This window comes from Stutzerimonas sp. FeSN7, assembly GCF_030263795.1.
Classification (GTDB): Bacteria; Pseudomonadota; Gammaproteobacteria; order Pseudomonadales; family Pseudomonadaceae; genus Stutzerimonas; species Stutzerimonas stutzeri.
The window spans coordinates 1711567-1942252 of sequence record NZ_JARPMN010000001.1 but is presented as its reverse complement, the minus strand read 5'-3'; the positions used below and the strand labels follow the sequence as shown (position 1 = coordinate 1942252).

Annotated in this window: 193 protein-coding genes, 5 tRNA genes, 3 rRNA genes and 3 pseudogenes (2 of these 204 running past the window's edge); 109 read left to right on the top strand and 95 right to left on the bottom strand. The window is 62.5% G+C overall.

Translation table 11 applies throughout. The annotated features are described in order from the left end of the window. A protein-coding gene (locus P5703_RS09050) for an IS1182 family transposase (RefSeq protein ID WP_285586206.1) crosses the window boundary here: on the top strand, positions 1-783 show its 3' portion. The gene continues 648 nt to the left of window position 1, outside the view; the window shows 783 of its 1431 coding nt (coding positions 649-1431); its start codon lies beyond the left edge, outside the window; its stop codon occupies positions 781-783. Between the two features lie 170 nt (positions 784-953). Here the strand turns inward: P5703_RS09050 and P5703_RS09045 are convergent, their stop codons facing one another. The 4 genes from P5703_RS09045 to P5703_RS09030 all read right to left on the bottom strand — a co-directional run bounded on the left by P5703_RS09045 (position 954) and on the right by P5703_RS09030 (position 8975). After that, the gene (locus P5703_RS09045; protein WP_011913312.1) at positions 954-2297 is read right to left on the bottom strand and encodes an alanine/glycine:cation symporter family protein; all 1344 of its coding nucleotides are present in this window, start codon (positions 2295-2297) and stop codon (positions 954-956) included. A gap of 481 nt (positions 2298-2778) precedes the next feature. Then, entirely contained in the window at positions 2779-6459 is a 3681-nt protein-coding gene (locus P5703_RS09040; protein ID WP_502989180.1) for a translocation/assembly module TamB domain-containing protein, read from the bottom strand. Continuing rightward, the gene (locus P5703_RS09035) at positions 6456-8138 is read right to left on the bottom strand and encodes an autotransporter assembly complex protein TamA (RefSeq protein WP_230624853.1); all 1683 of its coding nucleotides are present in this window, start codon (positions 8136-8138) and stop codon (positions 6456-6458) included. Before P5703_RS09035 ends, P5703_RS09040 begins: the two co-directional genes overlap by 4 nt. 201 nt (positions 8139-8339) lie before the next feature. Further along, entirely contained in the window at positions 8340-8975 is a 636-nt protein-coding gene (locus P5703_RS09030; RefSeq protein ID WP_011913315.1) for a GNAT family N-acetyltransferase, read from the bottom strand. A gap of 220 nt (positions 8976-9195) precedes the next feature. Here P5703_RS09030 and xthA point away from each other — a divergent pair, with 220 nt between their 5' ends. From xthA to xylB, 10 genes are all read left to right on the top strand, one after another. Beyond that, a complete protein-coding gene (gene xthA / locus P5703_RS09025; RefSeq protein WP_013982852.1) occupies positions 9196-10008 on the top strand; it encodes an exodeoxyribonuclease III in 813 nt (270 codons plus the stop codon). Positions 10009-10099: 91 nt separating this feature from the next. Beyond that, positions 10100-11473 carry a phosphate ABC transporter substrate-binding/OmpA family protein gene (locus tag P5703_RS09020; RefSeq protein ID WP_014596747.1) on the top strand — a complete coding sequence of 458 codons (1374 nt, stop codon included), beginning with the start codon at positions 10100-10102 and terminating at the stop codon, positions 11471-11473. A gap of 96 nt (positions 11474-11569) precedes the next feature. Further along, complete coding sequence (locus P5703_RS09015) at positions 11570-12502, top strand: carbohydrate kinase family protein (protein ID WP_285586201.1); 933 nt, start codon at positions 11570-11572, stop codon at positions 12500-12502. Between the two features lie 66 nt (positions 12503-12568). Continuing rightward, entirely contained in the window at positions 12569-13474 is a 906-nt protein-coding gene (locus tag P5703_RS09010) for an AraC family transcriptional regulator (protein ID WP_011913319.1), read from the top strand. Positions 13475-13770: 296 nt separating this feature from the next. Then, positions 13771-15078: an ABC transporter substrate-binding protein gene (locus P5703_RS09005; RefSeq protein ID WP_014596749.1), complete on the top strand. Its 1308-nt coding sequence runs from the start codon at positions 13771-13773 to the stop codon at positions 15076-15078. An 82-nt stretch (positions 15079-15160) separates the two neighbouring features. Next, positions 15161-16105 carry a carbohydrate ABC transporter permease gene (locus tag P5703_RS09000; RefSeq protein WP_234492891.1) on the top strand — a complete coding sequence of 315 codons (945 nt, stop codon included), beginning with the start codon at positions 15161-15163 and terminating at the stop codon, positions 16103-16105. Positions 16106-16115: 10 nt separating this feature from the next. Then, on the top strand, positions 16116-16949 hold the full coding sequence (locus P5703_RS08995) for a carbohydrate ABC transporter permease (RefSeq protein ID WP_011913322.1): 834 nt from the start codon (positions 16116-16118) through the stop codon (positions 16947-16949). A gap of 38 nt (positions 16950-16987) precedes the next feature. Further along, positions 16988-18091, top strand: a complete 1104-nt coding sequence (locus P5703_RS08990; protein WP_014596752.1) for an ABC transporter ATP-binding protein — start codon at positions 16988-16990, stop codon at positions 18089-18091. 103 nt (positions 18092-18194) lie between these two features. Then, positions 18195-19673: a mannitol dehydrogenase family protein gene (locus tag P5703_RS08985; RefSeq protein ID WP_279641489.1), complete on the top strand. Its 1479-nt coding sequence runs from the start codon at positions 18195-18197 to the stop codon at positions 19671-19673. A 10-nt stretch (positions 19674-19683) separates the two neighbouring features. Beyond that, a complete protein-coding gene (xylB, locus tag P5703_RS08980) occupies positions 19684-21207 on the top strand; it encodes a xylulokinase (RefSeq protein WP_125842461.1) in 1524 nt (507 codons plus the stop codon). Positions 21208-21298: 91 nt separating this feature from the next. Here the strand turns inward: xylB and P5703_RS08975 are convergent, their stop codons facing one another. Then, positions 21299-22525, bottom strand: coding sequence for an acyl-CoA dehydrogenase (locus tag P5703_RS08975; protein WP_013982861.1), 1227 nt, complete (start codon positions 22523-22525; stop codon positions 21299-21301). Positions 22526-22671: 146 nt separating this feature from the next. Between P5703_RS08975 and P5703_RS08970 the strand changes: the two genes are divergently transcribed. Next, entirely contained in the window at positions 22672-23583 is a 912-nt protein-coding gene (locus P5703_RS08970) for a LysR family transcriptional regulator (protein WP_011913327.1), read from the top strand. A 24-nt stretch (positions 23584-23607) separates the two neighbouring features. Here P5703_RS08970 and gntR read toward each other — a convergent pair whose 3' ends face one another. The 4 genes from gntR to P5703_RS08950 form a co-directional block, all read right to left on the bottom strand. After that, positions 23608-24627, bottom strand: coding sequence for an HTH-type transcriptional regulator GntR (gntR, locus tag P5703_RS08965; RefSeq protein WP_041755498.1), 1020 nt, complete (start codon positions 24625-24627; stop codon positions 23608-23610). A gap of 58 nt (positions 24628-24685) precedes the next feature. Beyond that, positions 24686-25702: a TRAP transporter substrate-binding protein gene (locus P5703_RS08960; RefSeq protein ID WP_049339840.1), complete on the bottom strand. Its 1017-nt coding sequence runs from the start codon at positions 25700-25702 to the stop codon at positions 24686-24688. A gap of 61 nt (positions 25703-25763) precedes the next feature. After that, positions 25764-27041, bottom strand: coding sequence for a TRAP transporter large permease (locus P5703_RS08955; protein WP_285586188.1), 1278 nt, complete (start codon positions 27039-27041; stop codon positions 25764-25766). Positions 27042-27091: 50 nt separating this feature from the next. Then, entirely contained in the window at positions 27092-28171 is a 1080-nt protein-coding gene (locus P5703_RS08950) for a gluconokinase, GntK/IdnK-type (RefSeq protein WP_419585772.1), read from the bottom strand. Between the two features lie 228 nt (positions 28172-28399). Between P5703_RS08950 and P5703_RS08945 the strand changes: the two genes are divergently transcribed. Further along, positions 28400-28678, top strand: a complete 279-nt coding sequence (locus P5703_RS08945) for a peptidylprolyl isomerase (RefSeq protein WP_011913333.1) — start codon at positions 28400-28402, stop codon at positions 28676-28678. On the opposite strand, the gene zapE is transcribed toward P5703_RS08945, so the two are convergent. Both zapE and P5703_RS08935 read right to left on the bottom strand, forming a co-directional pair. Then, a complete protein-coding gene (gene zapE / locus P5703_RS08940; protein ID WP_170915858.1) occupies positions 28666-29805 on the bottom strand; it encodes a cell division protein ZapE in 1140 nt (379 codons plus the stop codon). The genes P5703_RS08945 and zapE overlap by 13 nt on opposite strands. Before the next feature lie 32 nt (positions 29806-29837). After that, the gene (locus P5703_RS08935) at positions 29838-30746 is read right to left on the bottom strand and encodes a LysR family transcriptional regulator (protein WP_125882153.1); all 909 of its coding nucleotides are present in this window, start codon (positions 30744-30746) and stop codon (positions 29838-29840) included. Positions 30747-30863: 117 nt separating this feature from the next. Here P5703_RS08935 and P5703_RS08930 point away from each other — a divergent pair, with 117 nt between their 5' ends. Continuing rightward, positions 30864-32108 (top strand): D-amino acid dehydrogenase, encoded by a 1245-nt coding sequence (locus tag P5703_RS08930; RefSeq protein ID WP_014596762.1) that lies wholly within the window; start codon positions 30864-30866, stop codon positions 32106-32108. A gap of 46 nt (positions 32109-32154) precedes the next feature. Then, on the top strand, positions 32155-33132 hold the full coding sequence (locus tag P5703_RS08925) for a TAXI family TRAP transporter solute-binding subunit (RefSeq protein WP_061373638.1): 978 nt from the start codon (positions 32155-32157) through the stop codon (positions 33130-33132). A 15-nt stretch (positions 33133-33147) separates the two neighbouring features. On the opposite strand, the gene P5703_RS08920 is transcribed toward P5703_RS08925, so the two are convergent. After that, positions 33148-35259 carry a TonB-dependent siderophore receptor gene (locus tag P5703_RS08920; RefSeq protein ID WP_125886082.1) on the bottom strand — a complete coding sequence of 704 codons (2112 nt, stop codon included), beginning with the start codon at positions 35257-35259 and terminating at the stop codon, positions 33148-33150. Positions 35260-35589: 330 nt separating this feature from the next. Here P5703_RS08920 and P5703_RS08915 point away from each other — a divergent pair, with 330 nt between their 5' ends. Next, positions 35590-37179 carry an ABC-F family ATPase gene (locus tag P5703_RS08915; protein WP_017244570.1) on the top strand — a complete coding sequence of 530 codons (1590 nt, stop codon included), beginning with the start codon at positions 35590-35592 and terminating at the stop codon, positions 37177-37179. 62 nt (positions 37180-37241) lie between these two features. Here P5703_RS08915 and P5703_RS08910 read toward each other — a convergent pair whose 3' ends face one another. Beyond that, entirely contained in the window at positions 37242-38072 is an 831-nt protein-coding gene (locus P5703_RS08910) for an undecaprenyl-diphosphate phosphatase (protein WP_013982872.1), read from the bottom strand. A gap of 259 nt (positions 38073-38331) precedes the next feature. Between P5703_RS08910 and P5703_RS08905 the strand changes: the two genes are divergently transcribed. The 6 genes from P5703_RS08905 to P5703_RS08880 all read left to right on the top strand — a co-directional run bounded on the left by P5703_RS08905 (position 38332) and on the right by P5703_RS08880 (position 43268). Beyond that, the gene (locus P5703_RS08905; RefSeq protein WP_014596765.1) at positions 38332-39966 is read left to right on the top strand and encodes a methyl-accepting chemotaxis protein; all 1635 of its coding nucleotides are present in this window, start codon (positions 38332-38334) and stop codon (positions 39964-39966) included. A gap of 400 nt (positions 39967-40366) precedes the next feature. Next, positions 40367-40636 (top strand): hypothetical protein, encoded by a 270-nt coding sequence (locus tag P5703_RS08900; protein ID WP_011913340.1) that lies wholly within the window; start codon positions 40367-40369, stop codon positions 40634-40636. A gap of 142 nt (positions 40637-40778) precedes the next feature. Continuing rightward, positions 40779-41060 carry a hypothetical protein gene (locus tag P5703_RS08895; protein ID WP_017246110.1) on the top strand — a complete coding sequence of 94 codons (282 nt, stop codon included), beginning with the start codon at positions 40779-40781 and terminating at the stop codon, positions 41058-41060. A gap of 93 nt (positions 41061-41153) precedes the next feature. Beyond that, a complete protein-coding gene (locus P5703_RS08890) occupies positions 41154-41846 on the top strand; it encodes a DUF421 domain-containing protein (RefSeq protein WP_285586178.1) in 693 nt (230 codons plus the stop codon). Between the two features lie 58 nt (positions 41847-41904). After that, positions 41905-42114, top strand: coding sequence for a hypothetical protein (locus tag P5703_RS08885; RefSeq protein WP_014596767.1), 210 nt, complete (start codon positions 41905-41907; stop codon positions 42112-42114). Between the two features lie 56 nt (positions 42115-42170). Further along, positions 42171-43268: a DNA topoisomerase IB gene (locus tag P5703_RS08880; RefSeq protein ID WP_279642671.1), complete on the top strand. Its 1098-nt coding sequence runs from the start codon at positions 42171-42173 to the stop codon at positions 43266-43268. Between the two features lie 18 nt (positions 43269-43286). Here P5703_RS08880 and P5703_RS08875 read toward each other — a convergent pair whose 3' ends face one another. From P5703_RS08875 to P5703_RS08860, 4 genes are all read right to left on the bottom strand, one after another. Then, positions 43287-44243 (bottom strand): sensor domain-containing diguanylate cyclase, encoded by a 957-nt coding sequence (locus P5703_RS08875; protein WP_017246111.1) that lies wholly within the window; start codon positions 44241-44243, stop codon positions 43287-43289. A gap of 2 nt (positions 44244-44245) precedes the next feature. Beyond that, entirely contained in the window at positions 44246-45229 is a 984-nt protein-coding gene (locus P5703_RS08870; RefSeq protein ID WP_013982878.1) for a response regulator, read from the bottom strand. 147 nt (positions 45230-45376) lie between these two features. Further along, a complete protein-coding gene (gene nfuA, locus P5703_RS08865; RefSeq protein ID WP_011913347.1) occupies positions 45377-45961 on the bottom strand; it encodes a Fe-S biogenesis protein NfuA in 585 nt (194 codons plus the stop codon). Between the two features lie 123 nt (positions 45962-46084). Next, complete coding sequence (locus tag P5703_RS08860; protein WP_197861268.1) at positions 46085-48361, bottom strand: fatty acid cis/trans isomerase; 2277 nt, start codon at positions 48359-48361, stop codon at positions 46085-46087. Positions 48362-48523: 162 nt separating this feature from the next. Between P5703_RS08860 and metH the strand changes: the two genes are divergently transcribed. Further along, entirely contained in the window at positions 48524-52216 is a 3693-nt protein-coding gene (gene metH / locus P5703_RS08855) for a methionine synthase (protein ID WP_285586175.1), read from the top strand. Between the two features lie 54 nt (positions 52217-52270). Beyond that, positions 52271-52597 (top strand): DUF5629 family protein, encoded by a 327-nt coding sequence (locus P5703_RS08850; protein ID WP_037000814.1) that lies wholly within the window; start codon positions 52271-52273, stop codon positions 52595-52597. 96 nt (positions 52598-52693) lie between these two features. Here P5703_RS08850 and P5703_RS08845 read toward each other — a convergent pair whose 3' ends face one another. After that, a complete protein-coding gene (locus P5703_RS08845) occupies positions 52694-53791 on the bottom strand; it encodes an acyltransferase family protein (protein WP_285586171.1) in 1098 nt (365 codons plus the stop codon). Between the two features lie 230 nt (positions 53792-54021). On the opposite strand from P5703_RS08845, the gene pnuC reads away from it, so the two are divergent. Continuing rightward, complete coding sequence (pnuC, locus tag P5703_RS08840; protein ID WP_041771940.1) at positions 54022-54582, top strand: nicotinamide riboside transporter PnuC; 561 nt, start codon at positions 54022-54024, stop codon at positions 54580-54582. Further along, on the top strand, positions 54579-55103 hold the full coding sequence (locus P5703_RS08835; protein WP_285586168.1) for an AAA family ATPase: 525 nt from the start codon (positions 54579-54581) through the stop codon (positions 55101-55103). The genes pnuC and P5703_RS08835 overlap by 4 nt, the downstream gene beginning before the upstream one ends. Positions 55104-55108: 5 nt before the next feature. Here the strand turns inward: P5703_RS08835 and P5703_RS08830 are convergent, their stop codons facing one another. Beyond that, positions 55109-56098 carry a DMT family transporter gene (locus P5703_RS08830; protein WP_126477992.1) on the bottom strand — a complete coding sequence of 330 codons (990 nt, stop codon included), beginning with the start codon at positions 56096-56098 and terminating at the stop codon, positions 55109-55111. Between the two features lie 40 nt (positions 56099-56138). Beyond that, on the bottom strand, positions 56139-56438 hold the full coding sequence (locus P5703_RS08825; protein ID WP_013982886.1) for a DUF1883 domain-containing protein: 300 nt from the start codon (positions 56436-56438) through the stop codon (positions 56139-56141). Positions 56439-56877: 439 nt separating this feature from the next. Here P5703_RS08825 and P5703_RS08820 point away from each other — a divergent pair, with 439 nt between their 5' ends. The 8 genes from P5703_RS08820 (at position 56878) to P5703_RS08785 (ending at position 64461) form a co-directional block, all read left to right on the top strand. Beyond that, positions 56878-58026, top strand: a complete 1149-nt coding sequence (locus tag P5703_RS08820; protein WP_017246119.1) for an MFS transporter — start codon at positions 56878-56880, stop codon at positions 58024-58026. A gap of 22 nt (positions 58027-58048) precedes the next feature. Further along, positions 58049-59077 (top strand): RNA methyltransferase, encoded by a 1029-nt coding sequence (locus tag P5703_RS08815; protein ID WP_125883981.1) that lies wholly within the window; start codon positions 58049-58051, stop codon positions 59075-59077. Positions 59078-59168: 91 nt separating this feature from the next. After that, positions 59169-60479, top strand: a complete 1311-nt coding sequence (locus tag P5703_RS08810; RefSeq protein ID WP_285586162.1) for a leucine-rich repeat-containing protein kinase family protein — start codon at positions 59169-59171, stop codon at positions 60477-60479. Positions 60480-60507: 28 nt separating this feature from the next. Continuing rightward, the gene (locus tag P5703_RS08805; RefSeq protein WP_011913359.1) at positions 60508-60957 is read left to right on the top strand and encodes a hypothetical protein; all 450 of its coding nucleotides are present in this window, start codon (positions 60508-60510) and stop codon (positions 60955-60957) included. Positions 60958-61108: 151 nt separating this feature from the next. After that, positions 61109-61639 (top strand): Hsp20/alpha crystallin family protein, encoded by a 531-nt coding sequence (locus P5703_RS08800; RefSeq protein ID WP_019406573.1) that lies wholly within the window; start codon positions 61109-61111, stop codon positions 61637-61639. A gap of 127 nt (positions 61640-61766) precedes the next feature. Beyond that, positions 61767-61982, top strand: a complete 216-nt coding sequence (locus tag P5703_RS08795) for a DUF2970 domain-containing protein (RefSeq protein ID WP_011913361.1) — start codon at positions 61767-61769, stop codon at positions 61980-61982. Between the two features lie 336 nt (positions 61983-62318). Beyond that, positions 62319-63977, top strand: a complete 1659-nt coding sequence (locus P5703_RS08790; RefSeq protein ID WP_125871844.1) for a nitrite/sulfite reductase — start codon at positions 62319-62321, stop codon at positions 63975-63977. Then, positions 63961-64461: a DUF934 domain-containing protein gene (locus P5703_RS08785; RefSeq protein WP_011913363.1), complete on the top strand. Its 501-nt coding sequence runs from the start codon at positions 63961-63963 to the stop codon at positions 64459-64461. The genes P5703_RS08790 and P5703_RS08785 overlap by 17 nt, the downstream gene beginning before the upstream one ends. A 267-nt stretch (positions 64462-64728) precedes the next feature. Here the strand turns inward: P5703_RS08785 and P5703_RS08780 are convergent, their stop codons facing one another. Next, entirely contained in the window at positions 64729-65721 is a 993-nt protein-coding gene (locus P5703_RS08780; protein WP_125875543.1) for a YhdH/YhfP family quinone oxidoreductase, read from the bottom strand. Positions 65722-65735: 14 nt separating this feature from the next. Continuing rightward, positions 65736-66758 carry a protease SohB gene (gene sohB, locus P5703_RS08775; protein ID WP_011913366.1) on the bottom strand — a complete coding sequence of 341 codons (1023 nt, stop codon included), beginning with the start codon at positions 66756-66758 and terminating at the stop codon, positions 65736-65738. A gap of 179 nt (positions 66759-66937) precedes the next feature. Between sohB and P5703_RS08770 the strand changes: the two genes are divergently transcribed. From P5703_RS08770 to P5703_RS08755, 4 genes are all read left to right on the top strand, one after another. Further along, a complete protein-coding gene (locus tag P5703_RS08770; protein ID WP_017246126.1) occupies positions 66938-67636 on the top strand; it encodes a histidine phosphatase family protein in 699 nt (232 codons plus the stop codon). A gap of 59 nt (positions 67637-67695) precedes the next feature. Then, entirely contained in the window at positions 67696-68010 is a 315-nt protein-coding gene (locus tag P5703_RS08765; protein ID WP_013982897.1) for an SCP2 sterol-binding domain-containing protein, read from the top strand. A 207-nt stretch (positions 68011-68217) separates the two neighbouring features. Then, positions 68218-69285 (top strand): phosphotransferase family protein, encoded by a 1068-nt coding sequence (locus tag P5703_RS08760; RefSeq protein ID WP_013982898.1) that lies wholly within the window; start codon positions 68218-68220, stop codon positions 69283-69285. 56 nt (positions 69286-69341) lie between these two features. Beyond that, positions 69342-70109 (top strand): SDR family oxidoreductase, encoded by a 768-nt coding sequence (locus tag P5703_RS08755; RefSeq protein WP_011913370.1) that lies wholly within the window; start codon positions 69342-69344, stop codon positions 70107-70109. Between the two features lie 57 nt (positions 70110-70166). On the opposite strand, the gene P5703_RS08750 is transcribed toward P5703_RS08755, so the two are convergent. Further along, positions 70167-70817, bottom strand: a complete 651-nt coding sequence (locus P5703_RS08750) for a hypothetical protein (RefSeq protein WP_017246127.1) — start codon at positions 70815-70817, stop codon at positions 70167-70169. A gap of 194 nt (positions 70818-71011) precedes the next feature. Between P5703_RS08750 and P5703_RS08745 the strand changes: the two genes are divergently transcribed. Further along, a complete protein-coding gene (locus P5703_RS08745; protein WP_017246128.1) occupies positions 71012-71797 on the top strand; it encodes a TSUP family transporter in 786 nt (261 codons plus the stop codon). Here P5703_RS08745 and nudC read toward each other — a convergent pair. The 7 genes from nudC to P5703_RS08710 form a co-directional block, all read right to left on the bottom strand. Beyond that, the gene (gene nudC / locus P5703_RS08740; protein ID WP_011913373.1) at positions 71765-72595 is read right to left on the bottom strand and encodes an NAD(+) diphosphatase; all 831 of its coding nucleotides are present in this window, start codon (positions 72593-72595) and stop codon (positions 71765-71767) included. The genes P5703_RS08745 and nudC overlap by 33 nt on opposite strands. Beyond that, entirely contained in the window at positions 72595-74277 is a 1683-nt protein-coding gene (locus P5703_RS08735; RefSeq protein ID WP_285586156.1) for a FimL-related protein, read from the bottom strand. Before P5703_RS08735 ends, nudC begins: the two co-directional genes overlap by 1 nt. Before the next feature lie 37 nt (positions 74278-74314). Beyond that, positions 74315-75127, bottom strand: coding sequence for a crotonase/enoyl-CoA hydratase family protein (locus P5703_RS08730; protein WP_011913375.1), 813 nt, complete (start codon positions 75125-75127; stop codon positions 74315-74317). Between the two features lie 176 nt (positions 75128-75303). Continuing rightward, a complete protein-coding gene (locus P5703_RS08725) occupies positions 75304-77556 on the bottom strand; it encodes an Orn/Lys/Arg family decarboxylase (RefSeq protein ID WP_020307427.1) in 2253 nt (750 codons plus the stop codon). A 94-nt stretch (positions 77557-77650) separates the two neighbouring features. Further along, complete coding sequence (dnaQ, locus tag P5703_RS08720) at positions 77651-78376, bottom strand: DNA polymerase III subunit epsilon (RefSeq protein ID WP_011913377.1); 726 nt, start codon at positions 78374-78376, stop codon at positions 77651-77653. 14 nt (positions 78377-78390) lie between these two features. Next, positions 78391-78846 carry a ribonuclease HI gene (gene rnhA / locus P5703_RS08715; RefSeq protein ID WP_049325372.1) on the bottom strand — a complete coding sequence of 152 codons (456 nt, stop codon included), beginning with the start codon at positions 78844-78846 and terminating at the stop codon, positions 78391-78393. Positions 78847-78880: 34 nt separating this feature from the next. Further along, on the bottom strand, positions 78881-79651 hold the full coding sequence (locus tag P5703_RS08710; protein WP_013982905.1) for a class I SAM-dependent methyltransferase: 771 nt from the start codon (positions 79649-79651) through the stop codon (positions 78881-78883). Between the two features lie 161 nt (positions 79652-79812). Between P5703_RS08710 and gloB the strand changes: the two genes are divergently transcribed. Then, a complete protein-coding gene (gene gloB, locus P5703_RS08705; RefSeq protein ID WP_019405891.1) occupies positions 79813-80592 on the top strand; it encodes a hydroxyacylglutathione hydrolase in 780 nt (259 codons plus the stop codon). 100 nt (positions 80593-80692) lie between these two features. Continuing rightward, entirely contained in the window at positions 80693-82246 is a 1554-nt protein-coding gene (locus P5703_RS08700) for a lytic transglycosylase domain-containing protein (RefSeq protein WP_011913381.1), read from the top strand. A 5-nt stretch (positions 82247-82251) separates the two neighbouring features. Here P5703_RS08700 and P5703_RS08695 read toward each other — a convergent pair whose 3' ends face one another. Further along, positions 82252-83703 (bottom strand): HDOD domain-containing protein, encoded by a 1452-nt coding sequence (locus P5703_RS08695; RefSeq protein WP_014596792.1) that lies wholly within the window; start codon positions 83701-83703, stop codon positions 82252-82254. 139 nt (positions 83704-83842) lie between these two features. Here P5703_RS08695 and P5703_RS08690 point away from each other — a divergent pair, with 139 nt between their 5' ends. From P5703_RS08690 to fabI, 6 genes are read left to right on the top strand one after another with little or no spacing between them, the layout of a single operon-like run. Further along, on the top strand, positions 83843-85672 hold the full coding sequence (locus P5703_RS08690; protein WP_169917801.1) for an extracellular solute-binding protein: 1830 nt from the start codon (positions 83843-83845) through the stop codon (positions 85670-85672). Further along, complete coding sequence (locus tag P5703_RS08685; RefSeq protein WP_264884670.1) at positions 85669-87594, top strand: extracellular solute-binding protein; 1926 nt, start codon at positions 85669-85671, stop codon at positions 87592-87594. The genes P5703_RS08690 and P5703_RS08685 overlap by 4 nt, the downstream gene beginning before the upstream one ends. 2 nt (positions 87595-87596) lie before the next feature. Then, positions 87597-88670 (top strand): microcin C ABC transporter permease YejB, encoded by a 1074-nt coding sequence (locus tag P5703_RS08680; protein ID WP_011913385.1) that lies wholly within the window; start codon positions 87597-87599, stop codon positions 88668-88670. Position 88671: 1 nt separating this feature from the next. After that, the gene (locus P5703_RS08675) at positions 88672-89691 is read left to right on the top strand and encodes an ABC transporter permease (protein WP_011913386.1); all 1020 of its coding nucleotides are present in this window, start codon (positions 88672-88674) and stop codon (positions 89689-89691) included. Position 89692: 1 nt separating this feature from the next. Next, positions 89693-91354, top strand: a complete 1662-nt coding sequence (locus P5703_RS08670; protein ID WP_045159104.1) for an ABC transporter ATP-binding protein — start codon at positions 89693-89695, stop codon at positions 91352-91354. Continuing rightward, positions 91335-92129: an enoyl-ACP reductase FabI gene (fabI, locus tag P5703_RS08665; protein ID WP_011913388.1), complete on the top strand. Its 795-nt coding sequence runs from the start codon at positions 91335-91337 to the stop codon at positions 92127-92129. Before P5703_RS08670 ends, fabI begins: the two co-directional genes overlap by 20 nt. A gap of 102 nt (positions 92130-92231) precedes the next feature. Here the strand turns inward: fabI and P5703_RS08660 are convergent, their stop codons facing one another. Then, entirely contained in the window at positions 92232-92996 is a 765-nt protein-coding gene (locus P5703_RS08660) for an SDR family NAD(P)-dependent oxidoreductase (RefSeq protein WP_011913389.1), read from the bottom strand. Positions 92997-93327: 331 nt separating this feature from the next. Here P5703_RS08660 and P5703_RS08655 point away from each other — a divergent pair, with 331 nt between their 5' ends. Then, positions 93328-94197, top strand: a complete 870-nt coding sequence (locus tag P5703_RS08655; RefSeq protein WP_279641524.1) for a helix-turn-helix domain-containing protein — start codon at positions 93328-93330, stop codon at positions 94195-94197. A gap of 101 nt (positions 94198-94298) precedes the next feature. On the opposite strand, the gene P5703_RS08650 is transcribed toward P5703_RS08655, so the two are convergent. Further along, positions 94299-96074 (bottom strand): PQQ-dependent methanol/ethanol family dehydrogenase, encoded by a 1776-nt coding sequence (locus P5703_RS08650; protein WP_013982914.1) that lies wholly within the window; start codon positions 96072-96074, stop codon positions 94299-94301. Between the two features lie 279 nt (positions 96075-96353). Between P5703_RS08650 and P5703_RS08645 the strand changes: the two genes are divergently transcribed. Continuing rightward, positions 96354-97592 (top strand): substrate-binding protein, encoded by a 1239-nt coding sequence (locus tag P5703_RS08645; protein ID WP_279641392.1) that lies wholly within the window; start codon positions 96354-96356, stop codon positions 97590-97592. A gap of 6 nt (positions 97593-97598) precedes the next feature. On the opposite strand, the gene P5703_RS08640 is transcribed toward P5703_RS08645, so the two are convergent. Then, complete coding sequence (locus P5703_RS08640) at positions 97599-98276, bottom strand: transporter substrate-binding domain-containing protein (RefSeq protein ID WP_279641391.1); 678 nt, start codon at positions 98274-98276, stop codon at positions 97599-97601. Continuing rightward, complete coding sequence (gene pedF / locus P5703_RS08635) at positions 98276-98713, bottom strand: cytochrome c-550 PedF (RefSeq protein WP_011913396.1); 438 nt, start codon at positions 98711-98713, stop codon at positions 98276-98278. Before pedF ends, P5703_RS08640 begins: the two co-directional genes overlap by 1 nt. Before the next feature lie 310 nt (positions 98714-99023). Between pedF and exaA the strand changes: the two genes are divergently transcribed. The 4 genes from exaA (at position 99024) to P5703_RS08615 (ending at position 104350) form a co-directional block, all read left to right on the top strand. Then, positions 99024-100895, top strand: a complete 1872-nt coding sequence (gene exaA, locus P5703_RS08630) for a quinoprotein ethanol dehydrogenase (protein WP_111481962.1) — start codon at positions 99024-99026, stop codon at positions 100893-100895. Between the two features lie 157 nt (positions 100896-101052). Then, on the top strand, positions 101053-101706 hold the full coding sequence (locus P5703_RS08625) for a pentapeptide repeat-containing protein (protein WP_111481961.1): 654 nt from the start codon (positions 101053-101055) through the stop codon (positions 101704-101706). A 135-nt stretch (positions 101707-101841) separates the two neighbouring features. Beyond that, a complete protein-coding gene (locus P5703_RS08620) occupies positions 101842-103158 on the top strand; it encodes a methyl-accepting chemotaxis protein (RefSeq protein ID WP_111481960.1) in 1317 nt (438 codons plus the stop codon). Between the two features lie 88 nt (positions 103159-103246). Then, a complete protein-coding gene (locus P5703_RS08615) occupies positions 103247-104350 on the top strand; it encodes a DUF2703 domain-containing protein (RefSeq protein WP_240787220.1) in 1104 nt (367 codons plus the stop codon). A 100-nt stretch (positions 104351-104450) separates the two neighbouring features. On the opposite strand, the gene P5703_RS08610 is transcribed toward P5703_RS08615, so the two are convergent. The 4 genes from P5703_RS08610 to P5703_RS08595 all read right to left on the bottom strand — a co-directional run bounded on the left by P5703_RS08610 (position 104451) and on the right by P5703_RS08595 (position 109468). Further along, positions 104451-106754: a TonB-dependent receptor gene (locus P5703_RS08610; RefSeq protein WP_254162905.1), complete on the bottom strand. Its 2304-nt coding sequence runs from the start codon at positions 106752-106754 to the stop codon at positions 104451-104453. Between the two features lie 327 nt (positions 106755-107081). Next, complete coding sequence (locus P5703_RS08605) at positions 107082-107741, bottom strand: response regulator (protein ID WP_125919354.1); 660 nt, start codon at positions 107739-107741, stop codon at positions 107082-107084. Continuing rightward, positions 107741-109003: a sensor histidine kinase gene (locus P5703_RS08600; protein WP_234493120.1), complete on the bottom strand. Its 1263-nt coding sequence runs from the start codon at positions 109001-109003 to the stop codon at positions 107741-107743. The genes P5703_RS08605 and P5703_RS08600 overlap by 1 nt, the downstream gene beginning before the upstream one ends. Positions 109004-109030: 27 nt before the next feature. Beyond that, positions 109031-109468: a cupredoxin domain-containing protein gene (locus P5703_RS08595; RefSeq protein ID WP_026006449.1), complete on the bottom strand. Its 438-nt coding sequence runs from the start codon at positions 109466-109468 to the stop codon at positions 109031-109033. A gap of 390 nt (positions 109469-109858) precedes the next feature. Here P5703_RS08595 and P5703_RS08590 point away from each other — a divergent pair, with 390 nt between their 5' ends. The 8 genes from P5703_RS08590 (at position 109859) to P5703_RS08555 (ending at position 117802) form a co-directional block, all read left to right on the top strand. Next, the gene (locus P5703_RS08590) at positions 109859-112024 is read left to right on the top strand and encodes a methyl-accepting chemotaxis protein (protein WP_014596808.1); all 2166 of its coding nucleotides are present in this window, start codon (positions 109859-109861) and stop codon (positions 112022-112024) included. Positions 112025-112153: 129 nt separating this feature from the next. Continuing rightward, positions 112154-113341, top strand: coding sequence for a lanthanide ABC transporter ABC transporter substrate-binding protein PedA1 (locus tag P5703_RS08585; RefSeq protein ID WP_279641921.1), 1188 nt, complete (start codon positions 112154-112156; stop codon positions 113339-113341). A gap of 56 nt (positions 113342-113397) precedes the next feature. Continuing rightward, complete coding sequence (locus P5703_RS08580; RefSeq protein WP_413970556.1) at positions 113398-113811, top strand: SEL1-like repeat protein; 414 nt, start codon at positions 113398-113400, stop codon at positions 113809-113811. An 18-nt stretch (positions 113812-113829) separates the two neighbouring features. Then, positions 113830-114801, top strand: a complete 972-nt coding sequence (locus P5703_RS08575) for a YVTN family beta-propeller repeat protein (RefSeq protein ID WP_017243934.1) — start codon at positions 113830-113832, stop codon at positions 114799-114801. Further along, complete coding sequence (locus tag P5703_RS08570; RefSeq protein WP_045632053.1) at positions 114798-115628, top strand: lanthanide ABC transporter ATP-binding protein PedB/LutE; 831 nt, start codon at positions 114798-114800, stop codon at positions 115626-115628. Before P5703_RS08575 ends, P5703_RS08570 begins: the two co-directional genes overlap by 4 nt. Further along, positions 115625-116416, top strand: a complete 792-nt coding sequence (locus tag P5703_RS08565; RefSeq protein WP_014596812.1) for a lanthanide ABC transporter permease protein PedC — start codon at positions 115625-115627, stop codon at positions 116414-116416. The genes P5703_RS08570 and P5703_RS08565 overlap by 4 nt, the downstream gene beginning before the upstream one ends. A gap of 103 nt (positions 116417-116519) precedes the next feature. Continuing rightward, positions 116520-117083 carry a PQQ-dependent catabolism-associated CXXCW motif protein gene (locus P5703_RS08560; protein ID WP_011913412.1) on the top strand — a complete coding sequence of 188 codons (564 nt, stop codon included), beginning with the start codon at positions 116520-116522 and terminating at the stop codon, positions 117081-117083. A gap of 53 nt (positions 117084-117136) precedes the next feature. Further along, positions 117137-117802, top strand: coding sequence for a response regulator transcription factor (locus P5703_RS08555; protein WP_011913413.1), 666 nt, complete (start codon positions 117137-117139; stop codon positions 117800-117802). 24 nt (positions 117803-117826) lie between these two features. Here P5703_RS08555 and cysG read toward each other — a convergent pair whose 3' ends face one another. The 6 genes from cysG to ftsK form a co-directional block, all read right to left on the bottom strand. Then, positions 117827-119224, bottom strand: a complete 1398-nt coding sequence (cysG, locus tag P5703_RS08550) for a siroheme synthase CysG (RefSeq protein WP_014596815.1) — start codon at positions 119222-119224, stop codon at positions 117827-117829. Between the two features lie 123 nt (positions 119225-119347). Next, on the bottom strand, positions 119348-120628 hold the full coding sequence (gene serS, locus P5703_RS08545) for a serine--tRNA ligase (RefSeq protein ID WP_014596816.1): 1281 nt from the start codon (positions 120626-120628) through the stop codon (positions 119348-119350). 72 nt (positions 120629-120700) lie between these two features. Beyond that, on the bottom strand, positions 120701-121075 hold the full coding sequence (crcB, locus tag P5703_RS08540; RefSeq protein WP_014596817.1) for a fluoride efflux transporter CrcB: 375 nt from the start codon (positions 121073-121075) through the stop codon (positions 120701-120703). After that, positions 121072-122397, bottom strand: coding sequence for a replication-associated recombination protein A (locus tag P5703_RS08535; protein WP_019407318.1), 1326 nt, complete (start codon positions 122395-122397; stop codon positions 121072-121074). Before P5703_RS08535 ends, crcB begins: the two co-directional genes overlap by 4 nt. A 73-nt stretch (positions 122398-122470) precedes the next feature. After that, positions 122471-123097, bottom strand: a complete 627-nt coding sequence (lolA, locus tag P5703_RS08530; RefSeq protein WP_125853895.1) for an outer membrane lipoprotein periplasmic chaperone LolA — start codon at positions 123095-123097, stop codon at positions 122471-122473. Between the two features lie 17 nt (positions 123098-123114). Further along, the gene (gene ftsK, locus P5703_RS08525) at positions 123115-125520 is read right to left on the bottom strand and encodes a DNA translocase FtsK (RefSeq protein ID WP_013982937.1); all 2406 of its coding nucleotides are present in this window, start codon (positions 125518-125520) and stop codon (positions 123115-123117) included. A 209-nt stretch (positions 125521-125729) separates the two neighbouring features. On the opposite strand from ftsK, the gene trxB reads away from it, so the two are divergent. The 4 genes from trxB to infA all read left to right on the top strand — a co-directional run bounded on the left by trxB (position 125730) and on the right by infA (position 128479). Next, on the top strand, positions 125730-126677 hold the full coding sequence (trxB, locus tag P5703_RS08520; protein ID WP_095460161.1) for a thioredoxin-disulfide reductase: 948 nt from the start codon (positions 125730-125732) through the stop codon (positions 126675-126677). 45 nt (positions 126678-126722) lie between these two features. Next, positions 126723-127403, top strand: a complete 681-nt coding sequence (aat, locus tag P5703_RS08515) for a leucyl/phenylalanyl-tRNA--protein transferase (RefSeq protein ID WP_279641922.1) — start codon at positions 126723-126725, stop codon at positions 127401-127403. A gap of 52 nt (positions 127404-127455) precedes the next feature. Further along, positions 127456-128163 (top strand): arginyltransferase, encoded by a 708-nt coding sequence (locus P5703_RS08510; RefSeq protein ID WP_011913422.1) that lies wholly within the window; start codon positions 127456-127458, stop codon positions 128161-128163. A gap of 97 nt (positions 128164-128260) precedes the next feature. Beyond that, positions 128261-128479 (top strand): translation initiation factor IF-1, encoded by a 219-nt coding sequence (gene infA, locus P5703_RS08505; protein WP_002553999.1) that lies wholly within the window; start codon positions 128261-128263, stop codon positions 128477-128479. Positions 128480-128603: 124 nt separating this feature from the next. On the opposite strand, the gene clpA is transcribed toward infA, so the two are convergent. Together clpA and clpS are read right to left on the bottom strand one after the other, a co-directional pair. Next, a complete protein-coding gene (gene clpA / locus P5703_RS08500; RefSeq protein ID WP_011913423.1) occupies positions 128604-130874 on the bottom strand; it encodes an ATP-dependent Clp protease ATP-binding subunit ClpA in 2271 nt (756 codons plus the stop codon). A gap of 29 nt (positions 130875-130903) precedes the next feature. Beyond that, positions 130904-131266: an ATP-dependent Clp protease adapter ClpS gene (clpS, locus tag P5703_RS08495; protein WP_026006451.1), complete on the bottom strand. Its 363-nt coding sequence runs from the start codon at positions 131264-131266 to the stop codon at positions 130904-130906. Positions 131267-131484: 218 nt separating this feature from the next. On the opposite strand from clpS, the gene cspD reads away from it, so the two are divergent. Beyond that, entirely contained in the window at positions 131485-131748 is a 264-nt protein-coding gene (cspD, locus tag P5703_RS08490) for a cold shock domain-containing protein CspD (protein ID WP_013982942.1), read from the top strand. A 59-nt stretch (positions 131749-131807) separates the two neighbouring features. On the opposite strand, the gene icd is transcribed toward cspD, so the two are convergent. Continuing rightward, a complete protein-coding gene (gene icd / locus P5703_RS08485; RefSeq protein WP_011913426.1) occupies positions 131808-133064 on the bottom strand; it encodes an NADP-dependent isocitrate dehydrogenase in 1257 nt (418 codons plus the stop codon). A 355-nt stretch (positions 133065-133419) separates the two neighbouring features. Between icd and P5703_RS08480 the strand changes: the two genes are divergently transcribed. The 10 genes from P5703_RS08480 to P5703_RS08435 all read left to right on the top strand — a co-directional run bounded on the left by P5703_RS08480 (position 133420) and on the right by P5703_RS08435 (position 144658). Further along, positions 133420-135648, top strand: coding sequence for an NADP-dependent isocitrate dehydrogenase (locus P5703_RS08480; protein WP_279641923.1), 2229 nt, complete (start codon positions 133420-133422; stop codon positions 135646-135648). A 104-nt stretch (positions 135649-135752) separates the two neighbouring features. After that, positions 135753-136193 carry an NUDIX hydrolase gene (locus P5703_RS08475; RefSeq protein WP_011913428.1) on the top strand — a complete coding sequence of 147 codons (441 nt, stop codon included), beginning with the start codon at positions 135753-135755 and terminating at the stop codon, positions 136191-136193. 67 nt (positions 136194-136260) lie between these two features. Then, on the top strand, positions 136261-137388 hold the full coding sequence (gene mnmA / locus P5703_RS08470; RefSeq protein ID WP_152732187.1) for a tRNA 2-thiouridine(34) synthase MnmA: 1128 nt from the start codon (positions 136261-136263) through the stop codon (positions 137386-137388). Then, positions 137385-138023 carry a high frequency lysogenization protein HflD gene (gene hflD, locus P5703_RS08465; protein WP_011913430.1) on the top strand — a complete coding sequence of 213 codons (639 nt, stop codon included), beginning with the start codon at positions 137385-137387 and terminating at the stop codon, positions 138021-138023. The genes mnmA and hflD overlap by 4 nt, the downstream gene beginning before the upstream one ends. A gap of 85 nt (positions 138024-138108) precedes the next feature. Beyond that, positions 138109-139479, top strand: coding sequence for an adenylosuccinate lyase (gene purB / locus P5703_RS08460; protein WP_279641924.1), 1371 nt, complete (start codon positions 138109-138111; stop codon positions 139477-139479). 77 nt (positions 139480-139556) lie between these two features. After that, entirely contained in the window at positions 139557-140723 is a 1167-nt protein-coding gene (locus P5703_RS08455) for a ribosomal protein uL16 3-hydroxylase (protein ID WP_011913432.1), read from the top strand. After that, positions 140716-141141, top strand: coding sequence for a GNAT family N-acetyltransferase (locus tag P5703_RS08450; protein ID WP_279641925.1), 426 nt, complete (start codon positions 140716-140718; stop codon positions 141139-141141). The genes P5703_RS08455 and P5703_RS08450 overlap by 8 nt, the downstream gene beginning before the upstream one ends. 6 nt (positions 141142-141147) lie before the next feature. Continuing rightward, positions 141148-141777, top strand: coding sequence for a DUF7931 domain-containing protein (locus tag P5703_RS08445; RefSeq protein WP_011913434.1), 630 nt, complete (start codon positions 141148-141150; stop codon positions 141775-141777). Then, complete coding sequence (locus P5703_RS08440; RefSeq protein ID WP_108241692.1) at positions 141774-142583, top strand: secretin N-terminal domain-containing protein; 810 nt, start codon at positions 141774-141776, stop codon at positions 142581-142583. Before P5703_RS08445 ends, P5703_RS08440 begins: the two co-directional genes overlap by 4 nt. Positions 142584-143062: 479 nt before the next feature. Further along, positions 143063-144658 (top strand): isocitrate lyase, encoded by a 1596-nt coding sequence (locus tag P5703_RS08435; protein WP_108241691.1) that lies wholly within the window; start codon positions 143063-143065, stop codon positions 144656-144658. Positions 144659-144728: 70 nt separating this feature from the next. Here P5703_RS08435 and P5703_RS08430 read toward each other — a convergent pair whose 3' ends face one another. Continuing rightward, positions 144729-145931 (bottom strand): ISL3 family transposase, encoded by a 1203-nt coding sequence (locus tag P5703_RS08430; RefSeq protein ID WP_285585726.1) that lies wholly within the window; start codon positions 145929-145931, stop codon positions 144729-144731. Positions 145932-146156: 225 nt separating this feature from the next. Here P5703_RS08430 and P5703_RS08425 point away from each other — a divergent pair, with 225 nt between their 5' ends. Next, positions 146157-148151, top strand: coding sequence for a PhoX family protein (locus P5703_RS08425; protein WP_049340903.1), 1995 nt, complete (start codon positions 146157-146159; stop codon positions 148149-148151). Positions 148152-148197: 46 nt separating this feature from the next. Here P5703_RS08425 and P5703_RS08420 read toward each other — a convergent pair whose 3' ends face one another. From P5703_RS08420 to P5703_RS08385, 8 genes are all read right to left on the bottom strand, one after another. Further along, complete coding sequence (locus tag P5703_RS08420) at positions 148198-149259, bottom strand: AI-2E family transporter (RefSeq protein ID WP_279641926.1); 1062 nt, start codon at positions 149257-149259, stop codon at positions 148198-148200. Positions 149260-149376: 117 nt separating this feature from the next. Beyond that, positions 149377-150693, bottom strand: coding sequence for a Na+/H+ antiporter family protein (locus P5703_RS08415; protein WP_013982953.1), 1317 nt, complete (start codon positions 150691-150693; stop codon positions 149377-149379). A 195-nt stretch (positions 150694-150888) separates the two neighbouring features. Then, positions 150889-151245 (bottom strand): 6-carboxytetrahydropterin synthase QueD, encoded by a 357-nt coding sequence (gene queD / locus P5703_RS08410; protein ID WP_026006452.1) that lies wholly within the window; start codon positions 151243-151245, stop codon positions 150889-150891. Between the two features lie 214 nt (positions 151246-151459). Further along, positions 151460-151575 (bottom strand): 5S ribosomal RNA (gene rrf / locus P5703_RS08405). A gap of 134 nt (positions 151576-151709) precedes the next feature. Continuing rightward, positions 151710-154600, bottom strand: a 23S ribosomal RNA gene (locus P5703_RS08400). A gap of 254 nt (positions 154601-154854) precedes the next feature. Next, positions 154855-154930: transfer RNA gene (locus P5703_RS08395), tRNA-Ala, on the bottom strand. 6 nt (positions 154931-154936) lie between these two features. After that, positions 154937-155013 (bottom strand) — tRNA-Ile (locus P5703_RS08390). A gap of 91 nt (positions 155014-155104) precedes the next feature. Beyond that, positions 155105-156640 (bottom strand): 16S ribosomal RNA (locus tag P5703_RS08385). Together the 16S, 23S and 5S rRNA genes with 2 tRNA genes alongside form the textbook arrangement of a ribosomal RNA operon. A 711-nt stretch (positions 156641-157351) precedes the next feature. Here P5703_RS08385 and P5703_RS08380 point away from each other — a divergent pair. From P5703_RS08380 to P5703_RS08365, 4 genes are all read left to right on the top strand, one after another. Further along, a complete protein-coding gene (locus P5703_RS08380; RefSeq protein WP_108241884.1) occupies positions 157352-158689 on the top strand; it encodes a TRZ/ATZ family hydrolase in 1338 nt (445 codons plus the stop codon). A 128-nt stretch (positions 158690-158817) separates the two neighbouring features. Beyond that, entirely contained in the window at positions 158818-159516 is a 699-nt protein-coding gene (gene ubiG / locus P5703_RS08375) for a bifunctional 2-polyprenyl-6-hydroxyphenol methylase/3-demethylubiquinol 3-O-methyltransferase UbiG (protein WP_011913443.1), read from the top strand. Further along, positions 159516-160187, top strand: a complete 672-nt coding sequence (gene mupP, locus P5703_RS08370) for an N-acetylmuramic acid 6-phosphate phosphatase MupP (RefSeq protein ID WP_014596831.1) — start codon at positions 159516-159518, stop codon at positions 160185-160187. The genes ubiG and mupP overlap by 1 nt, the downstream gene beginning before the upstream one ends. Positions 160188-160271: 84 nt before the next feature. Then, a complete protein-coding gene (locus tag P5703_RS08365; protein ID WP_151320960.1) occupies positions 160272-161012 on the top strand; it encodes a YciK family oxidoreductase in 741 nt (246 codons plus the stop codon). 49 nt (positions 161013-161061) lie between these two features. On the opposite strand, the gene rluB is transcribed toward P5703_RS08365, so the two are convergent. The 5 genes from rluB to prmB all read right to left on the bottom strand — a co-directional run bounded on the left by rluB (position 161062) and on the right by prmB (position 166257). Beyond that, positions 161062-162189, bottom strand: coding sequence for a 23S rRNA pseudouridine(2605) synthase RluB (gene rluB, locus P5703_RS08360; RefSeq protein ID WP_019406872.1), 1128 nt, complete (start codon positions 162187-162189; stop codon positions 161062-161064). 104 nt (positions 162190-162293) lie between these two features. Next, entirely contained in the window at positions 162294-162938 is a 645-nt protein-coding gene (locus P5703_RS08355; RefSeq protein WP_014596834.1) for a bifunctional 4-hydroxy-2-oxoglutarate aldolase/2-dehydro-3-deoxy-phosphogluconate aldolase, read from the bottom strand. A gap of 17 nt (positions 162939-162955) precedes the next feature. Beyond that, positions 162956-163669: a 6-phosphogluconolactonase gene (pgl, locus tag P5703_RS08350; protein ID WP_019406873.1), complete on the bottom strand. Its 714-nt coding sequence runs from the start codon at positions 163667-163669 to the stop codon at positions 162956-162958. Beyond that, a complete protein-coding gene (zwf, locus tag P5703_RS08345; RefSeq protein WP_151320959.1) occupies positions 163656-165125 on the bottom strand; it encodes a glucose-6-phosphate dehydrogenase in 1470 nt (489 codons plus the stop codon). Before zwf ends, pgl begins: the two co-directional genes overlap by 14 nt. Positions 165126-165333: 208 nt before the next feature. Next, positions 165334-166257 (bottom strand): 50S ribosomal protein L3 N(5)-glutamine methyltransferase, encoded by a 924-nt coding sequence (gene prmB / locus P5703_RS08340; protein ID WP_279641920.1) that lies wholly within the window; start codon positions 166255-166257, stop codon positions 165334-165336. A 302-nt stretch (positions 166258-166559) separates the two neighbouring features. Between prmB and P5703_RS08335 the strand changes: the two genes are divergently transcribed. The 3 genes from P5703_RS08335 to folE all read left to right on the top strand — a co-directional run bounded on the left by P5703_RS08335 (position 166560) and on the right by folE (position 168418). Next, positions 166560-167156 (top strand): cysteine hydrolase family protein, encoded by a 597-nt coding sequence (locus P5703_RS08335; RefSeq protein ID WP_011913451.1) that lies wholly within the window; start codon positions 166560-166562, stop codon positions 167154-167156. A gap of 57 nt (positions 167157-167213) precedes the next feature. Then, the gene (locus P5703_RS08330) at positions 167214-167774 is read left to right on the top strand and encodes a Smr/MutS family protein (RefSeq protein ID WP_048329066.1); all 561 of its coding nucleotides are present in this window, start codon (positions 167214-167216) and stop codon (positions 167772-167774) included. A gap of 98 nt (positions 167775-167872) precedes the next feature. Then, positions 167873-168418 (top strand): GTP cyclohydrolase I FolE, encoded by a 546-nt coding sequence (gene folE / locus P5703_RS08325; protein WP_011913453.1) that lies wholly within the window; start codon positions 167873-167875, stop codon positions 168416-168418. A gap of 43 nt (positions 168419-168461) precedes the next feature. Here the strand turns inward: folE and P5703_RS08320 are convergent, their stop codons facing one another. Both P5703_RS08320 and P5703_RS08315 read right to left on the bottom strand, forming a co-directional pair. Beyond that, positions 168462-169064, bottom strand: a complete 603-nt coding sequence (locus P5703_RS08320; RefSeq protein ID WP_019406875.1) for a glutathione S-transferase family protein — start codon at positions 169062-169064, stop codon at positions 168462-168464. A gap of 46 nt (positions 169065-169110) precedes the next feature. Further along, positions 169111-170277: an aminotransferase-like domain-containing protein gene (locus P5703_RS08315; protein ID WP_020308852.1), complete on the bottom strand. Its 1167-nt coding sequence runs from the start codon at positions 170275-170277 to the stop codon at positions 169111-169113. Positions 170278-170357: 80 nt separating this feature from the next. Here P5703_RS08315 and P5703_RS08310 point away from each other — a divergent pair, with 80 nt between their 5' ends. Then, the gene (locus P5703_RS08310) at positions 170358-170801 is read left to right on the top strand and encodes a MarR family winged helix-turn-helix transcriptional regulator (RefSeq protein WP_011913456.1); all 444 of its coding nucleotides are present in this window, start codon (positions 170358-170360) and stop codon (positions 170799-170801) included. A gap of 91 nt (positions 170802-170892) precedes the next feature. Here the strand turns inward: P5703_RS08310 and rpsA are convergent, their stop codons facing one another. From rpsA to mtnA, 8 genes are all read right to left on the bottom strand, one after another. Beyond that, the gene (gene rpsA / locus P5703_RS08305; RefSeq protein WP_013982964.1) at positions 170893-172575 is read right to left on the bottom strand and encodes a 30S ribosomal protein S1; all 1683 of its coding nucleotides are present in this window, start codon (positions 172573-172575) and stop codon (positions 170893-170895) included. A 190-nt stretch (positions 172576-172765) separates the two neighbouring features. Beyond that, the gene (gene cmk / locus P5703_RS08300; protein ID WP_011913458.1) at positions 172766-173455 is read right to left on the bottom strand and encodes a (d)CMP kinase; all 690 of its coding nucleotides are present in this window, start codon (positions 173453-173455) and stop codon (positions 172766-172768) included. Continuing rightward, complete coding sequence (locus P5703_RS08295; protein WP_095461330.1) at positions 173452-175680, bottom strand: bifunctional prephenate dehydrogenase/3-phosphoshikimate 1-carboxyvinyltransferase; 2229 nt, start codon at positions 175678-175680, stop codon at positions 173452-173454. The genes cmk and P5703_RS08295 overlap by 4 nt, the downstream gene beginning before the upstream one ends. A gap of 11 nt (positions 175681-175691) precedes the next feature. Next, positions 175692-176801 (bottom strand): histidinol-phosphate transaminase, encoded by a 1110-nt coding sequence (gene hisC, locus P5703_RS08290; RefSeq protein ID WP_045158578.1) that lies wholly within the window; start codon positions 176799-176801, stop codon positions 175692-175694. Between the two features lie 81 nt (positions 176802-176882). Then, positions 176883-177980 (bottom strand): prephenate dehydratase, encoded by a 1098-nt coding sequence (pheA, locus tag P5703_RS08285; RefSeq protein ID WP_011913461.1) that lies wholly within the window; start codon positions 177978-177980, stop codon positions 176883-176885. Continuing rightward, on the bottom strand, positions 177980-179065 hold the full coding sequence (serC, locus tag P5703_RS08280) for a 3-phosphoserine/phosphohydroxythreonine transaminase (RefSeq protein WP_084903527.1): 1086 nt from the start codon (positions 179063-179065) through the stop codon (positions 177980-177982). Before serC ends, pheA begins: the two co-directional genes overlap by 1 nt. 119 nt (positions 179066-179184) lie before the next feature. Further along, entirely contained in the window at positions 179185-181992 is a 2808-nt protein-coding gene (gyrA, locus tag P5703_RS08275) for a DNA gyrase subunit A (protein WP_285586089.1), read from the bottom strand. Positions 181993-182203: 211 nt separating this feature from the next. Further along, positions 182204-183280 carry an S-methyl-5-thioribose-1-phosphate isomerase gene (gene mtnA / locus P5703_RS08270; protein ID WP_125460542.1) on the bottom strand — a complete coding sequence of 359 codons (1077 nt, stop codon included), beginning with the start codon at positions 183278-183280 and terminating at the stop codon, positions 182204-182206. A 341-nt stretch (positions 183281-183621) separates the two neighbouring features. Between mtnA and imuA the strand changes: the two genes are divergently transcribed. The 4 genes from imuA to P5703_RS08250 all read left to right on the top strand — a co-directional run bounded on the left by imuA (position 183622) and on the right by P5703_RS08250 (position 190478). After that, the gene (gene imuA / locus P5703_RS08265) at positions 183622-184239 is read left to right on the top strand and encodes a translesion DNA synthesis-associated protein ImuA (RefSeq protein ID WP_019406884.1); all 618 of its coding nucleotides are present in this window, start codon (positions 183622-183624) and stop codon (positions 184237-184239) included. Between the two features lie 8 nt (positions 184240-184247). After that, the gene (locus P5703_RS08260; RefSeq protein ID WP_265662123.1) at positions 184248-185660 is read left to right on the top strand and encodes a Y-family DNA polymerase; all 1413 of its coding nucleotides are present in this window, start codon (positions 184248-184250) and stop codon (positions 185658-185660) included. Continuing rightward, on the top strand, positions 185657-188737 hold the full coding sequence (locus tag P5703_RS08255) for an error-prone DNA polymerase (protein ID WP_285586086.1): 3081 nt from the start codon (positions 185657-185659) through the stop codon (positions 188735-188737). The genes P5703_RS08260 and P5703_RS08255 overlap by 4 nt, the downstream gene beginning before the upstream one ends. A 313-nt stretch (positions 188738-189050) precedes the next feature. Then, the gene (locus P5703_RS08250; RefSeq protein WP_111482033.1) at positions 189051-190478 is read left to right on the top strand and encodes a hypothetical protein; all 1428 of its coding nucleotides are present in this window, start codon (positions 189051-189053) and stop codon (positions 190476-190478) included. A gap of 140 nt (positions 190479-190618) precedes the next feature. On the opposite strand, the gene P5703_RS08245 is transcribed toward P5703_RS08250, so the two are convergent. Beyond that, positions 190619-190903, bottom strand: coding sequence for a DUF5710 domain-containing protein (locus P5703_RS08245; RefSeq protein WP_256068777.1), 285 nt, complete (start codon positions 190901-190903; stop codon positions 190619-190621). A 102-nt stretch (positions 190904-191005) separates the two neighbouring features. On the opposite strand from P5703_RS08245, the gene P5703_RS08240 reads away from it, so the two are divergent. The 4 genes from P5703_RS08240 to tcyN all read left to right on the top strand — a co-directional run bounded on the left by P5703_RS08240 (position 191006) and on the right by tcyN (position 194332). Further along, a complete protein-coding gene (locus P5703_RS08240; RefSeq protein WP_279648466.1) occupies positions 191006-192010 on the top strand; it encodes a D-cysteine desulfhydrase in 1005 nt (334 codons plus the stop codon). 104 nt (positions 192011-192114) lie between these two features. Further along, positions 192115-192909, top strand: a complete 795-nt coding sequence (gene tcyJ, locus P5703_RS08235; RefSeq protein ID WP_265662424.1) for a cystine ABC transporter substrate-binding protein — start codon at positions 192115-192117, stop codon at positions 192907-192909. Continuing rightward, positions 192906-193574, top strand: coding sequence for a cystine ABC transporter permease (tcyL, locus tag P5703_RS08230; protein ID WP_014596854.1), 669 nt, complete (start codon positions 192906-192908; stop codon positions 193572-193574). Before tcyJ ends, tcyL begins: the two co-directional genes overlap by 4 nt. Beyond that, positions 193574-194332 (top strand): L-cystine ABC transporter ATP-binding protein TcyN, encoded by a 759-nt coding sequence (gene tcyN, locus P5703_RS08225; protein ID WP_265662422.1) that lies wholly within the window; start codon positions 193574-193576, stop codon positions 194330-194332. The genes tcyL and tcyN overlap by 1 nt, the downstream gene beginning before the upstream one ends. A 228-nt stretch (positions 194333-194560) precedes the next feature. On the opposite strand, the gene P5703_RS08220 is transcribed toward tcyN, so the two are convergent. The 5 genes and pseudogenes from P5703_RS08220 to P5703_RS08200 all read right to left on the bottom strand — a co-directional run. Beyond that, positions 194561-195529 (bottom strand): LLM class oxidoreductase, encoded by a 969-nt coding sequence (locus P5703_RS08220; protein WP_265662421.1) that lies wholly within the window; start codon positions 195527-195529, stop codon positions 194561-194563. A gap of 219 nt (positions 195530-195748) precedes the next feature. Continuing rightward, positions 195749-197530 carry a monovalent cation:proton antiporter-2 (CPA2) family protein gene (locus P5703_RS08215; RefSeq protein ID WP_265662419.1) on the bottom strand — a complete coding sequence of 594 codons (1782 nt, stop codon included), beginning with the start codon at positions 197528-197530 and terminating at the stop codon, positions 195749-195751. A gap of 323 nt (positions 197531-197853) precedes the next feature. Continuing rightward, positions 197854-198321 carry a phosphate-starvation-inducible PsiE family protein gene (locus P5703_RS08210; protein ID WP_011913477.1) on the bottom strand — a complete coding sequence of 156 codons (468 nt, stop codon included), beginning with the start codon at positions 198319-198321 and terminating at the stop codon, positions 197854-197856. Positions 198322-198557: 236 nt separating this feature from the next. Beyond that, positions 198558-201281: pseudogene (gene clpK / locus P5703_RS08205) on the bottom strand (heat shock survival AAA family ATPase ClpK); the annotation flags it as partial. Between the two features lie 561 nt (positions 201282-201842). Then, a pseudogene (locus P5703_RS08200) lies at positions 201843-202238 on the bottom strand (EAL domain-containing protein); the annotation flags it as partial. 767 nt (positions 202239-203005) lie between these two features. Between P5703_RS08200 and P5703_RS08195 the strand changes: the two are divergent. From P5703_RS08195 to P5703_RS08185, 3 genes and pseudogenes are all read left to right on the top strand, one after another. After that, the gene (locus tag P5703_RS08195) at positions 203006-204418 is read left to right on the top strand and encodes an ATPase domain-containing protein (RefSeq protein WP_125882522.1); all 1413 of its coding nucleotides are present in this window, start codon (positions 203006-203008) and stop codon (positions 204416-204418) included. A 21-nt stretch (positions 204419-204439) separates the two neighbouring features. After that, complete coding sequence (locus tag P5703_RS08190) at positions 204440-204841, top strand: response regulator (protein WP_125876950.1); 402 nt, start codon at positions 204440-204442, stop codon at positions 204839-204841. Between the two features lie 453 nt (positions 204842-205294). Then, a pseudogene (locus P5703_RS08185) lies at positions 205295-205524 on the top strand (tyrosine-type recombinase/integrase); the annotation flags it as partial. Between the two features lie 72 nt (positions 205525-205596). On the opposite strand, the gene P5703_RS08180 reads toward P5703_RS08185, so the two are convergent. From P5703_RS08180 to P5703_RS08135, 10 genes are all read right to left on the bottom strand, one after another. After that, a tRNA-Pro gene (locus P5703_RS08180) sits at positions 205597-205673 on the bottom strand. An 85-nt stretch (positions 205674-205758) separates the two neighbouring features. Continuing rightward, positions 205759-206115 (bottom strand): MerR family transcriptional regulator, encoded by a 357-nt coding sequence (locus P5703_RS08175; RefSeq protein WP_011913481.1) that lies wholly within the window; start codon positions 206113-206115, stop codon positions 205759-205761. Next, positions 206096-206398 (bottom strand): integration host factor subunit alpha, encoded by a 303-nt coding sequence (gene ihfA, locus P5703_RS08170; RefSeq protein ID WP_011913482.1) that lies wholly within the window; start codon positions 206396-206398, stop codon positions 206096-206098. The genes P5703_RS08175 and ihfA overlap by 20 nt, the downstream gene beginning before the upstream one ends. 3 nt (positions 206399-206401) lie before the next feature. Next, positions 206402-208780 carry a phenylalanine--tRNA ligase subunit beta gene (gene pheT, locus P5703_RS08165; RefSeq protein WP_014596926.1) on the bottom strand — a complete coding sequence of 793 codons (2379 nt, stop codon included), beginning with the start codon at positions 208778-208780 and terminating at the stop codon, positions 206402-206404. A 36-nt stretch (positions 208781-208816) separates the two neighbouring features. After that, positions 208817-209833 carry a phenylalanine--tRNA ligase subunit alpha gene (pheS, locus tag P5703_RS08160; RefSeq protein WP_011913484.1) on the bottom strand — a complete coding sequence of 339 codons (1017 nt, stop codon included), beginning with the start codon at positions 209831-209833 and terminating at the stop codon, positions 208817-208819. Positions 209834-210007: 174 nt separating this feature from the next. Next, positions 210008-210364, bottom strand: coding sequence for a 50S ribosomal protein L20 (rplT, locus tag P5703_RS08155; RefSeq protein ID WP_003282569.1), 357 nt, complete (start codon positions 210362-210364; stop codon positions 210008-210010). A 27-nt stretch (positions 210365-210391) separates the two neighbouring features. Then, positions 210392-210586, bottom strand: coding sequence for a 50S ribosomal protein L35 (gene rpmI, locus P5703_RS08150; RefSeq protein ID WP_003298367.1), 195 nt, complete (start codon positions 210584-210586; stop codon positions 210392-210394). A 59-nt stretch (positions 210587-210645) separates the two neighbouring features. After that, positions 210646-211197 (bottom strand): translation initiation factor IF-3, encoded by a 552-nt coding sequence (infC, locus tag P5703_RS08145; RefSeq protein ID WP_169918131.1) that lies wholly within the window; start codon positions 211195-211197, stop codon positions 210646-210648. After that, a complete protein-coding gene (thrS, locus tag P5703_RS08140) occupies positions 211197-213119 on the bottom strand; it encodes a threonine--tRNA ligase (RefSeq protein ID WP_045632255.1) in 1923 nt (640 codons plus the stop codon). The genes infC and thrS overlap by 1 nt, the downstream gene beginning before the upstream one ends. 226 nt (positions 213120-213345) lie before the next feature. After that, positions 213346-213422 (bottom strand) — tRNA-Val (locus P5703_RS08135). A gap of 168 nt (positions 213423-213590) precedes the next feature. Between P5703_RS08135 and P5703_RS08130 the strand changes: the two genes are divergently transcribed. Then, positions 213591-214874 carry an NAD(P)/FAD-dependent oxidoreductase gene (locus P5703_RS08130; protein WP_285586071.1) on the top strand — a complete coding sequence of 428 codons (1284 nt, stop codon included), beginning with the start codon at positions 213591-213593 and terminating at the stop codon, positions 214872-214874. On the opposite strand, the gene P5703_RS08125 is transcribed toward P5703_RS08130, so the two are convergent. Both P5703_RS08125 and P5703_RS08120 read right to left on the bottom strand, forming a co-directional pair. Further along, positions 214871-215830 (bottom strand): PA2778 family cysteine peptidase, encoded by a 960-nt coding sequence (locus P5703_RS08125; RefSeq protein WP_279645399.1) that lies wholly within the window; start codon positions 215828-215830, stop codon positions 214871-214873. The two genes, P5703_RS08130 and P5703_RS08125, sit on opposite strands and share 4 nt — an antisense overlap. After that, complete coding sequence (locus tag P5703_RS08120; RefSeq protein ID WP_011913489.1) at positions 215827-216228, bottom strand: PA2779 family protein; 402 nt, start codon at positions 216226-216228, stop codon at positions 215827-215829. Before P5703_RS08120 ends, P5703_RS08125 begins: the two co-directional genes overlap by 4 nt. Positions 216229-216432: 204 nt before the next feature. Here P5703_RS08120 and P5703_RS08115 point away from each other — a divergent pair, with 204 nt between their 5' ends. Next, the gene (locus P5703_RS08115) at positions 216433-216750 is read left to right on the top strand and encodes an I78 family peptidase inhibitor (protein WP_045632257.1); all 318 of its coding nucleotides are present in this window, start codon (positions 216433-216435) and stop codon (positions 216748-216750) included. Positions 216751-216820: 70 nt separating this feature from the next. On the opposite strand, the gene P5703_RS08110 is transcribed toward P5703_RS08115, so the two are convergent. Further along, on the bottom strand, positions 216821-217849 hold the full coding sequence (locus tag P5703_RS08110; RefSeq protein WP_079328858.1) for an acyltransferase family protein: 1029 nt from the start codon (positions 217847-217849) through the stop codon (positions 216821-216823). 201 nt (positions 217850-218050) lie between these two features. Between P5703_RS08110 and mobA the strand changes: the two genes are divergently transcribed. The 3 genes from mobA to P5703_RS08095 all read left to right on the top strand — a co-directional run bounded on the left by mobA (position 218051) and on the right by P5703_RS08095 (position 219147). Next, positions 218051-218659, top strand: a complete 609-nt coding sequence (gene mobA / locus P5703_RS08105; RefSeq protein ID WP_013983004.1) for a molybdenum cofactor guanylyltransferase MobA — start codon at positions 218051-218053, stop codon at positions 218657-218659. 46 nt (positions 218660-218705) lie between these two features. Beyond that, positions 218706-218927 carry a YgdI/YgdR family lipoprotein gene (locus P5703_RS08100; protein WP_013983005.1) on the top strand — a complete coding sequence of 74 codons (222 nt, stop codon included), beginning with the start codon at positions 218706-218708 and terminating at the stop codon, positions 218925-218927. A gap of 143 nt (positions 218928-219070) precedes the next feature. After that, a tRNA-Pro gene (locus tag P5703_RS08095) sits at positions 219071-219147 on the top strand. Between the two features lie 104 nt (positions 219148-219251). Here the strand turns inward: P5703_RS08095 and P5703_RS08090 are convergent. Then, positions 219252-219488, bottom strand: coding sequence for a glutaredoxin family protein (locus tag P5703_RS08090; RefSeq protein ID WP_003298348.1), 237 nt, complete (start codon positions 219486-219488; stop codon positions 219252-219254). 381 nt (positions 219489-219869) lie between these two features. Between P5703_RS08090 and P5703_RS08085 the strand changes: the two genes are divergently transcribed. From P5703_RS08085 to P5703_RS08060, 6 genes are all read left to right on the top strand, one after another. Continuing rightward, complete coding sequence (locus P5703_RS08085) at positions 219870-221126, top strand: OprD family porin (RefSeq protein ID WP_285586068.1); 1257 nt, start codon at positions 219870-219872, stop codon at positions 221124-221126. Positions 221127-221438: 312 nt separating this feature from the next. Further along, positions 221439-221840 (top strand): ElaB/YgaM/YqjD family protein, encoded by a 402-nt coding sequence (locus P5703_RS08080; protein WP_014596936.1) that lies wholly within the window; start codon positions 221439-221441, stop codon positions 221838-221840. A 17-nt stretch (positions 221841-221857) separates the two neighbouring features. After that, positions 221858-222238 carry a phage holin family protein gene (locus P5703_RS08075; protein WP_014596937.1) on the top strand — a complete coding sequence of 127 codons (381 nt, stop codon included), beginning with the start codon at positions 221858-221860 and terminating at the stop codon, positions 222236-222238. Beyond that, complete coding sequence (locus tag P5703_RS08070; protein ID WP_045632258.1) at positions 222235-222534, top strand: hypothetical protein; 300 nt, start codon at positions 222235-222237, stop codon at positions 222532-222534. The genes P5703_RS08075 and P5703_RS08070 overlap by 4 nt, the downstream gene beginning before the upstream one ends. Before the next feature lie 165 nt (positions 222535-222699). Beyond that, positions 222700-224031, top strand: coding sequence for a deoxyguanosinetriphosphate triphosphohydrolase (locus P5703_RS08065; RefSeq protein WP_014596939.1), 1332 nt, complete (start codon positions 222700-222702; stop codon positions 224029-224031). 4 nt (positions 224032-224035) lie between these two features. Beyond that, a complete protein-coding gene (locus P5703_RS08060; RefSeq protein WP_013983010.1) occupies positions 224036-225130 on the top strand; it encodes an FUSC family protein in 1095 nt (364 codons plus the stop codon). On the opposite strand, the gene P5703_RS08055 is transcribed toward P5703_RS08060, so the two are convergent. Continuing rightward, positions 225114-225458: a YggL family protein gene (locus P5703_RS08055; protein WP_011913501.1), complete on the bottom strand. Its 345-nt coding sequence runs from the start codon at positions 225456-225458 to the stop codon at positions 225114-225116. The genes P5703_RS08060 and P5703_RS08055 overlap by 17 nt on opposite strands. A 265-nt stretch (positions 225459-225723) precedes the next feature. On the opposite strand from P5703_RS08055, the gene dacB reads away from it, so the two are divergent. Beyond that, on the top strand, positions 225724-227181 hold the full coding sequence (gene dacB / locus P5703_RS08050; RefSeq protein ID WP_279642337.1) for a D-alanyl-D-alanine carboxypeptidase/D-alanyl-D-alanine endopeptidase: 1458 nt from the start codon (positions 225724-225726) through the stop codon (positions 227179-227181). Positions 227182-227228: 47 nt separating this feature from the next. Here dacB and rlmKL read toward each other — a convergent pair whose 3' ends face one another. Next, a complete protein-coding gene (rlmKL, locus tag P5703_RS08045) occupies positions 227229-229406 on the bottom strand; it encodes a bifunctional 23S rRNA (guanine(2069)-N(7))-methyltransferase RlmK/23S rRNA (guanine(2445)-N(2))-methyltransferase RlmL (protein WP_014596942.1) in 2178 nt (725 codons plus the stop codon). A 359-nt stretch (positions 229407-229765) separates the two neighbouring features. On the opposite strand from rlmKL, the gene rmf reads away from it, so the two are divergent. Further along, a complete protein-coding gene (rmf, locus tag P5703_RS08040) occupies positions 229766-229981 on the top strand; it encodes a ribosome modulation factor (RefSeq protein ID WP_011913504.1) in 216 nt (71 codons plus the stop codon). A 91-nt stretch (positions 229982-230072) separates the two neighbouring features. Here rmf and P5703_RS08035 read toward each other — a convergent pair whose 3' ends face one another. After that, on the bottom strand, positions 230073-230686 hold the 3' portion of the coding sequence (locus tag P5703_RS08035; RefSeq protein ID WP_014596943.1) for a quinone-dependent dihydroorotate dehydrogenase. 418 nt of this gene lie beyond the right edge of the window; only the last 614 of its 1032 coding nucleotides appear in the window; its start codon lies off the right edge, out of view — the gene reads right to left on this strand; its stop codon occupies positions 230073-230075.

Here is a 230686-nt window from a genome sequence, read left to right as displayed (position 1 = left end):
ACTCAGCTCAACAATTCCCCTGACAAACAGGTTTCGCTGACCGACCCGGATGCCCGTTCGATGATGACGCGCGGCAGCGGTATCGTCGGCTACAACGTGCAGACGGCTGTCGATACGCAGCACCATTTAATAGTTGCTCACGAGGTCACCAACAGCGGTTCCGACCGTGACCAACTCAGTTCAATGGCGAAGCAGGCTCGTGAAGCCATCGGCGAAGAAACGCTGTCCGTGGTGGCTGACCGAGGCTACTTCAAGGGTGAAGAAATCCTTGCCTGTCACGACGCAAACATCATGGCCTACGTGCCTAAGCCAATGACTTCAAGCGCCAAGGCTGATGGCCGGTTCAACAAAGATGCCTTCGTTTATGACGCGACGAAAAACGAATATACATGCCCGGCTGGAGAGGCACTGATTTGGCGATTCTCCAGCATTGAGAAAGGCATGAATATGCACTGTTACTGGAGTTCAAAGTGCCAGAGTTGCGCGCTGAAAACCCAGTGCACGCCAAGCACAAATCGTCGAGTAAGGCGCTGGGAACATGAAGCGGTGCTGGAGGAAATGCAACACCGGCTGAACCAAGCACCGGAGATGATGCGGGTTCGGAAGCGGACTGTTGAGCATCCCTTCGGGACGCTCAAACAATGGATGGGAGCAACGCACTTCCTGACTCGAAAACTGAATGGGGTGAGCGCAGAAATGAGCTTGAATGTGCTCGCCTACAACTTGAAGCGGGTGATGAAAATCATCGGCACCGAAGGCTTGTTGAAGGCGATGGCGGCGTAAAAGCCCAGCTTTTACTGCCCCAAGAGGTGCCAAAGCGCTTCATACGCGCTCTGAAGCGTTACCGGCGCTGATCGTGGTAAATAATCGGGAAATCGCCACGCCTAGGAGCAATGGGCTGAAGCACGCAAGATAAGAAAGTGTTTTTACACACTCTGGACCGTTATCGGACATCAGCTGCGCGCGAAATACTCCTTGGTCAGCTTCACCACGACCGGGCTCAGCAGCAGCAACGAGACCAGGTTGGGGATCGCCATCAGGCCGTTGAGCGTATCGGCCAGCAGCCAGGCGAAGTCCAGCTGAGCGATCGCACCGAAGGGCACCGCCAGCACCCAGATCACCCGGAACGGCCAGATGGCCTTAGTACCCACCAGGAATTCCCAGCACTTCTCGCCGAAGTAGCTCCAGCCAAGGATGGTGGTGAAGGCGAAGACCACCAGCGCGATGGTCAGGATCACCCCACCGATACCCGGCATCGCCGACTCGAAGGCCGCCGCGGACAATGCCGCGCCGCTGGCGCCGCTGGTCCAGACGCCGGTACAGATGATCGCCAGGCCGGTCATCGAGCAGACGATGATGGTGTCGATGAACGTGCCCAGCATACCGATCATGCCCGAGCGAACCGAGCTGGTGGTCGTGCCGGCGGCCTGGGCGATACCGGCGGTACCGAGACCGGCCTCGTTGGAGAAGATCCCGCGCGCGACACCGAAGCGGATTGCGGCAATCACCGCGGCACCGGCGAAACCGCCAGTGGCGGCGATCGGCGTGAAGGCATGGGTGAAGATCAGGTCGAACGCGGCCGGGATCGCGGAGGCATTCACCACCAGCACCACCGCGGCAGCGATCAGGTAGGCCAGGCACATGAAGGGAACCAGCGACGCGGCCACAACGCCGATGCGGCGGATACCGCCGAGAATCACCAGGCCGACCACGACCATGGTGATCAGGCCGGTCGCCCACAGCGGCACCGAGAAGGTGGTTTCCAGCGCGTGGGCCATGCTGTTGACCTGCACCATGTTGCCAATGCCGAAGCCGGCCAGCCCGCCGAAGATGGCGAACGCAGTGCCAAGCCAGACCCACTTCTTGCCCAGCCCATTCTTGATGGCATACATCGGGCCGCCGACGTGCTCGCCACGGTCGTCCTTCTCGCGGTAGTGAACCGCCAGCACGACCTCGCAGTACTTGGTGGCCATACCGACCAGCGCGGTGCACCACATCCAGAACAGCGCGCCCGGGCCGCCGAGGAAGATCGCCGTGGCGACGCCGGCGATGTTGCCGGTACCTACCGTTGCGGCCAGCGACGTCATCAACGCCTGGAACGGGCTGATCTCACCGGTGGATTCGTCGCCCTTGGCACGACCGCGCCACATCAGGGCGAAGCCGGTACCAATGCGGGTCAGCGGCATGAACTTGAGCATGATCATCAGCACCAGGCCGGTGCCAAGGATCAGGACCAACATGGGCGGGCCCCAGACGAGGCCGTTAATGGTGTTGACGAGGTTGTTCAGAAATTCCATTCGAGCACCTTATTTCTTATAGGCGAGTTCCCTCGCGTTGGGGTCGCGCTACCGTGGAGCCGTTGAAAAACATGACGCTTGTGGCGGTGGTTTTTCAGCGACCAGGTAACGACGATTCCGATCCGCCTCTGGAGCTTGTAAGCGCTGAGGTCGACAGCACTTTGCAAGACTCGTGCTAGAGCGTTGCGCGGCGGTGACCGCGACGGCCGGAAGCGTGGATGCTACCACTGCATTCGCTCGTTGGGCGCGGGGCAATCGCGCCAGATTCGATGATCGAATCGACGCCGGAATCAGACCGAACGGTCAAACCCTGCAAGCCCGCGTCCGCCGAATAGCAAATGGCACGGAAAGCGAACTCAGCGTAGCCCAGTCTGGTGCACTCGCCAGTGGTCGCTGACTCGCACTGGTGCGGCGGTCGCGGCAAGGGAGCGGCCTGACCGGCGCACGGCGTCGGACGCCACGCACCAGCGCCGTGCCGCGGTCAGAAATCGCGGCGATAGAAGACGTCGAGCGAACTGGCCAGGCCGCTGGCCGCTTCGAGAAAGATACGTCGGGTCAGCTGATAACGCAGGGCAATGGTGTTGGTCGGTTCGAACACGCCCACGCCGTAGCGCAACGCCAGCCGTTCGGTAAGCCGTCCGGTGGCGACCACACTGGTGCCGGCGCCCGTTCCCTCTGTGTCGAGCTGGAAGTCCTGGATGCCGAGCCGCTGCGCGAGTCCGCCGGTGATCGATGAACTGCCAGCCAGGCCGAGCCCGAGCGCGGCCTGGGCCAGCAGATTGTTATCGCCGGAATCGGCGCCCAATGGCCGACCCAGGACGAGATAGGCCAACGCCTGTTCCTGACTCATGGCGGGTTCGGAGAACACATCGATACGCGGTTGCTCGGCGCTGCCGGTGATGCGCAGACCGGCAACGACGTTCTCCGCCTCGATCCGGCGGATCGCCTCGATATTGAGGAACGGCTGGCTGATCAGGCCGGTGAACAGCAGCTCGGCCCGGCGGATGGTCAGCCGCTGGCCATAGGCGCGATAGCGGCCGTTCTTCAGCTGCAGCTCGCCACGGGCATCCAGGTTGTCGCCGATATGCAGGTAACCGGCAAGGTCGGCGGTCAGGCCGAAGCCGGAGAAGCGCAGGCGGTCCTGGCCGACCTCCACATCGATATCCATCTTCACCGCCAGTGGCGTGGCCTCCTCCTCGGCTTCCCGGCCGACGATCACGGTGTCCTCTGAGACCTTCACCGTCGCCGGAGGCAGTTCACGCACGGTGATCGCGCCCCGTGGCACCTCGACCCGACCGCTGACCGCCAGCTGCTGGCCACTCAGCACGATGCGCAGATCCGGCTCGACCTCGAGATCCGCGTAGGGCTCGACCACCACCGGCAGGCGGCCGCCCTTGATGGCCAGGTCCAGGTCCAGCTCGTCCTGCCAATCCAGCGTACCGCTGAGGCTGCCGCGCCCCTGCTCGCCGGCACGCCAGCCGCCATCGATGCTCAGTCGCTCGCCCTCGATTAGCAGGCGTACCCGCAGATCCTCGAAGGTGGTAGGCAGTTCGCTGCCGGCGATTTCGCCGCCGGTCAGCAGCAATTGGCCGTTCAGGGTGGGTTGCTGCAGGCTGCCGGCGAGCTGGCCACTGCCATTCAACTCGCCGCGCAGGCGCTCCACCATCGGCACGAAGGGTCGTGCCACTGCGAGATCGAGACCGCTGAGGCGGAACTCGCCGTCGATCGGCTTGGCTTCGGGACGCGGGTCGATACGCAGCTGCACGTCCAGGTCGCCCAGTTCGCCACCGGCAAAGCGCAGCTCGCTGTCGACCCGTTCAGGCCGCAGGCGGCTATTGAGCGCCAGGGTCTGGTAGGGAAAGTCGTGCCACTGATCCGCATCGCGGATACGCAACACGCCGGGGCCGGCGTCGACCTGCACCTGCCCGTTGGGCCCTGCCGCAGGCAGATCCAGTTCGATGTCCGCGTTCAGCTCACCCTGCCAGGCGAAATCCTCGGGCAGGTAGTCGGCCAGGGATTGCAGGGCGAAGTCGCGCAGCCGATAGCGGATCCGCGGATCAGGCATCAGCCGCTGATCTTCGGCGCAAAGGCTGGCGGGACCGGAAAGCCAGCAGTGCGCGCCGAGATCGAGACGGCCATCGGCCAGGCGCTGCAACGACGCCGGGCGTTGTAGGGCCCAGTTCTGTTGCTGCGCGCTGAGCTCACCGCGGGTGAGCCGGCCGATCCAGTCATCGCCGCGCAGACCACCGTCGAAGGCCAGCAACAGGTCGAGCAGTGGCCCCTGCAGTTCCAGCTCGACCTGGTGCTGCGCGGCGGTGCCCTGGCCATTCAGCTGCAGGGTTCCCAGGTCGGTTTCGCCGGCGCGGATGCGTTCCGCACTCAAGGTCAGGCGGCCACGCTCGCCTTCGGACAACTCGCCCTGGACGCTCAGGCGCCGCGCCCGGTTGTCCTGATAGCCAAGGTTGCGACCGTCGAGTGCGAGGGTGCCACTCGGTGCATCCGCGGTTCCACCGAGCCTGACCTCGCCGGCGAGCTGGCCGTGCAGATCAGGCCAGAGCTGCGCCAACCGGCTCAGCTCCAGCTGCAGTTGCCCGTCCAGCGTCTGCGCCCAGCGGCCGCTGCCATGCACACGGTTGTCTCCCATGCGCAGATCGATGCTGGGCAGGTTCCAGCTTTCGTCCTGTCCGTCGGCCTGTAACTGCAGGCTGGTGGCCTGCCCACGCAGCCGGCCAGCGATGTCCAGCTGGGCCTCGGCCTGCAGAAGTTCGTCGCGCAGCGCGCCGCTGGAGCGCAACGTGCCACCGAGCCTGCCCGGCAGCTCCGCCAGCCAGTAGGCGGGATCGAGATCGCTCAGCGCCAGGTCGGCCCTCCAGTCGATGCCGTCCGCGAAACCGACGCTCAGCGAACCGCTGGCGCTGCCCTGCCCGGCCCGCAGCGACAGCTGCGGTAGATGCACGGCTTCGAGATTGCCGCTGACCGGACTCGCCAGCGTGAAATCCCCGGCCGGTCCGGTGATAGACGAGTCGAAGTTGCCGAGGTAGTTACCGTTGTCGTACTGGACCTGCGCGTTGAGTTCGCGCAGCGTCACAGGCGGCTCCTCGAGCTCGGGGTAGAGCCGGCGCCAGGGAAAGTCGCGCCACGCCAGCTCGGCGTTGGCGGCCAGGCCGTCCTGCCAGGCGACGTCGCCGCTCAGGCGCACCCGGCGCTGTTGGCCGGCATCCAGTTCGAGCACGGAGATCTGCGCGCCGCTCGGATTGACCACGCCTTCGAGCGCCAGGCGCACGGCGCCACCCTCACCCGGCAGGCGACCAGTACCGAGCAGGCGGTAGCCGTCTCCCATGTTGCCGCTGGCAGTGAGCTCCAGCTCACGCACACGCAGGGTTTCGGGCAGATCGGGCACGGCCTTGAAGCCGTCGGCGGTGAGCCTGATGGTCGCCGGCAGCTGCTCGTCCAGCGCACGGACATGACCGCTTAGCATGCCGTCGAGGTAACCCTGACTTTCGACCTCGAGCCGCACCTGCTCGCGCAGATCACCCTCGACGGCAATCTGCAGGGCCCACGGCTGCTCGTCCGGCGAGCGCAGTGCGGCCTGCCCTTGCAGCTGCAGCGGCCATGCACCAATGGGCTGCAGACGGCCGTCGAGCACCAGGTCGAGGTCGTCCCGGCGCAGCTCCAGACGGTGGATGTCCAACCCGTCCGCGCGCCAGTCGGCCTGCACGTGCAGACGACGCAGCTGTTCGCTTTCGTTGAGCGTCAGCCGACCGATTTCGATACGCTCGACCTGCAGCGCCAACGGCAGCTTCAGCTCCGGCAGGCTGAACGGCTCGGCGTTCGGGTCAGGCTCGGATGGGGCGAAACTGAGTTCGATATCCCCGGTAACCAGCTCTTCGATGCACAGAGTGCGTTTGAGCAGGCACGCCGGTGACCAGGCCAGACGCGGTTGTTGCACCTCGACGCGATCCTCGCCCTGCGTCCAGACCAGGCGCTCGGCTTGCCAGCGCTGGCCGAGCCGGCCTTCGAACGCTTCCACGTTGAGCCCAGGCACTTGCGCCAACAGCCAACGACTACCGCTCGTGGTGCCCAGCAGCGTGCCGAGGCCGATCATAACCAGCAGCAGCAAGGCCAGCAGCGTCAAGCCAACGCCCCACAACAGCCGCCTCACAGTTCCGGCCCCATGGAGAAGTGCAGCCGCACGCCACCCTCGCTATCCAGCGGGTGGGCCAGGTCGACGCGAATCGGCCCGACCGGCGAGACCCAGCGCACGCCGACACCAACTGCGCTCTTCAGGGTCGGGATCTCCAGCGAATTGAATGCGTTGCCCTGATCGACGAAGGTCGCGATCCGCCATTTCTCGGCGATGGAATACTGATACTCGGCGCTGACAGCGAACTGATAGCGACCGCCGATCTTGTCGCCATCGGAGTTGGTCGGCGACAGGCTCTGATAGTCGTAGCCACGCACGCTCTGATCGCCACCGGCGAAATAGCGCAGCGATGGCGGCACGTTGACGTATTCATCCGTCCAGTTGCCGCCCAGTTGCACCCGACCGAGGAAACGATGGCGCTGCCCCAGGGTGGTCAGCCCGCGCAGCAGCACATTGGCGTGGATCAGGTCTGCATCGGAAAACACGCCGTCCTTGGCCGCCGCCACTTCGAACTGCAGGCGGTAGCCCTGGCTGGGATCGATGCGGTTGTCGCTACGCAGGTAGCTGTAGGCGACGCCGGGCATCAGCAGCGTGCTCAGCCCTGAATCGTCGCCGAGACGGTATTCCTCGTGCTGCCATTTCAGCGAGAGCACCCGTAACCAGCCACTGGGCAGACGGCTGTGCCATTCCGGGCCGACCTTGAGCAGACGGCTCAGCGTGTCGGTGCCGGCAATCTCCTCGTACTGGTAACCACCGACGAAGCGCAGCTTGTCGGTCAGCGGCGGATCGAGCGGAATGTCGTACCAGAGCCCGACGTTCTGCCGCGGTGCGGAGAGTTCGGTTTCCGCGCCATAGCTGTGCCCTTGCGGGTTGACCCAGTGGCGCGTCCAGTTCAGGCGGATGCGCGGCCCGACGTCGGTGGAATAGCCAAGGCCGAGGCCAAAGGTGCGCGGCTTGCGGGTGGTCAGGGCAACGGCGACGGGAATGCGCTGCTCACTGGCGCTGGCGGGGTTGGCATCGACCCGCACGCCCTCGAAGTAGCCGCTGGACTGCAGCGCTTGGCTGAGTTCGGCGATCAGCTCGGAGTCATAGGGCGTATCGGCCTTGAACGGCACCATGCGCGAGAGCAGGTCGTCATCGAATGGCGCATCGCCCTCGAAGCGCACGTCGCCGAGGCGATAACGCGGCCCGCTGTCGAATACCAGCTCGACATCGGCGGTGTTCTCCCGGGGGTCGACCGCCAGGCGCTGGCGGGTGAAGCGTCCGTCGAAATAGCCGTAGCGCGAGGCCTGGTTGAGGAACTGCTGCTTCACGTCCTCGTAGCGACCATGATTGAGTACGTCACCCTGGCGCAGGCTGCGCTGGGCGACGCGAAAGCCCGAAAACTCGGCCGCTGGCCCTTCCAGGCGCACGGTGATGTTGCGCAAGCGCACCGGTTCGCCGGTCCGCACTCGCAGCACCAGGGTCGGTTCCTCGCCCTCGCGCACATCGGTGCGGATGCGGCTGCGGTAATAGCCAAGCGCCTGCAGCGCTTTCTCAGCCTGACGCTGCGCCACCCGGCTGTAGCGCAGCAGCTCGCGCGCATCCCGATCGCCCAGGTCGCCGATGTAGTTTTCGATATTCTCCCGCAACGCGCGGTTTTCCGGCTCGACCCGTACGTCCAGCTCGGCCGCGCCGGCCTGGACGCCGCTCAACATCAGGATCGCGATTGCGGCTACCAGCAGGCCGACTCGGTTCGTTTTACGCATGGCGCGCAATGCTAGCACGGGCTGTCTGGCATGCCCGAGCACGCGGGCCAGAGGGTGTGTAAGGCGATCTTGCGGGGGGACGGGCATCGGCTGACATCGCGAGACTTCAGTCCAATCAGACTGACCCGGCCGGATAAAATTCGCCCACACCTAGCGTGCCGCTTCCATCCGCCGGGGCGCCGGATGGAAGAAGACGTGTTCGACGACCGGCCCTACTGCCACCTGGCCGATTTCTTCGTAGCCTTGCCGTTGATAGAAGTTCAGGTAGCGCGGGTTGCCGGTGTCGATGACCAGGCCCTGGGAGGTTTCGTCCTCGGCGCACCACTCATGCACTGCTTCCAGCAACTGCTCGCCATAATGCTGGCCCTGGAACTGCGGGTGCACGCCAAGCAACGGCAGCAGGTGCACGGCACCGCTGGGCAGGCAGGCGAGCACCGCGGCGTGGTAATCCAGGTAGCGCCGCGTGCAGCGAAAACCGGCAGTCAGCAGCATCCGTGCCCGCCAGGCCCAGCTCTCGGTAATGTCCAGCCGACGCTGCGGCGGCGCGATCAGCGCAACGGCGATCAGCCGGTCGTTCAGCAACAGCCCCAGCGCCGGTTGCTGTTGCAGGAAATGCTGGTTCACCAGTTCACGCACCGTGGCGCGGACCCGCTGCTGATAGCCCGGGCGGTCGGCCTCGAAGAGATAGGCAAAGGTCGGTTCGTGGCGGTAAGCGTGATACAGCAGCGAACGGGTTTCGCGGTCGTAACCACTGTCGAGCGTGCGAACCTCGGCGGACATCGGCATGACGACTCTCGGCTTTTTATGATGGATGATTGCAACTTAGCAGCGCTTCGCGCGGCCCGCCATGTCGACGGATGACCAGCGGTGCGCGGCACGACAATCGCCATGACGGTGCCTTTGTACCCGTCACGTGGTGTCTCTAGAATCAGCCCTTCAAGTCCATCAGTTACAGTGCGCGCGGTTGATACGCGGCGCCGACAGCGTCCTCTTCCATGGAACTCTCATGAAAATCGTTTCTTTCAACATCAACGGATTACGAGCCAGACCTCACCAGCTTTCTGCGATCATCGAGAAGCATCAGCCGGACGTCATCGGCCTGCAGGAAACCAAGGTGGCCGACGAGCAGTTCCCGCAGGCGGAGATCGAGGCCCTCGGCTATCACGTCCACTATCACGGACAGAAAGGTCACTACGGGGTCGCCCTGCTCTCGCGCCAGGCGCCGCTGGAAGTTCACAAGGGCTTTCCCAGCGACGGCGAGGAGTCGCAGAAGCGTTTCATCTGGGGCCGTTTCGCCGATGCAAACGGCCAACCGGTCACCGTCATGAACGGCTACTTCCCCCAGGGCGAAAGCCGCGCCCATCCGGTGAAGTTTCCCGCCAAGACCAAGTTCTATGCCGATCTGCAGGCCCTGCTCGAACAGCGTTTCAGTCCGGACGAATCGCTGGCGCTGATGGGTGACTTCAATATCTCGCCGCAGGATTGCGACATCGGCATCGGCGAGGTGAATGCCAAGCGCTGGCTGCGCACCGGCAAGTGCAGCTTCCTGCCGGAGGAGCGCGAGTGGCTGGAGCGGATCAAAGGCTGGGGCCTGCAGGACAGCTTCCGCACCCTCAATCCGGAGGTGGTCGATCGCTTCAGCTGGTTCGATTATCGCAGCCGTGGCTTCGAGGACGAGCCGCGTCGCGGCCTGCGCATCGACTACATCCTCACCACCCATGCGCTGCATGAACGGGTGACCGATTGCGGCGTGGACTACGATATCCGCGCGATGGAGAAGCCGTCCGACCACTGTCCGGTCTGGATCGAGCTGCGTTGAACGCCATCGATACCACGCCGGGCGCGCCGTCTGTCATCTTTCGGTAACCGGATCGTCTTAATCTCGCGGCCTTCAACAAGGAGGTCGCACGATGGCGCCATGTTTCGCTGCTGGACGGTTCTGGATTCGGCTTTTCTCTCCTCTGCTGCTGGCGGTGGCAGCCAGCAGTTCGACCGGCGCCCTCGCCGCACTGCCGATCCCGGCAGACGGGTCCGCGGTACTGCGCATCCACGGCTCCAACACCGTTGGCGCCAAGCTGGCCCCCATGCTCATCGCCGGGCTGTTCGAAGCCGAGGGCTTTCAGGACATCAGCATTCGGCCGACCGAGGTCGAGAACGAGCAGCGGGTCAGCGCTCGCACGCCTCAGGGCAAAGCGGTCATCGCCACGGTGGCCGCGCATGGCACCGGTACCGGCTTCGCTGGGCTTAAGAATGGTCAGGGTGATCTCGCAGCAGCGTCCAGGCCGATCAAAACCAGCGAGCGCGCCGAGCTGGCCGAGCTGGGGGACATGCGAAGCGCCAAGGCGGAACAGGTGATTGCCATCGATGGCCTGGCCATCGTCGTGCATCCGGGCAACCCCGTCGATTCATTGACCACCACGCAACTGGCCCGGCTGTTCGCTGGCGAAATCCGCAACTGGCGCGAGCTCGGCGGACAGGACCTGCCGGTGCGGCTGCACGCGCGCGATGACCGTTCCGGTACCTACGACACCTTCAACGAGCTGGTATTGGCGCGTCAGGGCAAGTCGCTCTGGAGCGACGCCCGCCGCTATGAATCCAACGACGAGCTGTCCCGCGCGGTCACCCTGGATGCAGGTGCCATCGGCTTCACCGGCCTGGCCTCGCTGGGCAAGGCCAAGGCACTGGCCATCGCCGATGGCGACTCGCAGCCGATGCTGCCCTCCCGCGCCCTGGTCGCGACCGAGGACTACCCGTTGTCGCGCCGGCTGTTCCTCTATGCCCATCCGCGCAAACAGTCGCCCTGGACCGAGGCCTACATCGAGTTCATCCATAGCAAGGCCGGCCAGACCATCGTCGAGCGATCCGGCTACGTCGCCCAGCATGTCGAGGCGATTCGGCAAACCGCCCTTGCCGACATGCCCGCCTTCTATCAACAGCTGGCGAGCGAAGCCCAGCGCCTGACGGTCAACTTCCGCTTCGAGGAAGGCAGCGCCCAGCTGGACAACAAGGCGCAGCGTGACCTCGAGCGGGTCGTCGAGTACCTGCGCGATAACGGCAAACTCACCGACAGCGCGGCCTTGGTGGGCTTCGGCGATGCGACGGGCGATCCGGCACGCGCGGCACTGCTGTCCAAGCTGCGCGCCATGACGGTGCGCCGCGAACTCAACAAACGAGGAGTGTTTCTCAAGGAAATCAATGGGATGGGCTCCGAACTTCCAGTTGCCTCCAACGATGCGGGAAGCGGCCGGGTGAAGAACCGCCGGGTGGAAGTCTGGGTCTACTAGCAGTGCAAGATCGTATCGGCGACCGGCCACCGGCGTACTGTCTCGGTGCCGGCGCCGCGTTTAAGCTCGGCGGATTTCCAGCAGCAGGAATCCTTCATGTACCTCGTCTGTGGTGAAGCGCTTTTCGATGTGTTCACGGGCCCGGGCGCCAGCGGCAATCGCCTGAATCTGGAAGCGGTGGCCGGTGGTTCGCCGTATAACGTGGCGGTCGGCCTGGCGCGACTGGGTGTCAAGGCGGCGCTGCTCGGCGGATTGTCCAACGATCACTTTGGCCAGCGCCTGCTCGGTCTGCTGCAGAAGGAAGGCGTCGATACCGGGCAGCTGGTGATCTTCGATGCCCCGACCACGCTGGCGATGGTTGCGCTGGGCAACGATGGCGCGCCGGTCTACAGCTTTCGCGGTGACGGCTGCGCCGACCGTCTGCTGCAGCCCGAGCAGTTGCGGCCGCTGCCCGACAGGGTCCGCGGCATCCACTTCGGTTCCTACTCGCTGGTGGCCTCGCCCATCGCCGAGACGCTGCTGGAACTGCTGCGCCGTGAACAGGCACAACGCCTGATTTCCCTCGACCCGAACGTGCGGCTCAACGTCGAGCCTGATCTTGCCCGCTGGCGCGAGCGGGTCGAGGCCTTCGCCGAGCAGGCCCATCTGATCAAGGTCAGTGACGAGGATCTGCGCCTGCTTTACCCGGGCGTCGAACCACATGGCATTGCCGAGCGCTGGCTGGGCAACCACGCCGAGCTGGTGGTGATCACCCGGGGTCGCGATGGCGCGCAGCTGTTCAGCCGGCAGCACGGCCAGCTCGCTATCGCTGCGCAACCAGTGACGGTGTGCGACAGCGTAGGCGCTGGCGACACGTTCCAGGCCGCCCTGCTGGCCTACCTGACCAAACAACGGCTGGATACCCCAGCGGGGCTCGCACAGATGTCGCCGGCACAGCTGCAGGCCATGCTCGAATTCGCCAGCAAGGCGGCAGCCATCACCTGTTCCAGACGTGGTCCGGAGCTGCCTTACCGATACGAAATTGCCTGAGCGATTTTGCCATCGCCGCCAGAGCGGCTATAACGCTTCGATGCCTTTCTCGACAACGGACCCTGCATGAGAGCGTTGAAGATCTCCGACCCGTCCTACGAACTCATGGACGATCACCATGGCAACTCACTGATCTACCGCGAGCACGGTTTCCCCTGCCCTCTGGTGCGCTGGCACAACCACAAGGAATACGAACTGCATCTGATCGTCGCCAGCTCGGGCAAGGTTTTCGTCGGCGACTACGTGGGCAATTTCGGGCCGAACAGCCTGTTTCTCACCGGTCCGCATCTGCCGCACAACTGGATCAGCCAGGTCGAGGAAGGCGAAGTCGTGGCCAAGCGCGACATGCTGGTCAACTTCACCGACGAAATGCTGGAGGCCGGCCACAGCGTGTTCTCCGAGCTGCGCAGTTTCACGCCGATGCTCGAACGCTCGCGTTACGGCATCGAATTTCGATGCCCCAGCACCATCGACCAGGCCGGCGAGCTGATGCAGCGGATCGCCGACAGCCGCGGCGCCACCCGCCTCGGCTACTTTCTGATCATGCTCGAGCTGCTGGCGCGGTGCGACGACTACCAGCTGCTCTCCGGCGCCACCTCGGCACAGCTGAGCGACGAACACCATGCCGACCGCACCAACATGGCGGTCAACTACATCTTCGAGCACTACATGCGTGAACTGCCGCTGGAAGAAGTCGCCAGCCATCTCGGGATGAAACCCACCTACTTCTCGCGCTTCTTCAAGCGCGCCACCGGCCGCTGCTATGTCGAGTTCGTCAACAGCCTGCGCATCAGCAAGTCCTGCGAGCTGTTGCTCGATCAGGACAAGCCGGTTACCGACGTCTGCTTCGAGTCGGGCTTCAACAACCTGTCCAATTTCAATCGCCGCTTTCAGCAGCTCAAGGGCATGACGCCGTCCTGCTATCGCCGCCTGGTCGAACAACGGCTGACCGAACAGAACCTGGCCGGCTGATACGCTTCCGGCCAGCCGAATTCGACGCCCTCTTCCTCGTCCGTTGCTCCGCACACCTCTCTAAGGTCATGGAAAAGCCTTGTTCTTGAGCCTCTTGAAGGCGTCTGGGTAGCGGCACCGTGGGCGGTCGACCTCAGTCCAAGGAGTGCAAAAACGTATCGGTAGAAGTGCAGTCACGGCTTTGTCGCGCTGCCACTTCGGGCGCTGTAATGCCCACGAGACGCTCGTAGCCCAGTACGCGGGCAACAACAAAAACAATAGCTGCTTCAGGTTCCGGCCTGGAGGGGAGTCCACGAATGAAAGCATTCCACTTGCTGCTCGGCACCGCCTGCATCGCCTCGCTCGGCATGGCCCAGGCCGCCGAAACCCTCACCGTCGCCACCGTCAACAACGCGGACATGATCCGCATGCAGCGCCTCTCCAAGACCTTCGAACGACAGCACCCCGACATCAAGCTCAACTGGGTGGTGCTGGAGGAAAACGTCCTGCGTCAGCGCCTGACCACCGACATCGCCACGAACGGTGGGCAGTTCGACGTGCTGACCATCGGTATGTACGAAGCCTCGCTGTGGGGCGACAAGGGTTGGCTCGCTCCGATGACCGACCTCCCTGACGACTACGACCTGGACGACGTATTCCCCTCGGTTCGCGAAGGCCTTTCGGTCGATGGCACCCTCTACGCGCTGCCCTTCTATGCCGAAAGCTCGATGACCTACTACCGCACCGACCTGTTCGAACAGGCCGGCCTGCAGATGCCCGAACACCCCACCTGGACCCAGATGGCCGAGTTCGCCGAGAAGCTGCACAAGCCTGGCGAGGACCAGTACGGCATCTGCCTGCGCGGCAAGGCCGGCTGGGGCGAGAACATGGCGCTGGTCACCACCGTCGCCAACGCCTTCGGCGCGCGCTGGTTCGACGAGAAGTGGCAACCCGAATTCGACGGCCCCGAATGGACCAAGGCGGCCAGGTTCTATGTCGACCTGCTCAGCCAATACGGCCCGCCCGGTGCCTCCAGCAATGGCTTCAACGAAAACCTGGCGCTGTTCAACAGCGGCAAATGCGCCATGTGGGTCGATGCTACCGTTGCCGGCTCCTTCGTGACCGATGAATCGCAGAGCAAGGTCGCCGACAAGGTCGGTTTCACCTTCGCACCGCAGGAGACCACCGACAAGGGCTCGGCCTGGCTGTACTCCTGGGCACTGGCGATCCCGACCAGCTCCCAGCAGAAGGACGCCGCCAAGACCTTCACCGCCTGGGCGACTTCCAAGGACTACGCCAAGCTCGTCGCCGAGACCGATGGCGTCGCCAACGTGCCGCCGGGCACGCGCGAGTCCACCTACAACGAGCAATACATGGCGGCCGCGCCGTTCGCGGAGATCACCCTGGAGTCACTCAAGCAGGCCGATCCCGCCTCACCATCGGCCAAGCCGGTGCCCTACGTCGGTATCCAGCTGGTCACCATCCCTGAGTTCCAGGCCATCGGTACCCAGGTCGGCAAGATGTTCTCCGCCGCGCTGACCGGGCAAATGCCGGTCGAGCAGATGCTTACCGCGGTGCAGCAGTCGACCACCCGCGAAATGAAACGCGCCGGTTATCCCAAGTAGACCAGGCGCACGTCCCGTGAAGGCGTAAACCCGCGAGGGCTCCGCGAGCCCTCATCGGCCCCTCTTCAGCCGGAGCATCATCATGGCGACCACCACGACTGCCTTGCCCAAGGCCCCTGCGAGCAACGCATCACCACAACCTGCCGAGCGCCGCCGGCCGCGGTTGGCCCCGAGCTGGTTCCTGGTCAGCCCTTCGGTCGCGCTGTTGCTGCTGTGGATGCTGATACCACTGGCGATGACCCTGTACTTCTCGCTCGTGCGCTACAACCTGCTCTATCCGGGCGAAAAGGAATTCGTCGGGCTGGAAAACTTCCACTACTTCCTGACCGATGCCGGCTTCATCCCGGGCATGACCAACACCCTGATCCTGGTCGGCAGCGTGCTGCTGATCAGCGTGGTACTCGGCGTGCTCATCTCCGCATTGCTGGAGGCGGCGGACTTCGCGGGGCGCGGGATCGTCCGCGTGCTGCTGATATCGCCGTTCTTCATCATGCCGACCGTGAGCGCCCTGGTCTGGAAGAACCTCATCTATCACCCGGTCTCGGGCATTCTCGCGGCGGTGTGGAAGTTCTTCGGCGCACAGCCGGTGGACTGGCTCGCACAGCATCCGCTGGCGTCCATCGTGATCATCGTGGCCTGGCAGTGGCTGCCCTTCGCGATGCTGATCCTGATGACAGCCATGCAGTCCCTCGATCAGGAACAGAAGGAAGCCGCCCGCCTCGATGGTGCCGGCCCCATCGCGATCTTCTGGCACCTGACCTTACCCCACCTGGCCCGGCCCATTGCCGTGGTGGTGATGATCGAGACCATCTTCCTGCTTTCGGTATTCGCTGAGATCTTCACCACCACCAGCGGTGGTCCCGGCTACGCATCCACCAACCTCGCGTACCTGATCTACAACCAGGCGCTGCTGCAGTTCGATGTCGGCATGGCCTCGGCCGGCGGCCTGATCGCGGTGGTGATCGCCAACATCGCGGCGATCATTCTGGTGCGGATGCTCGGCAAGAATCTCACCGAGAAATATTGAGGACAGACCGATGCTGACGCTCAAACAAAGTCGCCGCCTCAACACCCTGGTGGTCGGGCTGTTCGCCTGGGCCGTGGCGCTGCTGCTGTTCTTCCCGATCTTCTGGATGCTGCTGACCAGCCTGAAGACCGAGATCGACGCCTTCGCCACGCCGCCGCAGTTCATCTTCACGCCGACGCTGGAAAACTACCTGCACATCCAGGACCGCAGCGGCTACTTCAAGTACGCCTGGAACTCGGTGACCATTTCCTTCGGCGCGACCGCGCTGGGCATGCTGATCGCCATTCCCGCCGCGTATTCGATGGCCTTCTACGAGACCAAGCGCACCAAGGGCACGCTGCTCTGGATGCTCTCGACCAAGATGCTGCCGCCGGTGGGCGTGCTGGTGCCGATCTACCTCTTGGCCAAGCAGTTCGGCCTGCTCGACAGCCGCGCGGTGCTGATCATCATCTACACGCTGATCAACCTGCCGATCCTCGTGTGGATGATCTACACCTACTTCAAGGACATCCCCCGCGACATCCTCGAAGCGGCCCGCATGGACGGTGCCACGCTGCTGCAGGAGATGCTTCGCGTGCTCCTGCCGATCAGCAAGGGCGGGCTCGCCTCGACCATGTTGCTGTCGCTGATCCTGTGCTGGAACGAAGCCTTCTGGTCGCTGAACCTGACCTCGTCCAACGCCGCGCCGCTGACCGCGCTGATCGCCTCCTACTCCAGCCCCGAAGGCCTGTTCTGGGCCAAGCTCTCGGCCGTCTCCACCCTCGCCTGCGCCCCCATCCTGATCTTCGGCTGGATCAGCCAGAAGCAGCTGGTGCGCGGCCTGTCGTTCGGCGCCGTGAAATGAGCGCCGCCTGACAACCAAGAACAACTGAGGATTCGAACATGGCAGACCTGAAGATCCACAACCTGAAGAAAGGCTTCGACGGCAACGAGATCATCAAGGGCATCGACCTGGACATCCGCGACCGTGAATTCGTCGTCTTCGTCGGCCCCTCCGGCTGTGGCAAGTCCACCCTGCTGCGCCTGATCGCGGGGCTCGAGGAGGTCAGCAGCGGGCGGATCGAACTGGACGGGCGCGACATCACCGATGTCAGCCCGGCCAAGCGCGACCTGGCCATGGTGTTCCAGACCTATGCGCTCTACCCGCACATGACGGTGCGCAAGAACATGTCCTTCGCCCTGGACCTGGCCGGTGCCGACAAACAGGAGGTTGCCCGCAAGATCGAAGCGGCCGCGCGCACCCTGGAGCTGGAACCGCTGCTCGAACGCAAGCCACGCCAGCTCTCCGGCGGCCAGCGCCAGCGCGTCGCCATCGGCCGCGCCATCGTGCGCAACCCCAAGGTGTTTCTCTTCGATGAGCCGCTGTCCAACCTTGATGCCGCGCTGCGTGTACAGATGCGCCTGGAGCTTTCGCGCCTGCACCAGGAACTGCAGGCCACGATGATCTACGTGACCCATGATCAGGTCGAGGCCATGACCCTGGCCGACAAGGTGGTGGTGCTCAACGGCGGGCGCATCGAGCAGGTCGGCTCGCCCATGGAGCTCTATCACCATCCGGCCAACCTCTTCGTCGCGGGCTTTCTCGGCACGCCGAAGATGGGCTTTCTCAACGGCCGCGCAAGCCGTGTCGAAGCCAGCGGCTGCGAAGTCGAGCTCGACGCCGGTTGTCGCCTGTTCCTGCCGGTGAGCGGCGCCACGCTGAAGGCGGGCGATCCGGTCACCCTCGGCATCCGCCCGGAGCACCTCAACCGTGGCAGCGAAGGCAACTGCCAGTTGACCGTGAAGGCCGACGTCAGTGAACGGCTGGGCAGCGACACCTATTGCCACGTGGTCACCGGCAACGGCGAGCAGCTGACCATGCGCATTCGTGGCGACTTCACCCCGCGCTACGGCGAGTCGCTGTCGCTGACGCTGGAGGCCGCCCATTGCCATCTCTTCGACAGCAGCGGTCAGGCGGTCGGCCAGCCGCTCCAGCAGGTGGCCTGACGCCCGACGTCGCGCCCAGCTCTTCCAACGGCAGCTCGCTGCGCCCGTAAAGGCAGCGATCCCGCCCCCGGCTTTTCCACATTCAAGCCCAGCGAGGCCCGAGATGAAGTTGAAAGAAGCGAATCTGCCACAGCTGCCGGCCCCTATCGCGCGACCCGACTACTGCCTGGCCGAGGTCTCCACCGGCATCGCCCACATCGGCGTGGGCGGCTTTCACCGCGCCCACCAGGCGGCCTACACCGATGCGCTGATGAACACCGGCGAGGGGCTGGAATGGGGCATCTGCGGCATCGGCACACGCGCCGAGGAACGCTCGATGCGCGACGCGCTGGCCGCGCAGGACTATCTCTACACCCTGGTCGAGCTCGACGACCGGCCTGACACCGAGGTCCGGGTGATCGGCAGCATTCGCGACATGCTGCTGGTGGACGAGGATGGTTCCGAGGCGGTGGTTGCTCGCCTGGCCCATCCGGCGATTCGCATCGTCTCGCTGACCATCACCGAGGGCGGCTATTGCCTGGACGACAGCACCGGCCAGTTCAATGCGCAACTGCCCCAGATTCAACACGACTTGCAGCACCCGCGCCGTCCGGTCAGCGTGTTCGGTCTGCTCTGCGCGGCGCTGGCCAAGCGCCGCGGCGACGGCGTCGGGCCCTTCACGGTGATGTCCTGCGACAACCTCCCCCACAACGGCGACGTGACCCGCAAGGCCACGCTGGCGTTCGCCGGCCTGGTCGACCCCGACCTGGCCCGCTGGATCGAGCGCAACGTCAGCTTTCCCAACGCCATGGTCGACCGCATCACGCCCATGACCAGCACGGCGCATCGCCAAGACCTCAAGCGTCAGCACGGCCTCGATGACGCCTGGCCGGTGGTCTGCGAACCCTTCGTGCAATGGGTACTGGAAGACCGCTTTGTCGCCGGTCGGCCGGCCTGGGAAAAGGTCGGCGTGCAGTTCACCGACGACGTTTCGCCCTATGAGGAGATGAAGATCAAGCTGCTCAACGGCAGCCACCTCGCGCTGACCTACCTCGGCTTCCTGCGCGGTTATCGCTTCGTCCACGAAACCATGGCCGATCCGCTGTTCGCCGAGTACATCCGCCGCTACATGGACGAGGACGTCACTCCGCAACTAGCTCCCGTGCCCGGCATCGATCTCGCCCGCTACAAGCAGACCCTGATCGAGCGCTTCTCCAACTGCGCCATTGCCGACCAGCTGGAGCGGGTGTGCTCCGACGGCTCGTCGAAGTTTCCCAAGTTCACCGTGCCGACCATCAACCGCCTGATTGCCGATAAGGCCGCCCTGGACCGGGCCGCCCTGGTGGTCGCCGCCTGGGCGCTGTATCTGCGGGGCGTCGATGAAAACGGCGAGCGGTACCGCATCCCCGATCCGCGCGCGGATTTCTGCCAGTCGCTCGTCGCGGAGGACGACGATCTCACCGAACGCCTGCTGGGGCGCGAGGAATTCTTCGGCACGCAGATTCCGCGTTCGCTCGCCTTCCGCGATGCCTTCGAGCGCAACCTGCTGCGGCTGCGCACGCTGGGGGTGAGCGGCACCCTTGATCTGTTGCTGACGCAGTGAGGGACCCGGCATGTTTCTCGGGATCGATTGCGGTACCCAGGGCACCAAGGCGCTGTTGCTCGACGCCAGCAGCGGACGCGTGCTCGGCCAGGGCTCGGCCGGCCACGATCTGATCAGCGGGCCCAACGGCCGGCGCGAGCAGGACACCGGGCAGTGGACCGCCGCTTTCGCCAGCGCTACCGCGGCAGCTCTGGCCGAGGCCGGGGTCGACGGCGGCGCCGTGCTGGGCATTGGTGTCTCCGGGCAGCAGCATGGACTGGTCACGCTCGATGCCGCGGGCCGCGTCTTGCGCCCGGCCAAGCTGTGGTGCGACACGGAGTCGGCTGCGGAGAATCAGCGCCTGCTCGACTGGCTGGGCGGTGAACAGGGTTCGCTGCAGCGCCTCGGTATCGTCATCGCGCCGGGCTACACGGTTTCCAAGCTGCTGTGGATGAAGGAGCAGCACCCCGCGCTGTTCGCGCGCATCGCCCATATCCTGCTGCCCCACGACTACCTCAACTACTGGCTGACCGGACGGTGCGCGAGCGAATACGGCGATGCCTCCGGCACCGGCTATTTCGACGTGCGCGCGCGGCAATGGGCGCCCGACATCCTGCGCCATATCGATGCCGAGGGTCGTCTGGAGGCCGCGCTGCCCGAGCTGATCGAGTCCCACCAGCCGGTCGGCCGCATCCGGCCCGAACTGGCTGCCCGGTTGGGGCTCAATCCGCAGGCCATGGTGGCGAGCGGCGGTGGCGACAACATGATGGGCGCCATCGGTACCGGCAATATCCGCCCCGGCGCCATCACCATGAGCCTGGGCACCTCCGGCACGCTCTACGCCTTTTCCGGCGAACCCCGTATCAGCCCGCAGCCGGCGGTGGCTACCTTCTGCTCGTCCAGCGGGGGCTGGCTGCCGCTGATCTGCACCATGAACCTGACCAATGCCAACGCGGCGATGCGCGGGCTGCTGGAGCTGGACCTGGAGACGTTCAACGCGCTGGTGGCGCAAGCGCCGATCGGCTGCGAGGGTGTCACCATGCTGCCCTTTCTAAACGGCGAGCGCGTCCCCGCCCTGCCCCAGGCCAGCGCCAGCCTGCACGGCCTGACCGCCGAAAACCTGAGCCGCGCCAACCTCTGCCGCGCCGTGCTCGAAGGCGTGACCTTCGGCCTGCGCTACGGGCTGGACCTGCTACGCGAAAGCGGCATTCGCAGCGAGCGGATCCAGCTGATCGGTGGTGGCGCGAAGAACCCGCTGTGGCGACAGATCGTCGCCGACCTGATGGCCACGCCGGTGGTCTGCACCCGCCACAGCGAGGCCGCGGCGCTGGGCGGCGCGATCCAGGCGGCATGGTGCCATGCGCAACAGCAGGATCCCGAAGCCAGCCTCCAAGCCATCTGCTCGCGCTGCGTCAGCCTGGACGAAGACACCGCGGTCGCGCCAGTCACCGAGTCGGTCCGGGCCTATGAGCAGGCCTATCGGCGCTATCGGCAGCTGGTGGCGAGCACCTACGGCGGGCAGACACCACCGGAGCTGACGCCGGTCGCCTCCTGAGGCGCAGCGCTCGGTCACAGGCAAACGGTCATAAAAAAGGCAAAGCCACAGTGTGTGGCTTTGCCTTTGGTCTTTTCCCAGGGACGACGCCTCAGCGGCTGCGCAGCGCCTCGCGCGGCACGTACTTGCCCAGCTCGTGACGGGCAATGGCCACCCGATGCACCTCGTCCGGGCCATCGGCCAGGCGCAGCGTGCGCTGCATCGCCCACCAGTGCGCCAGCGGGAAGTCCTCGGAAACCCCGGCGCCACCGTGGATCTGGATGGCGCGGTCGATGACCTTCAGCGCGACGTTGGGTGCGACCACTTTGATCTGCGCGATCTCGCTGGCGGCGATCTTGTTGCCCACGGTGTCCATCATGTACGCCGCGTTCAGCGTCAGCAGGCGCGCCATGTTGATCTCGATGCGGCACTCGGCGATGTGGTCGAAGTTCGCGCCCAGCCGGGCCAGCGGCTTGCCGAAGGCGGTACGGCTGACGGCACGTTCGCACATCAGCTTCAGTGCGCGTTCCGCGACACCGATCGAGCGCATGCAATGGTGGATGCGGCCCGGGCCGAGACGCCCCTGGGCGATCTCGAAGCCGCGGCCTTCACCGAGGATGACGTTCTCGTACGGCACCCGCACGTTTTCCAGCAGCACTTCCGCGTGGCCGTGCGGGGCGTCGTCGTAGCCGAACACCGGCAGCGGGCGCAGCACCTTCACGCCGGGAGTATCCATAGGCACCAGAATCATCGAGTGCTGGGCGTGGCGCGGTGCATCCGGGTTGGTCAGGCCCATGAAGATCATGATCTTGCAGCGCGGGTCGCAGGCGCCGGAGGTCCACCACTTGCGACCGTTGATGACCCACTCGTCACCCTCGCGCACCGCGCGGGCTTCCATGTTGGTGGCGTCGGACGAAGCCACGCCGGGCTCGGTCATGCCGAAGGCCGAACGGATTTCGCCGCGCAGCAACGGTTCCAGCCACTCGCGCTTCTGCGCCTCGCTGCCGTAGCGCACCAGCACTTCCATGTTGCCGGTATCCGGCGCCGAGCAGTTGAACGCTTCCGGGCCGAGGCCCGAGCTGCCCATGATTTCCGCCAGCGGTGCGTATTCGGTATTGGTCAGGCCGGCGCCCAGTTCCGATTCCGGCAGGAACAGGTTCCACAGCCCCTCCGCCTTGGCCTTGGCCTTGAGTTCCTCGACGATAGCGGTCGGCTGCCAGCGGTCACCCTCGGCGACCTGCTGGTAGAACACCTTTTCGGCGGGATAGACATGAGCATCCATGAACGCTTGCACGCGCTCTCTCAGCTCTTGAACCTTCGGGGAGTAGGCGAAATTCATGGGCGACAACCTTCTGGCAGGTAATGTTTTGTAGTTTTGAATGCTAGAGGAGGCCCAGCGATTTATCGAAGCTATTTTCCTCGTGTATAAACATTCATCACCGATATATGATCGGCGAATTCCGATACACGCCGGAGAGCACAACAATGAACCTGAACAAGGTCGATCTGAATCTTTTCATCGTCTTCGATGCCATCTACACCGAGGCCAACCTGACCCGTGCCGGGCAGATCGTCGGCATCACCCAGCCCGCTGTTTCCAACGCCCTTGCCCGCTTGCGCGAGACGTTCAACGATCCGCTGTTCGTGCGCACCGCCCAGGGCATGGTGCCGACGCCGATGGCGCAGAACATCATCGGCCCGGTGCGCAATGCGCTGCAGCTGTTGCGGGTATCGGTGCAGGAAAGCCGCACCTTCAGCCCGGCGCAGGCAAACAAGACGTTCCGCATCAGCATGACCGACCTCACCGAGGCGGTGATGCTGCCGCCGCTGTTCCAGCGCCTGCGCCGCCTGGCACCGAACGTGAAGATCGAGAGCATGCTGGCCAAGCGCCGCGAGACGACCAAGGAACTGGCCGCCGGCCGCCTGGACTTCGCCATGGACGCGCCACTCAACACCGACCCGCAGGTGCGTCACGTCAAGCTGCTGGAAGACCGTTACATCTGCGCCATGCGCCGCGGCCACCCGCTGGCCAAGGACAAGCTCACCCTGGAGCAATACCTGTCGCTGTCGCACATCCACATTTCCAGCCGCCGCAGCGGGCTCGGTCTGGTGGACCTGGCATTGGGCAAGATGGGTCTGCAGCGCAAGATCGCCCTGCGCTCGCAGCACTACCTGATGGCGACCCAGGTGATCGACCAGACCGACATGGCGGTGACCGTTCCCGAGCGTTTCGCCCGGCGGCACAACCTGCACCAGGTCGACCTGCCGGTGGACATCATGCCGCTGGAAACCCACATCTACTGGCATGAAAGCACCGATCAGGACCCGGCCAACCGCTGGATGCGCGAGCAGATGATCGAGATCGCCCAGCAGGTCACCGCGCAGCAGGATCTCTGATTTCCTGGCGGGTGAAAGCCCGCCTCAGGCGCTGTCGCGCATCACCACTTCGAAGCCCACATCGATACAGCGCTCGGCAGGCTGCTGACCTCGCATCAGGCTCAGCAGCATCTGCGCCGCGAGTTCGCCGATCTCGCCACGCCGGGTGCGTACGGTACTCAGCGCCGGATGCATCCAGGCCGCCGCCGGCAGGTCGTTGAAGCCGGCGATCGCCAGCCGCCCCGGTACTTCGAGCCCCAGCTGATGGGCACGAAACAGCGCACCGAGGGCCAGGTCGTCGTTGTTGAAGAACACCGCGTCGATCTGCGGATGCTGCGCCAGCAGCCGATCCAGCAGCTCGGCACCCAGACCGATGGATGACAGCTGCGGCGTCAGCAGCTCCAGGGTCGGCTCATAACGCCCGGCCTCGCGCATTGCCTGGCGATAGCCTTCGGCGCGCTGCAGGGTGCGCGGGTCCAGCTGCGCCGCGGCGAACGCAACGTGACGATAGCCGCGCTCGAGCAGCGTGCGGGTCATCGCCGCGCCGGCCTGCAATTGCGAGAAGCCGACGCAATAGTTGTCCGCCTGATCGCTCAGCTCCATCAGCGTGACCCGTGGCGCCGTGTAGCTGGCCAGCACTGCCCGCGCCGCCTCGCTGCGCTCGAAACCGGTGAGCAGCAGTCCGGCCGGCTGATGGGCCAGGTACGCGCGCAGCAGGCGTTCATCCTCCTCGGGCCGATAGTGGCTGACGCCAATCATCATTTCGTAGCCCGCCGGCATCAGCACGCGCTGGATGGCCTCGACGGTATCGACGAACACCGCGTTGGACAGCGAGGGGATGATCACCGCCACCAGATTGGAGCGCGAACTGGCCAGGCTGCGCGCCGCGGGGTGCGGCACATAGCCAAGTGCCTTGACCGCCTGCTCGACACGCTCACGCAATGCATCGGAAACCAGCTCCGGTTGTGACAGCGCGCGGGATGCCGACATCAGCGAGCAGCCGGCGTTGCGTGCGACATCGGACAGGGTTACCCGCTCGGCGGAGCGGCGACGGCGTGTGGTCATGCGCAATCCATGGGTCGAAAGCGGCGGATTCTAGCAGCGGGCAGGTGCCGATCGGCTCCTAGCGCGCGGCCTTTTCGACTTCGGCCTGGACCTGGTCGAACAGCTCCTGGCCGACGGCGTCGATCACCGTCTGGATCGCCGGCTGCGCCTGTTCGCGCATGCGCTGGATCTCCTCCGGGCTGACCTCGTTGATCTGCATGCCGTGCTCCTTCAGCGCCGCCAGGGCCTGGCTCGCCTCGCGACGGGTGTCCTCGCGCTCGGCATCACGCGCCTTCTGGGCCGCCGCCATGATGATGCCCTGCTCGGTTTCCGAGAGCCCGTCCCACCAGCGCTTGGACGCCGTGACGATCCAGGGGCTGTAGACGTGATTGGTCACGCTGAGGAACTTCTGCACTTCATAGAACTTGGAGGACAGGATGGTGTTGTAGGGGTTTTCCTGGCCGTCCACCGCCTTGGTTTCCAGCGCAGTGAACAGCTCGGAGAACGGCAGCGGCACCGCATTGGCGCCCATGCGCTTGAAGGTGTCGATGAACACCGGATTGGGCATCACGCGCAGTTTGATGCCATTGAAGTCCTCGAACTTCTCGATTGGCCGCGCGCTGTTGGTCACGTTGCGAAAGCCATTCTCCCAGTAGACCAACCCGACCAGCCCCTTTTCCTCGAGCTTGTCCATGATCTGCCGACCCACCGGCCCGTCCAGTACCTGATCGGCCTGGCCAGGATCGGTGAAGAGAAACGGCGTGTCCCACACCGCCATTTCCTTGGTGATGCCAACCAGCGTCGCGGTCGAGCCGACCATCATTTCCTGTGCGCCGCCGATCAGCGCGTTCTGCATCTGGTCGTCCGAGCCGAGGCTGGCCGAACCAAAGGTACGCACTTTCAGCTTGCCGTCCGAAGCCTTGGCCACCTCTTCGGCGAGCAGTTTCACTGCCCTGCCCTGGTTGCTGTCTTCGTTGAGGCCGTAGCCGAAGCGGATCATGCGCGGGCGGATGTCGTCGGCGGCGTGGACCTGGCCGAGGCCGAGTGTGCTGCCGAGCAATGCGGCGGTCAGGGTGCTGATGATGAGTCGTTTCATGGAGCGGTACCTTTCTTGTTGTTGGGCTGTTGGGTGTGTCGTTGGAGTTGCACGACCGGCGTTACCGCAGCCAGGACAGGGGTACGGTGATGATCGAGGGCACGGCTATGAGCAGTCCGACGATCACCAGGTAGACGAGGAAGAACGGCATCACGCCCCGCACCAGGGTTTCCATGCGCAGCCGGCCGATGCCGCCGACCACGTTGAGCACGGTGCCTACCGGCGGGGTGATCAGCCCGATGGAACCGATCAGCACGAACATCACGCCGAAATACACCGGATCGATGCCGGCCTTGATCGCGATCGGCGCCAGCACCGGACCGAGGATCAGAATGGTCGGGGTCAGGTCCAGCACCATGCCGACAGCGATCATCAGCAGCATGATGGCGACCATCAGCAGCTTGGGATCCTGCGCCAGCGGACCGAGCATCGCCGCGATCTCGTCGGGCAGCTGGGCCAGGGTGATCATGTACGCCGATACCGTCGCCGCGGCGCAGAGAAACATCACCGACGCCGTGGTGCGGCTGGCACGCGTGAGCACCTCGACCAGCCCGGCCCAGGTCAGTTCGCGATACAGCAGGGTCGACACCGCCAGCGCGTAGACCGCGGCGACCACGGCGGCTTCGGTCGGGGTGAACAGCCCGCCGCGCAGGCCGCCGACGATGATCACCGGCAGCATCAGCGCCGCCGCCCCATCGACCAGCACGCGGCGGCGCACGGCACCGCTGGCCTTTTCCTGCTTCGGTTCGTCGATCCGCCGGGCGATCAGCGTCCAGGCGACGATCAGGCCCATGCCCATGATCAGCCCCGGCACCATGCCGGCGAGAAACAGCTGGCTGATCGACGTGCCGGTCACCACGCCGTAGATCACGAACGGCATCGACGGCGGAATGATCGGGGCGATGATCCCGCCCGCCGCCACCAGGCCCGACGACGAACTCAGCGGGTAGCCGCGCTCGCGCATCATCGGCAGTAGCAGCGTCGCCAGCGCGGCGGTATCGGCCAACGCCGAGCCGGACATGCTGGCCAGCAGCACCGAAGCGGCAATCGCCACGTAACCCAGGCCGCCACGCTTGTGGCCGAAATAGGCCTGCGCCATGGCGATGATGCGCCGTGAGATGCCGCCAGCATTCATCAGCTCGCCGGCCAGGATGAAGAACGGCACAGCCAGCAGCGGGAAGCTGTCAGCGCCAGCCTGCAGGTTCTGCGCGAGCAGTTGCACGTCCCAGAAATCCAGGTACCACATCAGCACCGAGCCGGTGAGCAGCAGTGCGAAGGCGATGGGCATGCCAAGCGTCATGAAGCCCAGCAACGAAGAGAGGAAGACGACGACGGTCATGAAAGGTCCTCGGTTGGGCAGTGCCCGTATTGTTCTGAATGCGGCATCGCTCAGTCCGCCGTGATGTTCGCGGTGGCTGCTGCCGCTGGCTGGTCGCGCCGCCAGACATTCACCAGCTGCACCAGCGCCAGTACAGCCATGGCAAGCATGCTCGCCGCTACCGGCAGCATTGCCAGGCCCAGCGGGTAACCGACCACCGGGCTGTTGATGGTCCAGCCGAACTGCATCTGGTTCCATCCGCCCCAGGCCGCCAGACAACTCGCGCCTGCCACCAGCAGCCAGCTCAGCGAGTCGACCAGCCGGCGCAGCAGATGAGGGAAACGGTCACGCAGCATGGCGAAGCTCATCAGCTCGCCGCGACGCATGCTCGAAGCGACGCCGACGAAAACCAGCCAGACGAATGCCAGCCGTGACAGTTCCTCGGCACCCGTCCAGCCGGTGCCAAAGGCGTAACGCAGCACCACGCTGGAAAACACCACGATGACCATAAAGGCCATCAGCGCGGCCATCAGCCAGTCGGTCAGGAGGTCGAAACGCTGCGCCAACGCGCCGCTGTAGATCGGCGCATTGGTCAGCGGCGGCGCCGTGGTAGCGCTATCAAACGGACGCGCGGAAAGATCGACGCGGGACTCGATCAGTTCATCCACATCGGCGCCGCGCATCCATTCGACGATTTGCAGCAACACCACGTCGCGGGGCTGACTGGCATCGACGGTCAACACGCCTGGCTCACCCTCGGGCGATTCGAGGGTGGCGAACTGGCTGTCGACCAGGGAGATCGGCATGAAGTGCCCCGGTCGCGCACCGACGCGCTGCACCGCGGTGTCGTAATCGATGGCCAGATGGGCGAAGCGCAATCCCGGGACGGCACTGCGCAAGAGCTCACGATAGCTGCGCTTGAGCGCCGAGCAGGCCAGGACGAAGCCACTGCCGCTATCGAGCGTGCGCTGCATCTCGCCGATCAGGGCGTGCAGCCATTGCACGCGGTCGGTATCGGACAACGGTGTACCGGCACGCATACGCGCGACGTTTTCCGCAGGGTGAAAGTTATCCGCCTCGATGTGCGGCAGGCCGAGCGCGTCGGCGACGGCGTGGCTGGTATCGGTCTTGCCCGAACCGCTGACGCCCATGACAACCAGGACCGGCAACGCGGTAGCCAGGGAAGGCTGCTTTGAAGGCATGAAGAAATCCGTCGTTGTTGTGCTTGTTTGGCCGGATGTTAGCGCTATCAAACATGCAGATAAAACTACCGCTCGTCGTGCTTGACCAGACCCCGTGCCGACAGCACAACGGCTGGACGATCGACAAGCGCGGCAAGGCGACTACAATCGCGCCCCTCAATGCATGAGGACAGCGACATGCCCAAAGCCATGGCCCGCCACATTCTGGTCAAGACCGAAGCCGAAGCCGCGCAACTGAAGAAGCGCCTGGCCAACGGCGAGGCGTTCGACGTGCTGGCCCGCAAGTATTCGACCTGCCCGTCCGGGAAGAAAGGCGGCGACCTCGGCGAAGTGCGCCCTGGGCAGATGGTGCGCAGCATCGATCAGGTGATCTTCAAGAAGCCGCTGCGTGAGGTGCATGGCCCGGTAAAGAGCCAGTTCGGCTATCACCTGGTGCAGGTGTTCTACCGCGACTGACTCAGATGCCCGTGGCCGAAGCGCTGCAGCTGCATCTCCCGCAGCCGGCTCAGCGTGCGGCGGAACGGGAACGCCAGATACCCCTCGGTATACAACTCGTCCAGAGCCACCTCGGCTTCGATATACAGCGGAATCCGCCGGTCGTAGCACTCGTCGACCAGGGCGATGAAGCGCCGCACCGCATCGTCCCGGGCGGCTAGCGTCGGCAGCTGGCGGTCTCCGGCGACCACTCGCGTCGCCGCATCCTCGGTGCCACGGGCGATGCGTCCTTCCCGCGGCGCGCCACCCAGACGCGGTACATCACTGATCAGTATGGCGGCGAAGCGATCGCACAGCTCGATGAAGTCCAGCGCCGAGAACGGCTGTTCGCAAAGGTCGGCGAAGCGACACCAGAGCACCGCTTGGTCATGGCGCACTACCGCCAGGGGGCGACGGCCCAGGGATAGCGGCTCGCCGCTGCCAGGGCCTCCGGCCAGGTTGGCGAACACGGCCGCCAGCGCCGAGGTAGCTCCGGGCGCGGCGACCCAGTAGCGCCGCTGCGCAGCACCCGGATGCAAGCGGTGGTCGGTGTCCCCGTCCACGCTCAGCACCTGCATGTGCCGAACGATGGCATCGATGGCCGGCAGAAAACGTTCGCGATTGAAGCCATCGGCGTACAGCTGCTCCGGTGGCTGGTTGGAGGTGGCGACGACGACCACGCCGTGCTCGAAGAGCACCTGGAACAGCCGACCGAGGATGATCGCGTCGCCGATGTCACCGACGAACAACTCGTCGAAGCACAGCACGCGAATTTCCTCCGAAAGCGCTTTCGCCAGCGCCTGCAACGGATCAGCCGTGCCATTGAGCTGGTACAGCCGAACATGTACCCAGCGCATGAAGTGGTGAAAGTGCTGGCGGCGCGCAGGCACGGGAACGCAAGCGTGGAAGATGTCCATAAGCCAGGTCTTGCCACGGCCGACCGGGCCCCACAGGTAGACCCCGGACGGCGCGCCGTCAGCGCAACGCAACGCCTGGTGGCAGGCCTCGAGCAGTTGCGCGGCGTGCTGCTGCGCGGGATCCGGTACGAAGCCACCCTGCGCAAGGGCCTGCTGGTAACGTTGCAGCGGTGAATCGTCGTGCATGGTCATCGGCGCAAAGCGCTCATGGTAACGGCCCTCGCTCAGGCATGCTCGGCCTGCAGCAATCGCGCGGCCTGCTCGCCGAGTGCATCGAGCAGCATTGCCTGCGCCGGCAGCGGCTGCTCGTGCACCCGGGTGAGGGCATAGAGCGGCACGCTGATGGCGGGCTCTAGCAAACGCGTCTGCACCTCGCCGCCATCGGTCGCCAGCGCGGTGAATGGATCGACCAGGGCCACGCCCTGCCCCGCCGATACCAGCTGGCGCGCCAGCTGATAGGTCTGCACCCAGGTGACCACGCGCGGCGGTGGGTCGAGCTCTTCGAGATGCCCCCGCAGCAGGCTGCCAAGGGCATCGCGGGTATCCAGGCCGATCAGCGCCCGGCCCGCCAGCGCCTGCAACCGGACTGGCGTGTCCAGCTCCTCTTGCGCCCAGTACCCGGGCGGCGCAATCACCCGCATGCGTCCTTCGGTGAGCATGCGGCTGCACAGTCCGGGGTGTTCCACTGCCTGCAGCGTCAGGCCGAGGTCCGCCTCGCGTAGCAGCAAGGCCTCGACGATCTCCGCGGTGTGCTGAGTGGCGAGCTGGCAGGCGGTGTGCGGAAAACGCTCGCGCCAGCGCTGCAAGGCCATTGGCAGCAGCGCCTGGGCCAGTGCCGGGGTACAAATCAGACGCAGGGCTCGGGCGTCGCCTCGCCCGAGATTGTCCGCCAGGCGGCGCAGGTTCTGCAGGTCGATGGCGAGGCGCTCGGTCTGCTGCTGCAGCAGTCGCGCCTCGGCGGTGGGCTGCAGTTTGCCGCGCACCCGATCGAACAGGGCGAAGCCCAGCTGCTGCTCGGCATGCTTGAGAATCTTGCTCGCCGCCGGCTGGGAGATATGCAGCAGCTCGGCCGCGGCAGTGAGGCTGCCGGTTTGCAGAATCGCCTGGAACAGTTCGATATGACGCAGACGCATGTGCGGCCCTCCTCCAGCCCCGAGCATAACCGCAGGTTATGGCTGGCCTCCATCCTTTCATTGGCCGCCTCGCTGGCTGGCGCCTAGGCTGCGCTGATCGAATACGAGGAGCAGTGCATGCGTGTTGCAGTCGTCGGCGGCGGCGTCATCGGGCTGGCCACCGCTTATTCTCTGGTGCGCCAAGGGCACTCGGTCGAGCTGATCGAACGGCGTGACGACGTGGGTCTGGAAACCAGCTTCGCGAACGGCGGCCAGCTGAGCTATCGCTACGTCTCGCCCCTGGCCGATGCCGGCGTGCCGCTGCAGGCACTGGGCTGGATGCTGCGCGGGCAGACGGCGCCCCTGCGCTTCAGTCCGCGGGCGAGCCTGCGGCAATGGCGCTGGTGCCTGCGCTTCCTGGCGGCCTGCCGGCGCTCGGTCAACCGCCGCAACGCCGCTCATCTGCTGCGCCTGGCCCTGCACAGCCAACAGGTTCTGCGCAGCTGGCGCGAGGAGGACCGATTGGACGGCTTCGCCTGGCGCGCCAACGGCAAGCTGGTGATCTACCGTGATCGGGCAAGCCTCGCCAAAGGCGCTGCGGCGCTGGATGAGCGGTCCGGTCAACGGCTGCTGGATGCGGCTCAATGTGTGGAGATCGAACCTGCACTGGCGCCACTGAGCGCCGCATTGCAGGGCGGCATCTACTCGCCAGGTGACGAGGTCGCCGATTGCCAACGGTTCTGCCACCAGCTGCTGCAGCGGCTGCGGTCCTCGCCAGCGTTCCGCCTGCATACCGGGCAGGCGGTGGACGCGCTGCCCAGCAACGGTCGCCGCGTGCGTGCCGTGCGTATCGGCCGGGAGGAGATCACTGTCGATCATGTGGTGATCGCCGCCGGAACATCCAGTGTCGGGCTGCTGCGGCCCCTGGGCATCGATCTGCCGATCTATCCGCTCAAGGGCTACAGCCTGACCCTGCCGCTGGGCGAACGGAGCAAGGTGCCGCAGACCAACGTCACCGATTACGACAACAAGGTCGTCTATGCCCGCCTGGACGATCAGCTGCGCGTCGCGGCAATGGTGGATATCGGCGGCTGGGACAGCGCACTCGACCACAAACGCATCGCGACGCTGCAGCGCCTGGCTGGCGCGACCTTCCCCGACGCGGGGGACTACCGGCACGCCCGCCAATGGGCAGGTCTGCGCCCGGCCACACCGGAGGGCACGCCGCTCATCGGCCGCAGCGGCATCGATAATCTCTGGCTCAACGTCGGCCATGGCAGCCTGGGCTTCACGCTCGCCTGCGGCAGCGCCGACCTGCTCGCCAGCGAAATCGGCGGTTCGCCGCCAGCGGTTTCGCTGCAGGGGCTGAGCCTAACCTGCTGATCTCACAGCCGTACCGTTCCGACTAAACCAACAAGAGGGAACCACGATGAACCACCAGATCCGTATCGGCCTGTTCGGCATCACCCTGGCAGGCGCGCTGGCGATGACGAGCCCAGGCGCGCTCGCCCAGGAGCGTTTCGTCACCATCGGCACCGGCGGCCAGACCGGCGTGTACTACACCGCCGGTCAGTCGGTGTGCCGCTTCCTCAATCGCGCCGAGGTGAAGCCGGCCATCAAGTGCAACGCACCCTCCACCGCTGGGAGCGTGACCAACATCGTGGCGTTGCAGAAAGGTGAGTACGATTTCGGTTTCATCCAGTCCGACCATCAGCACAAGGCCTTGCAAGGCCTGGCTCCGTTCGACCGCGACGGTGCCGTCGACGAGCTACGCGCGGTGTTCTCGCTGCAATCGGAAATTCTCACCGTGGTGGTGCGCGAGGACAGCGGCATCCGTGATCTGGATGGCCTGGAAGGCAAACGCGTGAACATCGGCGTGCCCGGCTCCGGCAGCCGCGATACCTTCGAGGAAGTCATGAAGGCCAAAGGCTGGAGCAATGCCAGCTTCGCCCTGGCCGCCGAACTCAAACCCGCGGAGATGGCCTCGGCACTGGGCGACAACAACCTGGATGCCATCACCTATGTGGTGGGCCATCCCAGTGGTGCGATCCAGGAGGCACTGACGAACGTGAAGGCGCGGATCATCCCGGTCCAGGGCGAGGCGATCGACGCCCTGCTCGCCAAGGCCGACTACTACAGCGCGGCGCCGATCCCCGGCGGGCTCTATCCGGGCGTCGATGACGCGGTCCCTTCGATCGGCGGCAAGGCGGTTCTGGCCACCACCAGCAAGACCGACCCCGAAGTCGTCTACCAGCTGGTCAAGTCGGTGTTCGACAACCTCGAACGATTCAAGCGCCTGCATCCGGCCTTCGCCGAGCTTCAAGCCGAGGACATGATCCGCGTCGGCCTGACCGCGCCCCTGCACGAGGGCGCGGAACGTTACTACCGGGAAAAAGGCTGGCTGTGACGCAGCCGACCGCCGTCAGAGCGCCAGGGACAGGCTCAGGCTGAGGTTGCGCGGATCGCCCGGCATCACCCAAACGTTGCTGTACGAGCGCTCGTAGTAGGTACGGTCGAAGGCGTTGTTCAGGTTCACTCCCAGCATCAGGTTCTGCGTGGCCTGGTAGCGCGCGAGCAGATCGACCGTGGTGTAGGACGGCAGTTCGAAGTCGCTGTGGGCCTGCCCTGCCCGATCGCCCACATAGTTCAGCGCACCGCCCAGGGAAAGACCGCGCAGATCGCCATCCTGGAACTCGTAGGTGGTCAGCAGGCTGCCGCTGTGGCGCGGCACGTTGAGCAGGCGACTGCCGCGCGCCAGGGTGTTGTCGCGGGTCACTTCCGCATCCACGTAGGCGTAGGCGCCGATCACTCGAATGGCGTCGGTGAGCTGGCCGGCGAGCTGCAGATCCACACCACGGCTGCGAACTTCGCCCGCAGCGATCTGGAAGCCATCGTTGGCCGGATCGCTGGTCAGCACATTCTCCTTGGTCAGGTGGAATGCCGCGGCGGTCAGGCCCAGACGGCCATCGAACAGGTCGAGTTTGACGCCCGCCTCGTAGCCCATGCCCTCTTCCGGATCGAAGGTCGCGCCACTGGCAGCGGCTCCGTTGTTCGGTTTGAACGACTGCGAAGCGTTGGCGAACAAGCCGACCTCCGGCAACAGCTGGTAGAGCACGCCGACCCGAGGCGTGATCTTTTCGTGCGTCTGCTCGGCTCGCCGGCCGCTCACCTCGTTGTCCAGGCGCTGTTCGTAATGGTCGTAACGGGCCCCCACCACGCCGAACAGCTTGTCGGTCAGACGCATCTGGTCCTGCAGATTCAGTGCGCGGTTGTGCACCAACTCGTTGCGATCGACCGTGCGGGCCGGATTGAACGCCGGTCGCGGTGAGCCATAGACGGGGTTGTAGAGGTCGATACTGCGCAGGTTGTCGGAACGCAGCATGAATTCGCTCAAGGCATAGCGTTCGTACTCGGTGCCGATCAGCAGCTGATGTTCGATCGAACCGGTGTCCACCCGGCCGTGCAGTTCCAGTTGGGTGATCGCGTCCTGCCAGTCATAGTCGCGATAGCGCAGGTTCCGCGACAGCGTTCGGCCGTCTGCTGCGACCGCCGCTGCTTCGGTGGCATAACCGTCCATGCGCCCCTGCTTGTAGTGACTGGCCAGGCGCAGTGTCCAGACCTCGTTGAGGTCGTGTTCGAGTTCGGCCTGCAGCGTTTCGTTGTCGTTGCTGATCGGACCATCGGAGGGTTCGCCATAGAAGGCCGAGCGGGACACCCGGCCCAGGTTGCCGCCGGGTGCGACCACGCCGCGATCGAAGGTCTGCCGATTGCGCACCACCTCAGCCTGCACCAGCAACCGCGTATCGGGGCTCAGCTCCCAGCTGAAGGACGGCGCCACGAACTGCCGTTCGGATTCGCGATGGTCGCGGAAACTCTTGTTGTCTTCGACGGCGATGTTCATGCGGTACAGCATGTTGCCGTCTTCATCCAGCGGCGTGTTCACGTCCAACGCGCTGCGGTAGCGATCCCAACGCCCGGCGCTCAGGTCGAGACGGGCGAAGCTATCCAGCTGCGGCCGCTTGCTGACGATGTTGATGGTGCCGCCCGGATCGCCACGGCCGTACAGGCTGGCGGATGGTCCCTTGAGAACCTCGACACGTTCGATGCTCGCCGCGTCCGGCGGGTTCATGTAGCCCCGGTTGACGCTGAAGCCATCCTTGTAGAACTCGCTGGTGGTCAACCCGCGGACGCTGTACTCGTACATCGTCAGGCCGCCAAAGTCGTTCTGCCGTGCAACGCCCCCGGCGAAGTCCAACGCCCTTTCCACTCGCGGGCTGTCCAGATCGTCCAGCACCGAGGCCGGGACGACGCTGATCGACTGCGGTATTTCCTCGATGGGCGTATCGGTCCTGGTGGCACTGCGCGTTCGCTTGGCGCGATAACCCTGCACCGGACCGTCGGCACGTTCCTGATCGGCAGTGATGACGACCGAATCCAGCACCGCCGCCTCCTGCGCGCCCGCCAGCGGCGCACCCGCCAGCATCAATGCCGCTCCGGCACCCACCCACTTCAATACCGCGACTTTCTCACTCATGCCTAATGCTCAAAGGTAACGACGTTATATCGTAACAATGCTGTCCGTTTGGCTTGGCGCTGTCAATGGAACGATTCGCATCTGCTTCGCCGCGAAAGGCCAATGCCTCGATCGCTGCGTGCGGCCCTGCTTACTCCGATGGCGTAGCTATGCGACAATGAGCGCCTTTCGCTCGGCCGCAATCCCCGCATTCGTTCTGACAGCCGGCCTCCGTCGCTGTCGTACTCCTCAACACTGCAGGATCACCAGCTCCTTCGCTGCGAGCTGGAGCGCCGAGTATTGCTGCCGGATCGGCGATGCACGCCGCCACATACATTGATAGGTAAGTCCTTGATCTCCACCGCCAACATCACCATGCAGTTCGGTGCCAAGCCGCTGTTCGAAAACGTCTCCGTCAAATTCGGCGGCGGCAACCGCTACGGTCTCATCGGCGCCAACGGCTGCGGCAAGTCGACCTTCATGAAGATCCTCGGTGGAGAACTGGAGCCATCGGCCGGCCAGGTGATGCTCGAGCCCAACGTGCGTCTGGGCAAGCTGCGCCAGGATCAGTTCGCCTATGAAGATTTCAGCGTGATCGACACGGTGATCATGGGCCACACCGAGCTGTGGAAGGTGAAGGCCGAGCGCGACCGCATCTACTCGCTGCCGGAAATGAGCGAAGAAGACGGCATGGCTGTCGCCGAGCTGGAGGTGCAATTCGCCGAGTTCGACGGCTACACCGCGGAATCGCGCGCCGGCGAGCTGCTGCTCGGCCTCGGCATCCCGCTCGATCAGCATTTCGGCCCGATGAGTGCCGTGGCGCCCGGCTGGAAGCTGCGCGTACTGCTGGCCCAGGCGCTGTTCTCCGACCCGGAAGTGCTGCTACTGGACGAACCGACCAACCACCTGGACATCAACACCATCCGCTGGCTGGAATCGATTCTCACGGCGCGCAACAGCACCATGATCATCATTTCCCACGACCGCCACTTCCTCAACAGCGTCTGCACCCACATGGCCGACCTGGATTATGGCGAGCTGCGGCTGTTCCCGGGCAACTACGACGAATACATGACCGCCGCGACCCAGGCTCGTGAACGCCTGCTGTCGGACAACGCCAAGAAGAAGGCGCAGATCGCCGAACTGCAGACCTTCGTCAGCCGCTTCTCGGCCAACGCCTCCAAGGCCAAGCAGGCCACCAGCCGCGCCAAGCTGATCGACAAGATCCAGCTCGATGAAGTGAAGCCGTCCAGTCGCGTCAGCCCGTTCATCCGTTTCGAGCAGTACAAGAAGCTGCATCGCCAGGCGGTCACGCTGGAGCGCGTCAGCCAGGGCTATGACGGCACGCCGCTGTTCCGGAACCTGAATCTGCAGGTCGAAGCCGGCGAGCGCGTGGCCATCATCGGTCCGAACGGCATCGGCAAGACCACCCTGCTGCGCACTCTGGTCGGTGAATTGCCACCCATGTCCGGTGAAGTGAAATGGACCGAAAGTGCCGACGTGGGCTATTTCGCCCAGGACCACGCCGAGGACTTCGAGGACGACGTCACCCTCTTCGACTGGATGGGCCAGTGGACCCAGGGCGGCGAACAGCTGGTACGCGGCACCCTTGGCCGCATGCTGTTCTCCAACGACGAGATCAACAAATCGGTCAAGGTCATTTCCGGTGGTGAACAGGGCCGCATGCTGTTCGGCAAGCTGATCCTGAAGAAGCCCAACGTGCTGGTGATGGACGAACCGACCAACCACCTGGACATGGAATCCATCGAGGCGCTGAACCTGGCGCTGGAGAACTATCCGGGCACGCTGATCTTCGTCAGCCATGACCGCGAATTCGTCAGCTCCCTGGCCACACGCATCATCGAACTGTCGGAGAACGGCGTCACCGATTTCAGCGGCAGCTACGACGACTACCTGCGCAGCCAGGGCGTACAGGTCTGACCGTCGAATCGGCCCCCAATAAAAAGCCCCGCACTAGCGGGGCTTTTCATTTCTTTGACGCTCTAGCCGACGGCCGTGCTCCAGTCGATCATGCCCAGCTGCCAGGTCGCCAGGATCAGCAACCCGAAACCGATCCGGTACCAGGCAAACGCGGCATAGCTGTGGTTGCCGATGAATTTCAGCAGTGCCCGCACGGCCAGCATGGCGAAGATGAACGAAGTGACGAAGCCGATGGCGAACACGGCAAAGTCACCCGGCTGGAACAGATCGCGGTACTTGTAGCCGGAGTAGACCGCAGCACCGACCATGGTGGGCATTGCCAGAAAGAACGAGAACTCGGTGGCGGCCTTGCGCGACAGGCCGAACAGCAGCCCGCCGATGATGGTCGAGCCCGACCGCGAGGTGCCCGGCACCAGCGCCAGACACTGAGCGAAACCGACCTTCAAGGCCAGCGTCCAGGTCATGTCATCGACTGTCTCGGCGCGGATCGCGTGATCACGACGCTCGGCCCAGAGCATGACGATGCCGCCGATGACCAGCGCGGCGGCCACGGTGATCGGGTTGAACAGGTATTCGTGAATCAGATCGGCAAAGGCCACGCCGAGCACCACGGCCGGCATGAAGGCAATCAGCAGGTTGACGGTGAACTTCTGTGCCTGACGCTCCTTGGGCAGGCCGACCACCACGTCGATGATCTTGCGCCGATATTCCCAGATCACCGCGAGGATCGCGCCCAGCTGGATGATGATATTGAAGGCCAGCGCGCGTTCGCCGCCGAAGCCGATCAGATCCGCCACGATGATCTGGTGACCGGTGCTGGAGACCGGAAGAAATTCGGTAATCCCCTCGACGACACCCAAGATCAGCGCCTGAATCGCAACCCAAAGATCCATCTATTCCCCTACAGCGATGCAGTCCATCGCGACTCAATGCAACCAAGGTATATGTCAGAAAGCCATCTGGCCGGCTGTTCTGACTCGTCCGGGAGAATTAAATTCCTCGACGGACGACAAAAGGGGGCTCATTTTTAGCCACGCGCGGCCGAAAAGCTACTCAGAGTGCCGCGGCACGACCGCTATGAGAGGTCGGAGCGATGCGCTAGCACCGACCCGTCAGATACAACGATAAGAAAGAAACCTCAGGAGCCTATTCATGAATCTGCTGCGCAATGTCCCCATCAGCAAGCGCCTCTGGCTGATCCCCGTGGTCGCCGTGGTCATGCTGTTCATTCTCGGCATGCTGATGATTCAGCAAGTCCGCTCCGACCTGTACCGCGGCAAGCAGGAAGCGACCCGCAACGTCGTGGAAGCAGCCGCCGGTGTGTTCGAGCACTACCACAAGCTCGAAACCAGCGGAGCCATGACCACGGCCGACGCTCAGCAGGCCGCCATCGAGCAGATTCGCCTGCTCCGCTACGACGGCCAGGACTACTTCTGGATCAACGATCTCGGCCCGAAGATGATCATGCATCCGATGCAGCCGAAGCTCGACGGTCAGGATCTGTCGAAGATCAAGGACCCGGAAGGCAAGGAGCTGTTCAACGAGATGGTCGCCATTGCCCGGCGTGACGGCGCCGGACTGGTGGACTACATGTGGGCCAAGCCCGGTGAAGAGAACCCGGTTCCGAAGATCTCCTACGTGCAGCTGTTCAAACCCTGGGGCTGGATCATCGGTTCCGGCATCTATGTGGACGACGTCGAGCAGGAATTCTGGAACTACCTGACGCGCTTCTCGCTGATCGGCCTGCTGATCTCGGCAATCATGGCGGTTCTGGTCGCCATCCTGATTCGCAGCATCGTCCGACCGCTGCGCCATACCATGGCGGCCATGGCCAATATTGCCAGCGGCGAAGCCGACCTGACCCGCACGCTGGACGTCTCCGGCAACGATGAGCTGACCACCCTGGGGCGCGACTTCAATCGCTTCACCCAGAAGCTGCGCACCGTCGTCGGCCAGCTGTTCGAGACTTCCGGCGCGCTGGACCAGTCGTCACGCGCGCTGAGTGAACTGTCCAGCCAGGCCCATGAGCAAAGTCAGCAGCAGATGCTGCAGATGGAACAGGTCGCCACCGCGGTCAACGAAGTCACTTACGCGGTGCAGGAAGTGGCGAAGAATGCCGAACACGCGTCCACCGAAGTGGGCAGCGCGGAAAACCAGGCTGGCCAGGGACAACGCAACATCGAAACGAGCCTGCAGCAGATCGACGCGCTGTCGGCAACCATCGGCCAGGCGGTGGATGTGATCCAGTCGCTGGCCGACGAAACCACCAAGATCGGTTCGGTGCTCGAGGTGATCGGCTCTATCGCCGAGCAGACCAACCTGCTCGCACTCAACGCCGCGATCGAGGCTGCCCGTGCCGGCGAACAAGGCCGTGGCTTCGCCGTGGTGGCCGACGAGGTCCGCCTGCTGGCACAGCGCACCCAGCAGTCGACTGCCGAGATTCACAGCATGATCGAACGCCTGCAGAAGAACTCCGGCGCCGCGGTGAACGTCATCATGGAAAGCAATCGCGCCTCCCAGCTCACCGTCGAGCAGGCCAGTCAGGCCGGCGAAAGTCTCGGTGAGATCGCCCAGGCGCTGCGCAACCTTTCCGGCCTGAACGCCTCCATTGCCAGCGCAACGCTGCAGCAGTCCCACGTGGTGGAAGACATCAACCAGAACGTGACCCAGGCCGCCGGACTCGCGCAGGAAAGCACCTTGGCCGCCGAGCAGTCCAGCGAAGCCGGCAAGCGACTCGGCGAACTCGCCGGTCAGCTGAATCGCCTGCTGAGCCAGTTCCGCGTCTGACCGCCTCTGCGGCTCGCCCAGCGTGGGCGAGCCGCACGGCACCATCCTCTGGCACACCCCCTCCTCTCGGCACCATGGTGAGGCCGAAACACACCAACTGAACGACCGCGCCATTCGCGACAGGTTGTCGCAGCCGGATTTTTCCGTGACCTGGCGAAAACAACCGCATTCGTTCTGCCGAAAATGGTTTTTCCCGTATTTACAGCGACTTAAGTCCGCTTACCGAACGACTGCCGGAGAACCGCCAGCCTTATACCTTTGGCTAATTGCAAAGGCCTTCAAATTTTTTCGAACTCGCATGTGACTCGCCAGTCCTCTGGGTACATCAACTGCAATGTAAGGCCAACGCCAACGAGCTTGGCTGCAGGTATTTTGGGTATCACACAGAGAGACATGCCCCATGCACACCCCGCTGCGTATCAACGAAGCCCTTTTGATCACCGACCGTGCGTTCAAGCCTTTCCAGTGCGTCGCCTGGACGCTGCCCGAAGGTAACGGTGAAGTCAGCATCACCGTCGTCGATCGCGACGAAGCCCGACTGCTCGGCCGCTGCAAGATGTCCAGCAGCGTATTCACCGACCCGGTGAAACTGGGCGAAACCCTGGAAAAGACCCGCGCGCAGCTGAGCCGCGACGGTGCTCATTTCTCGCCCTGGCACATGCCTGAATAACGATGGGCGGCACGAATCAAGGCCTGCAGCCAACGCTCCAGGCCTTTTTTCATGCCCAGCGCTTGGCGGCACGCACCGTTCGCGACTGACCCATTCGCCCGTTTGGCGGTCTCAACACCAACGAGCGAAACAGGAGAAAACCATGAAAGGTGCAGAAGCGTACGTGAACGATCAGTGGCAGAGCTGCGGGCTCGCCGACCTGCCTCAGGGCTCCGGCGCCCAAGCGGTCAAGCTGCACTTCATTGTCCCGCGCGACGTCCAGATGCCCGGGCTGATCGATCACATCAGCGAGATCGCTCAGCGCCATCTGAGCGAGGCCTACGAAGGGCGCAAGGTCACACGCAAGCCCGCCGTCGGTTCGGTGGTCGGAGATGGCAGTGGCGATGGCATCGATCTGGAATTCGAGGTAGCACCGGCGGAGTGACTGCGGCCTGCATTCGTCGACGCTGACGTTTCAGAAGAGGTCGAATGCAATGCCTGCCGGCCATGCGCCGGCTTCTCGGAAGGACGATCCCAGATGACCCCCTTTGATCTGCAGCGCATGCTTCTGCATGAGTTTCCGCTGATGTTCGTTGCGGAAGTGGCGCTACGGGCGCTGCTTGCCTTTATCGCGGTTTTCGTCTTCCTCAAGGTGAGCGGACGCCGAGGCATTCGGCAGCTGTCGGTGTTCGAGCTGGTGATCATCCTGACCCTCGGCTCGGCGGCGGGAGACGTCTCCTTTTACGACGATGTTCCGCTGCTGCCGGTTGCGGCCGTATTTGCCACGCTGCTGGCGCTGTACCGCCTGACCGTGTTTCTGATGAGCCGCAGCCCGCGGTTCGGCGTGTGGCTGGAAGGAAAACCCGTCACCATCATTCGCGACGGAATCTACGAACTGCGCAGCCTCGACAGCATGAACATCTCGGCGGACGAGTTCTTCATGGAGCTGCGCCAGCAGGGCGTGGAGCATCTCGGCCAGGTCAGACTCGGCATACTCGAAAACGACGGCAACGTGAGCCTGTTCTTTCATGAGCCGGAAGCGGTACGCCCCGGGCTCTCGGTTTTACCGCCCGAGTACCGACCGGTCTTCCGGCAGATCCCGGCATCGGGCATGTATGCCTGCAACCGCTGCGGCTTTCCGCAGGCGCTGGAAAGCCAGCAAGCGCTGCGATGCCCGCGGTGCTCCAATCCGACCTGGTCGAAGGCGCTTTCCACCCACCGCTCGCGCTGATGCACGGTACGAACCGCCAGTGCTCCTGCCGGTCAGTTGATAGAGGCGGTTCGCGTCCATGCGCGACGCCGGCTACCTTCCCGATCAACAGCAGGAGCAGACCATGCTTGGCGACTACTCATCGATCAACGATCACCTCGAAACCGCGCGCAAGCACGCCGACCAGGCGGAGACCGAAGCGAAGCCCGAACTCTATCGCGAGGCCGTCGACGAACTTGTCGCGGCAATTCGCCTGTTGATGCGCAACAGTACAGAAAAGGACAACTGAGCCCATTCCATCGCCTCGCCAGCTCCCTGGCGAGGCCTAGCGGGGACCCGCCATCCATGCGCCACGACACTGCGACGGAACCGCCACCCCTGGCCGAGGGCACCCGCCCCGTCCCGCTGGACGAAACCGCCGACACCGGCACGCTGCTTTGCCCTACCCTGCCACCCGACCTGCATTATGTGGACGATGCGCAGCCAGGCATCCGCCGCCGACAGCTGCGTGGAAAGTTCGCCTATTTCGCTCCGAGCGGCGAGCGCATCCGTGACGAAGAAGAGATTCGCCGGATCAACAAACTGGCGATCCCCCCGGCCTATCGGGACGTCTGGATCTGCCCCGACCCGCAAGGGCATCTCCAGGCCACGGGACGCGATGCCCGCGGACGCAAGCAGTATCGTTACCATCCGCGCTGGCGGGAAATCCGCGACAGCGACAAGTACGAGCGCATGCTGGAGTTCGGCGAAGCCCTGCCCAAGCTGCGCCGCGATCTGGAAAAGCACCTGGCCCTGCCCGGCATGCCGCGCGACAAGGTCATGGCGCTGGTGGTCACGTTGCTCGAATCGACCCTGATTCGCATCGGCAATTCCCGCTACGCCAGGGACAACCGGTCCTACGGTCTGACCACACTGCGCACGCGCCATGTGAACGTTAGCAGCACCGCGGTCCGCTTCCATTTCCGCGGCAAGAGTGGCGTGGAGCACGAGGTGACGCTGCGCGACCGGCGCCTGGCCAGGCTCATGCGCCGCTGCATGGAGCTACCGGGCCAGCAGTTGTTCCAGTATCTGGATGAGGATGGCCAACGCCGTGCGGTCAGCTCCAACGACGTGAATCTCTATTTACGGGAAATGACCGGCCGCGATTTCACCGCCAAGGACTATCGGACCTGGGCCGGCAGCGCGTTGGCGCTGGAACGGTTGCGCAAGCTCGACGCATCCTCGGCAAGCGTCACGCGACAGAACCTGGTGGAAACCGTCAAGCAGGTCGCGAGCCAGCTGGGCAATACCCCGGCGGTCTGTCGCCAGTGCTATATCCATCCGGCGATTCTGCAAGCCTTCAGCGATGGGGAGCTGGTCAAGCTACGGGCAGCGCGCAAGCGCAAATGGCTGAGCGCCGAGGAAGTCGCCCTGCTTGCCTTTCTGCGCAAAGCGGCCGATTGAGCGTCAGCTTCGACGCGGTCAGTGCTGGTGCAGGGTGACGCGATTGCGCCCTGCCGCCTTGGAGGCATAGAGCGCGGAGTCCGCCCACTCGATCAGCTGTGCATGGCTGCTGCTGGGCACGCTGAGGTCGGCCACGCCGAGGCTGATGGTGAAGCGAATGCGATGCTGCTCATGCTGCACCTCATGGCTCTCCACCGCATGCCGCAGTCGCTCTGCGAAGGTCAGCGCACCCTGCTTGTCGGTGTCCGGCAATAGCACGACGAACTCTTCACCGCCATAACGGCCCGCCACATCGGAATCGCGCAGGTTCTCGCGGATCAGCTCCGCGACCTGCTGAATCACCGCGTCGCCGACCTGATGCCCGTAGGTATCGTTGATCGACTTGAAATGGTCGATATCGAACATGACCAGCGCGGCCTGGCTGTCGTAGCGGCGATGACGGGCGTAGTCCAGGCGCAGCATTTCTTCCCAGTGCCCGCGGTTGTACAGACCTGTCAGGCGATCGGTGCTGGACAGACGCTGCAGTTCGGCGTTTGCCGCCTGCAACTGGCGGCGGTTGACCGCGACATCGGTGACGTCATAGATGATCAGGCACACCTGGTCGATGCTGCCATTGATGCCCTTGAGCGGCAGGAGCGTGGTGTTCTGGTACATGAAGTCTTCCAGCCCGGTGATCGGCTGGTAGTTCTTGAAGCGCAACAGGTACGGCCGTTGTTCCCAGATGGTGAACGACGGCGTGCCGAGGGTCATGACGCTTTCCACCTTGCGCCGGAACCAGTCCTCATCCACTTCGGGAAAAAGGTTGAAGAACGTCTGGCCGCGGGCCTTTTCGGGGTGCAGACCGGAGCGATTCTCCATGAAGGTGTTCCAGACCTCGACGCGATAGTCGCGGTCCAGTACCACGACACCCACGTCGATGCTCTGGACGATGGCCAGCAGCCAGTGAAGTTCGTTCAACTCGGCGGAATTGCTCATGCTCATTCCATCAGGTGGGCGAGCTTGCGGGTCAGCAGCTCGACCGAATCTTCGGTGAACAACAACAGCAGGTCAAAGTGGATGTCATGCCCTTCCAGGCTGTAGCTGATCTCCACCGCCAGGGTTTTCTTCCAGCGTGCGCTGTTGAGCCGGATCAGCTCGTCGATGGACGCATGCTGCCCCAGCACCTGCGGGTGCCCCTGGGAGAACACCACCTCGATCTGCTCGGCGATGCCACTCAGACAGGCGCTGATCAGCAGGCTCGACAGATCCAGCAGCATCTCCATCTCCAGGTAGTCCTGCCGGCGCATGAGGCGTGCCATGTCGGCGACTTCCGAGTCATGGAACAGCAGCAGTGCCTCACCGGCGATGCCTCCCCCGATGTAGCCCTGGCATACCGCCGTAAGCTTGTCGCCACGGGCCGCATCGGCCAGCGCCATGTGCAGCTCGCCGACCTCGAGAATGTTCACGTTGGGTATCGGCAACTGGATGAATACGCCCAACACCCGCGCCAGCAGCGCAGCGGCGCGACCCATGGCGACGTTGACCACTTCGCGGAAGGTGTCGCGGAAGCTGATCCGGCCGCCCTCGACGCGACCGATGAATGACGACACATCGTCCAGCAGGCCGAGGCTCGCCAGCGTCTGGTGGAGATGCACCGGATCGGCGGGTTTCTTGATGAAGGCCAGCGCGCCGAGTGCCAGCACGCGGCGCACGGCCTCATCCTGGATATCCGCGGAGATGACGATGGTCTTGCACTGGAGCTGTTCTTCGCGCAGCTGCGCAAGCACCTGATAGCCGTCCAGCTCCGGCATCGTGAGGTCGAGCAGCATCACGTCGACGCCACCCTGGCGGATCCGCTCCAGCGCTTCCAAGCCAGTCGCCGCCTGACAGACGGTTACCGGCCAGCCGGCCGGCAGCGCTTGCAGCAGCTGCTTGCGCGCGAGGGCTGAGTCATCGCAGATCAACAGGGAAATGGCAGACATGGTACGAGCTCTCGTTGCCCGGACAACCTAGGCGCAAGAGCTTATCGCAGGACAAGGGCGCTGTGTGCGCCATGAAGGCAAAATAGTGGCATTTTGCCTGGAAACCTGCCGAACGGCCCGGCGGAAGCCGCCGCCGGGCCGCCGCCATCAGTAATAGGCGTTCTCGCGGTTGGTGTGATCGGTCACGTCGCGCACGCCCTTGAGCTCGGGAATCCGGGCCAGCAGGGTTTTCTCGATACCCTCTTTCAGGGTCACGTCCGCCTGGCCGCAGCCCTGACAACCGCCACCGAACTGCAGCACGGCGATGCCTTCCTCGACCACATCGATCAGCGTTACCTGGCCGCCGTGGCTGGCCAGTCCCGGATTGATCTCGGTCTGCAGGTAGTAGTTGATGCGCTCGTTCATCGGGCTGTCTTCGTTGACCATCGGCACCTTGGCGTTCGGCGCCTTGATCGTCAGCTGGCCACCCATGCGGTCGGTAGCGTAGTCGACCAGCGCGTCTTCCAGAAAGGGCTCGCTGGTACCGTCGATCCAGGCAGTGAAGCTCTTGAGTGCCAGGGCGATGTCGTCCGGCTTTTCTTCACCGGGCTTGCAGTAGGCGATGCAGGTTTCCGCGTAGGGCGTGCCGGGCTGGGTGATGAAGATGCGAATTCCGATGCCGGTGGTGTTCTGCTTCGCGAGCAGGTCGGCCAGATAATCGTGTGCAGCTTCGGTAATGGTGATCGCGCTCATGGGAACTCCTCGCAGACATGCGTGGCAGTGTACGTCAAACCACTGCCACGGTTAAGTCCTAGTATTTTAGTCGGACTATCGGATTTCAAGTTCCACGCTCCGTGGATCGCCCTGGAACGCCTGCTAGAGGTTTTCATAACGGTTCATGTCCAGAACGCCGGCCTCTACCGGCTCGGTCTCCTCGAGATAGCGCGACAGATCGTTGAAGTAGTGCCAGAACTGCGGATGGCTGCGGCGGATGCCCCAGCGCTCGACCAGCCGCTCGAGATCGGCGCCCGCCTTCACCTGCTCCATCGCCGCAACGAAGGTCGGGACGTCCGCCGCCGGCAGGTTGAAGATGAAGTTCGGGTAGCTGCTGAGGATGCCCGGATAGACTGTCAGGGTGTCCAGGCGCGGCTGCCAGCGCAGCGACTCGCCAAACATGAACGCCACATTGCTGTGAGCCCGGTTGCGCAGCAGGCTGTAGATTTCCCGGCGGTCCCCGGCGTACTCGACCCGCACCAGGGTCGCCTCGGGCAGATGCAGGATGGCAGGCATACCGGCCGCCATCCGGTTGGTCAGCCGGCTGAGCGCCTGTTCGACACGCTGCAGCTCGGCCGGCTGGTCGTCGCGATAGCAGTGCGTGCCCTGGCAGCGGTTGATCGGGTCGGGAGCGGCGTTGATACCCGCGTGCCGCGCCAGCAGCTGCCGGGCGAACGCGCGCTTGGGATCGCCACTTTCCAGCGCAAGCTGTGTGGGTGTCGCGCGGTCGACCGATGTGTAGGCCAGCAGCAGCTTGAGCTGACCGCTTTTCTCGTACCAATCATCCAGGATGGCCTGACGCGATGCAGGTGGCAGCAGCCGCAGGAAGTTGAGCTCGGCGCCGTTGCGGATCAGGTCGAAATACAGCCGCGTCTGGCCCTGGTGGGACACATTGCCGAACACGTCGAAGTTGACCACCAGCTGGTAATAGGTGCGCTCCAGCAGCGGATAGTCCATCCACCAGAGCGTCTGCGGAATTTCGCCAATCAGCCCCTTGCGCACCGAGGCGCTGTCATGCTGGCGGAACACGCTGAGCAAGGCGTTCTCGTTACCTGCCCAGATCTGCGGCCAATCGGCCGGCGCATTGGCGTAAGCCTTGGTGCGCAGCTGCTCGTACTGGTTGCGCTTCACGCGATAGGTCTTCCAGAACGCCAGCAGGTCGCCCATTTCGTCGAACTGCCCCGGCATGGCCAGCAGCGGTGTGGCCTGCTCACGAAAGCGCCGATCGGTGACATAGAGATCGTGCTGCGGGTCCTGGAAGAACACCCAGAAGTTGTCGCGGATGACGTCAGTGGCGATCTGGCCTCGGCAGACCGGGCCGCGAATGAAGGTGCGCACGAAGTACTCAGCGTTATCCAGCATGAACTGGTATCGCGCCTCGGCAGGAATCGCCTGGAAGGTCTTGAACGGATTGGCCCGGTGATTCGCGCCGTAACCGGGTAGCGATTCGACGGTCCAGTCGCCTGCGAAGAACAGCGCTCTGACCCGCGCCAGCTTCGTCGCACTCAAGGGATAGGTGATATGCGTCTTGTGCACGATCACGTCGCTGATGGGCCGCAGGCGGTAGCTGAAACGGGTACCCGGATCGTCATTCGGCCGTCGCGTGGCGATCGCATCGACCGGCTCGCCGCTGGGCGTACGCGAACGCACCAACTGATAGAAGTGACCGGGTTCGCCCCCCTCGAAATACAGGTGGGCAATAAAGAGGTGCTCATAGAGCCAGCGCGCGACCAGGCTGCCGCGCGGGCCTGGCGTATTGAGCAGGCGTTCCCACTGTTCGATCTGCGTCGCTTCCCGGGCCGAGGGCTGCAGCTGTCGAGGCTCAACCGCGCCGCCCTGCTCCAGCCAGCGTTGCACGGTGGCGTATTCCTGATCACTGAGGCCGGTCACCGCGAAAGGCATGCCGCCGTGCCGGGTCTTGCGAGCATAGCCATCGAACTCGTCGGGCAACGGGCAGTTGTTCTCCCGGTCGATGCCGATATTCAGCTCCGCAGGCAGCTTGGCATTGGGCGTCAGCGGCTGGCTGCGACCCAGATCCAGCATGCGCGCCATCAGCGCCGCCTGATCGCCCTGGGCGTCGAGCACCGAATGAAAACCTTTGCGTCGCCAGGCCTGCTCGCCTTCGGCGTCGAGAAACAGGCGAGTCGGGGCCTGGGCCTTGGAGCGTACGCCGTTGTACACCGGCAATTTGTTCGCACCACGCTCGGCGCCCTCGCCGCTGCCCAGATTGAGCTGGCACGGCGAGTCATAGCAGGCATGGCAGGCCACGCACTTGGCGGTGAAGATCGGTTGGATATCGCGCTGATAGGAGAGGACTTCGGCCTGTGCAGCGCTGCCGATGAGCAGCAACAGACAGCCGAGCCAGAAACGGTGGGACATGAAACGAACGCCTGAAAGTGACCCTGCATTCTATGCGTGCACGACAAACGCCGCCTGCCTGCCCAACCTGAATAATCTTCATGCAAATGCGCGACAGCTAAAAAAGCATGCAGCTTTGCTATCATTCGCGCTCTTTTCGTTCCCGCTTTTCAGGTAGTTCCCATGTCCGCTCGCAACGCCCGACTTCAGGCCCTCCAGCACGCGCTCAGCCAGCGCATCCTGATTCTCGACGGTGGTATGGGAACCATGATCCAGAGCTACAAGCTGGAGGAGTCCGACTACCGGGGCGAGCGCTTCGCCGATTGGCCGAGCGACGTGAAGGGCAATAACGACCTGTTGCTGCTCTCCCGCCCCGACGTCATCCAGGCCATCGAGAAGGCCTATCTCGATGCCGGCGCCGACATTCTGGAAACCAACACCTTCAATGCCACCCGGGTCTCCCAGGCCGACTACGGCATGGAAGAACTGGTCTACGAGCTGAACGTGGAAGGTGCACGCCTGGCCCGGGAAGTGGCCGATGCCAAGACCGCCGAGACGCCGGACCGCCCACGTTTCGTCGCCGGCGTGCTCGGCCCGACCAGCCGCACCTGCTCCATCTCGCCGGACGTCAACAACCCCGGCTACCGCAACGTCACCTTCGACCTGCTGGTGGAGAACTACACCGAAGCCACCCGTGGCCTGATCGAGGGCGGCGCTGACCTGATTCTGATCGAAACGATCTTCGACACGCTGAACGCCAAGGCGGCGATCTTCGCTGTCCAGCAGGTATTCGAGGAAGATGGCGTCGAGCTGCCGATCATGATCTCCGGCACCATCACCGACGCCTCCGGCCGCACGCTGTCAGGCCAGACCACCGAGGCGTTCTGGAACTCGGTGCGCCATGCCAAGCCGATCTCCGTAGGCCTGAACTGCGCCCTGGGCGCCAAGGACCTGCGCCCTTATCTGGAAGAGCTGGCCAACAAGGCCGACACCCACGTGTCCGCCCACCCCAACGCCGGCCTGCCCAATGCCTTCGGCGAGTACGACGAAACGCCGGCAGAAATGGCCGCGGTGGTCGAGGAGTTCGCCGCCAGCGGTTTCCTCAACATCATCGGCGGCTGCTGCGGCACCACGCCGGCGCATATCCAGGCGATTGCCGAGGCGGTGGCCAAGTACCCGCCGCGCGTGATCCCGGACATTCCGAAGGCCTGCCGCCTGTCGGGCCTGGAGCCCTTCACCATCGACCGCAGTTCACTGTTCGTGAACGTCGGCGAGCGCACCAACATCACCGGTTCAGCCAAGTTCGCCCGTCTGATCCGCGAGGAGAACTACACCGAGGCGCTGGAAGTGGCCCTGCAGCAGGTGGAAGCCGGCGCCCAGGTGATCGACATCAACATGGACGAGGGCATGCTGGATTCGAAGGCGGCCATGGTCACCTTCCTCAACCTGATCGCCGGCGAGCCGGACATCTCCCGCGTGCCGATCATGATCGACTCCTCCAAGTGGGAAGTGATCGAGGCGGGCCTCAAGTGCATCCAGGGCAAGGGCATCGTCAACTCCATCTCCATGAAGGAAGGCGTCGAGCAGTTCAAGCACCACGCCCACCTGTGCAAGCGCTACGGCGCCGCGGTGGTGGTGATGGCCTTCGACGAAGCCGGCCAGGCCGATACCGCCGCACGCAAGCGCGAAATCTGCCAGCGCAGCTACGACATCCTGGTCAACGAGGTGGGCTTCCCGCCGGAAGACATCATCTTCGACCCGAACATCTTCGCCATCGCCACCGGCATCGAAGAGCACAACAACTACGCCGTCGACTTCATCGAAGCCTGCGCCTTCATTCGCGACAACCTGCCCTATGCCCTGACCTCGGGCGGCGTGTCCAACGTGTCCTTCTCCTTCCGCGGCAACAACCCGGTGCGCGAAGCGATCCACTCGGTGTTCCTGTTCCATGCGATCAAGGCGGGCCTGACCATGGGCATCGTCAACGCCGGCCAATTGGAGATCTACGACGAGATCCCGAAGGAGCTGCGCGACGCGGTCGAGGACGTGGTGCTCAACCGCTGCGCCGGCGGCACCGAGGCGCTGCTGGAGATCGCCGACAAGTACAAGGGCGATGGCTCGGTCAAGGAAGCCGAGACCGAGGAATGGCGCAATCTGCCGGTGGACAAGCGCCTCGAGCACGCGCTGGTCAAGGGCATCACCGCCTTCATCGTTGAGGACACAGAGGAGTGCCGCCAGCAGTGCGCACGCCCCATCGAGGTGATCGAAGGCCCGCTGATGAGCGGCATGAACGTGGTGGGCGATCTGTTCGGCGCGGGCAAGATGTTCCTGCCCCAGGTGGTCAAGTCCGCCCGCGTGATGAAGCAGGCCGTGGCACACCTGATCCCCTTCATCGAGGCGGAAAAGGGCGACAAGCCGGAAGCCAAGGGCAAGATCCTCATGGCGACCGTCAAGGGCGACGTACACGACATCGGCAAGAACATCGTCGGCGTGGTGCTGGGCTGCAACGGCTACGACGTGGTGGACATGGGCGTGATGGTGCCGGCGGAAAAGATCCTGCAGACCGCCATCGCCGAGAAGTGCGACATCATCGGCCTCTCCGGGCTGATCACCCCCTCCTTGGACGAAATGGTTCATGTGGCCAAGGAAATGCAGCGCCAGGGCTTCAGCCTGCCGCTGATGATCGGCGGCGCCACCACCTCCAAGGCGCACACCGCGGTGAAGATCGACCCGCAGTACAGCAACGATGCAGTGGTCTATGTCACCGATGCATCGCGTGCAGTCGGCGTGGCCACCACCCTGCTGTCCAAGGAACTCAAGCCGGCGTTCGTCGACAAGACCCGCGAAGAGTACGCGATGATCCGCGAGCGCACCGCCAACCGCAGTGCGCGCACCGAACGCCTGAGCTACCTCGATGCCATCGCCAACAAGCCGCCGTTCGACTGGAGCGGCTACGCCCCGGTCAAACCGAGCTTCACCGGCCGCCAGGTGCTGGAAGACATCGATCTGCGCACCCTGGTCGACTACATCGACTGGACGCCTTTCTTCATCGCCTGGGACCTGGCCGGCAAGTACCCGCGCATCCTCGAGGACGAGGTGGTTGGCGAAGCGGCCACCTCGCTGTTCAACGATGCCCAGGCCATGCTGAAAAAGCTGGTCGACGAGAAGCTGATCCGCGCACGTGCGGTGTTCGGCTTCTGGCCGGCCAACCAGGTCCAGGACGATGACCTGGAAGTGTACGGTGACAACGGCGAGAAGCTGGCCACCCTGCATCACCTGCGCCAGCAGACCATCAAGCCGGACGCCAAGCCGAACCTGTCGCTGGCCGATTTCGTCGCACCAAAGGACAGCGGCATCACCGACTATGTAGGCGGCTTTATCTGTACCGCCGGCATCGGCGCCGAGGAGCTGGCCAAGGCCTATCAGGACAAGGGCGACGACTACAACTCGATCATGGTCAAGGCGCTCGCCGACCGCCTCGCCGAGGCCTGCGCCGAGTGGCTGCACGAACAGGTGCGCAAGCAGTACTGGGGCTACGCCAAGGATGAACAGCTGAGCAACGAGGAGCTGATCCGCGAGCAGTACAAGGGCATCCGCCCTGCCCCCGGTTACCCGGCCTGCCCGGACCACACCGAGAAGGGCACGCTGTTCCAGCTGCTGGATGCCGACGGCATCAGCCAGGTCACGCTCACCGAGCACTACGCCATGCTGCCCACCGCGGCGGTCAGCGGCTGGTACTTCGCCCATCCCGAGGCGCAGTATTTCGCCGTCGGCAAGATCGACAAGGATCAGGTGGAAAGCTACAGCCAGCGCAAGGGCCAGGAATTGGCCGTCAGTGAGCGCTGGCTGATGCCGAACCTGGGCTACGACAACTGATCTCGACGCGGGCGTCTCCCGACGCCTGCGTTCGATCCACGGAGCAAGTGCACCATGTCATCGGAAACACCCTGGCTGATCGACGAACTCGAAAATGCCGACATGCTGATCATCGACGGCCTGCACGCGTGGCAGTTCGCGCTCGACGAAGCCGTGCTGGATCAGGCCGACGCAGCCGCCGAAGCCAACCAGCCGTTCGCCAGCGAGGCCACCTTGTTGACCATCGACCTGGTGGACGGCCGGACCCGCCGCCAGTGGCAGTTCAGCTACAACCAGATCATGGAGGCACAGCGCGACGCCGAAGATGAAAGCTGGCTGCTGGAAGGCCCGCACCGCCTGCAATGCCTCAGCGCCATTGGCGGCGAGGACGAGGACGAGTAGTCCACTGCACCTCAGCGCACCCGTCGAGGCGCCCCCATCGGGCGCCCTCCATCCAGGCACGCCAGAAAGGCGCCCCCAGCTAGGCGCCCCCATCCGTCAACGGCTGCGGACGGCTGCGCGGGTGCCCACCTCGTCAATCGCCGGTTCACGCGATACCGCCCCTTCGGTCAGCGGGCGCTCGATATACCGGTAGCTGAGCCCGGCGACGATCAGCGAGACCGTCACGCAGAGCGCAACGCGCGGTAGCACCGGCTGATCGTCCAGCCAGTGCATGCACAGCAGCCAGACCGGGATATGGCAGAGGTACAGCGAGAAGGAAACCTGGCCTATGGCTTCCAGCGGGCGCGAGAGGCTGCCGAAGATGGCTTCGCCGGAACAGGCCGCGAGCATGAAAGGAACGGCCAGCACCAGCGTCGTCGCCGCCCAGCGGAACGACGCGAACGGCTCCAGCGCGATGGCCAGCACGCTGGCCGGCAGCACCGACAGACCCATCACCAGCACCTTGCTCACAGGCGACATCGCCTCGATGTCCCGTTCGACCAGCCGAAACGATTCCAGGGACGACAGCTTCCACAGCAACAGGCCGAGAAACAGCCCGTTGGCTCGGAACAGCCACTCGGGCGCAAACGGATTGGCAAAACTGAACCACAGCACGATGCCGATCACCGCCGGCCAGAACGCCCTGCCCAGCAGGAGCAGCAGCGGGAAAAGCAGGTAGAACTGTACTTCCAGGGCAATCGACCAGAAGTAGCCGAAATCCGTCTCGTGCAGCGCGTTGAACACATTGGCGAGGAAGAACGCCGCGCTCGCGGTCACGCCCAGCAGGGTGTCCAGCGAATAGCTGGGTGCGCCGCGTGGCGGCTCGAGCACGGCGAACAGCAATACCACCGCAGACCAGAACCAGGTCGGCAGCAGCACGCGGCGAATGCGTTTCTTGTAGAACCCGTACACCGCCGCCGCGTCGAATTGCCTGTGCTTGCGCAGGAAGGTTGCACCCATCAGGAAGCCGGATATCAGGAAGAACAGGTCGACTCCGACACCCGGCAGGAAGCGCTGCAGCACCCCATCCCACCAGACAGCCTCGGCACCTATCAGCATGACCGAGCCGTGGGCCAGCAGCACCAGCACGATTGCCAGGCCACGAAGAAATTGAATGTTGCGATTCTTGCCGTGCCGCGCTCCGGCATCACTCATAAGCCATCCGTTGTTCGCCAGCCGCCGCGACTACCAGCCATTGCCTGGGTCATTCAGGATCGATTCCATCGCCTCGCGGCCTCGTTCGACATCAGGCCAGCCTCCCGCTGCGCCTTTGCATTGTCCAAGACAGGTCGATGTCGGGGTCGTTCAATCTCGCCGGCCGCGATCCGGACGAGGCCCGGCTCCGTTATGATCGCGCCCCTCGTTCTTCGCCACCGGTCACCGCCATGTCGCTTCTCGAACTGATCGCCTCATTGCTGGGCGTTGTCGCCGTCTGGCTGACCGTGCGGCAGAACAGCTGGTGCTGGCCCATCGGGCTGGGCATGGTGTCGCTGTATGCGTGGTTTTTCTTCGATGCCAAGCTGTACTCCCAGGTGCTGTTGCACGGCGTCTTCGCGGCGATGCAGCTGTATGGCTGGTGGGCCTGGACCCGCGGCACCGACGGAAACGGCCGGCGCGTGAGCCTGGCCAGCGGGCCGGAAGTGCTGGTCGGCATCGGCATGGCGGTGCTAGGCAGCCTGCTGCTCGGCAGCGCAATGGCTCGCTTCACCGAGGCGGCGTTTCCCTGGATCGATGCCAGCCTGACCGCCTTCAGCCTGCTCGCGCAGCTGTGGATGGCACTCAAGCGCCTGCAGTGCTGGCCACTGTGGATCGTGGTCGATGCCTTGTTTGTCGGCTTCTTCAGCTTCCAGGGCTACTGGTTGACGGCCGGGCTCTACGCGCTGTTCACCGCACTGGCGGTGATGGGGCTGCGTGAATGGCGTGCGACCCTGGTGGCCGCCCGATGAAGGTCGTCGTGCTCACCGGACCGGAATCCACCGGCAAGAGCTGGCTGGCCGATCGCTTGCGACGCCGCTTTGGCGGTCTATTGGTCGACGAGTACGTGCGTCACTACATCGAGCGGACGCAACGCGACACGACGCTGGCCGACATCCCGGACATTGCCCGCGGCCAACTGGCCCGGGAAGACGCTGCACGGGCCGCCGCACCGCATCTGCTGATCCTCGACACCCATCTGCTGAGCAACATGCTCTGGAGCCGCACGCTGTTCGGTGACTGCCCCGATTGGCTGGAAGCCGAACTGCAGGCGCGCGAATACCACCAGCACCTGTTGCTCTCGCCCACAGGCGCCGAGTGGCATGCGGACGGCCAGCGCTGCCAGCCGGATCTAGACGACAGGCAGCGCTTCTACGAGCAATGCCGTGACTGGCTTCGGCAGCATCGGCAGCCGTTCGTTGAAATCGCAGGTGACTGGGCCGAGCGCGAACGTCAGGCAATTGCCTGGACACGAGCGCTGCTGGATGGCTGACCGCCTCAGCGGCTTGGCTGCCCGTCCCGGCGCAGCAGCAGGCCGATGGCGAGGATGACCAGCAGGCTGCCCGGCAGCCAGTGCCAACCCATGCGCGCGGGCTGATCGAAGAACAGCAACAGCATCGAGACGAAGGGCACCAGGTAGCTGTAGGCCGTTACCGCCCCGGGGGTCAGTGCGCTGGTGGCGCGCTGCTGCAGGAAGAAGGTCATCGCGCTGGAGAACACGCCCAGGTAGGTCACCAGCAGCAGGTCCAGCAGATTCATGTGCAGCAGCGCCGCCGGGCGCTCCCATATCGCCCCCATCAGGCCGATCAGCACAGCGCCCGCCACCAGGCTCCAGAAAGTGCGCAGGCCCGCCTGGGTCGGCAACGATCCGTTGGCCAGCCCCCATTTGCTGAGCACCGGATAGAGCGCCGAGGCGACGCAGCCGAAGAAGAAACCCAGCTCGCCGAAGCCCAGCTGCATCCCGGAGAAGTCGCCGCCGTTCTCGGCCCAGGCCAGCCCCAGAGCCCCGCTCGCCCCGAGCGCGAGGATGGCGAGCAGCCTGCCCGCGCGCTGTTCGACGCCCAGCCCCCGGCCGAGGCAGTACGCCAGCAGCGGCACGCTGACGAACAGGGTCGCCATGGACAATGCACTGACCCTATGCGCCGCCCAGAACATGGTGCCGAAGAAGCCCGCCAGGCAGAGCCCCATGGCCGCGTAGAGCAAGAGGGTTCGCCAGCCCGGGCGCCCATCGCTCTGGCGCCACGCCAGCGGCGCGAGTACCAGCGCGGCGATGCCGAAGCGCATCGCCGTCAGCAGCAGCGGGGGCAGCCCGTCACTGAGCAGCCCGACCGCGGGAAAGGAAAGCCCGACGAACAGCGCCCAGAGCAGCATGCCGAGATGGGCCTGGGTGACACGCTTGCGCTCATGGCCGCGTGTCGTCGCGCCTGCGCGCGGATCGTCTCGGCTGATGGTGGGCGCATGGCTGGGCTCTTGATAGCGATGACTCAAATCTTCGCTCCGGCGGGATGCTTTCGGGCTGGCGCGGCGTCTATGAACGCGACGCCGACCGTCGAATGACCTTAATGGAATAGGTGAGGTTCGGTTTGCGCGTCACGCTGATCGGGCGCCGAGTGACGGTGTCCAGGGTGATGTTCCAGAAACCCGAGCTTGGCGCGACGATCTTCGCTGGAAAACGGTCGAACGCACCGCCGTGGTAAGTGTGCCGGCCGCCATTCTTGAAGCTGCGAAAGTTCGCGTCGTTCATCAGACGAATATTGCAGGTCTGCGAACACTGGATAACGACGATGTCACCTTCTTCAAGGTGCTCGCGCTGGTGTATGAACTTCATCGACTGCTCCGACACGGTTTGCGGCAAAGCGCAGAACGATAGCATGCATACCGCTGGAACCGGCCTGCTGACGATCCCGGTCCGCGAAAGGCATGAAGCCCAAGTGGCTGACCCAGGACATCCTGCTTGGCGTGGCCATCGACATGTGGACGGGCGACATCGACGCTCGTATCGGTATCGCCCTGGGCCTGATGCGCTGAGGTTGACCGCGCTCGCCGCGAGCGGGTTGTCCTACGGACCGGGTTGTGTATGCTCTGCCGACCTGTCCGAAAGTCTGCTTCCTGCCATGTACAGCACGTCACGTCCCTGCTCTGTCAGCCTGCCCGCAGGAAGTCGGCTGCTGTTTCTCTTCGATACCGGATTGCTGGCCGTGTGGTGATGGCGCTCAGTCGCGCCTTTTCCTGCACATCCATTTCCTGCTTATCGAGGTCTGCCGCTCATGTTCGCGGTTCGTAACACCGTTCAGATTGATGCCCCCATCGTGCGCAACGCGACCCGTTGCGGTTTCTTCATGGCCGGCTTCGGTCTTTCCGTCTGGGCGCCGCTGGTGCCCTATGTCCGTGAACGCATCGAGATGACCGATGCGGTGTTCGGTCTGTTGCTGCTGTGCATCGGGATCGGCTCGCTGACCTGGATGCCCATTTCCGGCGTCCTGGTGGCCCGCTGGGGCATTCGCCCGGTGCAGCTGTGCAGTGTCGCGCTGCTGGCCCTGGCGCTGGCCGGCATGGCGCTGACCGATTCGATCGGGTGGCTGGGCCTGGCGCTGTTCTGTTTCGGCGGCAGCCTGGGCGTCATCGACGTCATCATGAACATTCAGGCGGTGCTGGTGGAAACCGCTGTCGGCCGCCGGCTGATGTCCAATTTTCACGGCATGTACAGCCTCGGCGCCATCAGTGGTGCGCTGGTGCTGACCGGCCTGCTGAGCCTGGGTCTGGCACCGGAGGTCGGTAGCTTCATGATGATCGGCGTGATCGTGGCGGCGAACCTGGCCCTTGCGCGCGGCTACCTGCCGAATCGCGCGCCCGGTGGCGGCCTCGCCTTCGTCCGCCCGACCGGGCTGGTGATGCTGGTCGGCCTGATGTGTTTCGTCGTCTACCTCGCCGAAGGCGCCGTGCTGGACTGGAGCGCGCTCTATCTGACCGGTGAGAAAGGCCTGGAAGTCGCCAGAGGCGGGCTCGGCTATGCGGCCTTCGCGCTGATGGTCACCATCGCCCGGTTCGCTGGCGCTCCGCTGGTGAACAGCCTAGGCACGGCGCGGGTCATCGCCTTCGGCGGCATGCTGGCGGCATTCGGCATCGGTCTGAGCCTGACCGCCGAGCACTGGGCGCTGGCATTGGTCGGCTATGGGCTGTGCGGCCTGGGGTGCGCCAACGTATCGCCCGTACTGATCTCCTCGTTGAGCCGGCAGGACGGCATGCCGGTGCAGCTGGCCGTCACCGTCGCCACTACCATTGGCTTTGCCGGCGTGCTCGCCGGCCCGGCGATGATGGGCATGGTCGCCCATTTCAGCTCGCTGGGCATGGCCTTCGCGCTGCTCGCCGTCCTGCTGCTCGGTATCGTGCCGTTCTGCCGTCGCTTCGCGGCGTGAGCCCGGCTAGAATGCGCGCCCTATGCGCATCCCCGACTTCCAGCAACGCCTCGCCGATATCGGCGCCAAGCCCCGTCATATCGGGCGGATGACCCGCGCCTGGCTCAAGGGCCTGCCGCTCGATGTCGGGCGGCGCCAGCAGCAGGCCGAGGACTTCCTGCCGCTGAGCGTGCGCGAAGGTCTGCCGGCGCTGAGCCTGGAAATCGACGCACTGGCCCGCCTGCGCTCCGAGCACCCGGCCGCCGATGGTTCGGCAAGACTGCTGGTGGAGCTTGGCGATGGGCAGATGGTGGAAAGCGTGCTGCTACCGCGCGACGGACTGTGCGTGTCCAGCCAGGTCGGCTGCGCGGTGGGCTGCGTGTTCTGCATGACCGGCAAGAGCGGCCTGCTGCGCCAGCTGGGCAGTGCCGAAATCGTTGCTCAGGTCGCCCTCGCCCGCCGCTTCCGCTCGGTGAAGAAGGTAGTGTTCATGGGCATGGGCGAGCCGGCGCACAACCTCGACAACGTACTCGAGGCGATCGACCTGCTCGGTACCGAGGGCGGCATCGGTCACAAGAACCTGGTGTTTTCCACCGTAGGCGACCTGCGCGTGTTCGAGCGCCTGCCACAGCAACGGGTCAAGCCGGCCCTGGCGCTGTCGCTGCACAGTACCGACGGTGCCTTGCGCCAGGCGCTGCTGCCGCGCGCACCGCAGATCGCCCCGGAGGAACTGGTCGAGCTTGGCGAGAGCTACGCCCGCGCGACAGGCTTCCCGATCCAGTATCAGTGGACGCTGCTCAAGGGCATCAACGACAACCAGGAGGAGATGGACGGTATCCTGCGCCTGCTCAAGGGCAAGTATGCGGTGATGAACCTGATCCCCTACAACAGCCTGGAAGACGACGCGTACCAGCGGCCTGAGGGTGAGCGCATCGAGCAGATCGTGCGCTATCTGCACAGCCGCGGCGTGCTGACCAAGGTGCGCAATTCGGCCGGCCAGGATATCGATGGCGGCTGCGGCCAGCTGCGCGCCCGCGCCGAGCAAGTGCTCGGGCGCAGGCGGCCGCGCTGATCGGGCCTGAACCCACCTCGCCAACGGCTGTCGGAGCGCTGTAGCAGACGCCGTTTCGGTGTTCATCTCAGCAAGGAAAGCGCAACACCGCATGCATACCCTGGAACAACTCGAACGTGGCGAACTGGCCGGCATCAGCCGCCTTGATCTTTCCGCCGGCCTTGACGCCTTTCCCGACGCGATCTTCGGCCTCGCCGATACGCTGGAAGTGCTGAACCTCTCGGGCAACCAGCTCGACAGCCTGCCAGCCGACCTATCCCGGCTGCGCAAGCTGCGGATCCTGTTCTGCTCGGACAACCCGTTCACCGAGGTGCCGGAGTGTCTCGGCGATTGCCCACAGCTGGAAATGGTCGGCTTCAAGGCCAATCGTATTCGTCATCTGCCTGCCGATTCCTTGCCGCCGGCTCTGCGCTGGCTGATCCTTACCGATAACCAGCTGGAAAGCCTGCCCGACGAGATCGGCAACTGCCGAAGGCTGCAGAAGCTGATGCTCGCCGGCAACCGGCTGACCAGCCTGCCGCCGTCGCTGTCCGAATGCACCCACCTGGAGTTGTTGCGCATCGCCGCCAACCGCCTGCAGCTGCTGCCAGACTGGCTGCTGACACTGCCGCGCCTGAGCTGGCTGGCCTTCGCCGGCAACCCCTTCAGCGACGCCAACGAGGCCGCGAGTCTTGCACGCCACTCGCTACCCGCGATTGCTCGAACGCAAGTCATGCTGCATGAACAGCTCGGCCAGGGTGCCTCCGGCGTCATTCACCGAGCGCAATGGCAGGTGCCCGGCCAGGCGCCGCGACCCATGGCGGCGAAGCTGTTCAAGGGACACGTCACCAGCGACGGCCTGCCGCATAGCGAAATGGCCGCGTGCGTGGCGGCTGGCCGTCACGCCAACCTGATCGACGTCGCCGGCCCACTTGCCGACCACGCAGAGCTGACGCCCGGCCTGCTGATGGATCTAGTCGACCCTGGCTTCCAGCCCCTGGCCGGGCCACCCTCGCTGGCCAGCTGCACGCGCGACAGCTACGGTGCCGAGCAGCGTTTCAGCCTCGAACAGGTCCTGAGCATCGCCAGCGGCGTCGCGTCCGCCGTTGCTCACCTGCACCGCCGCGGCATCCTGCATGGCGACCTCTATGCCCACAACCTGCTGGTCGATCCGAGTGGCGCCTGCCTGCTCAGCGATTTCGGCGCGGCCTCCTTCTTCGAGCCCGACAGCGCAGCCGGACAGCACCTCAAGCGCATCGAAGCCCGCGCTTTCGGTTGCCTGCTGGAAGAATTGCTGCAACGCTGCCCGGACACCGATCCACGTCAGCATGTCCTGCTGGATCTGCAACGACATTGCCTGAACGACAACATCGAGCAGCGACCGGACTTCGACCGTCTGCATAGCCTTCTCGCCGCGCTCTGACGCGCATTACCGGAGCGATTACACAGCCATGACCTCACCCGAAGCGGACGAGCCGCGCTCGCCCTATCCCAAGCCCTACGCCGACACTCCGCTGGACCAGGACCCCTTCGTTCGTGGACTCAAGCAGCGGCTGCCCGAGCACCTGCGTGATTCGTTCAATGAGGAGCAGCTGGCGGCATTGCGCGGTGTCTTCGGCGCACGCTCCTGGGTCAGGCACCGGGTCGACCTGCGCGGCACGGTGCGGTTGTGGCGCAATCACTACTATTTCGCGATCGTCGCGGGGCGCAACAAGCGCAACCTGACCCGCCCGCAGCAGAACCTGTCGCTGATCGCCAAGGCTGCGCTGGCGACCCTCTTCCTGCTGTTTTCCGCCCTGGTCGGGCTGGTAATCCTCTACCTGCTCAAATCCGCGCTGGGCATCAATCTGTTCCCCGATTTTTCCCTCGGACTCTGGGACTGGTTCAAGGAGAGTCTCTGACCGCCTGCGTCTTGTAGCTGGCCAGGAAGACGCTACGCTGAATGACGCGCGGAGAGTGGATCGGGGTTGATCGGAATCAAACTTCAATCTGCCCGCCGGTAGAACACTAAATGCGCTCTGACCTTCCCGAGCTTCTACAGGAGTTTGTGAAATGAACGACGCTTCGAACAAACCTGCAGTCAGTACGGATGAAAAGAAGGTGCCGACGGCACCGCAAGACCCATGGCGCCCCTTCGACACCCTGCGGCGACAGGTCGACCGGCTTTTCGATGAGTTCGATCGCCCCTGGCATCTGCCCTTCAGTCGCCACGGCCTGGAAACGGCGCCTCTCTGGCAGGGCGGACCCAGCCGGATGCCGGCGGTAGATGTGGTCGAGAAGGAAAATTCCTTCGAAATCACCGCCGAGTTGCCTGGCCTCGATGAAAAGGATGTCGAGGTGAAGCTGGTCGGCAACAGCCTGGTGATCAAGGGAGAAAAGCGCCAGGAGCACAAGGAGGAGAAGGACGGCTATCACCTGTCCGAGCGCTCCTTCGGCAGTTTCCAGCGCAGTTTCGCACTGCCGGACGGGGTGGATCGCGAGCAGATCGAAGCCAAGTTCGGCAAGGGTGTGCTACGTGTTTCGCTGCCCAAGCACCCCGGCGCTGGTGAAGGAGCGAAGACCATCTCGGTCAAGGCCGAATGACCAGCGAAAGGGCCGGCAGCCAGCATGGCCGGCCCTCCTCCCCCGTTGATGCGGCCTGCCCGGGTCAACGCTCCGCCGACCTCGGATCACTCGACTAGACTTCGGAAAACCCTGATTCGAGGCAGCCATGAACGACGAGCAGGAAAAGAACCTGACATTGCGGCAAATGCTCGGCAGTGTGCTGGCCGCCGCATTGGGTGTGCAAAGCGGCAAGAACCGGGCTAGAGACTTCAGCCACGGCAAACCCAGCCACTTCATCATTCTCGGCGTGGGGTTCACCGTACTGTTCGTGCTGATCGTCCTGGGTGTGGTCAAGCTCGTGCTTTATCTGGCGGGTCTGTAGCCGCTATTGGTGGCTGACCCAGAAAATTGCCGTTCCCACGGCGAGCATGATCAAGGCAAATATCGCCGCGGCATCCACAACACTGTCGCGCTGGTCATTTCTCACGGGACTTCTCCTCTAGCAGCTACGGTCGCAGCCTGTTCTTCTCGCAGTTAAGACCAGGGAACGAGGTTGCTCAAGGCGTGTTAGCCGTAAGTCCATTTCGCTTGGTTTAGTTCTAAACATATTCCCAAACATCACTTTTGCGCATAACAAGTAGCTGGTATCGTGCCGCCCTCCCTAAATGGGTGCGCGGCCGTGCGCGCGAAGCTGTAGCAGCCTGAGAACAGGACATTTATGTACGTTTACGACCAGTACGACCAACACATCATCGAGGATCGGGTCCGGCAGTTCCGCGACCAGACCCGCCGCTTCCTGGCCGGTGAACTCGCTGATGAGGAATTCCGCCCGCTGCGCCTGCAGAATGGCCTGTACATCCAGCGCTACGCGCCCATGCTGCGCATTGCCGTGCCATATGGCCTGCTTTCCTCGACGCAGGTGCGCAAGCTGGCAGAGATCGCTCGTCGCTACGACAAGGGCTATGCCCATATCAGTACCCGTACCAACGTGCAGTTCAACTGGCCCGAGCTGGAAGACGTACCCGAGATTCTCGCCGAACTGGCCACGGTGCAGATGCATGCCATCCAGACCAGCGGCAACTGCATCCGCAACACCACCACCGATCAGTTCGCCGGCGTGGCTCGTGATGAGCTGATCGACCCGCGGCCCTGGTGCGAAATCATCCGCCAGTGGTCCACCTTCCACCCCGAATTCGCCTTCCTGCCGCGCAAGTTCAAGATCGCCGTCAACGGCGCAGTGAGCGATCGCGCTGCGATCGAAGTGCACGATATCGGCCTGGAAGCGGTGAAGAACGATGCAGGCGAGCTGGGCTTCCGCGTTTCGGTCGGTGGCGGCCTCGGCCGGACGCCGATCGTCGGCAGCTTCATCAACGAATTCCTGCCGTGGCAGCACCTGCTGAGCTACCTCGATGCCATCCTGCGGGTTTACAACCGTTACGGCCGCCGCGACAACAAGTTCAAGGCGCGCATCAAGATTCTGGTCAAGGCGCTGACGCCTGAAGTGTTCGCCGAGCGCGTCAACGCCGAGTGGGCGCACTTGAAAGACGGCCCCACCACCCTGACCGAAGCCGAAGTGCAGCGCGTCAGCAAGTTCTTCATCGATCCGCAGTACAAGGCTCTGCAGGATCAGGACGCCGCCCTCGCCCAGCTAGACGCCGAACATCCCGGTTTCGGCCGCTGGCGCCAGCGCAACGTGGTGGCGCACAAGAAGCCCGGCTACGCCGCCGTGACGCTGTCGCTCAAGAGTACCGGCGTGGCCCCTGGCGACGTCACTGACAAGCAGCTCGACGCCATCGCCGATCTGGCCGATCGCTACAGCTTTGGCGAGGTGCGCAACTCCCACGAGCAGAACATGATCCTGGCGGACGTGGAGCAGACCAGGCTGTTCGAGCTGTGGCACGAACTGCGCGAGCTGGGTCTGGCCACGCCGAACATCGGCTTGCTGACCGACATCATCTGCTGCCCGGGCGGCGATTTCTGCTCGCTGGCCAACGCCAAGTCGATCCCGATCGCCGAGGCCATCCAGCGTCGCTTCGACAACCTCGATTACCTGTTCGACCTGGGCAACATCGACCTGAACATCTCCGGTTGTATGAACGCCTGTGGCCATCACCATATCGGCCACATCGGCATCCTCGGCGTGGACAAGAAAGGCGCAGAGTTCTACCAGGTCTCGCTGGGCGGCAGCTCCGGCCGCGACGCCAGCCTCGGCCAGATCCTCGGCCCATCCTTCGCCCAGGATGCGATGCCCGACGTGATCGAGAAGATCATCACCGTCTACGTGGAGCAGCGTACCGAAGATGAGCAGTTCATCGATACTTTCCGCCGCATCGGCATTGATCCCTTCAAGGAGCGCGTCTATGCAGCGAATCATTAAGAACGACCAGCTGGTCGACGAAACCTGGCACCTGCTCCCCAAGGAGCAGACCCTGGACGACCTGTGCAACAGCGACGATCTGATCGTGCCGCTGCACCTGTGGCTCGATCACGCACATGCGCTCAAAGCCCGTGACGGTGGCCTGGGTGTGTGGCTCGATGCCCATGAGCAGGTGGAAGATATCGCTGACGACCTGCAGTACTTCCAGGTCATCGCGCTGAACTTCCCGAGCTTTACCGATGGTCGTCACTACTCCAGCGCGCGCCTGCTGCGTGAGCGCTACGGTTACAAGGGTGAGATCCGCGCCATCGGCGATGTGCTGCGAGACCAGCTGTTCTACATGCGCCGCTGTGGCTTCGACGCCTTCGCCATCCGCGCCGATCGCGATCCCGTCGATGCCCTGGAAGGTCTCAAGGACTTCTCGGTGACCTATCAGGCCGCGGCCGACGACGAACGCCCGCTGTTCCGCCGCCGTCAGGTCTGACGACAACGCCAGCAAGTGAAAAGCCCGCCAATTGGCGGGCTTTTCATTGGCGTCACTGATACATCCAGAAGTTCGGATGCTCGACCGGCACGGGCACTGCAGCGGTCTTTTTTCCGGAAGCGATCTGTTTGATCTTTTCGGCCAGCTTCTTCATGAGCGATTTCCTCGGTTGCGGTCAGGAGTGGCGATAGATTCGACCAAACACAGCGCCTGAGGAAATTCATTGCCGCTATCGTACCGATTGACCAGACGAGGCTGCGTCAGCTCTCAATCCAGACGCACCAGCACGCGCCCGACCTGGCCGCCCGCCAGGATGCGCTCGATGGCCTCCGGCAGTTGCTCCAGACCGATCTCATGGGCCAGCTCATCGAGGTTGGCCAGCTTCCATTGCAACGACAGCTTGTCCCACATGGATGCCTTGACCACCAGCGGAATCTCCACCGAGTCCACGCCCAGCAGGTTCACGCCGCGAAGGATGAACGGCAGTACACTGGCCTGGAAATGCGTGCCGGCAGTGAGACCGCAGCAGGCCGCACTGGCGCCGCGCTGCAGCGATTTGACCACGTTGAACAGAATGTCCCCGCCCACGGTATCCACCGCCCCGCCCCACTGCTCCTTCAGCAAGGCCTTGTCCACGCCGGCCTGCAATGCAGCACGTTCGATGATCTGCGTGGCCCCCAGGCGGGTCAGGAAATCGGCCTGGTCGGCCTTGCCGGTCACGGCCGCGACCTTGTAGCCGAGGCTGGCCAGCAACGCCACCGCGATGCTGCCGACACCGCCGGTCGCACCGGTCACCAGCACCGGCGCGTCTCCCGGCTCGAGACCAGCCTGTTCCAGCTTGTCGACACAGAGTGCGGCAGTCAGGCCGGCTGTGCCGAGTATCATCGCGTCACGTAGTGACAGTCCCTGCGGACGCTTGATGACCCAGGCGGCCGGAACCCGGATGTACTGACCGAAGCCGCCGGCGGTATTCATGCCCAGGTCGTAGCCGGTGACGATCACTTCATCGCCTTCGGCGAACTCGGCCACGCTGGACGAGGCCACGACACCGGCGGCATCGATCCCCGGAGTATGCGGATAGGCCCGGGTCACGCCACGATTGCCACTGGCCGACAGCGCATCCTTGAAATTCAGCGAGGAATAACGCACCCGGATGAGCACCTCACCGGCGGGCAGGTCTTCGGTGGTTCGCTCGACGACCTTCAACTCGAAACGGCCACCTTCGGTCTCGCTGACTTGTAGTGCCTTGAAGCTGCTCATCGCGGTTCCCCTTGTCATTGCCAAAAACGTTGTTCGTTCAGCCGGCTCCAGCCTTTCAGCAAGCCGTGCTCCATGATCGTGCTGGCCGCCATGCCGAAACGTTCCGGCAAGCTCTTCTTCTGGATGTAATGCAGCTGGAAGAGTTCGGCCTCCTGCGCGCGCTCGGCGAGATACTGATCGCTGGTCTTGAGCTCATCCGCCAGATGCTTGCCGAGTGCGGCGATCCCCAGCCACACCTCGCCCGTCGCAACATCGTCGATCGACAGGTTCTGGCGGTAGCGCGCCACGAAGTTCTTGAACAGCTCATGGGTCGTTTCCAGGTCTTCCTGGAACTTCTCCCGGCCCTTTTCGGTGTTCTCGCCGAACACCGTGAGCGTGCGCTTGTATTCACCGGCGGTGAGCACCTCGAAGTCCACGTCATGCTTCTTCAGCAAGCGATGAACGTTGGGCAGCTGCGCAACCACGCCGATGGAGCCGAGGATCGCGAACGGCGCCGTGAGGATACGGTTGCCGATGCAGGCCATCATGTAACCACCGCTGGCCGCGACCTTGTCGACGCAAACCGTCAGCGGCACGCCGGCATCGCGGATGCGCACCAGCTGCGAGGCGGCCAGACCGTAACCGTGAACCATGCCGCCACCGCTTTCCAGGCGCAGCACCACTTCGTCCTGAGGCGTCGCCATGGTCAGCAACGCGGTGATCTCATGGCGCAGGTTTTCCACCGCCGACGCACGGATGTCGCCGTCGAAATCGAGCACGAACACACGTGCGGACGTCTCCGATTTTTTCGTCTGCTTGGCCGCCTTCGCCTCCCGCTTGCGCAACGCCTTGAACTCGTCCTTTTCCAGCACCGCCTGCTCCAGGCGCTCGCGCATGGACTTGTAGAATTCGTTGAGCTTGTGCACCTCCAGATGTCCACCGCCCTGTTTGCTGCGTCCGCGCCGCATGGACGCGAGTGCGATGAGCACGATCACGATAGCCACCACCAGCGTGACGGTCTTGGCCAGGAAGCTGGCGTAGTCGACAAGAAATTCCACGTATCCCCCTCGATGAGTTTCAGGCGCCCGCCGCAGCTCTTGACGCCGAGCCGCCAGCATACCGATGGCCCCTTGGCTGAGCCAGTCGGCGCAATTCAAACAAACGTTCGAATTATCGTTGACACTCCGGAACGATGTCCCTACCCTCGCGAAAAAACAGTGCCGGCCGGAGCAGCAGCATGGGCAGTATCTACCTGATCAGACATGGTCAGGCGTCTTTCGGCGCAGAAAACTATGACGTGCTCTCCCCCCTGGGTTATCGCCAGTCCGAAGCGCTGGGCGATTACCTGGCGCAACTCGGCGTGAGCTTCGACCGCTGCCTCAGTGGCGAACTCGATCGCCAGCAGGACACGGCCAGAGCGACCCTGGCGCGGCTCGGTCCGCAACCTGATCTTGAAATCGATGCGGCCTTCAACGAATTCCATGCCGACGCGGTGATCCGCGCCCACCTGCCCGACCTGCTGAAGGTCGAGCCCAACGCCATGCATATCCTGCGCAATGCCGCCGATCACCGTGCCGACTTCCAGAGACTTTTCACCTATGTGGTCCATCGCTGGATCTCCGGCGAGCACGAGAAAGACGAACTGGAAAGCTGGCAGCATTTCCTTGATCGCGTGCGCGGCGGCCTGGAACGGGTGCTCGAACGAGCCGGCAAGCGCGACCGCATCGCCATCTTCACGTCCGGCGGAACCATTACCGCGCTGCTGCAACTGATCATTGGCGTACCGCCGATCAAGGCCTTCGAGATGAACTGGCAGATCGTCAACACGTCGCTCAGCCAGCTGAAGTTTCGTGATCGCGACGTCGCGCTCGCATCATTCAACAGTCATGCGCATCTGCAACTTCTGAAGAATCCGGAGCTCATCACCCATAGATGAGCCCAGCCCCACGCGGCCCAAAGCTGCGTGTAACCATAACGAGCAAAAAGGAAACCCTCATGAGCAACGTCGCCGAAACCTTCAAAGGCATGCAGTCGAAGTTCAACCCCAGCGCCGCCGCCGGCCTGGATCTGGTGTTCCAGTTCAACATCACCGATGCCGAGAACTACTACCTGGTCGTCAAGGACGGCACCTGTGACCTGCAGCAGGGCGACTCCAGCGACGCCAATGTCACCCTGATCATGGACAGCGAAACCATGCAGGGCATCGTCAGCGGCGAGACCGACGGCATGCAGGCCTTCATGGGCGGCAAGCTGCGCGCCGAGGGCGACATGATGCTGGCCCTGAAGCTCAGCGAGCTCTTCCCGGCCTGAGCCTCTTTCGGCGGTCGAGAGACACCAAAAACCGAAGTCCCGACTTCGGTTTTTTTATGTCCAACGTAGCCGTGAATGGCGAATCAGGCAGCTTGATTGACAGCCAACACGCCGGCCAATAACGGCCGGCTGCGCTTGGTCTCACGCACCGCGAGCATTAGATTGTTGAATCATCTTGGGCACCAAACATAAGCAGAAGGGATAACAATGGCGCTTACAGATCAAAGCACCCCTGTCCGCACGGGTGAGGAATTGCCCGCCGATGTCATCGACCAGTACCTCAAGGCACATATCCCGGGACTGGACGGAACACCGCAGATTTCCCAGTTCCCCGGCGGCGCGTCGAACCTGACCTACCTGCTGCAATACCCCGGCCTGGACCTGGTGCTGCGTCGCCCGCCATTCGGCCACAAGGCCAAGTCTGCCCATGACATGGGCCGCGAGTTCCGCATTCTCAATCAGCTCAACGCTGGGTTCCCCTACTGCCCCAAGGCATATGTCTACTGCACCGATGAATCGGTGATCGGTGCCGAGTTCTATGTGATGGAGCGCGTCAACGGCATCATCCTGCGTTCGGAACTGCCTCCGGAGCTGAATTTCGACGAGGCCCAGACCCGCGCCCTGTGCGAGAGCTTCATCGACAAGTTCGTCGAACTGCACAACGTCGACTACCAGGCCTGCGGGCTCGGCGATCTGGGCAAACCGGAAGGCTATGTGAAACGTCAGATCGAAGGCTGGAGCGAGCGTTACGAGCGCGCCATGACCCCCGATGCGCCGGCTTGGGACGCGGTCAAGGCCTGGCTGAAGGACAAGATGCCGGCCGACCACCCAAAACCCGGGATCATTCACAACGATTACCGCTTCGACAACGTCATTCTCAATCCGGACAACCCGATGGAAATCATCGGTGTGCTGGACTGGGAAATGACCACCATCGGTGATCCGCTGATGGATCTGGGCAACACCCTGGCCTACTGGATCGAAGCCAACGATCCCCAGCCGATGCAGGCGATGCGCCGACAGCCGAGTCACCTGCCCGGCATGCATACCCGTCAGGGCTTCGTCGATTACTACGCTCAGCGCGCCGGCATCGAAATCCCCTGCATCGATTTCTACTACACCTACGGCCTGTTCCGCCTGGCTGGAATCGTTCAACAGATCTACTACCGCTTCCATCACGGCCAGACTCAGGACAAGCGCTTTGCCCAGTTCATTCACATGAACAAGCTGCTGGAGCAAAAGGCGCTGCAAGTGATCGGGCAATCGAAGCTCTGACGCCACCCAATCCGTCTGTGGCCTGCCACAGAAACGAACAAGAAAGAGGAACGACCATGTCCAAGACCACCCTGTTCGACCTAGACGGCAAGATCGCCTTCGTTTCCGGCGCCAGCCGCGGTATCGGCGAGGCGATCGCAAAACTGCTCGCCCAGCAAGGCGCCCACGTAATCGTGTCCAGCCGCAAGATCGAAGGTTGCCAGGCGGTAGCCGACGCCATCGTCGCGGCTGGCGGAAAGGCCACCCCGGTGGCCTGCCACATTGGCGAGCTGGAGCAGATTCAGGCGGTATTCGCGCAGATCCGCGAGCAGTTCGGCCGCCTCGACATCCTGGTCAACAACGCCGCCACCAACCCGCAGTTCTGCCATGTGCTGGACACTGACGTATCGGCCTTCCAGAAAACCGTCGACGTGAACATTCGCGGCTATTTCTACATGTCCATCGAGGCCGGCAAGCTGATGCGCGAGCACGGCGGCGGCAGCATCATCAACGTCGCGTCGATCAATGGTGTTTCGCCAGGCAACTTCCAGGGGATCTACTCGATCACCAAGGGTGCCGTGATCAACATGACCAAGGCGTTCGCGAAGGAGTGCGCGCAGTTCGGCATTCGCTGCAACGCCTTGCTGCCCGGCCTGACCGACACCAAGTTCGCTTCGGCACTGGTCAAGAACGACTCGATCCTGCAAATGGCCCTGCAGCACATTCCGCTGAGCCGCGTTGCCCAGCCGAGCGAGATGGCCGGCGCTGTGCTCTACCTGGCCAGCGAGGCATCGAGCTACACCACCGGCGTGTCGCTCAATGTCGATGGCGGCTATCTGGCCTGATCCGACCAGCCAAATGAAAAAGGGAGCCAGAATGGCTCCCTTTTGTCATCTGCACGCTTACCAGTTCTTCAACGCTTCGGTCGCCGCTGCGTTCAACGGTCTGGCCAGCAGGCCGGTCGGTGCAAGCTCCACCGCATAGCTGGCGCCATCGGCAATCGGCATGTAATCGACACGCAATGCCTGCGCCTCGACCAGGTACATGTCGCGCTGTCCCAGCTGCAGCGACTGCCAGATATCCATGCCCAAGGGCTTCTCGCCCAACACGACGCGGCCATGCCGGGCCAGGTTCTGCTGCTCGACGGCAAGGTAGCGCCCGGAGAGCCGCTCCAGGCGATACCCCGACTCCAGCCCGATCAGTTCGGCGAGGCTCTTCCAGCGCAACAGGTTCAGGTCGAGCTGCCAGAGATCGCCTTCCAGCATCACCGTTCGGGTTTCCTTGCCCTGCTCCAGAGTCACCTCGTAACGCTGTGCGCCCTGCGCCTGGAACGTCAGCGTGACCAGGGGCTTCTGCTCAGGGGGAAGCGCTGTGTAGGTGCTGATGTCATAGCCGATCAAGGCGATCAGACCGGCCAGCGCCAGCACGACAAAACCACAGGTGCCGCGCAACCAGCCCATGAACCAGTGGCCCCCCAGCAGCAAGCGCAGCGCGACCAGCAGCACGATCAAAGCCAGCAGAGCGACGACGATCGCAAGCCCGAGATATTGCATAACCAAGCGTCCTTTTCATTGGGTGCGACATTATCCGCAGGGGCCGTCAGCGCAGCCAGCACCGAGCTGGGATGCCGATCACGAGCCGGCGTTCTTGTTCGAGCGGAGGGCGACGTCGATCATATGGGCGCAGCCCTTTCACCCGGTCGGTGGCGGCATTATCCTCCGCAGTCCCTCAACCCACCGAGATTCGCATGCCCTTCGCCCTCGAGTTGGCGCTGGACCCGTCCACGCTGACGATCCTGTTTGCCGTCGCCTTTACTGCCGGCTTTATCGATGCCATTGCCGGTGGCGGCGGGCTGTTGACCATCCCGGCCCTGCTGACCGCCGGCCTACCGCCTCATCTCGTGCTGGGCACGAACAAGCTGTCCGCCACCTTCGGCTCGGCGACCGCCAGCTACACCTTCTACCGGCGACGCCTGTTCGAACCAGTCGTATGGAGGCGTGCGCTGATCGGTACGGCCATCGGTGCGGCCGTGGGCGCACTGCTGGCGCAATTCATGCCGGCAAGCTGGCTCAATCAACTGCTGCCGCTGGTAGTGTCCGCCTGCGGCATCTACCTGCTGTTCAGCAAAGTGCCGGCGAAGGCTGCCGGTGAAGCAGCGGAAATCGGTCGTCGACGGCAGTGGCCGCAGAGCCTGTCGCTCGGCTTCTACGATGGCGTCGCTGGGCCCGGGACGGGCGCTTTCTGGACCGTCAGCAGCATGCTGCTCTATCCCCTCGACCTGTTGCGGGCCAGCGGGGTGGCGCGAACGATGAACTTCGTCAGCAACGCCGTGGCGCTGGCGGTGTTCATCGTGGGTGGGCATGTCGCCTGGGTACTGGGGATCGGCATGGGGCTGGCGCTGATGACAGGCGCCTACTTCGGCGCACGCACGGCCATCGGCGGCGGCTCGCGCTTCATCCGGCCGGTGTTCATCCTCGTGGTACTGGCGATGAGCCTTCGCCTAGCCTGGCAGCACTGGTTCGGGGCGGCCTAGCCGACGCGCCAGGTACAGCTCGATCAGATAGCGAGCGATTGACTGGCGCGCGGGCAACGCCGGCAGGTTGTCGATGTGAAACCAGCGTGCATCCTCGATCTCCTCGGGCTGCGGGACGATCTCGCCGCCGGCATATTCGGCGTGGAACCCGAGCATGAGGGAGTGGGGAAACGGCCAGCCCTGGCTGGCGATGTATTGCGGCGGATGGATATCCACCCCGACCTCTTCACGCACTTCGCGCGCCACGCATTGCTCCACCGACTCACCCGGCTCCACGTAGCCGGCCAGCGTGCTGTAGACGCCGGGTGCAAAGCGCGGTGAACGCGCCAGCAGCAACTCGTCACCGCGGGTGACCAGGACGATCATGCTGGGCGAAAGCCGCGGATAGTGCTGAACACCACAGGCTGGACAGTACATGGCGCGCTCACCGGCTCGCGCGTGCATCGGCGAACCGCAGCTACCGCAGAAGCGGTGCTGGCTGACCCAGGTGCCGATCTGCGTGGCGTAGCCGAGCAGGCGAAACAGGTCCGGATCAACCTGCTGCATGAACTGACGCAGCCCCTGCCAGCGCGCACCAGGCACATCGGCGGGGACATCCAGTTCGAAGAGAAAGACCGGCTCGCCATCGAAATGACCCAGCCCCTGCTCGCTGAGCAGCGGCAGCTCCAGACGCTTGAGCCAGTCCCGCGGAAACAGAACACCGCTGTCGTCGACCAGGAACTGTTGCCGGCAATGCACCACTGCCCAGCCCCCCGCCAGCGAGGGGTCGAGCAGCGCCGCTTGCCAGCGCAGGCTCATCAGGCGGCGACCGGCATGCCCAGCGCGCGCACGCTCTCGCTGGCGAGATCGAGCACGCTGACCCGCGAATCGTCGCGCCGCAGGATCGCGCCGCCCTCGAGGTAGTACTCGAGGCTGGTCAGGGCGTCGGCAAGCGTCTCGAGCAGCTGCTCGGGGGGCATCTGATTCGACTCGAGCATGTGCTTCTGGATGAAATCGGCACAGGCTCCGATCAGCTCGGCAGCACGCTCCTGCTCGAGGAAGCGCAAGCCGCCGCGAACAGCCTGCAGGCTGAACGGCACGTTGGCCAGATGCAGCTTCTCGCCGTTGGACTCGAGATAGGCGGTGATGGCGCGCTTGGCCAGCGCAAGCCCGGCGGTCGCCTCGTCGATCACCACGATGCAGGCTTCGGTCAGCTGGTGGTTGGCGAAGGCTTCGGCCTCCATGCCCGGACGGGCGACCTGAGGTTTGCTATCGCGCCGATCGCCACGTTCCAGGCTGGCGACCATGCTCTCGACATAGAGCACCGCATCGGCCAGGCGCAGGATGGCCTGCGGCTCGGGAGCCTGTTCCAGGCTCCAGCCGGACACATCGCCCAACTGCGCCTGCAACGTGCTCGCAGCCGAGGACAGCCCTACCATTCCCAGGGTTTTGGCCATCTTGCCGAGCAGGTTATGCAGGTTCGAATAGGCTTCCGCCTGGGCGGTACCGCGCTCGATCAGGTCGAGCAGGTCCTTCAGGCTGGCCAGCTCTTCGCGAATCGCCGAGGACAGCGAACGCATGACGGCCTGGCCGGGACCGGCCAGGCGCTGGGATTCATCTTCCAGCAGGTGATCGGTAAAGGGCAGCGGGCTCAGCGAGAACACCTGCCTGACCTGGCTGGCAATCGGACCTTTGCTGTCCGCCAGTGCGACGACGTACAGCAATTCCTTGAGCAGACTACGCGGCGCTTCGTATGTCGGGTTGCCGAGCACCTGCTTGAGCTCCCTGTCGAGTCGCGAGAACAGTTGCTTGCGCGATCTACGTGGCAACAGCTGGCCATCGAGCTGCGACTCGATGGCCGCACTGCCGATCCAGCACAGGCGGCCGGCCGGTGAGTCGATGAACAGATGATCGAGTCGCGTCAGCGCCCGCCCCATCAATTTCAGGCTGGCCGGCAGGTTTTCTTCCCGGATGAAGCCGAGCAAGCCCACCTGATACATCTGCCGCAGCCGGCGCGCTTCAGCTGCCGGAGCAACGCCCTGGCGAACCGGCGTATCGAGCGCAGGCCGGGCATGATCGAGACGAACACTGAAGAAGAAGCTTTCCGGCAGCGGCGGCTGCGCGCAGGCCTGGCGCAGTGCATTGATCGCCGGCAGCAGCAGCTCCGGGATCTCCTGGCGGCTGGCATCGACGCTTTCCAGGTAGCGGCGCAGCACATAGAGCGCGTTGCTCAGCGCAGCCAGCTGCCCGTCGCGATCCTCGCCCGCACCGACGGGAATGTCGGTGGCCAGTTGGAGGATTTCCTGGGCGAGCAGTTCGGCACCGGTCAGTTCGATCAGATTGAGCGTGCCGCGGGCCTGTTTGAGGTTCTCGACGGCCTGCTGCAGAAGACCGCCGTTGTTGCGATCGATGATGAAATGCTCAAGGCTCTGCTCGGCCTCTTCCATAGTGGCGAACAGCTCATCCCGGACCAGACCGAGTGATGTAGCTCCAGTAACCATGCCTAGTGCGCCTCCCGCGCAAACGTGTGATGGCGCATCAGTCGGCAAAGTCCGGCTTCTGTTTGCTCATGTGAGCGGCGATGGCAACCTTGATATCGGCCGACTGCAGCATGGCCGCATTCCAGGTGGCGATGTATTCGAGACCATCGTCGACGCGGTGGTCGCGCATGTAGCGGATCATTTCCTTGGTGCCACGGATGGCGATCGGTGACTTGCTGGCGATGTCGCGGGCCAGCTCCAGCACACCCTCCATCAGCGCCTGCTGATCGGCGTAGGTGCGATTGACCAGGCCGATGCTGCGCGCCTCATCACCGCGGATGGTGCGGCCGGTGAAGGCCAGCTCGCGCATCATGCCGTCGCCGATGATACGTGGCAGGCGCTGCAGTGTACCGACATCGGCGGCCATGCCCATGTCGATCTCCTTGATCGAGAATTTCGCATCCACCGTGCTGTAGCGCATGTCGCACGCCGAGATGAGATCGATGGCACCCCCCAGGCAATAGCCCTGGATCGCAGCGAGTACAGGCTTGCGGCAGTTGTCGACCGCGTTGAACGAAGCCTGCAATGACAGGATCTTGCGCCGCAGCTGCTCGGCATTGCGCCCGACATCGCTGCCCAGCTGGCTACCTACCGAGGCCAGCAGCTGAAGGTCGATGCCTGATGAGAAATGCTCCCCGGCCCCGCTGAGGACCACTACACGCACGTCATCCGTGGCATCGACCCAATTGAAGATATCGATGATTTCCGTCCAGAACGCGGCATCCATCGCATTGATCTTCTCGGGTCGGTTGATCACGACTCGGGCAATCTTGTCTGCCAACTCTACGCGGAAGGCTTTGTATTCGGTCACGCTATCATCCTCGACAGCAAGCGCATGGGAACGTCGTGACGGGAGCAGCCCGGGACGACGGTGGGCAACTATAACAACTGGTACCAGCCCGAGTGTATGCCGATGCAGACGATGTGATACAGACCACGCCGCCGGACGGCCCCTTCGTGCCGATGTAGAGCTCGAAGCCACGACCATCACCCCTGGCGGATGCAATCGACGGTGTATGCGCTGCCGTTGGTGGTGACCTCGTGTTGCAAGCCATGGACGTCCGCATCGAAGCCCGGGAAGCGCTCGGCGAAGTCCCGGGCGAAACGAAGGTAATCGAGAATCGAGCGAGTCTCTCCGGTGAAACGCTCGCCCGGCATGATCAGCGGGATGCCCGGCGGATACGGCACCAGCATCACCGCTGCTACGCGCCCTTCCAGCTCATCGATCGGAACTGCCTCGACCTCGCCGCGAACCAGCGCATCATAGGCCTGCGCCGGGGTCATGGCCGGCTCCGGCAGCGCCGTGTACATCCGCCGCATCGCCCGCGCCGTTGCGTTCTCGCAATAACAGGCATGCAGTGCATCGCACAGGTCGCGCAGCCCCATGCCGGCATAGGTGGCAGCGCCGCTGCGGGCAACCGACGGCAGCGCTTCGATCAGCGGGATGTTGGCGTCGTAATGGCGTTTGAATTCCAGCAACTCGGTCAGCAGCGTGCTCCACTTGCCCTTGGTGATGCCCATGGAGAACAGCACGAGCATCGAGTACAGGCCGGTCTTCTCTACCACCAGGCCACGTTCCCAGAGGAACTTGCTGACCACCGCCGCCGGGATGCCACTTTCGCCCAGCGCGCCGGACGCGGTGAGGCCCGGCGTCACCAGCGTGACCTTGATCGGATCGAGCAGCACATAGTCGTCGGCAACATCGCCGAAACCATGCCAGTCGGCGGTGGGCTCCAGCAGCCAGTCCCGCGTCACCAGCTCATCGGCGCCGTCAACCCGCGGCGGCTGCCAGATACTGAACCACCAGTCGTCCGGATCGATGTGCTGACGCAGGTTGGCCAGTGCCCGCCGGAAGCTCAGGGCCTCGTCGAAGGTCTCCTGGATCAGCGAGCGACCCGCCGGCCCTTCCATCATTGCCGAGGCCACATCGAGCGACGCCAGGATGCCGTACTGCGGCGAGGTGGAGATATGCATCATGAAGGCTTCGTTGAAGCGGTCACGGTCCAGCTGCCGGCTCTGGCTGTCAAGTACGTGGATCATCGAGGCCTGGCTGAAGGCGGCCAGCAGCTTGTGCGTGGAATGGGTGGTGAATACCAGCGGCCCCTGTTCACGGGTATCCATGCCGTAACGGCCATCGTAGAACTCGTGAAAGGCCGCGTAGGCGTACCAGGCCTCGTCGAAATGCAGCACCTCGACGTTGTCGGCCAGGGTGCGCTTGATCAGGTTGGCGTTGTAGCACAGGCCGTCGTAGGTGGAATTCGTGACCACCGCCAGCTTGACCTTCGGCGGGCGCCCGCGCGCCAGCGGGTTGGCGCCGATCTTCGCCTGGATCGACTCGCGGGTGAACTCCTCCAGCGGAATGGGTCCGATGATGCCCAGTTCGTTGCGTGCGGGGCTCATGTACAGCGGTATCGCACCGGTCATGATGATCGCGTGGAGGATCGACTTGTGACAGTTGCGATCGACCAGTACCAGGTCGCCACGCGCCACCATCGAATGCCAGACGATCTTGTTTGCCGTCGAGGTGCCGTTGATCACGAAGAAGGTATGGTCCGCGCCGAAATTGCGCGCGGCACGGGCCTCCGCGGCGGCCAGCGGCCCGGTGTGATCAAGCAGCGAACCGAGCTCCGGCACCGACACGGAGAGATCCGAGCGCAGCGTGTTTTCGCCGAAGAACTGATGGAACGCCTGGCCGACCGGGCTCTTGCGATAGGCGACCCCCCCGCCGTGGCCCGGCGTGTGCCAGGAGTAATTGGACTCGCCGGTGTGCTGCACCAGAGCTCGGAAGAACGGCGGCAGCAGGTCCTCGAGGTAGTTGCGCGCCGCCCGAGCGACCTGCCGGGCCAGAAACGGCACGGTGTCCTCGTAGAGGTAAAGCAGCCCGCGCAGCTCGTTGAGATCGGCCATGGCCTCGGCGGGCGCATTTTCGATCGTCACCTGTTCGCCCAGTGCGAAGATCGGCAGACGCGGCGCGCGGCGTCGGGCGACACGAATCAGTTCGACGACATCATGCAGCAGCCGCTGATTGTCTCCGGCGCCTTCGGCGGCCACCAGGATGCAGGCCAGCCCGTGGTGGGTCGACGCCACGATGCGCCCCTCGCTGGAGCTCGCGGTGGGCAGGATATTGAAACCGTCACGCTCCAGCTCCGAGGCGATGCCTCGCACGCGTTCGCCAGCAACGGTGTCGGCCTTGATGTCGCGATGGACGATGAGGATCGGGAATTTCAGGTCTTTATACATGCGCGCTCTCTGCGGACGGTCTTCCTACAGGGTAGAAGTGTCCGCAGCAAAGGAACAGCGCATTAGGAACCGGACGGATGCCGCGTGAAGACGATCAGCCTTCCAGCTGCATCCACAGCGGCGCGGCACCGGCGGCCTTCTCGATTGCCGCCATGCGCGCCATGTGCGCAGCCAGTTCCTCATCGCTGGCGCGCAGCACGGCGGTGCGCGGCCGATCAGCCGGCAGGCGGCGGATCGGGCTGGGCTGCGGTCGCCCGCCATCGGAGCTTTCGCCATCGCCGGCCAGGGACAGATTCGTCTGCCCACCGGTCATGGTCAGCCAGACATCGGCGAGAATCTCGGCGTCGAGCAATGCGCCGTGCAGGTCGCGCCCGGAGTTGTCCACACCGTAGCGCTTGCAAAGGGCGTCAAGGCTGTTGCGCTGCCCCGGGTGACGCTCACGCGCCATCAGCAGCGTATCGAGCACCGTGCAGTGGTCGGTGATTTCGGCACGATCCTGCTGGCCCAGCAGGGCGAACTCGTTGTTGATGAAGCCAAGGTCGAACGCCGCATTGTGGATGACCAGCTGCGCGTCCTTGATGAACTCGAAAAACTCGTCGGCAATATCACGAAAACGCGGCTTGTCGACGAGGAATTCATTGGTGATGCCGTGAACCGCGATCGCCCCTTCATCAACCTCACGATCGGGCTGCAGATAGACATGGTAGTGACGCCCGGTCAGGCGGCGACCGATGACCTCGACACAACCGATCTCGATGATCCGGTGGCCATCGGTGACTGGCATACCCGTGGTTTCGGTATCGAGTACTACGCTGCGCATGTCGTTTCGCTCACTTACACAATGGGTTGTCGTTTGGCCTGAACCACGCCACGGTTGGCCAGCAGGTCGGCCTGCTCGTTGCCTGGGTGCCCGGTATGTCCGCGGACCCACTGCCAGCTCACTTCGTGACGATTGACCTGCTCGTCGAGCTGCTGCCAGAGGTCGGCATTCTTCACCGGCTGCTTGCTCGCCGTCTTCCAGCCGCGCTTCTTCCAGTTCGGCATCCAGTCGTTGATACCCTGCATGACGTATTGCGAATCCGTCACCAGCCGCACCTTGCATGGACGTTTCAGCTCGGCGAGCGCGCGAATGGCGGCCATGAGCTCCATGCGATTGTTGGTGGTGTCCAGCTCGCCGCCCCAGAGCTCGCGCTTTACGCCCTTATATATAAGCAGCGCTCCCCAGCCACCGGGACCAGGATTGCCCTTGCAGGCGCCATCGGTATAAATCTCGACCCAATCGTCGCTCATGTGGATTGCTTACTCGTTTTGACGGCGATGGCCTTCACGGCAACCGGTGGTGCTCCGCATCGCGGCGGCTGATCTTGGCTACCGGCATCGGCAGCAGCTTGCCCATCCGCTCGCGACGCTCCTGGCGCAACGGCCGCAGACCGATCATCAGCTTGCGCGCCACCAACAGGTAGAAGCCTCCGGTCGGTGCCTGCAGCTGCTGCCCAATGGACTCCAGACGCGACAATCGCGCCTGCCAGTCGCTCGAAGAAAGCGGCGGACAATAGCATCCGAAGCGGCGTTTCTCCAGCGCGAATCCCAGCAGGTTCAGCCAGTCGCCGACCCGCGACGGACGGATGCAACGGGCCTGACGAAAGCCCTCCCGCGACACCAGATGGCGCAGCCCCCAGGCGCTCCAGGGATTGATGCCGACGATCAACAGATGCCCGCCGGGGCGCACACCGCGTGCCGCTTCGCGCAGCAGGCCGTGTGGCGAGAGGCTGAAATCCAGCGCGTGCTGCAGGACGACCACGTCGGCGGCATGCTCGCCGAGCGGCCAGGCCTGTTCCTCGCAGTGGATTTCCACGCCCGGCAGAGGCGCACCAAGGCGAACGCTCCGCTTGATGTTCTGCGGCTGCACCGGTTCCCCGGCAAACGGCCCGTTGTGCACCAGATAGCTGCCGAAGCATCGGGCCAGCTCATCGGTCAGGATCTGCTTCTCCTGCGCAAGCAGCTGCTGGCCCAAGGGGCCGGCGAACCAGTCGGACGCCTGGCTGATCATGGACAGCCAATGGTCGCTGGCGTGGTTGGACGGTCGCTCGTTCATCGCTCGGCTCCGTTCGCCCGAGGATTCGCCGGGCGCTGGGTTCGATCAGGTTCAACGCTTCCATGGGACTGCCAGAGCCCGCTCCCGTTTCCGGCGCGGGTTGCAGCCTGGCGGGAACAGCCCCTAGGATGCGCCTTTGTGATCCGCTTGGCGACCCATCCATGTTCAAGATCGAAGCCCTGCCCGCCTTCACCGACAACTATATCTGGCTGCTCCAGGACGACGCTGCCCGGCGTTGCGTGGCGGTCGATCCCGGTGACGCAGCGCCCGTGCTGAACTGGCTGTCGGCACATCCCGGCTGGCAGCTGAGCGACATTCTGGTGACGCACCACCATCACGACCATGTCGGTGGCGTCGAGCGGCTCAAGGCACAGACCGGCGCCCGCGTCTACGGGCCTGCCGCCGAGAAGATCCCCGCGCGTGACGAGGCGCTGAGCGACGGCCAACGGATCGAGGTGCTCGGCAAGCGCCTGCAGATCATCGCCGTCCCAGGGCACACCCTCGGACATATCGCCTACTTTCACGCTGACCCAGACCAGCCATGGCTGCTCAGTGGCGACACGCTGTTCGCAGCCGGTTGTGGACGCCTTTTCGAAGGCACGCCCGAGCAGATGTTCGAGTCGCTCACCCGCCTGGCCAGCGCCCCCGACCACACGCTGGTCTATTGCACGCATGAGTACACGCTGAGCAATCTGCGTTTCGCCCAGGCGGTTGAGCCACACAACGCCGACATCGCCGCGCGCATCGGCGAAGTAACCCAGCTGCGCGAGGCAGGTCGATTCAGCCTGCCCAGCCGACTGGACATCGAGCGCAAGACCAACCCGTTTCTGCGCAGCGAGGTCGAAGCGGTACGGCAGGCGGCGAGCCAGCATTGCGGCAGTCCGCTGGCGACCAACGTCGCGGTTTTCGCGGCTTTGCGTGCCTGGAAGGATCGTTTCTGACAAGGTCGACAGGTTCCCGAAACGGGGCCTGCAAACTTGACCCCACCTGGGTGCATTCCTAGAATCCCCCGAATTTTGTTTCCGGGGAAGATTCCAGCCAATGCCGCCAGCTCCCAAGAAACGCCACGAAACGGACGCCTTGGCAGCCTCTGGTCGTGCGTTGGCCCTCGCCATTTGCGTAGCCCTAGCCGGCTGTCAGAGCAACGCCGTGCGTGACGATGCTCTCGAACAGACAAGGCGCGCAGTGGTGCCTGCGGCACAGGAGCCGATCTGGCTGAGCGACACCGCCACCGAGGTCGAGCACCAGGATATCTGGGAGCGAATCCGCGACGGCTACAAGCTGCAGGAGCATCTGGACAGCAACCCCCGCATCGAACAGCAGCGTCTCTTCTTCTCCAGCCGCCCCCGATCCATAGAGATCGCCAGCGAGCGCGGCAGCCCCTACATCCATTACATCGTCGAGCGGCTCGAAGAGCGCGACATGCCGCTGGAGCTCGCGTTGCTTCCGATCATCGAAAGCTCCTATGACCCCTTCGCCTACTCGCCGGCGCACGCGGTCGGGCTCTGGCAGTTCATTCCATCCACCGGCCGGCACTTCAACCTGCGCCAGACCAGCTGGTACGACGGCCGCCGCGACATCACCGCCTCGACCAATGCGGCCTTGCGCTATCTGAGCTATCTGCATGGGCTGTTCAACGGTGACTGGCTGCTGGCACTGGCGGCCTACAACGCAGGCGAAGGCACCGTCAGCCGCGCCATCGAGCGCAACCAGAAGCTGGGCCTGCCCACCGATTACTGGAACCTGCCGCTGCCGCAGGAAACCCGCGACTATGTGCCCAAGCTGCTGGCGCTGTCGCAACTGATCCAGGCACCGGAAGCCTATGGCATCAATCTCAGCCCGATCGCCAACGAACCCTATTTCGAAGTCATCGCACTCAAGCAGCGCATGGACCTGGCACGCGTCGCCAAACTCGCCGACCTCGACGAGGACGAGCTCTACCAGCTGAACCCGGCGTTCACCCGGCGGATCACCCTGGACGGCCCGCAGCAGCTGCTCGTACCCATGGAGAAAGCCGAGATGCTGGCGGCCAACCTCGCCCTGATGAAGCCCCAGGAGCTGGTCGACTGGCAGCAGTATCAGGTTCGCGCCGGCGATACGCTGGGGACGATCGCCAACCGTCACCACCTCACCGTCAATATCATTCGCGACGTCAATCGACTCAAGAGCGACTCGCTGCGCGTCGGTCAGGTACTCAGCCTTCCCACCAGTGGCGATGCCCAGGCGTCGCGCGAGCTGTTGCATGCCGTTGCACGTCAGCCGGCCGCGACTCCGCGTAGCTATAGGGTGAAGCCCGGCGACAACCTCTGGGACATCGCCAAGGCCCAGCGCGTATCGGTTCGGGACCTGCAGCGCTGGAACAAGCTGTCCGGCAGCCAGCTCAAGGTCGGCCAGGCGCTGTTCCTGCAGGGCCCGGCAGCAAGCGTTGCGCAAAAGAAAGGCAATGCCCCTACCTATTACAAGGTGCAGAAAGGCGATTCGCTGTACCAGATCGCCAAACGTTTCAACGTTCAGTTGACCAACCTCAAGACCTGGAACAAGGGCGCCGACGTGCTGCGCCCTGGCCAACTGCTGACGCTGTATCTCCCCAACTGAAGGATTCAGCCGCCAGGGCGCTTGCCCAGTGACTCCAGGCAGCGTCCGGTCAGCTGGGTGAAGCGCTGGAACGCAACGAACTGCTCGTGCTTGAGCGCCCGACCGGACAGCCTGCAATCACCATAAAGCACACCGATCTCACGCGTGCCGGCCATCAACGGCGCAATGAAGAACATTCCGCTGCCCAGCCGCTGTCGTAGCGGCTGAGTCACCAAGTCCGCCAGGTTGTAGCTTGCCGGAACCCCCATCCACAGCGACTGCCGATGGCGCAACGCGTAGCTGAACACGTGTGGCTGCTCGGGCTGATCGGCCGGCAGAACGAAGCCCTGGAGCCAGTCCGCGGTTCCCTCGCCGATCGCACAGCGAACCTTGAAACGGCTCTGCTGGTCGGCCAGCACCGCCACCATCACGCGCTCCAGCCCAACGCCGCGATGCAGGCCCTGCAGCAGGGTATCCAGGATCAAGCTGGCGTCGCCGCTGCCGTTCACCATCAACCCCAGGTCCTGCAATGACTGCTGCATCAGCAGCAGGTCCGGCTGCAGCAAGGCTGCCTGGCGCTGGGCCTGCTGCAGGCGAATCTGCTCGGGGTCGGTGCTCGGGATCAATTTGCCCAGACGACTGGCGCCAAAGGTGGCAGCCACTCGCACCGTCTCATCGGCGCTGGCGAGGATCTGCTGCAACGCGTCGTTTTCGTCCACGCCGGTAAAGTCGGCGACCGCCTTGGTCAAGGCGGTCATTCGCTCGCACTCCCATCCACCCAGCGCGGCTTCGCTGATCTGCACGCCCAGCGCGACCGCGCGGGCGGCGGGATCGCTCCCCGCTGCCTGGCTGTGCGCGAGGCTGGTCAGCTCTCCGAGATTCCAGCTCCTGACCAACCCGAGGCTGAGCTGGCGGAAGCTGGTGCCCAGCACCTGCTGCACCGCCTCGTCAGCCTTGATACCGGGTTGCGTCAGCAGCTGCGCGAGCTCCTCGACCTGCTCGCCGCCGCAGCCCCAGAACGCCAGTTCACCGACGTTATAGAGCAGCGCCGCGATGAAGACCTCTTCCTCATGCCGCGACAGCACGTAGCCGGCGATGTTGCGTGCCTGCACCGCGGCATGGAACGAGCGCGCAAGCAGCTCCAGCAGCTGCTCGCGCGGCGCACGCGCGAGCAGGCTGTCGATCAGCGTCACCGACAGGCTGATCAGACGCACGTTCTCGAAGCCGATCATCACGATGGCTCGGGATATGGTCTTGATGGTTTCCTGGGAGGGGTTGTAATAGCTGCTGTTGCCGACCCGCAGCACCTTGGAGGTCAGCGAAGCATCGCGCAGCAGCACATCGGCAAGCTGCTGGACCGATGCATGCTCGTGCTCGGCCAGGCGTTGCAGATCCTTCACCACGGACGCCAGCGCGGGCAGCTCCGATTGATTGAGGCGCTCGATCCACGCCTGCACACCCTGGGCACGTACATCCAAGAGGTCACCTCTCCACAATGCCATTACGGGAAATGGACGGCAGTTTGCCCGAGGTGACCGGCCTTTTTCCAGCGCATACAAGCTGTTACTGTACCGGCCCGAGAAGCCCGTAAGCGCCAAGGATCGGATCCCCCGTCTGATGCGAGCCCTGCTACTGTTACTGACCTGTCTGGCCTTGAGCTTTCCCGCCCTCGCCACCATCAGCGAAAGCCATGGTTATGCGCAGTTCGGCACTCTTAAGTACCCAGCCTCCTTTACCCATTTCGACTGGGTGAACCCGCGCGCGCCCAAGGGCGGCCGGATCAAGCTGATGGCGTCAGGCACCTTCGACACGCTCAACCCCTACACCTTCAAAGGCACCAGCCCGAGCGCCTCGCCCGGTTTCCTGCAGTACGGCATCAGCGAGCTGAACGAACCGCTGATGGTCGGCACCGGACTGTACGACCCATCCGGCGACGAACCCGCGTCCAGTTATGGACTGATTGCCGAATCGGTGGAGTACAGCGACAACAACAGCTGGGTGGTATTCAACCTGCGCAAGGACGCCCGCTTCCATGACGGCAAGCCCATCACCGCATACGACGTCGCCTTCTCCTACCGCCTCCTGATCAAGGACGGCCACCCGCAGTACCGCACCAACCTGCAGGGCGTGAAGCGCGTCGACATCCTCAACCGCCACCGCATCCGCTTCGTCTTCGAGCAGCCGAACAATCCGCTGCTTATCATGCGCCTCGGCGAACTCCCGGTGCTGCCGCAGCACTACTGGAAGAATCGTGACTTCAAGGCCACCACCTTCGAGCCGCCGCTGGGCAGCGGTCCCTACCGCATCACGCAGGTGCAACCCGGGCGCCAGGTGGTGTTCGAACGCGTGCGCGACTGGTGGGGGGCGAAGCTGCCGGTCAACCAGGGCAAGTACAACTTCAACCGCGTCGAGGTCGAGTTCTACCGCGACAACGTGGTGGCGTTCGAAGCGTTCAAGGTCGGTGAATTCGACTTCTACATCGAGCACCAGGCCAAGAACTGGGCCAACGGCTATCAATTCCCGGCCATGCTGCGGGGCGACATCATCCGCGCGGAGATTCCGCATCAGATCCCGACCCAGACCCAGGCGCTGTTCATGAACGGGCGCCGCGCGACATTCGCCGACCAGCGCGTGCGCGAGGCCCTCGGCCTGATGTTCGATTTCGAGTGGACCAACCGCGCACTGTTCTACGGCGCCTATCGCCGCAGTGAAAGCTACTACCCCAACAGCGAGTTCAGCGCCACCGGCAAGCCCGAAGGCGGTGAGTGGCTGCTGCTTTCACCCTATCGCAAGCAGCTTCCGGCCAAGCTGTTCAGCGAGCCGTTCCAACTGCCGCAAACCGATGGCCGCGGCATCCCGCGGGATACCCTGCGCCGAGCCCTGGGCCTGCTCGCCGAAGCGGGCTGGAAACCCTCCGATGCCGGCCTGTTGAACAGCGCCGGACAACCGCTGCGGTTCGAGATACTGCTGGTCAATCCGCGGCTGGAGCGCATTCTCCAGCCCTATGTGGAGAATCTCGCGCGCATCGGCATCCAGGCCAACCTGCGCACCGTTGACGGCGCGCAGTACAAGCAGCGACTGGACCACTACGATTACGACATGATCCTGATGACGCTGGTGCAGAGCCTGAGCCCCGGGATTGAGCAGCACCTGTACTTCCATTCCAGTCAGGTGGACGTCAAGGGTGGACGCAACTATGCCGGCGTCGCCAACCCCATCGTCGACGACCTGATCGGCAAGCTGCTCGCCGCGCAGACCCGCGACGAGCAGGTCGCAGCCGCCCGCGCCATCGACCGGGTGCTGCTGTGGAACCACTACACCATTCCGAACTGGTTCATCAGTAACCATCGCCTGGCGTACCGAAATCGGTTCGCCCACGTCACCACGCCGCCCTACACGCTGGGTCTGCGCGCCTGGTGGCTGAAGAGCCTGGAGAAGAGCAAATGAACAATCGCGTGCGCCATTCGCTGTTTCGCGCCGGCCTGCTGAGTCTGCTCTGCATGGCAACCCTGGCCGAGGCCGCCCCCCGCCATGCCCTGACGCTGTATGACGAGAAGCCCAAGTACCCGGCCAATTTCCAGCACTTCGAGTACGTCAATCCCGAGGCCCCCAAGGGCGGCACGCTGCGCCAGGCCGGTTTCGGCAGCTTCGACTCGCTCAACCCCTTCATCAACAAGGGCGTCGCCGCCGATGACATCGGCCTGATCTACGACACACTGACCACCAACAGCCTGGACGAGCCGTTCACTGTCTATGGCCTGCTGGCGGAAAAGATCGAGAAAGGCCCGAACAACAGCTGGGTGCGCTTCCACCTGCGCCCGCAGGCTCGCTTCCACGATGGCGAGCCGGTAACCGCCGATGACGTGGTGTTCACCTTCGAGACGCTGATGAGCAAGGGCGCCCCGCACTACCGCGGCTATTACGCCGATGTGGAGAAGGTGGTGGCCGAGAGCCCGCGACGGGTTCGCTTCGACTTCAAGCACGCCGGCAACCGCGAGCTGCCGATGATCCTGGGCCAGCTGCCGGTGCTGCCGAAGCACTGGTGGGAGGGGCGCGAATTCACCTCGGGCAGCCTGGAAATCCCGCTGGGCAGCGGCCCGTACCGCGTCGAGAAGGTCCAGGCCGGGCGCTCGATCCGCTATGCCCGAGTCGAGGATTACTGGGGCAAGGACCTGCCGGTGAATCGCGGGTTCTACAACTTCGATCACGTCAACTTCGACTACTACCGGGACAACACCGTCGCGCTGCAGGCCTTCAAGGCCGGGCATTTCGACTACTGGTTCGAAACCAGTGCGAAGAACTGGGCCACCGCCTACGACATCGCCGCGGTCCGCGACGGCCGCATCGTCAAGGACGAAATCCGCAACTACAACCCGACCGGCATGCAGGGCTTCATCTTCAACATCCGCCGCCCGCACCTGCAGGATCGTCGCGTCCGTGAAGCCCTGGGCCTGCTGTTCGACTACGAATGGACCAATCGCCAGCTGTTCAACGGTGCCTACACCCGCACTCGCAGCTACTTCGACAATTCCGAGCTGGCCTCCTCCGGGTTGCCGAGCGAGGACGAGCTCAAGATCCTCGAACCGCTGCGCGGCAAGGTGCCGGACGAGGTATTCGACAAGGCTTTCGAACTGCCACAAACCCCGGGCAACGGCGTGATCCGCGAGCAGCAGCGCCAGGCCTACCGGCTGTTGACCGAGGCTGGCTGGAAAGTCGAGAACGACCAGATGCTGGACGCCCAGGGCAAGCCGGTGAAACTGGAGTTCCTGCTGGTGCAGGCCGAATTCGAGCGCGTGCTGCTCCCCTACAAGCGCAACCTGGCGGACCTGGGCATCGAACTGGAGATCCGTCGGGTCGACGTCTCGCAATACATCAACCGGCTGCGCTCACGCGATTACGACATGATCGTCAGCGGCTTCGGCCAGTCCAACTCCCCTGGCAACGAACAGCGTGAGTATTGGCACTCGGCGAGCGCGGACAATCCCGGAAGCCGCAACTTCATCGGCCTGAAGGACCCGGCCATCGACGTGCTGGTCGAAGGGCTGATCGGCGCCGACTCGCGCAAGGAACTGGTCGCCCATACCCGCGCCCTTGACCGGGTGCTGCTCTGGGGTCACTACGTGGTCCCGAACTGGCACATCAAGACCTGGCGCGTGGCTTACTGGAACCACCTGGCGCACCCCGAGGTAACGCCAAAACAGGACATCGGTCTGATGACCTGGTGGCGCAAGCCCGATGCCCAGGCGCCAGTAGCCGACCCGGCGGAAGCGAAGAAGGCCGAGCAGGCCGGCGCCCCGGCACCTTCGGCGGAACCGGCAGCTGACGATGCCGCTGACGACTCTGCTACCGACGCCGAGGCGGAGCGATAAGCATGCTGGCCTATATCATTCGCCGACTGCTGCTGATCATTCCGACGCTGTTCGGCATCCTGCTGATCAACTTCATCATCATCCAGGCGGCGCCCGGCGGTCCGGTGGAACAAGCGATCGCCAAGCTGGAGGGCTTCGAGGGCGCCACCAGCCGTATTGCCGGCGGCGGCTCGGAAGTCGCGGTGGGCGGCACCAGCTATCGCGGCGCGCAGGGCCTGGACCCCGAGCTGATCGCCGAGATCGAGCGACTCTACGGCTTCGACAAACCGCCGGCCGAGCGCTTCTGGATCATGCTCAGCAACTACCTGCGGCTGGACTTCGGCGAGAGCTTCTTCCGCGACGCCAAGGTCACAGACCTGATCATCGAGAAGATGCCTGTCTCCATCTCGCTGGGGCTGTGGAGCACGCTGATCATGTACCTGGCCTCGATTCCGCTGGGGATCGCCAAGGCCACGCGCCACGGCAGCAAGTTCGACGTCTGGACCAGCTCGGCGATCATCGTCGGTTACGCCATTCCAGCGTTTCTGTTCGCCATTCTGCTGATCGTGCTGTTCGCCGGCGGCAGCTACTGGAACTGGTTCCCCCTGCGCGGCCTGACCTCGGCCAACTTCGACGACCTGACGCTGGGCGGCAAGATCATCGACTATTTCTGGCACCTGGCCCTGCCCGTCACCGCCCTGGTGATCGGCAACTTCGCCACCCTGACGCTGCTGACCAAGAACAGCTTCCTCGACGAGATCAACAAGCAGTACGTGATCACGGCACGGGCGAAGGGCTTGAGCAAGAATCGCGTGCTCTACGGTCACGTGTTCCGCAATGCCATGCTGATCATCATTGCCGGCTTCCCGGCCGCCTTCATCGGCATGTTCTTCACCGGTTCGCTGCTGATCGAGGTGATCTTCTCCCTCGACGGGCTCGGCCTGCTCAGTTTCGAGGCGGCGATCAACCGCGACTATCCGGTGGTGTTCGGCACCCTCTTCCTCTTCACCCTGCTCGGCCTGGTGGTGAAACTGATCGGCGACCTGACCTATACGCTGGTCGACCCACGCATCGACTTCGAAAGCAGGGAGGCCTGAAATGCAGTTGTCCCCCCTCAATCAGCGCAGGCTGGCACTGTTCAAGGCACACAAGCGTGGCTGGTGGTCGCTGTGGATCTTCCTCGCGCTGTTCGTGCTCAGCCTCGGCGCAGAGATCATCGCCAACGACAAGCCGATCGTGGTGCGCTACGACGGCGAATGGTTTTTCCCGGTGTTCAAGCGCTACCCGGAAACGGCGTTCGGTGGCGAGTTCCCGCTGCAGGCCAATTACAAGAGCCCATACATCCAAGAGCTGATCGCCGAGAAGGATGGCTGGATGATCTGGCCGGTCATCCCCTTCAATTATTCGAGCATCAATTACGAGCTGCAGGTGCCGGCGCCGGCCCCGCCTTCGCTGGAAAACTGGCTGGGCACCGACGACCAGGGCCGCGACGTGCTGGCACGGGTCATCTACGGCTTTCGCATCTCGGTGCTGTTCGCAATCACGCTGACCCTGATCAGCTCCGTGATCGGCGTGATCGCCGGGGCGCTGCAGGGCTTCTATGGCGGTTGGGTGGACCTGGTCGGGCAGCGCCTGCTGGAGATCTGGTCGGGCCTGCCGGTGCTCTACCTGCTGATCATTCTGGCCAGCTTCGTGCAGCCCAACTTCTGGTGGCTGCTGGGCATCATGCTGCTGTTCTCCTGGATGAGCCTGGTGGATGTAGTGCGTGCCGAATTCCTGCGCGGACGCAACCTGGAGTACGTGCGTGCCGCTCGCGCGCTGGGCATGCAGAACGGCGCGATCATGTTCCGCCACATCCTGCCCAACGCCATGGTCTCCACCATGACCTTCATGCCATTCATTCTCACCGGCGCCATCGGCACCCTCACCGCACTGGACTTCCTCGGTTTCGGCCTGCCGGCAGGCTCGCCGTCGCTGGGCGAGCTGGTCGCCCAGGGCAAGGCCAACCTGCAGGCGCCCTGGCTCGGCATCAGCGCCTTCATGGTGCTGGCGATAATGCTGACCCTGCTGGTGTTCATCGGGGAGGCGGCGCGCGATGCCTTCGACCCAAGGAAATAAGATGTCCGAAGTTTCGATTGGCGAGAACCTGGTCGAGGTCCGCGACCTGGCCGTCGAGTTCGTCACCGGCGATCAGGTCCAGCGCGTGGTAGAGGGTGTGTCCTTCGACATCCGCAAGGGCGAAACCCTGGCGCTGGTGGGCGAAAGCGGCTCGGGCAAGTCGGTCACCGCACATTCCATCCTGCGCCTGCTGCCCTACCCGCTGGCCCGCCACCCCCAGGGGGAGATTCATTTCCACGGGCAGGACCTGATCAAGTCGGACGAAAAAGCCATGCGCAAGATCCGTGGCAACCGTATCGCCATGGTCTTCCAGGAGCCCATGACCTCGCTCAACCCGCTGCACACGGTGGGCAAGCAGATCAACGAGGTACTGGAAATCCACAAGGGCCTGCGCGGCAAGGCGGCCAGTGCCCGCACGCTGGAATTGCTCGAGCTGGTGGGCATACCGGAACCGCGCAAGCGCATCCGCGCCTACCCGCACGAACTGTCCGGCGGCCAGCGCCAGCGCGTGATGATCGCCATGGCCCTGGCCAACGAGCCGGAGCTGCTGATCGCCGATGAACCGACCACGGCGCTGGACGTTACCGTGCAGCTGAAGATCCTCGAACTGCTCAAGGAACTGCAGGCGCGGCTGGGCATGGCGTTGCTGCTGATCAGCCACGATCTCAACCTGGTTCGGCGGGTCGCCCATCGCGTATGTGTCATGCAGCGCGGTCGTGTCGTCGAACAGGCGTTGTGTGAAGAACTGTTCCGTTCGCCCAAGCATCCGTACACCCAGGAACTGCTCGCGGCCGAGCCCAGCGGTGGGCCGGTGGAGGTCGAGCAGGCGGCACCGCTGCTAGAGGTCGAGGATCTGCGCGTCTGGTTCCCGATCAAGAAGGGCCTGCTGCGGCGTACCGTCGATCACATCAAGGCCGTCGACGGCGTGAACTTCAGCCTGCCCCGGGGGCAGACGCTGGGGATCGTCGGCGAAAGCGGCTCGGGCAAGTCGACCCTGGGGTTGGCTATCCTTCGTCTGTTGGCCAGTCGCGGCGAGATCCGCTTCCAGGGTCAGCAACTGCAGGGCATGTCGCAGCGCGCCGTGCGGCCGTTGCGCCGGCAGATGCAGGTGGTCTTCCAGGACCCCTACGGCAGCCTGAGCCCGCGGATGTCGGTCGGGCAGATCATCGGCGAAGGGCTGCGCATTCACCACATGGGTAATGCGCAGGAGCAGGAACAGGCAATCATTGACGCGCTCGTGGAGGTTGGTCTCGATCCGGAAACCCGGCATCGCTACCCCCACGAGTTTTCCGGCGGGCAACGGCAACGCATTGCCATTGCCCGGGCTCTGGTGTTGAAGCCGGCGCTGATACTGCTCGACGAGCCGACCTCGGCGCTCGATCGCACGGTACAGCGTCAGGTGGTGGAGCTCCTGCGCTCGTTGCAGGCCAAGTACAACCTGACCTACCTGTTCATCAGCCATGACCTGGCGGTGGTCAGGGCGCTGAGCCACCAGATGATGGTGGTCAAGCAGGGCCAGGTGGTGGAACAGGGGGCGGCTGCCGAGATATTCGCGGCGCCGCAACATCCGTATACACAGCAGCTGCTGGAATCCGCCTTCATGGCGCCCGGCGCTGCCGAACAACCAGAAGAGGGACAAGCACATGGGTTTTCTCACCGGTAAGCGCGTACTGATCGTCGGCGTTGCCAGCAAACTGTCGATTGCCTCGGGCATCGCCGCCGCCATGCATCGCGAAGGTGCAGAACTGGCTTTCACCTACCAGAACGACAAGCTCAAGGGCCGCGTCGAGGAATTCGCCGCCGGCTGGGGCTCGAGCCCGGAGCTGTGCTTCCCCTGCGACGTCGCCAATGACGAAGACATCGCCCGCGTGTTCGAGGAGCTGGGCAAGAAGTGGGACGGCCTGGACTGCATCGTCCACTCGGTCGGCTTCGCCCCGGGCGACCAGCTGAACGGCGACTTCACCGAAGTCACCACCCGCGAAGGCTTCAAGATCGCCCACGACATCAGCGCCTACAGCTTCGTCGCCCTGGCCAAGGCCGGTCGCGAGATGATGAAGGGCCGCAACGGCAGCCTGCTCACGCTCTCCTACCTGGGCGCCGAGCGCACCATGCCGAACTACAATGTGATGGGCATGGCCAAGGCCAGCCTGGAAGCCGGTGTACGCTACCTGGCTGGCAGCCTTGGCCCGGAAGGCACCCGCGTCAACTGCATCTCCGCCGGGCCGATCCGCACCTTGGCAGCCTCCGGCATCGCCAGCTTCCGCAAGATGCTCGCCGCCAACGAGAAGCAGACCCCGCTGCGCCGCAACGTCACCATCGAGGAAGTCGGCAACGCCGGTGCCTTCCTCTGCTCGGACCTGGCCTCGGGCATCAGCGGCGAGATCCTCTACGTGGATGGCGGCTTCAACACCACCGCCATGGGCTCGCTGGAAGACTGATCCCGGCCCCCATGCGACGCAAGGAACCCCGCCGTTTTGGCGGGGTTCCTGTTTCTGCCCCGGGAAACCCGAGACAAGCCTGGCGGCACGCGCGAAGCGCCCTCAGCCGGCGGTCACCGTCATGCCGCCATCGGCCATGACCACCGAGCCGACCATGAAACTGGCTCGCTCCGAGGCCAGGAACGCAACGACCTCGGCAATCTCCTCCGGCTGCGCCGCGCGGCCGATGGGCGCGGCTTCGCCATGCTGGGCGAGAAAGCCCGGCCCGTCCTCGACCACATCGTTGAGGATGTTGGTCACCACATCGCCGACGCCGATGGCGTTTACCCGAATGCCATGCTCGATCGCCTCCAGTGCCAGCGTGCGGGTCAGCTGCGCCAGCGCACCCTTCGACGCCGTATAGGCGGCGATGGTCGGAAAGGCGAAGTACGACGCATAGGAGGCGATATTGACGATCGCCCCCGAGCGGTTGGGCATCATTGCCTTGACCGCTTCGCGGCAATGCAGGAAAGCCGCAGTGGCATTGACCGCCTGGATGCGCTCCCAGTCCTCGCGGGTCATGTCCACCACCAGCTTGTTGATGATGATGCCGGCATTGTTGACCAGGATGTCGAGTCGGCCGAAGCGCTCGACCGCCAGACCCACCGCCCGCTCCGCGGCCCCGTCTTCGGTGATGTCGGCCTGAAGCGGCACCAGCCCCGGTCGAGCGAGTTCCTCGACCGCTGGGTCGATGTCTTCGGCAATGACCTTGGCACCTCGCTCGTGCAGCAGCAAGGCGATCGCCTTGCCGATACCACTGGCAGCGCCAGTGACCAGCGCGACCTTGCCTGCAACTTCCGCGATGACGCTATGCTTCGAATCGCTCATGCTGATTCCTCCGGTATATATGGCGCCATGGGCGCCCTGGTTATCGACAGGTTCAGTCTTGCTCATCGTTGCGCCCCGAACTTTCGCTGGCTTGCTCTGGCTGTCGGACTCTTGCGCGCAAAAGCCGGATCCAGACATCTGCGGACCGCAGGACCGCACAATGGTGGGCTGAAGTCCGCCCTGCGGTTCGCTTGGTGTTCGATCCGCGGCACCGGGCGCCGCTGCGCTACGCTAACGACCTAGCCGCTTGCCGTCTTGTCCTGGAGTTTCACGTGCCTCGGCCAACCGACGCCCGCCCTTGCCTGCTTCCGGCCGTGCCCCGGCCCAGGCCATGGGCCGTTACCTGCCCGCCGAAACGCGGCTGACCGAGCTGCCAATGCCGACGCAGGACGTCGTGCTGCAGCTGTTCAGCCACCGTTCGGTCGAAGTACCGATCGGCGTGCCGGCGGTGGTGGAGCCGTTGCTGGTCCTGGTGCTGGCCGGTGCAGCGCAGGTCGAGGAGCGCACACCGGGCGGCCAGTGGAGCACGGTGAACGTCCGTGCGGGCGACTTCTTCCTGACCGACACGGACGAGCCCTACGAGATGCGCTGGCAAGCGCTGGAGGGCGAGCGTTTCGAGGTGATGCACCTGTATCTCGGTCTGCCGCTCATCGACCAGGCGGCACGTGAAATGCTGGGGCCGCAGAGCACCGGCGTTGCCTTGCTGGACGTTTCCGGTGCACGGGACGAGACGGTGCGTTGGTTGATGGATCAGCTGCGTCGCGAACTGCTCGACCGGCCCCAAGCCAGCCCGCTGTACGTACGCGGCCTGGCCCAGGCACTGGCAGTGCATCTGCTGCGCCACTATCGCGACCCGCACGGCGGCGTCCGCCGCAGCAATGCCCTGCCCGCCTACAAGCTGCGCAAGGTCATCGGGGTGATGAACGAACGGCTGGCCGAGGAGTTCAGCCTGGCGGCGCTGGCGCAGGTCGTCGAACTGAGCGAGTACCACTTCAGCCGGATGTTCAAGCGGGCCACCGGCCTTTCACCGTCGCAGTACTTCATCGGGCTGCGCATGGCGCGGGCGCGGCAGCTGCTGCTTGAAACACCGCGCAGCATCATCGACATCGGGCTGGAGGTGGGCTACTCGAGCCCCAGCCATTTCTCCCAGGTGTTTCGTCGTGAGGTGGGCGTCACCCCCAGCACCTATCGCCAGGGCTGAAAGAAATTCCGCAGGCGCAGAAACACGAAACCCCGGCCGTGATGACCGGGGTTTCGCACACGGAGCCCGGCGTTCGCCGGACTCGTCCTACAGATCGTCGATCAGCGCTTGGCGACCAGGTCCTTCGGCAGCTTGAAGGTCCAGACCATGCCGCCCTGGTTGAACTCCTTGATGCGCTTGGCGACTTCACCGCCCCACAGAGGGACCGCACCACCCCAGCCGGACAGGACGGAAACGTACTGCTCGCCATCCATCTCCCAGGTAACCGGAGAACCGACGATGCCCGAACCGGTGTTGAACTCGTAGACTTTCTTGCCGGTCTTGGCGTCGAACGCCATCAGGTAGCCTTCCGGGTTGCCGGTGAACACCAGGTTGCCCTTGGTGGCCAGCACGCCGCCCCAAAGTGGCGCGTAGTTGTTGTAGCGCCAGACTTCCTTGCCGGTCTTCGGATCGATGGCGCGCAGCACGCCGATGAAGTCCTCGTTGAGCGGCTTGATGGTGAAGCCGGCACCCAGGTAGGCCGCGCCCTTCTTGTAGGCGACGCCCTCGTTCCAGATGTCCATGCCCCACTCGTTGGACGGCACGTAGAACAGCCCGGTGTCCTGGCTGTAGGCCATGGGCATCCAGTTCTTGCCACCGAGGAACGACGGCGCGACGAACACGGATTTGCCCTTGTCGGCCTCGTTCGGATTGCCCGGACGGTTGGCATCGTCGTAGATCGGCCGACCGTTCTTGTCCAGGCCCTTGGCCCAGGTGATCTTGTCGACGAACGGGAAGCCGCGGATGAACTTGCCGTTGGTGCGGTCGAGCACGTAGAAGAAGCCGTTGCGGTCGGCGGTACCGGCAGCCTTGATGGTCTTGCCGCCTTCCTGGTAGTCGAAGGAGATCAGCTCGTTGACGCCGTCGAAGTCCCAGCCGTCATGCGGCGTGGACTGGAAGTGCCACTTGATCGAGCCGTCGTTCGGGTCCAGCGCCAGGCGCGAGGAGGAATACAGGTTGTCGCCGGGACGCAGGTGCGAGTTCCACGGCGCCGGGTTGCCGGTGCCGAACAGCAGCGAGTCGGTGTCCGGATCGTAGTAACCGCCGAGCCAGGGCGCCGCGCCGCCGGTCTTCCACAGGTCGCCGGGCCAGGTCTTGCCCGCTTCGCCGCCGGAGATGCCGGCCTCGACCTTCTTGCCATCCTTCCACACGTAGCCCATGTGACCTTCCACGGTCGGACGGGTCCACAGCAGTTCGCCATTCTTCGCGTTGTAGGCCTCGATCTTGCCCACCACGCCGAATTCACCACCGGAAACGCCGGTGATGAGCTTGCCGTTGACCACCAGCGGAGCGGCAGTCAGCGAGTAACCGGCCTTGTAGTCGGCGACGGTCTTCTTCCACACCACCTTGCCGGTGTCCTTGTTCAGTGCGACCAGCTTGGCATCCAGGGTGCCGAAGATCACCAGATCGTCGTACAGCGCCACGCCGCGGTTGATCACGTCACAGCACGGCATGATGCCGTCCGGCAGGCGCGCATCGTACTGCCACAGCTCCTTGCCGGTGCGGGCATCGAGCGCATACACCCGCGAATAGGAGCCGGTGATGTACATCACGCCGTCCTTGATCAGCGGCTGTGCTTCCTGGCCGCGCTGCTTTTCACCGCCCAGAGAGAAGCCCCAAACCGGTCGCAACTGATTGATGTTGTTGGTGTTCAACGCGTCCAGGGTGCTGTAGCGCTGGCCCTGCAAGCCCAGGCCGTTGGTGACGATCTGATCGGTGGACTTGGCGTCGTTGAGGATTTCCTGGTCGGTTACGGCCCAGGCGTGCAGGCTGGACATCGCCACCGCGGCGCATAGCGCCGTCACGGCGAAGGGCTTGCGAAGACCGGTGTGCTTCATTGCGGCTACCTCTGCGGGTTCATTGTTATGCCGGGAAATTTTCCCGGTCTGTTGCTGATTCTTGGTTTGCCCCGCCTCGCCAACAATTGCCCGCAGTACCGATTTTCCTCCTCCCTTGGTAGCAATACGCCGCTGCAGGCCAGGAAAACCGTGCCCTCCCGGGGCTGGTAGGGGCCATCGGCGGCACCGAAGTCGCAACCAAACGGCCGGAAAAGACTATTCCGCACGGCCAGCCCAGCCCCTAAAACGGACGTCCCCTCGCTCAGAAGGATACGAGCCATGTTTCACCCGATCCTGCTCTTCACCCTCCTCCTCCTGCCCCTCGCCAGTGCCAATGCCGCCCAGCCGATCCGCCTGGGGCTCAATTACCCCAGCACCGGCAACTACAAGTCCGAAGGACTTGAACTGAGTCGCGGCGCCCTGCTCGCCGTGGACGAGATCAATGGGCGCGGCGGTGTGCTCGGTCGTCCGCTACAGCTGGTCAGCCTCAATTCGGCTGCACGCGCGGAAAAGGCCGAGGCGAATATCGATCGTTTTGCCAGCCAGGGCACCGTCATGGTGTTCGGTGGCGCCAACAGCGAGGAAGCCCTCGCCGCCGGGCAGCGGGCACGCCAGCTGGGACTGCTGTACTTCCCGACCCTCGGCTACGCCAACGAGATCACCGGCCGCGACGGCCATCGCCATCTGTTCCGCGAATCCAACAGCGCCTGGATGAGCGCGCGGGTGCTGGGCGAGTACCTCAGCTGGCACATGCCCAACCGGCGTTACTACTACATCAGCCTCGACGACGCCTGGGGCCGCAGCATGGAACAGGCCCTGCGCGAGGCGACCAAGAGCCGCGACCGTGCCCGTCACGGCTATTCGAAGATCGCCGAGCGTGGCGCACGCCGTGGTGACTACCTGGCAGCACTGCAGAAGGCTGCCGCCAGCGACGCCGACGTACTGGTGATCGTGCTGCTCGGTCAGGACCTGGTACAGACCATGCGCCTGGCACAGACGCTGGAACTGGGCAAGCGCATGCAGATCATCGTGCCCAACCTGACCCAGAGCATCGTCGAGCAGGCCGGACCGCTGGTCATGGAGAACGTGATCGGAACCGAGGCCTGGACCTGGCGCGTGCCCAAGCTGGCGGACAGTGTCGAAGGGCAGACCTTCGTCGACCGTTTCATCGCCCAGCACCAGGCCTACCCTGGCAGCACCGCCGCCTCGGCCTATGGGATCGTCCGGCAGTGGGCGGACGCGGCACAGCGTGCCGGCAGCCTGGACAGCGAAGCGGTGATCGCGGCCCTGGAAGGCCATCGCTATCGCCTGCTCAAGGACGAGCAGTACTGGCGCGACTTCGACCATCAGAACGTGCAGAGCATCTACGCCGTGCGGGTCCGCAACCGCAGCGAAATCATGCAGGATCGTTTCAAGCAGGATTACTTCACCATCATCCACCGCATGGATGGCGAAGAAGCTGCGCCAAGCCTGGATGACTGGCAACAGGAACGCGGCGATCAGCTACAGCTGCAGTGAAACCCCTCACTGGTCGACGCGTTCGAGCGCGTCGGCCTCGTAGCGCGGATAGAGGTGGCTGACGCTGCGGATCAGTTCGTAGCGCGTCAGGCTGATGCCGGCGAAACGCTCCGGTATCGGACTCTGGATCACCTCGTTCATGTCCGCCCCGCTGGCGGCGGAATCACGCAGCAGGCCATCGAGCCAGCCGAGATAGTCGCGCATCTGGGCGAATGGCGCGGCATCGTCCGCCACCGGGCCGTGCCCGGCCACCAGGCGCTTCCAGGGCAAGCCCTGGAGGGTATCCAGATCAGCCAGCCAGACATCCAGCCCCGGACTGTTTGGCGTCGTCAACGCACGCTGGTAGAACAGGATGTCACCGGCGAATAGCACGTCGCGGCGCAGGTAGTGCCCCTTCCAGATGAAGTTGCGCAGGTCATCGTCCAGCGTTTCGTCCGGCGTCACCCACAGCACTTCGAGCTTGAGGCCCAGGCCTTCGGCAAGCTTCTGCGCGAGCTCGAAGTCGACGCCGCGCGGCTGGCCGTCCTGCTGGTAGCTGTACGGGGGGAAGTTCTCGTACATCGCCACCTTGAGCACGCCCGACTCGATGATGTCATCGAAGGCGCGCACCCTGACCACGTCCGCCTGCGCCAGCGCGCAGCACAGCGTCAGCCACAGCGCGAGGAACAGCCGCGCGCCGGTCATCACTGCTTGGCCGCTTCGCTTTCGATATAGGTACGGATCGCCCACAGCGCTTCCTGACTGAGGGTGTCGGCCATGCGCGGCATGTACACCGCACCGTCACGCACGGCGCCGTTGATCACGCGCTCCTTGTACCACTCGTCGCCGTCGTAGCTGGCTTCCAGCTCGCGCAGGTCCGGAGCGATACCGCCGGAAATGGCTTCCAGGCCATGGCAACGGGCGCAGTTCTGGTTGTAGGCGGAGGAGCCGATCTGCACGGCGAGGTCGTGATGCTCGCTCGGCGCGCGATAGGGGTTCTCGTCCAGCCACTCCTCACCCAGCGCCGGCAGGCCTTTGGTGTTGACCGCCTGTGGCGTCACGTCGCCATGGGCGAATACCAGTCCGGAAACCCCGAGGACACCCGCTGCCAGCAGTGCGCGCAAAATGATCTTGTTGTTCATGACTACCACCCTCTATTCGAGAACCTGTGCAAGGCAGCCCCAATCGGAGCGCATGGTGGTCATGTTGGCCGCGCGGACGGATCGGCAGAATCCTGCTTTGGATGCCTGCATCTCCTCCCTTGGTACTGGGTTTTGCTACCACCTTCGGCACCCCACCGGTAGCAAGGCCAAATCATCGGCGACCGGGAAGGAATCCCGGTGTTGGCGGGAGCTTTTCCGTGTCGGTGCGCGCGCCGCGCTTCCAATAATCGAATCGCCTGGCCAGCCGGATGTGGCGGCCTCGTTCGAATCGACCAAGGGAATCGCAACCATGACAACAAGATCGCACCCCGGCACACCCCGTCCGCTCGCCCTCGCTGTGCAATGCCTGGCTCTGGCCGGCAGCCTTGCCATGGCGGGCGCCGTGCACGCCAAACCGGTCAGCTGGGAAGACATCGCCAATGACCATGTCACCACCAGCAACGTGCTGCAGTACGGCATGGGCACCAATGCACAGCGCTGGAGCCCTCTGGCGCAGGTCAACGAGAGCAATGTGTTCAAGCTGACCCCGGCCTGGTCGTTCTCCTTCGGCGACGAGAAACAGCGCGGCCAGGAATCCCAGGCCATCGTTCACGACGGCGTGATCTACGTTACCGGCTCCTATTCGCGGGTGTTCGCCCTCGATGCGAAGACCGGAAAGCGCCTGTGGAGCTATGCCCATCGCCTGCCCGACGACATCCGCCCGTGCTGCGACGTGGTCAACCGCGGCGCCGCCATCTATGGCGACAAGATCTACTTCGGCACCCTCGATGCCCGTGTCGTGGCACTGAACAAGGACACCGGCAAGGTCGTCTGGAACAAGAAGTTCGGCGACCATGGCGCCGGTTACACGATGACCGGCGCACCGACCCTGGTAAAGGACGGCAAGACCGGCAAGGTCCTGCTGATCCACGGCAGCTCCGGTGACGAGTTCGGTATCGTCGGCAAGCTGTTCGCCCGCGACCCGGATACCGGTGAGGAAATCTGGATGCGCCCGTTCGTCGAAGGCCACATGGGCCGCCTCAATGGCAAGGACAGCACCCCCACCGGCGACATCAAGGCGCCGTCCTGGCCGGACGATCCCAACCACCCCACCGGCAAGAAGGAAGCCTGGAGCCAGGGCGGCGGCGCGCCATGGCAGAGTGCGAGCTTCGATCCGGAAACCAACACCATCATCGTCGGCGCCGGCAACCCCGCCCCGTGGAACGGCTGGGAGCGCACCAGCGATGGCGGCGACCCGAAGGACTACGACAGCCTCTACACCTCAGGGCAGGTCGGCGTCGATCCGAGCACCGGCGAGGTGAAGTGGTTCTACCAGCACACCCCGAACGATGCCTGGGACTTCTCCGGCAACAACGAGCTGGTGCTGTTCGACTACAAGGACAAGGCCGGCAAGATCGTCAAGGCCACCGCCCATGCCGACCGCAACGGCTTCTTCTATGTGGTGGACCGCAAGGACGGCAAGCTGCAAAACGCCTTCCCCTTCGTGGACGGCATCACCTGGGCCAGCCATATCGATCTGAAAACCGGGCGACCGGTCGAGAACGAAGGCCAGCGCCCACCCAAACCGGAGCCGGGCGAGAAGCACGGCAAGTCGGTGGAAGTCTCCCCACCCTTCCTCGGTGGCAAGAACTGGAACCCCATGGCCTACAGCCAGGACACCGGCCTGTTCTACGTACCGGCCAACCACTGGAAGGAGGACTACTGGACCGAGGAAGTCAGCTACAAGAAAGGCTCGGCCTATCTCGGCCAGGGCTTCCGCATCAAGCGCATGTACGACGACCACGTCGGCATCCTGCGCGCCATGGACCCGACCACTGGCAAGGTAGCCTGGGAACACAAGGAAAAACTCCCGCTGTGGGCCGGCGTGCTGGCGACCAAGGGCAATCTCGTCTTCACCGGCACCAGCGACGGCTACTTCAAGGCCTTCAACGCGAAGACCGGTGACGAGCTGTGGAAATTCCAGACCGGCAGCGGCGTGATTTCCCCGCCGATCACCTGGGAACAGGACGGCGAGCAGTACATCGGCGTGACGGTCGGTTACGGCGGTGCCGTGCCGCTGTGGGGCGGCGACATGGCCGTACTGACCAAGCCGGTCGCTCAGGGTGGTTCGTTCTGGGTATTCAAACTGCCGGAATGGGAGAAGAAGACCGCCAAGCGATGAGTCGAGCCGTGCCCGCCCACGCGGGCACGTCCTCAAGCCCTCAAGGTACAGCGGTTCGCGCGGCATGCCTGGCCTCGCCGGCTCCGGGTTGGCGCTCTCGCCGACAGGCCAGAAACGCCACGCGACCGCTTTTCATTTCCTGCCTCAGGTGACGCCCATGAACGCCCCTTGCCGTTTGCTTCTGCCACTGGCGCTGTTCAGCAGCGCTGCGGTCTTCGCTGCGGATGACGGCCCCTTGACCGTCAACGGCTGCGTGCTACAGCCCGACAGCCAATGCGCCAACGCCGACCTGCGCGGCGCCGACCTCAGCAATCAGGACCTGCGCCGGATCAACCTCGCTGGCGCCAACCTCTCCGGCGCCAACCTGCGCCACGCCAACCTCGACCTGGCCAATCTGGAAAAAGCCGACCTCACCGGCGCCACGCTTAATCGCGCCAGCCTGCAACAGGCCAACCTGCGCCTGGCCAATTTCACCGAGGCCAGGCTGATCGCCATCCAGGGCTGGGGCTTGTTCGCCCAGGCCACGCAGTTCAAGGGGGCCGACCTCACCGGCGCCTACCTGGAGTTCGCGCGCATGAGCGGCGCGAAGCTGCATGGTAGCACCCTGCGCGCTGCCGACCTGGAGATGACCTGGCTGAGCAAGGCCGACCTCATGGGGGCGGACCTCACCGACGCCAATCTGCAGGAAGCCAAGCTCAACGATGCCAACCTGGCGGATGCTGTACTGACCGGTGCTCGCCGCCATTACGCAACCTTTCAGGGCACCAATATGGAAGGCTGCAAGGACTGCCCGCATGACTGGGAAAAGTGATGCACCGCCGTGCCCGTTCGATTGAGGGGCTCAATCGGAGGGATAGAACGAAGGGTGGCCACTGCGCCTCAGGAAAACTAGAACGGCGCCGATGCAGTGACTGGGCGGTCTTGCCCTCCACTGGATGCCAAACAGATGTTCAACAAAAACCTAAAACGGGAACTGGCTGAGTTGCGCGAGGACGCGGCAATCAACCAGCAGATCAAGAACTCGTTGTACAGGGAAATGATGGTCCTCGAATTGGACCCGCAAGGACGCATCCAGCACGCCAACGAGCTGTTCATCAGCGAAATGGGCTATCGCCGCGAGGACCTTATGGGCCGTCCGCTCGATGGCTTCTTCAGCCAGCAGTTTCGTAGCGAACCGAACTACTCACGGCTCAAGACCGCCATGCAGCGTGCCGAGCATGTCAGCGGGGCGTACCGCCTGGTGCGTGCCGATGGCCAGGAAGCCTGGCTGCGCTCCATCTGGCAACCGATCAAGGGCTCCGATGGCACGCTGCACCACTTCACCCTGTGCGCCACCAACCTGACCCGCACCATCGAGACGTCACGCGAGCACGAGAGCGTGATCAATGCACTGCTGCGCTCCACCGCCGTCATCGAATTCGACCTGGGCGGGCATGTCATCACGGCCAACCAGCGCTTCCTCGACGGCATGGGCTATCGCCTCGAGCAGATCAAGGGCAAGCACCACCGCATGTTCTGCGAACGCGAAGAGGCCGAATCCGCTGCCTATCGGGATTTTTGGGCCAGCCTGAACCGCGGCGAGTACATTGCGGACCGCTTCAAGCGCATCGATGCCCATGGCCGGACGGTCTGGCTGGAGGCTTCCTACAACCCGGTGCACGATGCTTACGGCAAGCTCTACAAGGTCATCAAGTTCGCCACCGTGATCACCGATCAGGTCAACCGCGAGCTGGCCGTCGCCGAGGCCGCGACCATCGCCTATGACACCTCGCACCACACCGATCTCAGTGCCCAGCGCGGCGCCCAGGTGGTCCAGCAGACCGTCGATGTGATGCATCGCATTGCCCAGCAGATGCAAGAGGCTTCCGATGGCATCGAGGCGCTGGACAAGCAGTCGCAGCTGATCAGTGCCATTCTCAAGACCATCAGCGGGATCGCCGATCAGACCAACCTGCTGGCGCTCAACGCCGCCATCGAAGCTGCTCGCGCCGGCGATCAGGGCCGCGGCTTCGCCGTAGTAGCCGACGAGGTGCGTCAGCTGGCCGCGCGCACCAGCAAGGCAGCCGAGGAAATCGTCGGGGTGGTGCAGAAGAACCAGGACCTCGCCCAGGCTGCCGTGCACAGCATGTCCAGCAGCCGAGACCAGGCCGAACAGGGCCTGGAATTCGCCAACCAGGCCGGCGCGGTCATCGTCGAGATCCAGGACGGCGCTCAGCGAGTGGTCAGTGCGGTCGGCCAGTTCGCCAGTCAGCTGAAGAACTGATGACGGGCTGCGCTCGGCCCAGCGCCTACACTTGCCGGCAGGCCCGAGCGCAATCGGGCGATGCATGTACCCGGCGGAGGATCAGCGCTTGAGCCAGAGGCCCATCATCCACATCGCGGTGCAGTCGGACGTCGAGCGGCTGCCGGCCTTCCAGGGATTGCCGAATCAGGCCATCGTCATGCCTGCGAGCGCCGAGGCCTTCTCCGCGGCTGCGCAGGAGCTTCTCGCCTGCCCCTGCATCGGTTTCGACACCGAATCCAAGCCGACCTTCAGGGTCGGCGAAGTTTCCAGCGGACCGCACCTCATCCAGTTCGCCACGCCGGCGAAAGCCTACCTGCTGCGAGTCGGACTACCCGGCTGCATCGAGGCGGCCCGCACCGTGCTGCAGGCGACACAGGTGGTGAAGATCGGGTTCGGGCTGAAATCCGACCGCTCACGGCTGCACCAACGGCTGGGCATTCATGCTTACAGCCTGCTCGATCTCGGTTCGCTGTTGCGTTATCAGGGCAAGAAGGGCCAGGTCGGCCTGCGTGGCGCTGTCGCTGCGGTGCTGGGCAGGCAGATCGACAAGTCCCGCCGCCTGGCCACCTCGAACTGGGCCAATCCGCTACTGACCGAAGCGCAGCAAGCCTATGCGGCCAATGATGCCTACGCCGCGCTGCAGGTATTCCTCGCCTTGCCGGCAGAACACCAGCAGGAGCTGCTGATGGCCGCGCAGCGCGCACAGAACGCAACCGCCGACGCCACGCTGGACCCGCTGGTGATTCGCTGGCAACGCCTGGTCAATGACAGCGGCCAGACCTGCGATCGCTGTGGCGCCACCGAGCAGGCGGTACGCCAGGCGAGCCGTCGGTTGCAGCAGGCGTTGCGCCGGTTCGGCGTCAGGGTGGGGGTCGAGGCCTGCGCCCTCACCCCGGCTGATTTCTCGCAGACGCCGCTGGAATCGAATCGCATCTGGATCGCCGGTGTACCGCTGGAGCAGTGGCTGGGCGCAGCTCACGGGCAGAGCAAATGCTGTTCGGCGTGCGGCGAGGCCAACTGCCGGACCCTTGAGTTGAACGAAACACGTTATGAGGCGGTCCCGGCCGCGCTGATCGTGCAGGCGGGACTGCTCGCGGCGCAACGCTTGCTCGGCCACCCCGTCGAAGCGCCCGTCGCACCTTCGCTACCCGATGACGGCTGCTGCGCCTGAAGCCCTCCGAAGCGCGCACGCCCGCCGTAGCAATCGCCCATGAGCGCTTCGTGGGCCTGCCCAGCGCGGCGCTCGGCAGGCGACTGCGCGTCCGGATCGCTCAGAGCGCATCCCAGCGGTAACGCACGCCCAGCCAACCGGCACGCGGAGCACCAGGGGCAATGAACTGTTCGTGCCGCCATTCGTCCGGGTCACTTTCGATGGCATTGCCGGCCCCCACGAACGGGTTCTCTGCCAGCGCTCCGCCGGTGGCGTAGCGCTGGTCGAAGAGGTTGTCGACCCGGCCGAACAGCGTCCAGTCACGTGCGAGCCGGTAATCGGCAGTGAGATTGACCACGGCATAGCCAGGAAGCCTGCCACGTCCCTCGAACTCGTCGTTGGCCCGATGCCGGTTGTTCTCGTTGCCACGTACGTACTGCGACGAGTACGCCAGCACGCTGGTGCCGAGGCGCAGCCTTTCATCGATATTCCAGCCCAGGCCCAGCTTGAGGTGGTGCTTCGGCAGACCCGGCAGATAATCGCCGCTGGATACGCGGATTTCGTCGTCCGGACAGCCGCCCTCGCCCGCGGTGCTGTTGTTCTCGGCAAGCAAGCACGCCGCAGAGCGGAAGGTGGCGTGCAGATAGGTGTAATCCAGTCGCCAGTCGATCGGCCCTTGCTGGCCGGCCAGGCCCAGCTCGATGCCCTGTCGGCGGGTGCGCCCGAAGTTGGTGAAGTATCCCATGCTGCCACCGGTGCCGACGAACAGCAGGTCGTCATGGTTCATGCTGCGGAAGGCCGTGGCGTTCCAGCGCGTTCCGCCAGCCAGCTCGCCGCGCACACCGACTTCGAGGGTGCGTGTCACCACCTGCTTCAGGAAGGGATCGGCGGCCATGGCGTTGGGCAGGCTGCAGGGGTTGTCCGGGTCGGCGCAGCCGAGTTCGATGGGGGTCGGCGCGCGGTTGCCCTGGGTGAAGCCGCCATACAGGGTCACAGCCGGCTGCAGTTGCCAGGCGAAGCCGAGCGCCGGGTTCAGTTTGCGATAGGTGAAGTCACCATCGAGCGCGTCCCCCATTCGATCGGCATTGACCACCCGGGTACGGTTGTAGCGCAGCGAGCCGGTGAGCTGCAGGTCATCCGTCAGTGACCAGGTGTCGGTCGCGTAGAGGCTGGAAGTGCGGGTGCGACCCAGCAAGCTGTTGGCCTGTTCCTCCTCTTCTGTGGCGCTGATGCCGCGTGAATCGGTCAGCTCACCGCCCTGCTCGCTCTGATGGAAGCTGGCGCGCGTGTTGTCGTGGGTAAGGCCCACGGCGAACTGGTGAGCGCCGACGTAATGCGTCCATTGCAAGGCCAGGCCGAACGCACGCTGAGCGGTGCGAGTGCGGTTCAGCACACCGCTCTCTGGCGCCTCGCCCACAAAGCCGTCGTCCTCCCATTGCTCATATTCATCCTCGTATTCGTCGTTGCCGTCGCCGTTGAGCGTTGCGGTGCGGGTACGACGCAAATAGACGGTGCCGGAGAATCGATCGCTGTCGCTCAGCCAGTGGCTGGCCGAGAGCGCCATCAGGTGGCTGCGATTTTCGGTCTGGTCCGGATGGGTGAAGATGGCTTGGCGGCTCCGGTGGTGCATGCTCTCAGGGATCAGGCCGTTGCCGATCAGATCGTTGTCGGCATGAGCCAGGGTCAGCGCCACATCGGTGGTGTCGGTGGTCCAGGCGAACTTGCCGAACAGCTGACGCACGTCCGATGGCGAATGATCGCGCCAGCCGTCCTCTTCCATGCCCTCCGCGGCCAGGTACCAGGACAGCTCTTCATGCTTGCCGCCATGCTCCAATGCGCCGCCCTTGCGCCCGAACGAACCCCCATAGAGTTCCGCCGAGCCACCGGGATGCGTATCGCCACGCTTGGTCTGCAGCGCCAGCGCACCACCCAGGGTATTCAGGCCGTACAGCGGATTGGAGCCCGGGACCAACAGCATGTCGGCGATGGCGGTGCTGGGAATCAGGTCCCAGTGCACCACATCACCAAAGGCTTCGTTGACCCGCACACCATCGAGAAACACGGACAACCCCTGCGGCGTGCCGAGCAGCGGCGAGGCGGTGAAGCCGCGGTAGTTGAGATCGGCCTGGTAAGGATTGCCCTGGATTTCGTTGACGTTGACGCTGGGCAGGCCACGTTGCAGCTTCTCGGCGAGCGACTGGCCGCCCAGCTTGCGCAGCTGTTCGTCATCCAGTGTCCGGATATTGGCCGGCACCTGGTCCCTGGGCAGATCGATGCCCGGCAACGGAGTCGTGGCAACCACGTCATCGCGACCAAGATCGAACGCTTCGTCGGCATGCGCCAGGCCAGGCAGGACGCTGGCGATGGCGATGGCAAGGGACAGCAACGTGCGCCGGGGGATTGCGCTGCGGCAGAGATACGACATGGTTGTTCCTTGTTCTTGTTGGCGGTGCGCGGCGGACAAGCCGCCCGGGCCGCTGCATGATGGCAAGCGGCCAGGCGCGATTATCGAAAGGTGCCCCGCTGCGCCGACAGGGAAGATTTCCCGGCCCTGGCGGGAAATCTTCCCGATTGCCAGGCGCTTGGTACTACGTCCTGTGGACTAGAACGGCCGACGACTTCCAGCGCGCGCAGGCGCCGCCCGTCCGTACGGACCGTGGAAAGACGGGGAAGCGGCAGCGAAGCGCTGCCAGAGGAAGGTCGCCGCGGCAAGAACCGCGGCAAAAATGAATGCGACCGTACCGTGCTGCCGTCAGGCCTCGCAGAGCATGTGGTCGCCGACGCGCAACAGGCCCTGGTCAATCGCCAGGTGCACCAGCTCAGCCTGGGAGCTGACTTCGAGCTTGCTCTTGAGCAGCGCCAGGTGATTGGAGACGGTCTTGCTGCTGATGCACAGCCGTTCGGCGATCTCGCGATTGCCGATGCCCCGGGCGAGCATGATGAAGATCTCCATTTCACGCGGCGTCATATCTGTCAGCCGTCCTTTGACGGGGGAGCGCGACGGCCGCTGACAAGCCAGATCGGTCGCCAGCGGCTGCTCGATGAAGGTCTGCCCGGCGAGCACCTTGCGTACCGCCTCGACCAGCACGTCCGGCGCGCAACGCTTGGTCAGGTAACCCGAAGCGCCGGCGTCCAGCGCCTGACGCACCAGCGCCAGCTCGTCGTGCATGCTGAACACCAGCACCGGCAACAGCGGCAATCGCTGGCGCAGGCGCCGGCAGGTCTCCAGGCCACTGATGCCCGGCAGGCCGAGATCGAGTACGACCAGATTCGGAATGCTTTCCTGCACCTGCTGCAGCGCCTGCTCGCCGCTTTCGGCTTCGCTGACACTCACCTCGGGCAACAGGGCCTTGAGCAGGCTGGCATAGCCCTGACGCACCACCGCATGGTCATCCACCAGCAGTATTTTCATCACGTCGCTCCTTCCACAGGCAGATTCAGATAAAGCGCCCAGCCGTGCCCCGGGCGATGGCGCATGCGCAGCCGCGCGCCGAGACAGCGGGCGTGTTCCACCATCGAACGCAGACCGACCCCGAGCCGCTCAGGCGGCAAGCCATGGCCATCGTCGCGCAGCAACAGCCGCACCCCGTTGCGATCGGCCCGTAGCTGCAGTCGCACGCGGGTCGCACGCGCATGGCGCGCCACATTGGTCAGTGCCTCCTGCACCATGCGGTACAGGTGCAACTTGGCCTCCATCGACAGCGGTGGCAGTGCTCCCTGCAACTGCAGTTCGCACTCGATCCCCTGGGTGCTCTGCCACTGCTCGGCAAGCTGGCCGATGGCATCGGCCAGTTCGAGGTGATCGAGCATCACCGGGTAGAGGTCGCGCACCAGGGTGCGGAAACCGTTCTGCAGATCCAGGCTGTGCTGTTCGAGATGGGCCGCGGTTTCACGCACGGCATCCGGCTGCTCCGCCTGGACCCGCAACAGGCAGGCCCGGGCGCGGATGCCTGCCAGGTACTGTCCCAGGTCGTCATGCAGGGCCTGCGCCAGACGGGTGCGCTCGCGTTCCTGCAGCGCGAGCAGCGCCTGTGTCAGCCGGTCGTTATCCGCTCGCGTGTCTTCCAGCGCGGCAGCCATGTGATTGAAGCGCTCGGCGAGTTCGCGCGCCTCGGCGAAGCGATGGGGCGGCAGCCGGGTATCGAGCCGCCCGTCGGCGATACGCACCAATGCGCCGAACAGCTCTGCCAACACGCGCATGCCGGGGCGCACCGCCCAACGGATCGCCAACAGGCAAAGCAGCAGGGCCACTCCGAAAAGAGCCAGCAGCTGCAGCAGCGAATCCCTGACTTCCTCGACCTCGTCGCTCGGATCGACGCTGATCTGCAGGCGCTCGCCCCCGGGAAGCTGCAGCTCACTGGGAGCGGCCAGCTCTGCCGGGTACAGCCACGTGCCGAGCCAGTCGGTAAGCAGCGTATCGCCGCCGTCTGTCGCTGGCTGCCCGGGCGACAGCCAGCGCACCCGCACGTGCCGCAGGCTATCGGTAAGTTCGGGGCGCAAGGTGGCGGGATCGCGCTCGGCCATCTCGCCGAGGTAGGCAACCACGGCCGCCGCGGCATCCAGTTCGCGCTGCACGTCGTGGCTCGCCTGGCGCAGCAGCACAGCCAGGCAGACCATCGCCACGAGGGCGAAGAACAGTGCCACCAGCAGGTTCAGTCGCCAGAGCGCGGACATATCGGCTACCTCCGGACGCGTGTCGCCTCACTTGACCACGAAGCGGCCTTCCATGCCCTTGCCCTCGAGCCCCTTGCAGTAGAACGGGTAGCTGCCAGGCTTGACAGGCAGGAAGAAAATCTCGGCTTCGCCGGCATCCTCGAACTCCAGCTCGACCAGGGTGATGGCCTTGATCTCCACACCGCCGGCCTCGACCTTGCGCAAGAAGATCGACTTGGCGAACTCCGGAGCCTGGAACGCGCATTCCTTCTGGCCATCGGAGCTGACCTTGAGCTGGTAAGCGACACCGGTCTCCAGCTGGTATTCCTTCTGCGAGACGGCGTAGTCGCTTTCCTCTGAACCGAAACGCAGGTCCGGCAGAGCCTGGGTGCGGCGTGTGAGATCGCCGGCGGCGTGGCTGCAATCGAAGCCGATCAGGCTGCCGATGAACAGAACGTTGAGCAGCAGAGCTTTGTAGGTGGGCATGGCACTGGCCTCTTTATTGTTGTCGGTGCCCATCCTAAGGCGCCGCGCTCGCCACCACCTCCTACCTTGGTAGCGCCTCGCGGCCAGCAAAGGTCGCCACGTCGAGCCCGGCCAGCATTGGAATCTGGGCCAGCCGGCCATTCGATTCAGCGCAAAGGCAGCCACAGGTCTCGCGGGCCGGAAGACCGCCGCATGCCCCGCCACAGCCATACCGCTACCAAAGTATCGGTACCAAGGTACGGATCAACTTCCCTGAGGTCCGGCCGCAATATCTCGATATCAATGATGCCAATTGGACATCACCCATTTCGCGCAACCGCCGAGACGCGATCACGCGCTCGAGGGCTCGCCGCAGCTGTCTTCTCATGCGTTATCAGGAGTCGTACCGTGATGCCTCTCAAATCCATCCAGCAGCGAATAGCGGTTATCGGCGGCTTATGCCTGCTGATATCCGCGGGAATCTTGATCGGCTACAGCGTTTATCTGGCCAGTTCCACCCAGCATCTGGTGTCGACCCGTGTCAGCCAGCAGGCACAGGAAGACGCGTTGCAGAACCTGCAACACCTCGCCGGCCAATACGCCGAAGAGATCCGCACTGAGTTCACCGAGGCGCTGGAAACGGCGCGCAGCATGGCAACCACCTTCGCGGTCGCCAAGTCGAAGGAGAACGGCGGATTGCAGGTCGGCCGCGACGAGGTCAACGCGGTCTTGCTGAACGTGCTGAAGAGTCAGCCGGACTTCAACGGAACCTATTCGTGCTGGGAACCGGACGCGATCGACGGCCAGGACTACCTCTTCACCGACGGGCAGAACGGCAACAACGCCCAGACCGGACGCTTCACGCCTTACTGGACGCGAAGCGCAGACGGCAAGATCGCCGTCCAGCCATTGGTGGAATACGACACCCAGGACAAGCACCCCAACGGCGTGCTCAAAGGCGGCTGGTACATCGGCCCGCGGGAAACCCTCAAGGAGAGCGTGCTCGGCCCTCTGCCATATGTCGTACAGGGCAGGCAGGTCTGGTTGGCGACGCTCTCGGTACCAATCATCGCGGACGGTCGCTTCCTCGGTGTCGCCGGTACCGACTATGACCTCGACTTCGTCCAGCGCATCAGCCAGGAAGTTTCCGCAAAGCTGTTCGAGGGCCAGGGTGAGGTGGCGATCGTGAGCGATCAGGGCTTGATCGTGGCGGAGAGCCGGTATCCCAACCTGATCGGCCAGCATTTCCAGCAGGTACTGCCGGACGCGTGGCGGCCCGCCCTGGATTCGATCCAGAAAGGCGAACGGCTTGCGCGGCTGGATGACAACGGAATGATGATTGTCCTGGCGCCGATTCACCTGGGCCGCACCGGCAAACCCTGGTCGATGATGCTCAAGATCGACAAGCAGATCGTCCTGGCCAAGGCGACCGAACTCAAGGCCGAAATGGATGCGCAGAGCCAACAAAGCATGCTGCAGCAGGTCGGCGCCGGGGTCGTCATATCGCTACTCGCAGTGATTGCGCTATGGCTCTCGGCACGCGCGATTGCCCTGCCCATCCGCAGAGCTGCACAACTGGCTGGTGCGATCCAGAAAGGCGACTTCTCGCAGCGCCTGGGCCATCGCTCCGCTGATGAAGTAGGCCAGCTCTCGGCCAGCCTCGATCGCATGGCAGACAGTCTGCAGGAGCAGGTGCATGTCGCTGAGCGCATCTCTCAGGGCGACCTGGCGGTGGAGGTCCGTCTGGCATCCGAACGCGACCAGCTGGGCCTTGCCCTTCGACGAATGGTGGACAACCTGAACGAGCTGGTCTCCCAGGTGCAGCTCAGTTCCGGGCTCATCAACGACAAGGCCGGCCAGGTCACCCGTCTGAGCCACGAGCTATCCACCGGCGCGACCGAGTCGGCCTCGGCCGTCACCGAAATCAGCGCCACCATCAACCAGATGGCGGTACAGATCCGTCAGACCTCCGAGTACGCGAACGAAGCCAACAGTCTTTCGCGCAAATCCGAACATTCGGCGCGAGGCGGCAATGAGCTGATGGCGACGTTGAAGGCCGCCATGCAGGAGATCAATCAGTCCGGCCTGGATATCACCAACATCATCAGAGCGATCGAAGAGATCGCGACACAGACCAACCTGCTTGCCCTGAACGCGGCCATCGAGGCGGCTCGCGCCGGCGAGCATGGTCGCGGATTTGCCGTGGTCGCGGACGAGGTGCGACAGCTCGCGGCACGCAGTGCCGAGGCCGCGCAACGCTCGACCCGCCTGATTCAGGAATCCAACGCGCGGACGGTCAAGGGTATGGAGTTGACCGACGACACCGCGCAAGCGCTGGAGGCCATCGTTCGCGGGGCAGCGCAGGTATCGCAACTCGTGGAAGAGATTGCGCAGGCTTCGAGCCAGCAGGCGTCCGGCATCGAACAGGTCAGCCAGGCCATCGGCCAGATCGATGAAGTGGTGCACCACAACAGTTCGAACTCGGATCAATCGACCCAGGCGGCTCAGGAACTGACGCAGCAGGCGCGGCAGATGATCGAGCAGGTCGGACGCTTCAAGGTCCGCTCGGTACGCTAGTCGATCAAGGAGAAGCGGCGCCCTTGCGCCGCTTCTCTACTACCTTGGTACCGCCCCGCCGGTACTTTCTGCATATTCCCCCGCTCCGCCATGGTTCCTATGCTGCCTGCAACGTCACAGGAGCTGCCCATGCGCCACGTATTACGACGAGCCGGTTTGCTGGCCGCCCTCGCCTGCTGCGCGCCCTTCGCTCTGGCGGCTGCCGGGGCCGAGCTTGAGGTGCGTATCGGCTATCTCGGCTACCGCCCCGATCCCGGTCCGCTGCTCTCCAACGTGATCCCCAAACCGGAGGACGCCGGCCTGCGCGGGGCCGAACTCGCCATCACCGACAGCAACAGCACCGGGCGCTTCCTCAAGCACAGCTACGTGCTGGACGCCGTGACCAGCGAAACCTCCGACGACCTGCTGCAGCAGGCAGCCCGGCAGCATGCCGACGGGCTGCGCCTGTTCGTGGTCAACGTGCCGGCCGCGACGCTGCGCCAGCTCGCCGAAGCGATGCCGGACAGCCTGCTGATCAACGCCGGTACCGCGGACGATGCGCTGCGCAGCCAGAACTGTCAGGTCAACGTGCTGCATACGCTGCCCAGTCGAAATATGCTCGCCGACGCCCTTGGCCAGTTTCTCGCCGCGCGGCGCTGGAACCGCTGGATGCTGATCGTCGGCCCTACCGAAGACGACCAGGCCTACGCCGAGGCGCTGAGGCGCGCGGCCAAGCGTTTCGGCCACCGCATCCTGGTGGAAAAGCCCTGGAGCTTCGACAACGACCAGCGCCGCAGCGCCCAGGCGGAGATGCCGCTGTTCACCCAGGCCGCCGAGTATGACGTGGTGCTGGTGGCCGACGAGCGCGGCGACTTCGGCGAGTACGTGCCCTACCAGACCTGGTTGCCGCGCCCGGTTGCCGGCACTCAGGGTCTGACCGCAACCGGCTGGCACAAGACCGTCGAGACCTACGGCGCCGCGCAGCTGCAGAAGCGTTTCGAGGCTCATGCCAACCGCTGGATGAACGATCGCGACTTCGCCGCCTGGATGGGTGTGCGCAGCCTCGCCGCGGCCGTCACGCGCCTGCGCAGCACCGACGCCGCGGCGATCCGCCAGCTGTCGCTCAGTGGCGAACTACCGCTCGACGGCTTCAAGGGCCGCAAGCTGAGCTATCGCGCCTGGGACGGCCAGCTGCGCCAGCCGATCCCGCTGGTGCACCCACGCGCACTGGTTTCCAACTCGCCGCAGGACGGCTTTCTGCATCCCACCAGCGAGCTGGACACCCTGGGCCTCGATGCACCGGAAAGCCGTTGCCGCTTGAGCGAGGTCCGCCCATGAGACACCGGCTGATCGCCCTGCTCACCCTGACCACTCTGCCCGTGCACGCCGACGAGATGGGCTACGAGGCCTATATCGACAGCCCCAAGCGGATCAAATGCCTGTACGGCTACGTCACCGCCAAGACCGGCAACTTCGACGCCGCCCGGCAGATCTTCGAGGACTGCGTGGCGCGCTGGAACGATGTCTATTCGCTGATCTCGCTGGCGCAGATGTACGAAAGCGGCAATGGCGTCGACACGGATCTGCGGAAGTCCGCCGCCCTGCTCAGGCAGGGCGCCGAGCAGCCCGATGGCGCGAGCTACGTCAGCCTGGCGCGCTATCACTGGGGTGTGGCCCTGGCCGAAGGCCGCGGCGTCGACGCCGATCCCGATGCCGCACGCGCCTGGCTGGAACGTGCCGCGGCCGGTGGTCAGCAGGAAGCCGCCGAGTACCTCATGCGGCTGGATGCCACCCGCACAACAGAATAACGACAAGAGAGCCCAAACATGCCCAGAACTGCCCTTGCCTCTGCGATCACTCTGGCCCTGGTCTTCGCCAGCGGCTCCGCAGCCGCGGCTACCGCCTATGTCTCCAACGAGAAGGACGACAGCATCAGCGTCATCGATCTCGACAAGATGGAGACCGTCGAGACGCTGCAGGTCGGAATGCGCCCGCGCGGCCTCACCCTCTCCCATGACAACAAGCTGCTCTACATCTGTGCCAGCGATTCGGACACCGTGCAGGTGATGGATCTGGCCACCCGCCAGATCATCAAGCAGCTGCCGTCCGGCGCGGACCCCGAGCAGTTCGCCCTGCACCCCAACAACAAGTGGCTGTACATCTCCAACGAGGACGATGCGCTGGTCACCGTGGTCGATGTCGACAAGGAAGAGGTGCTCGCGCAGATCGATGTCGGCGTCGAGCCGGAGGGCATGGCAGTCAGCCCGGACGGCAAATGGGCAGTCAACACCAGCGAAACCACCAACATGCTGCACTGGATCGACACCAGTACCAACCAGCTGGTGGACAACACCCTGGTCGACCAGCGCCCTCGCCACGTCGAGTTCACCAAGGACAGCAAGCTGCTCTGGGCCTCGGCCGAGATCGGCGGAACGGTCAGCGTGGTGGACGTGGACAAGCGCGAAATCCTCAAGACCCTGACCTTCAAGATCAAGGGCGTGCACCCGGACAAGGTTCAACCGGTGGGTATCAAGCTCACTTCCGACGGCAAATACGCCTTCATCGCACTGGGCCCGGCCAACCACATCGCGGTGGTCGATGCGAAGACCTACGAGGTGCTGGACTATCTGCTGGTCGGTCGACGCGTCTGGCACATGGCGTTCAACCCCGACGAGAGCCTCCTGCTGACCACCAACGGCGTCAGCGGCGACGTCTCGGTGATCGATGTGGCCAAGCTGAAGGTCACCAAGTCGATCAAGGTCGGTCGCTACCCCTGGGGTGTGGTGGTCACGCCATGAGCGCGCTGGAGGTCAGCGACGTGGCCTTCGCCTATGGCGCGCGACGTGCGCTGGACGGTGTCAGTTTCGCCGCCGCCAAAGGGAGATTCACCGCACTGCTGGGGCCGAACGGCGCGGGCAAGTCGACATTGATCGCCCTGCTCACGCGCCTGTACGACCTGCAACGGGGGCAGATCCGCATCGCCGGCTTCGGTCTGCGCGAGGCGCCGCGCCAGGCGCTCGCCCGCCTCGGCGTGGTGTTCCAGCAGAGCACGCTGGACCTGGACCTGACTGTCGAGCAGAACCTGCGCTACCACGCCGCCCTGCACGGCATGCCGCGGGCCTTGGCGAATGAACGCATCGAACTCGAGCTGCAGCGCCAACAGCTCGGCGAACGGCGCCGCAGCAAGGTGCGTGAACTCAACGGCGGTCACCGCCGACGCGTCGAGATCGCCCGCGCGTTGCTGCATCGCCCCGAGTTGCTGTTGCTCGACGAGGCCAGTGCAGGCCTCGACCCTGCCAGCCGCCAGGCACTCAACCAGCATGTGCGAGCGCTCTGCCGTGACGAGGGCATGAGCGTGCTCTGGACCACTCACCTGCTCGATGAGGTCCAGGCCGATGACGATCTGCTGGTGCTCAATCGCGGCCGTCTGGTCGCTCAGGGCAGCGTGGCGAGCCTCGCCCTCGATGGCGAGGATCTGGCAGCGAGCTTTGCACGGCTGACCGGGAGCGACGCGCAAGGCGCAGGGCTCGATGGAGCAGCACATCGGTCCGCAGCCATGCCGCCGAAAACAACCGAGCCCGCTGGCGAAAGCACGGGGCTCGCCTCTGGAGCGAAACACTCATGACGGCCTATTGGGAATGCCTGCGCGGCATCGTCCTGCGCGAGTGGCTGCGTTTCGTCCAGCAGCGCTCGCGCTTTCTCAGCGCGCTGGTGCGCCCGCTACTCTGGCTGGTGGTGTTCGCCGCCGGCTTTCGCGCGGCACTGGGCATCGCCATCATCGAACCGTACGACACCTACATCACCTACGAGACCTACATCGTGCCGGGGCTGGCCTGCATGATCCTACTGTTCAACGGCATGCAGGGCTCGCTGTCGATGGTCTACGACCGCGAGATGGGCAGCATGCGTGTCTTGCTGACGAGCCCGCTACCGCGCAGCTTCCTGCTCACCAGCAAGCTGCTGGCCACGGCGCTGATCTCACTGCTGCAGGTCTATGCCTTCCTCGCCATTGCCTGGTTCTACGGCGTGCAACCGCCGCCGCTGGGTCTGCTGGTCGCCCTGCCCGCCCTGCTGCTGGTGGCGCTGATGCTGAGTGCCCTGGGGTTGCTGCTGTCAAACGGCATCCGCCAGCTGGAGAACTTCGCCGGGGTCATGAATTTCGTGATCTTCCCCATGTTCTTCCTGTCCTCGGCGCTGTATCCGCTGTGGAAGATGCGCGAAGCCAGCGAATGGCTGTACTGGATCTGCGCCATCAACCCGTTCACCCATGCCGTGGAACTGGTGCGCAACGCCCTGTACCTGCGCCTGGCGCCTACTGCGTTGCTGGTGTGCCTCGGGCTGACCGTCATCTTCAGCCTGCTCGCAGTGCTCAGCTTCAACCCGCAGCACGCCGCGTTGCGCCGGTCGGCATGAGACGACTACTACTTTGGTACCGGTTCTCCCCTCCATCGTAGGATTTCAAAGACGTGGCCATTGTTCTGTAATCGACCCACCCAAACCCTAAGGAATACGGACTATGTTCAGGTCGCTGCTGCCCTTGCTGATCGCCGCGCTGCCTGGTTTCGGCATGTCCGTGACTGCCGTGGCCGAAGAGCAGCTCGCCCTGTTCTCTGCCGAGGGTTACCGCCAGACGCAATACCGCAGCCCGACGCCGGCAACCGCCGAGGGCGCGCAGACACTGGATACCGCGGCACTCCAGACATTGCTGGCAAAGGAGCCTGACGTGGTGCTGGTGGACGTCTATCGCAGCCAGTGGCTGGCTGGTCGCTTCGTCGACAGCGAGCCCCACGCCAACCTGCCGGGCAGCATCTGGCTGGCCAACACCGGCGATGGAAATCTGCAGCCCGAATGGGCAAGCTACTTCAGTGACAACCTGAAACGACTCAGCCAGGGCGATACCGAGCGACCGCTGGTGTTCTACTGCCGCTCCGATTGCTGGCTGGGCTGGAACGCAACCAGGCGCGCCCATGCCTTGGGCTATAAACGCCTGTACTGGTATCGCGACGGAGTGGACGGCTGGGAGCAGGCGGGACTGCCGCTGCACCCGGCGACACCGGAGCCGCTGCCTGGCGACGACTGACCTACCGCGCGCGAGCACGCCCCACCATAATCACAACAAAGAGGTGACCGGCCTTGTACAAGATCCTGATTGCGGACGACCACCCGCTGTTCCGTGAAGCCATCCATAACGTCATCCGCGACGGCTTTCCCGACCGCGAAATCCTCGAGACTGCCGATCTCGACAGCGCGCTTGCCTTGACGCTGGAGCACGATGATCTCGATCTGGTGCTGCTGGACCTGAACATGCCCGGCATGCACGGGCTGAACGGCCTGATCAACCTGCGCAACGAGGCGCCGACCATTCCGGTGGTGATCGTCTCGGCCGAGCAGGACAAGCAGATCGTGCTGCAGGCGATCACCTATGGCGCGGTCGGCTTCATCACCAAGTCTTCGCCGCGTGCACAGATGACCGAAGCCATCGAGCAGATCCTCAATGGCAATGTCTACCTACCGTCGGACATCATTCGCAGCCAGAAGAGCCCGAGCCGCCACTCGCACCACAGCGAGCCCTCCATCCCGCCGGAGCTGCTGCAGGCGCTGACGCGCAAGCAATTGCTGGTACTCGAGCGCATGACCAAGGGCGAATCGAACAAGCAGATTGCCTACAACCTGGACATCGCCGAGACCACGGTAAAGGCCCACGTATCGGCGATCCTGCGCAAGCTCAACGTGCACAACCGGGTCCAGGCGATCCTTTCCGCCGGCGACATCGACTTCACCGCCTACCTGCGCCGCTGAACACGGCGCAGGCAGCAGCCAGCCCTATCGACCCGCCGCCTGCGCCCCTTCGAACCAGGCGAGCTTCTCGCGCAGCTGCACCACTTCGCCGACGATCAGCAGCGTCGGTGCCTGCACGTCTTCCTGTGCGATGCGCTCGGCCAGTGTCCCCAGCGTAGCAGTGAAGACACGCTGGTTGCTGGTGGTGCCCTGCTGCACCAGCGCGGCGGGTGTTTCCGCCGACCGTCCATGAGCGATCAGCTGCTGGCAGATCACCGGCAGCCCCACCAGCCCCATGTAGAACACCAGCGTCTGCGCCGGCGCGGCCAGCTCGGACCAGGGCAGATCGCAGCTGCCATCCTTGAGATGCCCGGTGACGAAACGTACCGACTGGGCATGGTCACGATGGGTCAGCGGAATACCGGCATAGGCCGCGCAGCCACTGGCAGCGGTGATACCCGGCACTACCTGGAACGGCACGCCATGTGCGGCCAGCTCTTCGATTTCCTCGCCACCGCGGCCGAAGATGAACGGGTCGCCGCCCTTCAGCCTGAGCACGCGCTTGCCCTGCTTGGCCAGTGTCACCAGCTGCTGGTTGATCTGCTCCTGCGGCACGGCATGATCCGCACGCTGCTTGCCGACGTAGATGCGATCGGCATCGCGCCGGCACAGGTCGATGATCGCCGGGGCGACCAGTCGGTCGTAAAGCACTACATCGGCCTGCTGCATCAGACGCAGGGCACGGAACGTCAACAGGTCCGGATCACCGGGACCGGCACCGACCAGATAAACCTCGCCCAGCGCCTTAGGCGCCGCGCCGGCAAGCTTCTCGGCCAGCAGCCGTTCGGCCTCGGCGGTCCGCCCGGCCAGCGCCTGCTCGGCGATAGGCCCCTGAAACACCTCCTCCCAGAACACCCGCCGTTGCTGCACGTTGGCGAACCTGGCCTTGACCTGGGCACGAAACTGTTTTGCCAGCCCGGCCAGCTGACCGTAGGCTGCCGGGATCCAGGTCTCGATACGCGCACGGATCAGCCGCGCCAGCACCGGTGCGTCGCCACCACTGGAAACGGCGACCACCAGCGGCGAGCGATCGACGATGGCCGGGAAGATCACGCTGCACAGCTGCGGCGAGTCGACCACGTTCACCGGAACGCCAAGCGCATTGGCATGCTGCGACACCGTAGCGTTCAGCGGTTCGTCATCGGTCGCCGCGATGGCCAGCACACAACCCTGCAGATCCTGCCGGTCGTAACCGCGATCCAGGCATTCCCCAGCGCCCGCGTGCACCAGCTCGACCAACTGCGCCTCGATGCTCGGCGCCACCACCCGCAAGCGTGCCCCCGCGTCGCTCAGCAGTCGCGCCTTGCGCAGTGCGATCTCGCCGCCGCCGACGATCAGCACCGTGCGGCCCTTGAGGTTGTGGAACAGCGGGAGGTATTCCATGGGCGAATCCTGGGAGGTCGTTTGAGGTATGGGCATCACAGCCATTACGGCCGCGATGCCCCTTGTCGAAGATCAAGGATCCAGCCTGATGCCAGGACCGCGTTGACGCAGCGCGCCGAAGCCTCAGCCGATGACTTCGATGCCGCCCATGTACGGCTTCAGCACCTCGGGCACCAGAATGCGCCCGTCGGCCTGCTGGTAGTTCTCCAGCACGGCGACCAGCGTACGGCCGACGGCCAGCCCCGAGCCGTTGAGCGTATGGACCAGCTCCGGCTTTCCGGTTTCCGGATTGCGATAGCGCGCCTGCATGCGCCGCGCCTGGAAGTCACCGCAGTTGGAGCAGGAAGAAATCTCGCGGTACTTGTCCTGGCTCGGCACCCAGACTTCCAGGTCGTAGGTCTTGGTTGCGCCGAAGCCCATGTCACCGGTGCACAGTGACAACACACGGTAAGGCAGCTCGAGCAACTGCAGCACCTTCTCGGCGTTGCCGGTCAGCTCCTCCAGCGCCTCGAAAGACTTCGACGGCTCGACGATCTGCACCATCTCGACCTTGTCGAACTGGTGCTGACGGATCATGCCGCGGGTATCGCGCCCGGAGGCGCCGGCCTCGCTGCGGAAGCACGGCGTGTGGGCGACGAACTTCAGCGGCAGTTGCTTGGCATCGAGAATCTCGCCGGCCACGATGTTGGTCAGCGACACTTCTGCGGTCGGGATCAGGTAGAAGTCTGCCTCGCCTTCGCGGCTGATCTTGAACAGATCGTCCTCGAATTTCGGCAGCTGACCGGTGCCCTGCAGCGCAGGCGCCTGCACCAGGTAGGGGGTATAGGCCTCTTCGTAGCCATGCTCACGGGTGTGCAGATCGATCATGAACTGCGCCAGGGCGCGATGCAGGCGGGCGATCGGCCCACGCATCAGGGCGAAGCGGGCGCCGGACAGTTTGGCGGCGGTCTCGAAATCCAGCCAACCGTGCTGCTCGCCCAGGGCGACATGATCCTGCACCGGGAAGTCGAAGGCCTTCGGCGTGCCCCAGCGGCGAACCTCGACGTTCTCTTCCTCGTCCGCACCGACCGGCACGGACTCGTGCGGCAGGTTGGGGATGCTCAGCATCAGCTGGTCCAGCTCACTCTGGATGCGGTCCAGCTCCTGCTTGCCGGATTCGAGTTCGCTGCCCATGCGATCCACATCGGCGAGCAACGGGGCGATGTCCTCACCGCGCTGCTTGGCCTGGCCGATGGACTTGGAACGCGCATTGCGCTCGGCCTGGAGTTGTTCGGTGCGGGTCTGCACGGTCTTGCGCTGGGCCTCCAGCGCTTCGATGCGCGCCACGTCCAGCTGGTAGCCACGGGTGGCCAGGCGGGCCGCCACGTCCTGTAGCTGAGTGCGTACCAGTTTCGAATCAAGCATGGTGGGTCTCGTCTGTGAAAGCTTGGATGAAGGGCGAAGAGGGAGCGAAGTTTACTGTGAACGGCCGTCGGTTCATAACCTGGCGAGCGCCAGACCCGCCCAGGCCGCGAGCAGACCACCGAGCACGCTGCCGCCGACGTAGGCGAAGGCAGTCGCCAGCTGGCCGCTTTCCAGCAGGCGCAGTGCATCCAGCGAAAAACTGGAGAACGTCGTGAGTGCGCCAAGAAAGCCGATGATCAGTGCACCACGCAGCTCCGGCGAAATATCCGGCCGGGCGAGAAAGGTGGCGTAGAGATAGCCGATCAGCAGGCAGCCCAGCAGGTTCACCGCCAGGGTGGCCAGATAGAAATGCCGCGGCCATTGGGCGCTGACCCAGGTCGCGAGCGCAAAGCGCAGCAGGGTTCCGATCACGCCGCCGCAGGCGACGGCGAAAGCCATGCGGATCATTCCTTTCTCCTTTGGATCGGGCTTTCGCGATCGAGTCGGGCGAGGTGCTCCAGCTTGTCGCGGATCTTGCTTTCCAGGCCGCGAGGCACAGGGTGGTAGTAGCGACGCGGCTCCATGGTCTCGGGAAAGTAATCCTCACCGGCGGCATAGGCGTCCGGCTCGTCATGGGCATAACGGTACTCGTTGCCGTAGCCCAGCTCCTTCATCAGCCTGGTCGGCGCATTGCGCAGATGCAGCGGCACTTCCTGAGAGCCGTTTTCCGCCGCGTCGCGCATGGCCGCCTTGAACGCGGTATAGACCGCATTGCTCTTCGGCGCGCAAGCGAGATAGACGATTGCCTGCGCCACGGCCAGCTCCCCTTCCGGGCTGCCCAGGCGCTCCTGCACGTCCCAGGCGTTCAGGCACAGCGGCAGCGCGCGGGGGTCGGCATTGCCGATCTCTTCGCTGGCCATGCGCACCACTCGGCGGGCGATGTACAGCGGGTCGCAGCCGCCATCGAGCATGCGCGCAAACCAGTACAGCGCAGCATCCGGATTCGAGCCGCGCACCGATTTGTGCAGCGCCGATATCTGGTCGTAGAAGGCCTCGCCACCCTTGTCGAAACGACGGCGACTGTCGCCCAGCAGATCCTGCAGCAGGTCGGTGCTGATGACGCCACCCTGCTCGGCCAGGTCGGAGGCGTTCTCCAGAAGATTGAGCAGCCGCCGCCCATCGCCATCCGCCGCCGCCAGCAGCATCTGGAAGCTCTCTTCCGGCAGCGTGAGATGGAGCTCGCCGAGGCCCTTGGGCTCGGTCAGCGCGCGCGTCACCAGCTTGCGCAAGGCCGCTTCGTCCAGGCTTTTCAGCACATAGACGCGGGCCCGCGAGAGCAAGGCGTTGTTGAGTTCGAAAGAGGGGTTTTCGGTGGTGGCGCCGATAAAAATCAGCGTGCCGTCTTCCACATAGGGTAGGAAGGCATCCTGCTGAGACTTGTTGAAGCGGTGCACTTCGTCGACGAACAGGATGGTCCGCCGGCCGTACTGCGCCGCCTGCTGCTTGGCGATTTCCACCGCCTGGCGAATCTCCTTGACCCCGGCGAGCACGGCGGAAACCGTCTCGAAATGGGCATCGGAAACCTTGGCCAAGAGCCGCGCCAGGGTCGTCTTGCCTACACCGGGTGGGCCCCAGAACACCATGGAATGCAGCGCGCCCTGCTCCAGCGCCTCGCGCAACGGCTTGCCGCGGGCAAGCAGATGTTCCTGCCCGACGTATTCGTCGAGGCTGGCTGCGCGCAGACGCGCGGCAAGTGGCTGGGCGACGGGTTCGCGGCTGAACAGGTCCATTGCCGGCAGGATTACCTCGATTGCAGCGGCCCGCCAGGCGGGCCCGCCGTGAAAAACGGATGCCGAACGCCGATCACTCGGCGATGACGTCGGCCCCTTCGGGAATCTCGAAGGTGAACAGGTCGGCCTTGAGCGGCTGATTCATCTTCACCCCCATGAAGAGGATATTGGTGCGCTGACCGACACTGTCGATCAGCTGCATGTCATTGATCACGCCACCGCGGAAGGACAGCCGCAGGTTGTCGAACAGGGTGTCCTTTGCCTTGGGCTTGAGGGTGAAGTCCACCACATCCCCTGCCTCCTTGTGCGAGACCTCGAAGTTCTCGCTGATGGTGGAGACGTCGCCGGACAGCAGCAAAGCCGGTGTGTGTGTCAGGCGCTGGTCGAGCTCCTGGATGGTGACCTGCTCGAGATCCGGGTCATACAGCCACACCTTCTTGCCATTGGACACCAACAGCTGCTCCATCGGCGCATCGGTGTGCCAGCGGAACTGGCCGGGACGCTTGAGCGCCAGCTCTCCGGAGGTCTCCTGCAGCTGGGTGCCACTGCCGTCGAGCGAGAGCTGCGAGAAGCGGCCAGTTAGGGTTTCGGCCTGGTTGAGCAGGCCGGTCAGGCGTTTGGTAGAAGCCGCCTGGTCGGCGTGGGCCGGTACCAGAGCGACCATCAGGACAGATGCACACAGCAAACGGATCAATTGCATGTAGCCCTCGAAGCGATTCAATCGCGCATGGGTGGCGGCGCGATGACCTCGCGCGAGCCGTTGGTATTCATGGATGTCACCACGCCGGCCATTTCCATGGCCTCGATCATGCGTGCGGCGCGGTTGTAGCCGATCTTCAGCTTGCGCTGCACGGCGGAGATCGACGCGCGGCGGCTTTCGGTGACAAAGCGGACGGCCTCGTCGTACAGCGGGTCTTCCTCGCTGCCCTCGCCTCCACCTTCGCCACTACCGCCTTCGAAGCCGCTACCAGCCTCTTCCACGCCGGCCAGGATGTCCTCGATGTAGTCGGGCGCTCCGCGGGCTTTCCAGGCTTCGACCACACGATGCACCTCGTCATCGGAGACGAACGCACCATGCACGCGGATCGGCAGGCCGGTGCCCGGCGGCAGGTAGAGCATGTCACCGTGACCGAGCAGCTGCTCGGCGCCGCCCTGGTCGAGGATGGTGCGCGAGTCGATCTTGCTCGACACCTGGAAGGCCATGCGCGTCGGGATGTTGGCCTTGATCAGACCGGTGATCACGTCCACCGACGGACGCTGGGTGGCGAGAATCAGATGGATCCCCGCGGCCCGCGCTTTCTGCGCGATGCGGGCGATCAGCTCTTCGACCTTCTTGCCGACGATCATCATCATGTCGGCGAACTCGTCGACCACCACCACGATGGTCGGCAGGCTCTTCAGATAAGGCGGCTCGTCATCCATCGACTCGCGCTTGTACAGCGGGTCGTGCAGCGGCGTTCCGGCCTCTTCCGCTTCCTTGATCTTGCGGTTGAAGCCCGCCAGGTTGCGCACGCCCATGGCGGCCATCAGCTTGTAGCGCCGCTCCATCTCGGCCACGCTCCAGCGCAGCGCGTTGGCAGCCTCCTTCATGTCGGTGACCACTGGGCAAAGCAGGTGCGGAATGCCCTCGTAGATCGACAGCTCGAGCATCTTCGGGTCGATCATGATCAGTCGCGCCTCTTCCGGCGTCGACTTGAACAGAATCGACAGGATCATCGCATTGACCCCCACCGACTTACCGGAACCGGTGGTACCGGCCACCAGCAGGTGCGGCATCTTCGCCAGGTCGGCGATGACCGGTTTGCCGCCGATATCGTGACCGAGCGCCAGGGTGACCGGCGACTTGGCGTCGTCATAAGGCGCTGACGACAGCACCTCGGAGAAACGGACGATCTGCCGATCCTCGTTGGGAATCTCGATGCCCACGGTGGTCTTGCCAGGAATGACCTCGACCACGCGCACGCTGACCATGGCCATCGAACGCGCCAGGTCCTTGGCCAGATTGGAGATGCGGCTGACCTTGACGCCGGCCGCAGGCTGGATCTCGAAACGGGTAATCACCGGGCCTGGATGAACCGACTCGACCACCACCTCGACGCCGAACTCCTTGAGCTTGATCTCCAGCAGCCGCGACATGGCCTCGAGAGACTCCGGCGAATACTGCTTCTGCTGCTTCTCGGCTACATCGAGGATGGAAATCGGCGGCAGAGTGCCTTCGACCGCGGTGTCAACGAACAGCGGCGCCTGCTTCTCCTTGAGTACGCGCTTGCTCGGCTCGGCCGGTTTGGGCGGTGCGGGCGGTGTGATCACCGGGGCCGGGCGCTTCTCCAGCTCGCTCATGTGCTTGGCCAGTGCCTCGTCGCGCTCGATGATGCGCTCCTTGACCTTCGCCTGCTCGCGCCGGTCGCGCACCATCGGCGCGGCCACCTCGCTCACCACGTCGTCCGCCTCGCGCAGCTGTGCGACCAGCTGCTTGCGTTCGGCGCGGGCACTCCACCAGCGGCTGAAGAAGCTCTGGATCAGCTCCAGCAGGTCGAGCGTGATTTTGCCGGTGATGTCCATCACCTTGAACCAGGAAAGGTCGGTAAAGACCGTCAGCCCGAACAGGAAGAACGCCAGCAAGGCGAGCGTGCTGCCCTGCACGTTGAGCGTCTGCACCGCCAATTGGCCAAGGCTTTCGCCCAGCGCACCGCCTGAGGATGCCGGCAAGGCTTCGCCGCCCTGAAAATGGATATAGGCGAGTGCCGAACCGGACAGCACGAGAAACACCAAGCCGATCAGCCGCCAGGAAAACAGCCAGCCATTCCACACCCAGGGCTGGTGACGGGTGCGGAACACCTGCCAGGTCTTGACGCCCAGCAGCAGCGGGAAAAGGTATGCGAAGTAGCCCAGCGCCATGAACAGCACGTCGGCGAACCAGGCGCCCGCGCGCCCCGCGGCGTTGCGCACCTGATCGACGTTGCTCGTGTGGGTCCACCCCGGATCGCCCGGATCGTAGGTCAGCAGTGCCATCCACAGGTAGACGCAGAGCGCACCGAGCGCTATCAACGCGCCTTCCTTGAGGCGATAGTGCAATTGTTGTCGCCAGACAGTTGCCGGCGCGGTAGATGAGGAATTCTTCAAAACGCTTTCTTTCCTGCGCCTGCGGCGCGATGAACCGTAGTCAGCCAGAACCCCGGCATTGTACGGGTTTGTCGATTCGATGGCATGCGGGTTCCGCGGCGGCTTGGGCTTTTGCCGATGCTTCGGTGTAGCATAAACGCCCGATTTCCCGGCGCGGCTCGACTGGAGCACGCTTCTCTATTTGCAACAAAGGCTTATGAGGGCTTTTTATGAGTGAAGTCAAGCATTCGCGTCTGATCATCCTCGGCTCGGGCCCGGCCGGTTATACCGCTGCGGTATACGCTGCCCGCGCCAACCTGAAGCCACTGATGATCACCGGCATCCAGCCCGGCGGCCAGCTGACCACCACCACCGAGGTCGACAACTGGCCTGGCGACGTTGAAGGCCTGACCGGCCCGGATCTGATGGTGCGCATGCAGAAACACGCCGAGCGCTTCGACACCGAGATCGTCTTCGATCACATTCATACAGCCGAGTTGCAGCAGCGCCCGTTCACCTTGCGCGGTGACAGCGGCGTCTACACCTGCGATGCGCTGATCATCGCAACAGGCGCTTCGGCGCAGTATCTCGGCCTGCCCTCCGAAGAAGCGTTCGCCGGTCGCGGCGTATCCGCCTGCGCCACCTGTGACGGCTTCTTCTACCGCAACCAGGTGGTCGCGGTGATCGGTGGCGGCAATACCGCGGTCGAGGAGGCGCTGTACCTGTCCAACATCGCCAAGGAAGTCCACCTGATCCACCGCCGCGACAAGCTCCGCTCGGAGAAAATCCTGCAGGACAAGATCATGGACAAGGCGACCAACGGCAACATTCGCCTGCACTGGAACCACACCCTCGAGGAAGTGCTCGGCGACGCCAGCGGCGTGACCGGCGTTCGCCTCAAGAGCACCCTCACTGGTGAAGAGAACACGCTGGACCTCGCGGGCGTATTCATCGCCATCGGCCACAAGCCGAACACCGAGCTGTTCCAGGGCCAGCTGGAAATGAAGGATGGCTACCTGAAGATCCGCGGCGGCGGTGAAGGCGATGCCACCTGCACCAGCATTCCCGGAGTGTTCGCCGCAGGCGATGTGGCCGACCACGTCTATCGCCAGGCCATCACCTCGGCAGGCGCCGGCTGCATGGCGGCACTGGATGCCGAGAAGTACCTGGACAATTGATCCCAGGCGGGCTTCGGCCCGCCCTCCCCTACCCTGCGTGCCGACATGCTGACCTGGCTAAAGCGCGACGACCTCAGCTTTCCTCCCCTCGAAACGGCTCTGAGCGAACCCAACGGCCTGCTTGCCGCTGGCGGCGACTTGCGGCCCGAGCGACTCCTGGCTGCCTACCGCCACGGCTGTTTCCCCTGGTACCAGGAAGGCCAACCCCTGTTGTGGTGGTCGCCCGATCCGCGCACGGTGCTCTTTCCTGACGAGCTGCATGTATCGCGCAGTCTGCGCAAGCGCATGCGCCACGGCGACTATCGGGTGACCTTCGACAAGGCCTTTGCCGAGGTCATCCAGGGATGCGCCAGCCCGCGGAGCTACGCCGACGGCACCTGGATCACGACACCGATGCAAGACGCTTATGTCAGGCTGCACGAGATGGGCGTGGCTCACTCAGTGGAAGTCTGGCAGCAAGGGCAACTCGTCGGCGGACTCTACGGCATCGCGATGGGTGAGCTATTTTTCGGCGAGTCGATGTTCAGCCGCGCCACCGATGCGTCCAAGGTCGGCTTCGTCACGCTGGTGGAACGGCTGCGCGAATGGGGCTTCGCATTGATCGACTGCCAGATGCCGACCCGCCACCTGGAGAGCTTCGGCGCTCGCAGCATCCCGCGCGCGGCGTTCGCCGAGGCACTCGCAATGCATCTGGATCGCCCCAGCGCAGCCGACTGGCGCGCCTAGTCGACCGCGGTAAGCTGGCCTACACTGGGTTCATGATTTCTGAGAGTTGACCATGACTTCACTGGCTCGCCTCAAGTTCTACGCCACCCAGCCCCACGCTTGCAGCTACCTGCCCGACGAACAGGCCACCACCTTGTTCCTCGATCCAAGCCAACCAATGGACGTGCAGGTGTATGCGGAGCTTTCGGAGATGGGCTTTCGTCGCAGCGGGGACCATCTGTATCGCCCCCACTGCCAGCGCTGCTCGGCCTGCATTCCGGCCCGCATCCCGGTGAATGCACCGGAACTCAGTCGCCAACAGAAGCGTATCCTCAAGCGCAACGCCGACCTGCAAGTCCGCGGCGTCCGCCCGGCGTTCAGCGAAGAGCTGTATGCGCTCTATGCCAACTACATCGAGAAACGCCACGCCGATGGCGACATGTATCCACCCAGCCGCGAGCAGTTCAACACCTTCCTGGTACGCGACCTACCATTCTCCCGCTTCTACGAGTTCCGCCTGGATGGCAGGCTGCTGGCTGTCGCCGTCACGGACGTGCTACCCAACGGACTGTCCGCCGTGTACACCTTCTATGATCCGGACGAGGAACGGCGCAGCCTGGGGCGCTATGCGATTCTCTGGCAGATGGGAGAAGCAGCACGCCTTGGCCTGAAGGCCGTCTATCTCGGCTATTGGATCAAGAACTGCCGAAAGATGAACTACAAGACCGAATATCGGCCCATCGAACTTCTGGTCAACCAGCGCTGGGTGACGCTCAGCTGAAGTCCTTGGCTCATCGACCCATTTCGGGCACAATGCTTGCCGCTTTTGCCCGTGCATCTACGCGGGCCAATTATCTGGATACCGAGGACTTTACTGAATGTCGAAAGAAGACAGCTTCGAAATGGAAGGTACTGTCGTCGACACCCTGCCCAACACCATGTTTCGCGTGGAGTTGGAAAACGGGCACGTCGTTACTGCGCACATCTCCGGAAAGATGCGCAAGAACTACATCCGGATTCTTACCGGTGACAAGGTTCGCGTGGAGCTGACCCCCTACGATCTGAGCAAGGGTCGCATCACCTACCGCGCCCGCTAAGCGAGCCGCGAGAAAAAACGCCCGGTCTTACCGGGCTTTTTTGTTTGCGCCTATCATCGCGTACCGTCAGCACACCGCACAAACGAAAACGCCCGGCAAAAGCCGGGCGCTCGTTGAACGGCCGTCAGGCCAGTTCGGCAGCGGTTTCGAATTCGAAGAACGGCTCACCGTCACGAATATCGATATGCACCACACCGCCGTGCTCGGCCAGCTCTCCGAACAGGATCTCCTCAGCCAGAGGCCGCTTGATCTTGTCCTGAATCAGCCTGGCCATCGGCCGTGCCCCCATCTGGGCGTCATAGCCGTGCTCTGCCAGCCAACCACGGGCAGCATCCGACACCTCCAGCGTCACGTGCTTGTCCTCCAGCTGCGCCTGCAGCTCGATCAGGAACTTGTCGACGATGCTCTTGATGACGTCATGGCTCAGGCGACCGAACTGGATGATGGTATCCAGGCGGTTGCGGAACTCCGGCGTGAAGCTCTTCTTGATGACTTCCATGGCATCGGACGCATGATCCTGCAGGGTGAAGCCGATGGAAGCCCGCGCTGCGGTTTCCGCCCCCGCATTGGTGGTCATGATGATGATCACATTGCGGAAGTCGGCCTTGCGCCCATTGTTGTCGGTGAGCGTGCCGTGATCCATCACCTGCAGCAGGAGGTTGAAGACCTCAGGGTGAGCCTTCTCGATCTCATCCAGCAGCAGCACGCAATGCGGCTGCTTGGTGATGGCCTCGGTCAACAGACCGCCCTGGTCGAATCCGACATATCCGGGAGGTGCACCGATCAGACGCGACACCGTGTGCCGCTCCATGTACTCGGACATGTCGAAGCGGATCAGCTCGACCCCCAGCGCCCGGGCCAACTGGCGTGCGGCTTCGGTCTTGCCTACCCCTGTCGGGCCGGCGAAGAGGAAGGAGCCCACCGGTTTGTCCGGTGCCTTTAGCCCTGCACGGGACAGCTTGATGGCGGTGGCCAGCGAATCGATCGCATCGTCCTGGCCGAACACCGTGAGCTTCAGATCGCGCTCGAGGTTACGCAGCAATTCCTTGTCGGAGCTGCTGACGTGCTTCGGGGGAATCCGCGCAATCTTCGCCACGATGTCCTCGACCTGCTCGACATCGATGCACTTGACCCGCTGCCCTTCGGGCTGCAGACGCTGATAGGCGCCGGCCTCGTCGATCACGTCGATGGCCTTGTCCGGCATATGGCGATCATTGATGTAGCGCGAGGCCAACTCCGCCGCGGCGCGCAATGCCTCGTCGCTGTACTCGATGTTGTGATGCTGCTCGAAACGCCCCTTGAGCCCGCGCAGGATGCCGATGGTGTCCTCCACCGAAGGCTCGGTGACGTCGACCTTCTGGAAACGCCGCGCCAATGCGCGGTCTTTCTCGAAGATGCCGCGGAACTCCTGAAACGTGGTGGAGCCGATGCAGCGGATCTCGCCGGACGACAGCAGCGGCTTCAGCAGGTTGGACGCGTCCATGACGCCGCCGGATGCCGCGCCAGCCCCGATGATGGTATGGATCTCGTCGATGAACAGGATGGCGTGGGGCCGCTTGCGCAGCTCGCCGAGCAGCGCCTTGAAGCGTTTCTCGAAGTCACCGCGGTACTTGGTACCGGCCAGCAGCGCACCAAGATCCAGCGAATACACGACGCTATCGCTCAGCAGATCGGGCACCTGATTATCGACGATCCGCTTCGCCAGCCCTTCGGCGATAGCCGTCTTGCCGACGCCTGCCTCACCGACCAGCAGAGGGTTGTTCTTGCGACGCCGCGCCAGGATCTGGGCGACCCGCTCGACCTCGTGCTCGCGGCCGACCAGCGGATCGATCCGCCCCTGCCGGGCCAGCTCGTTCAGGTTGCTGGCATAGGCGTCCAGAGGATTGCTGGAAGCACCCGCCTCGCTGCCGTCCTCGTCCTGCATGTCGGCATCGTTCTCTGGACTGCCGGAATTTCCGGGGACCTTGGAAATGCCATGAGCGATGTAATTGACGACATCGATACGCGCAACGTTCTGTTGCTTGAGCAGGAAAACCGCCTGGCTTTCCTGCTCGCTGAAGATGGCGACCAAGACATTGGCACCGGTGACTTCACGCTTGCCAGAGCTCTGCACATGGAATACGGCACGTTGCAGAACTCGCTGGAACCCCAGGGTTGGCTGGGTTTCGCGCTCTTCATCGTGCTGTGGGATAAGTGGTGTGGTGGAATCAATGAATTCCTGCAGGTCGTGCCGGAGCTTGTCCAGGCTCGCCCCGCAGGCCCGCAGTACGGTAGCAGCCGCTTCATTGTCCAGTAGGGCCAACAGGAGGTGTTCAACCGTCATGAACTCATGACGTTTGGTACGTGCCTCTTTGAAAGCCAGATTCAGAGTGACTTCGAGCTCACGGTTCAACATAGCTTTCACCTCTTCCCCAGCAGTCGGAGTTAACCGTCCTTCTCGATCTCACAAAGCAGCGGGTGCTGGCATTCCCTTGCATATTGATTCACTTGCATTGCTTTGGTTTCGGCGACGTCGCGGGTATACACACCACAGACGGCCTGCCCCTCGGTATGGACGGCCAGCATGATCTTGGTGGCCTGCTCCCTGCTGTGATTGAAAATGCCTTCCAGTACCTCGACGACGAAATCCATCGGCGTGTAGTCGTCATTGAACATGACAACTTTATACATCGGTGGTGCCTTCAGCTGCGGCTTGGCCTCTTCAACAGCCAGGCCAGAGGCATCGTCTCCGTCCTCCAGAGGCCGATCCTGATTGAATGTTAGTCGAATCTGAGCAAATGCATGCATGCGCATAACGGTTCTAGGTCGTGGCGCGGGGGCCAGATAAATATGGACAGCTTCGCAGCCAGCTGACGAGTCGCCTTGACTATCGGCAAAACGGTGATACAAACAGTAAGTGCCTACAAGGGCAAACGGGTTGCGCAACATGAGGCCTCGGGCTGCATAAGCGCGGAATGAAATGGATGTTACTCCAGTAATGGACTCCTTTGCAGAGGGATAACAGCATGCTAAGCGGTAAGGTCAAGTGGTTCAACAACGCCAAAGGCTACGGCTTCATCGTAGCAGACGGCGGCGATGAGGACCTGTTCGCCCACTACTCGGCCATCCAGATGGAAGGCTACAGAACTCTGAAAGCTGGGCAAGCGGTCATGTTCAATATCCTGCAGGGTCCGAAAGGCCTCCACGCAACCGACATCCGGCCTCAGCAAGCCGTGTCCGAAGCGACGACTCCTGCCGCTGCCCAGGGTGCTTCCACGGTCGACGCCTGACGTCCTGCGGGAGCGAACAAAAAAGGCCGATCAATCGATCGGCCTTTTTACCCACTTGCTTACATGTGGCTGATCATGGCGTCGCCGAACTGCGAGCATGACATCAGCTGCGCGCCTTCCATCAGTCGCTCGAAGTCGTAGGTGACCGTCTTGGCAGCAATGGCGCCTTCGGTGCCCTTGATGATCAGATCGGCCGCTTCGACCCATCCCATGTGGCGCAGCATCATTTCGGCAGAAAGGATCAGCGAACCCGGGTTGACCTTGTCCTGACCGGCATACTTGGGCGCCGTGCCATGGGTCGCCTCGAACATCGCCACCGTGTCGGACAGGTTGGCACCCGGAGCGATACCGATACCTCCAACCTCAGCCGCCAAGGCGTCGGACAGGTAGTCGCCATTCAGGTTGAGCGTGGCGATGACATCGTATTCGGCCGGACGCAGCAGAATCTGCTGCAGCATGGCGTCGGCGATGGCGTCCTTGACCACGATGTTCTTGCCGGTATTGGGGTTCTTGAACTGCATCCAGGGTCCACCATCGAGCAACTCTGCGCCGAACTCGTCGCGAGCGACTTCGTAGCCCCACTCCTTGAAAGCACCCTCGGTGAATTTCATGATGTTACCCTTGTGGACGAAGGTGACCGAGTCACGATCATTGTCCACGGCATACTGCAGCGCCTTGCGAACCAGTCGCTTGGTACCTTCCAGCGAGACGGGCTTGATGCCGATGCCGCAGTTCTCAGTGAAGCGGATCTTCTTGACGCCCATTTCCTCGGTGAGGAACTTGATGACCTTCTCCGCCTCAGGGGAGCCGGCTTTCCACTCGACACCGGCATAAATATCTTCGGAGTTCTCGCGGAAGATCACCATGTCCACATCGCCTGGGTTCTTCACGGGACTCGGAACGCCAGTGAACCAGCGAACCGGGCGCTGGCAGACATAGAGGTCCAGTTCCTGACGCAGCGCAACGTTCAGCGAACGGATACCGCCTCCAACCGGCGTGGTCAGCGGTCCTTTGATGGACACCACATAATCGCGAACCGCTTCCAGTGTTTCCTTCGGCAGCCAGGTGTCCTGGTCATAGACCTGAGTGGCTTTCTCGCCAGCATAGATTTCCATCCAGGCGATCTTGCGCTTGCCGCCGTAGGCCTTCTGCACGGCTGCGTCCACGACCTTGATCATCACCGGACTGATGTCGACGCCGATGCCGTCCCCCTCTATATAAGGAATGATCGGATTGTCGGGAACGTTCAGGGTGTTATCGGCATTGACGGTGATTTTGTCACCGCTGGCTGGCACCTGGATCTTTTGGTATCCCATGCTGGACTCCGTCTTCGTGGTTAGACATCGATCGTCGTTTGAGGGTAACCCACTCGAATCGCCTGAAACTACATGTTCGTTCGTCGTATGCGCAATGCCGTTCTGCCAGAGGGGGGCTCGATGGTATACTGCCGCGATGACTCACAAGTCATAAGGGACGAGCCTGTACCAGACCCGCCTCTTGAACCCTGACGCTGCCACCGCGGCTCGGCGGTTCAAACGCTCGACACTCTATTGGTGCATCCATCATCACCGCGGCGAATCCCCTTCTGGCTCGACTAGATGGAGAGTCAGGGCGCCTACCCGGCGCATTCGGGATTCTGTGCACGCCCAGCAAGAAGAGAGTTAACGCTAAATGTCCACCCCTTCGAAGATCATCTATACCTTCACCGACGAAGCTCCAGCCCTGGCAACCTATTCGCTTCTTCCCATTGTAGAAGCCTTCGCAGCCTCCGCTGACATCTCCGTCGAAACACGCGACATCTCTCTTGCAGGGCGCATCCTTGCGAGCTTCGCCGATCAGCTGGATGCCGACAAGAAAGTCGAAGATGATCTGGCCAAGCTTGCCGAGCTGACCAACCAGCCCGACGCCAACATCATCAAGCTCCCCAACATCAGCGCCTCCGTTCCACAGCTCAAGGCAGCGATCGCCGAGCTGCAGGCCCTGGGCTACAACATCCCCAACTACCCCGAAGACCCGCAGACCGATGCCGAGAAAGACGCGCGCGCGCGTTACAGCAAGGTGCTCGGTAGCGCCGTGAACCCGGTCCTGCGCGAAGGCAACTCCGACCGCCGCGCGCCGGCCGCCGTGAAAGCCTATGCCCGCAAGCATCCGCACTCCATGGGTAAGTGGAGCAAGGCATCCCAGTCCCACGCCGATTACATGCGCGGCGGCGACTTCTTCTCCAGCGAACAGTCGATCACCATGGAAAAAGCCGGTGACGTGCGTATCGAGTTCGTTGGCAAGGATGGCAAGGTCGAGGTCAAGAAGCAGCTCGCCCTGCAGGAAGGCGAAGTGCTCGATGGCATGTTCATGAGCTGCAAGAAGCTGCGCGCGTTCTTCGAAGACACGCTGCAGGACTGCAAGGAAACCGGCGTCATGTGGTCCCTGCACGTCAAGGCGACCATGATGAAGATCTCCCACCCGATCGTCTTCGGCCATGCCGTGAGCGTTTACTACAAGGACGTCTTCGACAAGTACGGCGATCTGTTCAAGGAGCTGGGCGTCAACCCGAACAACGGCATCAGCAGCGTCTACGACAAGATCAAGTCCCTGCCCGCCTCGCAGCAGGAAGAAATCCTGCATGACATCCACGAGGTCTATAGCCACCGCCCGGAAATGGCGATGGTCGACTCGGTCAAGGGCATCACCAACCTGCACATCCCGAGCGACGTGATCGTCGACGCCTCGATGCCGGCGATGATTCGCAACTCCGGCCAGATGTGGGGCAAGGATGGCAAGCAGAAGGACACCAAGGCGGTGATGCCGGAGAGCACTTACGCCCGCATCTACCAGGAAATGATCAACTTCTGCAAAACCAACGGCGCCTTCGACCCGGTCACCATGGGCAGCGTGCCGAACGTCGGTCTGATGGCGCAGAAGGCTGAGGAATACGGCTCACACGACAAGACCTTCGAAATGCACGCCGACGGCACCATGCGCGTCGTACTGGCCGATGGCACCGTACTAATGCAGCACGAAGTCGAGAAAGGCGATATCTGGCGTGCCTGCCAGACCAAGGACGCGCCGATCCGCGACTGGGTCAAGCTGGCCGTTACCCGCGCCCGCCAGTCCAACACCCCAGCCGTGTTCTGGCTGGACCCGGAGCGTGCCCACGACATGCAGCTGCAGAAGAAGGTCGAAACCTATCTGCAGGACCACGACCTGAGCGGCCTGGACATTCGCATCATGAGCTACAACGAAGCCATTCGCCTGAGCATGGAGCGCATGATCCGCGGCAAGGACACCATTTCTGTCACCGGCAACGTGCTGCGCGATTACCTGACAGACCTGTTCCCGATCATGGAGCTGGGCACCTCGGCCAAGATGCTGTCCATCGTTCCGCTGATGGCCGGCGGCGGCATGTACGAGACTGGCGCCGGTGGTTCCGCGCCGAAGCACGTGCAGCAGCTGGTCGAAGAAAACTATCTGCGCTGGGATTCGCTGGGTGAGTTCCTCGCCCTGGCGGTTTCGCTGGAGGAGACTGGCATCAAGACTGGCAACAGCAAGGCGAAGATCCTAGGCAAGACCTTGGACCAGGCCACTGGCAAGTTGCTGGACAACAACAAGTCCCCGGCGCGCAAGGTTGGCCAGATCGACAACCGCGGCAGCCACTTCTACCTGGCACTGTACTGGGCGCAGGCTCTGGCCGCGCAGGACGAAGATGCCGAGCTGAAGGCTCACTTCACTCCGCTGGCCAAGACCCTGACCGAGCAGGAAGCGGCCATCGTCGCTGAACTGGCAGCCGTGCAAGGCAAGCCGGTCGACATCGGCGGTTACTACCGCTCCAACCCGGAGCTGACCAGCAAGGTGATGCGCCCCAGCGCCACCTTCAACGCTGCCCTGGCCGCGCTGAACGCCTGAGTCTGCACCTGAGCGTCAATACGAACCCCGGCCTTGCGCCGGGGTTCGTGCTTTCAGCAGCCCAGCTGCTGTTATGATCGCCTCATTTGCGCAAGGCAGCCCCTATGGATTGGCACCCCCACATCACCGTCGCTACCGTAATCGAAGACCAGGGCCGCTTCCTCTTGGTGGAGGAACTCAAGGCAGGCCGACTGGTGCTCAACCAACCCGCCGGCCACCTGGAGGCCAACGAGAACCTGCGCGAGGCCGCCATCCGGGAGACGCTGGAGGAAACGGGCTGGGAGGTCGAGCTCACCGGCCTGGTCGGCATCTACCTGTATACCGCCCCGAGCAACGGCATCACCTATCAGCGCGTGTGCTTTGCCGCCAAGGCCGTGCGTCACGATGCGCAGCGCCCGCTCGACGACGGCATCGTTGCGGCTCGCTGGTTGAGCCGCGAAGAGCTGGCCCAGCAGCCCGAACGCTGGCGCAGCGAGCTGGTTCCGCGCTGCATAGACGACTACCTGGCCGGACCACTGCATCCGCTTGACGTGATTCGCAACTGATCACAACTTCGTCACGCCGGCGCCAGCTGATAGAATTCGCCCCTTTGCAAAGCCCTGGCGTACTTCTATGTCTGTTGCGACCCTCTCCGCTCCGGAAAAAACACGCGTGATCGTCGGCATGTCCGGCGGCGTGGACTCGTCTGTTTCCGCCCTCCTGCTGCTCGAGCAGGGCTATCAGGTCGAAGGCCTGTTCATGAAGAACTGGGAAGAGGACGACGGCACGGAGTACTGCACCGCCAAGGAAGACCTGGCCGACGCCCAAGCCGTGTGCGACCGCATCGGCATCAAGCTGCACACCGCCAACTTTGCCGCCGAGTACTGGGACAACGTGTTCGAGCACTTCCTCGCCGAATACAAGGCGGGCCGCACGCCCAATCCGGACATCCTCTGCAACCGGGAAATCAAGTTCAAGGCGTTCCTCGATTATGCCCTGATGCTCGGTGCCGACCTCATCGCCACCGGCCATTACGTGCGGCGTCGTGACCGCGATGGCCGCAGCGAGCTGCTCAAGGGCCTGGACCCTAACAAGGACCAAAGCTACTTCCTGCATGCCGTCGGTGGCGAGCAGCTGGCCAAGACACTGTTTCCCGTCGGTGAGCTGGAGAAGCCCGAGGTCCGCGCGATTGCGGAGAAGCACGGCCTGGCTACGGCGAAGAAGAAGGATTCCACCGGCATCTGTTTCATTGGCGAACGGCGTTTCAGTGATTTCCTCAAGCAGTACCTACCCGCCCAACCGGGAAACATCGAAACGGTCGACGGCGAGGTAATTGGCCGGCACCACGGCCTGATGTATCACACCATCGGCCAACGCCAGGGACTGGGTATCGGCGGTCTCAAGGATGCCTCCGACGAGCCTTGGTATGTGCTAAGCAAGGACCTGCAGCGCAACGTGCTGATCGTTGGCCAGGGCAATGACCACCCATGGCTGTTCTCCCGCGCTCTACTGGCTTCCGAAATCTATTGGGTGAACCCCGTGGACCTCAGCGCCCCGCTCAAGCTGACCGCCAAGGTTCGTTATCGCCAGAGCGACCAGGCTTGCACACTGGAGCAGACCTCCGACGGCTATCGCGCCGTGTTCGAAGCGCCGCAACGCGCCGTCACGCCTGGCCAATCAGTGGTGTTCTATGATGGCGAGGTCTGCCTCGGCGGCGGCGTCATCGAACAGGCCGAACCCTGGTTCGAGGGCCGAGCATGAGCAAGCTGGATGAACAACTGATAGCCCTCGGCGCGGTGTTCGAAGCCGCCACGCTGGTCGACCGCATCGCCCGAACCGGCCAGGTGCCGAACGCCGCGCTCGGCTGCATGCTCGGTAGCCTACTGGCGCGCAACCCGCAGACCACACTGGAAATCTACGGCGGCGACGACCTCAATCTGCGAGACGGCTACCGTGCCTTGGTCGGCGCGCTGGAGCGCGACAGCAGCAGCCTGCAGCGCGAACCGTTGCGCTATGCGCTGGCGATGATCGGCCTGGAGCGACAGCTGGACAAACGTGGCGACATGCTGCAAGTCATCGGCAGCCGGCTGGATCAGATCCAGCAGCAGGTCGAGCACTTCGGCCTCACCCATGAAAACGTGGTCGCCTCGTTCGGCGGGCTCTATCAGGACACCCTAAGCACCTTCCGCCAGCGCATCCAGGTTCAGGGCGACATGCGCCACCTGCAGCAGAGCGACAACGCCGCCAAGATTCGCGCCCTGCTGCTCTCCGGCATTCGCTCTGCCCGCCTCTGGCGCCAGCTTGGCGGGCACCGCTGGCAGCTGATCTTCAGCCGGCGCAAGCTGCTCGATGCACTCTATCCTCGACTGCGCTCGACACAGAGCGAAGACCGATAACCGGGGAGAATGGACCGGGATGTGCCGGTACATTCGTGTATAATCTGCGCCCTTTTCGTTGCCCGACTGTCCGAGAATGCCCTCTATGCAGCTTTCCTCGCTCACGGCGGTTTCCCCCGTCGATGGCCGCTACGCCGGCAAAACCAGCTCCCTGCGCCCGATCTTCAGCGAATTCGGCCTGATTCGTTGCCGTGTTCAGGTCGAGGTCCGCTGGCTACAGCGCCTGGCAGCCCACCCGGGCATTCCGGAAGTCGCGCCCTTCTCCGCCGAAGCCAATACGCTGTTGAATCAGCTGGCGGAGAACTTCCAGCTGGAGCACGCCGAGCGTGTCAAGGAGTTCGAGCGCACCACCAACCACGACGTCAAAGCCGTGGAGTACCTGCTCAAGGAGCAGGCCAAGCAGCTGCCTGAATTGGCCAAGGTCAACGAATTCATCCACTTCGCCTGCACCAGCGAAGACATCAACAACCTGTCCCACGCTCTGATGTTGCGCGAAGGCCGCGACACCGTTCTGCTGCCGCTGATGCGCCAGCTCGCCGACGCCATCCGCAGCCTGGCCGTCCAGTTCGCCGACGTGCCGATGCTGTCGCGCACCCACGGTCAGCCGGCCTCCCCGACTACGCTTGGCAAGGAACTGGCCAACGTGGTCTATCGCCTGGAGCGCCAGATCGCTCAGGTAGCTGCCGTGCCGCTGCTGGGCAAGATCAACGGGGCCGTGGGCAACTACAACGCCCATCTGTCCGCCTACCCAGACGTCGACTGGGAAGCCAATGCCCGCGAATTCATCGAGGGTGATCTGGGCCTGTCGTGGAACCCCTACACCACGCAGATCGAGCCGCACGACTACATCGCCGAGCTGTTCGACGCCATCGCGCGCTTCAACACCATCCTCATCGACTTCGATCGCGACGTCTGGGGCTACATCTCCCTCGGTTACTTCAAGCAGAAAACCGTCGCAGGCGAAATCGGCTCCTCGACCATGCCGCACAAGGTCAACCCGATCGACTTCGAGAACTCCGAAGGAAACCTCGGCATTGCCAACGCGCTGTTCCAGCACCTGGCCAGCAAGCTGCCGATTTCCCGCTGGCAGCGCGATCTGACCGACTCCACCGTCCTGCGCAACCTGGGCGTTGGCTTCGCCCACAGCGTCATCGCCTACGAGGCGAGCCTCAAAGGTATCGGCAAACTGGAGCTCAACGCTGCCCGCATCGCCGAAGATCTCGATGCCTGCTGGGAAGTGCTTGCCGAGCCGGTACAGACCGTCATGCGGCGTTATGCCGTGGAGAATGCCTACGAGAAGCTGAAGGATCTGACCCGCGGCAAAGGCATTACGCCTGACGCACTGCAGGCCTTCATCGACGGCCTCGACATCCCGGCCGACGCCAAGGCGGAGCTGCGCAAGCTGACGCCGGCAAGCTACATCGGCAACGCCGCTGCCCAGGCCAAGCGCATCTGATCGATCCCATGCCTGCACGCCCGGCTGTGCCGGGCGTTTTTATTTTCAGCTCTGCCATATAGAGCAAGGTGTTACGCATGACTTCTGATATTCCACTTCAAATTCTGGGCGGCATCAGTGCTCGGGAATTCCTGCGCGATTACTGGCAGAAGAAGCCGCTGCTGATCCGCCAGGCCATCCCGGGTTTCCAGAGCCCGATCTCGCCGGACGAACTGGCCGGCCTCTCCCTCGAAGAGGACGTCGAGTCCCGTCTGGTCATCGAACACGGCGAAAGCCCCTGGGAGCTGCGCCGAGGCCCATTCACCGAGGACACCTATCAGCAGCTGCCGGAGCGTGACTGGACCTTGTTGGTGCAGGCGGTCGACCAGCTCGTGCCGGACGTCGCCGAGCTGATCGAGCATTTCCGCTTTCTGCCCAACTGGCGCATCGACGATGTGATGATCAGCTATGCCGCTCCGGGTGGCGGCGTCGGACCGCACTTCGACAATTACGATGTGTTCCTGCTGCAGGCCCATGGACAGCGCCGCTGGCGCATCGGGCAGATGTGCGACAGCGAAAGCCCGATGCTGGCCCACGGCGACCTGCGCATTCTCGCCGACTTCCAGGGCACCGAAGAATGGGTGCTGGAGCCGGGCGACATGCTCTACCTGCCGCCTCGCCTCGCTCACTTTGGCACCGCCGAGGATGCCTGCATGACGTACTCGGTCGGTTTTCGCGCACCCAGCGCCGCGGAAGTCCTGACCCATTTCACCGACTTCCTCGCGCAATTCCTGCCAGACGAAGAACGCTACAGTGATGCCGATCTACAACCCAGCGATGACCCCTTCCAGATCCAGAGCGATGCACTGGACCGTTTGAAGGCATTGCTTGCCGAGCACATGAGCGACGAACGCCTCCTGCTTACCTGGTTCGGCCAATTCATGACCGAGCCGCGTTATCCGGAGCGTGTCGAGGGCCCGGAACTGAGCGAGGACGAGTTGCTGTCGGCGCTGGAGGACGGCGCGATACTGGTTCGCAACCCCGCGGCCCGGCTGGCCTGGAGCGAGGTGGATATCGGCCTGCTACTGTTCGCCAGTGGCCAGAGCCGCCTGCTTCCCTCTAAGCTGAACGAACTGTTGAAACTGATCTGCTCGGCCGACGCGCTGCATGTCGAAAACGTCGGTCGATGGCTGAGCGACGAGGATGGCCGGGCGCTGCTGTGCGAACTGGTAAAACAAGGAAGTCTGGAGTTTGCTGATGAATAGCGTTCAGGTACGGATCGCCGACTGGCAGCAGGACAACGCCGAACTGCGGCGCATCCGCGAGGCCGTATTCATTGCCGAGCAGGCCGTACCGCCCGAGCAGGAGTGGGACGCCGACGATGCCGAAGCGGTGCACTTCCTTGCACTCGAGGGCGGCTATCCGATCGGCACCGCTCGGCTCCTGGCCGACGGGCAGATTGGCCGCGTGGCGGTGTTGCGCGACTGGCGCGGCATGAACGTCGGCAATGCGCTGATGCGAGCGGTCATTGCCGAAGCCGAGCGCCGCGGCCTGACCGAACAGACTCTGACCGCTCAGGTCCATGCCACCGCGTTTTACGAGCGGCTTGGCTTCAAGGTTGTCAGCGACGAATTTCTTGAAGCCGGCATCCCTCATGTTGAGATGCTCCGCCGGAGCCAGTGAGACGAAATGAACGACGATGCCCCCAAGGAGCGAACCGAACAGGCCGAACTGCCGGCTATCGACTTTCACTCCCCGGGGCGCTTCGCCGTACACAATCCGCCTCCTGATCTTCCCGAGCCCGAAGCCTGGGTCGCGGCCCCCTTCCGCCTTGGACGGGATGTCGAGCTGCAACGATTCGACAAGCCGACTGAAGTACGCCAGCACGCCTTGGCCATGCTGCAGCAGGCGACCCGTGCCCTGTGCATCTACAGCACTGACCTGGAGCCCTGGCTCTATCATCACAGCAGCATTCAGCAGGCCTGCACTCGCCTTCTGCTCGCACACCCTCGCAACCAGCTGCGTATCCTGGTCGCCGACCCAACTCGCGCCGTGAAGGAAGGGCATCGCCTTCTTCAACTCGCGCGCCGGTTGACCAGCAATGTCCATATTCGCAAGCTGCATCCGGACTACCCCGAGCCGAACGGCACCTATCTCCTCGCCGACGACTGCGGGCTGCTGGAGCGCCCCAAGGCCGACCAGTATGCTGGCTACGCCCTGTATCGTGACCCTGCTCGCGTGCGCATACGCCAGGCAGAGTTCGACAAGGCATGGGATCATGGGCAATCGGACGCAAACTTGCGGAGCTTCCTGTTATGAGTCCTCGTATCACGCTGCTGGCCGTCGCGCTCAGCATCTGCCTGCCGCTGCAGGCGGCAACCGAAGTCATCCAGCTCAACAACCGCATGGGCGAGGAAGTGCTTCCGGTAGCCGAGTCGGTACTGGGCGGCCAGGGCCGAGTCACGGCATATGGCAACCAGCTGATCGTCAACGCACCGGACGCACTGATTCGAGAGCTGCGCCAGGTGGTGGACCAACTGGATGTGGCCCCCAAACGCCTGTTGATCAGCGTCGATACCCAAGACTCGGCTAGCAGCGCGACGGGAGGATATCGGGTAGACGGCTCGGTACGCGCCGGCGACGTGGAGTTCGAAACGGGCCGCGGCGAGATCGGAGGCAGGGACCAGGTTCGCATCATTCGTCGCAGTACCAACAGCCGGGACGGTGGCATTCAGCAGATTCAGGCCAGCGAGGGCTATCCGGCGCTCATTCAGGTTGGCCAGAGTGTTCCGTTGACGACTCAGGGCACCGATGGCTATGGCCAGATCTATCAGCAAACCCAGTATCGTGATGTTCTGCGTGGTTTCTACGCCACCGCCACGGTGCATGGCGATCGCGTGCAGATCAGTATCAGCAGCAGCCGCGACCGACTCGCTCAGGGCCGCAGTGGCGTCGTCGAAGTGCAGAATGCCGATACCCGCATCAGTGGGCGCGTCGGCGAATGGATCACCGTGGGCGGTATCGATGAAAGCGCAAGTTCTGATCAGCGCGGCACGCTGCGTCGCTATTCCACCCAGGGCAGCCAGAACCTTTCGATGCGCCTGAAAGTGGATGTTCTCGACTGAACCACTGCTGACGCGCAGAAGAATGTAGTGGCCTAAAAAAAACACTACAAAACCATTGACGATGAAAAAACAGCGGCGCATTATTGGCCCGCTCCCGCTAACCAGGGGCCCTGGCAAGGGTCTCCGGGGCGTGCTCCAGCCAACCAGCCGAGCCGTTCCGTGACTGTACTGCCCACAAGGCGGACTGACGAGGTTGCGACTGGAACGAGTCGTCCCGAGGGACGGGGTAGCGATTGACGCATCAGCCAGTCTGACCAGCTTCTCGTTGTTGTAGCGCACACGGCAGCCACGCCGGCTGTGGGCGCAGCAACCGGAACCAGCCAGCCCGGCGGTCGTATCCCCCTTCTCCTTGGTTCAATCCTCGTCCCGGTCGATATTTCGACGCTCTGCCGCGTGTTGCCCGCACTGATCAGCGATAGCACGTAGGTTCGGTGGGAAAAAGTCGGTGCTCAACCACACTTATTTTTGAAGGATTGAACATGTCCGCATATCAAGACGACATCAAGGCAGTTGCCGCCCTGAAAGAGCAATACGGCAGCAGCTGGGCCGCCATCAACCCTGAGTCCGTCGCTCGCATGCGCGCCCAGAACCGCTTCAAGACCGGTCTGGAAATCGCTCAGTACACCGCCGACATCATGCGCAAGGACATGGCCGAGTACGACGCCGACTCGTCCGTCTACACGCAATCCCTCGGCTGCTGGCACGGCTTCATCGGTCAGCAGAAGCTGATCTCCATCAAGAAGCACCTGAAGACCACCAACAAGCGTTACCTCTACCTGTCCGGCTGGATGGTTGCTGCTCTGCGCTCCGAGTTCGGCCCGCTGCCGGACCAGTCGATGCACGAGAAGACTGCCGTTTCCGACCTGATCGAAGAGCTGTACACCTTCCTGCGTCAGGCTGACAGCCGTGAGCTGGACCTGCTGTTCACCGCTCTGGACGCTGCTCGTGAGGCCGGCGATTCCGCCAAGGCTGCCGAGATCCAGAGCCAGATCGACAACTACGAAACTCACATCGTACCGATCATCGCCGACATCGACGCTGGCTTCGGTAACCCGGAAGCTACCTACCTGCTGGCCAAGCGCATGATCGAAGCAGGCGCTTGCTGCATCCAGATCGAGAACCAGGTTTCCGACGAGAAGCAGTGCGGCCACCAGGACGGTAAAGTAACCGTTCCGCACGCCGACTTCCTCGCCAAGATCGCTGCCGTTCGTTACGCCTTCCTCGAGCTGGGCATCGACAACGGCGTGATCGTTGCTCGTACCGACTCCCTGGGTGCCGGCCTGACCAAGCAGATCGCCGTGACCAAAGAGCCGGGCGACCTGGGCGACCTGTACAACTCTTTCCTGGATTGCGAAGAAATCTCCGAAGCCGAGCTGGGCAATGGCGACGTCGTAATCAAGCGCGAAGGCAAGCTGCTGCGTCCGAAGCGTCTGCCGTCCAACCTGTTCCAGTTCCGCGCTGGCACCGGCGAAGACCGCTGCGTTCTGGACTGCATCACCTCGCTGCAGAACGGCGCCGACCTGCTGTGGATCGAAACCGAGAAGCCGCACGTTGGCCAGATCAAGGCCATGGTTGACCGCATCCGCGAAGTCATCCCGAACGCCAAGCTGGTCTACAACAACAGCCCGTCCTTCAACTGGACGCTGAACTTCCGTCAGCAGGTGTTCGACGCTTTCGTTGCCGAAGGCAAGGACGTGTCCGCCTACGACCGCGCCAAGCTGATGAGCGTCGAGTACGACGAAACCGAGCTGGCCCAGGTTGCAGACGAGAAGATCCGTACCTTCCAGCGCGACGGTTCGGCTCACGCCGGCATCTTCCACCACCTGATCACCCTGCCGACCTACCACACTGCTGCTCTGTCGACCGACAACCTGGCCAAGGGCTACTTTGCCGACCAGGGCATGCTGGCCTACGTCAAGGGCGTTCAGCGCGAGGAACTGCGTCAGGGTATCGCCTGCGTCAAGCACCAGAACATGGCTGGCTCTGACATCGGCGACAACCACAAGGAGTACTTCGCTGGCGAAGCTGCTCTGAAGGCAAGCGGCAAAGACAACACCATGAACCAGTTCCACTAAGAACAGGTTCGCAGCCGCCCCGGCTGCGGTGTGAAAAAAGCCCTGGCGTGAGCCGGGGCTTTTTTTTGGTTCATCGCGCTTTCCCGGGGAAGGCGGCCTTGATTTTCAGAAAGAAGTATTCCGAGTCCCGAAATCCATAGGCCATGCGCTTGATCACCTTGATGCGGTTGTTAACACCCTCAAGGACGCTGGTATGCATGTGGAAGTGAGCACTGGCAAGGATGCCTCGGGCGTATTTGCGCAGGTTGCGAGCGAAGCGTTGCAGCGGCGCGAGGCCGCTCTCGCGAGCATGTCGCAGCCAGGTTCGCCAGCGTCGCCAACCCTCTCGTACGCTGGGGGCGTACCAGACATCCTTCAAGGCATCCTTGAGTACATAGACCGTAGCCAGCGGCTGGTTCGCTGCGAGCAGTTCCTGTAGCTGCACGGCCTGTCCGTCCTTCAGGTTGTCGCGATTTCGCAGCAGCAGCCAACGACTCTGCTTGACCGCCTTTCGTGCCGGCTTGTCTTCGCGCAGGAGGTTGGCCTGGTCGACCCGGATACGGTCGATCACATCCCGGCCGTAGCGCGCGACGACGTGAAACAGGTCGTACACCACTTCGGCCTGCGGGCAATGTTGCTTTACCTCCAGGCCGAAAGCCGTGTTCATGTCCATGGCCACCGCCTCAATCTGCTGGCAGTGCTCGCCGAGCAATTCAAAGAACGGGCGGATCGCCTCACGGCTGTTGCCGTGGCCGACCCACAGCACCCGTGTTCGCTCGGCATCCATGATGACCGTGGCATAGCGATGCCCCTTGTGCAGGGCGAACTCGTCCATCACCAACCGGCGGACACCGCTTGAATCGAAGGTGCCTACCTCGGCTTCCAGGCGTCGTTTATCGAGCGTCTTGAGGGTGTGCCAGTGCAGGCCGGTGAGCCGGCTGACGTGGCTGATCGGCAGCAGCCGCAGCAGGCTTTCGAGCCAGACCCGTAACCGCCGGGTCAGGCGAGATGCAGGCTCCAGCCAGTCGATCCGCTCGGTCACCCGACCACAGTTCAGGCAATCGACTCGGCGCACGGGTAGTTGAAGCAGGACGCGCTGATCGAACAGATCGCGATCACGCACCAGACGAATCCGGCGCTCGTGAATCAACGGGCTGAGCTGACCACAACGCCCGCACCTGGGCACTGAACCGGCTTGAGGCTCAAGCTCAATCAGAAGGGAGTTGTTGGCAGATGAACGGCAGGCAACGACGTCATAGCCTGGCCAGAACGAGGCAAGATCAATAGGATGCACGGCGACAGCAGGGACAGGTGAAGGGTGTGTTTGGCGACTGCCAATTTACCTGCTTCCCTGACTGTCAACTCGCTCTTCCCCCAGAGTCCGCGAAGAACCTTTTTTTTTGCGACGGATTGAGTGGTGCACGGTTACGCTTCGTCGGCCAGCGCTCCACTGTCATTCTCTTGTCGCATACGAACCTTAGCGTCATGGCTCCGACAACAATCGTTATGGAGCTGCGCCGTGATTACTGAGAACAACGACATTCTGTTCGGCAACGGGGACGAGTTGCCCAGTAACCATTCGACGAATCCGCATATCCAGGATGTGATTTCCCTTGGCCGACGTAAAGTGCTCGCGGGTGGCGCAGCCATGGGTGCCCTGGCCTTTCTTGGCGCATCCCTTCCCGGCCTCGCGCAAGCGGCGGAGCCAATGTCCCGCGGGATCAAAGATGTTCCGTTCAAACGTCGTACCCGCCTGCCGTTCGTGCCGGTGGCCGTTACCCGTGCCGACACCATAACCGTGCCGTCAGGCTATACCGCCACCACCTTCATCCCTTGGGGCACGCCGATTACCGGCCGCTATCCGGCCTGGCTGGAAGATGCCAGCAACACGGCTGAAGATCAGGCCCAACAGGTCGGCATGCACCACGACGGAATGCACTTCTTCCCCATGAACGCGAAGCTGGGCGGACGGCAGAGCGACCACGGCTTGCTGGTTCTCAATCACGAGTACATCGATGCACCCCTGCTCCACCGTAACGGTCCGACCGTAGTGGATGGCAAGCGCGTCAACGTCGACGAAGTCCGCAAGGAGATCAACGCACACGGTGTCTCGGTAGTTGAAATCCGCCGAGGTCCACGCGGCGAGTGGTCCGTGCTGCCGACGGCGCGAAACCGCCGCATCACCGGCGCGACACCGATGCGAATCGAAGGCCCGGCGCGCGGCCACGCGTTGATGCGTACCCGCTACAGCCCAAGCGGCACCTCGGCCCGCGGCACCCTCAACAACTGCGCCAACGGATTCACGCCGTGGGGAACCTACCTCACTTGCGAGGAAAACTGGGCCGGCTATTTCGCTACTGGCGACGCCGAGCTTCCGCGTGAGCTCAGCCGCTACGGCGTCCGGGGAGCCGGACGCTATGGATGGGAAACCGTGACAGGCGATGAATTCGAGCGATTCAATGCGACCCGCATCGCGGCTACTGCCCAAGGCGATTACCGCAACGAGCCAAACACCTTTGGCTGGGTGGTGGAAATCGATCCGTTCGATCCCCATTCGACTCCAATCAAGCACACAGCGCTCGGCCGTTTCGCCCATGAAGGCTTGGTGTTCGCGCCGGTCAAGCCAGGCCGCCCTGTCGTCTGCTATTCAGGCGACGACTCGCAGAACGAGTACATCTACAAGTACGTCAGCCGCGACAAATATCGACCTCAGCGCAGCGACGGGCGCCTGCTGGACGATGGCGTCCTCTACGTGGCGCGTTTCAACCCGGATGGCAGTGGCGACTGGCTCGCGCTGGATCATGCCAACCCAGCGTTTCAGCGCGCCTGCAAGGCCGCTGGCGTTCGGTTCGCCGATCAGGGAGAGGTGCTGATCAATACCCGCCTGGCCGCCGATATCGTTGGTGCAACGAAAATGGATCGCCCGGAATGGGGTGCGGTACATCCTGACACGGGTGAGGTGTATTTCACGCTCACCAACAATAGCGGTCGCCAGCAGTCCGATGCGGCCAACCCGCGTTCACCGAATGCGTTCGGCCATATCATTCGCTGGCGCGAAGCGAGCCGGGATTTTGCCGGCACCCGATTCACCTGGGATATTTACCTGCTCGCCGGCCCTGAGGAAAACAGCCGGAGCCCGAAAGGCCGTGCGCTGGACGCCACGAATATCCTGGCCAGCCCCGATGGATTGTGGTTCGACGATGAAGGGCGCCTGTGGATCCAGACCGACATGAGCGGCAGCCAGTTGAGCTCCGGTCCGTTTGGCAACAACCAGATGCTGGTTTCCGACCCGAGAACAGGTGAAACCAAGCGTTTCCTGGTCGGCCCGCCGGGTGCCGAGGTGACAGGAATCACGGCAACGCCTGACTTCCGCACGCTGTTCGTGAACATCCAGCATCCGGGTGAGGGTTCGACCTCGACGAACTACACGAGCACCTGGCCAGACGGCGCCGGTCGGCGTCCCCGCTCGGCCACCGTCATCATCACTCGTGAAGATGGTAAGCGCCTGATGTAAAGGCCAAGGGGCCTGGCGAGCGCCAGGCCCTCTGCCGCGTCGGCAATCATTGGCCCGGTGGGGGCTCTTCAGGTGAAGTGAACAGCCCCCATGTGGATATGAACAAAGCCGCCACCAGCGGGCCGATCACGAACCCGTTCAAACCGAAAAGCGCCAGACCGCCCAGCGTCGAGATCAGCACGACGTAATCGGGCATCTTGGTGTCTTTGCCCACCAGGATGGGCCTGAGAATGTTGTCCACCAGGCCGATCACCAGCACGCCATAGAGTGTGAGAATCACGCCCTGCCAGATCGCCCCGGTCATCAGAAAGTAGATGGCGACGGGCGTCCAGATCAGTCCGGCCCCCACCGCGGGGAGCAACGACAGAAACGCCATCAACACACCCCAAAGCAGCGCGCCGGATATGCCGAGTACGGCGAAGATGATTCCGCCCAGAGCTCCCTGAGTGACGGCGACCACAATGTTGCCCTTCACCGTCGCACGTACCACACGGGTGAACTTGTTGAAAAGGCGCGTTTTCTGGGCATCGCTGAGCGGAATGGCCTTTCTGATCCGTGCCACCAGCTCTCGACCGTCCCGGATGAAAAAGAACAGCAGATACAACATCACGAAGAAGCTGATCAGGAACTGAAACGTCCCCTGACCGAAGCTGAACGCCTTGGTGGCGAGAAACTGACTGCCCTCGAGCGCACCCGATGCCAGCCGCTCCCGCATGGAGTCCAGATCCCCGAAGCCGAAGCGCTGAAGCTGCGCCTGGACCGATTGAGGTAACAGCTCCCGCAGACCCGATACGAGGCGACCAATGTCCAGCTCGCCGCTCTCTATCTGCTTGTAAAGGGTCGCGCCTTCCTGAACCAGCATGCCCGTAATCAGAATGACAGGTAGCACGGCAACCAGCAGGCAGACCAGCAAGGTAAACAACGCCGTCAGATTGCGGCGTTGACTGAACCGCCGGTAAAGGTAGCGCTGCAAGGGTGCAAAGATGATGGCGAGAATGACCGCCCAGAAAACTGCTCCATAGAACGGCAACAGAATCCAGCCGAACGCCAGGGAAACCACTACCAGCAGCGCGAGGAAGACTTTCTGCTCGAGCGTCGAGTTGACCATTGTTGACCCTGTCGCTGCGTATCGTTCTGTTTAGTCAACGAGCGAGAGCGCGAGTGCGGGCCAGACGACGGATTCGCGACAGGGGCCGTTGTTGTCCGAACGGCCCTTCTCTTCGGTTCAGAGGGTCATCGCTGCCAGCCAGCCGAATGCGAGCAGCGGCAGGTTGTAGTGCAGGAAGGTCGGCACGACGGTGTCCCAGATATGGTTATGCTGACCGTCGGCATTCAGACCAGCCGTTGGCCCAAGCGTGGAATCGGATGCTGGGGAACCACCATCGCCGAGCGCGCCGGCAGTGCCAACGAGACTCACGATCGCCAAGGGGCTGAAGCCCAGCTCGACGCCAAGCGGCACGAAAATGGCGGCGATGATTGGCACGGTCGAGAAAGAAGAGCCGATGCCAATCGTGACGAGCAAACCGACCAGAAGCATCAACAGGGCGCCGATGGCCTTGCTGTTGCCGATCCACGCGGTGGATGCGTCTACCAGCAGTTTCACCTCACCGGTTTCACGCATCACTTCAGCGAAACCAGCGGCAGCAATCATGATGAAGCCGATCATGGCCATCATCTTCATGCCGTCGGTAAACAGGTCATCCGCTTCCCGCCAGCGCACCACACCGGAGACCGAGAAGATCACGAACCCTGCGAGTGCGCCGAGAATCATCGAGTCCAGCCACAGCTGAATAACGAACGCCGCAGCAACGGCAATGCCTGCCACCACCAAGGTCAGTGGGCTGTAACGTACCGAACTGGGCTCCACCTGCTCGATGCGAGCAAGGTCATATTCACGCGGCTTGCGGTAGCTATAGAAGGCGATCGCCAGCCCCGACAACATGCCCAAAGCTGGGATCAGCATCGCCTGGGTGACCTTGATGCCGGTTACATCCACACCGCTTTTGGCAACGTTGGCCAGCAGAATCTCATTGAGGAAGATGTTGCCGAACCCAACCGGAAGAAACATGTAAGGAGTGATCAGCCCGAACGCGAGCACACAGGCAATCAGGCGCCGGTCGATCTTCATCTTCGACAGTACGTAAAGTAACGGCGGAACCAGCAACGGAATAAACGCAATATGAATCGGCAGGATGTTCTGGGACGAGATAGCTACCGCCAGCAGAAGTGCGACCATCATCCACTTCACCGCACCGGTGCCCTGGCCGCCTTGCTTTCCGACCAAAGCCAGAGCCTTGTCGGCAAGCGCGTGGGCCAGACCGCTCTTGCCGATGGCTACGGCGAACGCACCAAGCAGAGCATATGACAACGCCACTGTCGCCCCACCACCCAGGCCCTTGTTGAAAGCGGCGAGGCTGCCTTCGATACCCAACCCGCCAATCAACCCACCGGCCATGGCCCCGGCAATAAGTGCAACGACCACGTGCACGCGGCAAAGGCTCAAGACCAGCATGATGCCGACCGCCGCAACAACTGCGTTCATTTCAAATCTCCGTATAAACGATCAAGTCGCGAGGAAAAGCGCCGCACTCTGCAGCAACTGCGCAGAACTGTCAAAATCGGAACGGCACATTCAGGACGGATGAGCGCATTCTGAGTTGTCAGTAGCCGTTCCCTATCACTAGCTCGGCGTTAGCGGTACCAGCATTTACTGAGCAGATAAAACCCAACGCGATGATCACTCACCACGGTATTCACAACCGCTTGTGCAGGTCTCGTGAATGCGGACGCGGGAAAGCTCTGGAAGCAGCGGCTTCAGTTCGTTCCAGATCCATTTCGCCAAGTTTTCGCTGGTGGGGTTTTCCAGACCGGGAATGTCGTTCAGATAGTTGTGATCCAGACGCTCGTAGAGCGGTTTGAAGATGGATTTCAGCTCACCGAAATCCCGAATCCAACCAGTATGTGGATCCACTGGCCCACTTATATACAAGGCAACACGGAAGGAGTGGCCATGCAGCCGCCCGCATTTGTGTCCTTGCGGTACGTGCGGCAAACGGTGCGCCGACTCGAATGTGAATTCTTTGAATATTTCCACTGTATGCACTCGTGATCTGATCGCGACGAAGCGCGCAATTTTACGCGTTTTGCCCGCGTGATTCATGCACAGAGGCTGCTACGCAGGGCAATCACGCCAAAGGGAGCAGCTACGGTAATTTGTCGGCATCAAAAAATCGGTGATCCTGCCGCCTTTCCGCGCTCCAAAAGCAAACCCCCGACCCGCTTACGCGGATCGGGGGTTTGGTGTAGGAGCTTGACGATGACCTACTCTCACATGGGGAAACCCCACACTACCATCGGCGATGCATCGTTTCACTTCTGAGTTCGGAATGGGATCAGGTGGTTCCAACGCTCTATGGTCGTCAAGCAATTCGGTTGCTGCCTCGGGGTTTAGCCGCTGCAGCGAATTGGGTATGTGATCGAATCGGTATTGCGTGTTCGTGCAGATTTTCGGTCTGTTTGTCGACTTACCGTCTAACAGCCAAATTGTTTGGGTGTTATATGGTCAAGCCTCACGGGCAATTAGTATTGGTTAGCTCAACGCCTCACAGCGCTTACACACCCAACCTATCAACGTCGTAGTCTTCGACGGCCCTTTAGGGAGCTCAAGGCTCCAGTGAGATCTCATCTTGAGGCAAGTTTCCCGCTTAGATGCTTTCAGCGGTTATCTCTTCCGAACGTAGCTACCCGGCAATGCCACTGGCGTGACAACCGGAACACCAGAGGTTCGTCCACTCCGGTCCTCTCGTACTAGGAGCAGCCCCTCTCAAATCTCAAACGTCCACGGCAGATAGGGACCGAACTGTCTCACGACGTTCTAAACCCAGCTCGCGTACCACTTTAAATGGCGAACAGCCATACCCTTGGGACCGGCTTCAGCCCCAGGATGTGATGAGCCGACATCGAGGTGCCAAACACCGCCGTCGATATGAACTCTTGGGCGGTATCAGCCTGTTATCCCCGGAGTACCTTTTATCCGTTGAGCGATGGCCCTTCCATACAGAACCACCGGATCACTAAGACCTACTTTCGTACCTGCTCGACGTGTCTGTCTCGCAGTCAAGCGCGCTTTTGCCTTTATACTCTGCGACCGATTTCCGACCGGTCTGAGCGCACCTTCGTACTCCTCCGTTACTCTTTAGGAGGAGACCGCCCCAGTCAAACTACCCACCATACACTGTCCTCGATCCGGATAACGGACCAGAGTTAGAACCTCAAGGTTGCCAGGGTGGTATTTCAAGGATGGCTCCACGCGAACTGGCGTCCACGCTTCAAAGCCTCCCACCTATCCTACACAAGCAAGCTCAAAGTCCAGTGCAAAGCTATAGTAAAGGTTCACGGGGTCTTTCCGTCTAGCCGCGGATACACTGCATCTTCACAGCGATTTCAATTTCACTGAGTCTCGGGTGGAGACAGCGCCGCCATCGTTACGCCATTCGTGCAGGTCGGAACTTACCCGACAAGGAATTTCGCTACCTTAGGACCGTTATAGTTACGGCCGCCGTTTACCGGGGCTTCGATCAAGAGCTTCGCTTGCGCTAACCCCATCAATTAACCTTCCGGCACCGGGCAGGCGTCACACCCTATACGTCCACTTTCGTGTTTGCAGAGTGCTGTGTTTTTAATAAACAGTCGCAGCGGCCTGGTATCTTCGACCGGCATGGGCTTACGTAGTAAATACTTCACCCTCACCGGCGCACCTTCTCCCGAAGTTACGGTGCCATTTTGCCTAGTTCCTTCACCCGAGTTCTCTCAAGCGCCTTGGTATTCTCTACCCAACCACCTGTGTCGGTTTGGGGTACGGTTCCTAGTTACCTGAAGCTTAGAGGCTTTTCCTGGAAGCATGGCATCGACCACTTCGCTTTCTAAAAGAAAGCTCGTCATCAGCTCTCGGCATTAAGATCCCGGATTTACCTAAGATCTCTGCCTACCACCTTAAACAAGGACAACCAACGCCTTGCTGGCCTAGCCTTCTCCGTCCCCCCATCGCAGTAACTAGAAGTACGGGAATATTAACCCGTTTCCCATCGACTACGCTCTTCAGCCTCGCCTTAGGGACCGACTCACCCTGCGTCGATTAACGTTGCGCAGGAACCCTTGGTCTTTCGGCGTGCGAGTTTTTCACTCGCATTGTCGTTACTCATGTCAGCATTCGCACTTCTGATACCTCCAGCGAGCTTCTCAACTCACCTTCACAGGCTTACAGAACGCTCCTCTACCGCTCAACTTGCGTTGAACCCGTAGCTTCGGTGCATGGTTTGAGCCCCGTTACATCTTCCGCGCAGGCCGACTCGACTAGTGAGCTATTACGCTTTCTTTAAAGGATGGCTGCTTCTAAGCCAACCTCCTAGCTGTCTAAGCCTTCCCACATCGTTTCCCACTTAACCATGACTTTGGGACCTTAGCTGACGGTCTGGGTTGTTTCCCTTTTCACGACGGACGTTAGCACCCGCCGTGTGTCTCCCGTGCTGACACTTGCTGGTATTCGGAGTTTGCATCGGTTTGGTAAGTCGGGATGACCCCCTAGCCGAAACAGTGCTCTACCCCCAGCAGTGATACACGAGGCGCTACCTAAATAGCTTTCGAGGAGAACCAGCTATCTCCGAGCTTGATTAGCCTTTCACTCCGATCCACAGGTCATCCGCTAACTTTTCAACGGTAGTCGGTTCGGTCCTCCAGTCAGTGTTACCTAACCTTCAACCTGCCCATGGATAGATCGCCCGGTTTCGGGTCTATTCCCAGCGACTAGACGCCCTATTAAGACTCGCTTTCGCTACGCCTCCCCTATTCGGTTAAGCTCGCCACTGAAAATAAGTCGCTGACCCATTATACAAAAGGTACGCAGTCACCTAACAAAGTAGGCTCCCACTGCTTGTACGCATACGGTTTCAGGTTCTATTTCACTCCCCTCTCCGGGGTTCTTTTCGCCTTTCCCTCACGGTACTGGTTCACTATCGGTCAGTCAGTAGTATTTAGCCTTGGAGGATGGTCCCCCCATGTTCAGACAAAGTTTCTCGTGCTCCGTCCTACTCGATTTCACTTCTAAGATCCTTTCGCGTACAGGGCTATCACCCACTATGGCCGCACTTTCCAGAGCGTTCCGCTAAAATCAAAGAAGCTTAAGGGCTAGTCCCCGTTCGCTCGCCACTACTAAGGGAATCTCGGTTGATTTCTTTTCCTCAGGGTACTTAGATGTTTCAGTTCCCCTGGTTCGCCTCACACACCTATGTATTCAGTGTGTGATAACCATCTTATGATGGCTGGGTTCCCCCATTCAGACATCTCCGGATCAAAGTCTGTTTGCCGACTCCCCGAAGCTTTTCGCAGGCTACCACGTCTTTCATCGCCTCTGACTGCCAAGGCATCCACCGTATGCGCTTCTTCACTTGACCATATAACCCCAAGCAATCTGGTTACTGTCTATAACGTGAAGACGACATTCGCCGAAAATTTGCATAGAGAACACGCAAATTTTACCTTGACGCGACATGCTGCCAGTGAAAGCAACACATCGGTCTACTTCTATCACATACCCAAATTTTTAAAGAACAGTTCTGGCGCAAAGTCCAGAAATCAATGTTCAACCCAGGCGATCAACCTCATCCTGGTAAACACTCATTTCTGAGCTTTCGGCGACTAGAGTTAATGGTGGAGCCAAGCGGGATCGAACCGCTGACCTCCTGCGTGCAAAGCAGGCGCTCTCCCAGCTGAGCTATGGCCCCTTCGATTGGTGGGTCTGGGCAGATTCGAACTGCCGACCTCACCCTTATCAGGGGTGCGCTCTAACCAACTGAGCTACAGACCCAATCGTTACTCTCGGGTCTAAACCCAATCGCCTTTCGCAAGTGAATCAAGCAATTCGTGTGGGAGCTTATGACGAAGCCGGTGTCTTCGATTAAGGAGGTGATCCAGCCGCAGGTTCCCCTACGGCTACCTTGTTACGACTTCACCCCAGTCATGAATCACTCCGTGGTAACCGTCCCCCGAAGGTTAGACTAGCTACTTCTGGAGCAACCCACTCCCATGGTGTGACGGGCGGTGTGTACAAGGCCCGGGAACGTATTCACCGTGACATTCTGATTCACGATTACTAGCGATTCCGACTTCACGCAGTCGAGTTGCAGACTGCGATCCGGACTACGATCGGTTTTATGGGATTAGCTCCACCTCGCGGCTTGGCAACCCTTTGTACCGACCATTGTAGCACGTGTGTAGCCCAGGCCGTAAGGGCCATGATGACTTGACGTCATCCCCACCTTCCTCCGGTTTGTCACCGGCAGTCTCCTTAGAGTGCCCACCTTAACGTGCTGGTAACTAAGGACAAGGGTTGCGCTCGTTACGGGACTTAACCCAACATCTCACGACACGAGCTGACGACAGCCATGCAGCACCTGTGTCAGAGTTCCCGAAGGCACCAATCCATCTCTGGAAAGTTCTCTGCATGTCAAGGCCTGGTAAGGTTCTTCGCGTTGCTTCGAATTAAACCACATGCTCCACCGCTTGTGCGGGCCCCCGTCAATTCATTTGAGTTTTAACCTTGCGGCCGTACTCCCCAGGCGGTCGACTTAATGCGTTAGCTGCGCCACTAAGATCTCAAGGATCCCAACGGCTAGTCGACATCGTTTACGGCGTGGACTACCAGGGTATCTAATCCTGTTTGCTCCCCACGCTTTCGCACCTCAGTGTCAGTATTAGCCCAGGTGGTCGCCTTCGCCACTGGTGTTCCTTCCTATATCTACGCATTTCACCGCTACACAGGAAATTCCACCACCCTCTGCCATACTCTAGCTCGCCAGTTTTGGATGCAGTTCCCAGGTTGAGCCCGGGGCTTTCACATCCAACTTAACGAACCACCTACGCGCGCTTTACGCCCAGTAATTCCGATTAACGCTTGCACCCTTCGTATTACCGCGGCTGCTGGCACGAAGTTAGCCGGTGCTTATTCTGTTGGTAACGTCAAAACAGCAAGGTATTAACTTACTGCCCTTCCTCCCAACTTAAAGTGCTTTACAATCCGAAGACCTTCTTCACACACGCGGCATGGCTGGATCAGGCTTTCGCCCATTGTCCAATATTCCCCACTGCTGCCTCCCGTAGGAGTCTGGACCGTGTCTCAGTTCCAGTGTGACTGATCATCCTCTCAGACCAGTTACGGATCGTCGCCTTGGTGAGCCTTTACCTCACCAACTAGCTAATCCGACCTAGGCTCATCTGATAGCGTGAGGTCCGAAGATCCCCCACTTTCTCCCGTAGGACGTATGCGGTATTAGCGTTCCTTTCGAAACGTTGTCCCCCACTACCAGGCAGATTCCTAGGCATTACTCACCCGTCCGCCGCTGAATCATGGAGCAAGCTCCACTCATCCGCTCGACTTGCATGTGTTAGGCCTGCCGCCAGCGTTCAATCTGAGCCATGATCAAACTCTTCAGTTCAATACTGCTTGGGTTTTGAGAAAACCCTAAACTTGGCTCAGCAATCGCAAATCTCTTTACTAGAAAGAGTAACTCTCGAATAAACGAGTGTTGCTTTGTGATGCTGATAATCTTGCGACTACCAGTCTTACATTCACAAGCACCCACACGAATTGCTTGATTCAGTTGTTAAAGAGCGTTTCGATCAAGCCTTTCGTCTCAACCGAGGCCGCGCATTCTACAGCAGCCTTTCTTACTGTCAAGCTGTTTTTCGAAAATCTCTTTTCTACTCAACCGCTTGCCGCCTCGATCAATCTGCATCTCTCGTCAGCGGGAGGCGAATCATACAGCGTCCAAAACCGCTGTCAACCACCTCTTTCAACCGCTTTCGATCAATCCGATCGAAAGCCACCAACAGGACTCAACCACCACCCTGTCAGCGCGGCGCATTCTACTCGAATCCGCCACCAGTGCAACCCTTTTATGTAGCTAACCTTTTGATTTACAAGAGGTTTTGCTTGAGGACTGCGCCGGAAGTGGTGCGCATTATAGGCACCTGAAAACAGCCGTCAACCGTTTATTTCGGTTTTCATCTATGGCATTTGCCCTCTCTTTATATAGAGGCAGTGCAGCGCTACCAGGACGCCTGCTGCAACCTGCGTTACGGCTTCCTTCAATCCAGCGTCCCCAGCCATTACACTAGTCGACCTTCTCATCCAGTCACGGCTCCCCATGTCCCGGCAAAGCCTCACTCCGCTAGATCTGCTTCTATTTCCGACCTGGCTGGTTCCGGTCGAGCCAGCGGGAGTAGTGCTCAAGGGGCATGGATTGGGCATCCGTGATGGACGCATCGTACTCATCGCACCGCGTGAGGAAGCACTCAAGCATCCGGCGCAGGAGAAGCTAGAACTCGAAGGAATGATGTTGGCTCCCGGCCTGATCAATACACACGGACACGCGGCGATGACGCTGTTTCGTGGGCTGGCCGATGATCTACCGCTGCAACGCTGGCTGCGCGACCACATCTGGCCGGCCGAAGCACGCTGGGTCGACGAAGACTTCGTGCGCTGCGGCACCGAACTGGCCATTGCCGAGCAGCTCAAAGGCGGCATCACCTGCTTCTCTGACATGTATTTCCACCCCGCTGTAGTAAGCGAACTGGTACATAAGCATGGTGTACGAGCACAGATTGCCGTCCCTGTGCTCGATTTCCCCGTACCCGGCGCACGCGACGCGGACGAGGCGCTACGCAATGGCGTGGCATTGTTCGACGATCTCAAGCATCACCCGCGTATCTCGATCGCATTCGGGCCTCACGCGCCTTATTCGGTTGCGGATGACAAACTCGAAAACATCAGAATCCTGGTCGCCGAGATGGACGCCTGCATTCATATGCACGTCCATGAAACCGCGCACGAGACCCAAGAGGCCCTGCACAAGCATGGCGAACGCCCCTTGGCCAGGCTCGCGCGACTCCAGTTGCTCGGCCCTCGGTTCCAGGCTGTGCATATGACCCAGGTCGACGAAGAAGACATCGCGTTGCTCACCGAGCATAACTGCAGTGTCATTCATTGCCCCGAATCGAACTTGAAGCTCGCCAGCGGCTTCTGTCCTGTAGAGCGCCTGTGGGAAGCCGGAGTCAATGTTGCCATTGGCACCGATGGCGCCGCGAGCAACAACGATCTGGACCTGCTTGGCGAAACCCGTACCGCCGCGTTGCTGGCCAAGGCGGTCGCCGGTTCAGCGACCGCCCTGGATGCACATCGCGCATTGCGCATGGCTACGCTCAATGGTGCACGGGCGTTGGGGATCGATGATCACACCGGCTCGCTGGAGATCGGAAAATTCGCCGACCTGGTCGCCGTCGATCTCTCCGGTTTGGCTCAGCAACCAATGTACGATCCGGTTTCTCAGCTGATCTATTCCACAGGGCGAGACGCCGTCCGGCATGCCTGGGTAGGAGGAAAACAGTTGTTGAACAACGGCAAGCTGACCCGGATGGACGAGCAGCGTGTCATCGCGAATGCCCGCCAATGGGGCGCCCGGATTGCCAGCACGGACAGCCAGTGACGAAGGCGAGTAGATATGCAGGACCCCCGCGACCGAATGACCTATGCGCCCTCGCCGCTATCCGAAGCTGGCAACATGAGCGATTGCAGCTCAAGCTTCTTCTTCAAGCTTTATAAACGGACCAGACCATGAGCAACGTCGACCACGCTGAAATCGCCAAATTCGAAGCCCTTGCACATCGCTGGTGGGATCGCGAGAGTGAGTTCAAGCCACTGCATGAGATCAATCCATTACGGGTCAATTGGATAGACGAGCACATCTCTCTGGCCGGAAAGAAAGTCATCGACATCGGCTGCGGTGGCGGCATCCTGAGCGAGGCCATGGCGCAGCGTGGCGCTCAGGTGACTGGCATCGACATGGGCGAGGCTCCGCTGTCGGTTGCGCGCCTGCACCTTCTCGAATCCGGACTCGAAATCGATTATCGGCAGATCACCGCCGAAGCCATGGCCGCAGAGGCACCGGAGCAGTTCGACGTGGTCACCTGTCTCGAGATGCTCGAACACGTACCGGACCCGGCCTCGGTCATCCGGGCCTGCGCCACACTGGTCAAACCGGGCGGCCAGGTGTTCTTCTCCACCATCAACCGCAACCCGAAAGCCTACGCGTTCGCCATCATCGGCGCGGAGTATGTGCTGCAGCTGCTTCCGCGCGGCACACATGACTTCAAGAAATTCATCCGTCCTTCCGAGCTCGGCGCCTGGAGCCGTGATGCCGGCTTGGCCGTGAAGGACATCATCGGCCTTACCTACAACCCGCTGACCAAGCACTACAAGCTGTCAGCGGACGTCGACGTCAACTACATGGTCCAGACCGTCAAGGAGTCCTGATGCGCCTGCGCGCTGTTCTGTTCGACATGGACGGTACCCTGCTCGATACCGCTCCCGATTTCATCGCCGTGGCGCAGGCCATGCGGATTGCGCGCGGCCTGGAGCCGGTGCCGGATCAGCAGATTCGTGATGTGGTGTCCGGTGGTGCCAGAGCCATGGTGCTCGGCGCCTTCGATGTGGACCCCATGTCGGACGAGTTCGAAGCATTGCGCCTGGAGTTTCTTGCGCGCTACCAGGAGCATTGCGCCGTGCATAGCCGCCTCTACGATGGCATGGCGGAACTGCTGGACGAAATCGAGCGGTCCAACCTGCGCTGGGGGGTGGTAACCAACAAGCCGCTGCGTTTCGCCGAACCGATCATGCAGCAGCTGGGCCTGGCGTCCCGCTCTGCCGTGCTGGTCTGTCCTGATCACGTCGCCAATAGCAAGCCCGACCCCGAGCCGATGATCCTCGCGTGCAAACAGCTCGACCTTGATCCTTCTGCGGTCCTGTTCGTCGGTGATGACCTGCGCGACATCGAATCGGGACGAGCGGCGGGCAGCAGGACGGCCGCGGTGCGCTATGGCTATATCCATCCGCAAGACAACCCGAGCAATTGGGGCGCGGACGTAGTGGTGGATCACCCGCTGGATCTGCGCCAGGTCCTGGACAGCGCCCTGTGCAGTTGCTGATACAGCCATAGGTTCACCACCACAGCATCATCACTCGGCAGTAATTGCCGAAGCACCTATCACTTTCGATTTACGAGGCATCCGATGTTCGAGTATTCCGCCCGCCCCGACCTGCTCGCAGGGCGCATCATCCTGGTCACCGGCGCTGGCCGGGGCATCGGTGAAGCTGCTGCCAAGGCCTACGCGGCCCACGGAGCTACCGTGCTGTTACTGGGCAAGAATGAAGACAATCTGAATCGGGTGTACGACGAAATCGAAGCAGCAGGCCATCCGCGCCCTGCTGTCATCCCGTTCAACCTGGAGACAGCCCTGCCGCATCAGTACGACGAGCTGGCAGCCATGATCGAGCGGGAATTCGGACACCTGGACGGATTGCTGCACAACGCTGCGATCGTTGGCCCTCGCACGCCGATCGAGCAGTTGTCCGGCGACAATTTCATGCGAGTCATGCAGATCAACGTGAATGCCATGTTCATGCTGACCAGCACCTTGCTACCGCTGCTCAAGCTCTCCAAAGACGCCTCGGTGATCTTCACCTCCAGCAGCGTCGGACGCAAAGGCCGCGCCTACTGGGGTGCCTACGCCGTATCGAAGTTCGCCACGGAAGGACTGATGCAGGTTCTGGCCGACGAACTGGACGATACCGCGCCGGTGCGTGCCAACAGCATCAACCCGGGCGCTACTCGGACCGACATGCGCGCCAAGGCGTACCCGGGCGAGAACCCGCTCGTCAATCCATTGCCGGAAGAAATCATGCCGGTCTATCTGTACCTGATGGGCCCGGATAGCGCCGGCATCAACGGCCAGGCGCTGGACGCCCGATGAAGTCCGCGCAGCGCAGTCATCCACTGCGCTGCGCTGCGCTGCAGACCGCTCAGGGACGCTTGCTGCGCTCGCGCCCGAAGCCGGGCCGCTGACCTTCTCCGGCCGGCTTCCTCGCCGGACCCGATGAGCGCCCGCCGCCTTCGTGGCGCTTGCCGCCCTTGCGGGTATCCCCCGGACGCTCGGCGACCGGCGTACCACGCGGCTTGTCGCTGCCGCGCGGCTTGCGCTCGCTCTTGTCATCTCGTGCCGCACGCGGTTTATCCGCTACAGGCATGTCGGCTTCGTGGGCGGGACGAAGTACACGTGACCGCCGCTCGCCTCGCCCAAGTGGCTTGGCCACCTTGCGTTGCATGCGGTCGATCTTCTCCTTCGTCTTGGCCTTCATGCTCGGCAAGGCGACCGGCTTTAGGCCAACCTCCTCGCTGAGAATGTCCACCTCGGCTTGCGACATCTCGCGCCAGCGCCCCATCGGCAGATCGGACGTCATGAAAACCGGCCCGAAACGGACACGCTTCAGCCGGCTGACGACCAGCCCCTGGGATTCCCAGAGCCGACGAACCTCACGGTTGCGGCCTTCCATGACCACGCAGTGATACCAATGGTTGAAGCCTTCGCCACCAGGCGCTTCCTGGATATCGGTGAAGCGCGCCGGACCGTCCTCCAGCATCACCCCGGTCTTCAGCCGCTCGATCATCTCGTCGTCGACCTCGCCGCGCACACGTACCGCGTATTCCCGGTCCATTTCGTACGAGGGGTGCATCAGGCGATTGGCCAGCTCACCGTCAGTGGTGAACAGCAGCAGCCCCGTCGTGTTGATATCGAGCCGGCCGATGTTGATCCAGCGGCCCTCCTTGGGACGTGGCAGGCGATCGAACACCGTAGGGCGGCCTTCGGGGTCGTTGCGGGTGCAGATCTCGCCGTCGGGCTTGTTGTAGATCAGCACACGCCGCACCACCTGGCTGGTTTCTTCGCGCTTGAGCAGGCGGCCATCGACTGCGATGGCGTCATGGGAATCGACACGCTGGCCGAGTGTGGCAACCGCGCCATTGACCTTGACGCGGCCCTCGACGATCCACTTTTCGACGTCGCGACGCGACGCGATGCCCAGACGGGCAAGGACTTTCTGCAGCTTCTCGCCGTGCGTGGCGTGGATCGTGGTTTCTTCGTGCTCGGTCATCTGGGCACCTCCCGGTGTGGCAATCCGATTGAAAGGGCGCGAATCATACGCGGATCATGCCGGCTGCGCACCTTGCGCCAGTCGGACGGCGGCGCCAGTCCGACCTAGGGCAAAGCGGCCAGGGCCTCCGCGGTACGCTGCTGGATGCCCGCCCAGTCGCCGCGCTCCAGCGTTGCGCTGTCGATCATCCAGGTACCGCCGACACACATGACGTTAGCCAGCGCCAGGTACTGGGCCGCATTGGCAGCGCTCACCCCGCCGGTCGGGCAGAACCGAACGTCCCCGAACGGTCCGCCGAGGGCCTTGAGCGCGGCGATGCCGCCACACACCTCGGCCGGGAACAGTTTGAAGCGGCGATAACCCAGCGCGTAGCCTTCCATGACGTCGGACGCACTGCTCGTGCCCGGTAGCAAGGGTACCGAGCAGCTCACCCCGGCTTCGAGGATGTCGCGGGTAGAGCCCGGCGTGACGATGAACTGGGCGCCGGCCGCCTCCACTTCGTCCATCATGCGCCGGTCGAGGACGGTTCCGGCGCCGATGCAGAGGTCCGGTCGTTCCTGGCGCAACCGCTGAATAGCGGTCAGGCCATGACGCGAGCGCAAGGTAATCTCCAGGGTACGCAGGCCACCCGCCGACAAGGCATCGGCGAGCGGCAGGATCTGCTCTTCGCTGCCAATGGTGATGACCGGCAGAATCCGCGCCGCGACGCAGATCTGTTCGATCAGGGCATTCTTCTGGTCCATGGTCATGCAGGAGTCCTCGGGCCTCAAGGGCACCAGTAGATTTCGAGCGGGGCGTGCAGGAATGCCCGGATGGGCATCTGCAATGGATCGGCACTCAGCGCTACACGCAGGGTTTCAAGCTTTTCGCTGCCTTGAATGGCCAGACACTGCATCCTGGCGCAGGCCAGTAGAGGATAGGTCATCGTCAGGCGGGCCTCGGGGGCGACCGGTGCCTGCGTAGCCACACAGCGCTCGGGACAATCCTCCCGCAAGGCATGCGCCAAGTTGGCGCTGCTAGGGAACAGCGAAGCGGTGTGCCCGTCGTCACCCATGCCGAGCACGAGCACATCGATCGGCTGATGCAATTGGTCGAGCGCCGCATTGGCGAAGCCCGCAGCCTGCTCGAGCGAGTCGGCTGGCTGGTAGAGCCCGATCAGCCGGGCGGCATTCGCGGCATTCTGCAGAAGGTGGCGCCGCAGCAAGCCTTCATTGCTGGCCGGATCGGTTGGCGAGACCCAGCGCTCGTCGGCCAGGCTGATCTGGATCTTTGCCCAGTCCAGCTCTCGCCTAGAGAGGGACTCGAAGAACGCAACCGGGCTCCGCCCACCGGATACCACCAGACTTGCGACGCCGTGTGTCTGTACCGCGTAGCGCAGCGCCTTGGCGACGCTGTCGGCCATCAGTTCGGCCTGCCGCTGCGCGTCCGCCGAGCTATGGGCGATCACGCCCGTGGGTAAGTCCAGTTCAGAGATCGCCATACCACGCCCTCCCGTCGCGCGTGATCAGTGCAATCGAAGCGACCGGCCCCCAGGAACCCGCCGGGTACAGTTTGAGCTCAGCACCGAGCCGACTCCAACCGTCGATCAACTGATCGCACCAATGCCACGCATATTCGATTTCATCCCTGCGCACGAACAGATTCTGGTTGCCTTGCATCACCTCGAGCAACAGGCGCTCATAAGCATCCGGAATTCGCGCGCTTTTATAAGTCTCCGAGAAATTCAGCTGCAGCGGCCCACTGCGAAGATGCATGCCCTTGTCCAGCCCCTGCTCCTTGGTCATGACTTGCAGCGAAATGCCTTCATCCGGTTGCAGGCGGATGATCAGGCGATTGCTGATCAGCGCGCGTTGCTCGGGGGCGAAGATGTAGAACGGCGGCTCCTTGAAATGGATGACGATCTGCGACAGTTTCTGCGCCATGCGCTTGCCGGTACGCAGGTAGAACGGCACGCCGGACCATCGCCAGTTGCAGATATCGGCCCGCAAGGCGACGAACGTCTCGGTGCTGCTCTGCGCGTTGGAATTCTCCTCGTCCAGATAACCCGGCACCGAAACGCCACCTACGTTGCCCGCCGCATACTGCCCGCGCACGACCCGCTGATGGATGGATTCGGCCGTGATCGGAGCCAGTGCCTTGAGCACCTTCACTTTCTCGTCACGGATGCTGTCAGCGGTGAGATTGCTCGGCGGATCCATGGCGATCAGGCAGAGCAGCTGCAGCAAGTGGTTCTGCACCATGTCGCGCAGCTGGCCGGCCTGATCGAAATAGCCCCAACGGCCTTCAATGCCCACCGTTTCGGCGACGGTGATCTCGACGTGGGAAATATGGTGCTGGTCCCACTGAGTTTCGAACAGGCTGTTGGCGAAGCGCAGCGCGATCAGATTCTGGACGGTTTCCTTACCGAGATAGTGGTCGATGCGGTAGATACGGCTCTCTGGAAAATGCTCGGCAACGGCATCGTTGATCACCCTGGACGATTCGAGATCGTGACCGATGGGCTTCTCCAGAACGACCCGGGCCTGTTCGGCGAGCCCGCTCGCCGCGAGGAACCTGCAGATGTCGCCATACACCGCGGCGGGCGTTGCGAAATAGGCGACCAGGGGCAAGTCCTGCGGTACGCACTCTCGAAGCGCCGCGTAGTCGTCACCGCGACGGAAATCCATGGTGAGGTAGCGCAGCCGCTCGGCAAAGCGCTCGAGCGCCGGCTCGTCGAGTTCGCCAGCCGGTACGCGCGCTCGCAACGCCTGAATGATTCGCGACTTGTGTGCCTCAGGCTCACCACCTTCACGCGACAGCGCAAGGATTCGCGTATCGCCATGCAGCAGACCGGCACGATCCAGCTGGTAAAGCGCCGGAAACAGCTTGCGCAACGCAAGATCGCCCAGGGCGCCGAACAAGGAAAAAGTGGTGGGTTCTACGGTGATGCCTGGCATGGGCTGTCCACTTCAATGGTCAGTGAATGACGGCTCGAACACTGACCGATCGGAACTGCAGCCAGCCAGCGGCACAGATTCCCGATCGGACTTCTATGCAGACCACCATGCGGGGCAAATGCTCAGCGAGATTCGCCAATCGGCCATGCAGGGCCGGACTGGCGAGGAGTAGAAGATTCGAACGCTACGCCCTTCCAGAGAAAACCGATCAGCTCTCCGCCAGGCGCGAGCGGAGCAGTGCCTGATGCTTTCGGCATTGCTGTGCGGCCAGCAGGAATACGCCATGTCCACCACGGGTGAATTCCAGCCAGGTGAAATCCACTTCCGGATACAGCGCCTGAACATGAACCTGACTGTTGCCCACCTCGACGATCAGCACGCCATCGTCGGTGAGGTGATCTGCGGCTTCGGCAAGCATGCGACGGACCAGGTCCAGCCCATCGTTACCGCACGCCAGGCCGAGCTCCGGCTCATGATGGAACTCATCTGGCATATCCGCGAAATCCTCGGCGTCGACATAAGGCGGGTTCGACACGATCAGGTCGAAGCGCTGATTGGGCAGCCCGTCGAAACCATCGCTTTGCACGGTGTAGACGCGCTCTTCGAGACCATGCTGCTCGATGTTGCGGTTGGCCACCTCGAGCGCATCGAACGAGATGTCCGCCAGTACGACTTCTGCTTCGAGGAATTCATACGCACAGGCGATACCGATGCAGCCCGACCCGGTGCAAAGATCAAGGATGCGTTTCGGGGTACCGGGCAGCCAGGGTTCGAAACGATGCTCGATCAGCTCACCGATGGGCGACCTCGGAATGAGCACGCGCTCATCGACAATGAACGGCAGGCCACAGAACCAGGCCTGCTCCAGCAGGTAGGCAGTCGGTACACGCTCTTCGATGCGCCGACGTAGCAGGTTCTGCAAGTGTTCGCACTCATCCGCTTCCAGGCGACAGTCCAGATAGCTATCGGACATCTCCCACGGCAGATGAAGTGCACCCAGAACCAGCTGACGCGCATCGTCCCAGGCGTTGTCGGTGCCGTGGCCAAAGAACAGCTGCTCCGCCTGAAAACGGCTGACAGCCCAGCGAATATAGTCACGCAGGGTACGCAAGCGAGAGAGCGAAGCGGTCACAAGGGCGTCTCCTGTAAAAAGTGCGCGAGTTTAACAGGCATCGGAAAACCCGAGCTACGGCGGTGGTTGCCGAGACCTGTGGTTCGCCAGCAAAGTTGAGACAGCTTTGTAAATGCCCAATTCGTTGCGAGCGTTCGCTGATCACTGGCAGTACCCTTCGGCACGGAATTTTTGCGGCAATCCGAGCGTCAAGAGCGCGACCGAGCAGTCACTCGCCTGCCAAGCGAAACAATCGGCTGGACGGTTCACATCGGCGCGCTCAGGCGCCACAATCAGCCCCCTCACAGCACAAGGAGCCGACAATGACCAAGCCACAGACCATGCTTCAGCTCAGTGGCCGCAGCTATAACCCGGCGACGCTGACGAATGCCACCCTGCTGGTCATCGACGTGCAGGAGGAATACCGCAGTGGCGTTCTGGCCCTGCCCGCCCTGGATCGGGCGCTACCGGAAATCACCCGCCTGCTGGCAGCTGCGCGCGCGGCCGGCGCACCGATCGTGCATGTGCATCACCTGGGCATCAGCGGCGGGCTGTTCGATCCTCAAGGTTTTCGTGGACAGATCATGCCCGAAGCCGCGCCGCTGCCCGGCGAGCCCGTGGTCGCCAAACGCCTCCCCAACGCTTTTTCCGGCACCGAGCTGCACGAGCTGCTGCAGAAACTCGGCCGCCTCGATCTCATCGTTTGCGGCTTCATGACCCATTCGAGCATCAGCACCACCGTTCGCGCAGCCAAGGATTACGGCTATCGCTGCACTCTCGTCGACAGCGCCTGCGCCACGCGCAACCTGCCGATGGGCGAAGGCAGCATCGATGCCGAACAGGTCCATCGCATCGAAATGACCATCCTTGCCGACAACTTTGCGGTCTGCGTGCCGGACACGGCAGCCCTGAGCCGCTAGGACGCTTTCTGCACGCGGCAGTGGCTGGGGTAGACTGGCCTTCTGTTTGGAGGCCCCATGCAAGACGACGACGATTTTTCCCTCTTCCAATCGGCCGTGCGCGGTGTCAAGCCGATAACCCATGACCGTGCCGAAACCGGCAAGGTCCGCGCCAACCGCGAACAGATCGCGACCCGCCGCAGCAACGCCACGCTCAGCAACGACTCGACGCGCGTCGACGGACTGTCGGACCAGTTCGTCATCGACGTCGGCGCGGAGGATGAGCTCTACTGGGCGCGTGACGGCGTGCAGGACGCGCAGATGCGCAAGCTCAAGGCCGGCCAGATACCGTTCGAAGGCAGCCTGGACCTGCATGGCATGACAGTGGAAAAGGCCCGCGAACAGCTGTGGGACTTCATCGCCGAAGCAACCCGCCTCGAAGTCCGTTGCGTCCGCGTGACTCATGGCAAGGCCGCGCGGCTGGATGGCAAGCGCCCATTGATCAAGAGCCACGTAAACACCTGGTTGCGGCAACACCCACAGGTGCTTGGTTTCACGTCCTGCCTGCCGCGCCATGGGGGGACCGGCGCACTCTACGTGGTGCTCAAGCGCACCATGCTTGAAGGGCGCGACGAATGACTGCTCGGCTCACGCCAGTCGCTCGACAGGCTTGCCAGCAGAGCGGCAGCCCCCTACCCTTCGCGTTCGCGACCCTATGAAGCCTGACAGGTAGCTCAATGTCCCTGGAACAACACTACACCGCGATCCTTGGCCAACTTGGCGAGGACGTTAACCGCGAGGGTCTGCTCGACACACCCAAACGCGCCGCCAAAGCCATGCAGTACCTGTGCAAGGGCTACCAGCAGACCCTCGAAGAGGTGACCAACGGCGCGCTGTTCAGCTCCGACAACAGCGAGATGGTGCTGGTCAAGAACATCGAGCTGTACTCGCTCTGCGAACACCACATGCTGCCTTTCATCGGCAAGGCGCACGTCGCCTACCTGCCCAACGGCAAGGTGCTTGGCCTGTCGAAGGTCGCCCGGATCGTCGACATGTATGCGCGCCGACTGCAGATTCAGGAAAACCTGACCCGCGAGATCGCCGAAGCGATGCAGCAAGTCACCGGAGCCTCCGGTGTAGCCGTGGTCATCGAAGCCCAGCACATGTGCATGATGATGCGCGGTGTCGAGAAGCAGAATTCTTCCATGGTCACATCGGTGATGCTGGGTCAGTTCCGCGACAATGCCGCTACTCGTAGCGAGTTTCTCGGGCTGGTGAAGTAGCTCAGAGAAGACAGGGCCTTCACGGCCCTGTCTTTTTAGCTCCTCAATCGTACATGCCTACATGCCGCGGATGGCTCGCAACGCGCTGCAGCCACTGGCGGATCGCTGGATACCCCCCCAGATCGAAACCACCCTCTTCCGCCACGTGGGTGTATGCGTAGAGCGCAACGTCGGCGATGGAATAGTGATCACCCACCAGATACGGCGTGCGCAGCAGCTGTTGCTCCATCACGTTAAGGGCATGATAGCCGTCGAGCTGCTTGGCCTCGTATTCTTCGCGCCGCTCTTCCGGCATCCCCAGATAGACCTTGATGTACCGCGCCACGGCAATGAACGGCTCGTGACTGTACTGCTCGAAGAACTGCCACTGCAGCACCTGAGTGCGCAGGCGCGGATCGGTCGGAAGGAACTCGCTGCCCTCGGCCAGGTAGTTCAGGATGGCGTTGGACTCCCATAGACAGGAGCCGTCCTCGAGTTCCAGCACCGGGATCTTGCCGTTCGGATTCTTCTTGAGAAACTCCTCCGAGCGCGTCTCGCCTCGAAGGATATTTATCGCAATCCACTCGTACGGCTGGTCCAGCAGGTGCAGCATCAGCTTGATCTTGTAGCAATTACCCGACCGATAATCGCCATAGACTTTCAACATGGTCTCCCCTCCCGATCGACCCGCGGCGCGGGTCGGCAATAACTCCTCACGCAGCTTCCAGCGCACCGGCGTCGCGAATGACCTGGGCCAGCCTGCGTAGTCCCTCGTCCATGCGCTCAGCCGCGACATGACTGAAATTCAGCCTCAGATAGCCGGGGTTTGCGTCCGGTTCGACGAAGAACGGCTCGCCGGGCATGAACACGACATCCTCGGCCAGCGCTCGATTGAGCAGCGTTCGCGTGTCAAGCGGCTGCTTGAGCGTCAACCAGAAGAACAGCCCGCCCTGCGGCAACTCCCAGGTCGCCAGATCGCTGAAGTGCTCCCTCAGCGCCGCCTGCATGGCATCGCGGCGGACTCGGTAGAACTCGCGCAACTGTCCGAGATGCGCCTGGTAATGGTCGCTGCCCAGCCATTGCAACGCCTGCCATTGCCCGATCCGATTGGTATGCAGATCTGCCGACTGCTTGAGGCGCAGCAGATAAGGAAACAGGTCCGCAGACGCGATCAGGTAGCCCACCCGCAAACCGGGCAGCAGCGTCTTGGATACCGTGCCGGTGTAGATCCAGCTGGCCCGCTTGAGGCGCGACACGATGGGCCTGGCACTGCCCTGGTCGAACACCAGTTCACGGTACGGCTCGTCCTCCAGCAAGGTCACACCGTATTCATCCAGCAGATCGGCAACGGCCTCACGCTTGGCTTCGCTGTAACGGACCGCAGAAGGATTCTGGAAGGTCGGAATCAGGTAGGCGAAAGCCGGAGTGTGCTGCTCCAGCGTGGAACGCAGTGCCGCCAGATCCGGTCCGTCAGCCTGCTGCGCAACGGCCAGACACTGTGCACCGAACAGCTGGAACGACTGCAGCGCGGCGAGATAGGTCGGCGCCTCGACCAGCACCTCGGTGCCCGAGTCGATGAACAGCTTCGAGGCGAGATCCAGCGTCTGTTGCGACCCACTGACAATCAGCACCTGACTGGCCTCGCAGGGCACGCCGAGCGCCCGGGCCTGAGCCGCGATGGCTTCGCGAAGGGCGGGTTCGCCTTCGCTCATGCCGTATTGCCCCATGCTCGCAGGCAGCTCGGCCCAATCCACCGCGGGTAACATCGCCTCAGCCGGCAACCCACCGGCAAAGGACATCACCTCAGGACGCTGGGCTGCGGCGAGAATTTCACGAATCAGGGAGCTTTTCAGGCGAGTAATACGTTCGGAGAAGGCCATTTCCATACCAGGTGCGAGGCGTTGCAAAATAAGTCAAACTTCTTGACCGAAATTACGCCTCTCATAATAAATACGTCAATATGCCTGACCTAAAAAAAAGCGCCGTGCAGCGCCAGATAATGGAAAGCTTCTTTCTCGGCTATCAGGCTTTCACGGCAAAGCCTGACGAGATGCTGGCCCGTCGCGGCCTGTCCCGCGTGCACCACCGCATCCTGTTCTTTATCGCCAGCTATCCCGACCTGAGCGTCAAGGAACTGCTGAGCTACCTGGGCGTTACCAAGCAGGCGCTGAACACACCATTGCGCCAACTGATCGAAATGCATCTGGTGGAAAGCCTCACGGCGGAGGACGACAAGCGCAAACGCATGCTGCGCTTCACCGCCGAGGGAGCGAAGCTCGAGCAAGCACTGCGCCGGGAACAGGTCAGGCTGCTACAGCGCGCCTTCGATGACGTGGGGGAACAGTCTGTAGACGGCTGGCTCGCGGTCAACCAGGCGCTCGCCATGGAAAAGGCCAAAGGCTGACAGCTCTCGCCGAGGCGGGGCGCTCCATCACGTGGAATCGCAGGCACAAAAAAGGGCGACCGAAGTCGCCCTTTTTCATGAAGAACCGAACTTAGTTCTGGTTTTCCATCTGAGCACGGATCAGATCACCAATGGTGGTCGGGCCGGTGCTTTCAACTTCCTGCTTGGTGCGCAGCTCTTTCATCGCATCCTTCTCGTCTTCGACGTCTTTGGACTTGATGGACAGGCTGATCACGCGGGACTTGCGGTCGATGCTGATGATCTTGGCTTCGACTTCGTCGCCTTCCTTCAGCACGTTGCGCGCATCTTCAACGCGGTCACGGCTGATTTCGGACGCCTTCAGGGTCGCTTCGATATCGTTGCCCAGATCGATGATGGCGCCTTTGGCGTCAACTTCTTTCACGGTACCGCGAACGATGCTGCCCTTGTCATTGACGGCGGCGTAGTTGGAGAACGGATCGTCTTCCAGCTGCTTGATGCCCAGGGAGATACGCTCACGCTCCGGATCGACCGACAGGATAACGGTATCCAGCTCGTCGCCCTTCTTGAAGCGGCGAACGGCTTCTTCACCCGGCTCGTTCCAGGAGATGTCGGACAGGTGAACCAGACCGTCGATGCCGCCGTCCAGACCGATGAAGATACCGAAATCGGTGATCGACTTGATGGTGCCGGAGATGCGGTCGCCCTTGTTGAACTGGCCAGAGAAGTCTTCCCACGGGTTGGACTTGCACTGCTTGATGCCCAGGGAGATGCGACGACGCTCTTCGTCGATGTCCAGAACCATGACTTCCACTTCGTCGCCGACCTGTACGACCTTCGACGGGTGGATGTTCTTGTTGGTCCAGTCCATTTCGGAGACGTGCACCAGACCTTCGACACCTTCTTCCAGCTCGGCGAAGCAGCCGTAGTCGGTCAGGTTGGTGACGCGGGCCATGACGCGGGTGCCTTCCGGGTAACGCGCCTTGATGGCAACCCATGGGTCTTCGCCCAGCTGCTTCAGGCCCAGCGATACGCGGTTGCGCTCGCGGTCGAACTTCAGCACCTTGACATCGATCTCGTCGCCAACGTTGACGATCTCGGACGGATGCTTGATGCGCTTCCAGGCCATGTCGGTGATGTGCAGCAGACCATCGACGCCGCCCAGGTCAACGAACGCACCGTAGTCGGTGAGGTTCTTGACGATACCCTTGACCTGCTGGCCTTCCTGCAGGGATTCCAGCAGAGCTTCGCGCTCGGCGCTGTTCTCGGCTTCCAGCACGCTGCGGCGGGAAACGACAACGTTGTTGCGCTTCTGGTCGAGCTTGATGACCTTGAACTCGAGCTCTTTGCCTTCCAGGTGGGTAGTGTCGCGCACAGGGCGGACATCGACCAGCGAACCCGGCAGGAACGCACGAATGCCGTTGACGTCGACGGTGAAGCCACCTTTGACCTTGCCGTTGATGACGCCCTTGACCACTTCTTCTGCAGCGAAAGCCGCTTCCAGAACAATCCAGGATTCCGCGCGCTTGGCTTTTTCACGGGACAGCTTGGTTTCGCCAAAGCCATCTTCAACCGCGTCCAGAGCAACGTGGACCTCGTCACCCACCTTGATGGTCAGCTCGCCCTGCTCGTTGTAGAACTGCTCGACCGGGATGACGCCCTCGGACTTGAGGCCGGCATGTACGGTGACCCAGTCACCGTCGATGTCGACCACGATGCCGGTGATGATGGCGCCCGGCTGCATGTCGAGGGATTTAAGGCTTTCTTCAAAAAGTTCTGCGAAGCTTTCGCTCATGTTGATTCCTGCTGTTTTCGGGCGAGAATCCGCCCAATCTCCACATTCCAGACAATGTGGGTTCATTCATATAAAAAAAGGCCTGCGGGACTGGATCTGGTCTCCCACATGCCTCCTTGTTAACGGCTCGAGGCGCGCCTACCGGCTGCGCTGACCTCGAAGTCCGTTTGGCCGCCTTTCGGCGTTCCGATCATCCAGCCAAGTCGCGATCGGCGACTTCGCTCAGAATCCTTTGCAGCACTTCTTCGATGGAAAGTGTAGTGGAATCGAGCTGAATGGCATCTTCTGCCGGCTTCAACGGTGCCACCGCACGCTGGGTATCGCGCTCGTCGCGCTCCCGAATCTCCTCAAGAAGACTCGCGAGATTAACATCATCACCACGCGCCTTCAACTGCAAGTAGCGTCTGCGCGCACGTTCTTCCGCACTTGCAGTGAGGAAGATCTTCAGCGGCGCATCGGGGAACACGACGGTTCCCATGTCGCGCCCGTCGGCAACCAGGCCGGGGGCCTCGCGAAAGGCCTTCTGCCGTTGCAACAGCGCGGTCCGAACCACCGGCAACGCCGCGACCTGGGAAGCACCCGCACCGACGGTCTCGTTGCGAATGGCCTCGGTGACGTCCTCGCCTTCCAGAATGATGACCATGCCATGCCCATCGCGGGCAGCGCCGAATTGCACATCCAGATGCTCGGCAAGTACCTTCAGGGCTTCCTCGTTGGTCAGATCGACGCCGTGATTACGCGCAGCGAATGCCAGCAGACGGTACAGGGCGCCGGAGTCGAGAAAATTCCAGCCGAGCTTGCCCGCGAGCAGCGCAGCAACGGTTCCCTTGCCCGAGCCGCTAGGCCCGTCGATGGTGATGACTGGTACAGGCTTGATCATGAGGCGCCCTCCGCCTGAACCTGCATCCCGGCCCGCTGAGCCAGGTCCAGGAAATTGGGGAACGAGGTCGCCACGTTCGCGCAATCGTGGATGCGGATCGGACCGCTGGCGCGCAGCGCAGCGACGCTGAACGACATGGCGATACGATGATCACCGTGGGCCCAGACTTCACCGGAACCGATCATGCCACCCTCGATGACGATGCCGTCGGGTGTCGGTTCCGCCTTGATACCCAGCGTCTGCAGCCCGTCGGCCATGACCTGGATACGATCCGACTCCTTGACGCGCAGCTCCTCGGCACCGCGCAAGGTGGTGCGACCCTGGGCGCATGCCGCGGCAACGAAGAGCACAGGAAACTCGTCGATGGCCAGCGGCACCAGGTCTTCGGGAATGTCGATACCCTTGAGCTGCGCACCACGCACGCGGATATCGGCGACAGGCTCGCCGCCCACCTCGCGAAGGTTCTCCAGAGTGATATCGCCGCCCATCAGCTTGAGGATGTCGATCACACCGGTACGAGTCGGGTTGACCCCTACATGCTCGAGCACGATCTCCGAGCCCGGCGCAATGCTGGCCGCGACCATGAAGAAGGCCGCCGAGGAGATATCCGCCGGCACCTCGATATGGGTGCCACGCAGCTTGTGCCCCGGCTCGACGATCGCGGTGCGTCCTTCGACCGTTACCGGGTAGCCGAAACCGCGCAGCATCCGCTCGGTGTGATCACGAGTCGGTGCAGGCTCGGTGATGGAGGTCTGGTCGGCGGCATACAGCCCGGCCAGCAGCAGACAGGATTTGACCTGTGCGCTGGCCATCGGCATGTCGTAGTGCATACCGGACAGACGCTGGCCGCCACGAATGGTCAGCGGCGGACGACCTTCGGCAGCCGTCTCGATGACCGCGCCCATCTCGCGCAGCGGCTTGGCGACGCGATTCATCGGGCGCTTGGACAGCGAGGCATCGCCGGTAAGGGTGGTATCGAACGGCTGCGCCGCGAGCAAGCCGGACAACAGGCGCATGGAGGTGCCGGAGTTACCCAGATAGATCGGGCCAGGCGGCGGCTTCAGACCATGCAGGCCAACGCCATGGACGGTCACCCGCCCCTGCTGCGGGCCTTCGATGACCACACCCATGTCACGGAACGCCTGAATCGTGGCGAGGGCGTCTTCACCTTCGAGAAAACCCTCAACTTCGGTGGTCCCTTCCGCCAGGGAACCCAGCATGATCGAACGATGCGAAATGGATTTGTCGCCTGGGACACGCAGATGGCCGGTCAGGCTGCCGCCAGGGTTGGCGAGGAAAACGAGGTCATTGGAATGCATAACGTCCACATAGGCTCGGCGAGCCAGTATTTTGCTGAAATGTTCCCGGGCAGCCCGGGCGCGCGTGAACACGCCCAACAACCTGTGCCCGTCTCCTTCATCGACCGCGGCGCGCAGGGCGTCGAGGTCGGCCCGAAAATCATCCAGGGTATGCAGCACGGCCTCGCGATTGGCGAGGAAGATGTCGTGCCACATCACCGGGTCGCTACCGGCAATACGGGTGAAATCACGAAACCCACCCGCCGCGTAACGGAAGATCTCGAGATTCTCATGGCGCTTGGCGAGCGAATCAACCAGACCGAAGGCCAACAGGTGCGGCAGGTGACTAGTGGCGGCCAGCACCTCGTCGTGGTGCGCCACGTCCATGTGCTCGACATCGGCACCGAGCGCCGCCCAAAGCCGGGTCACCAGCGCAAGCGCCTGCGGATCGGTGTTCTTCAGCGGAGTCAGTATGACCTTGTGGCGGCGGAACAGCGTGCTCTTGGCCGCCGTGACACCACTGAGCTCCGATCCGGCGATGGGATGGCCGGGAACGAAACGCGACGGCATCTCGCCGAACACGTTACGCGCGCAGCGCACCACATTGCCCTTGGCGCTGCCGACATCGGTGATCACGGCGGAGCCCAGGTCGAGCTTCGCCAGCTCGCCGAGCAGTCGTTCCAGGGCGAGGATGGGTGTGGCGAGCTGAATAACGTCGGCGTCACGGCAGGCTTCGGCCAGCGTGTCGGCACAGCGATCCACCACGCCCAGTTCGACCGCCAGTTCACGCGAGCGGGCGTCCAGATCGAAGCCGACCACCTCGCGGCTAAGGCCGGACTCACGCAGCCCCTTGGCAAACGAACCGCCAATCAACCCGAGCCCGATCACTACCAGGCGATCGATGACAGGTGCGGCTCGTTGTTCCACGGCGGCTGGGCTCACTGCTGCAGTACCTGCGCCAGCACGTCCAGAAAGCGTGCATTCTCACGCTCGGTACCAATGGAAACCCGCAGGAATGTCGGCATTCCGTAACCGGCTACCGGCCGCACGATCACACCCTCGCGCAAGAGTGCCTGATTGATCGGTGCAGCATCGCGGGCAAAATCCACCGCAATGAAATTGCCCCGCGAGGGAATCCACTCCAACCCCAACTGGCGGAAGCCGCGCTCCAGCTGAGCCATCCCGGCGTCGTTCACCCGGCGGCTGGCTGCCAGATAATCGACGTCATCCAGCGCCGCGCAGGCGGCGGCCAGCGCCAGGCTGTTCACATTGAAGGGCTGGCGAACGCGGTTCAACACGTCGGCGATCACCGGCGAGCTGATGGCGTAGCCGACGCGCAGGGCCGCCAGGCCATAGGCCTTGGAGAAGGTGCGCGAAACCAGCAGATTGGGATAGTCGGCGAGGTAGGCCAGCCCATCAGGCAGCTCCTGACCTTCGGCGTACTCGATATAGGCCTCGTCCAGCACCACCAGTACATGGGCTGGCACGCGCGCGAGGAAAGTACCCAACGCAGCGGCATCGAACCAGGTCCCGGTGGGGTTGTTGGGGTTGGCGACAAAGACGACCCGGGTGTTCTCGTCGATGGCATCGGCCATCGCGTCGAGATCGTGCCCCCAGTTCTTCGCCGCGACAGCACGCCCCTCGGCGCCGACGGCCTGGGTCGCGATCGGATAGACGGCGAAGGCGTGTTCGCTGAACACCGCGTTGAGCCCCGGTGCCAGATAGGCACGGGCGACCAGCTCGAGGATGTCGTTGGAACCATTGCCTAGCGTGACCTGGTGGACACCCACCGAATAACGCTGGGCAAGGCGCTGCTTGAGCACGAAGCCGTTACCGTCGGGGTAGCGGGTCAACTCGGAAAGCTCGGCCTGGATCGCTGCCAGCGCCTTCGGGCTGGGCCCCAGAGGGTTCTCATTGCTGGCCAGCTTGACGATTCCGGCGGGGTCCAGCTTCAACTCGCGCGCCAGCTCATCGACCGGCTTGCCTGGTACGTAAGGCGACAGCTTCTGCACGCCCGGCTGCGCCAGGGCAAGGAAATCACAACTCATTGGTTAGGCCTCAGGCTGCAGGCTCAGGCGGCAGGCACAAGCCTGTCGCCTGCCACCTGCTCCTGAAGCCCGGAGCCGCAATTAAAGTACTGCCTTGGGGTAGGAACCCAGCACCTTCAGCGCCACGGCTTCCTGGCCAATCTTCTCCAGCACGTCCTTGATCAGCGGATCCTGGTGGTGGCCGAGGAAGTCGATGAAGAACACATAGGTCCACTTGCCGCTGCGCGACGGCCGCGTCTCGATCCGGGTAAGGTCGATGCCATTGGTGTGGAACGGCACCAGCAGCTCGTGCAGCGCACCCGGCTTGTTGCGCATCGAGACAATGATCGACGTCTTGTCGTCGCCGGTCGGCGGCACTTCCTGGTTACCGATGATGAGGAAGCGGGTGGAGTTGTCCGGGCGGTCTTCGATCTTCTCCGCCAGCTTGGTCAGGCCGTACAGCTGGGCCGCCATGTCGCCGGCAATGGCGGCCGAGTTCCACTCGCTCTTGACCCGCTTGGCCGCATCCGCATTGCTGGAAACCGCCACCCGCTCGACGTTCGGATAATGCGCATCGAGCCACTTGCGACACTGCGCCAGCGATTGGGCATGGGAATAGATGCGCGTAATGCGATCGGTCTTGGTGGTTTCGCCCACCAGCAGATGATGGTGGATGCGCAGCTCCACCTCGCCACAGATAACGATGTCGTGCTCGAGGAAGCTGTCCAGCGTGTGGTTGACCGCGCCTTCGGTGGAGTTCTCCACCGGCACCACGCCGAAGTTCACCGCACCGGCGACCACTTCGCGGAACACCTCATCGATCGCCGCCATCGGGGTGCTGATCACCGCATGGCCGAAATGCTTGAGCGCGGCGGCCTGAGAGAACGTCCCTTCCGGCCCCAGATAGGCCACGCGCAGCGGCTGCTCGAGCGCCAGGCAGGAGGACATGATCTCGCGGAACAGTCGGGCCATCTCTTCATTGTCGAGCGGCCCACGATTGAGTTCCATGATGTGTTTGAGCACCCAGGCTTCGCGTTCCGGGCGGTAGAACACCGCCGACTCGCCCTCGGCCAGCGCAGCGGTCTTGACCCGGGCCACTTCCTGGGCGCAGCGGGCGCGCTCGCTGATCAGCTCGAGAATACGCTCGTCGAGACTGTCGATTCGAACCCGCAGCGCCTTCAGCTGATCGGCGTCGCTCATCAGCCGTGCTCCTTCTCGAACTCGGCCATGTAGGCCACCAGCGCCTCGACCGCATCCAGGCCGACAGCGTTGTAGATCGAGGCGCGCATGCCGCCCACGGAGCGATGACCTTTCAGGTTCAGCAGTCCACGCGCGTCGGCACCAGCCAGGAAGGCCTTGTCCAGGCGCTCATCGGCCAGGCGGAACGGCACGTTCATCCACGAGCGCGCGTTGACGGCGATCGGGTTGGTGTAGAAATCGCTGGCATCGATTGCGCCGTAGAGCATGTCCTTCTTCGCGCGATTGCGCTTTTCCATCGCCTCGACGCCGCCCTGCTCCTTCAGCCACTCGAAAACCAGCCCCGAGAGATACCAGGAGAAGGTCGCCGGGGTGTTGTACATCGAGCCATTGTCGGCGGCGATCTTGTAATCAAGCATGGTCGGGCAGACGGAGCGTGCGTGGCCGAGCAGGTCCTCACGGACGATGACCACCACCAGCCCGGACGGGCCGATGTTCTTCTGCGCTCCGGCATAGATCAGGCCGAACTTCGATACGTCGATCGGCCGCGAAAGGATGTCCGACGACATGTCAACGACCAGTGGAGTATCGCCCAGCTCCGGTACCCAATCGAACTGCAGGCCGCCGATGGTCTCGTTGCTGGCGTAGTGCAAATAGGCCGCGCCATCGCTCAGCTGCCAGTCGTTCTGTCCGGGAATCGCGAAGTAGTCGTAAGGCTTGGCAGTCGCCGCGATGTTCACGTGCCCGAAACGACGGGCCTCCTCGATCGCCTTGCGCGACCAGATACCGGTATCGACATAGTCGGCCACGCCACCCTCGGGCAGCAGGTTCAGCGGAATCTCGGCGAACTGCTGGCTGGCCCCGCCCTGCAGGAACAGCACCTTGTAGTTCGACGGAATCGCCAGCAGATCGCGCAGATCCTGCTCCGCCTTTTCGGCGATGGCAGTGTAATCGTCGCTGCGATGGCTCATTTCCATGACCGACAGGCCCTTGCCATGCCAGTCGAGAAGCTCCGCCTGGGCGCGCTGAAGGACGGCTTCGGGAAGCGCAGCCGGACCGGCACAGAAGTTAAAGGCGCGTTTGCTCACTGCTGTTCTCTCGCTCTTGCTCGATATTGAATCCCGGGCTCGGCGGCCGGTTTCTTTACCGACCGCCTCGCTACCGTCTGCCCGGTGTGCTGCTTTCTATCGGATGGCGTTATCGCCAATCAGTCTTCGTCGTCGGTCGGCACCACGTCCGGCGACACATCGCCGCCACCGCCAAGCAATTCGTCTTCGCTCGGCTCGGTACTGATGACCGGCATTTCCTTCTCGAGGGCATCGTCATCGAGCAGCGCCTCGATGTCTTCCAGCACCTCTTCCTCGGACGGCTCCTGCACCCGCTCCAGACCGACCAGGTGTTCGCCTTTGCTCAGCTTGATCAGCGTGACGCCCTGGGTGTTGCGACCCAGCGAGGAGACTTCGTCGACGCGGGTCCGCACGAGCGTGCCCTGGTCGGAGATCAGCATGATCTCCTCGCCCTCGAGCACCTGTACGGCACCGACCAGCGGACCGTTGCGCTCGTTGGTCACCATGGCGATGACGCCCTGGCCACCACGACCGCGGCGCGGGAACTCTTCCATCGCCGTGCGCTTGCCATAACCGCGCACCGAGGCGGTGAGGATCTGCGCGTCGGGCTCCGGAATCAGCATCGAGATGATCCGCTGCCCTTCCGGCAGACGCATGCCACGCACACCGCGGGCATTGCGGCCCATGATGCGAACCTTGCTTTCCTTGAAGCGGATGACCTTACCGCCGTCGGAGAACATCATCACTTCCTGGGCACCATCGGTCACGGCAGCGGCGATCAGAGTGTCGCCCTCCTCCAGCTTCAGTGCGATGAGACCGGAAGTACGAGGCCGACTGAACTGCACCAGCGGTGTCTTCTTGACCGTCCCCTTGGCCGTCGCCATGAAGATGTAGGCACCGGTGGGTTCGTCCTTCTCATCGCTGTCGTCGTCGCCCTCGACATCGTCGACGTCGTCATGCTCGATCACCAGACCTTCGGCGTCGACCAACTCCTCGTCACCCTCGGCAGCCTGCTTGCGCAGGGCCTCGAGATCGACCTGCAGCATGGCGGTGATGCGCTCGCCCTCGTCCAGCGGCAACAGGTTGACCAGCGGACGCCCACGCGAGGTGCGCGAGGCCTCGGGAATCTCGTAGGTCTTCAACCAGTAGACCTTGCCCTTGCTGGAGAACAGCAGCAGGGTGGTATGACTGTTGGCGACCAGCAGGTGCTCGACGTAGTCCTCTTCCTTCACCCCTGTCGCGGCCTTGCCACGGCCACCGCGGCGCTGCGCCTGATAGGCGGCCAGCGGCTGGGATTTGGCATAGCCACCATGGGAGATGGTGACGACGCGCTCTTCTTCGGTGATCAGGTCGGCCAGGGTCAGATCCAGACGGGACTCGAGGATCTCGGTGCGCCGCGCATCGCCGAAGTCGCGCTTCACGCCCTCGAGCTCCTCGCGGATGACTTCCATCAGCCGCACCGGATTGGTCAGGATACGGATCAGCTCACCGATCTGGGTGAGGATTTCCTGGTACTCGGCGAGCAGCTTCTCGTGCTCGAGACCGGTCAGGCGGTGCAGACGCAGGTCGAGGATCGCCTGGGCCTGCTCCGGCGAGAGGAAATACTTGCCGTCGCGCAGACCATACTGCGGGTCCAGATTCTCCGGACGGCAGGCGTCTGCCCCGGCGCGCTCGACCATCGCCTCGACCGCGCTCGACTCCCAGGCCGTGGAGATCAGCGCATCCTTGGCTTCGGCCGGCGTCGGCGAGGCCTTGATCAGGGCAATCACCGGATCGATGTTGGACAGCGCAACTGCCTGGCCTTCAAGGATGTGCCCGCGCTCGCGCGCCTTGCGCAGTTCGTACACGGTACGCCGGGTGACGACTTCGCGGCGGTGACGGACGAAGGCTTCCAGCAGTTCCTTGAGGTTCAGCGTGCGCGGCTGGCCATCGACCAGCGCCACCACGTTGATGCCGAACACGCTCTGCAGCTGGGTCTGGGCATAGAGGTTGTTGAGGATCACCTCCGGCACTTCGCCACGACGCAGCTCGATGACCACACGCATGCCGTCCTTGTCGGACTCGTCACGCAGCTCGGTGATGCCTTCGATCTTCTTCTCTTTCACTAGCTCGGCGATCTTCTCGATCAGCCGCGCCTTGTTCAGCTGATACGGCAGCTCGGTGATGACGATCTGCTGACGGCCGCCGACCTTGTCGATGTCCTCGATATCGGCGCGCGCACGGATATAAATGCGGCCACGACCGGTGCGATAGGCCTCGATGATGCCGGCGCGACCGTTGATGATGCCCGCGGTGGGGAAGTCGGGGCCGGGAATGAACTGCATCAGCTCATCGATGGTGATATCGGCGTTGTCGATCAGAGCCAGGCAACCATCGATGACTTCGCCCAGGTTGTGCGGCGGAATGTTGGTGGCCATGCCGACCGCGATACCGCTGGAACCGTTGACCAGCAGGTTGGGGATCTTGGTCGGCATGACTGCCGGAATCTGCTCGGTGCCATCATAGTTGGGCACCCAGTCGACGGTTTCCTTGTCCAGGTCGGCCAGCAGCTCGTGCGCCAGCTTGGCCATGCGCACTTCGGTGTAACGCATTGCCGCGGCACTGTCGCCATCGACCGAGCCGAAGTTGCCTTGACCGTCGACCAGCATGTAGCGCAGCGAGAACGGCTGCGCCATACGCACGATGGTGTCGTACACCGCGGAGTCGCCGTGCGGGTGGTACTTACCGATCACGTCACCGACCACACGGGCGGATTTCTTGTACGGCTTGTTCCAGTCGTTGCCCAGCTCGCTCATGGCGTAAAGCACGCGACGGTGCACCGGTTTCAGGCCATCGCGCGCGTCCGGCAGCGCACGGCCGATGATCACGCTCATGGCGTAATCAAGGTAGGACTGCTTGAGCTCGTCTTCGATATTGACCGGGAGGATTTCTTTGGCCAGTTCGCCCATGGAAGCCTGGTTCCTTATAGTCAGCAGGGTCCTGCGATAAGCGCGGGATGGTAACACAGACGGCGGCCATAAGCTGAGCCTTGCGCACAGCAAAACCGAGCCAGCGAGCCTTGCGGAATAACCTGGAGCCCCTCAGGCAGGAGCCTCGCAGAGCTTGCCGAGCGAAGGACATGCGCAGCCATCGAGATGGCGCGCAAGGTCGGCAGCGATTTCAGTGCAACCGCTTGCGGTTCATCAATTCGGTCATCTTCGCGGCGTTCGGGCGCTCGACCACCCCCTTCTCGGTGACAATGGCATCGATGAGATCGGCCGGCGTCACGTCGAACACGGGATTGAAAACTTCGATCTCGGCGGCAAAACGCTGGCCATTGACCTCCAGCAGCTCGCTGCCGGCACGCTCCTCGAGGAGGATCTCGTCACCGCTTTCCAGAGCCATGTCGATGGTCGAACTGGGCGCCACCACCATGAAACGCACACCGTGATGCATCGCCAGCACCGCAAGCTGGTAGGTGCCGATCTTGTTCGCCACATCGCCGTTGGCGGTGATGCGATCCGCCCCGACGATCACCCAGGAAATACCGCGCGACTTCATCAGATGGGCGGCCGCCGAATCGACGTTCAACGTGGCCGGCACGCCATCGCCCAGCAGCTCCCAGGCAGTCAGGCGAGAACCCTGCAGCCAGGGGCGGGTTTCGTCCACGTAGACGCGCTCCACCAGCCCGTCGAGATGCGCCGCGCGGATGACACCGAGCGCGGTGCCGAAACCGCCGGTCGCCAGGGCACCGGTGTTGCAGTGAGTAAGCAGGTTCTGCGGATTGCCTTGATGGCGACGAATGAGGTCGACACCGAACTGCGCCATGGCCAGATTGGCCTCCCGATCGCTCTCATGTATCGAGATGGCCTGGGCCTCCAGCGCCGCGCAAGGATCCTCGCCTGGCTTGAGGCGTTCGAGACGTTCGCGCATCTGATTCAGCGCCCAGAACAGATTGACCGCCGTGGGACGCGATGCGGCAAGGATCGTGGCGTCTTCCTCCAGCGCCTGCCGCCAATCACCACCGGCCGCCATGCGCGTACGAGCAGCCAGGACCAGCGCATAGGCCGCACTGATGCCGATGGCAGGCGCGCCGCGCACGACCATGTCGCGAATGGCGTCAGCGACCGCAGCGGCAGAATCGCAACTGTGCCAGACCTCTTCGGTCGGCAGCTTGCGCTGATCGAGCAGGCTCAGGCGATCGCCATGCCACTCGATCGACTTCACCTTTTCCGCAGCCAGCAGGCGCTCACGCACGGTATTTCCCTCGTTCAGCTTCGTCGAAGCAGGACCCATGATGCGCCCCGCACAGCAAAGAAAAAGCCCGGATCGCGGGCGAACCGGGCTTCTATATCAAATATGACCGGGAAACAGCGGTGCGACGCCTCGGCCGTCGCAACCCGGGCGCGAATGCTAATGCACTGATTTTCCAAGCACAAGCAACGCTATTGATACCTAGGTCATGTCAGTTCCAATCGAATAGCGGCGCGCGCCCTGACGCCAGATCGCCGAATGCGCGCGCCTATCCGGGTCAGCTTGACCAGTGCATGACAGCCTAATACTGTATCTATATACAGTAATTTTTGGATGTTTTTTTCATGTCTTCCGTGGTCGCCCTTGACCGCCTGCTGGATGCTCGCCGCATCTGGCGTGGCCAGTCCGTTGCATCTCCTACGGCGGCCCAACCGACCGGACATGCCATGCTGGATGCGCTCTTGCCCGCTGGCGGCTGGCCGGATTCGGCACTCAGCGAAATCCTTTTCGCAGCCCCGGGGATCGGCGAGCTACGCCTGCTGTGGCCGACGCTCGCCAGGCTGACCAGCGCAGGCGAACGTGTCGTGCTGGTCGCCCCGCCCCATCGTCCCTGCCCCCAGGCCTGGCTTGCGGCTGGAGTGGATCTGCGCCATCTGGTCATCGTCCAGGCCAAGGACCGCGATGCCTTGTGGAGCGCCGAACAGTGCCTGCGCTCCGGCAGTTGCGCCGCCGTGCTGTGCTGGCCGCGACAGGCCGACGACCGCGCCCTGCGACGTCTGCAGATAGCCGCCGAAACCGGCCAGACCCTGGCCTTTGCCTATCGCCCGCTGCGCGAAGCGGAAAACCCGTCGCCTGCGGCATTGCGCCTGACCCTGGAAGCACAGCCGGTGCAGCTGCGTGTCATCAAGTGCCGCGGCGGCCTGGCTCCGGCCCGGCCGCTACCAGCCAGCGCCTGGCAATAGGTGCGACGATGCTCTGGGCCTGCATTCTGCTGCCGCAACTGGCCATGGACGGCATCCTGCGCCACCGCGACGATGCCGCCGCACCACTCGTTCTGCTCGCCGGCCCGCCACAGCGCCGCGTGTTGCAGGCCGTCAACGCGGCCGCCCGCAAGCTCGGCCTCAAGCCAGGGCAATCGCTGGTCGCAGCCCAGGCATTGACCCACGACTTCGTCACCGCCGATTACGACCCGCTGATGATCGAACGCTGGCAGCAGTTCCTGGCCGCCTGGGGTTACGGCTACAGTGCCCAGGTCAGCCTGCACTACCCGCGCTGCTTGCTGCTGGAGGTGCATTCCAGTCTCGGCCTGTTCGGCCCCTGGCCACGATTCGAGAAGCGTCTGCGCGACGAGCTCACGGCCCTGGGCTTCCGCCACCGCATCACCCTGGCACCCAACCCGGCGGCCGCGCGCATCCTCGCCAATGCCCACGACGGGCTGGCCGTGACCGATACGGCCGCGCTGCATCAGGCGCTCGGGGTACTGCCGATCGAGCGCCTCGGCCTGCCCCGCGAAGTCAGCACATCGCTGGTACGCATGGGCCTGCGCCATCTTCATCAAATGCTCGCCCTGCCGCGCGACAGCCTGGCCAGACGCTTTCCGGCCGAAGTGCTGGCCCAGCTCGACACCCTGCTCGGGCATCGGCCGCTGCCTCTGGAGTTCTACCGCCCGCCGGATGTCTTCGACACCCGCATCGAACTAAATTTCGAGGTCGAGTCCCACCAGGCTCTGCTGTTTCCATTGCGCAGACTGACCGCCGACCTGGCCGCCTTTCTCGCCGGGCGGGACAGCGGCGTCCAGCGTTTCAGTCTGTACCTGGAACATCGCACCCTGCCCGACAGCGAGGTGCCGGTCGGCCTGCTCAGTACCGAACGCGAGCCCGCCATGCTGTTCGAACTCACCCGTGGTCGCCTCGAGCACCTGCAACTGCCGGCCCCCGTCCTGGCCGTGCGTCTGCTGGCTCGTGATCTGCCAGCCTTCACGCCGGCCCATCAGGCCTTGTTCGACGAGCGCCCGCAGCAGAATGTGCCCTGGGAGCAACTGCGCGAACGCCTCCGCGCCCGACTAGGCGACAATGCCGTAGTCTCGCTGAGCGCACGAGCGGACCACCGCCCGGAATGCGCCTGGCGGGAAAGCAGCCTCGCCCACACCGAACCCTTGCCCCAAGCAGGTTTGCGCCCCGGCTGGCTGCTGAACACCCCGCAGCCCTTGCGCGAAGAGGGTCTGCTCACCCTGGCTGGCCCCGAGCGCATCGAGTCCGGCTGGTGGGATGGTGCCGACGCGCGGCGCGACTACTATCGGGTGCAAACCACTACCGGCCAACAGGGTTGGGCGTTTCGCGCCCTTACCGGCGGGCCGCTGCTGCTGCACGGCTGGTTCGCATGAACGCCGAATACGCCGAGCTGCACTGCCTGTCCAACTTCAGCTTCCAGCGGGGTGCATCCAGCGCGCGCGAACTCTTCGAGCGCGCCAAGCGCCAGGGCTATGACGCTCTGGCGATCACCGACGAATGCAGCCTGGCCGGTATCGTGCGCGCCTGGCAGGCCTCGAAGGACACCGGTCTGCCGCTGATCATCGGCAGCGAGGTGCAGATCGAGGGCGGGCCCAAACTGGTCTTGCTGGTGGAGAACCTGACCGGCTACCAGGCCTTGTGCCAGCTGATCACCCGTGCCCGCCGAAGGGCCGAGAAAGGTCGTTACCAGGCGCTGCGCGAAGACCTGAGCGAGGGATCGCTAGAGGGACTGCTGGCGATCTGGCTGCCCGGTCACGCCGGCGCCGACACCGACGGTCGATGGCTGCTCGAGCGTTTTCGCGAGCGGCTGTGGCTCGGCATCGAACTGCATCGAGGGCCGGACGACACGCTGCAGCTGCGGCAATCCCTGACCCAGGCTTCACGCCTGGGCATACCCGCCGTGGCCTGTGGCGACGTGCACATGCATGCCCGCGGTCGACGGGCATTGCAGGACTGCATGACCGCCATCCGCCACCATCTGCCGGTCGCCGAGGCCGGATGCCACCTCTTTCCCAATGGCGAACGCCACCTGCGGTCGCGCGAGGAGCTGGCCCAGCTCTATCCGGCCGCACTGCTCAGCGAAACCCTTCGCATCAGTCAGCGCTGTCATTTCCAGCTCGACCAGCTGAAATATCACTACCCCCACGAACTGGTCCCGCCTGGACATGACTCCACCTCATGGTTGCGCAAGCTGGTCGAGGATGGCGCACGCTGGCGCTGGCCGGACGGCATCCCGGAAAAGGCCCGCGCGCAGCTCGAACATGAACTGGCGCTGATCGGCGACCTGCATTACGAAAGCTATTTCCTGACCGTGCATGACATCGTTCGCTTCGCCCGCGAGCGGGGCATTCTCTGCCAGGGTCGGGGCTCGGCGGCCAATTCGAGCGTCTGCTTCGTACTGGGCATCACCGAACTCGACCCGGTGCGCAGCAAACTGTTGTTCGAGCGTTTCCTCTCCCGCGAGCGCAACGAGCCACCCGATATCGACGTGGATTTCGAGCACGACCGCCGCGAGGAGGTCATCCAGTACGTCTTTCAGCGCTACGGGCGTAATCGCGCCGCCCTCACCGCCGTCGCCAGCAGCTACCGCGCCACCGGCGCCCTGCGGGATGTCGCCAAGGCGCTGGGCCTGCCGCCGGACCAGATCAACGCCCTGGCCGGCTGCTGTGGACGCTGGAGTGAGCACATACCCGACGACTCGCGACTGCGCGAGGCCGGCTTCGACCCGGACAATCCGATTCTGCGCCGGGTCCTGGTGCTGACCGATGCGCTTATCGGCTTTCCCCGTCACCTGTCCCAGCACCCTGGCGGCTTCGTGATCTCCGAACAGCCGCTCGACACCCTGGTGCCGATCGAGAATGCCAGCATGGCCGACCGCACGGTGATCCAGTGGGACAAGGACGACCTCGATGCGGTCGGTCTGCTCAAGGTCGACGTGCTGGCATTGGGCATGCTCAGCGCGATACGTCGCTGTTTCGACCTGATCGAACACTATCGCGGCACGCGCTGGACCATCGCCACGCTGCCCGCGGAGGACAAGCCCACCTACGAGATGATCAGTCGGGCCGATACGATCGGCGTGTTCCAGATCGAATCACGTGCACAGATGGCCATGCTGCCACGCCTGCGCCCGAAGACCTTCTACGACCTGGTCATCCAGGTCGCCATCGTCCGCCCCGGACCGATCCAGGGCGACATGGTGCATCCCTACCTGCGCCGACGTAACAAGGAAGAAGAGGTGGATTACCCGTCCGAAGAACTGAAACCGGTGTTCGAGCGCACCCTTGGCGTGCCCCTTTTTCAGGAACAGGTGATGGAACTGGCGATCGTGGCGGCCGAATACACTCCAGACGAGGCCGACAAGCTGCGCCGTGCCATGGCCGCCTGGAAGCGTCACGGCAGCCTGGAACCCCACCGCGTGCGACTGACCGAGCGAATGCTCGCCAAAGGCTACCAGCCCGATTTCATCGCGCGGATCTTCGAGCAGATCAAAGGGTTCGGCAGCTACGGTTTTCCCGAATCACACGCGGCGAGTTTTGCCCTGCTCACCTATGCCAGCTGCTGGCTGAAACGCCACGAGCCGGCTGCATTTGCCTGCGCCCTGATCAACAGCTGGCCGATGGGCTTCTACAACCCTGACCAGATTCTCCAGGACGCCCGTCGCCACCGGCTGGAAATCCGCCCGGTGGACGTTCGCCACAGCGGCTGGGATTGCAGCCTCGAGCCAAGCCGCCAGGCACAGCCGGCCATCCGCCTGGGGCTACGCATGGTGCGCGGCTTTCGGGAAGCCGATGCCCAGCGCATCGAAGCCGCACGCCAACGCCAGCCATTCACAGATATCCATGACCTGTGCCTTCGCGCCGAGCTCGAACCGCGTGCGCGCGAGCAGCTCGCCGATGCCGGCGCCCTCCGCGGCCTGGCCGGCCATCGCCATCGAGCGCGCTGGGCCGTTGCCGGAATCGAACCACAGCTACCGCTGTTCGCCAGCCTGCCCGCACCGGAGGAAACCTCCATCAACCTGCCATTGCCTTCGGTGGGTGAAGACCTTTTCAACGACTACGCGACCCTTGGCACGACGCTGGGGCCGCATCCTTTGCTCCTGCTACGAGATGAGCTCAAGGCCCGGCGCTGCCGCAGTTCTCGGGAACTGGGCACGATCGAGCATGGCCGCCCGGTCAGCGTTGCCGGCCTGGTGATCGGCCGACAACGCCCACAGACCGCCAGCGGTGTCATCTTCGTCACCCTGGAGGACGAGTTCGGCATGGTCAATGTGGTGGTCTGGCGCGACCTGGCCGAGCGCCAGAGGCGACCCTTGCTCCAGTCTCAACTGCTTCGTGTGGATGGCCATCTGGAGTCGGCCAGCGGCGTACGACATCTCATCGCCGGCCGCCTGAGCGACCTCACGCCCCTGCTCACAGGGCTCGATGTGCGTAGCCGCGATTTTCAGTGATCGAGCGGCCCCGTCAGCAAGCCGGAGAGGAGGCGCATGGCGGGAACAAGGTATTACTTCTCCGATGCCTCGAATGAAGACCCGCCGTGGTGAACGTCAACAAAGCAGCGGCGGCTAGCGGCGCTCCCAACAGCGCTGCCGGCTTTTATATATGAGCGTGTGGAGCCTGCCTTGAATCCGGGCGACCGCCATCCGCCCATTTCTAACTAATCACTTACAAGCCGATAGCAGGTCAGCGCCCTGCCCGCCACTTGGCGTACCTCCCAGCGGAAGCTTGGTAAGCTGGCGGCGTTCCACGGTCATTGGGGGTTCCGTGTTTTCACTCAAGCGCAAAGGTGATTTCCGTCTGCAGCTGACCCGCACGCTGAAGCAGCCTGGACGGCACAAGATCGAGCTGTATCTGTTCACTCCGCACGAAAGCAACCTGTCGGCATGGACCCTGTCGGAAGAGCAGTTTTTCTTTACTACCCTGACGCACAGTTTCGGGCTGCTGGGCATGCCATCGAAGGACCGCATCAGCAAGGCCGATCAATCCTTCGTACTGCTCTCTCCGCACTACGAAATCATGTATGGCTCCTGGTTCTTCCAGTATCAGGCTTCAATGGAGCGGCTGCGCCAGCAGATGCTCACGTCCGGGGCTGTGGCAGAGCCCATAGCGCGTGCCCTGCGGCTTAGTCAGAACTTTGCGCAACGTTTGCGCAAATCCAACCCGAAGCAGAGCAATCAGCAGCGCTACTTCCGTCAGATGGACATCTATTTCTCATGGCATGCCGAGCAATTCCTGCTGGAAAGCATGACCCTAGAGGGCTACGCGGCCATCGATGAAGAGCTCAAGCAATCGGTGGCGGAATTCCTGCGGCAGGAACGTAGATACCGCAAGGAGCGCGAGTACCTGAGCGACTTCCACGGAACCCCGACACGGATATGGAACCGCATGGCGCTGTATCACCGGCTGCTGGAGTATCCGGTGATGTTGCGCTCGAAGGTCACGGAGCTGGGGGCCGGCACCCACAAGCTGGTCAAGGCGATGTCGACGATGCTGATCATGTCGTTCTTCACGTACTTCCTGTTCAACGCGCGCGGCGCCAGCGAGAAACTCTCGCTCACCCTTCTGCTGGTGATCGCGCTGGTCTATGCCGTTCGCGATCTGCTGCGCGACGACATGATCACGGCCATCACCCGCAGACTGCGCAAAGGCAAGCCGCGCTGGAAGATTCGCTTGCTGATGCCCTACACCCGCAAGGTACTCGCGCAGCAACGGGTCTGGCTCGACTATCGCAAGCTGCCCGATCTGCCACCGTTAGTTCGAGAACACTCGGGCAAGTGGGCGACCAACGAGGAGCGGCAAATCATCTGCTATCGCGTGCTGATGACCCTGGACAAGGCAGCACTGGAGCACGACGAGATTCGGGAGCGACTCACGCTGGATTGCGAACAGCTTTGCGCAATGATCCAGGCGAGCCACAACAAGCTGTTCGCCCAGACTGAAGGCGATGACTCCGCTAGCGACGACAACAAAGGTTCAGTCCAGGCCCACCCCATCGAGAAGCAGCACGACTACAACCTGTTGCTGTTGCACACCAATCCGGGCGAGTACTTTCCATCGGCCCAGCGGTGGCGCCTGAGGCTTGGCACCAACGGCATCGTGCAATGCGAAAGCAAGAAGGCCCACTGGCCTGAACCACCAGAGCTACGCCACTCCGCCTGGCATCGACTGAGCCGCCTGTGGCGACGGGGATGAACCCATTGCCGCCCGACTGAGCACGTCAGTGAGCAACGCGAACGGCGATCGGACAGGTTCCGTAGTCTCCGCATCAAAGCAGCAATATGAGGTGCGCCCCTGAACCCGGGCGACCAGTCGCCGATTTCTTAACTAATCGGTCAACAAGCCCATAGCGCACCATCGCCGTGCACCGCTTCGGACAGAGGCTGTCTCAAGGTTGGCGCCGTTTCGTTGCCTTCGGGCACGTACCAGACTTTTGCTTGTGGATCCCAGCGGGCCCCAAGCGCTTTAGCCTCGTCCTTCTCCGCAAACGGAACCTTCAAGTCAACGCGAGCCACACGGGTTCTCCTGCGACGGGTGAGTCTGACCTCGCTTCGCCGGGCTCTGGTGTAGCGACCGAAGAATAACAAGGCTGCACCGAGGCCTGTGAAGCCGGCTGACATGCGTGGCGATGCGCGGCCTGCCAGCATCCGCCCATATCGCCTTGCTGCACCTTCAGATTGCCTTCTACAGTGATGATTCGACCCTGTTCAGAAGCTTGCCCGATGCTCACCGACGCCCTCGCCCGCTTCCCGCGCCTTGAATTGATTACCACCCCCACGCCCCTGGAACACTTGCCGCGGCTGTCGCGTCATCTAGGCCGTGATATCTGGATCAAGCGCGACGACCTCACCCCGCTGGCCCTCGGTGGCAACAAGGCGCGCAAGCTCGAATACCTCGGCGCCGACGCCCTGGCTCTGGGCGCCGATGTGCTGGTAACCGCCGGTGCCATCCAATCCAACCATGTGCGCCAGACCGCAGCCCTGGCGGCCAGACAGGGTCTTGGCTGCCTGGCGCTGCTGGAGAATCCGCTGGGCACAAACGAGGACAACTACCTGGGCAATGGCAACCGCCTGCTGCTCGACCTGTTCGGCAGCGAGGTCGAAGCGGTCGCCAACCTGGATAACGCCGATGAGTTGCTGCAGGCGGCGGCCCAGCGTCTGCGCAGCGCTGGGCGCAAACCCTACCTGGTGCCTATCGGTGGCTCCAATGCGCTTGGTGCGTTGGGCTATGTACGCGCCGGCCTGGAGCTGGCCGAGCAGATGCATGGCGCGGGCGAGGATTTTGCCGCCGTGGCCCTCGCGTCCGGCAGCGCCGGAACCCACAGCGGCCTGGCGCTGGCGCTGGCGCATGCCCGGCCGAGCAGCCGGGTGGTCGGGGTCACGGTATCGCGGCCACAGGCGACACAGCGGCCCAAGGTCGAGGAGCTGCTGCAGCGCACCGCCGAGCTGCTCGGCGCCCAGGTTCCAGCGGGATTGCAGGTCGAACTGTGGGACCAGTATTTCGCCCCGCGCTACGGTGAACCGAATGCCGCCACTCTGGCCGCGATCCGCCTGCTGGCCGAACACGAAGGCGTGCTGCTCGATCCGGTTTATACCGGTAAGGCCTTCGCCGGCCTGCTCGACGGGCTGGCCCGGAGCGCCTTCCCCGGAACGGGCCCGCTGCTGTTTCTGCACACTGGTGGTGCCCCGGCATTGTTCGCCTATTATCCATGGGCACTGGGTGCATAACGCCATATTCCTTTAGCGTTGATTCTGATGCTTTCTAATTATTTTCTCGAATAAATGTCCGTCGTTAGAGTTGTGTGACCTTTCCGTTCCCCTGGAGGCCTGCCATGACGTTTGCGATCCTGCGTAGCCATTTCCTGCTCGGCAGTCTGAGCCTGCTGCTCGGAAGCCTGTTGATGCCGGTATTCGCGGCCGATCTGTTGGATGAGATCAACTCCAACGGCACCCTCGAGGTCGGCCTCGAAGGCACCTACCCGCCCTTCAACTACCAGGACGAAAGCGGTGAGCCGACCGGTTTCGAGGTGGACTTCGCCAATGCGCTGGCAGGGGAGCTGGGGGTCAGGGCCGAGTTCCAGCCGACCAAGTGGGACGGCATCCTCGCCGCCCTGGAATCCAAGCGCCTGGACGTGGTGATCAACCAGGTGACCATTTCCGAGGAGCGCAAGCAGAAATACGACTTCTCCACGCCCTACACCGTCTCCGGCATCCAGGCCCTCACCCGCAAGGCCGATGCGGACGGCATCAAGCGTCCGACCGACCTCGCCGGCAAGAAGGTCGGGGTTGGCCTTGGCACCAACTACGAGCAGTGGCTGAAGGAGAACGTGCCTCAGGCCGATATCCGCACCTATGACGATGACCCGACCAAGTTCCAGGACCTCGCCGTCGGCCGCATCGACGTGATCCTGGTCGACCGACTGGCCGCCTTCGAGATGGTCGAGAAAACCGGCAATCGCCTGGCGGTGGCCGGTGAAGCCTTCTCCCGCCAGGAGTCCGGCGTTGCCCTGCGCAAGGGCAACCCGCAGCTGCTCGCCGCCATTAACGAAGCCATAGCCAAGCTGCGCGCCGACGGCACGCTCAAAGAGCTATCGGAGAAGTGGTTCGGGGCTGACGTCACGCAATGATCGAGGGCAGCCTGCAGCTGGTTCTGGACTCCCTGCCCTTCCTGCTCAAGGGCGCGTGGTGGACCGTGGTGCTGAGCCTGGGTGGGATGTTCTTCGGCCTGCTGCTGGGCTTCGGTCTGGCGCTGCTGCGGCTGTACGCGTTCTGGCCGCTGCAGTGGCTGGCGAGGGTCTATGTTTCGTTCTTCCGCGGCACGCCGCTGCTGGTGCAGCTGTTCATGATCTATTACGGACTGCCGCAACTGGGCATCCAGCTCGACCCGCTGCCGGCGGCGCTGATCGGTTTCTCGCTGAACATGGCGGCCTACACCGCGGAGATTCTGCGCGCCGCCATCGCCTCCATCGACCGTGGCCAGTGGGAGGCGGCAGCCAGCATCGGCATGGGCCGCGCGCAGACCCTGTACCGGGCCATCCTGCCGCAGGCCGCACGCACCGCCCTGCCCCCGCTGGGGAACAGCTTCATCTCGCTGGTCAAGGACACCGCCTTGGCTGCCACCATCCAGGTGCCGGAGCTGTTCCGCCAGGCGCAGCTGATCACCGCGCGCACGTTCGAGATCTTCACCATGTACCTGGCCGCTGCGCTCATCTACTGGTTGCTGGCCAGCGTGCTGGCGTACTTCCAGGGACGCCTGGAACACAGGGTCAACCGCCACGAGCAGGACGCCTGATGATCACCGTGCGCAACCTGAGAAAATCCTTCAATGGCCAGGAGGTGCTCAAGGGCATCGACCTGGACATCGCCCCCGGCGAGGTGCTGGCGATCATCGGCCCCAGCGGTTCGGGCAAGACCACCCTGCTGCGCTGTCTGAATTTGCTGGAGCAACCCAGCGGCGGCCATATCAGCGTCGGTGCGATCCACATCGACGCAGACCGGCCGCTCAAGGCACAGCAGGGGCTGATCCGCGAGCTGCGCCAGCACGTCGGCTTCGTGTTCCAGAACTTCAACCTGTTCCCCCATCGGACCGCCCTCGAGAACGTCATCGAAGGCCCGGTGCAGGTGAAGAAGGAGCCTCGCGGCGAGGCCATCGAGCGCGGCCGGGCACTGCTGGCCAAGGTCGGCCTGGAGGGCAAGGAAGATGCGTATCCCAGGCGCCTCTCCGGCGGTCAGCAACAGCGCGTGGCGATTGCCCGCGCGCTCGCGATGCAGCCCGACGTGATCCTGTTTGACGAACCCACCTCGGCGCTCGATCCGGAACTGGTCGGCGAGGTGCTCGCCACCATCCGCGGACTGGCCGAGGAAAAGCGCACCATGGTCATCGTCACTCATGAGATGAGCTTTGCCCGCGACGTGGCCGACAGGGCAATCTTCATCGACGGCGGGGTGATCGTCGAACAGGGTGACGCCAGACAGCTGCTCAGTGCACCGCAGCACGAACGCACGCGACAGTTTTTGAGCAAGTTCATTGGCGGCAACCACGTGAACTAGATCGCCCGATTGCCAGTGCCTTCGCCGCTTTGCGATCGGCTTGCCCGGTCTGGTTCATCTTCTGCCATCTCTCGTCTGGGATCATCTTTCCGGGTACTCCGCTGAGCCATCGGCGTGACTCGGCTGGAATGCCCTTTTCCCTTCAACGCCGCCTCGATCGTAGCAATGCCGATTTTGCGCATGAGAAAAAGCTGAAGCGAATTGTGTAGCTCGCCAGACTCTTGTCGCTCATGTTGACAGGACGAAGTTCGGTAGAACGAACTGGCCGAGCTCTTCGATAACCTCGCTCGCGGGGCGCTGGCCGTATTTCAGATTGACGATCACATGGTTAACCCCGATCTCCTGCAAACTTTCCAGCAACGAGATCAGGTGATATCGCCCTAGTTGATAGCCCAGGTGGATCGGGCGAGGTGGTGTCTGCGGGTTATCCGTCAGGTCGATGTATAGCGACTGGGTGAAGGGTTTGAACAGCTCACCGCATTCGGTACGAACCGCAGCGCGCCAGTTCTCGACAACCAGCGCCTGCGTCTTCGGGGGGCGCGGATAACTGATCCAGCCATGACTGTAGCGGGCGATCCAATCCAGCGTCTGGCGGCTATGGCCGGTGACAAAGAAAGGTATTTCCGCCGTGGTCGGCTTGGGAATCAGATCTGCGCCTTCAAGCGTGCCGCCGGACCAGGTCAAAGGCACGAAACTGCTGCGCTGAACCTCGCGAAATACCTGAAGGTATTCGCGGAACAGGCTGTCACGTTGTTCCGGGTCGACACCGAACGCGGGAAACTCCACCGGCCGGTCACCGGAAGCCACGCCGAGTAACAGGCGGCCACCGCTGAGCTGATCGACACTGGTTGCGGCCTTGGCGGTGTGTAGGGGATTGCGGATTGGCAGGATGATCGAGGCGGTACCCAGCGCAATCGAGCGCGTGTGTGCCGCCATATAACCCAGGTAGACCCAAGGATCGAAAACCTGGCCCGAATCACCGAAACTGGGGTCACGTAGCGGCACGTCGCGAAACCAGAGAGCAGAGAAACCCAGCTTGTCGGCACGTTGGGCCAGGCTCGCCTGGTCGAGCATGCTCGGCGTATCACCGGCAAAGGCTTCGAGAGGGAAGAAAAGCCCCAGGGTCAGGCGGCCTTGGCGGTATGTGCGCTGAAAGCCAGGTTGTTGCTGATAGGGAATGGAATTCGGAGTGAACATGCGCCCTCCTACTTATTCAAAAGATGTTGAGGAGCTGAGAGAAATCCTTGCGAGCGGATATCAAATCAGCGTTTTCAAGGCCACTTGGAACTTCGCGCAGGGCGTTTGTGATGGTCCAGGGACGATGCGTTGCGAGGTCACCCGTTGCCCCTGCTGCAAGGCAGCGATACAGGGCGAGACGGTCGAGGGCGACAGACCCATACGATCCCGAATGAATGCTCACTGGGGGGCCCGCGCTTCTTGGTTCGGCGGTTCGATACGCTCGATGTTTCCCAGCACCAGCGCTCGCCCGGCAAACAGACCACCCGCTGTTTCCAGAGCAAAACGCTCGGCATCGCGCATGCGCACTTCATCGGTCACCGCGTCGGCTTCGTGCTCAGACGCCCCCAGCGTCAGCACGGCCTGACGTCCGAGCAGCAGGGCCGACTCAAAGGTTTCCCGCACTATGTAATCGGCGTCATGCTTGACCAGCTCGAGCGCATGCTCGCGGTCAAAGGCACGTACCAGCAATTTCACCTGCGGGCAGTAGTGCCGCGTACTTTCGACGATGCGTGTCGCGGCTTTTTTGTCATTTACACAAACGATGATGGTGCGGGCGTTATGGGCGCCGGCAGCATGCAATATTTCATGGCGGGCACCATCACCGTAATAGGCCTTGAAACCATAGGGCTCCACGGCACGGATCACCTCCGGATCTATTTCGATAATGGAAAGTTTCGCTCCCTGAGCGAGCGGTGCCTGGCAGGCAATCTGACCCACGCGGCCAAAACCGATGATGAGTACATTGCCTCGCAGATTATGTGCGGGCTCCACGCCGTCCATCGAAACGCTTTGCGCGCGCGCAAACCGTTTGTACAGCAATAAGGTCACCGGCGTAATGGCCATGGAGAGCACCACGATAGCCGTCATATTGGCGTTGACTTCGGGGCTTATGACCCTGAGCTTGAGCGCCTCGGCAAACAACACAAAAGCAAATTCGCCACCCTGCGCCATAAGCACGGCGCGGTCCAGCGCATCGCCATGGGAGCTCTTCGCGAGGCGCGCGACTCCATAAATACACAGCGCCTTGACCAGCATCAGCGCCAGCAGACCAGAGGTGATGAGCATCCAGTTCGTGGCCACCACTTGCAGATCCAACGCCATGCCGACGCCAAGAAAAAACAGCCCCAGCAGCAGACCGCGAAACGGCTCTATGTCGGCCTCCAACTGGTGGCGGAAGGTGGATTCCGACAGCAGCACGCCGGCAACGAACGCGCCCATCGCCATTGAAAGCCCGCCGATTTCCATCAGCAGCGCTGCGCCCAGCACCACCAGTAGCGCGGCGGCGGTCATCACCTCGCGCGCTTTGGCTTGAGCCAATACCCGAAACAAGGGATTGAGCAGCCACAATCCGATGGCAGCCAGCGCGCCCAAGGACAGGGCGGCGATACCTATGCGCTGCCAAAGAGGTGAAGTGGGTTCATGCACCACTTCAGTGGGCGCCAGAAAAGCCACCACCGCCAGTAACGGCACGATCAACAAGTCTTCAAACAGCAAGATGGACACGATGCGCTGCCCCCTCGGCTCGGTTATGTCACCGCGCTCCGAGAGGACTTGCATAACCAAGGCCGTGGATGTGAGTACAAAACCGGCCGCGCACACAAACGACACCTGCCAGGGGAAACCAAAGGCCATGCCGACGAAGGTGAGCAGAAAAGCACAGACCACCACCTGCAGGCTGCCCAGCCCAAAGATCTGACCGCGCAATTCCCATAGATGCGAGGGTTTCAGCTCCAGTCCAATCACAAAAAGAAACATCACCACACCCAACTCGCCCACCTGAATGATGGTGTGGGGGTCATGGATCAGTTGCAGTCCGAAGGGACCGATCATCATCCCCGCCGCCAGGTAACCCAGCACCGAGCCGAACCCGATGCGTTTGAGCAGCGGCACTGCCACCACGGCGGCGGCAAGCAACGTAATGACACTCAATAATTGTCCTGCGTTGCCTTCAGCGGCCATAGCCTTGACCCTCAGCCCATATCAGGAGCGGTTACAGGTAAACGTTCGTACACCCTCGATTTCGGGTGCTTCACCCGACCGGATGGCACGTGCGCCATACAACTTCAGCGTCGGCGCCGCAGCTGCCGCCGGTTCGAATAACAAGGCAAGTAGGCTTGCTCCCGGGGCGATCCATAGCCCCCTTTCGCCGAGTAAAAGGCCGCTGGCGAGTGATACCGATCAAAGTGCAAGCCGGCTGCACTGTCTGTAGGCGGTCGCTCAAGCGATGCCGTAGCCAGACTCGACGTTTGTGGCCTGGACCAGCCGCTGGCAGCCGTGCCGTCCTAGACAATTCGGTCATCGCGCTCACGCAACAGCCAATAGGTCAGCCCCAGGGCCAGAGTGGCGCCGGCCAATGCGGCGACTTTGGCGGGGCCGACATCGGGATCGAGAATCACGAACTTGCGGGACAGGGCAATCAACCCGATCAAGATGACCGTCTTGACCTGAATGATGCTGTCACGGCGCAAGGCCACGCGCACGATGGAGTGCTTGAATTCCATCGCGATCAGGAGCGTCATGATCATGCCGAACACACTCTGGAAGATCTTGTGGTCGAGCGGATTGAATGCATCGATGATCAGCAGGCTGAAGACAATCTGAATCAGCTGCACCAGGGACACCAGGATAATCACCGCGATCACCGCTGAAAGGATGATGGCGACGGCCTGCTCGAAGCGTTCGTAAAACGTCATCACCGCCCAGTCACGGCGGAGTCGTTCAAGTGTCGTCCCGGTCTGATTGCTGTTCATGCGCCACTCCTTCAGAAACAGGCCACTCCTAAAAAATCGCGGTCGCTACGCCTCTTGCGCCAGTCCAGGCCTTCGTCCATGCCGAAGCACGTGGTCATTTGGCGGGCGATATCGGCAGACCAACAGGTCGTCACGACAGGATGCGGCGCGTACTCCCCCACGCGCACGCAGGGACGCCGCACCTGGATGGACGGGCTGCCCGTCTCCCATTTTCAGGATTAGGGCAGCCCCGTGCTTCATGCCTTGCCACTTTCGGACTTCTTCTTGCGCGTCCCCTTGCTCGACTCCCTGGGCGGGCCCGGCGGTTGCGCAGATCCAGAGGGTGCTTCGGCGCTGGTCGGAGCGGGTTGCTTGCGGTCGAAGGCGACCCGCTCCGCCTTGTCGTCCCAACGTGCATGGGCGTGATCGCCCTTGCCGATGCCACCGCCGAGCATCTCGCGCGCCAGTGCCGTTTCCAACTCGCTGCGAATCAGTCGCTTGAGCTCGCGAGCGCCGAATTCGGGCTTGTAGCCTTCTTCCGCGAAGTGATCGACCAGCGTCCCATCGAACGTCAGCGTCACGCCCTGGCTTGCGGCACTGCGGGCCACGCGATCGAGTTGCAGGCCGACGATGTGGCGGATCTCCTCCCTGCCCAGCGCATGGAAGACGATGAGCTCGTCGATGCGGTTGAGGAATTCGGGGCGGAAGTGCCCGCGCAGCACGTCCATCACCTCTGCCTTGGTCTTCTCGTACTCCTCGCCGGCCGCTCCGCGCGCCTTCAGCCGGCGCTGAATGATGTCGGAGCCCAGGTTGGAGGTGGCGATGATGATGGTGTTGGTGAAGTCCACCACGCGACCCTTACCGTCGGTGAGCCGCCCGTCGTCGAACACCTGCAGCAGGATGTTGTAGACATCGGGGTGAGCCTTCTCGATCTCGTCGAGCAGCAGCACGCTGTAGGGCTTGCGACGGACCTTCTCCGTGAGCTGGCCGCCTTCGTCATAGCCGACGTAGCCCGGTGGAGCGCCCACCAGCCGCGCCACGGTATGGCGCTCGCCGTACTCCGACATGTCGATGCGCAACAGGGCGCTCTCGTTGCCGTAGACGGATTCGGCCAGCGCCTTGGCGAGTTCGGTCTTGCCGACACCGGTGGGCCCCAGGAACAGGAACGTGGCCACGGGCTTGCTGCCTTCGCGCAGACCCGCGCGCGACAGCCGCACCGCATCCGCCACCGCGCGTACCGCCTCGTCCTGCCCCACCAGGCGCTCGTGCAGCCGCTGCTCCAGGTGCAGCAGCTTCTCGCGCTCCTCCACGGTCAGCTCATTGACCGGGATGCCGGTCAGACGCGAGACGATCTGCGCCACGTGTTCCGCCTTGACTTCGGCGCTGCCCGAGCCGCGCTCGCGCTCCCAGTCGTAGACCTGCGTCTTGAGTTCGGCCTCCTTGGCTTCGATGCGTTTGCCGACCTCCGCCGCGTTGTCGTATTGCTTGCGGGAGGCCAGGTAGTCCTGCTCTCGACGCAACTGGTGCAGTTCGGCCTCCAACTCCTGCACCGCAACGGGGCGGGCCGTCGCCGACAGCTTCACACGGGCGGCAGCCTGATCGAGCAGATCGATGGCCTTGTCCGGCAAAAAGCGCGCGGTGACGTAGCGATCGGACAGCTCGGCGGCCGCGATGATCGCGTCCTCGGTGATGCTGACCTTGTGGTGCGCTTCGAAGGTGTCGCGCAGGCCGCGCAGGATCATGATGGTCTGCGCCACCGTTGGCTCGGGCACCATGACCGGCTGGAAGCGCCGCTCCAGCGCGGCGTCCTTCTCGATGTACTTCTGGTACTCGTTGAGCGTCGTCGCGCCGATCAGGTTCAGCTCACCACGCGCCATCATCGGCTTGAAGACGTTGGCCACGTCCAACCCGCCTTCGCCGCCGCCCTGGCCGGCACCTACGATGGTGTGCACCTCGTCGATGAAGAGGATCATCTCGCCCTGGTGCTCGGCGATCTCCTTCAGCACCTTCTGCACCCGCTCCTCGAACTCGCCACGGTACTTCGCGCCGGCCACCATGGAATTGATGTTCAGCTCCACCAGGCGCTTGTCGCGCAGCGTCTCGGGCACCTCGCCAGCCACCATGCGCTGTGCCAGCCCTTCGACGATGGCGGTCTTGCCCACGCCAGGCTCACCGATCAGTACGGGGTTGTTCTTCTTGCGCCGCGCCAGCACCTCGATGGTGGTTTCGATTTCCTGCGCGCGGCCGATGACCGGATCCAGCTTGCCCGCATGGGCCATCTTGGTGAGATCGCGCGAATACTTGTCGAGCTCCGGCGTATTGGTCGGCGTCTCGGCGCGGCCATCCTCCGCACCTTTGCCGACCACCTTGTTTACCTGCTGGCGCAGGGCCTGCGGCGTGAGGCCATAGCGGCGCAGCAAGTTGGCGGCCAGCCCCTCGCCCTCTTCGGCCAGACCGATCAGGAAGTGCTCGCGCCCGACGTAGGAGTGTCCTAATTCATTGGAGGCGACGAAGGCGCGACTGAGCGCATCCTTCACCCGTGGCGACACGCCGATCTCGCCTTCGAACGGCTTGTCGCCGCGCTTGGCTTCGGCTTCGATCTGGCGTTTGAGGTCATCGACCTTGATCTTGAACTGGCTCAGGATGGTCTTGATCACATCGCTGTCGGCCAGCGCCAGCAGCAGGTGTTCCGTATCGACTTCGGAGCGACCGAAGTCCGCGGCATGCTTGGCGGCTTCCTGCAACAGCGCCTCGGAGTGCTCGCTGATGCGGCTGGCCAACCCGCTACCGCGACGGCGCGGCATGCCAGATGCTGTGGAGGCTGGTTCGCCAAACGGCGCATCGTCCACTTCATCGGCAGCGGCTGCAGCCGGTGCCGACTCTTCTCCGATGCGGAAGAAATCGCTGCCGAGAAAATCTTCGAACAGGCCGCTGCGCGAGCCGAAAAGGGCTTCCAGCGGGGAAATGGCGCGCTTTTGCTGGCAAGCGCGGCATGACAAGCGCCGGAAAACCAAATTCAGCCAAGCCCAAGGGTTTTTTTTACAGTACTTTACAAACTCTGCGCCGGAACTGTTAAAAGTCAAGAAATATCTGGGCTTCGTACGGCGAATGCCGAGTGCGATCAGGCACAGGGGTAGCAGTCGAAGAGGCATTCGATGACTGTGATTCTGATTCTCAGCTGCATAATTGCGAGAGCGTTAGGTGGCAGGGTACGTGGCAAACATCTAGAACCGAGATCGTAAACGCGATGCGTGAATCGGCAATAGCACGCCTATACCGCCCCCATCGACCTCTCCGCCGTTCTCAAGACGGTAACAATGCCCGCCTATTCTGATGCGGGCCAATTTGGCGCTGCAAAACCCCGCTACGGTTAGGAGTTAGATCCTTATCCACAGAAGCTGTGGATAAGACTGTGAGCAAATTTTGGATGGCTGGCGCAAACGCCCGTCTGGCGCGGATCGCAAACAGATCGGCGAGATTTTGTTCAGCTCGCCTTACCCCTTATAAATCAGTCACTTATCGATCTGCGCCAACGCGTCGCATCAGCCGGTTAGGCAGTCGCGCCGAAGTGGTAGCCATATGTGCATAATTGTTCTTGTCAACAGCTTTTTAAGACGGATTTTGGTCGTTCTGCCGTTTCGCGACCTACGGCAGCCTGGCGAATCGAGCGATAGGGGCGTGCGAACAGATAGCTTGGCCCCTAGTCGTATCCCACTACTCGCAACAGCTCCAGTATCTCGGCATCCTCGACACCCTACGACATGCAGTTTCAGCGAGCGAGCCATATCCACGATGGTGCACGTGAAGAGATACCGGTCAACGTCTCCCGCCATCCCCGTCACGAAGGACCGGTCCAGCTTGACGACATCGATGGGGGATCGGCGAGATAAGACCGGGGCCGCGTAGCCGGTACCGAAGTCGTCGCCCGCAAGCCGGACGCCTTGCGCCTGCGCCTTCCATTATCGGGCGGGATGCCTTGGCGTCGTCTATCAGGGCGCCGTCGGCCACTTCGAATTCCAACGAGCTTGCGTGGAAACCGGTACGCGCCTGCGCAGGCTGGGGTCAGCTCTACCAACGCTGAAGTACGCAATTGCAGCGGCAACAGTTTACCGACCGCGCCAGAGCCCTTCCCTGCTTGGGGTTGCGAGCCGATGTTCGCGCTAAGCATAAGGTCCGCGGCGGTATGCCCCTCTCAGGGAAAAGGCGGATCCCGATCGAGGCGCCCGAGTGAGAAGTATTGGAACCGTCGACCAGCGGGGCCCTCGATGCAGGGCGGTCAGGTCCATTCTAGTTCCAAGGCGGTGCTGCGGGCCAAGATCACGGACTCGTCGCCGCCGAAACGCGCGACCAAGTTCCCGCGGGCGGCACGGCGGTAATTCGCTGGGCGGCTTCGTATAGATCGAATCCCCAGCAAAACCCGAGAAAAGAGGGTTCCCATGTCGAGCCCATTGCCTAAATCACCGACTCATTAACGTCAGCGGCAGACGGTACAAACCCTGTGTTACATTGCCCGCTTTATTTCATAGTCAGGTTTAACGTTACGCCTGGTTACTCTCAGCGACCTGACGTGTCCGCTATCGCAACGGGAAACGAAAAATGTGCCGGTTCGAAGCATTCCTGCGTCGGCCAAATCGTACATCCGGCGCACTTGTAGCCAGGCCCCGAGACAAATTCCCCAACGCCCTCATTCACCAGGCAGATTGACGTGAAAGCACTTGAGCGCTTGGAAAGCGGTATAGATGGTCTAGACGCCATTACCCACGGCGGTTTCGTCGCCGGGGCCGCTTATTTAATTCAAGGACGACCGGGTTCGGGCAAGACCATCTTCGCTAACCAGGTCGCCTTCCATCACACGGCCCAAGGCGGAAAAGTCATTTTCGCCTCTCTCCTTTCAGAGCCGCACGACCGCCTCTTCCAGTACCTGTCGACGCTCAGTTTCTTCAACTCAGCCGAGATAGGCGCAGGCATGCTGTACGTCAGCGCCTTCGACACACTCGAGAACGAGGGGCTCGACGAGGTCCTGAAGCTGCTTCGCCGCGAGATCATCCGGCACAAGGCTACCCTTCTGGTCCTCGACGGGCTGATGAACGTCCGTAGCCGCTCGGACACCCCACTGAACACGAAGAAGTTTGTCGCCGAGCTTCAGGTACACGCCAGTTTTGCCGGTTGCACCACGCTGCTTTTGACCAGTGCAGAGATCGATCATGGCAGCCCGGAGCTGACGATGGTTGATGGCGTGTTCTCCCTCAAGGAAGAACGGGTCGGCATGCGCTCCTATCGCCGGCTCGGCGTGCACAAGTACCGGGGCTCGGACTATGTTTCCGGGGAGCACGAGTACGAGATCACTAGCAATGGGATTGCCATTTATCCTCGAATCGAAGCACTGTTGAGCCAGCCAACTGCCCCACTCTCACTCGGCGAGCGAATGCTACCAACCGGCATTGAGGGCCTGGATGAAGCCTTGGGTGGCGGGTTCATCGAGCGCAGCGCAACGCTGGTCATTGGTCCCTCCGGTGCAGGCAAGACGACTTTTGCGCTCAATTTCCTTGCCGGCGCGGCACCGGACGAACATGGGGCTTTCTTCGGTTTCGTCGAGTCGCCCGAACAACTGCTCAGGAAATCAGGTCAGCTTGAGCTCGGGCTTGAAAAGCCGGTTGAGCAGGGGCGTCTCGACTTTCACTGGCAACCAACGACACAGTTCATTCCTGATCGGATGGCGTTGGATATGCTCGCCCGGATCAGACACAAGCAGCTTTCTCGCATCGTAATTGACACATTGGCCGCGCTGACGCGCCCCAGCTTGCAGCAAGGCCGACAGTTGGAATTCGTCAGCGCACTGGTGAACGAGGCGCGCGCACTGGGTACCACGATGGTGGCAACGTGGGAGCTCAATTTCTTCGCTGCGAATGCCCCCGTGGCGCCTCCGGCAGAGCTTTGCAGCCTGTTCGATAACGTCATTCTGGCCGGCTTCACCGAGGGGCCAGGCACCAGCGAGCCAACTCTGAGGATCATAAAACGCCGTAACGGCCCCTATGAGCGCACCACGCTGTCCGCCCAGATCGGACCGGGTGGTTACTCATTGACGTCGAACGGCACACTCACACCGCAAGATCGCTAGCGGTCGATAAGGTTTTTATCCATGACAACGGTCTTGGTAGTCGATGATGAATACTTGATTGTCGAGGTCCTGACCCTTGCGCTTGAAGACGTAGGCTTCATGGTCACGCAAGCAAGCAATGGCAAGAAGGCACTGGAAGCCTTGCATCGCGAAGGACTATCGCTGGTTGTATGCGATTTCATGATGCCTTTGATGAATGGCTTGGAGCTGGCCGAGGAGATTCGCCGACACGCTGAGTGGTCACATATCCCGATCGTGCTCATGAGCGGCGGCCATGCTGGGCTGGCCAGCCAGGCCCCAGGACTTTTCGATCATATTCTGCAAAAACCCTTCGACGTCACCAAGTTCATCGACATCGTGATTGACTTGATTGGGGATCCCAAGCCCGGGGCGCCGGCCGGCGGCTCAGACAGCCAGCGCTGATCTCCGCCGCGATCGGATGGCTGCCGCTCAAGATCAGTTGCCAAGTGGCTCAGGCTCAAGCCCGCTCAATGCGATTTCGGCCATTGGACTTTGCGCAATAATCGCCTCGTCCGTCCGCCGGAACGTGCGTTCCGCGCCTTCGTCTTCGCGCCTGAGCAACATCCCACGCCTGGCCGTGACGCTAACGGCACTCGAGCTGCAGACGAATGGCGCATCGAGCAAGACGCTATGAGCTCGAACTCGATCTGCCAAGACCTGCGGTTCTTCGGCGCGATCGACCAGCAGAGTCACGGCGAACTATGAGAAGACGCACGCGGCTGAACCTGTTCATCGAGCCCGAACACGCCAGTCGGCTCGACGAGCTCGCAACCAAGAAAGGCGTATCGAACGCCTCCCTCGTCGCCGCGGCACTGGCCCGCTGTCTGAGCAGCGCTTCAACCGAGCAGCACCAACGGGATTGCATCTATCCGCGTGTATGACCTCAACTACACATTCGGTCGCAGGCTTCGCGCCGCCGGCGTGACGGAGGAAGACAGGAAGGACCTGTTGGGCCACAAGAACGGCAGCATCACCAGCCACTCCTGGAGGCCGAACTGGGCAAGCTGATCGATGAGGCCAACAAGATATCGGCAACGGATTCGAGGGGACCGGCGCTGACGATACTGAGGAGGAAGGCAGGATGAAAAGTCCCGCAAAAGTCCCTGAAACGAAAAAGACCAGCTCATCTCTGAACTGGCCTAAGTCGTGGAGTTATTTGGTCGGGACGGAGTGATTCGAACACTCGACCCCTTGCACCCCATGCAAGTGCGCTACCAGGCTGCGCTACGCCCCGACGAATGCTGTCAGCACTGCTGAAAGCGGATCGAACTATACATTAAGCATCTGAAAATGTGAAAGTTTTTTAGCGCCAAGGAAAGCTATTTCCTCAGCACTTGCAGCACTTCCTCCAGCTCCGAAATCATCTGCCGAATCAGCTGCTTGTATTGGGTGGTGTCGTCGCGCGCTTCGTCACCGGACATGCGCTGCCTGGCGCCTCCAATGGTGAAACCCTGATCGTAGAGAAGCGCGCGAATCTGACGGATCATCAACACATCTTGCCGCTGATAGTAGCGCCTGTTACCACGACGCTTCACCGGGTTCAGCTGAGGAAACTCCTGCTCCCAGTAACGCAGCACATGGGGTTTCACCGCGCAGAGTTCGCTGACCTCACCAATGGTGAAATAGCGCTTGCCCGGAATGGCAGGAAGCTCGTCGTTATGGCTTGGTTCCAGCATAGGCCTCGACTCTCGCTTTGAGTTTCTGCCCAGGACGGAACGTCACCACACGACGCGCCGTGATAGGAATTTCCTCACCCGTCTTCGGATTACGACCTGGGCGCTGACGTTTATCGCGCAGGTCGAAGTTGCCGAAGCCGGACAACTTGACCTGTTCGTTGTGCTCGAGCGCCTGTCGGATTTCCTCGAAAAACAGCTCGACCAGTTCCTTGGCCTCGCGCTTATTCAAGCCCAGCTCTTCATAAAGACGTTCCGCCATTTCAGCTTTCGTCAGAGCCCCCATACGCTATTTCCTTAACGTGGCATTGAACCTTTCTTCCAGGGAGGTGAGGATTTTCTGCATTACGTCGTTCACCTCATCGTCGTTTAGAGTGCGCGATGGGTGCTGCCAGGTCAAGCCGACTGCCACACTTTTGCTAAGAGGATCAATACCTTTCCCCTGATAGACATCAAATAGCTTGAGGTCCGTCAGATTCTCGCCCGCGCCACCGCGAATGCAGTCAAGGATTGCCTGCGCGGCGACGTCACGGTTGACGAGGACCGCAAGGTCACGCCGCACCTCAGGAAAGCGCGACAGCTCGGAGAACTGCGGCATGCGGCCGTCTGCGATCTCGGAAAGCTTCAGCTCGAACAGATATACCGACTGATCGATCCCCAGCATACCTGCCAGTTCGGGATGCAGACTTCCAACAAAGCCGACCAGCCGGCCATCGCGCTCGATCCGAGCGGTTTGACCGGGATGCAAGGCGGGATGTTCACCAGGAACGAATCGATAGGCGCTGCCGTTCCCAGCGAATGCGAGCAGCGCTTCGACATCAGCCTTGACGTCGAAGAAATCCACCGCTTCGCGGGCGTTTGCCCAGCCTTCAGGCTCGCGGCTACCTGTCACCACACCTGCCAGCATGGCTTCCTGCTCGAGCGCTGGCAGCTGACCGACAAAGCGCAGCCCTGCTTCGAACAGGCGTACACGCGACTGCTGGCGATTGAGGTTGTATTGCAGCGCCTTCACCAATCCCGGCCAAAGCGAGGCGCGCATTGCCGCCATATCTGCGGAAATCGGATTGGCCAGCTCCAGTGGTTTCATGTCCGGGCTGAACAGCTCAAAGAGCTTGGGGTCGATGAAGCTGTAAGTGATCGCTTCCTGATAACCACGAGCCACCAGCAAACGACGCAGCAGCGGCAACTCTGCGCGCGCTTCCGGCTTCGCCTCAGGCGCGAGCCGAGCCTGCGGGTACCGCACCGGCAAGCGATCATAGCCGTATAGGCGGCCCAACTCTTCGATCAGGTCGATTTCAAGGCTGATGTCGAAACGATGACTTGGAACGAAGACTTGCCAGCGCCCTTCACCCTCGCCCACCACTACAAGACCCAGCGATGTCAGCAGGCGGACCACTTCGGTACCGTCCAGCTCCAATCCCAGCATCTGGGTAATACGCTCGGCGCGGAGGGTTACAGGTGCAATATTTGGAAGATCGCGTTCGCTGACGACCTCGACGATGGGACCCGCCTTCCCGCCAACGATATCGAGCAGCAAGCTGGTCGCGCGCTCCATCGCCTGCCGCGGAAGTTGCGAGTCGACACCCCGCTCGTAGCGATGCGAAGCGTCCGTATGTAGACCGTAGGAGCGTGCCTTGCCGGCCAGCGCAATCGTGTCGAAGAACGCACTCTCGAGAAAGATGCTGCGGGTGGGAGCGCTGACACCGCTATGCTCGCCTCCCATCACGCCAGCGATGGCGAGTGGCCGCTCATGATCCGCAATGATCAGTGTATCGCTGCGCAAGGAGACTTCCTGGCCATCCAGCAGAACCAGCTTTTCGCCTTCTTCAGCCATACGAACCCGGATGCCGCCCTTGACTTCATCCAGATCAAACGCGTGCAGCGGCTGGCCCAGCTCGAGCATCACATAGTTAGTGACATCAACAACCGCGTCGATACTGCGAATATCGGAACGGCGCAGGCGCTCCACTATCCAGAGTGGCGTCGGGCGTGTCAGATCGACATTGTGGATCACTCTCCCGAGGTAGCGCGGACAAGCCTTCGGCGCCAACACCTCGACCGGGCGTACATCTTCATGGGCGACACTGGCCACGCCGACTTCCACCGGACGCACTTCGGCACCATAGATGGCACCGACTTCCCGAGCCAAACCAGCTAGAGAGAGGCAATCGCCACGATTGGGTGTCAGACCGATCTCGATAGACACATCATCGAGCCCGAGATACTCGCGCAGATCTGTACCAACCGGCGCATCGGCGGCGAGTTCCATCAGGCCGCTGTCGTCGCCTCCGACCTGCAACTCGGTTTCCGAGCAAAGCATGCCGTTGGATTCGACGCCACGCAGCTTGGCCTTCTTGATTTTGAAATCGCCCGGCAACTGGGCGCCGATCATGGCGAAAGGAATCTTCAGACCGGGACGCACGTTCGGCGCGCCGCAAACGACCTGGAAAGTCTCCTGGCCATTGCTCACCTGGCAAACCCTGAGCTTGTCGGCATCAGGATGCTGCGCCGTTTCCAGCACCTCACCGACGACTACGCCGCTGAAGCTACCGGCAACCGGTGTCACGGCATCCACTTCAAGCCCGACCATGGACAGACGGGCGACCAGCTCCTCACGCGAAACCTGTGGGTTGACCCAGCTCCGCAGCCACTGTTCACTGAATTTCATCCTGCTCTCCTAAATATGCGTTGACGGGCGGCGGCACTAGCGAAATTGCGCGAGAAACCGCAGGTCATTGTCGAAGAACAGGCGCAAGTCATTGACGCCGTAACGCAGCATGGCGAGGCGTTCGACGCCCATGCCGAAGGCGAAACCGGAATATCGCTCCGGATCGATTCCCGACATCCGCAATACATTGGGATGCACCATGCCGCAGCCCATGACCTCCAGCCAACCGGTCTGCTTGCATACGCGGCAGCCCTTGCCGCTGCACATCACGCACTGCATGTCGACTTCCGCAGACGGCTCGGTGAACGGGAAGAAGGAAGGACGAAAGCGCACGCCCAGCGGTTTCTCGAAGAACACCCGAAGAAACTCCTCGATGGTGCCCTTGAGATCCGCGAAACTGACACCCTCGTCGATCAACAGGCCCTCGACCTGATGGAACATCGGCGAATGAGTGATATCGGAGTCGCAGCGATAGACTCGCCCGGGACAAACGATACGAATCGGCGGCTGCCGCGACTCCATGGTGCGCACTTGCACGGGCGAAGTGTGCGTACGCAGCAACATGTTGGCATTGAAATAAAACGTGTCGTGCATCGCACGCGCCGGGTGATGCCCTGGAATATTCAGTGCTTCGAAGTTGTGGTAATCGTCTTCGACCTCAGGGCCTTCCGCGACGCTATAGCCAATATGGCTGAAGAACTGCTCGACCCGCTCCAGAGTGCGGGTCACTGGATGCAGTCCGCCGGACGTCTCACCGCGCCCCGGCAGGGTTACGTCGATCCGCTCGGCTGCCAGCTTCGCTCCTAAAGCAGCCTGCTCAAGGTCGGCCTTGCGAGCATTGAGCACGTCCTGCACTTGATTCTTCGCAGCATTGATCAGCGCGCCAGCCTGTGGGCGCTCTTCGGCAGACAGCTTACCCAGCGTCTGCATCAACTGAGTCAGCTCGCCCTTCTTGCCCAGGTACTGAACCCGGACCTGCTCAAGAGCACCGACGTCTTCGCTTCGTTGCACGGCCTCAAGCGCTTGCGAGACCAGTGCATCCAGATTTTCCATGTACATAACCTCCAGAGGTTCTTGCAGAACCGCACTGACTGACCGACCCATGCCGGGCCGTCGCCAAGCGCACTTTTGCAAAAGCCCCTTCCAGATACGAAATAGGGGAAGAGCACAAGGCTCTTCCCCTATCGATGACTTGCAACGAATCCGAGGATCCGTGATTGCCGGGGCTTAAGCCAGAGAAGCTTTGGCTTTCTCGACAATCGCAGCAAAGGCTGCTTTTTCGTTCACTGCCAGATCGGCCAGAACCTTGCGATCGATCTCGATGGCCGCCTTCTTCAGACCGGCGATCAGACGGCTGTAGGACAGACCGTTGACACGAGCACCAGCATTGATACGGGCGATCCACAGAGCGCGGAACTGACGCTTGCGCTGACGGCGGTCGCGGTAGGCGTACTGGCCAGCCTTGATTACCGCCTGCTTGGCGACGCGGAATACACGCGAACGCGCACCGTAGTAGCCTTTGGCGAGTTTCAGAATTTTCTTGTGACGGCGACGGGCAACGACGCCACGCTTAACACGAGCCATGAGTTATTCCTCTGAGTCTTGACCGGATCAACGAACGCGCAGCATGCGCTCCACTTTTGCAACGTCAGACGGATGCACTTGCGAGCAACCGCGCAGCTGACGCTTACGCTTGGTGGTCATCTTGGTCAGGATGTGGCTCTTGAAAGCGTGCTTGTGCTTGAAGCCGTTAGCAGTCTTTTTGAAGCGCTTCGCAGCACCACTTTTGGTTTTCATCTTTGGCATGTTCGTACTCCGCATTCAATAACAACAGTTAACCATCAGGCCTGCCAGTGCCCGGGAGGTTACTTACGCTTCTTGGGAGCGATGACCATCATCAGCTGGCGTCCTTCCAGCTTCGGATGCTGTTCGACGGTACCAATCTCAATGAGGTCAGCTTCGACCCGCTTGAGCAGTTCCATCCCCAGCTCCTGGTGAGCCATCTCACGGCCGCGGAATCGCAATGAAACCTTGGCCTTGTCCCCATCTTCAAGGAAACGTACCAGGTTGCGTAGCTTTACCTGGTAATCCCCTTCTTCCGTCCCTGGACGAAACTTGATTTCTTTGATTTGTTGCTGGTGCTGATTCTTCTTTGCAGCCGCAGCCTGCTTCTTCTTTTCGAAGAGATGCTTGCCGTAATCCATGATCCGGCAGACCGGGGGATTCGCATCAGCGGAAATCTCCACCAGATCCAGCTTTGCCTCTTCGGCGACCCGCAACGCTTCATCAATAGAGACGATGCCAATCTGCTCGCCATCGACACCGATCAGGCGCACTTCGCGCGCGGTGATGTTTTCGTTGATCGGTGCCTTGGGCTGAGCTCGTCTATCCTGTCTCATTTCACGCTTAATAATGATTACTCCGATTCTTGGCGACCACGCCGGGAAACCGCCTGTGCAAGCAGCTGGGCGAATTGTTCGAGCGGCATGGAGCCCATATCGACGCCTTCGCGGGAGCGCACAGCAACGGATCGTGTTTCGACTTCCCGATCCCCGATAACCAAGAGATAGGGTGTCTTGAGCAAAGTATGCTCGCGGATTTTAAAGCCGATCTTTTCGTTTCTCAAGTCACACTTGGCACGGAACCCGCTTTGGACCAGCGTTTTTTCCACCTCTACGGCAAATGCGGCCTGCTTGTCGGTGATATTCATGATCACCGCCTGGGTCGGTGCCAACCATGCAGGGAATGCGCCGGCGTAGTGCTCGATGAGCATGCCGATGAACCGCTCGAACGACCCGAGGATCGCACGGTGCAGCATCACCGGACGCTGACGGCTGTTGTCCTCCGCCACATAACTGGCATCGAGACGCTCGGGCAGATTCGGATCGTACTGCAGCGTACCGCACTGCCAGTTGCGACCCAGGCAATCGCGCAAAGTGAACTCGATTTTCGGCCCATAGAAGGCTCCCTCGCCCGGCTGATACTCCCAGGCCAGACCTGACTCATTGAGCGCTTCGGCCAGCGCACCTTCGGCACGATCCCACAACTCGTCGGAACCGACACGCTTCGCCGGACGGGTCGAAAGCTTCATCGCGATATCGCTGAAACCGAAATCGGCATAGACCTTGAGTGTCAGCTTGATGAAGTCGGCAGCCTCCTTCTTCACCTGCTCCTCGGTGCAGAAGATGTGCGCGTCATCCTGAGTGAAGCCACGCACCCGCATGATGCCATGCAGCGCACCAGACGGCTCGTTGCGGTGGCAGGCGCCGAACTCGGCCATGCGCAGCGGCAGATCGCGGTAGGATTTCAGGCCCTGGTTGAAGATCTGCACATGACACGGGCAGTTCATCGGCTTGACTGCGTAGTCGCGATTTTCCGACGAGGTGGTAAACATGTTCTCGGCATAGTTCGACCAATGTCCGGACTTCTCCCAGAGGATGCGGTCGACTACCTGCGGCGTGCGCACTTCCAGATAGCCGTTCTCGCGCTGCACCTGACGCATGTACTGCTCGAGGTTCTGGTAGAGCGTCCAGCCAGCCGGGTGCCAGAAGACCATGCCAGGGGCTTCTTCCTGAGTATGGAACAGGTCGAGTTGCTTGCCGATCCGGCGATGGTCACGCTTCTCGGCCTCCTCGATGCGCTGGATATAGGCGGCCAACTGCTTCTTGTCGGCCCAGGCAGTGCCGTAGATGCGCTGCAGCTGCTCGTTCTTCGAGTCGCCACGCCAGTACGCACCGGAAATGCGGGTCAGTTTGAATGCTTTCAGGAAACGGGTATTCGGCACGTGCGGGCCGCGGCACATGTCCACATATTCTTCGTGGTAATACAGACCCATCGCCTGCTCGTCGGGCATATCGTCGACCAGGCGCAGCTTGTAATCCTCACCTCGCGACGTGAAGACCTCGATGACCTCAGCTCGCGGTGTCACCTTCTTGATGACGTCGTAGTCCTTGTCGATCAACTCGGCCATACGCTTCTCGATGGCCGCCATGTCTTCCGGGGTAAAGGGACGATCGATGGCGATGTCGTAATAGAAACCCTCATCGATGACCGGACCGATTACCATCTTTGCGTTCGGATACAACTGCTTTACCGCATGACCGACCAGATGCGCGCAGGAGTGGCGAATGATCTCCAACCCCTCCTCATCCTTCGGCGTGATGATCTGCAGCGAAGCATCGCGCTCGATCAAATCACAGGCGTCGACCAGCTTGCCGTCGACCTTGCCAGCCAGGGTTGCCTTCGCAAGGCCGGCGCCGATGGACTGAGCAACCTCAGCCACGGTAACGGGATGATCGAACGAACGCTGACTGCCATCGGGAAGAGTAATGGTGGGCATGGCGCCTCCTCTCCTAGTGGTGACCCGTACCAAAGGCCACATGGGTTGGGATGAGCCAGGAAAGCGACCCGGCGAGCAGGCCTGCCGTACAATGGCAGGCGCCTGATAGGCTCACTCTCGACCGGACCGAAGTCACTGGGAAATACAACTGGCGATGCTTCCAGAACACCGATGCGCTGGCAAGCAAGCCAAAAAAAAGGGTCGCTTGCGCGACCCTTTTTCGAATTGGTAGGCACAATTGGATTCGAACCAACGACCCCCACCATGTCAAGGTGGTGCTCTAACCAACTGAGCTATGTGCCTTCGATGGGGGCGCATTCTAAATGGATGAAAAAAAGAGTCAAGCAGTTTTTTCAGCTAACTCACTGATATTTGGAAAATTTGGAAATCCACACGTATCGCTGGGCCTACCTGGCAAGGCGGCCGGTTAAGCGCTAGCATGCGTAAAATATTTAGAACAGAGATTGCAATATGCCGCACAAGGACTATCCAGCCTCCTACTATGCTGCGACCGCCAATCAAACCGTATCCCGCCCCGCGCTAGCTGATCAACATCAGGTCGACGTGTGCGTCATTGGCGCTGGTTACACCGGTCTGTCCACTGCCCTGTTCCTGCTCGAGAAGGGCTTGAGCGTCACCGTTCTGGAAGCCGTGAAGGTTGGCTTCGGCGCATCCGGTCGCAACGGCGGGCAGATCGTCAACAGCTACAGCCGAGACCTCGACAGCATTGAGCGCAGCGTCAGCGAGCCTGCCGCCAAGCTGATCGGCGAAATGGCATTTGAAGGCGGAAGGATCATCCGCGATCGGGTCGCCCGCTACCACATCAGGTGCGACCTGAAAGACGGCGGCGTGTTTGCTGCTTTCAACAAGAAGCAGATGCACCATCTCGAAGCGCAGAAGGCGCTATGGGAGCGATACGGCTACCAGCATCTCGAATTGCTGGACCAGCATGATATCCAGCAAGTTGTAGCGTCTGATCGCTACGCCGGCGGCATGCTCGATAAACAAGGCGGCCATATCCACCCGCTCAATCTGGCCTTGGGAGAAGCTACGGCGATCGAGTCTCTCGGCGGCATCATCTATGAGAACTCGCCAGCGATCCGCGTCGAGCGCGGCGAGCAGCCGGTAGTGCACACGCCTGATGGGAGTATTCGCGCTAGGTTCGTGGTGGTGGCAGGCAATGCGTACCTAGGCGGCCTGATCCCTGAACTGGCGGCAAAATCGATGCCTTGCGGAACCCAGGTGATAGCTACCGAGCCTCTTGACGAGGAACTCGCTCGCAGCCTTCTGCCCCAGGATTACTGCGTCGAGGACTGCAACTATCTGCTCGACTACTACCGACTCTCGGCAGACAAGCGCCTCATCTACGGAGGCGGGGTCGTTTATGGTGCGCGAGATCCAGCTGATGTCACCTCGATCATCCGACCGAAGATGCTGAAAACATTCCCACAGCTGGCGAATGTGAAAGTCGACTACGCCTGGACGGGCAACTTCCTGCTCACGCTGTCGCGCCTGCCGCAAGTCGGACGGCTGGGAAGCAACATCTATTACTCTCAAGGCTGCAGCGGTCACGGCGTCACCTACACCCACGTCGCCGGCAAAGTGATCGCCGAAGCACTGAGCGGCCAGGCCGAGCGTTTCGATGCTTTCGCCAGCCTGCCGCATTACCCGTTCCCAGGCGGTCAGCGCTTCCAGGCGCCGCTCAGCGCTCTCGGCGCCATGTACTACAGTCTGCGCGACCGAATCGGGTTCTAATGAACAGGCAGCGGGCACGACGGTGGCGGAGCGCATTGCCGAGCCGCCCGCTCTGCGGCAGCCGGCAAAGGCGCCTTTAGACGGTCATCACCCGGTGCAAGTCGGGCCGAACAGGCTCGAGCCTGCCGGGCCTCCGAGATGCAGCCCTGCTCGGCCATTACCTGCGACAGATTGAACCAACCGATCGCGAACCTCTGGTCCACGCGCACGCTGGCACGCAACGATGCCTCCGCAGCGTGCATCTCACCCGAACCGTACTGGCTGTTAGCCAAGGCGAAGTACGCCAGCGCTGACCCCCAGCGCGCCGTAGCGGCATCGTATGCCTGCCGGGCACCCCGCCGTTGCCCGACCTCCTCCATATCACTGGCGCTGCGAAGCCAAACGGCCTCCTGCGCAGTCTCTGGAATCTGATCTGGTGTCAGGGTGAGCACAGCCCAACGGCCGCCTTTGGCCCAGGATCGTTCGAACTCCCGAAATCCACCAACCCATCGTTCCGTGGTACCGGAACGCAAGATGATCTCCTGCCGCTCAAGATCGAATCCCACCACCACAGCGAAATGCCACTGCGGCCATCGATCGAATGCTAGGTTTTGCAACACAAGGACCGGATTACCCGACGCGATCTCGGTCAGAACATCCTCCAGACGGGGGCGCAGCGGGTAGACCAGCAGCCCGGCGGAGCGAGCAGCAGCCACCATTTCCACCTGTAGACTGCCCTTGCGCTGAGGGATGTAAACCTGCTCGACCAACGCATCGGGTGTCGCGTCAATTCCCCGTTGCGACAGCATCGTGGCCAGCGCAGCGGGCCCGCACTGGAAGTCTTCCTGCGGATAGAACGGTACATCAGCCAACTCGGCCCGAACGGGGAGGTGCGAGGCGTCGACAAGCGTCACTGTCGTACGAGCACAGGCCCCGAGCAGGCCGATCAATACAAGCAGGGCTAACCGCAGGCTCAACGGTTGATGCAGTTGACGAAGTTGAAGATGTTGGTCGCGCAGAGCATGTCGGTGATGATGAAGATCACCAGAAACAGCACGATCACACCAACCACACCAGCGCCTGCCGGCGCTTGGTCAAGCTGCTGGTTGAATTGCGCCAGCTCTGCGGCGGTCAGACTGTTGATACGCTTTTCCACTTGGTCACGCTCAACGCCCATAGACTCGAGCTTTTTTTGCACGTCCTGATCTTCCAGCATGGTCAGCAACTGCTGTCTGTCGACTTGCTGCTGATGCTCGGCGACCACTTCCGGCGTTCCGATCATGGCAGCCTGGGCCATGGGAATCTGTGCCACCAACAGGATATGCAAAGCAGCCAGTACGGTAGCGATACGCTTGAGTAACGGGGAGGTAAACATAGCGGAAACTCCTTGTTTTTCTTCAGCCAGGATTGCAAAGCGCCATCAAGCAATAAGACGAAATGACGCCGCTTCGGTTCCCGCCCACAGCCTCTTTTTTAGGCTTCAGGCGAATACAGCTGCCAGTTATCTCAATCGCCTTACTGACCCGCTCGCAATTCTGATAATAGTTGCGCTTCGGCGAACCGACCAAAAGGAGAACTCGTGTACCGAATCAGCTTTCTCGCATCGATAGCACTGGGAGCAGCATTGGCAAGTGGGTGCCAAACCACTGCAACCCCGGGCGACAATGCCCAGCAAGCCAATACCCAGCAACACGGCAAATGCAATTCAGAGGCGGTGAGCAGCCTTGTCGGCAAGGTCGCAACCCGCGAATTACTGGAACAGGCGAGGGACAAGGCAGGTGCCGATGTAGCCCGAATACTTCGGCCCGATGACGTCGTTACACTGGAGTACAACTCCCAGAGACTGAACCTCAATACTGACGCAAATCTGACCATAGAACGCGTCAGCTGCGGCTGAACCCGCACCTGAGCCCGACTGACCGCCAGTATCTTCTGGCGGTCAGTCGGGAGGACCTAGCGGATGCGCATCACGCCACGGCCTTGCGCATACGCAGATGGGAAGCGGAGATTCGCTTTGGCGGAGTGAGCAGGAAGTGCAGGTTGAAACGATTGATCACGATCTGAGCCAGCAGCGGAGCAACGAGCCCAATCAGTGTGCCGACCACGAGATGTGCAGCAATCGAGTCGATGCCTAGGAACTTGCTGAGAATCACCCGCACGCCGCTCCCGGCCAGGATATGCATGAGGTAGATCGTCATCGAGGACGCGCCGATAAACAGAAACCAGTCGACGCGGAATTGCCCAAGCCACATCGAAAGCGCGACCATAAAAAAGATGGATATCGTTGCCAGAGCCAGCACCGGCAGGCCGCCGTCGGTGTAGTTCATGCCAAATGTGATATGAAACAGATACTGGCCGATAATGAACAACGCACCGAAAAACACGGTTAATTGCGTGCAGCGTGCCAGGAAAAAAGCCTTCACTTCGTTGAACCAGACACCCAGCGCGAAGAACACCGTGTTACCCAGGATGAAGCGCGTCATGTTGTTGATCGTCAGTTCCTGCTGGAAGACGAACAGGACCCCGAACAGCACCACGAACGGTAGAAAGTATCGGCGATCGGCTTTCGCATACAGGAACGTGCAGACCAGAAACACCAGGAACAGGGCATAAAGGAACCAGAACTGGGCACGCGGCATCCATAGCAACGAGAACACCTCAGTCAAGGTGACCTGGCCATTGGTGTAATTCGACAGGACGACTTCGAACAGCCCTTGCAGCAAGGACCAGACAATGAATGGATAAACGATCGTATCCACCTTGTTGATGATCAGGCCGCCCCTACCCCGCTTTTGCAGCGAATCGAAAAAAAACAAGCCGGAAAGGAAGAAGAACAACGGCATGTGGAAGCTATAGATGATGCTGTCCACAAGCACGAATTCACCCTCATCCATGGGCAGCCCTGCATTGAAGACGCCCCGCGCGACATGCCCGTAGACAACAAGAATGATTCCGATCGCCTTGGCATAATCAACCCAAACGTTTCTCTCCTGCATTGTCTGTTCTCCTTGTATTTCGGCCAATAAGCAGGCGGCACACCGCCCTCTGTAGAAAGCGGATGGAGGAGATAGACAACAGGATTTCTCGATGGTTTAGCGACACAACGGCTGCATGTCCGTATCTGCCGGACGGACAGCGACGCCACAGTTGCGTAGGATTGCCGGCACGGTCCGACTGCACGCTTCAGGAGCCACCCAATGACCGACTCAACTTTCCAGTCCTGCTCCATTCTGCTTCTGGCCGGAGGCCGCGGGCAGCGTATGGGCGGTCAGGATAAGGGGCTGCTGGAGTGGCGAGGTCGCCCACTGATCGCCTGGCTGCATGACGTTGCCCGCCCACTGACCGATGAGCTCTTGCTGTCTTGCAATCGGAACCACGCGCGTTACGCCGGCTATGCCGACCGCCTGGTCAGCGATGACGAAGACGGATTTCCTGGCCCGCTCGCAGGGATACGCGCCGGACTTGCCGCCGCGAGCCACCGCTGGCTGCTCCTGCTGCCATGCGATACCCCCCTTGTAGATCGTCCTCTGCTGCATTCACTGTACTCGGCAGCAATCAGCACGCCCGACCAACCCGTGATGCTCCGCTGCGGCGAACAATGGGAGCCGCTGTTCTGTGTCATACCTACCAGCATGCGAGCAGAAATAGACGCCTTCTGGCGTGCCGGGGAGCGCAGCCCGCAACGCATTCTGCTGAAGCTCGGCGCGCGTGAACTGCAAGTCAGGAAAGACGATCCTCGCCTGGCCAACCTCAACACACCGGAGCTTCTCAAAGCCAGCCGTTCAGAGCTGGGAACTTCATCGTAGCGCGCTTCGTCCGATGGTTATCGTTACTCGCAGAAGGAACAGCGTCATGCAAACACGCACCCTACCCACCCTCATTCTTGCGCTGAGCTTCGGCATATTGGCCGGTTGCGCCAATCCGAGCGTTATCACCCTGAACGACGGTCGCGAGATCCAGACCCTGGACCGCCCAGATTACGACGACGAGTCGGGGTTCTATGAATACGAGCAACTCGACGGCAAGCCGGGCAAAGTGAACAAGGATCAGGTCCGCACCGTACGCGAGCTCTGATCAGTCTGAACGTCGTGCTGTCGGCTTCGGATCAGACAGCACGACAAGCCTCAGCATGCCTCACCGGGCCAGCACGGCGTGTGAAAAAATCCGGCGTAACGTCTTGTGCGACAAAACTTTTTCTGTAGAATGCGCGCCATCTTCGGAGCGTAGCGCAGCTTGGTAGCGCGTCTCGTTCGGGACGAGAAGGTCGCTGGTTCGAATCCAGTCGCTCCGACCATTTCCCGATATCAGCGCTTTTTGGCGTGCTATCTGATGTATCTAAAACCGGCTCTTGCAGCCGGTTTTTCTGTTTTGGCCTGGCGACATTTTGCCGCTCTTCAATCATTCAAGAAAGCGGACAACCTGCTCAACTTCAAACGGCCAATCCAACTCCGCCCCCGTATCCACCCGACGCAGTACGGGAATACGCAGGCCGTAATCCTCGACCCATTCCACCCTGTCCGCCACGTCCAGCAGCTCCACCAGCAGCCCGTGCTCCACCAGCGGCATCACGACCGCTTCAGCCTGCTCACACAGGTGACAGCCCAGGGTTCCAAACAGCTGGCATTCAGGAAGCATCACGGCGGCCCGTCGAAGGATTTGTCGAGCGACTGATTCTAGCAGGTTGATTACCGAGCAATTGGCAGTCGGCTGGCCCACCACGTTCGGTGCAGGTCAAAAAACGAGACACCACCCTCACTCAAACAAGAGTTTGACTTCGGCATTCGACTAGTGGCCATCAAACCGTTAGGATTCGGCTGCCCACCAGAACAATAATCCGGCGGGCCGGAAGTGGTAAGACGTTTTGTAGCCTAACGAGACTATCGAACAAACCACTCCTGACCTTGACGCCCCAGCCCTAAAGACTAAGGTCTAAAGGCTGAAACAATGATGAAATGTTTTATTGCATATCGCCGCAAGAGCGACCTTCAGAGCATCATCCAACGAGGAGAACAAGAAATGCTCAAGACCCCAATCGCCCGGGGCGTGGCCCTGGCCACTCTGGGAGCAACCCTAGCCATTCCTTCCATGGCTCAAGCTGCTTTTATCGAAGATACAAAGGCTGGCCTGGAGTTGCGTAACTTCTACATGAACAGTGATAACCGCCAAGACGGCGCAGCCAAATCTAAAGCAGACGAGTGGGCTCAGGGCTTCCTGCTACGAGTTGAGTCAGGATTCACCGAAGGCACTGTCGGCTTCGGCGTCGATGCTCTGGGTCTGTTGGGGGTAAAACTCGACTCCAGCCCTGACCGCACCGGAACAAACTTACTGCCGGTCGATAATGATGGGTCTGCACCCGATGATTATTCCCAGCTTGGCCTAACTGCCAAAGTAAAAATCTCCAAGACAATTCTGAAAGTTGGCACGCTTGAGCCAAAGAACATGGCTCTTCACCGCAGTGACAGTCGCCTGCTCCCACAAACCTTCAAAGGCGGACAGATCGTCTCCAATGAAGTTGAAGGATTGACATTAGATGCGGGTTACATAACGGAAGTTAACCAGCGTGACAGCTCGAACTATGAAGACCTGACAGCAATTCTGAACGGTGCTTCATTAGGCGGCGGTAGCATTGATGATTTCATTTTTGCTGGTGCTACTTACAAGTTGATGGACAACCTTACCGGTGCCTATTACTACAGCAATCTTGAAGAAGCTTACAAGCAGCACTCTTTCAATCTGATTCATGTTCTACCGCTTGGTGAGAAGCAGTCGCTGAAAACCGATCTGCGCTATATCCGCTCGACAGACGATGGTTCTTCTAATGTCGACAACAAGGCCTTGGGCGCAATGGTCACCTACTCGGTCAGCGGCCATAGCTTAGGCTTGGGCTATGAGGAAATGAATGGTGATACCGGCTTCGCCCACGTCGGCGGCTGGTCCGATCCTTATCTGGTGAACTATGCAATGATTAGTCCGTCCTTTGCCAAAGCTGATGAAAAATCATGGCAGGCCCGCTACGACTTCAACTTTGCCTCCATCGGCATTCCCGGCCTGATCCTGATGACCCGCTACATCACCGGTGATGGCTTCGATAGAACTGACGGCTCCAACGGTGGTAAAGAGTGGGAGCGCGACACCGATATCAGCTACGTATTCCAAGAAGGCGCCTTGAAGAATCTCGGTGTTAAATGGCGTAACGGTACATATCGCAGCAACAACAACCGCGATGTTGATCAGAACCGTCTGATCGTCAGCTACACCATCCCGCTGATGTAATAGCGGCTACTGCACTCTCTGCTGTAGACAGGAAAACCCGCTTCGGCGGGTTTTTCTTTTCAGGAAGGTTGCGTATTACAGGCTTTATCAATTCCGCCTGTGATAAAAGTGCTGTGCAATTAAAGGGTAGGATCACCGCAGGCGTTTCTGAGGTTCACTGCACGCTCAACACAAACCCGAGTCATTTCACTTCTCACCGTAACCGCAGCTTTCCGCTGCTTCATTCAAAACGAAGCGGGAACCTTGCGTCACCGTCATGCTCGAACTTGAAGTACCGTCACCATTCCCATGACTTCACCAAGGAGCAAGCAGATGTCTACCGAATCCACTTTCAGCACCAGTGATAACACCCCTATCCCTGACGCAACCGCTGGCTCTACCGGCTCGCTGATCGACAAATCAGCTCACCGCCGCAACCTTCAGGCTGCACAGAACGCACTGATCGAAGAATTCCACACGCTTATCGCAGATACCGAGCGCCTGCTCAAACACACCCAGGACACCGCCGGAAGCCAGACCGAAGAATTGCGCGGGAAAATTACTGCCAACATGAGTCGTGCCCGGGAAATGTTGAAGGAGCAGGAAAACACGCTGCGTGATCAGAGTGAAGCAGCCATTCAGTGCACGGAAGAATACGTTCAAACGCACCCCTGGCAGTCCATTGGTATTGCTGCGGGCGCCGGCTTTCTTCTTGGCATGATCATGCGTCGCTGAAGGAGGAAAGCAGGCCAATGGAAGCAAAATATTCCGATGAAGCACCCGCACCGTCCCTGAAAAAAATGGGCGGCGCGGTTGTCGGCCTTCTTCAAGGGCATCTGGAGCTGATTGGAATAGAGCTCCAGGAAGAGCGCAGCCGCGTATTCAGGCTGTTTCTTCTGGCAAGTATCAGCCTGATCCTGGGCCTGCTGATTCTGGTGGGGCTTTCAGCAGCTATCGTCATCGCGTTCTGGGAGAGCAATCCCATCGCGGCCATTTTCGTTCTTTGTGCGATTTATGCGGTGGCAATGGCGATCTGTATCAGCCGAGCCATCAAGCTTGCCAAGGCCTGCGCTTCCCCCTTCCAGGCAACGGTCGAAGAGCTGGCCCGCAATCAGGAGCGTTTACTGCCATGACCCTTCCTCTGAGCACATCCAGCGACCTGGCCATGCGCAAGGATCTGGTTCGGCTGCGCATGGAGATGCATCGTCAGCAGATCCTCTATCACGGGCAGCCCCTTGCCCATCCCGTGCGGCGCATCAAGCAGATCGTGAGCAGCCGCGGCGCCTCTTCCGGTCGCGACACCAAAGGCCCCCTGATGTTGGCGGTGACCGCTGCGCTCGCCCTCTTCGGCCCGCGCCTGGGTAAAGTCGGCAAGCTCGCACGCCTGGGCATCACGTTCTATCCGCTCATTCGCAAGCTGCGCCATTAGCTCCGGCAAACGTCGCATGGCCACCATATGGTCCTGCAGACGAGAACTGCTGTACGCTCGTGTCCGCGCACCGATAACAAGTCATGGAATGCGCCTTTAAGGCAGCCGGCTCGTGCTGCTCGGCATGCCAGACCACTGGCGGTTGCTACAAGGAGATAGCCCCTTTTGGATTGGCATACGCTGCTTAACCGTGAACGGCTTGGAAAGTCCGTTCACAGCACAGAGGAACTGGGCCGAAGTCCTTTTCACAAGGACCACGATAGAGTCATATTTTCCGGCGCGTTCCGGCGGCTTGGGCGCAAGACCCAGGTGCATCCGGTTTCCAGCAACGACCACATCCATACCCGCCTGACTCACTCGCTGGAAGTCAGTTGCGTCGGGCGCTCGCTCGGCATGCGCGTAGGCGAAGTGTTGCGCGAGAGCCTGCCCGAATGGTGCAGCCCGGCCGACCTCGGCATGATTGTCCAATCAGCCTGTCTCGCCCATGACATCGGTAACCCGCCATTTGGCCATTCCGGCGAAGACGCGATCCGCCACTGGTTCCAGCAGGCCGCAGGACGCGGCTGGCTGGACGACATGGATGACGCCCAGCGCAATGACTTCCTCAACTTCGAGGGCAATGCGCAGGGTTTCCGCGTGCTCACGCAGCTCGAATACCACCAGTTCGACGGAGGCACCCGGCTTACCTACGCCACGCTGGGCACCTATCTCAAATACCCATGGACGTCTCGCCATGCCGAGGCGCTGGGGTACAAGAAACACAAGTTCGGTTGCTACCAGAACGAGTTGCCGTTGCTGGAGCAGATCGCACACAAGCTGAACCTGCCGAAGGTTGCCGACCAGCGCTGGGGGCGCCACCCCCTCGTGTATCTGATGGAGGCCGCGGACGACATCTGCTACGGGCTGATCGACCTCGAAGATGGCCTCGAAATGGAACTGCTCGAGTACGCGGAAGTCGAGGAACTGCTGCTGGCGCTGGTTGGCGACGATATCCCGGAAACCTATCGCCAACTCGGCCCAGGCGACTCCAGGCGTCGCAAGCTGGCAATCCTGCGCGGCAAGGCCATCGAGCACCTGACCAATGCCGCTGCCGCTGCGTTCGTCGAACAGCAGAATAACCTCTTGCGCGGCGAACTGCCGGGCGACCTGGTCGAGCATATGCATGGCCCTGCCAAGGCCTGCGTGGTGCAGGCGAAAGCGATGGCCCGCCAGAAGATTTTCCAGGACAAACGCAAGACCCTGCACGAGATCGGCGCCTACACGACGCTGGAGATCCTGCTCAACGCTTTCTGCGGGGCGGCGCTGGAACAGCATCGCGGCGGTACACCTTCATTCAAGAACCAGCGGATCCTCGATCTGCTCGGACGCAGCGCACCCTCTCCCGAGCTACCGCTCTACCAGTCGTTTCTGCGAATGATCGATTTCATTGCCGGCATGACCGACAGTTACGCCACGGAAATGGCCGGAGAAATGACCGGTCGCTCCAGCCCGGTCTGACCCCATGAAGCGTCTGTTGCGGCAAAGCATTCACTGGCATCCCGGGCGCCCCGCCTGGGGCGCGGCGATGGTCGCAGGCTTCGGCTGTGCGCTGCCGCTGTTGCTGGGCCTGTTCAGTGGTCACCCGGGTTTTCTCTGGGCGACGGTAGGTGCATTCCAGGCCGCCAAGGCCAATCCGCTTCATCGCTTCGGCATGCTGCGGATGCTGCTCCTTATCGCACTGGGCGCCGGTAGTGCCGGCCTGGGTTTCTGGTCAGCCACCCACCCGTTGATCAGCCTCGGCCTGTTCGCCTTCTACGGTTTGCTTCTGGCCTGGTTGCAACGATATGGCAGCGAAGCCGGCAAACTCGGCATCGGCCTGGCGATCTGCCTGTGCCTCGGCCAGGGCCAGCATGGCGTCGCCGATTTCAACAACCCCTATGCGATTGCCGTGCTGTTCGCGCTTGGCGGTCTGTGGGTGACGCTGCTGGCGTTCGGTCTGCGCGGCATGCATGGCTTGCGTATGTGGCCGTACATGCCGCGATTGCTGAGCATCCTGCGGGTGCTGCGGCGGCACGCTCGACGGACGCCGATCCGGCAATGGCGAGTACACGCGCTGACCTACATGCTGGCCGGCGCGCTGGGTGGTGTGATCGTGAACATGGCGCAGCTGCCGAGAGGCTACTGGCTGACGCTGGCGGTGTTCACCACATTGCAGATGGACCTCGAGCGCAGCCTGGTTCGCGCCCTGCAGGCCAGCCTCGGAATCCTGGCCGCCGCCGCCATCCTCATCTACATCGGACATGGCCTGGCCGACCCGCCGCTGATGGTGATGATCCTGCTGCCGCTGGTTGTGCTCGGCAGGGCCTTCCAGGCGAATCACTACGGGCTGTTCGTGCTGCAGACCACCCTGCTCTTCCTGCTGCTGGCAGAAACCCTGGCGCAGGATTGGAACCTGCCGCAGATACGCCTCATCAATGCCAGCCTTGGCGTGGGCGTTGCGTTGCTCATCGCAACGCTGATGCACCTGCTGCATCTGCTGCTGGCCAGGCGCTCACGAAGGAAAGCCCAGCTGGCAGCAGCGCAACGAACCGACGAGCAGACTACTTCTCGGTCCTGATCGGGTTTTCCGGATACCACACATCCATCAGCGGGCTGACGTTGTACTCAGCAAGCTCGCTGCGGCCTTTCAGCCAGGCATCCACCTTGGCACGCTGCTCTTCGGTGACCGAACCACGGCGCGCCAGGCAGACGAAACCGTAGTCTTCACCGCCGATATAACCAAGCTCGTTGGCTTCCATCGCCTCGCTGATGAATGCTTCGAGGAAGTCATCCACGGCCTTGCTTTCGATACCTTCGCGATAGGTGAGATTGATCTCGAAGCCCAGCTCTTGGAACTCATCGACACAGAGTTTCTTGCGCAGGCGACGCGAACGATTGGTAGCCATTGGATCGATCCTTTTTTCAACGTGATGACGGCGCGCACTCTAACAGCAACCCGATGCCAAGGCGATGACCGAGAACCGCCGCCGCAACGGCTCGCCATCTTGTTTTGCAGTAACCCCTGCGACGCAGCTACGCTTATCGGATAGAGGCACAGCGCCTCTACGGGCCGGGCATAATGGCCCGCAATCGTTCCCTTAGTGCAGTGGGAAATCGCATGCCGAATCGAATCACCAGCAGCCCCCTGTGTGCGCTCAGAGGCGCTCGCAAATGAACAGAATCCTTCGTGGTATCTCCTTGGCCGTTCTGGCCTTGCCCATTGCGCTACCGATTCATGCGGCCGGCGTGAACCAGACGCTGCCTGCCCGTGTAGAGCAGGCATTGAAGGCCAACAAGATCAACAGCGATGCGCTGTCGGTGGTCATGCTGCCGCTCACCGGCGACGCCGCGCCGACGTACGTCAATGCGGACGTCTCGGTCAATCCGGCTTCGACGATGAAGTTGGTCACGACCTATGCTGCGCTCGAACTGCTCGGCCCCAACCACCAATGGAAAACCGAGTTCTATTCCGATGGTCCGCTAGTGGACGGCGTGCTTAACGGCAATCTTTATCTGAAAGGTGGCGGCGACCCAAAGCTGAACATGGAGAAGCTCTGGCTGCTGTTGCGCGATCTGCGCGCCAACGGCGTTAGCAAAGTCACTGGCGATCTGGTGCTGGATCGCAGCCACTTCGTCCAGCCCGACCTGCCGGTATTCGACGATGACGGCGGCGACCAGAACAAGCCGTTCCTGGTCGGCCCCGATTCGCTACTGGTCAACCTCAAGGCGCTGCGCTTCATCGTCCGCAACGATGGGGGCAAGGTGAACGTGGCGGTGGAGCCGCCCATTGCCAGCGTCCGCATCGACAACCGCGTTCAGGCCTTGCCGGCAGCCAAATGCCCAGGCTGGCCAGAGGTGCTGTACAACCCCGTTGCCGACGGCGACGGGGTCACCGTGGTGGTCACGGGCAAGCTCGCCGCTGGTTGCAGCGCGCAGACCTATCTTTCCCTGCTGGACCACGAACGCTATGCCGCAGGCGCGGTGCGGGCGATCTGGGGCGAACTCGGCGGCAGCATCCTGGGCACTGATCGTGTCGCCCAGGTACCGAGCAGCGCCCGCCTGCTGGCCAGGGCCTACTCCCCGGACCTCACCGAGATCATTCGTGACGTCAACAAGTACAGCAACAACACCATGGCCAAGCAGCTGTTCCTGAGCCTGGGTGCGGCGTTCCGCAACGAAGCGGATGCCGATGACGCCAAGGCGGCACAGCGAGTGATCCGCCAATGGCTGGCCAAGAAAGGGCTGATTTCCCCGCACCTGGTGATCGAAAACGGCTCCGGCCTTTCCCGTGCCGAGCGGGTCAGCGCGCGTGAACTGGCGAGTTTGCTGCAGGCCGCCTGGCGCAGCCCCTACTCGGCCGAGTTCATCTCCTCGATGCCTTTGGCGGCCGTGGACGGCACCATGCGCAAGCGTCTGCGCAACACGCCGGTCGCCGGCAAGGCACACGTGAAGACGGGCACGCTGAATACCGTGCGCGCGATCGCGGGCTACAGTCGAGACGGCGACGGCAATGTCTGGGCGGTGGTGGCGATCCTCAACCACCCACGTCCATGGGGCGCCTCGTCGATCCTGGATCAGGTGCTGGTCAGCCTGTACAACCAGCGCAGCGAAAGCACCGCTCAGCGCTGATCGCTACAGAAAGAGCGGGCCTGCCTGAGGCCCGCGCAGAACCGTCATCACCGTGCCTGGAGTTTCCAGGCACGGTGGATTCGCGGATTGCGGCGGAAGTCCTCATCCAGCGTTGAAGCCGTGATTTCCTCTACTGCGTAACGATCCATCAGGCTCGCGTCCAGCACGAACTTGCGGAAGTTGTTGGAGAAATACAGCGTCCCGCCGGTAGCCAGCCGCGCCATCGCCAGGTCGAGCAGTGCAACGTGGTCACGCTGCACGTCGAACACGCCCTCCATGCGCTTGGAGTTGGAGAAGGTCGGCGGGTCGATGAAGATCAGGTCGTATTCGCCGCGATCCGCTTCCAGCCAGGCCATCACGTCTCCCTGCTCCAGCCGCTGGCGGTCCGAGAAGCCGTTGAGCGAAAGGTTGCGCCGCGCCCAGTCCAGATAGGTCCTGGACAGGTCGACACTGGTAGTGCTGCGGGCGCCGCCCTTGGCCGCGTGCACGGTTGCCGTTGCGGTATAGCAGAACAGATTGAGAAAGCGCTTGCCGGCCGCTTCGCGCTGTATGCGCAGGCGCAGCGGGCGATGGTCGAGGAACAGGCCGGTATCCAGGTAGTCGGTCAGGTTGACCAGCAGCTTGACGCCACCCTCGCTGACTTCGAGAAATTCACCCTGGGAGGCCTGGCGCTCGTACTGGCGAGTGCCGCTCTGGCGCTCGCGACGTTTGACCACCACCTTCTCGCGCGCAATGCCCAGCGCCTGCGGAATAGCCGCCAGGGCATCGAGCAGGCGAGCCTGGGCCTTGTCCGGATCGATGGAGCGTGGCGGAGCATATTCCTGCACATGCACCCAATCGCGATACAGATCGACCGCCAATGCGTACTCCGGCATATCGGCGTCGTACAGTCGATAACACTCGATGCCTTCGCGACGCGCCCATTTGCCGAGCTGCCGCAGGTTCTTCTGCAAGCGGTTGGCGAACATCTGCCCACCTTCGCTCAGACGCGCCTGCTCCACCGGAGCCTGCTGAGGCTGTGGCTCGGTGGAGCCAGCGCGCTGACCGGTAACGAACTGGTCCAGCTCGACCTTGATCAGTAGCAGTTTGCACGGCAGTGCGCCGTTCCAGAAGGCGTACTGCTTGTGGCTGCGGATACCCATGCGTTTGCCGAGGTCCGGTGCGGCAGTGAACACTGCAGCCTCCCAACCCAGGCAGGCCTGGCGCAGGCGCTCGCCCAGGTTCTGGTAGAGATAAAGAAGGCTGGCCTCGTTACCCAGGCGTTCGCCGTAAGGCGGGTTGCAGATGACCAGCCCCTTCTGGTTCTGGTCTGGGCGCGGCTCGAAACTCCCGACGTCACCCTGGTAGATACGAATCCAGCTCGACAGTCCGGCGCGCTCGATGTTGTTGCGACCAGGCTGGATCAGACGCGGATCGGCTTCGTAGCCACGAATCCACAGCGGTGGTCTGGCCAAACCGGCCTCCGCGCGCGCCTGGGCGTCGGCGTGCAGGCGATTCCACAGCGCCGGCACATGCCCCAGCCAGGCGCTGAAGCCCCAGCGTTCGCGCTTGAGATTGGGGGCGATATCGGCCGCCATCATCGCGCCTTCCACCAGGAAGGTACCCACACCGCACATGGGGTCGGTCAGCGCACCACCAGCGGCGGCGATGCGCGGCCAGCCGGCGCGGATCAGGATGGCGGCGGCAAGGTTTTCCTTCAGTGGTGCAGCACCTTGCTGCAGACGATAGCCGCGTTGATGCAGGCTGTGACCGGATAGGTCCAGCGAGAGCACGGCCTGCCCCTTGTCCAGGCGCAGGTGCACCCGCAGGTCGGGGTCGAGCTTATCGATGCTTGGCCGCTCGCCCGATGCGCTGCGCAGCCGGTCGACGATGGCATCCTTGACCTTGAGCGCACCGAAATGCGTGTTGTCGATCCCCGAACCACGCCCGCTGAACTCCACGGCCAGGCTGCCGGATGGCAGCAGGTGCTCGGCCCAATCGACGGCGTGCACGCCCTGGTAGAGCGTCTCGGCATCGACCGTCGGGAAGCGACTGATCACCAGCAGCACGCGGTTGGCCAGGCGTGACCACAGGCAAAGCCGATAGCCCACCTCCAATGCGCCATACCCGCGAACGGCAGAAGTCTGTTCGCGCCCCTCCTCCAGACCAAGCGCGGTGGCCTCCTCAAGCAAAAGGCCTTCGAGCCCCTTGGGGCAGGTCAGGATCAGTTCATGGCGATCGGTCATGGCGTTTCCAGAAAAAGTGCTGCGGGCCGCTACGACCCTTTCGTCGGAACAAACGCAGCAACAAACAAAAAATGAATGGCAAGAAAAAGATGGCTGGCAATTAGGCGGGGCGGCCGGGCGTGCACTTCAGATGCCTCGCCGACTCCGGCTTATGGGCAGAACCATAGATTCGTTACCTACTTATGACAAAACGATCATTCCAGCCTCAGGGGCATTGGGTTAGAACTCACCTCAGGCCGTCATCGCAAGGATGTCGGCGAGGCGCGCCACGCCGGCAGCGCGCTTCAATCGGCAGTCTATCTGCCCGGTCTCGCCATGAGGCCACAGGAACACCAGTCAACCACTGAGGGCAATACCCAATGAGAAGACTCAAGCGTGATCCGATGGAACGAGCATTTCTGCGCGGTTATCAACATGGCATACATGGCAAATCTCGCGACCTCTGTCCCTTCTCCCATCCCCAAGTTCGCCAAGCCTGGATCAACGGCTGGCGGGAGGGTCGCGGCGACAACTGGGATGGTCTGACCGGCACGGCCGGTCTGCATAGACTCAACGAACTTCACGCGGTCGGCTGATTTACCGATCCACCCGACTTGATACGGCACGCCCTACCCGGGCGGCGGGCTAGAAGCCCAGGGGCTCCAAACAGGAGCCCCTTCCCACCACCTACTTCGCCTGCGAACGCAGCGCCGCGATGGCATCCACCGCCTCGCGGATCAGTGCCGGTCCCTTGTAGATGAAGCCTGAGTACAACTGGACCAGGCTGGCACCCGCCTCGATCTTCTCGGCCGCGTGACGACCCTCGGTGATACCGCCTACGGCGATGATTGGCAGTCGCCCGCCCAGCGTCTGTGCCAGCACTTTCACCGTATGGGTGCTCTTGTCCCGTACCGGCGCGCCGGACAGGCCACCTGCCTCATCGGCATGCGCCAGGCCGGCGACGCCTTCGCGGCCGAGGGTGGTATTGGTGGCGATGATCGCGTCCATTCCCGCCTGGAACACGGCCTCCCCCACCAGCGCGGTTTCTTCATCGGTCATGTCCGGCGCGATCTTGATGGCCAGCGGTACACGCTTGCCATGCATGATCTCCAGATCTTCACGACGCAGCCGCAACGCGTCGAGCAACTGCTTGAGCGAGTCGCCGAACTGCAGGCTGCGCAGGCCCGGAGTATTGGGCGAACTGACGTTCACAGTGACATAGCTGGCGTGGTGGTAGACCTTGTCCAGGCAGAGCAGATAATCCTCATCGGCGCGCTCGACGGGGGTGTCGAAATTCTTGC

What these genes read in the sequence shown, in the direction of transcription:
- P5703_RS09045 (WP_011913312.1), bottom strand. Translation starts at nt 2,297, where the DNA reads ATGGAATTTCTGAACAACCTCGTCAACACCATTAACGGCCTCGTCTGG.
- P5703_RS09035 (WP_230624853.1), bottom strand. Translation starts at nt 8,138, where the DNA reads ATGTTGAGCGGCGTCCAGGCCGGCGCGGCCGAGCTGGACGTACGGGTC.
- P5703_RS09030 (WP_011913315.1), bottom strand. Translation starts at nt 8,975, where the DNA reads ATGCCGATGTCCGCCGAGGTTCGCACGCTCGACAGTGGTTACGACCGC.
- xthA (WP_013982852.1), top strand. Translation starts at nt 9,196, where the DNA reads ATGAAAATCGTTTCTTTCAACATCAACGGATTACGAGCCAGACCTCAC.
- P5703_RS09020 (WP_014596747.1), top strand. Translation starts at nt 10,100, where the DNA reads ATGGCGCCATGTTTCGCTGCTGGACGGTTCTGGATTCGGCTTTTCTCT.
- P5703_RS09015 (WP_285586201.1), top strand. Translation starts at nt 11,570, where the DNA reads ATGTACCTCGTCTGTGGTGAAGCGCTTTTCGATGTGTTCACGGGCCCG.
- P5703_RS09010 (WP_011913319.1), top strand. Translation starts at nt 12,569, where the DNA reads ATGAGAGCGTTGAAGATCTCCGACCCGTCCTACGAACTCATGGACGAT.
- P5703_RS09005 (WP_014596749.1), top strand. Translation starts at nt 13,771, where the DNA reads ATGAAAGCATTCCACTTGCTGCTCGGCACCGCCTGCATCGCCTCGCTC.
- P5703_RS09000 (WP_234492891.1), top strand. Translation starts at nt 15,161, where the DNA reads ATGGCGACCACCACGACTGCCTTGCCCAAGGCCCCTGCGAGCAACGCA.
- P5703_RS08995 (WP_011913322.1), top strand. Translation starts at nt 16,116, where the DNA reads ATGCTGACGCTCAAACAAAGTCGCCGCCTCAACACCCTGGTGGTCGGG.
- P5703_RS08990 (WP_014596752.1), top strand. Translation starts at nt 16,988, where the DNA reads ATGGCAGACCTGAAGATCCACAACCTGAAGAAAGGCTTCGACGGCAAC.
- P5703_RS08985 (WP_279641489.1), top strand. Translation starts at nt 18,195, where the DNA reads ATGAAGTTGAAAGAAGCGAATCTGCCACAGCTGCCGGCCCCTATCGCG.
- xylB (WP_125842461.1), top strand. Translation starts at nt 19,684, where the DNA reads ATGTTTCTCGGGATCGATTGCGGTACCCAGGGCACCAAGGCGCTGTTG.
- P5703_RS08975 (WP_013982861.1), bottom strand. Translation starts at nt 22,525, where the DNA reads ATGAATTTCGCCTACTCCCCGAAGGTTCAAGAGCTGAGAGAGCGCGTG.
- P5703_RS08970 (WP_011913327.1), top strand. Translation starts at nt 22,672, where the DNA reads ATGAACCTGAACAAGGTCGATCTGAATCTTTTCATCGTCTTCGATGCC.
- gntR (WP_041755498.1), bottom strand. Translation starts at nt 24,627, where the DNA reads ATGACCACACGCCGTCGCCGCTCCGCCGAGCGGGTAACCCTGTCCGAT.
- P5703_RS08960 (WP_049339840.1), bottom strand. Translation starts at nt 25,702, where the DNA reads ATGAAACGACTCATCATCAGCACCCTGACCGCCGCATTGCTCGGCAGC.
- P5703_RS08955 (WP_285586188.1), bottom strand. Translation starts at nt 27,041, where the DNA reads ATGACCGTCGTCGTCTTCCTCTCTTCGTTGCTGGGCTTCATGACGCTT.
- P5703_RS08950 (WP_419585772.1), bottom strand. Translation starts at nt 28,171, where the DNA reads ATGGGCGTCAGCGGTTCGGGCAAGACCGATACCAGCCACGCCGTCGCC.
- P5703_RS08945 (WP_011913333.1), top strand. Translation starts at nt 28,400, where the DNA reads ATGCCCAAAGCCATGGCCCGCCACATTCTGGTCAAGACCGAAGCCGAA.
- zapE (WP_170915858.1), bottom strand. Translation starts at nt 29,805, where the DNA reads ATGACCATGCACGACGATTCACCGCTGCAACGTTACCAGCAGGCCCTT.
- P5703_RS08935 (WP_125882153.1), bottom strand. Translation starts at nt 30,746, where the DNA reads ATGCGTCTGCGTCATATCGAACTGTTCCAGGCGATTCTGCAAACCGGC.
- P5703_RS08930 (WP_014596762.1), top strand. Translation starts at nt 30,864, where the DNA reads ATGCGTGTTGCAGTCGTCGGCGGCGGCGTCATCGGGCTGGCCACCGCT.
- P5703_RS08925 (WP_061373638.1), top strand. Translation starts at nt 32,155, where the DNA reads ATGAACCACCAGATCCGTATCGGCCTGTTCGGCATCACCCTGGCAGGC.
- P5703_RS08920 (WP_125886082.1), bottom strand. Translation starts at nt 35,259, where the DNA reads ATGAGTGAGAAAGTCGCGGTATTGAAGTGGGTGGGTGCCGGAGCGGCA.
- P5703_RS08910 (WP_013982872.1), bottom strand. Translation starts at nt 38,072, where the DNA reads ATGGATCTTTGGGTTGCGATTCAGGCGCTGATCTTGGGTGTCGTCGAG.
- P5703_RS08905 (WP_014596765.1), top strand. Translation starts at nt 38,332, where the DNA reads ATGAATCTGCTGCGCAATGTCCCCATCAGCAAGCGCCTCTGGCTGATC.
- P5703_RS08900 (WP_011913340.1), top strand. Translation starts at nt 40,367, where the DNA reads ATGCACACCCCGCTGCGTATCAACGAAGCCCTTTTGATCACCGACCGT.
- P5703_RS08895 (WP_017246110.1), top strand. Translation starts at nt 40,779, where the DNA reads ATGAAAGGTGCAGAAGCGTACGTGAACGATCAGTGGCAGAGCTGCGGG.
- P5703_RS08890 (WP_285586178.1), top strand. Translation starts at nt 41,154, where the DNA reads ATGACCCCCTTTGATCTGCAGCGCATGCTTCTGCATGAGTTTCCGCTG.
- P5703_RS08885 (WP_014596767.1), top strand. Translation starts at nt 41,905, where the DNA reads ATGCGCGACGCCGGCTACCTTCCCGATCAACAGCAGGAGCAGACCATG.
- P5703_RS08880 (WP_279642671.1), top strand. Translation starts at nt 42,171, where the DNA reads ATGCGCCACGACACTGCGACGGAACCGCCACCCCTGGCCGAGGGCACC.
- P5703_RS08875 (WP_017246111.1), bottom strand. Translation starts at nt 44,243, where the DNA reads ATGAGCAATTCCGCCGAGTTGAACGAACTTCACTGGCTGCTGGCCATC.
- P5703_RS08870 (WP_013982878.1), bottom strand. Translation starts at nt 45,229, where the DNA reads ATGTCTGCCATTTCCCTGTTGATCTGCGATGACTCAGCCCTCGCGCGC.
- nfuA (WP_011913347.1), bottom strand. Translation starts at nt 45,961, where the DNA reads ATGAGCGCGATCACCATTACCGAAGCTGCACACGATTATCTGGCCGAC.
- P5703_RS08860 (WP_197861268.1), bottom strand. Translation starts at nt 48,361, where the DNA reads ATGTCCCACCGTTTCTGGCTCGGCTGTCTGTTGCTGCTCATCGGCAGC.
- metH (WP_285586175.1), top strand. Translation starts at nt 48,524, where the DNA reads ATGTCCGCTCGCAACGCCCGACTTCAGGCCCTCCAGCACGCGCTCAGC.
- P5703_RS08850 (WP_037000814.1), top strand. Translation starts at nt 52,271, where the DNA reads ATGTCATCGGAAACACCCTGGCTGATCGACGAACTCGAAAATGCCGAC.
- P5703_RS08845 (WP_285586171.1), bottom strand. Translation starts at nt 53,791, where the DNA reads ATGAGTGATGCCGGAGCGCGGCACGGCAAGAATCGCAACATTCAATTT.
- pnuC (WP_041771940.1), top strand. Translation starts at nt 54,022, where the DNA reads ATGTCGCTTCTCGAACTGATCGCCTCATTGCTGGGCGTTGTCGCCGTC.
- P5703_RS08835 (WP_285586168.1), top strand. Translation starts at nt 54,579, where the DNA reads ATGAAGGTCGTCGTGCTCACCGGACCGGAATCCACCGGCAAGAGCTGG.
- P5703_RS08825 (WP_013982886.1), bottom strand. Translation starts at nt 56,438, where the DNA reads ATGAAGTTCATACACCAGCGCGAGCACCTTGAAGAAGGTGACATCGTC.
- P5703_RS08820 (WP_017246119.1), top strand. Translation starts at nt 56,878, where the DNA reads ATGTTCGCGGTTCGTAACACCGTTCAGATTGATGCCCCCATCGTGCGC.
- P5703_RS08815 (WP_125883981.1), top strand. Translation starts at nt 58,049, where the DNA reads ATGCGCATCCCCGACTTCCAGCAACGCCTCGCCGATATCGGCGCCAAG.
- P5703_RS08810 (WP_285586162.1), top strand. Translation starts at nt 59,169, where the DNA reads ATGCATACCCTGGAACAACTCGAACGTGGCGAACTGGCCGGCATCAGC.
- P5703_RS08805 (WP_011913359.1), top strand. Translation starts at nt 60,508, where the DNA reads ATGACCTCACCCGAAGCGGACGAGCCGCGCTCGCCCTATCCCAAGCCC.
- P5703_RS08800 (WP_019406573.1), top strand. Translation starts at nt 61,109, where the DNA reads ATGAACGACGCTTCGAACAAACCTGCAGTCAGTACGGATGAAAAGAAG.
- P5703_RS08795 (WP_011913361.1), top strand. Translation starts at nt 61,767, where the DNA reads ATGAACGACGAGCAGGAAAAGAACCTGACATTGCGGCAAATGCTCGGC.
- P5703_RS08790 (WP_125871844.1), top strand. Translation starts at nt 62,319, where the DNA reads ATGTACGTTTACGACCAGTACGACCAACACATCATCGAGGATCGGGTC.
- P5703_RS08785 (WP_011913363.1), top strand. Translation starts at nt 63,961, where the DNA reads ATGCAGCGAATCATTAAGAACGACCAGCTGGTCGACGAAACCTGGCAC.
- P5703_RS08780 (WP_125875543.1), bottom strand. Translation starts at nt 65,721, where the DNA reads ATGAGCAGCTTCAAGGCACTACAAGTCAGCGAGACCGAAGGTGGCCGT.
- P5703_RS08770 (WP_017246126.1), top strand. Translation starts at nt 66,938, where the DNA reads ATGGGCAGTATCTACCTGATCAGACATGGTCAGGCGTCTTTCGGCGCA.
- P5703_RS08765 (WP_013982897.1), top strand. Translation starts at nt 67,696, where the DNA reads ATGAGCAACGTCGCCGAAACCTTCAAAGGCATGCAGTCGAAGTTCAAC.
- P5703_RS08760 (WP_013982898.1), top strand. Translation starts at nt 68,218, where the DNA reads ATGGCGCTTACAGATCAAAGCACCCCTGTCCGCACGGGTGAGGAATTG.
- P5703_RS08755 (WP_011913370.1), top strand. Translation starts at nt 69,342, where the DNA reads ATGTCCAAGACCACCCTGTTCGACCTAGACGGCAAGATCGCCTTCGTT.
- P5703_RS08750 (WP_017246127.1), bottom strand. Translation starts at nt 70,817, where the DNA reads ATGCAATATCTCGGGCTTGCGATCGTCGTCGCTCTGCTGGCTTTGATC.
- P5703_RS08745 (WP_017246128.1), top strand. Translation starts at nt 71,012, where the DNA reads ATGCCCTTCGCCCTCGAGTTGGCGCTGGACCCGTCCACGCTGACGATC.
- nudC (WP_011913373.1), bottom strand. Translation starts at nt 72,595, where the DNA reads ATGAGCCTGCGCTGGCAAGCGGCGCTGCTCGACCCCTCGCTGGCGGGG.
- P5703_RS08735 (WP_285586156.1), bottom strand. Translation starts at nt 74,277, where the DNA reads ATGGTTACTGGAGCTACATCACTCGGTCTGGTCCGGGATGAGCTGTTC.
- P5703_RS08725 (WP_020307427.1), bottom strand. Translation starts at nt 77,556, where the DNA reads ATGTATAAAGACCTGAAATTCCCGATCCTCATCGTCCATCGCGACATC.
- dnaQ (WP_011913377.1), bottom strand. Translation starts at nt 78,376, where the DNA reads ATGCGCAGCGTAGTACTCGATACCGAAACCACGGGTATGCCAGTCACC.
- rnhA (WP_049325372.1), bottom strand. Translation starts at nt 78,846, where the DNA reads ATGAGCGACGATTGGGTCGAGATTTATACCGATGGCGCCTGCAAGGGC.
- P5703_RS08710 (WP_013982905.1), bottom strand. Translation starts at nt 79,651, where the DNA reads ATGAACGAGCGACCGTCCAACCACGCCAGCGACCATTGGCTGTCCATG.
- gloB (WP_019405891.1), top strand. Translation starts at nt 79,813, where the DNA reads ATGTTCAAGATCGAAGCCCTGCCCGCCTTCACCGACAACTATATCTGG.
- P5703_RS08700 (WP_011913381.1), top strand. Translation starts at nt 80,693, where the DNA reads ATGCCGCCAGCTCCCAAGAAACGCCACGAAACGGACGCCTTGGCAGCC.
- P5703_RS08690 (WP_169917801.1), top strand. Translation starts at nt 83,843, where the DNA reads ATGCGAGCCCTGCTACTGTTACTGACCTGTCTGGCCTTGAGCTTTCCC.
- P5703_RS08685 (WP_264884670.1), top strand. Translation starts at nt 85,669, where the DNA reads ATGAACAATCGCGTGCGCCATTCGCTGTTTCGCGCCGGCCTGCTGAGT.
- P5703_RS08680 (WP_011913385.1), top strand. Translation starts at nt 87,597, where the DNA reads ATGCTGGCCTATATCATTCGCCGACTGCTGCTGATCATTCCGACGCTG.
- P5703_RS08675 (WP_011913386.1), top strand. Translation starts at nt 88,672, where the DNA reads ATGCAGTTGTCCCCCCTCAATCAGCGCAGGCTGGCACTGTTCAAGGCA.
- P5703_RS08670 (WP_045159104.1), top strand. Translation starts at nt 89,693, where the DNA reads ATGTCCGAAGTTTCGATTGGCGAGAACCTGGTCGAGGTCCGCGACCTG.
- fabI (WP_011913388.1), top strand. Translation starts at nt 91,335, where the DNA reads ATGGGTTTTCTCACCGGTAAGCGCGTACTGATCGTCGGCGTTGCCAGC.
- P5703_RS08660 (WP_011913389.1), bottom strand. Translation starts at nt 92,996, where the DNA reads ATGAGCGATTCGAAGCATAGCGTCATCGCGGAAGTTGCAGGCAAGGTC.
- P5703_RS08655 (WP_279641524.1), top strand. Translation starts at nt 93,328, where the DNA reads ATGGGCCGTTACCTGCCCGCCGAAACGCGGCTGACCGAGCTGCCAATG.
- P5703_RS08650 (WP_013982914.1), bottom strand. Translation starts at nt 96,074, where the DNA reads ATGAAGCACACCGGTCTTCGCAAGCCCTTCGCCGTGACGGCGCTATGC.
- P5703_RS08645 (WP_279641392.1), top strand. Translation starts at nt 96,354, where the DNA reads ATGTTTCACCCGATCCTGCTCTTCACCCTCCTCCTCCTGCCCCTCGCC.
- P5703_RS08640 (WP_279641391.1), bottom strand. Translation starts at nt 98,276, where the DNA reads ATGACCGGCGCGCGGCTGTTCCTCGCGCTGTGGCTGACGCTGTGCTGC.
- pedF (WP_011913396.1), bottom strand. Translation starts at nt 98,713, where the DNA reads ATGAACAACAAGATCATTTTGCGCGCACTGCTGGCAGCGGGTGTCCTC.
- exaA (WP_111481962.1), top strand. Translation starts at nt 99,024, where the DNA reads ATGACAACAAGATCGCACCCCGGCACACCCCGTCCGCTCGCCCTCGCT.
- P5703_RS08625 (WP_111481961.1), top strand. Translation starts at nt 101,053, where the DNA reads ATGAACGCCCCTTGCCGTTTGCTTCTGCCACTGGCGCTGTTCAGCAGC.
- P5703_RS08620 (WP_111481960.1), top strand. Translation starts at nt 101,842, where the DNA reads ATGTTCAACAAAAACCTAAAACGGGAACTGGCTGAGTTGCGCGAGGAC.
- P5703_RS08610 (WP_254162905.1), bottom strand. Translation starts at nt 106,754, where the DNA reads ATGTCGTATCTCTGCCGCAGCGCAATCCCCCGGCGCACGTTGCTGTCC.
- P5703_RS08605 (WP_125919354.1), bottom strand. Translation starts at nt 107,741, where the DNA reads ATGAAAATACTGCTGGTGGATGACCATGCGGTGGTGCGTCAGGGCTAT.
- P5703_RS08600 (WP_234493120.1), bottom strand. Translation starts at nt 109,003, where the DNA reads ATGTCCGCGCTCTGGCGACTGAACCTGCTGGTGGCACTGTTCTTCGCC.
- P5703_RS08595 (WP_026006449.1), bottom strand. Translation starts at nt 109,468, where the DNA reads ATGCCCACCTACAAAGCTCTGCTGCTCAACGTTCTGTTCATCGGCAGC.
- P5703_RS08590 (WP_014596808.1), top strand. Translation starts at nt 109,859, where the DNA reads ATGCCTCTCAAATCCATCCAGCAGCGAATAGCGGTTATCGGCGGCTTA.
- P5703_RS08585 (WP_279641921.1), top strand. Translation starts at nt 112,154, where the DNA reads ATGCGCCACGTATTACGACGAGCCGGTTTGCTGGCCGCCCTCGCCTGC.
- P5703_RS08580 (WP_413970556.1), top strand. Translation starts at nt 113,398, where the DNA reads ATGGGCTACGAGGCCTATATCGACAGCCCCAAGCGGATCAAATGCCTG.
- P5703_RS08575 (WP_017243934.1), top strand. Translation starts at nt 113,830, where the DNA reads ATGCCCAGAACTGCCCTTGCCTCTGCGATCACTCTGGCCCTGGTCTTC.
- P5703_RS08570 (WP_045632053.1), top strand. Translation starts at nt 114,798, where the DNA reads ATGAGCGCGCTGGAGGTCAGCGACGTGGCCTTCGCCTATGGCGCGCGA.
- P5703_RS08565 (WP_014596812.1), top strand. Translation starts at nt 115,625, where the DNA reads ATGACGGCCTATTGGGAATGCCTGCGCGGCATCGTCCTGCGCGAGTGG.
- P5703_RS08560 (WP_011913412.1), top strand. Translation starts at nt 116,520, where the DNA reads ATGTTCAGGTCGCTGCTGCCCTTGCTGATCGCCGCGCTGCCTGGTTTC.
- cysG (WP_014596815.1), bottom strand. Translation starts at nt 119,224, where the DNA reads ATGGAATACCTCCCGCTGTTCCACAACCTCAAGGGCCGCACGGTGCTG.
- serS (WP_014596816.1), bottom strand. Translation starts at nt 120,628, where the DNA reads ATGCTTGATTCGAAACTGGTACGCACTCAGCTACAGGACGTGGCGGCC.
- crcB (WP_014596817.1), bottom strand. Translation starts at nt 121,075, where the DNA reads ATGATCCGCATGGCTTTCGCCGTCGCCTGCGGCGGCGTGATCGGAACC.
- P5703_RS08535 (WP_019407318.1), bottom strand. Translation starts at nt 122,397, where the DNA reads ATGGACCTGTTCAGCCGCGAACCCGTCGCCCAGCCACTTGCCGCGCGT.
- lolA (WP_125853895.1), bottom strand. Translation starts at nt 123,097, where the DNA reads ATGCAATTGATCCGTTTGCTGTGTGCATCTGTCCTGATGGTCGCTCTG.
- trxB (WP_095460161.1), top strand. Translation starts at nt 125,730, where the DNA reads ATGAGTGAAGTCAAGCATTCGCGTCTGATCATCCTCGGCTCGGGCCCG.
- aat (WP_279641922.1), top strand. Translation starts at nt 126,723, where the DNA reads ATGCTGACCTGGCTAAAGCGCGACGACCTCAGCTTTCCTCCCCTCGAA.
- P5703_RS08510 (WP_011913422.1), top strand. Translation starts at nt 127,456, where the DNA reads ATGACTTCACTGGCTCGCCTCAAGTTCTACGCCACCCAGCCCCACGCT.
- infA (WP_002553999.1), top strand. Translation starts at nt 128,261, where the DNA reads ATGTCGAAAGAAGACAGCTTCGAAATGGAAGGTACTGTCGTCGACACC.
- clpA (WP_011913423.1), bottom strand. Translation starts at nt 130,874, where the DNA reads ATGTTGAACCGTGAGCTCGAAGTCACTCTGAATCTGGCTTTCAAAGAG.
- clpS (WP_026006451.1), bottom strand. Translation starts at nt 131,266, where the DNA reads ATGCATGCATTTGCTCAGATTCGACTAACATTCAATCAGGATCGGCCT.
- cspD (WP_013982942.1), top strand. Translation starts at nt 131,485, where the DNA reads ATGCTAAGCGGTAAGGTCAAGTGGTTCAACAACGCCAAAGGCTACGGC.
- icd (WP_011913426.1), bottom strand. Translation starts at nt 133,064, where the DNA reads ATGGGATACCAAAAGATCCAGGTGCCAGCCAGCGGTGACAAAATCACC.
- P5703_RS08480 (WP_279641923.1), top strand. Translation starts at nt 133,420, where the DNA reads ATGTCCACCCCTTCGAAGATCATCTATACCTTCACCGACGAAGCTCCA.
- P5703_RS08475 (WP_011913428.1), top strand. Translation starts at nt 135,753, where the DNA reads ATGGATTGGCACCCCCACATCACCGTCGCTACCGTAATCGAAGACCAG.
- mnmA (WP_152732187.1), top strand. Translation starts at nt 136,261, where the DNA reads ATGTCTGTTGCGACCCTCTCCGCTCCGGAAAAAACACGCGTGATCGTC.
- hflD (WP_011913430.1), top strand. Translation starts at nt 137,385, where the DNA reads ATGAGCAAGCTGGATGAACAACTGATAGCCCTCGGCGCGGTGTTCGAA.
- purB (WP_279641924.1), top strand. Translation starts at nt 138,109, where the DNA reads ATGCAGCTTTCCTCGCTCACGGCGGTTTCCCCCGTCGATGGCCGCTAC.
- P5703_RS08455 (WP_011913432.1), top strand. Translation starts at nt 139,557, where the DNA reads ATGACTTCTGATATTCCACTTCAAATTCTGGGCGGCATCAGTGCTCGG.
- P5703_RS08450 (WP_279641925.1), top strand. Translation starts at nt 140,716, where the DNA reads ATGAATAGCGTTCAGGTACGGATCGCCGACTGGCAGCAGGACAACGCC.
- P5703_RS08445 (WP_011913434.1), top strand. Translation starts at nt 141,148, where the DNA reads ATGAACGACGATGCCCCCAAGGAGCGAACCGAACAGGCCGAACTGCCG.
- P5703_RS08440 (WP_108241692.1), top strand. Translation starts at nt 141,774, where the DNA reads ATGAGTCCTCGTATCACGCTGCTGGCCGTCGCGCTCAGCATCTGCCTG.
- P5703_RS08435 (WP_108241691.1), top strand. Translation starts at nt 143,063, where the DNA reads ATGTCCGCATATCAAGACGACATCAAGGCAGTTGCCGCCCTGAAAGAG.
- P5703_RS08420 (WP_279641926.1), bottom strand. Translation starts at nt 149,259, where the DNA reads ATGGTCAACTCGACGCTCGAGCAGAAAGTCTTCCTCGCGCTGCTGGTA.
- P5703_RS08415 (WP_013982953.1), bottom strand. Translation starts at nt 150,693, where the DNA reads ATGAACGCAGTTGTTGCGGCGGTCGGCATCATGCTGGTCTTGAGCCTT.
- P5703_RS08380 (WP_108241884.1), top strand. Translation starts at nt 157,352, where the DNA reads ATGTCCCGGCAAAGCCTCACTCCGCTAGATCTGCTTCTATTTCCGACC.
- ubiG (WP_011913443.1), top strand. Translation starts at nt 158,818, where the DNA reads ATGAGCAACGTCGACCACGCTGAAATCGCCAAATTCGAAGCCCTTGCA.
- mupP (WP_014596831.1), top strand. Translation starts at nt 159,516, where the DNA reads ATGCGCCTGCGCGCTGTTCTGTTCGACATGGACGGTACCCTGCTCGAT.
- P5703_RS08365 (WP_151320960.1), top strand. Translation starts at nt 160,272, where the DNA reads ATGTTCGAGTATTCCGCCCGCCCCGACCTGCTCGCAGGGCGCATCATC.
- rluB (WP_019406872.1), bottom strand. Translation starts at nt 162,189, where the DNA reads ATGACCGAGCACGAAGAAACCACGATCCACGCCACGCACGGCGAGAAG.
- P5703_RS08355 (WP_014596834.1), bottom strand. Translation starts at nt 162,938, where the DNA reads ATGACCATGGACCAGAAGAATGCCCTGATCGAACAGATCTGCGTCGCG.
- pgl (WP_019406873.1), bottom strand. Translation starts at nt 163,669, where the DNA reads ATGGCGATCTCTGAACTGGACTTACCCACGGGCGTGATCGCCCATAGC.
- zwf (WP_151320959.1), bottom strand. Translation starts at nt 165,125, where the DNA reads ATGCCAGGCATCACCGTAGAACCCACCACTTTTTCCTTGTTCGGCGCC.
- P5703_RS08335 (WP_011913451.1), top strand. Translation starts at nt 166,560, where the DNA reads ATGACCAAGCCACAGACCATGCTTCAGCTCAGTGGCCGCAGCTATAAC.
- P5703_RS08330 (WP_048329066.1), top strand. Translation starts at nt 167,214, where the DNA reads ATGCAAGACGACGACGATTTTTCCCTCTTCCAATCGGCCGTGCGCGGT.
- folE (WP_011913453.1), top strand. Translation starts at nt 167,873, where the DNA reads ATGTCCCTGGAACAACACTACACCGCGATCCTTGGCCAACTTGGCGAG.
- P5703_RS08320 (WP_019406875.1), bottom strand. Translation starts at nt 169,064, where the DNA reads ATGTTGAAAGTCTATGGCGATTATCGGTCGGGTAATTGCTACAAGATC.
- P5703_RS08315 (WP_020308852.1), bottom strand. Translation starts at nt 170,277, where the DNA reads ATGGCCTTCTCCGAACGTATTACTCGCCTGAAAAGCTCCCTGATTCGT.
- P5703_RS08310 (WP_011913456.1), top strand. Translation starts at nt 170,358, where the DNA reads ATGCCTGACCTAAAAAAAAGCGCCGTGCAGCGCCAGATAATGGAAAGC.
- rpsA (WP_013982964.1), bottom strand. Translation starts at nt 172,575, where the DNA reads ATGAGCGAAAGCTTCGCAGAACTTTTTGAAGAAAGCCTTAAATCCCTC.
- cmk (WP_011913458.1), bottom strand. Translation starts at nt 173,455, where the DNA reads ATGATCAAGCCTGTACCAGTCATCACCATCGACGGGCCTAGCGGCTCG.
- hisC (WP_045158578.1), bottom strand. Translation starts at nt 176,801, where the DNA reads ATGAGTTGTGATTTCCTTGCCCTGGCGCAGCCGGGCGTGCAGAAGCTG.
- pheA (WP_011913461.1), bottom strand. Translation starts at nt 177,980, where the DNA reads ATGAGCGACGCCGATCAGCTGAAGGCGCTGCGGGTTCGAATCGACAGT.
- gyrA (WP_285586089.1), bottom strand. Translation starts at nt 181,992, where the DNA reads ATGGGCGAACTGGCCAAAGAAATCCTCCCGGTCAATATCGAAGACGAG.
- imuA (WP_019406884.1), top strand. Translation starts at nt 183,622, where the DNA reads ATGTCTTCCGTGGTCGCCCTTGACCGCCTGCTGGATGCTCGCCGCATC.
- P5703_RS08260 (WP_265662123.1), top strand. Translation starts at nt 184,248, where the DNA reads ATGCTCTGGGCCTGCATTCTGCTGCCGCAACTGGCCATGGACGGCATC.
- P5703_RS08255 (WP_285586086.1), top strand. Translation starts at nt 185,657, where the DNA reads ATGAACGCCGAATACGCCGAGCTGCACTGCCTGTCCAACTTCAGCTTC.
- P5703_RS08245 (WP_256068777.1), bottom strand. Translation starts at nt 190,903, where the DNA reads ATGTCAGCCGGCTTCACAGGCCTCGGTGCAGCCTTGTTATTCTTCGGT.
- P5703_RS08240 (WP_279648466.1), top strand. Translation starts at nt 191,006, where the DNA reads ATGCTCACCGACGCCCTCGCCCGCTTCCCGCGCCTTGAATTGATTACC.
- tcyJ (WP_265662424.1), top strand. Translation starts at nt 192,115, where the DNA reads ATGACGTTTGCGATCCTGCGTAGCCATTTCCTGCTCGGCAGTCTGAGC.
- tcyL (WP_014596854.1), top strand. Translation starts at nt 192,906, where the DNA reads ATGATCGAGGGCAGCCTGCAGCTGGTTCTGGACTCCCTGCCCTTCCTG.
- tcyN (WP_265662422.1), top strand. Translation starts at nt 193,574, where the DNA reads ATGATCACCGTGCGCAACCTGAGAAAATCCTTCAATGGCCAGGAGGTG.
- P5703_RS08220 (WP_265662421.1), bottom strand. Translation starts at nt 195,529, where the DNA reads ATGTTCACTCCGAATTCCATTCCCTATCAGCAACAACCTGGCTTTCAG.
- P5703_RS08215 (WP_265662419.1), bottom strand. Translation starts at nt 197,530, where the DNA reads ATGGCCGCTGAAGGCAACGCAGGACAATTATTGAGTGTCATTACGTTG.
- P5703_RS08210 (WP_011913477.1), bottom strand. Translation starts at nt 198,321, where the DNA reads ATGAACAGCAATCAGACCGGGACGACACTTGAACGACTCCGCCGTGAC.
- P5703_RS08190 (WP_125876950.1), top strand. Translation starts at nt 204,440, where the DNA reads ATGACAACGGTCTTGGTAGTCGATGATGAATACTTGATTGTCGAGGTC.
- P5703_RS08175 (WP_011913481.1), bottom strand. Translation starts at nt 206,115, where the DNA reads ATGCTGGAACCAAGCCATAACGACGAGCTTCCTGCCATTCCGGGCAAG.
- ihfA (WP_011913482.1), bottom strand. Translation starts at nt 206,398, where the DNA reads ATGGGGGCTCTGACGAAAGCTGAAATGGCGGAACGTCTTTATGAAGAG.
- pheT (WP_014596926.1), bottom strand. Translation starts at nt 208,780, where the DNA reads ATGAAATTCAGTGAACAGTGGCTGCGGAGCTGGGTCAACCCACAGGTT.
- pheS (WP_011913484.1), bottom strand. Translation starts at nt 209,833, where the DNA reads ATGGAAAATCTGGATGCACTGGTCTCGCAAGCGCTTGAGGCCGTGCAA.
- rplT (WP_003282569.1), bottom strand. Translation starts at nt 210,364, where the DNA reads ATGGCTCGTGTTAAGCGTGGCGTCGTTGCCCGTCGCCGTCACAAGAAA.
- rpmI (WP_003298367.1), bottom strand. Translation starts at nt 210,586, where the DNA reads ATGCCAAAGATGAAAACCAAAAGTGGTGCTGCGAAGCGCTTCAAAAAG.
- thrS (WP_045632255.1), bottom strand. Translation starts at nt 213,119, where the DNA reads ATGCCCACCATTACTCTTCCCGATGGCAGTCAGCGTTCGTTCGATCAT.
- P5703_RS08130 (WP_285586071.1), top strand. Translation starts at nt 213,591, where the DNA reads ATGCCGCACAAGGACTATCCAGCCTCCTACTATGCTGCGACCGCCAAT.
- P5703_RS08120 (WP_011913489.1), bottom strand. Translation starts at nt 216,228, where the DNA reads ATGTTTACCTCCCCGTTACTCAAGCGTATCGCTACCGTACTGGCTGCT.
- P5703_RS08110 (WP_079328858.1), bottom strand. Translation starts at nt 217,849, where the DNA reads ATGCAGGAGAGAAACGTTTGGGTTGATTATGCCAAGGCGATCGGAATC.
- mobA (WP_013983004.1), top strand. Translation starts at nt 218,051, where the DNA reads ATGACCGACTCAACTTTCCAGTCCTGCTCCATTCTGCTTCTGGCCGGA.
- P5703_RS08100 (WP_013983005.1), top strand. Translation starts at nt 218,706, where the DNA reads ATGCAAACACGCACCCTACCCACCCTCATTCTTGCGCTGAGCTTCGGC.
- P5703_RS08090 (WP_003298348.1), bottom strand. Translation starts at nt 219,488, where the DNA reads ATGCTTCCTGAATGCCAGCTGTTTGGAACCCTGGGCTGTCACCTGTGT.
- P5703_RS08085 (WP_285586068.1), top strand. Translation starts at nt 219,870, where the DNA reads ATGCTCAAGACCCCAATCGCCCGGGGCGTGGCCCTGGCCACTCTGGGA.
- P5703_RS08080 (WP_014596936.1), top strand. Translation starts at nt 221,439, where the DNA reads ATGTCTACCGAATCCACTTTCAGCACCAGTGATAACACCCCTATCCCT.
- P5703_RS08075 (WP_014596937.1), top strand. Translation starts at nt 221,858, where the DNA reads ATGGAAGCAAAATATTCCGATGAAGCACCCGCACCGTCCCTGAAAAAA.
- P5703_RS08070 (WP_045632258.1), top strand. Translation starts at nt 222,235, where the DNA reads ATGACCCTTCCTCTGAGCACATCCAGCGACCTGGCCATGCGCAAGGAT.
- P5703_RS08060 (WP_013983010.1), top strand. Translation starts at nt 224,036, where the DNA reads ATGAAGCGTCTGTTGCGGCAAAGCATTCACTGGCATCCCGGGCGCCCC.
- P5703_RS08055 (WP_011913501.1), bottom strand. Translation starts at nt 225,458, where the DNA reads ATGGCTACCAATCGTTCGCGTCGCCTGCGCAAGAAACTCTGTGTCGAT.
- dacB (WP_279642337.1), top strand. Translation starts at nt 225,724, where the DNA reads ATGAACAGAATCCTTCGTGGTATCTCCTTGGCCGTTCTGGCCTTGCCC.
- rlmKL (WP_014596942.1), bottom strand. Translation starts at nt 229,406, where the DNA reads ATGACCGATCGCCATGAACTGATCCTGACCTGCCCCAAGGGGCTCGAA.
- rmf (WP_011913504.1), top strand. Translation starts at nt 229,766, where the DNA reads ATGAGAAGACTCAAGCGTGATCCGATGGAACGAGCATTTCTGCGCGGT.